Here is a 230,005-nt window from a genome sequence, read left to right as displayed (position 1 = left end):
GTCTTGTAGGTGAGCTGGCGCCGCAGTTCCCCGAACGCCGCGTCGGAGATACGGCGGGACAGACGCCGGTTGCGGACCATGCCTTTCACGTTGAGGTCCTCGACCACGACGGTGCCGTACTCGGCGGGGATACGCGCGGTGGCCTGGTGGAGATGGTTCTCCCGCAGGTTCGCCACCCGGTGGTGCACCCGGTTACGGACCGCGTTGGCTTTCTCCCAGCGACGGGACGGGGCCTGTCCGGTGCGCCGGTCGGGGCCGCGTCGGCGGGAGACGGTCCGGGAGGCCTTCCGGAGCTGCGTGAGTGCCTGGTCGTAGTGCTTGGGGTTCGCGACCTCGCGGACCTCGCCGGCCGAGTCCGCCATGACGAGGAGAGTCTTGACGCCGAGGTCGATCCCGACTGCCGTGCCGGGGCGGGTGGCAGGGGCGATGGCGTGGCGTTCCTCGGTCTGCAGGACCGCGAACCAGCGGCCCCGCTCGAACCGCACCGTCACCGACAGAATCCGCGTCCCGCCTTCGGCGATCGCGTCCACGAGGGGCTGGACGTCCTCATGGAGGCGGATCCGGCCGAGGCGGGGCAGGACGATATGCCGCCGGTCATCGAGGCGGATGGTGCCGGTGGTGAACTTGCACGCCGGACGAGCCTTCCGCTTCGACTTGAAACGGGGTCTGCCCATCCGGGCTCCCTTGCGCTCGCCGCGCCGGGACTTGGCGTAGTTGTCGAACGCGGCGGCAGCGTTCGCGAGGCCGGTGTTGTAGGCCTCCTTCGAGTTCTGCGCCCACCACTCCCGCAGGAACGGGTCGTTGTGTTTGGCCTCGTTGAACACCTTCCGCAACGACGGCAGCGACCACGACCGCCACGCAACGCGCTCTGCCTCGGGAACGCCGTAGGTCTCCTCCGCCGCGCGCTGCGACCAACTCGCCAGCACATGCCGCACCGCCCAGTTGTAGGCGACCCGCGCCGCCCCGCAATGCGAGGCCAGAGCCTGCAGGCCGGACGCATTGGGGTCGAGGGCGAGCCTGTGGCCCACAACGTGGAAGCCGGGCCGCGCCTCGAACCCCCGGCGCTTCTTCTTCCCGCTCCCGGCAGGCTCCGCCCCGCTCACCCGGTCGTCTCCGCCGCCGGAGCGGTGGCCTCGGCGATAGCGCGTGCGGCCCGGTTCTTCGCCGCTCGCTGCCCATACAGCCGGGCACACATCGAGGTGAGGACTTCAGTGATGTCCCGGACCAGGCCGCTGGTCGTCTCCTGCGGATCGAGCACCACCAGACGCCGGCCGGAAGCCGACCGTGCCGATTCCAGATGCTCGACACCGAAACGGGCCAGCCGGTCGCGATGATCCACGACGATGACGGCAACGGCCGGGTCCGACAGGACACGGTGCAGCTTGCGCCGATTCCCGTTCAGTCCCGACCCGACCTCGGTCACAACCTCGGCAACGGCGAGCCCCAGCCCGATGGCTCCCTGGACGACAGCGGCGAGCGCCATGTTGTAGACCTTCCGCACGCACCCGAACGTGCGCGACAGCTCCGCTGCCTGTGCATCCGTCGGATAGAAGCGGTACCGATACGCCCGCTTCACGTGAGTGCCCACAGCTCACAAACTATCGCATCGACTTGTCACTATCTGCGGGTAGTTGGCCGGATCGACGATCCGCCCTGGCGGCGAATCGTCTTTCCCTGCACTGCTCCGCAGGAGTCCGTTTCCTCGCCGCCCTGAAGGGCGGAGTATCCATGGAGGGATCAGATGACGATCTACGGCTGACTGCCGACGGTGAGCTGCGTGTTACCGGCCCGCACACGAGCAGCCGCAGCATCAGACCTCGTGGTCGTCTGCGCCGAGCCGATGGTCGAGGTCGCTTGCCCAATGCTGGGCCCAGGCCCGTAGACGTGAGGTCTCGTCCTCGGTGAGTCCGTAGGCGCGAATTCCTCGTCGTCGTACCACTCGGCGCCGGCGAGACGGTCGTGGAGGTCCTGGAGGCGGAACTCGTCGCGGCCGTGCCGCTCGCCGAGCCGTTCGAGGTCGTTCGTGGTGTGGTGCTCGGCGGCGGCGTGCACGTCGATGAGATCTCTTACCGCGCCCCGGTCAGCCAGGGCGCGGACCTTGGTGCCGATGACGTCAGGAAGAGCGAGGACCAGGCCGTACTCCGTTTCCACGGGCGGTGCCCAGAGGTTCTCTTTGAGGATGTCCACTTCGCAGTCCTCGCCGGTTGCGGGGACCGCGGCCACAAGGCGTGCGGAGAGCGGGTCCACGCTGACTACCGTGACGGCCCAGCCACGTTGGACCAGACCGTGCTCTACAGCGTGGACGATGTCCGTCAGGGGGGCCGGATTCTCGGTGGCGACGTCGAGGTCCTGACTCAGCCGGTCGACCAGCCCATGGGCCTGGACCGCGTATCCGCCCGTGACGATCAAGGGGTACGGCGTGCCGATCGCGAGGACATCGGCCAAGAGCCGCCGGTGGAGCTCGCTGAGGTTCACGCGGCGGTCGGCGTCCGCCTGGCGAGCGCGGGAAAAGCGTCCTCCCACACCAGGCGGATGTGCCTGCTGACCAGGGTGCGCAGCACGGGCCACTGTGCGACCAGCAGGTCCCGGTCGAGCAGGGTGGTCAGGTCGTCACGCTGCCCCTCGGCAAGGACCGTGCGGTACAGGCTCATGCGCTGGCGCGGCCGGTCCAGGTCGTAGGCGCGAAGCCCGGACCAGGCGACGTGCAGCGGCAGTTCGACCCGGCCCTGCGCGGGTCCGGAAAGCTCGTCGAGCGAGGCGGGCAGGCGACCTGTGTACCGCTCCCGCAGGACTCCGGCGGCGGACGGCAAGGAGACGGGTGAGGACGGTGAAGCCATGCGGCCGATTATCCCCGCTCTGCCCGCCCCCGGTCGCGCAGACGCGGTATCTGCCGCTCCCTCTGGGATGTGCATCATGACGGCGGCTGCCTCCAGCGGGAAGCCGGCGGTACCCGGGTGAGCGCGGCGGATGGTGACCAGCACACGCCACCCGTCCTCGGGTGACCTGTTCTCTGACGAGCCCGCCCGGGGGCAGGTCCTCGAGAACGACGGCGTCCAGGCGATGTAGTCCACATAGCCGTCCCGCGGACCGGGGCGACGAACGCAGCAGCCTGCTCCACGGCCGCTACCGCTCAACGGCGTTTCGCCACGCCACTCTGTGCCGTTGCCCAAAAGTTGACGTGAGCTGGGGAAATGACCTGGGAACGGAGTCAGGTCAGGAGTGCCGTTTTTCATGTGGACGGTGTGGTGTGTGCGGGCGGAGGAGGTCAGTCGAAGGGGGCGTCGGCCGCGGAGGCGGCCGGGCGCAGAGGGGCGGCCGGGGCGCGCAGGCCGGATTCGAAGGCGTAGATCGCGGCGTGGACGCGGTTGCGCAGCCGCAGCTTGTGCAGCAGGTTCTGCACGTGGGTCTTCACGGTGTGCTCGGACAGGGTCAGCGCCCTGGCTATCTCCCCGTTGGACAGGCCGCGGGCCAGCAGATCCAGGACCTGGCACTCGCGGTCGGTGAGCCGGTCGGGGCTGACGGGCGAGATAGGCGCCAGGGGCCCGGCGGCCGGGCGGGGCCCGGGCGGGGGCGGGGTGGGGCCGTGCACCAGGGTGTATCCGGCAGCGGCCAGGACGACCGCGGAGGCCAGCTGCCCGGCGGTGGCGGTGGCCGGCAGATGGCCGCCGGCCGCCCGGCCTGCGGCGTCGGTGCGGCCCGGGCCGCCGAGGGTCAGCAGCGGCAGGTCCCCGCCGCCGAAGGCCGGCGCGGCAAGCTGTCCGCCGCCCAGCGTGCCGTGGGCGACCAGGACGTGCGGGGGCCGGGCGGCCAGCGCGCGCAGCAGCGGCGGTCCCGGTTCGCTCTCGCCGGTAACGCGGATGCCGGGGTGGCCCTCGAGGAGGGCGGTGATGCCGCGGCGGGCGAGCGGGTCCTCACCGATCACGTGCACGCGCACGGCGGCCGGCGCGCCCGGGCGGGGGGCCGGGGCCGGGCCGGCCGCCTCATCAGGGCCGGGGCCGGGGGCCGGTGCGGGGAGCACGCGGAGTGTGGCGTGCCGCTCGTCCATCAGGACCTAGCCAGGGGACGCCCCGCTTCAGCGGGGCGGGGAATGGCTTCTCGACCCTGCTCTGACCTCAATCCGGTGCACGGATCTGCACTGTTCACCTGATGCTGCCTCTCTGCCGCACTAGACCTGTCGCGCCCATATAGTGATCCTGTGACGGTGACCGGAAAGGTTCGCCGGTTTTCCGGCGGCGTGTACGACCTCGGACTCCATGTGGTGTGGTGCCCGAAGTACCGCCGTCCGGTCCTCGGCGGCCGGGTCGCGGAACGTCTGGACGAACTGATCTGCCAGAAGGCGGATGAGCGCGGGTGGGAGAGCATCGCCCTTGAGGTGATGCCCGATCACGTGCACCTGTTCGTCAGACACGACCCGAAGTCGTCGGCCTCGTATGTGGCGAACCAGTTCAAGGGCTTCACCTCCCACGTGCTGCGGGCGGAGTTCCCGCACCTGAAGTCGCGGATGCCCACATTGTGGTCGTCGTCGTACTTCGCCGCCTCGGCCGGCGCGGTGTCGGCGGCCACGGTGGAGAAGTACATCAACACCCAGTGGGAACGCCCCTGGAAGAAGGGCAAGGAGGCGCGAGATTGATACGCGCCTACAAGTTCCTCATGAGGCCCACCGCCCGCCAGACCCAGGCTCTGTCCGAGATGCTGCGTGATCACTGCTCGCTCTACAACGGAGCGCTGCAAGAACGCCGGGACGCCTACCGGCACAGCTCGAAGACGAGCATCAGGTACGGGGACCAGTCCGCGCAGCTCAAGGAGATCCGGGCGTTCGACCCGGAGCGCCAGGGCCGCTGGTCGTTCAGCTCTCAGCAGGCGACCTTGCGCCGCCTGGACAAGGCGTTCCAAGCCTTCTTCCGGCGTGTGAAGGCCGGCCAGACACCCGGATACCCGCGCTTCAAAGGCGCCGGGCACTTCGACACAGTGACCTTCCCGAAGGACGGGGACGGCTGCCGCTGGGACTCCACCCCGCACGATCCGGTCACCCGCATGCGGCTGCAAGGCGTCGGCCACGTCCGCGTGCACCAGCACCGGCCTGTCAAAGGCAGGGTCAAGACGATCTCGGTGAAACGGGAAGGCCGCCGCTGGTACGTCGTGCTCTCCTGTGATGAGGTGCCCCTCGAGCCTTGGCCCGTGACCGGCAGCATCGTCGGCATCGACATGGGCACGGTGCACTTCTTCACCAACTCCAACGGCGTGCACAAGGACAACCCGCGCTTCTGCGCCTCGATGGGCGAGCAGCTGGCCACCGCTCAGCGACACCTGGACACCTTCCCCAGGCGCACGAGGCGCCGGACGAAGAAACACCGTGCCGCCGCCCGAAAGGTTGCGAAGATCCACGCGAAGATCCGACGGCAACGGCTCGACCACCACCACAAGACCGCTCTCGCCCTGGTCCGGGAACACGACGTGATCGGCCACGAGAAGCTGAACACAGCGGGCATGACCAAGACGCCCGCATCCAAGCCCGACCCCGACAACAACGGCGCGTTCCTCCCCAACGGTGCCGCCGCCAAGGCCGGGCTCAACCGCAGCATCCTGGATGCGGGTTGGGGCCTCTTCCTGGGAATCCTGGCGCAGAAGGCTGAGAGTGCCGCTCGCCGCGTGATCCCGGTGAACGCCCGCAACACCTCCCGCGAGTGCCCCGACTGCGGACACACCGCGAAGGAGAACCGCGTCATCCAGGCAAAGTTCGAGTGCGTGAAGTGCGGCCACATCGGCAACGCCGACCACGTCGGCGCGCTCAACGTCCTCAAGAGGGCCGGGCTGGTCCTCTGCGCGGAGGCTTAGCCGCCGGCGCAGGAAGCCCGCGGCTTTAGCCGTGGGTGGAGTCACGGCGGTCTCCTCCCTGTGTCTCTCCCGGGGTGTCCCGTCGGGCCTGGGTTGTCCTGCCGGGTCCTGGGATGTCCGCCCTGCTCACCGTAGGCGGCGGGCGCGGCCGTGTCCGGTGCGCTCCAGCGGGCCACGATCCGTCCGCTACTCCCTCTGGCTCCCGCGCCCCCGGGGGTGTCAGGCGGCGGCCTCCACGGCGGCCAGGGCGTGCAGCCGGCGGCGCAGTTCACGGCGGGCGGGCCGGCCGCCCGGCCGGCGGGGGACGGCGTCGAGGGCCTCCAGGCGGCGGATCTGCTCGCCGGGGCCGAGCCGGGCGTTGGCCTGTTCGGCGACCGAGTCGAGGATGTCGAGCAGGCCGCGGCCGTCGCCGGGGGGCCGCTCGCGCAGGACCACGCCGGCCCAGACCAGGGCGCCGCGTGCCGGGTCGGGCCAGTCCGCGACGATGCAGTCGGCCACCCGCGGGTCCTGGCCGATGACCCGTTCCACCACGGCCGGGGCGACCAGGGCGTCGTCGCAGGCGAACACCGACCCGGACGCGTCGACCAGGTGCAGTCCGCCGTCCGCGTCGAGATAGCCCGTGTCGCCGGTGGACAGCCAGCCGTCCGCGTCCGGCACCGCCCCGGCCGGGGCGGTGGGGCTCAGCTGGGGCCCGCGGATCTGCACTTCGCCGGTCGACCACACCGGCGCGGGCCGAGCGCCGCCCGGCAGGACGACCCGGCACTCGGTGCCCGGCAGCGGGACCCCGACCGCGCCGAGACCGGGCCGCGAGCCGGGCGGCTGGTGGTGGGAGAGGGTGCACACCTCGGTGAGGCCGTAGCCCTGCAGGACCGGCACGCGCAGCGCGTCGCGCAGCCGGCGGGCGCGGTCGGGTTCCAGCGCGCCGCCGCTGACGTGCAGGGCGCTCAGCCGGCGGGCGCCGGTCCGGGCACCGGCCGCGCCCAGCCGGGGGTCGCCGGCGAGGCGGTGCAGCCGGGCGGGCGGGGCGTAGAAGTGGGTGGCCCCGGCCCGCGCGGCTGCTTCCAGCGCCCCGAAGGGATCCGGGCCGGGGCACAGCACCTGCCGGGCCCCGGCGTGGACGGCCGAGTTGAGGTGCACGGCGTGGTACTGCGGCAGGTGGTTGAGGACGACGGAGGAGGGGCCCAGGCGGTGGGCGAGGGCGGTCTGGGCGGCGCCCGCGAGGAGGTTGCGGTGTGTCAGCCGCACCCCGTTCAGCCGGCCCGCACCGTCCGGGGCGAACTGCAGGCACGCCACCGCGTCCACGCCCGGCGCCGGTGTCCGTGCGGGCACGCCGGCGGGCACCGACGCCAGCGCCCGCGCCAGCGGCACACCCCGGCCCGCACCCGCCGGTGTGTCTGCTGCCGTGTCCGCCGGGGTGTCCGTGAGGACGACGGTGTGCAGCAGGGGCAGCCGGTCGCCGAGCCCGGCGAGCAGCCCGGCCAGCGCGGCGGGTACGAAGGCGATCTCGGCCCCGGCCGCCGAGCACACCTCGTACAGGGCGGCCGGCCCCATCAGCGGGTCGAGCAGGGCGAGCGGGTGGCCGCTGCGGACGGTGCCGTAGTACACGGCGGGGAAGACCGCATCGAGGGTGGTGGCCGCGGCGACGACCGCGCCGGCCCGGCCCGCGGCGCGCCGCACGTAGTGGGCGACCCGGTCCGCCTCCCGGTCCAGGGCCGCGAACGACACCCCTGCCCCTGCCACGGTGACGGCCGGGGCGTTTGCGTCACGGGCCGCGGCCCGCCGCAGCAGGTCGTCCAGCGGGCTCTCCAGATACCTGAGGATGGGCACGGCACGACCTCCCGGCGGCAGACGGCACGAACAGCGGATGTCCGGATGCCCCACGGTCGGCGCCCGGGCTCGAGACCCCTTCGAAACCCGCTGGAGACGGGCGCGCCGGCAGGCCACGGACCCGGGCCATCGGGTCGGGCTTTTCGGTGCCGGCACCGAAGAGGCGGCGCAGGTGGGCGTCCCGGCCGGCTATCCAGGGGACCGTGCTGTCCGAGTCGTTCCACCAGAGGGCGAGTGCGCCGCCGGGGCGCAGCACCCGGACGGCTTCCGGGACGGACTTGCGCGGGTCGGTCCAGTGCCAGGCCTGGGCGTAGGTGAGGATGTCGGCGGATCCGGGGGCCAGCGGGTTCCTGTTTGCCCGGCACACAGCACTCCGGGCCGACGGTCTGTGACCGGCGGCCCGGATTCAGCCGTTACCGGCTGCGGCAACCGGCCGTTACTGACGGCCGTTGACCGGACCGTGGAGCTCGTTGTCGGACTTGTGGAAGCCCTTCTTTGTCTCCTTCGTGGTCTCCTTCGTGGTCTGCCTGAAGATGCGGGTCCCATCCGGGCGGACTTCCACCTCTTTGATGGTTTCCTTCTTGGTCACCTTGACCGTCTTGCCACCACGCTTCTTGTCCTTGTCCTTGTGATTCTGCCAGTCACCGTCGCCACGATCACTTTGGTTGGACAGATGATGGCGGCCATTACATGACAAGATCGACAAATCATCTCCGTCAGCCCTGACTTGCTCCGTTCCCGCAGGAAAACGTCCGTCCCGCGGCCGGCTACAGCACCGGCAGGGGTCTTCCGCAGCTCGTACGCCGTGGCCTTCGACCGTTATCTCCCACTCCTCTGCCTTCTCGTCTTATGCGGGGAGTGCTGAGGGGTGTCCGCCCACCGGGCGGGGCAGCGGGAAGCTGCGCAGTGCCGCGCGGCTCCAGGGGAAGCCGTAGCCGAGGTGCAGGACCGGGTCCTGGGCCTCGTCGGCGGGGACGGCGACGGCGACCAGCACGTCGGGCACCGGCTCCAGTTCGACGAACCGCCACGGGCGGGCCGTGTCGTCGGCCGGCGGGGTGAAGGCGCGTACGCCGCGTTCGTCGTCCAGCGTGAAGGCGAACGCGTCGAAGGGCAGCCCGAGTCCCAGGCCGCGGGCCTTGGAGTAGGCCTCCTTGAGGGTCCACACGCGCAGCGCGCGCCGGTCGCGGGCCGGGCCGGCGGCGGCGCGCGCGACCCATTCCCGCTCCGGGGCGGCGAAGGTGCGCACGATGGTGGTGATGGCCCGCTCGTCCCGGTCCTCCAGCCGTTCCACGTCCACGCCGATACGGTGCCGGCGCACGATGCCCAGCAGGCTGTAGCCGCCCGCGTGGGAGAGGTTGAAGTCCAGCTGGGAGCCGCCGCGCGGCCCTCCCGCGGCGGCGGGCCGCAAGAAGGGCCGTCCCCGCGCGGAACGCCAGATGACCAGCTCCGCCTCGGCCAGGCCCGCCTCCAGCGCCAGCGCGCGCCGCACCAGGGTGTGGGCCAGGAGGTACTGGCGCCGGTCGCGTTCGAACAGGAAGCGGCTCGCGGTCTTCTGCTCCTGCGCGTCCAGCCAGTGCGTGGCGAGCAGGAGCGCGACCTCGGGCGGCAGGCCGTCGTTGGGACACAGCCACAGCTTGACCGGCTCCCCGCCCCCCGCACCAGGAGCGGGGACGGCCCCGGGTCCGGGGGCAGGTTCGGGGGCGGGGGTGGCCGGGGGTGCGGGGCGGGGGGTCACTGCGGTGCTCCGTCCGTGCCGGGGCCGGGCTCCAGCGGGCGGGGCCGCAGCACGGTGGCGGGCAGCTCGACGGCGGCCGGGCCGGGATGCGCGGGCAGTACGGCGCAGACGTCGGCCCCGGCCAGCCACAGCCGTGTCAGCTGCTCCAGGCGGCCGCCCTGCCACAGGGCGGCCACATAGGCGCGGGTCTCCTCGAGTCCCTCGATCAGCGGCGGGCCCGCGGCGCCGCGCAGGTCGGCGCTGCGCACGCCCGCCGGGCCCGTGCCCGGGCCGGGGTGCGCGGCGAAGCCGGCCAGCGCGTCGGTCAGTTCGGCGACCGTGCGGACGGTCACCGCCAGACGGCAGCGCAACACCGCCCGCCCCAGGCGCAGTTCGTGCGCGAGTGCGGCGAGATCCGGGGCCGCCGGGGCGCCGTCCCGGCCGCCGCCGTCGGACAGGCGGGCCGCGAGCCGGCCGGCGGTGGCCGCCAGGTGCGCGGGCGTCGCGGCGGACAGCAGCACCAGTTCTGCGGGACGCGTGCCCGGCGGCGGGCCCGTGCGGGCCGGGGCGCGGGGGACGGCGGGCGCCTCCTCCACGACCAGCACCACACCCACATCCACACCGTCCGTGCCCTCGACGCCCTCCACGCCGTCCGCAGCGTCTGCCGCATCCCCTGCGTCTGCGGGGCCTGCGGCGTCTACGGCGTCCGTGGGGTCTACGGGAACTGCGGGGGCTGCGGGGGCTGCGGGTCCCGGCACGCTGACCAGCGCCCTGCGGGGCAGCACGGTGCCGTCGTCGCGGCGGGCCGGCTCCCAGGCGGCGGGCGCGGGGCGGTCCGGGCCGGCCAGCAGCACGGCATGGCGCAGCTGCCCCACGGCGCGGACCAGGGCCGCCGCCCCGGTCACCGCCCCGGCATCACCCACCAGCGCCGCCACCGTCCGGGAACTCTCCTCCAGAGCGACCCCCACAGCCTCCAGGCCGGCGTCCGGCACCTCCGACTGCGCGCCGGAGTCCGGGCCTTGCGGGCCGGACTCCGGAGCCTGCGGGCCCGTGTCCGGGGGCCGCAGGCCGGCCGCGGCCAGCGCCCGGCCGACCAGCCGGCCGTGCTGCGGGCCGGGGGCGGCGCGGCCCGGGTGGCCGACCGCGCTGGAGCGGATCACGGCGTGCACGCGGTCGCCGTCGGCACGGGCCGCGGCCAGCGGCTTGAGCAGCACGGCCGCCACCCCCTCACCGGCGCCGGGCCGCTGGCACGCCGGATGCAGGCGCAGCTCGACCGCGCCGACCAGCGCCGCGGCGCACTCGCCCGCGCGCAGCGCACCGAGCGCGAGGTGCAGCGCGGTCAGGAAGGAGGAGTCACCGCTGTCCACGCTCAGACTGGGCCCGCGCAGGTCGAGCAGCCGCGACAGCCGCGCGGCCGGCCCGGGCCGGGAAGCCGGAGGGGCGGTGTGCCGGTGCCCGGCGGGCGGCAGCGCACCGCCGGCCGGGCCGAGCGCGGCATACACCCCCACGCTGCGCGCCGTGCCGTCGGGAGCGGTGAGCCGCTCCAGACGCGCTCCGGCGTATCCGGCGCTCTCCAGCGTCTGCCACGCGCTCTGCGCCAGCAGCCGCTCTTGCAGGTCCAGCCCCGCCGCCTCCCGGGCACCGAGCCCGAACAGGTCCGGGTCGAACTCCTCCACACCGTCCAGGAAATGCCCCCGCCAGCCCGCACACGCCGACCGGCGCCCGCCCGGGAGCGCGGCCTCGGCGATCCGCCCCTGCAGCCCGTTGCGCCAGAACGCCTCCAGATCCCCCGCCTGCGGGAAACGGCCCTGGATCCCCACGACCGCACACGGCACACCGGCCCCGTCGCCGACACCAACACCGGTACCGGGAACAGGGCCGGGGACGGGGACGGGCGGCGGCTCACGGTCCGCCGCCACCGGCAGGGCCACGACCGGCAGGGCCACGACCGGCGGGGCCACGGCCGGCGACGTGCCGGCCAGCAGGGCCACGGCGTGCTCACGCCGCAGGGTGCCGCCCTTGAACCGCGTCAGGATCTCCCGGGTGTCCATCCTCGTGCGCCCTTCGTCTGGGACGGTCCGTCAGGCGGAGCGGGCCGCCAGCAGGGCGGCCGCCTCGTCGATGCTGAGCACCTCGTCACGTACCGCGTCGAGCAGCGCGTCCAGATCGACCCCCGCCGGCGGAACCTGGGCGCCGCCCGGCGCCGGGCCCGCCGGGGAGGGCCCCGCCTGCCCGGCCGGGACGGCAAAAGCCGCGCCGAAGCGGCCCGGCGCGGGCGTGTGGTGCGCTGCCCGCGCGCTGACGTACGCCGCCATGGCCCCGAGGTCGGGCTGGTCGTAGAGCAGGTCGGCCTGCTCGCTGAGCCCGTAGGTGCGGTTGATGCCGGCCAGGAACTCCGCGGCCAGGATCGAGTCCAGCCCCAGCGCCGCGAACGGCGCGCTCACGTCGATGTCCCCCGGCCCGCAGTGCAGGATCCCGGCGAGCTGCTCCCGCAGCGTGTCGGTGACCGCCTCCACAGCCACCTCAGCCACATCCGTATCCACGGCCGTGGCCGTGGCCGTGGCCACGTCTGCCTCCGTGACTGTGGCTGTGTCCGTGTCCGTGTCTGTGGGTGTGGGTGTGGGTGTGGGTGTGGCGGGGCGGGGGGTGCCGAGTTCGGCCGCGACGTGCCGGGCCAGTGCCTGGGGCGTCGGGTGCTCATACAGTGCGGTGGCCGCGATCCGGGTGCCGTAGCGGGCGTTGAGCGCCGCGACGAACTCGACCGACAGCATCGAGTCCAGGCCCAGCAGCCGGAAGGGCTCCTGCGCGTCGAGCGTCTGCGGCTCGATGCGCATCATGCCCGCCAGCACCGCGGTGAGCTCGGCGAGCACGTCGGCCACGGGCGTCGGCGAGGCCGCGGGCGGCTGAGGGACGGATGTCATGGTGGGCGTCTCCAAGGGTCGTATCCCGGGTGGCCGTTGTGGCATTGTGGGCGCCGCCGGCACCCCGCCACATCCCCGGCCGTGGTGATCTGCGCCGGCGGTGACTGGCTCCCGGGAACCAGCCGCCGCCGCGGCCCTCCGCCCAAAGAATGAGCCGCCCTGCGAAGGCCGCCCTGCGCGGGTCCGCGGCGTGTCAGCGCACCCGCGCGGGTGCGGGTGCGGGCGGGCCCGCGCCGTCGGCGGGGGCGGGCGCCGGTGCCGCCTCCGGCGCCGCGGTCTGGATGGAGTGCTGCAGCCGCCGCAGCCGCGGCGAGGGCTCCAGGCCCAGGTCCGCATCGAGGGTGGCGCGCAGCTGGTGGTAGACGCTGAGCGACTCGCTGCGCCGCCCCGAGCGGTGCAGGGCCAGCATGAACTGCGCGTGCAGATTCTCGTGGGTGCGGTAACGGCTGGTCAGCACGGTCAGTTCGGGCAGCAGTTCGCGGTGGCGGCCCAGCCGCAGATCGGCCTCGATGCGCTGGTCCAGCGCGCACAGCCGGCTCTCCTCCAGCCGCCGGGCCTCCATCGCCAGCTGCGCCCCCCTCTGGACGTCGGCGAACGCGGTCCCCGTCCACAGCGCCAGCGCCCGGCCCAGGGTGCGGGCCGCCTCGGCGAAGGCGCCCTGGTCCATGGCCCGGTAGCCCTCCCCCGCGAGCCGCTCGAAGGCGCGCACGTCACTGCTGCCGCCGCCGGAGGCGAGCAGATAGCCGCCCGGCAGGGTCATCAGGACGTCCTTGGCGGCGGCCCGGTCGTCCCCCAGCGCCTGCGCGAGGAGCTCGCGCAGCTGCAGCACGTACGTCTGCAGCGTGGTGCGGGCGCTGCGCGGCGGGGCCGCGCCCCACAGCTCCTCGGTGAGGGCCGCGACCGGCACCACCTGGTCGGCGTGGAGCGCCAGCAGAGCCAGGACCTGCCGCGGTTTCGGCGCGGTCGGGGTGATGGACACCCCGTTCTCCCGCACCGCCAGTGCGCCCAGTACGTCGATGTCCACGCCGTCTCCCCTGGTCGGTGTGCCGTGCCGCACCCACGATTACAAAACAGCACGTCCGGTCTGTCAATACTAGACCGTTCGTGCTGTTTCTATCGGGTGACGGACCGGCGGCGGACGGGCGGCAGGCCGCCGGGGCGCCGGAATCCCCCGGTCCGCGCCCTCCGGGGAGGGGCCGGGCCCCGGCTCCGCCCGCCGCACCCGGCGGCCCGCAAAGCAGACCGCCGGGTCTGCTCCCGGCACGGGAAGGGGCGGAAGGGGGGCGGAAAGGGGAAGTCCGGGGCGGGGAAGTCCGGGGCGGGACGGGGGCGGGGGCGGGGGTTACTGCGGGGGGTTGCCGTGTTTGCGGGAGGGCAGGTCGGCGTGTTTGGCGTGCAGCATGGCCAGGGAGCGGATGAGGACCTCGCGGGTGGCGGCGGGGTCGATGACGTCGTCGACCAGGCCGCGTTCGGCGGCGTAGTAGGGGTGCATGAGTTCGGCCTTGTACTCCTTGACCATGCGGGCGCGCATGGCCTCGGGGTCGGCGGCCTGGGCGATCTGCCGGCGGAAGATGACGCCTGCCGCGCCTGCCGCGCCCATCACGGCGATCTCGTTGGTGGGCCAGGCGTAGGTGAGGTCGGCGCCGATGGACTGGGAGTCCATGACGATGTAGGCGCCGCCGTAGGCCTTGCGCAGGATGAGCGAGATCCGCGGCACGGTCGCGTTGCAGTACGCGTACAGCAGTTTGGCGCCGTGCCGGATGATCCCGCCGTGCTCCTGGTCGACCCCGGGCAGGAATCCGGGCACGTCCAGCAGGGTGACGATCGGGATGTTGAAGGCGTCGCACATCTGCACGAACCGGGCGGCCTTCTCGGAGGCCTCGATGTCCAGCACGCCGGCCAGGGTCTGCGGCTGGTTGGCGACGATGCCCACCACCTGGCCGTCCAGGCGGGCCAGCGCGCAGATGATGTTGCGGGCCCAGCGTTCGTGGACCTCCAGGCAGTCGCCGTCGTCGACGATCTCCTCGATGACCTTCGCCATGTCGTAGGGGCGGTTGCCGTCCGCGGGGACCAGGTCCAGGAGGGACTCGCCGCGCCGTCCGGGCGGGTCGTGGGGGGTGGTGTGCGGGGGGTTCTCGCGGTTGTTCTGCGGGAGCATCGACAGGAGGTAGCGGACCTCGGCGAGGCAGGTCTCCTCGTCGTCGTAGGCGAAGTGCGCCACGCCGGAGGTCTCCGCGTGGACGTCGGCGCCGCCGAGCCCGTTCTGGGTGATCTCCTCGCCGGTGACCGCCTTGACGACGTCGGGGCCGGTGATGAACATCTGCGAGGTCTCGCGGACCATGAACACGAAGTCCGTCAGCGCGGGACTGTAGGCGGCGCCGCCCGCGCACGGGCCGAGCATCACCGAGATCTGCGGGATGACGCCCGACGCCTTCGTGTTGCGCTGGAAGATGCCGCCGTAGCCGGCGAGCGCACTCACGCCCTCCTGGATGCGGGCGCCCGCACCGTCGTTGAGGGAGACCAGCGGCGCGCCGGCCGCGATGGCCATGTCCATGATCTTGTGGATCTTCGTGGCGTGCGCCTCGCCCAGCGCACCGCCGAAGATACGGAAGTCGTGCGCGTAGACGAAGACCGTACGGCCCTCCACCGTGCCCCAGCCGGTGACGACACCGTCGGTGTACGGCTTCCTGGCCTCCAGGCCGAACCCGGTCGCCCGGTGCCGGCGCAACTGCTCGACCTCCTGGAAGCTGCCTTCGTCCAGCAGCAGGGCGATGCGCTCCCGGGCGGTCAGCTTGCCCTTGGCGTGCTGCGCCTCGGTCGCCTTCTCGCTGGGTCCTCGCAGCGCCGCCTCGCGGATCGCGTGCAGTTCGGCCACGCGCCCGCGGATGTCGGCCGGGGCCGGGCCCTGGGCGGGGGTGGGGGCGGGGCCCTGGGTACGGGCGGGGGCGGTGGTCAATGCCATGTCAGGTCCCTTTCTGGGGCGGGTAGTTCCGCATCACCGCCGGGCCCGGTGGGTGCGGGGGCGGTGTCACTGCCAGCTGCGCGGGGCCCGGCGGGTGCGGGGCCGCCACCAGCGGGAGCCGTTGACCGGCCTGCCCCGGCCGGGGAACGCGCCGCCCGCGCGCAGCGCGAGCAGCACCACGGTGAGTGCGGCCAGTTCCTCGTCGCTGGCCTGCCCGCGCTCCACGCGCAGGACGGGCTCGTGGTGCTCCGGCGTGCCCATACCCCCTCCTCCGGTCGTGGGGACACCGTCGGCCACCGGGCTCAAGAACCGCTCTCACTGCGCTCGAAGAGCACTGCACACGGCGGGGCAAAGGCGCGTGAGGGGGTGTGTGCGGGGGCGGGGGTTCTTAACTGCTGTGGGCTTCGTCGTCGAATCTCAGTGTTTCTCAACTTCCGTTGATGGCAGGGGTGTTGTCGGTGGTGGCCGGTAGCCTGACCGGGTGATCGTCAGGCATGCCTACCGGTTTGCACTGGACCCGACGCCTGGTCAGGCCGGGGCGCTGCTGCGGCATGCCGGTGCGGCCCGGGTGGCGTTCAACTGGGGTATTACGCAGGTGAAAGCGAACCTCGGGCAGCGGGAGGCGGAACGGTCCTACGGCATGGCCGAGGCCGATCTGACGCCGTCGTTCGGCTGGTCGATGTATTCCCTGCGCAAGGCCTGGAACACAGCGAAGAGGGAGGTGGCGCCATGGTGGGCGGAGTGCTCGAAGGAGGCGTACGCCACCGGGCTGGATCAGCTCGCCCGGGCCTTGGAGAACTGGTCCGGTTCCAAGCGCGGCAAGCGCAAGGGCCCGCGGATGGGCTTTCCCCGCTACAAGTCGAAGCGGAAGACCACGCCGTCGGCTTCGTTCACCACCGGCACGATCCGCTTGGAAGACGACCGCAGGCATGTCACGCTCCCGGTCCTGGGAACGATCAGGACGCATGAGTCCACACGCAAGCTGCACCGCCGGATCGCGGCCGGCACGGCGGTGGTGAAGTCGGCGACCGTCCGCCGCGAGGCGGGCCGCTGGTTCGTGTCCTTCACCTGCGAAGTCGAGCGCACCGACCGTACCCCGTCCCGAGCGGATACGGTGATCGGCGTCGACCTGGGCATCAAGCACCTCGCGGTGTTCTCCGACGGCCGCCCGACCGCCGAGAACCCCAGACACTACGACACCGCGCGCCGCAAGCTCGGCCGCCTGTCCCGTACGGCCGCCCGCCGTCTGGGCCCTGACCGGCGCACCGGGCAGCAGCCTTCGAAGCGTTGGCAGCGCGCGGATGCGGCCCGCAACCGGGTGCACTGCCGCACCGCGAACCTGCGGCGGGACGCGCTCCACAAGCTCACCACCCCCCTGGCCCGCGAGTACGGCACGATCGTGGTGGAAGACCTCAACGTCTCGGGAATGCTCAAGAACCGCAGACTCGCCCGCGTCGTGGCCGACGCCGGATTCGGCGAGATCCGGCGTCAACTCGCCTACAAAACCCGGTGGAACGGCGGAACGCTCGAAGTGGCGGACCGCTGGTTCCCCAGCAGCAAGACGTGTTCCGGATGCCAGGCAGTGACACCCAAACTGCCTCTCCGGATACGGATGTACGCATGCGACCACTGCGGACTCGTCCTCGACCGGGATGAGAACGCGGCACTGAACCTCGCCGCGCTCGTGAAGCGGCACGTCGCCGGGAGTGGCCCGGAGACAGAAAACGGACGTGGAGCCGACCGTAAGACCCCGTCCTGCGGGGCCGGTGGCATTGAAGCGTCTACCCCGCATTGATACCTCCTGGTAGCGAGTGAGACGGGGACCTTCGCCCAGCAACGGGCGAATCACCGATTCGCAGAAACTCGGTGAACGGGAAACGCTTCGGCCAGCTGCCGCCCGTGCGGGCGGGCGGGCGGAGGGGGCGGCGGGGCCGGGTGGCGGCGCGGGCGGCGCGCGGTGCGGCGCGTATGCGGCGGGGCGGGGACATGGTGTCTTGACTGCGCCGGTGGCGGTGATTACGGATCCGGCCGGCCCCGCGCCGGCGCGCGGGAAAGAGGGACGACGGTAGCCGTGTGGAGTGCGGCGACAGCGGAATCAGGAGTTCTCTTCGAGCGGCCGTACACACGTTCTCCAGCGCGCCGAACGCCGTACGCGGCACCGGACTTGGAAGTCCGCTCGAGAACGGATCCAGGAAAACGCTGGACGGGGACGGCCGCGGCTAGCGTGAGCGGCGGCGCGGATTTCCGGCCAACAAAGTGGAACGGGACAAGGAGCTCGACGACATACGGAATGCGGAATACGGAGGAGACCGTGAGGATTCAGGTTCTGGGTCCGTTGAGTGCCGAGGTCAACGGGGGATCCATCGTTCCGAGCGCGGGCAAGCCGCGGCAGATCCTGTCGCTGCTGGCGTTGTATCCCGGGCGGGTGATGCCCGTCCCGACCCTCATGGAGGAGATCTGGGCGACACAGCCGCCGCAGAGCGCGCTGACCACGCTGCAGACCTACATCCTGCAGCTGCGCCGGCGGCTGGGCACCGCGATGGGGCCCGGTGCGCCGGGCGGCGCCAAGGAGGTGCTGGCCACCCGGCACGGCGGCTATCTGCTGCAGATCCCGCCCGACTGCGTCGACGTGCACCAGTACGACCGGCTGACGAGGGAGGGCCAGGCCGCTTTCGAGAGCGGTGACGACGAGGTGTCCGCCGCCCGTTTCAAGGCGGCCCTGGGCCTGTGGCAGGGCCCCGCCCTGGTCGACGTACGGCTGGGGCCGGTCCTGGAGATCGAGGTGGTGCGGCTGGAGGAGAGCCGGCTGGTCACCGTGGAACGGCGCATCGACGCCGACCTGCGGCTGGGCCGGCACGCCGAACTCATCGCCGAGCTCATCGAACTGACCGCCCGTCACCCCCAGCACGAGGGACTGCACTCCCAGGCCATGGTGGCGCTCTACCGCTCCGGCCGGCAGGCCTCCGCGCTGGAGGTCTACCGCCGGCTGCGGGTGCGGCTGATCGAGGACCTGGGCGTGGAACCCTCCCCCCAGCTGCAACGCCTCCACCAGGCCGTCCTGACCGTCGACCCCCAGCTGGACGTCCTCGCGGGCCCGCGCCACAGCTCCACCTACGACCTGTTCACGGCCTGACAGACCCGCCCCCGCCCCCGCAGCGAGTCGCGGCGGGGGCGGGCAGCGGCGGGAGGGATACTGCGGGCCGGCGGCGGACGGCGGCGGCCCGTCCGCCGCTGCGGCTGCGGGCCGGACCGGGCCCGGTCCGCCTCAGCGGCGGTGGCGCCCGGCCGCGGGGCTGCCAGCGCGGTGGCAGCCGGCCGCCGGGCGGCCCTCTCGAAACGTCGTCAGCACGCCCCGAACGACCAGAAGTGGTTATGCCGATGACAAGCAGCAGCGCATGCCGATGAGTTCTGACATCGGTTCATGCTCCGTGAGCGCGAGCATGTCGGTGAGTTTTGACACCGCTTCGACGCGGGTCAAAAGTGCGTGGCGATCCCGAAGACGCGGCGAAGTTCTGCCATGTCGTGCCGGTCACGTTCCGTTGGTTCGTATCCCTGATGGAAGTAGACCTGCTGCTTCGGCGGACAAGCACGGGATGGGCGTCCCCTGGATGGTGCCCGTCACGAAGCAGGAGGAGGGATAGACGAAGGGACGTTGCGGTTCGGGTGACGCCTGCACTGCTGAGCCGTCATCACTGAAGACCAGCGGATGAAGGTCGATCTCCCGGCCGTCCGGAGCCTTCACGACGAATCGGATGGGTCTCCAGTTCAGGCTCTCCACGAAGCCTCCCGCGGAGAGGGCCGCCAGCACGGCGGCTTCCTGGTCTTGCCGGTGCATCAGGTCCAGGTCGCGATGGTCTCGGGTCTGCTCGCCGATCAGAGCGTCGATCCCCCATCCGCCACCGACCCAGACGCCGGCCTCCGCCCGCTGCAACAGGGCCAGGACGAACAACACGTCATCAGCTGTCATCACCCGGCGCAGGCTAGTACTCCAGCAGCACTTTGACGTTTTCCCTGTTCAGGGGCGGTCTGGGTGAGTGTAGAGGGCTGATGACCGGCCTGTGTTCTCTTTCCCGGGCCGCCCCTCGATCGTGTGCAGCCGCCGCTGATAGTGACAGCGGTCCGGGCAGCCTCCCTGCGTGATCGACGAGCGTGCAGTTGAGATCTGGAACGACGAACTCGAGGAACTGTTCCTGCGTACCGGCCACCGCTTCAGGCGTGTCGAGCCGCGTCGCCGGATGCGTGACTACATCCGTGGACTACTGGGCCCGGTCGGCCGCAAAAACGGCTGGCAGCTGGCCGAATACGCCGGACACCGCACACCCGACCGCCTCCAGCGGCTTCTCAACGGCGCCCGCTGGGACGCCGATGAGCTCCGCGACGACCTCCAGCACTACGTAGCCGAACGGCTCGGCGAGCCCGACGGGATCCTCATCCTCGACGACACCGGCTTCCTCAAGAAGGGCACCACCTCGGCCGGCGTGCAGCGCCAGTACTCCGGCACCGCCGGCCGCACCGAGAACTGCCAGATCGGCGTGTTCGCCGCCTACGCCACCACCCGTGGACGCGCCCTGGTGGACCGGGAGTTGTACCTGCCCAAGACCTGGACCGACGACCGCGACCGCTGCCGCGCCGCCCACATCCCCAACGAGCGGACTTTCGCCACCAAACCCGACCTGGCCAAGGCCATGGTGCTGCGGGCGATCGCCTCACCGCTGCCGATCGCATGGGTGACCGCGGACGCCGCCTACGGCCAGGAATGGCGGCTGCGCCACATGCTGGAGGAGACCAGCCTGGGGTATGTACTCGCGGTTCCCAAGTCCCAGCAGGTGCCCCACTTCGGACGCATCGACCACCTCTTCTCCCAAGCACCCGACGAAGCGTGGGAGAGGCATTCGTGCGGTGACGGTGCCAAGGGCCCGCGCGTCTACCACTGGGCCGCCCTGCAGATCACGCCCATCGAGGACTTCGACGACGAGATGCCCACCCACCAGCGGTGGGCACTGGCCCGCCGCAGCATCAGCAAGCCCGAAGAGATCGCCTACTACCTCGCCTACGCACCGCTCGGCACCACCATCGAGCACCTGGTCCGCGTCGCCGGGACGCGCTGGGCCATCGAGGAAGCCTTCCAGGCCGCGAAGAACGAATGCGGCCTCGACCAGTACGAAGTCCGCCGCTACACCGGCTGGATGCGGCACATCACCCTGGCCATGCTGGCGCATGCCTTTCTGGCCGTCATGGCCGTCGACGCCGCGGCAAAAGGGGCAGCAGAAACGGTTCCTGCCTCGCGCCCCTCACCGTGGCAGAAATTCGGCGGCTCCTGGCAACTGGCCACTCATCCACCGCCGTTCACCAGCCCCTCATCAGCGCACGCGCGTTGAGGTGGTCACACTGGCGCAGACGACGCCAAGCCGTCGCCCGCCGCTGTCACTATCAGCGGCGGCTGCACACGATCGAGGGGCGGCCCGGGAAAGAGAACACAGGCCGGTCATCAGCCCTCTACACTCACCCAGACCGCCCCTGAACAGGGAAAACGTCAAAGTGCTGCTGGAGTACTAGTGTCCTGCGCCAGAGATCCGTCGGCAGAAGCGGGCGAGGGAGTCGAGGATTTCTTCGGCCGTCTTGGTCCAGACGAACGGCTTGGGGGCTTCGTTCCAGTCCTTGACCCATGCCCGGATGTCGGCTTCCAGGGCCTGGATGTTTTTGTGTGCGCCGCGGCGGATCATCTGGTGGGCGAGGTAGCCGAACCACCGCTCGACCTGGTTGATCCAGGACGAGCCGGTCGGGGTGAAGTGCAGCTCGAACCGCGGGTGTTTGGCCAGCCAAGCCTTGATCGCGGGTGTCTTGTGGGTGCCGTAATTGTCCACGATCAGGTGGACCTGCAAGTGCGCGGGCACCTCCTTGTCGATCCGGATCAGGAACTTCTTGAACTCCACGGCCCGGTGCCGGCGGTGCAGGGCAGTGATGACTTCACCCGTGGCGACATCGAACGCGGCGAACAACGTGGTCAGGCCGTTGCGCACATAGTCGTGCGTACGCCGCTCGGGCATGCCCGGCATTATCGGCAGCACCGGCTGGGACCGGTCCAGTGCCTGGATCTGCGACTTCTCGTCCACCGACAGCACCACCGCACCCTCGGGCGGGTTGAAGTACAAGCCCACGACGTCGTAGACCTTCTCCACGAACAACGGGTCCGTCGACAGCTTGAAGGTGTCCGCCAGATGCGGCTTGAGCTGGAACTGCCGCCAGATCCGGCCCACGGTCGACTTCGACAGACCACTGTGCTGCGCCATCGATGTCCGCGACCAGTGGGTGGCGTTCTTCGGGAGCTGTTCCAGCGTGGTGACCACCACCGCTTCCACCTGATCGACGCTGATGGTGGGCGGCCGGCCCGGCCGGGGCTCGTCCGCCAGCCCGTCCAGCCGCTCGGCGAGGAAGCGTCGGCGCCACTTGCGGACGGTGTCCGCGGTCACCCGCAGTTCCCGGGCGACCGCGACGATCGGCGGCACCTCCGGGCCCGCGCACGCCAGCACGATCCGCGCGCGCAGGGCCAGCGCCTGGGCCGATGTAGCCCGACGCGTCCACCGCTCCAACACCGCCCGCTCGTCATCAGACAGCAGCAACGGTTCCAGCTTCGGGCCCCGACGAGGAGCTGACGCACCAGCAGTAGAAGTCACGCAACTTCTAACGATCAACTACTGGCGCAGGACACTAGTACTCCAGTTGCAGATCGTGATCTTGTTGGTCGGGTGCCTGGTCCCGTACCGAACCGATCCCCGCCTCGATTGGTCCGGTCCGATGCGCTTGCCGTCTCAGCTGGATTGGTCAGTGGAGGGGCCGATGGCGCTGTCCGTGCCGTAGAAGCGGCCCTGGTCGCACAGGGCGTCGATCTCGGCGTTGTCTTCCTCGCTCAGTTGTGCATCCAGCGCAACGCTGATGACGCGTCGGGCGCGGGCCAATCGCCGAGCGACATCCCAGTCGGCGATGAAATGTGCCGACGGTGTACTCGTCAGCGGTTCCGGATGCCTGGCGCGATCCAAGTCGGTCGAGGGAAACGACGAACTCGTTCAGGTCCTGCAGTACTGAGACGACCTCGCTGAGGGGCATGCGGATCTCTCGGGAGGACATGTCCATCAGCCGATTCAACTCCAGAGTTGGTGCTCGGGCCCAGATCCCTGATCTTGGTGGTCGGAGCTGGTCCGGGAACGGGTGCGGCCACCGGTGACACCGCGAGCGGACGCACGACGTACGCCCTGCGGGGGGGGGACCAGTTTCCGGCACGGGGGGGCGGGTTCAGGGGGGCGGGGTGAGGACGGAGCGCACCCCGCGGGCGAGGGCGGACGCGCTGGCGGCGGCGTCGCCGATGCCGGTCATGACCACGGCCGAAACCATGCCGGGAGCATGCGGCGTGCGCTGGGCGAGTTCGTAGGCCGCCCTCCCCCCGGGCCCGCACCCGCACAGCACCAGGCGCCGGCCCGGCCCGGATGCCTGGTGCAGCACGCCCGGTGCGCCGTCACCGTGCACGGCCACGATTTCCTCCGGGCCGCGGTGGCCGCGGACGAACAGGTCGTAGCTGCCCGCCGGCACACCCGGGGCGGTGACCAGGCAGATCACGTCCGCGTGCGGATGCCCGGGCCGCAGCACGGTCAGGGCGGGGTGCGGCGCGGGCGGCACGGGCCGGGCCATGCGCGGTGCCGCGGCCCGGGCCAGCAGGTCCAGCAGCTGTCCGGCACTGGCCTGGGCCTGCCGGAACTCGGGCAGCGCGCGCAGCAGGCGTACGCACTGGGAGTGCAGGGCGGCGGCGTCCTCGTCCGCCAGCTGCGCCCGGTCGTAGAACAGGCCCAGGACCAGGCCGCCCGCGCTGTCGTGCCGGGCGGCGAGGGTCAGGGGCCCGCCGGCGGCGCCGGCCGCGTTGCGGGGGGTGTCCGCGTGGACGCCCTGGGCGGCGAGTTCGCCGCGCAGGACCTTCGGCAGCACGAGCGGGCCGTCGAAACGCACCAGAGTGCCGCCGGCACCGCAGAGCGGACCCACACCCGCAGCAGGACCCGCAACAGGACCGGCAACAGGACCGGGACCGGCAGCGGGGGCGGGGGCGGCGGGCGGGCGGGGGGCCCACGCACGGATCGTCTCGGTGCTGGCCCACGGGTAGGCGGCCAGGTCCAGCAGCGTGTCGCGGACCTGGTGCAGCAGGTCCGCCAGCGGGGCGGCCGGATCGACGGTCACGGTCATCGGCAGCGGGCTGTCCAGCAGGCCGGGAATGCCCGCCGCCCCCGGCAGGGCGATGTCCCGGCCCGACAGCTGCACCCCGAAACTCACCGGCAGCGGCCCGGCAACGCCCGCCGCCCGGTACAGCAGCAGCGCCCACACCAGGTGCAGCGCGCTGGACTCGGCGGCGCCGCGCAGCGCGGCCCAGGAACGCAGCCGGAGGGTCTCCGGCGCCCGCAGCCGGGTGTGCAGCACACCGGGCCCGCTCTGCCCGGTGGCGCCGCCCGGCCGCCCCGGGCGGGTGGCGGCCCGCGGCGGCGGCACCGCGCGGGCCCAGAACTGCCGCGCGGCCGTGGTGTCCTGGCCGGCCAGCCAGCGGGCATGGTCGCGCAGATCGGGACGGCGTTCCCCGCCCGGCAGGACGCCGCCGGCGGCGTAGGCGCGGTAGAACTCCCGCAGCAGCAGGTGCACACCCCGCTCGTCGAGGAGGGCCGGGTGATAGGTCAGCAGCACCCGCGGCGGCGCCGCGCCCGCACCCCCGCCGGGCTCCGCCGCCAGCAGCGTCAGGCGCAGCAGTCCCGGCCGGTGCAGCGCGAACCCCCGCGCCCGGTCCCGCCGCAGCAGCTGGGGCCAGGTGACGGCGGCCGGGGAACACACCGCGATGTCCGCCTCGGCCCGGGCGTGCAGCACCAGACGCGGCGCGGCGACCCAGTCGAAACAGGCCCGCAGCACACACTCCCGGTCGACGACGGACTGCCACGCCGCGGCGAACCGCGCCACATCGAAAGGCCCGGACCAGTCCCAGTACAACTGCTCGACCCCGCCCCCGTCACCGCCGTCACTGCTGCCGCCGGTGCCAGTGCTGGTGCTGGTGGCGGTGGCGGCGGGGGTGAGGGCGGCGCGCAGCAGGGTCTGCTGGTGTCCGGTGACCGGGAGGATCTCCCCGCCCGGCGGGGGCGGTGCCAGCAGGTCGGCCAGCAGGTCCGCGGGCAGCGCGGCAAGCCCGCCCGCGGCGGGCGGGGTCAGGCGCAGCGTGTGGTGACCGGGCCGGTGACTGTCCAGCGCGACACCGAAGGCACGGTGGCGCTGCGCGAGCCGGGCGGCGACCGTCTCGGCGTCCGCCGGACCCAGCGGGCCGCGCAGTTCCAGGACCAGCGGACCGCCCGGCGACAGCGCCACCGGCTCATGGACCACGGCAAGAACAGCGCCCCGCGGCACACCCTGGCTGCTCATCCGGCCTCCCCGACCCCAGAACCCGCCCCCGCGGCACGGCGGACCGGCCCCCCGCACCCCTTACCCGGCCGGCAGGACCAGCACGGCCGGCAAAACCGGCAGGGGTGGCAGGGGTGGCAGGGGTGGCAGGACCGGCAGGGGTGGCAGGGGTGTGGGGAGGGCAGGCACGGCGGGCACGGCCGCTGCGGGTGCGGGTGCGGGTGCGGCAGCCCCGGGCGGGGTGACGGCGGACGGGCCGCCCGGGCGGTGAGCGCGGGCCGCGGCGCCCGGCCCGCGACGGGCCGGGCGGCGGCGAAAGCTGCCGCCGGGACGTCCCGCGGCGGCGCCCCGCGCGAAGACAGGCCGCGCAGAGGCAGGCCGGGCAGAGGCAGGCCGGGCAGGGACAGGCCGCACGGAGACGGACCGGGCGGGGGCGGGCCGGGCCGGGTGCGGTGGGATGGCTGCACGGTGGTTCACGACGCCCGCCTCTCGTCATGTCGGCTGTGCGCCGGAGCTGCCCGGCAGCTGCCAGCCTAACGTCGCCGCAGGTGGGAGGCCTGTTTCCTCGAGCGGGTATGGAGCGGGCCGCGAAGCGGTCTCGATTTCCCGGGGCGGACGGCGGGCGCTGCTGACCAGATACCGGCCGTGGACGAGATGGGTGGCCAGAACCCACCGCGCCGCGCTGTCCGGCTCGCCGGCCAGGACCGTACGGCCCTGTTCGTCGCGGCGGAACCCGACCGCCGAGAAACGGCGCCGCATGCCGTGCCCGAGCGCCTTGGTGTAGGCCTCCTTGAGGGTCCACAGGTGCAGCAGCCGCAGCGCCCGCTCGTCCTCGCCCAGCACGGCGAGCTCCGCGGCCTCGTCCGGGGTGCACACGTAAGGGTGCAGCAGCTCGAAAGAAGGCCGGCGGGCGACGGGCTCGGCGTCCACCCCGATCGGCCCGCTGCGGCTGATGCCGACCACGATCAGCTCGTCGGTGTGGGCCAGGCTCACCTCGGCCTCGGCCAGGCCGCGCAGATGCGGGCGGCCGCCCGGCCGGTAGGCGAGGTCGAGGGCATCCGCGGGGACCTGGAGCGCGGCGGCCGCGGTGTACTTGAGGACCATCCGGGAAACGGCGAACCGCAGCCGGCCCGCCGGAGCGGCCGTCTGCCGGTAACGCGGCCAGTCACGGCCGAGCAGAGACCGCAGCCCGGGATCCAGCAGCGCCGCCGTCAGCCACTGCCCCCAGGTGGTGTGCACCAGGGCATGGCCCTGCCCGGCAAGCTGGTCGTGCACCTGCTCCCACGGCCCGTCCGGCCCCGCCACGTGCAACAACGGCCCCGGCGACAGCCCGGACAGCCCCCCGGCCCCCCACCCGGACGGCAGACCGGCCGACAGACCGGACGGCGGACCGGGCAGCGGAACAGGCGAGGTCCCTGGCGGCAGACCGGCCGACAGGCCCGGCGGCACACCGGCCGTCAGCCCGGACGGCAGACCGCGTGGCGGACCGGCCGTCAGCCCGGGCAGCGGAACAGGCGAGGTCCCTGGCGGCGGGCCGGACGGCAGTGCGGGCAGCAGCGGGCCGGGCACCCGCTCTCCCCCGCCCTCCCCCGGCCCGTTCCGCCCCGGCCCGCCAAAACCCCGGCCCCCGGAACCCGCCCCGGCGGACCCAGTCCCGGAAGGAGCGGCCCCAGGAGATGTGGTCCCCGGGGGTGTGGTCCCGGGGGGTGTGGTCCCGGGGGGTGTGGTCCCGGGGGGTGTGGTGCTGCCCGGGCCGTCGGCCGGGCTGTGCCCGCTCACCACAGCAGCCGGGTGGCGTACACGTCGCAGTCCACGCCGCGGCGGACGCGGTCGGCCAGTTCCGCCCAGACGGGTACGCGCGGGTCGGGGGCCGGTCCGGGCAGCGGCACGCCCAGCCGTCCCGCGATGCCCGACAGCGCGAGCAGCGCCCAGTGCGTACCGCCCAGAAACAGGCCGCGGCCGTCGTCGGCGGCCTCCCTGACACCGAGCACGGCGGCGGCCAGCCACAGCAGGGCCTGCCGGTCCGCCAGCGCCCGCGCCGCCACAGCGCCGGGGTCCGCGCCGGCCGTGCGGCACGGCCGGCGCAGCGCGCGCTGCTCGGTCAGCAGCCGCCGGGCCAGCGCCCCCAGCGCGGCACGGCCCGTATCCGCACCGTCCGCACCGTCCGCACGGGCGGCACCGGCGCGCAGCAGACCGGACAGCACCACACTGTCCCCGCCCACGCCGTACCCGCCCGGCTCGAGCCCGCCCGGGGTGTGCCCGTCCGGGGCAAGGCGGCCGGACTCGTGCCCGTCCGGGGTGTGCCCGCCCTCCTGCCCCCCGGCAGCGGCGACGCCGCCGGCGGGGGCGGGGGCGGGCGGGTCGGCGAGCCGGAAGAAAGCGGGGAGCGGGCCGCGGTGCGCGGTGCGGGGCTCTTCGGCCGCCAGGGCCGGCAGGGCCCTGGCCAGGCGGGCCTGCCAGTGCGCGGCGCCCGCCGCGTCCACCCCGGCCAGGGGAAGGTCACCGGTCAGTTTCGCGAGCATCCCGCCCCCGGCCCTGGCGGGCCCGTGGCCGCATTCGGCAAGGACCAGTCCCAGCTGCGCCAGTACGTCGGCCAGCACGGTCGGCACCACGTAGCCGGCCACCGCGCCCAGCAGCCCCGCCCCCGGCCCTGGCCCCGCCCCGGGACCGGGGGCGGGGGCGGCCGGGCGGCGCAGCGCCACACAGGTCAGGCTCTCGCAGGCCAGCAGGTCGGCGAAGGCGGCGGCGAGCACGGGCTGCCACTGCCGCAGGGCCGGCTCACCACTGCCGCGGCCGGCCACGGTGAGCGCGGCCTGGCGCAGCACGCTGCCGGCGGCGGCCACCAGGGCCGCCGGGCCGAGCAGCGCGGCGGGCACCGGAGAGGACACCGGGCAGGACTCCCCGTCCTGCCCCCGGACACGCCGGGCAGGCGGCATACCCGGCCCGCCCCACCGGCCCGCGGCATGTCCCAGGGCCAAATCCCGGCGCAGGAGCGGGCGCAGGGCACGCACCCGCTGGTCAGCGGCACATACCTGGCCCAGACCGGCCGCCGTAAGGAGCACACCCGCCCGCCCGTCCCACCCCTCCCCCGCCCCGGCAGAGGCGGCAGACCCGGCACAGGCGGCGGACCCTGCGGCGGCGGGGGAGGCGGCGGGGGCGGAGGCGAGGGCGGGCAGGCTGTAGGGGTTGGCCGCGTCGCGGGGATCGCCCAGCAGCACCTCCAGCCGCAGCGCGGCGAGCGCCACCCGCAGCGGCGGCGGCAGCGCGGCATACCGGTGCGCCAGCGCTCCCGGGACCGGCCCGGCCACACGGACGACGCCCCCGCCCCTGTCCCCGCTCCCCGCCGGCGACACCACCGGCCCGGACACCGCGGCGGGCGGCCGCGCGGTGAAAGCAGCCGCAGGCGGCGGGGCCGGGGCCGCCGCCCGGACCGCCCCCCGGGCCGGCGAGGCAGCAAGGGCAGGGGCGGGTGCGCTGGGCGCGGCAGGCGGGGTGACGGCCATGACCGGCCTCCTGTTCATCTGGTCATCCGCTCGGCTGGCCGGCTGGCCGACCAGCCGGCTGTTCATCGCAGGCCATCTGTTCACCGCAGACGGCGCACGGTGCTCTCGGCATGCCACTTGGCCAGGCCCAGCGTTTCGGTACTGGCACGCGACAGCCAGGCACGGACATGGTCACGGGCCTCCAGCAGGCCGGTGCCCGCACCGAGCACCCGGCCGACGGCCTCCTGCCGGAGCATCACCTGGTGGGCCGCGACGACCGTGACCCCGGACGCGTCCGGCAGCAGCGACCACTCACCGCTGTGGGCGGCGACCAGCCCGGACGTGAGCGTCTCCTTGTAGACGATCCGCCCGGCGTGCGGGAAACACAGCCGCACAACCCGCGTGCTCACCGTCCGCCCGCCCGGCGCGGCGCAGCTGTCCAAAGACACCACCTGGATCCCCGGCACGTCCTCACGCACACCGGCCCGCTCCACGTGCGGGACCCGCCCGGGCCACTCCCCGATCCGGTAGAGAAAGTCATAGACCAGCTCCGCGGGGCCCTCGATCCGCACCCGGTCCTCGAACGACAGCAGCAGCTCGTCCAGCCGCTCCCACCACCCGGCCGCCCGCCGTACCTGGGCGAGCCGGCGATGCACATCCGCCTCCGCCTCCCGGCGGGCGCCGTCCGCAGCCGCCACCGGCAGCCCGCACTCCTGACGCAGGCCCAGCACACACTCCGCCTCACCCGCCGGCCGCACACTCCACACACCCGAAGTCACACTGCCGGGCCAGACAGCATCCTCCTGCTCGAACACGACCGCCCGGACATCAGGATGCAGCACCCGCCGGGCATACCAGGAACCAACCCGGCCCCCCAGCACACCACCCACACCACCGGCACCGGCACCGGCACCGGCACCGGCGGCAGCGGGGGCGGGGGCGTCGGCGTCATCGGCAGCGTCGGCGTCGGCGTCGGCGTCATCGGCCAGCTCCCACATCCGCAGCCGCTCCTGGACCCCGTCGAAGTCGAGACGCTCGACATGCACGACCGAGGGCAAGAACACCGGCCAGCGCACGGCATCAGCCAGCATCCCGTACACGACACCGGCCGGAGCGGCCACCCCCACCGTGTGCTCACAGGCGTGCACGCGCGACGACATGCCGGCCCCTCCTCCTCCAGGCGCACCCCCACCCTGCCCCCCACCACTCGAGCCCGCCTCGCACCCGCCCGGACCCCCACCCCGCCCCCGCCCCCGCCACCCGGCCCGGCACCCCGCCGACCGGCCGGCACCCCCGCGGCGCCGACCGGGCGACAGCCCGCACACCGCCGAACGCCACCCACCACAGCCGCCACAGCCCACACAGCCGGCCCCAGCAGCATGCACAACACACACCGCCCGGGCCCGGGCGGCACGGACAGGACACACAGCCCGGACGGCACGGGCGGGAAGAGCAGCCCGGGCAAGACAGGCGAGACGAGCAGCACCAGCAGCCCGTACAACCCGGGTGACACAGGCCGGACGAGGCGGGGCGGGGCGGGGCGGGGCGGGGCGGGGCGGGGCGGGGCGGGGTGGGGTGGGGTGGGGTGGGGTGGGGTGGGGTGGGGGTGAGGGCCGGACGGCGGGCCGCACAGCCGCCAACCCGGGCGTACCCGGAGGCCTGCGGGGGGGCCGGGAGGCGGACCGGGACCGGGGCATGCGCCAGGTCCCGGCGGAAGAGACCGGGACCTGGGAGGAAGCCGGGCGAGAAGGCCGGCCGCCCGAGGCAAGGGGGGCAGCCGACCGGGGCGAGAAGGCCAAGGGGGCAGCCGACCGAGGCGAGAAGGCCAGCCGACCAAGGCAAGGGGGCAGCCGGCCGGGGCGAGGGAGTCAGCCGGCTGGGGCAAAGGGGGGGTCAGCCGACCGGGGCGAGGCGTCCGGTCCCGGCGGGGCCACTGCCCGTGGAGCCCGGCCCGGCGGAACCGGGAGCGGTCGCAGTCGCGGTCACAGTGGCGGTCGCGGTGGCGGTGGCGGGTGAGCCGTCCGGCCGGGCCATCAGGATGGAACGCTGCAGCTTGCTCAGCGCCGCCGACGGTTCCAGGCCCAGACTGCGCACCAGGGTGGCACGCAGCCGCTGGTAGGCGTCCAGGGCCTCGCCCCGGCGCCCGGAACGGTACAGGGCCAGCATGTACTGCCCGCACAGGCTTTCATGAGTGGGATAGCGGCTGACCAGCACGGTCAGCTCGGCCAGCAGCTCACGGTGGCGGCCCAGCCGCAGATCGGCCTCGATGCGCTGGTCCAGCGCGCACAGCCGGCTCTCCTCCAGCCGCTTGACCTGAGTGGCCAGGTGCACCCCGGCATGCACATCGGCCAGCGGCGGCCCGGACCACAGCGCGAGCGCGGCCCGCAGCTGCCGGGCAGCCTCCGGGAAGTCCGCCGCGTCCATCGCCCGGTAGCCCAGCCCGGCCAGCCGCTCGAACTCCCGCACGTCACTGCCGCCCCCGCCGCTCTTGAGGAGATAACCGCCCGGCACGGTCAGCAGCACGTCCTTGGCCGTACGGGCATCGGCCGCATCCAGCTCAAGCGCCGCGGTGATCAGCTCCCGCAACTGCAGAATGTACGTCTGCAGCGTGGGCCGCGCACTGCGGGGCGGCCTGCCGCCCCACAACTCCTCACTCAGCATGCCCACCGGCACCATCTGGTCGGCCTGCACCACCAGCAGGGCCAGCACCTGCCGCGGCTTGGGAGCCGTCGGAGTAATCGAAAGACCCTTCTCCCGCACAGCAAGAGTGCCGAGTATGTCGGTGTCCACGCCGTCTCCCCTGTCCGTCCACTGCGCTCTGCCGAACCCCTTCGGACCCCATCAACACCCAGGCCCCCAAACCCCGAACCCAACCCCCGGAACCCGGCCCCGGACCCGCCCGGCCCGCACTACCCCAGCCCCGGACTCCCGGACCACCGGACTGCCGACACCACCAGACCCCGACACCGCCAGGCTCCGACGCCTCCAGGCCCCGGACCGCCAAGGCCCCGACACCGCCAGACCCCGACACTGCCGGACCCCGGACCGCCAGGACCCCGATACCGCCAGGCCCCGACACTGCCGGACCCCGGACCGCAAGGGCCCCGACGCCGCCGGGCCCCGATGCCTCCAGGCCCCGCACTGCAGGGCCCCGATACCGCCAGGCCCCGACACTGCCGGACCCCGGACCGCAAGGGCTCCGATGCTGCCGGGCCCTGGCCCGCCGGAGGGCCGGCGGCGGGTGAGCCGCACCCGGCCGGACGGGATCCGCCCGACACACCGAGTAAAAAACAGCATGGACGGTATGTCAATCTCAAACCGGTCGTCTTGTTTTCTCTCCGCCGACGCTCGAGACCCCCTCGAGAGAATCCGGCTTACGGCACATAAGTCGACCATTCGGGCGGGATTCCGGTTGCTGCGGCCGCCCTGCCAGCGATTTGACTTCCCCATTGCCGGACCATGCGGTCTGTTTACCTGGGGGTGCGGTCGGTCCCGGCGGCCCGGGGACCGGGCAGCACCGGCAGCCGGCCCGAAGGCGCCGCGAGACCGGGCAGCAGCAGCGCCCAGAACTGCTCCACCAGATGAGGCGAGGAACGCACACGGTGACGGGAGGCAAGCCGGCCGAACCCGGCGACAGAGGCCACCACGGCCACCGCGGCCGCCTCCGGGGACACCCCCCGCGCCAGCTCCCCCGCACCCTGCGCCTCACGCAGCAGCGCATGCACCCACTCACACCACCACCGCCCCGGCCCCTGCGCACTCTTACGCGAAGGATCACCACCCAGCTCGAACCCCGCCCGCAGCACCGGATCCACAGCCAGAGCCGCCACCAGATCACGGCTGACATCCACCAGCAACTGCAGCCCGCCGCCCCCTCACCCTCCCGCACCACCAGCCGCTGCACCGACACCGTCGCCGCCGCCTCCACCTCACACGCCAGAAGATCCTTGCTCGGGAAATGAAAATGCAGCGCCCCGGTACTCACACCCGCCCGCCTGCTGATCACCGGCAACGAGGCAAGGGCATACCCGTCCTCCGCAAACACCTCAGCCGCCGCACGCACCAGAGCCCGACGCGTCCGCACCGCCCGCACCTGCCTGACCACCCCACCCCTCCTCCCCAGCCACCACCACCCCCGCCACCCCCGGACACACCGGGACCACCCCACCCTACCAAACCGCACACGCGGTATGTTTACCCGCACCCCTCCTCCACCCCTCCCCACCCCGGGCCACCCACCCCCGGGACCACCCACCCGGCCACCCCCACCCCGGCACAGAAACACACAGACAAACCCACCGACACCCGCCCCCACACCCCGGACACCAGACCCCACCGGCAGACCCCACCGGCAGGACCCACCACCGCCACACCCCGACACCAGACCCCGCCACCGGGACACACCACCAGACCGCACCACCGGACCCCACCCCACCGGAAGAGACCCACCCCGCCCGCCCAGCCCTCCCGCACACCCCCCGCACGAGGACCCCCGCACAACCAACGACACAAACCAGGCCAGGCCAGAGGAGAGCAGGCCAGGCACAGCAGGGAAAGACACACGGCACCACAACAGGGACGCCACCACAGGCCCGCCCCACCATCAGCGGCCGCACTCAACGCCCGCTCGCACCCCACCAGAACCCACCCCGCCCCGCCACGGACAGCACCCCGGCCACACCACAACCACAAGGACCAGGACCAGGACCAGGCACACACAGACGGCCCAGACCGGCCAGGACAGGACCCCGCACACACGCACAGGCCACACAACGCCGACAGCCAGGACAGACCACACGGACCAAATGAACCAGCCGGGCCAGACAAGCCAGGCGGACCCGATGAACCGGACAGGCCAGGGGGCCGGACACGCCAGGCAGGCCAGACAAGCCAGGCAGGCCAGGCCGGCCAGGCGGACCAGATGAACCGGACGGGCCAGGGGCCGGACAGACCAGGGGGCCAGGCGGGCCAGGCGGGCCAGGGGGCCAGGGGGAAACGGGCCGGAGTCAGGCCGGAGCGCCGACCCCGCCCAGACCGGCCGGCTCCCCCGCCTCCGCCGCCAGCCGCTCACCCTCCGCAGCCACCTCAGCAGCCCGGGCCGGATCAATCACCAGCCTGCCCAGCACCGCCGGCACCGCCACACTCGGCAGCAGATGCTCAAACAACGCACACACCCGCTCCTCCAGATCCTCCCGGCCCGACAACGTATGCGAATACACCTGCACCCCCGTCCACGCCGCCGAGAACACCCACGCACTCTCCGCCACATCCACCTGCGGCAACAACTCCCCCTGCTCCTGCGCCTCCCGCAACACCCGCTCCGTCGCATCCAGCCACGTCCGGATCGTCCACGTACCGAAAACCGCCCCCATCTCCTGACCCAACGACAACCGCGCCGACGCAGACACCACCGGATGACGCCGCATCCGATACGCCAACGCCAGCCCCATATCCACCAACTCCTGCAACTTACTCACCCGCGGCGCCAGCACAAACCCCGCAAACTGCTCCCCCAACACCCCCTCCGCCAACGCCCGCTTCGACGGAAAATGAAAATACAAAGCCCCCTTCGTCACCCCCGCCCGCGCCAACACCTCACCAATCGTCGCCGCCTCATACCCACGCTCATCAAAAACCGACGCCGCCGCATCCAAAATCAACCGCCGCGTGCGCACCGCACGCTCCTGCCGCACCACAAAACCTCCAAAGACCAACCCACAACCCACCACAACATGTTCCCTGCAACCACCCCAAACCAAACCAGCTAGTCCGTATATTCACAACCCCCCAACCCCCACCCAACCCCACCCAACAACCAAAACCAACCCCCACCCCCCACCCACCCACCACCCACCCCCACCAGCCCAAACACCCCCACCCACCCACCACCACCCCACCCAACCCCACCCAACCGGACGACCCGATTCAACCCCCCACCCCCCACCCCAGCCACCACCGGCGCTGCCCTGTTCCGGCGCAAGCCGCCACGCTTACGCAGGCGCACGGAAACCGACTGGACCCCACTGCGCAACATGGACAAGAGGAGCAAGAGGAGGAGGTCTCCGCCCGCGGCTCTGGGTATGCACCAGACCAGGAAGGGCGGCCCGGGACCAACCGACCAGGCCGCCCCTCTTCCACACCCGCCTGGAGACCTCGCCACCGCACGACCCCACACCGCCTCGTACGGCCGGGTCTTGGAGGGTGGCTCCCTTCGTAGGGCCGGCCGTTTGCTGTGCCCGGACGCTTACCGCACGCACCGGGCAAATCCTGCTGGGTCGTGCCCTGTTCCACCTCTTCGGGGGATTCCGTCCCGTGGCCGCCCGGTACCGAGGTAGGCCGTCGACCGGGCACGGGCCGGGTCCCGCGAGGAACCGGCCGCTCGCTCATAGGCCGACGGGCTGGGCGCTCGCGCCGGTCGTCATGCAGAACTGCCGAGCACCGCGCAGTGTGGTGCTCAGTTTCCGCTGGGTCGCTTGGCTGTTGAGGCGCACGTCGAGGGCGCCAGGCAGTGTGCTGTGTGCCCGCAGGCCCTCTGTCAGCCGGGAGGCGTCGAGACCGTCACGCCTGGCGATGAGGAGGCCGAGCTCGTGACGGCTCACAGCGTCGGACCCTGCGAGATGGTGGATACCGGACGCGTCGCACGACGCCAGCTCCAAAAGAGCGGCGGCCAGGTCGGCGACGTGCGGGCGACAACAGCTTTGCTGCTGGAGGAGGAGCGCGACATCGACAACACGACTACAGCGGCAGCGTTATGCCGAGTTCCTGCATGGCGCTGGAAGGCGATCCGCCTACGGAGCGTTCGGTCTTGTAGCCCTTGACCCGGGGTTCAAGAGTGCGAGGATCGACGGACTCGGCGGGGGCGCTCTTGGCGTAGAGGCCCTCGGGCTGGCGTTGTCACGTTGTTGAGTACGTGACGGTCTGATGGTGCGTCGGGGCGTGGTGGGCCCGCGGTCAGGGCCTGTGTTCAGGCCGTGGCAGGTCGGCTGGCAGCGCCGGTGATCTGGTCCCAGATGGCGAAGCGGATGGTCATCTCGGCGCGGTGGTCGGAGGCTGTCATCAGGTGGCGGTGGGGCCGGAAGTGGGGTGAGATGCCGCTGAACGCGGACAGGAACCGCTGGGCCGCGCCTGTGCTGCGGAAGCCCTTCATCGCGCGTTCACGCTGGCGCGTGGGCGGTCCCCACGGACGACCACCTCCCAGCATGATCAACCAGAAGATCATCCCACCCGGTCAGCCAACGTGACAGCGCCTCGCTGTCCGATGCGTGTCAGAGCTCGCAGTCCCATCCTGAAGTGGGTGAATTTGAGTGGTTCACGGCCGGACCGATGCGTACCGAAGTCCGCATGGTCGGCACTGTGGACAACGGACGCACAGTCCACTCGTAACAGATCGCATCGGAAAGAGCGGACGCATGACCGACATCATCGCAGGGGTAGAAATTCCCGAGACCTCGCCCGTGGCGGAGGCCACGAGCCACCTCCGGGAAACGACCACGCCCCTGATCTTCCATCACTCCCGGCGTGTTTTTCTCTTCGCCTCCCTGCACGCGCGCGAGTTGGGCCTGCAGCCCGATCCCGAGCTGCTTTACATCTCCGCGATGTTCCACGACACCGGCCTCCTGACCCCGTTCTCCGAGGAGGAACAGCGTTTCGAGCTCGACGGCGCCGACCACGCGCGCAAGTTCCTGCTCGACCGCGGGTTCCCCAAGAGCGCCGCCGAAGTGGTCTGGACGGCGATCGCGCTGCACACGACGCCAGGGATTCCCGGCCGGATGGGCCCGGAGATCGCTGCCACCAACTACGGCGTTCTGACCGACGCGGTCGGCTGGGGCCTGGACGGACTGGAGGGCGACCAGGTGGACGAGATCGTCGCCGCTCATCCGCGCGGAAACTTTAAGAAGGAATTCGTACAGGCGTTCGTCGAGGGGCTCAAGGACCGTCCGGACACCACGTACGGGACCATCAATGCGGACTACCTGGAACGCTTCGTTCCCGGCTTCCACCGCACGTCCGTGATTGAGCGCATCACCGATGCGCCCTGGTCGCAGTGAGCCAGCAGCAGTCACGGGCGTGCCGATGAAACCGCTCGGTTCCCTCGGCGGACCTCGCCCTCTGGGACGACGCGCCGCCTTCACCGTTCTGACGGTCACCACCGTCGTGCTGATGGCGACAGCGAGTGCACCCTCGCCGATCTATCCCCTCTACCGGGAGCGCTGGGACTTCTCGGTCACCATGGTGACGGTCGTCTTCGCCGTGTACGTCGTGGGGCTGCTCGGTGCCCTGCTGACCCTCGGGTGCCGCAAGGGATCGCCTGGGGACGCCGTCCGGTGCCGCTCGCCGCACTCCTGCTGGCAGCCGCCAGTACGGCGATCTTCTGGACGGCCGACGGTGTCCTGTCCCTGGTGATCGCACGGGCGGTGCAGGGCGTCGCCACCGGAACCGCCATCGGTGGGCTGGCGGCCGGGCTGGTCAACTTCTCCCCGGCGAGACACCCGCAGCAGGGACCACCGTGACAGCGGTCGGCACGAGTGTGGGCCTGGCCGCCGGCGCCGCGGTGGTGGGGTTCCTGGTCCAGTCGGTCTCCCACCCCGACACAGACGTCTTCTCCGTCCTCACCCGGGTCTTCCTGCACGTCACCCAGGGAGCCGCGGGCGGACTCGACATCGCCGCGTTGTTCCTGGCCGGCGGCATGGGCGGCATCTGCTCCGCCCACCACACGGTGCGGCAGGCCACGCTGCTGGGCGCGGTCCTCCTGACCGTGGGATCGGCCCGGCCTTGCGCTGGCTATGGCCCTGCCGTCCCCGGTCGCGACTGGCCCGCAACCTGGTCCGACCGCGCCGGCCGCGACCGCACCCCGACCATGCCGGGACACGAGGTCTCGGGCGTCGTGACGGAACTCGGCTACGGAACCACCGGTCTCACCGTCGGCCAGGGCGTCTTCGGGCTGACGGACCGGACCCGCGATTGCTCGCTCGCCGAGTACGTCGCCGTGGAAGCCCGCAATCTCGCTCCGCTCCCCGCCGACGTCGACCACACGGTGGCAGCCGCCGATCTCCGGACTGACCGCCTGGCAGGGTCTGTTCGACCACGCACACCTCACTACCGGTCAGACCATGATGATTCACGGCGCCGCTGGCGGCGTCGGCTCGATCGCCGTCCAACTCGCCCGCGAGGCGGGAGCCCGCGTCGTCGGCACGGGCCGCTCCGCCGACCGGAACACCGTCCTCGGCCTGGGCGCGCACGCGTTCCTCGACCTGCAGGCCGACCGGTGGGAGGACGCAGGCCAGGTCGACGTGGTGTTCGACGTGATCGGCGGCAACGTGCTCGAACGCACGGCCGCGCTCGTCACGATCGCCCACCCGCCCACCGTGCGCCCTGACGACGGGCCGGGCCCTCTTCTTCGTCGCGGAACCCGACCGCGCACGCCTCACCGACCTCGCCCGGCGACTCCGGGAAGGACGGCTCGAGGTGCGGGTCAGCTCCGTTCGGCCGCTGGCCGAGGCAACCGCCGCCTTCACCCCCGAGCGGCGCATCGCCGGCCGCATGATCATCCGCGTCGCCGAGGAGCGAGGGTGAGGACACCGGCTCTCCGTACCGCGTAGGACCCACTGCGACGAAGCAACCGCCTGGTCGCACCGCGCACACCCTCATGCCACCAGACCCCGAACGTCATGGGGTGTCTGACCAGACGCGCAGCTCGGTTTCGCCGCCGGCTTGCCGGATCCGGTCGGCGTATTCGACGGCTTCGTCGCGGAGGGATTCGACGGGCACTGACATTGCGGTCATCGAGCAGTGGCCCCCTGCCGTGGAGGGGCTGGCACTTGCGCGGCATAGTTGCAGTATGTCCAGTGATGGTTCTACGAGTTCCGCAGCTGGAGAGTGGGCCGTGCAACCGGGTGACGTCCTGGCAGTGCTCAGTGCCGACATGACGGTCTCCGTGTGGACCGGGGCCGCCGAGCGCCTATGGGGCTATTCGGCTGACCAAGCGCTCCATAGTCCCGCCAAGGGCCTGCTGGTTTCGGGCGCCCCGGAAATTCCCCGTATCTTTGCCGGCAGCCCCTGGTCAGGGCGGGTGCGGATCCGCCGCTGCGACGGCCATGAGTCAGCCGCGGATCTTCGGATCACTCCTCTGGACACTGACGGCGGCGCGGGTTGGCTCGTATGGGGGCCGAACACATCTGGCCGGCCAGGCCTGGATCCGCCAGCGGTGGATGCGCTATTGCACCACTCGCCGATCAGTCTGGCCATCTGGGACCGGGAATTGCGCTGTGTCTGGTTCAACGACAGCGTTCACAATCAGGACATCTACAGCTCCGAGCCGGAGCTGGGCGGCTATGTCACCGATGTGGTCCGCGCTCGTCACCCAGAGTTTCTGGAACGCGCTATGGCGCGCGTCTTGCAGAACGGGGTGCCGCTCTGGTGCGAACTGTGGCCGACCGAAGCTCGCGCCCCCGACCGCTACTACTGTGTTGCCTTGATCCGTCTCGATGGACCGGACGGTCGACCACTGGGCGTCTGTTCTGTGGCTGTGCAGGCCAGCACCGGGCAGGAAGTCGGAGGACTTCGTCTTCTCAACGAAGCGAAAAACCGCATCGGCACAGATTGGGACCCGTTGGTCACCAGCCAGAGGCTGGCGGAGACAGCGGTACCGAACCTCGCCGACTACGTCACCATCGACCTCGTCGAGGCCGTGCCGCTGGACAAGGAGCCGTTGAGACGCCTCAAGTCCACCGATACGAGCATACCTGGCTTCTATCGCGCCGGCGCCGCTTCCATCCACGACGATCTTCGCGAGTCTCTCTGGGCGCGCGGAACGCCGGTCTACGTTCCGCCAGCATCCCCTTTCACCACCGTGCTCAAAAATCGTAGGTCCTACTTCGAGACTGTTCTCGACACCTCCCCCGGCACTTGGCTCGACAACGACCCGGATCGGGCCCAGGTCATTCGCCAGACCGGAATGCATTCCCTCATAATCGTCCCCCTGCAGGCCCGCGGTGCGACACTCGGCATCGCCGTCTTCGTCCGCAGCCAGAACCCGGTTCCGTTCAGCAAGGCAGACCTTGCTCTTGCCGAGGAACTCGCGGCCCGGGCCGCACTGATCATCGACAACGCCCTGCGATACACCCGAGAGCGAACCGCCGCGCTTGCGATACAACGTGCCCTGATGCCGCACCACTTGTCAGGCGGCAGCACAGTCGAGGTGGCCACCCGCTACCTGCCCGCGGACACGCACGCCGGCGTCGGCGGCGACTGGTTCGACGTCATCCAACTGTCTGATGTCCGAGTGGCCTTGGTCGTGGGAGATGTTGTCGGTCACGGCATCAACGCGGCCGTGACCATGGGACACCTGCGCGCCACGACCCGTGCGCTCAGCAAGTTGGAATTGCCGCCCGCCGAAGTGCTACATCTCATGGATGAACTCGCCGTCGACATCGCCCGTGACTGTTTCGACGACGGCACCTCCACACCATCGGCTTTTGCAGCCACCTGTCTCTACTGTGTGTACGACGCGAAATCTCAGCGATGCACCATGTCCAGTGCCGGCCATCCCCCACCCGCGATCATCTTCCCGGACGGATCGGTCGACTTCGCCGAAGTACCTCCAGGTGCACCCATCGGGGTGGGACTGGGCTCCTTCGAATCGACCGAGGTGAAGCTGCCGGACAGCAGCGTGATAGGGCTGTACAGCGACGGTCTGATCGAGACGGAGCACGACGTCGACCGCGGACTGCAGCGGCTGCGCGCCGCTCTCGCCGGCCCCATTTCCAGTCTGGACGACCTATGCACGTCGGTCGTCGACACCCTGGCCCCGGACGGACCGATGGACGACGACATCGCCCTCCTTCTGGCCCGCACCCACCCCGCCGCTGACTAGAACGGCTACCACGCCCTGGTGATCAGCGCGCTCACCGGCGAGGTGGTGCGCCGGGCCACGGGGCACACGCTCCGGAAGGTGTGCGAGGAGCGGATGCGCGCCGTACGGCATGGACTTCTTCCTGAGGCTGCCCGAGTCCGAGGAGCCCCGCTTCCGCGCGGTCCAGCCGATGCTCCCCACCCCCGAGCAGCAGGCCCTGCCGGGGTACCTCGTAGATCTCCTTGTGTCGGGGCTGACGGTCGCTTGACCGCTGGCCCCGGCACATCCGCTGCGCTACAAATAGACGAAATCGACACAGAGTGTGGCCTACCGGCTGCTGGGGAGTGTGGCCGATGCCTACGATGTCACCCATGCGCGCGTCAACCGCGCGAGCGTCCTCGCAGTCTTCCGCGCCGCGTACGAGGCTGGGGACCTGGCCGGCTTGGTCAGGCTCCTACACCCGGACGCCGTCTACGTCACCGACGGCGGCGGCAAGGTCTCTGCGGCGCGCAAGCTCATACACGGCGGCGAGCGCATCGCAGCGGTCATGGTGCGTACGGGGCGCCAGTGGCACCCGGACCGCATCGACTTCGCCGAGGTCGGCGGCGAGCTCGCCTTGATGTTCTACCGCGAAGGCCGGGTCTACTCCGTCGACACAGTCCAGATCACAGACGGTCTGATCACCGCGTACCGCCGGGTCATCAATCCCGACAAACTCGTGCGCGTCTGAGCTGTCACGCCCGGAGGGGCTACCTCGTCTCCCTGCTGAGAACGCAAAACGGGCGACGAAGGAATACGCGTGAGCAGGTGAGATCGATCATGCAGCACGGCATACATCCACCTGCGGCCGCTATGAGCCCTGGGCGCGAGCCGACTGTGCGCTCGGGCCGCCGCCCCTCCCCTCTCCCCAGTAAGGACCTGCATGCAAGCCATCACTGTGCGAGACCGTGACGCTGGTCTTGCCGGCATGTCCCTGACGGACATGCCCTACCCCCATGCGGCCGAGAACGACGTCGTCGTGCGGGTTCACGCCGCCGGCTTCACCCCCGGCGAGCTGGACTGGCCAGGCACGTGGACCGATCGCGCCGGCCGCGACCGGACGCCGAGCGTGCCCGGGCACGAGCTGTCCGGTGTCGTCGCAGAGCTGGGCTACGGCACCACCGGCCTGAGCGTCGGGCAGCGGGTGTTCGGCCTGGCCGACTGGACCCGCAACGGCTCGCTCGCCCAGTACGCCGCGGTGGAAGCCCGCAACCTCGCTCCGCTGCCGGCGGACATCGACCACACCCTGGCCGCCGCACTGCCGATCTCCGGGCTGACCGCCTGGCAGGGCCTGTTCGACCACGGCCGCCTCACCACCGGCCAGACCGTCCTGATCCACGGCGCCGCTGGCGGCGTCGGCTCGATCGCGGTACAGCTCGCCCGCGAGGCCGGCGCCCGTGTCATCGGCACCGGCCGCTCCGCCGACCGGGACAAGGCGCTCGCCCTGGGCGTCGACACATTCTTGGACCTGCAGACCGAGAAGTTGGAGGACGCCGGCGAGGCCGACGTCGTGTTCGACGTGATCGGCGGCGACATCCTCGACCGCTCGGCCGCGCTGATCCGGGCCGGTGGCACGCTGGTCACCATCGCCATGCCGCCCAAGGTCCAGCCCAAGGACGGGCGGGCGGTCTTCTTCGTCGTCGAACCCGACCGCGCCCGGCTCATCGACCTCGCCCAGCGGGTAAGGGACGGCCGGCTCAAGCCGGTCGTCGGTGCTGTGCAGCCGCTCGCCGAAGCGCCCTCCGCGTTCGCCCGCGGCAAGCGCACCCCCGGCAAGACGATCATCCGCGTCACGGAAGACTGAACAGGAGACCGATCATGATCGGAATGCGGATCGCCGGTGGCCTGCTGGCCGTCGCCACACTGACTGCGGCCACGGCCTGCTCGACCTCCAACCAGCCCGCCCACGCCACGCGGCCGGCCGCGGCCGTGGCATCGCCTGCGGCCATGGCATCAACGCCCCCCACCGAAACCCTCAAGCCGCTGCTCCAGCAGGCTCTTCCGAATGTGAAGGGCAAGACGTTCACCTCGGCGGTCGTCGACTTCCCGCCCAACGCACGCGCGCTGCCGCACCGGCACGGCCAGGCGTTCGTCTACGCCTACGTCCTCGAAGGCACCGTGCGCAGCCAGCTCGAAGGCAAGCCCGTGACCACCTACCACCAGGGCGAGAACTGGGTCGAGCAGCCGGGCGCCCACCACCTCCTCACCGAGAACACCAGCCGGACCAAGCCCGCCAAGCTCCTGGTCGTCTTCGTCTCCAACACCGGAGACAAGCTCAAGGTCGACGACGCGAAGTCATAGCCCGGGGCACGCAGCAGGCGGCAACGCTCCGCACAACCTCTGCCCCTGCCGCAACACACACCACCGGCCACCAAGACCACGCGTGAGGCTGGTGACTGCGTAGATGATCGTCAATCCGCCGCCCTGGTGAATGCATGGCACTCTCGCCTCGATAGCGACGGCGGGACGGGCGGGTCGGCCACGCCCTCGCCCCGGCCCACTCCCAGCTGACTGACCTGATCGACCGGATGACAAAGTTCCCTCACGGCCGCGAGGACTGACGCTGGCGCTGTCCACGCCCAGGGGAAAGGCCCAACAGACCGCGACCGCACGCCGCTCCCTGCCCCCGGGCAGACACCGCCCGTATGCGGGATGGGCGGCGGGGCTATCAGGGTGTTCCCAGGCAGTGTCGGGCGGCCGGCGCGGGCCCGGTCGGCCATGCTGGGCCAGGAGTGGCACCCTTCCATGCGACAAGGAGCACGGCATGCCCACGGATCCGGTCGGACGATTCCTGGCGGCCCTGGACCCGGATCACCGGGAGGCAGTCGACGCCAAGCCGCGCGCTGAGCAGGAACGGCTTGCGGCGGCCTGGGAGCAGGAACTGGAAACGGACGCTGAGCTCGACACCCTCGACGAGCTGTCCCCCTCGGCGGCAGAGGCTGAGGCCGCCCGCCGCGTCATGGACCGCCAAACCGGCTAGAAACCGCCGCCCGCCACACACCTGCCTCCTGGCACGGGGACCACGGCGTCCCGGGCAGCTCAGTCTTGTTCGCCACGGTGCCTGTCGGTGTAGGTGACGGTGTAGTCCTCCACCGGCATGGCCATGTCCGCGGCGTAGTCGGCGCGGACCCGGCGGTCCGCTTCGGTGATGTCGGGGTGCACCAGGGGCGTCTGGGGTGCGCGCCAGAGTTGGACCAGGTGGCGCTCCCCGTGGTCGCCGATGCCGGGCTCGGGGTCATCCGCGTGGCAGTACAGGCGCATCCACACCCAGCCCGACCCGTCGGACGAGAACGGGAACTCCAGGGGAGGTTCGTCGTCCGGCCATGCGTCGAGGATGTCGCCCTGTTCGAGGGTCGCGACATAGAGGGCGGGGAGGTCCGCCCGCAGGCTGATCTCCTCGACGGGCTCCCACTCGGCGCCGGTTTCGGGTGCCTCAACCACTTCGGCTATCACCTCTTGGTCGAAGCCACCAAGCCGAGGGTGTAACCAGGACGGACCGGCCCGCCTCCGCTCTCCTCGACGGGGCGGAGGCCGACCGCCGGTCCGATGCGCCGTCGGGTTGGTCCGATGCGGTGGTGGGATGCTTCGTCAGCCGGGCAATCACACTGCTCCAGTCATCGTTCGGGAGGAGGCGCCCCCGCACGGAGCGTTACCGTAATGTCCTCGGGAGGGGAGAACTCGTCCATGAGGCCGGGCTCCCAACGATCGATCTTGGAGTGACCCGGCCCAGCGGTTGTGGGGGATAGCAGCCCGCCGCACTGATGTGCCGCCTTTCGGGTGACCTGGACGAAGGCGCGCCCCGACGTGCCCGCCGTCGACGGCCTGCCGAGCCACGTGCGCCGTCGCCGGCTGGCGGGCCGAGCGGCACCGGCGGGTTGGCGGTGGCGAAAAGAAGCGGGGCGAGCGACGGCCCGGCCGGCCGCGCCGGGACCCTCCGGGCAGGACGATACGGAGCATGACCGAAGACATCGCCACGGACGAGCCAGGCGTCACAGCGCAGGCACCGGTGCCAGCGAAACCCGTCCCCGAAGTCTCTGACCAGTACCGTGTCCTCGCCGCGCACCCGCGCCGCGTCCGTGCCCGCCAGGCGGTGTCCGCGCCGCGCGCACTCCAGGAGCTCGTACCAGAACAACCGGTGCAGCTCGTGACCTACTGATTCGCTACCAGCAGCTGAAGAGCATGCCCCGAGGCAAGGAAACGCGCCGCGGACAGACTGAGGGTGCGGGCACGGTTCCTGCCCGGAGGCGAGGGCCTTCCCCTCGGAGTGGACACCGACGTGCCTCGGGAAGCGGCGGCCACGGCGCCGCTCACCCCAGGCAGTCTCTTCCTGCTCTATACCGACGGCCTCGTAGCGGCGCGGTGAGGATCTGTCCATTGGTCTTGAGCGGCTCCGCTGCGAAGCCGGGAACCTGCGCGGCCTTGCGCCGGAACACTTCCTTTGACGACTTGGTGGAGCGGGTCACCCCCCGCACGTGGCGATGGCATCGCGCTGTTGGCGTTCTGGAATGAGCCCGCGTCCCGGCGACCGTACCGACCGAGCAACGCTGGACGGGCAGTAGTGAGTGCGCGGTCACGCCGTCACGAAGGAGAGCCGGTCGGCAACGTTCAGCAGCATCGCTCGTCCCCAATGCAGGCCGGCCAGAGCACCGTCGGCGTGGCCCGGTGTGCGGATTGCGGGCCACTGGCCTTCCAGAGACGATGGAGCTTCAGGCAAGCTCTGTGCGTGCGGGCCGCGGACGAGCAGCAAGGAGTCTTGATGCTGCTTCACTCCGCTGGCGCGCGGGAGGAGCGGCAGCGTCATGAGTCCCTTGAACACATTGAGCGATGCCAGAGTGTCGATCTGGCTGGACGATCTCAGTCGGGAGCGGCTGGTGTCCGGGAGTCTGGCGGGCCTGGTCGCGCGGGACTGGGTGGTGGGGGTGACCACCAATCCGACGATATTCGCCAAGGCGATCACGAGCGGGGACGCGTACGACGCACAGATCCGTGATCTGGCGGCCCGCGGAGTCGGCGTCGGTGAGGCGCTGCGAGTGCTGACCACAACCGACGTCCAGTGGGCGTGCGATGTGCTGCGTCCGGTCTACGATGCGACGGACGGCGTCGACGGGCGCGTCTCCATCGAGGTCGACCCCCGGCTCGCGCACAACACCGCGGCGACGATCGCGGAGGCGCGGGCGCTGTGGTGGCTGGTCGACCGGCCCAACTTGTTCGTGAAGATCCCTGCCGCGCGGCAGGGCCTCCCGGCGATCGCCGCGTGCCTGGGCGAGGGAATCAGCATCAACGTCACGTTGATCTTCTCCCTGGCCCGCTACGACGAGGTCGTGGCTGCCTTCCTCGACGGGATGGAACGCGCCAGCGATACAGGCCGGGAGCTGTCCGGGATCGGCTCGGTGGCTTCGTTCTTCGTCTCCCGTGTCGACGCCGAGGCAGACGCACGCCTGGACAAGACCGGCACCGCGCAGGCGGCCGAGTTGCGCGGCCGGGTGGCGATCGCCAACGCACGGCTGGCCTACCAGCACTACGAGCGGGTGATCTCCTCGCACCGCTGGCAGGCTCTGGAGAAGGCGGGGGCCCACCCGCAGCGTCCGCTGCGGGCTTCGACGTCCGTCAAGGACCCCAGCTACCCCGACACGCTGTACGTGACGGAACTGGTCGCGCCCGGCGTGGTGAACACCATGCCCGAGGCCACCTTGCGCGCGGTCGCCGACCACGGCCAGGTGCCGGCCGACTCGGTAAGCGGCCACTACGACGACGCTCAGCGGGTACTGCTTGAGTTGCGGGCAGTCGGCGTGGACTACGTCGACCTCGTGCAGGCCCTTGAGGACGAAGGTGTGTCGAAGTTCGACGCCAGCTGGGAGCAGCTCTCCGAGCAGCTCGCCGAAAGGTTGCGGAGCCTCCCCGCACCCCGGGGAAGGAACTGACGATGTCCGCGAACGACGGGTGTGCGATCGTCGGGGCCAGCCAGTCGGTCGGCCGCAGTGCGGCCATCAGGCCGACGACGGTGGCCTCCTCGCCCAGGTTGAGATGGCAGTAGCCGCCGATCTTCGCCCGGGCGTACATCTCCGCGGCCCGCAGTTCGAAGTGCCGGATCAGGGCCATCTGCCGGTAGTAACCACGTAGCGCCGCCGGGTCCTCACTCGCCGGGGTGCCTGTGTGCAACGGCTGGTCCGCTCGACTGCGGTGGGGCGTCTCACCGCAGTTGAGTGAGGCCGAGCACAGAGAGCGCCTCGCGGACCATCTGGTGGGTAAAGCCTGTGCCGTTCAGAAATGCGTTGCTGCAGGTCGTAGGGGGTCTGGTGGCGCTCAGGGTCGCGTGGGACGATGCCGCGGGTGATTGTCTCGCTGGTCTATCGGGTGACGATGAAGCTGTTGTCGGTCCCGGTGTTGCTGCTGCGTCGGCAAGTGGCCAAGGACGCCGAACTTCTTGTCCTGCGGCACGAGAACGCGGTGCTGCGCAGGCAACTTGCAGGTCCGGTGCGCTACGAGCCGGCGGACCGGCTGTGGTTCGCGGCGTTGTCCTCGTTGATACCCCGGCGTCGTTGGGCGCAGGTGTTCCCGGTGACTCCGGGCACCGTGCTGGCGTGGCATCGAAGTCTCGTGGCGCGCCGGTGGGACTTCAGCAAGCGTCGGAGCAGGCCCGGCCGGCCACCGACCACGAAGGCGATCAAAGAGCTGGTGCTGCGGCTGGCCGCAGAGAATCCGCGTTGGGGGTGTCGCAGGATCCAAGGCGAGCTCGCGCGGCTCGGGCATCGGGTCGGAGCCTCCACGGTCTGGGAGATCTTGACTGTTGCCGGAGTAGGCCCTGCTCCCCGTAGAGGTGGGCCGACGTGGCGAGAGTTCCTGACGGCGCAGGCCGACGGCGTCATTGCCTGCGACTTCCTGCACATCGACCTGGTTGATCTTCGCCGGGCCTACGCGCTGGTCTTCCTCGAGCACGGCACGCGCCGCCTGCACATCGCTGGTGTGACCGGGCATCCGACCGCGCAGTGGACGGTCCAGCAAGCCCGCAGCCTCGCCGTCGACCTGGGCCTGCGCTTGGAGGCGCTGCGCTTCTTGGTCCGCGACCGGGACCGCAAGTACACCGAGTCCTTCGACGCGGTCTTCGCGTCCGAGGGCATCGAGACCCTGAAGACGGCGCCGCGGGTCCCACGGATGAACGCGCACTGCGAAAGGGTCATCGGGACACTCCGGCGCGAGGCCCTTGACCACCTGCTGATCCTGAACGAAGCCCACGCTCGACGCGTGCTCGACGTCTACGCCTTCCACTACAACGGCCATCGCCCCCACCAGGCCCGGGGACAACTTCCTCCCCTCGCCCAGGAGCACCCGGCGCCCTCGACCGACTTAACCGCGCACCGACTCCTCCGCACCCGAGTACTGGGCGGCGTCATCAACGAGTACAGATACGCGGCTTGACCAGCAGCGATGAGTTTCTGAACGGGACAGGTTCGGCGAGCGGCTTCTGGGGGTGCTGCTGGACCGTGCGCACGAGATGCCGCCGCAGCTGATCGCTCCCATGATCGCGGAGGAGGTGGCCAGGGTCGGGGGCCGCGACGTCTCGATCCTCCTCCAGGACTACGCGCAGGAGTCGCTGGTGCCGCTGTCCGGCCGCGGGCTGCTGGTCGGTGAGCCCGAGGAGATCGGCGAATCCCCGGCCGGCACGGCCTTCCTGCGGGCCGCGCCCGTTGAGGTTGCGCAGGCCGGCGGTGTGCGGATGTACCTGCCGTTGCTGGACGGCAGCGATGAGGTGGGGGTGATGGCTCTGACCCTGGAGAGGGTCGATGACGATGACCGGCAGCTGCTGCGCAGGCTGGCCGGTCTGGTGGCCGACATGCTGGTGACCAAGCACGCCTACACCGACCGGTTCTTCCAGGCCCGGCGCCGTGAGCCGATGAGTGTGGCCGCGGAGATGCAGTGGTCGCTGCTGCCGCCGCTGACGATGTCCGTTCCGCAGGTCGCGGTGTCCGGCGCCGTCGAGCCCGCCTACAGCATCGCCGGTGACAGCTTCGACTACGCCCTCAACGACAACATCCTTCATGTGGCCGTGATCGATGCGATGGGTCACGGTCTGAACGCCGCCACGATGGCGACCGTCGCCGTCGGCGCCTACCGGCACACCCGGCGCGCCGACATCGGCCTGGCCGAGATGTACGCGTTCATGGACCGGGCCGTCGCCGAGCAGTTCGGTCCCGATCACTTCGTCACCGCGCAGATGATGGATCTGGACGTCACCACCGGCCGTCTTCGATGGGTCAACGCCGGCCACCCCGTTCCCCTGCTGATCCGCAACCATCAGGTCGCCGGGCCACTGGAGGGCCCGACCACGCTTCCGGTCGGCCTGGGCGGTGAGCACCCTGCGGTCAGCGAGCACCAACTCCAGCGCGGTGACCGCGTGCTGTGCTACACCGACGGCGTGATCGAGGAACGGAATGCCGAAGGAGAACCGTTCGGCGAGGAACGGCTCATCCGCTGCGTCAACACCATTGAGCAGGCTCACGCGGAAGGAGGGACGCGGGCGGGGGCGCTGCGGCTCTCGCACGCCCTGAAGCGGGAACGCGCAGGGCGCACCAGCGATGACGCCACCGTCTTCCTGATCCACTGGCGCGGGGGCGCCGCCGAACACCTCGCCATCCTGGAATGACATGGGCGGTCCGGGCAACGTGGAGGGGAAGGGCTTGCGGGACAGTCCCAGCGTCGCCGCGACAGTGGCCTAACTAGTCGGGTGAAGGGGCTACAGAGCTGGTGCCTTGTGTGCCGCACCATTCGGTCAATGCTTGGCGGGCCGCGTCGATGCGATGTTCAGGTGACTCGTCCGAGATGGCCCATGCGATATAGGCGTCTGGTCTGACCAGAACACTCTTTTTGGTAGCGCCCTTCGGGGATACGATCTCCACCTCGCCGGCCCACTCTGTGATCAGTGAGGGGAAGCGCTCCGTGTCGGACGGTGTGACAAGGACGAACCGTCGCTTACGGAGGGCTTCGTAGAGTCTGCGTCCGTCGCTGAGGGGGACGTCAGGTGCCCGCTTCCCGACAAGGGGGTGCGCGCCGACCGTGGCGGCGTAGGAAATGTCGATTCCCGAGATTGCCATGGCCAGTCGTCGGGCCACTGGTGGGGTTTGCAGCACCGTACGCGCTGACAGGTCACGGAGGCCGCACAATGCCCGTGGTGTGGTGAGGACGCCGCGGAGCAGTGCCCCGCTCATCCGCAGAACCCGGTGTCCCACCGGGTGCCGTTCGTTCTGATAGGTGTCGAGCAGGGTGTCTGGTGCGCGGCCACGCTGAACGGCTGCGAGTTTCCAGCTCAGGTTTGCGGAGTCCTGGATGCTGGTGTTGAGGCCCATGCCGCCGGCCGGGGAATGGACGTGGGCGGCGTCGCCGACGAGGAATACTCGGCCTACTCGGTAGCGGGGTGACTGGCGTTCGTCGCTGTGGAATCTGGAGAGCCAGCGAGGGTCGTGCATGCCGAAGTCGCTGCCGAGCGCCTGGCGGGCGACGTCTTTGATTTCTTCCAGATCGACCGATGCGTTGTCGGGCATGGGGTGGTGGCGGTTCCAGGCCATGACCCTGAACCAGCCGTCGCCGAACGGGACGACAATGGCGAAGGCGTCTCCGGTCGCTGCCACGGTGGGCGGCTTCTTCGGCGGATCAGCCATCCGGACGTCTGCGAGCATCATGGAGCGAACGGCGGAGCGGCCGGGGAATGGGAGGCCGAGGGACTGGCGCACGCAGCTGTTTCGTCCGTCTGCGCCGACGACGAAGTCTGCGCGCAGGCTGTGTTCAGTGCCGGCTGGTGTCTTCACGGTGACGTCGACACCGTTCGGGTCTTGCTGGACGCCAGTCACTTCGTGGGCCTGCATGATGTTTACGCCGTGTGTCAGGGCGCGGGACAGGAGCAGTCGCTCGGTGTTGTACTGGGGCGTCACGAGCACGTGGGGGTAACGGGTCGGCAGGTGCGACAGATCAATCCGCAGAAATTGCAAGATCGGGTTGCGGAGGCCGGTCAGCAGCAGGTCGTCGGCCAGGCCGCGGGCGTCCAGTTGCTCCATCGTTCGGGCGTGAACGGCGAATGCGCGTGTCAGCTGGGATTCCCCTTCTCGCCGTTCCACGACGGTGCAGCGCACTCCGGCCTCGGCCAGGTCACCTGCGAGCAGCAACCCCGCTGGACCAGCACCGACGACCAGCACGTCAACGTCGGATCCCATGTCCTGCCCTCCGCGTGTCACAGAACGAGTAGTAACGACCCGTGATCACCTGGCTGCCGCCCGCCACCGGTGGTGATGTTCAGGGCGGGTGGGTGACTGTGCCCGGGAGTTCACTCGGGTGGCGTGACCGGTGAATTCTCCTGACCGCAAGGACCACCGTACGAGGCAGACCACTTCCTCGCCTGTCAGGCAACGACCGTCCCACTCGTACCGAAGCGGTGGTTCCAGACGCGCTGAATCGCTGCCCCGCAATTAATGTTGACCTCATGCGGCGCCGCTTTCGCGTCACATCCCCGGAGGGCGTGACGTAAGGGGCCCGCGAGCGGACATCGAGAGGAGCGCAACCATGCCCTTCGCCACCGCCGAGGACGGCACGCAGATCTTCTACAAGGACTGGGGCTCGGGCCAGCCCGTGCTCTTCTCCCACGGCTGGCCGCTCACCGCCGACGCCTGGGACCCCCAGATGAAGCTCATGGTGGACAACGGATTCCGCGCCATCGCTCACGACCGGCGCGGTGGCGGCCGCTCCGGTCAGCCCTGGGACGGCAACAACCTCGACACGTACGCCGACGACCTGGCCGCGGTCATCGAAACCGAAGACCTGCACGACGTCATTCTGGTCGGGCATTCCACCGGCGGCGGCGAAGTCACCCGCTACATCGGCCGGCACGGCACGGCACGGGTCGCCAAGCTGGTCCTGCTCGGCGCGATCCCGCCGCTGATGCTGAAGACGGAAGCCAACCCTGAGGGCCTGCCGATCGAGGTGTTCGACGAGATCCGCCAGGGTGTGCTCACGGACCGCTCGCAGTACTACAAGGACCTCAGTGCCCCGTTCTACGGTGCCAACCGTGAGGGCTCGACCGTCTCCCAGGGAACGCGTGACGAGTTCTGGCTCTGGAGCATGACAGTCGGCATCAAGGGCGCCTACGACTGCATCAAGGCGTTCTCCGAGACGGACACGACCGAGGACCTGAAGAAGGTCGATGTGCCGACACTGATCGTGCATGGCGACGACGACCAGATCGTGCCCATCGTCTCCGCGGGCGCCAAATCATCCAAGATCGTCAAGGGCGCGCAGTACAAGGTCTACGAGGGCGCGCCTCATGGCCTTGCGATGGTGCCCAAGTACGCCGAGATCTTCAACAAAGACCTGCTTGAGTTCGCGCGGAGTTAGCGACGGCTCGCACCCCGGTGAACGGCAGCACTGCCGCTGGAACTGCTGGGAATCGGCGCTGCGAATTGGCCGCCCGGGAGGGCCGGCTCATCGCCTGGCAGACCGCGCGTTGGCCGCATGCGCAAAGGGCATTCGCCGGCCGGCCGCCGCAAACCTGCGTTAGGCAGCGGCGGCGGTCGGCGGCGCCAACCATGTCCCGGACAACTACGTCCGGAGCAGCTTAATCTGGCTCGGCGGCCAGGTTGATCGGTTCGCCGTGTCAGCCGACCGGGCTTGCGCCTTGCTGGAAGACGTTGATGAGATTTCCGTCGTTGTCACGGATCGCGGTCGAGATACTGCCGTCGCCGAGGTCCATCTGCTCCCAGACGGTCGTCACCCCCAGATCACGGAAGGTGCGGGTCACGCTGTCGAGGTCCTCGACACGGAAGACCAGGGCCTTGTTGCCGATCGGGCGGATGTGGGCGGGGGGCTCTGCCGTCAGTTCAGGGATCCGCACACCGTTTGCGGGCTGAAGGAGCTCCAGCCGGAAACCGGGCCCCTCCAAGAAGGCAACGTCCGCTCCGATGGCGTCGAAGCGGGACTTCGCCAGCAGGGTGAGGCCGAACACCCGGTTCCACCACTGGATCGACGCGTCGAGGTCGCTGACGGAAATCGTCACGTTGTGGAGGCTGTAGGTGAAGAGCGGCTGGGGAGGGGTGGTCATGGTGATCACTTTTCGTTGGGCGTGTGCAGTCGTTTGCGGAGGGGCACGCGAGACACTCGCGCAGTCCCGCCCCGGCGTTTCCCTGCCGTGCAGCGGAACAGTCTGTACCTGTCTACCGCCGACCCGACGTCCCCTTGCAGTAGCGAATCCGCGGGTCGCAGTACAAAGGTAGAGCTTATGGACCGTACAGTCAAGAACTTATGTCTCCTTCAAATGCGTTGCAAAGTCAGTCGATCAATGCACTATTTGAGCGCTCGCCGCGCCGTCGGCATGCGAATGGGAGCCGCGAACCAAGGTCCTGTGCGGGAATCTGTAGAGCTCGCCCGCAGCGCTCGTGTGAAACGGTCCGGCGCCGTCGGCTGCCAGAGCGTCGTCCGGCCCGCGGTGAGGCGCAGTCGGTGGCGCAGCCGCACGGCCGAAGACGGCCCGCTCAAGGGCATGACGAAAGGGGCGGGTCGGCAACTGTGCTGGGGCGGGCGGCCGGGCCACTAGTTGGAACGTACGAAGGGACGCTCGCGCGCCGATCCCAGGCGGGCCCACGCGGATCGCTGTTTGTCGGCATATCACCTGTGGACGATGCCGACCCGCAGGATGGTCAGTGCCGGGACAGCTGCTTGAGGGCGGCTTGGCCTATCTGCAGCAGAGCTGAGCCGTCCATGTCGGTCTTGGCGAGAAACTCGATGCCCTGCATGACGGCGAGGAGCAGTCGCCCGAGCTCCTGGGCGTCCGCGCTCGGTATTGATGCGGTGCGAGCCACCAGACAGGTGCTGCTGTGCCGCCACCGCAGCTGGCTGTCCCCACCCCGCCTGGCCCTCCAGCTCACCGTGCCCCCTGATGACGACAGACGTGGGCGTGCGTCGGCGGCTTGCCCGCCGATCAGTCGATGCGGCCACCCAGCAAGGCGGCCGAGACCTGTTCCACCAGCCAGTGTTCGGTGTCGTTCCATGACCAGCCACAGTCCGCCACGTACAGGTGCCAGGACTGGTGGCCGAGGAAGAACCACAGGATGTCGGTGGCGCGGCCCTGCGTCAGGCCCTTGCCCAGGGCATGCAGATCCGCCAGCCGCCCGGCCACGACCGCGAGGGCCTCGCGGTAGACGCGATTGGCGTCGGTGAGGGTTTCCGCGGCGGTCTCGTCCAGTGCGGCCGCCGTGACCAGTACTTGGAGGAGGGCGGAGTACCGCTCGTTGTCGATCCGGACCCCATGCGTAGCGGCGGCGACCGTCTCCCGCGGATCGGATGAGGCGCGCACCGCTGCGAGGGTCTCGTCGACGATCGGGTCGTCCATGCCCTCGCCGATGAGGTGGGCCAGGATCGCGGCCTTGCCGCCGGTGCTCGCGTACACCGTGGGAACGGCCGTTCCGGACTCCCGCGCGATGTCGCTGACGGTGACCTTTCCATAGCCGCGTTCCATAAAGAGGCGCAGAGCGGCGTCGAGGATGGCCGCTCGTGTCTCCGCGGCCGCCTCGGCACGCCTGCCGGCACGGTAGGGCCGCCGGTCGCCCGGCCGACTGCTCATAGTTCCATCTTCAACCAACGCATGCTACTTTCGATATAGGTACCGTCTATTGAATATTGGGCGCCTTCCCCTGCGATCGTCTGCACCCGGCCCACCCCATACCAATCGTGCCGGGCGCCCCCGTCCTCTCTGTCTGGAGTCACCCATCATGAGTCTCTTCACGCCTGCCACCGGCGCTGCGGCACGTCAGTATGTCCTGGGGCAGGAGCTGCGGGTCACCATCCTCACCTCCGGAGCGGAGACCGAGGGACGCCACGACGTCACCGACTCCGTCATGGAGACGGGCGCGGCGACGCCGCTGCACCTGCACACGCGGTACGAGGAGCGGCTGTGGGTGGTTTCTGGTTCGCTGACCGTGTGGGCCGGGCCCGACACCGTGACGCTGCGGTCCGGTGACTTCTTCACCATTCCCAGGGACGTGCCTCACGCGATCAAGTCCGGCCCCGACGGGGCCCGGGCGCTCAACATCAGCTCGCCGGCCGGATTCGCCGAGCTCATCGCTCGGGCCGCCACACCGCTTCACCTGGCCACGCCGGAGACTGAGCTGGACGCGGAATTGTTCATGGCGGTGACCGAGGAACTCGGCGATGTCGTTCTCGGCCCGCCCGGCATGATCCCCGCAGATCTGGACCGCCCCGGCCAGTAGCTCGCGAAAGGCGGTCCCGGCGAGCGGCGGGATCAGACTGCCAGTCCGGACAGGCCCGGCAACTGGGCATCGACGCCTGGCCGCTCCCGGGTCGGCAAAGGACGCGGATCATCGGCCTCAGGGCCGTTCGCCATCGCGGCGCGGAGAGCACGCTGACCCAGACGTGATGGGCGATGACCGCAGTCTCGTCTCCCGCAACGGAGCGCTCGGCCGCCTCTTACGGCAATCGTCACGAGACAACTCGCGCTCGCCGCAATGCTTGCAATCGCGAACTCTGTACGCCGTCGAAGCGGCGCGATGCGCCCGGGATCACACCGCCCGACAATTCTTGACCGGCCGGTCCGAATCTGTTCTACTCGACAGAGATGTTGCGGAGCCCTGGGCCGTCGCGCCCTTGTGGTCCTCCGATTTCTGACGTGCAGCGGCCACCAGCGCCGTGAGTGGCGTGAAGCGCCGGATGCGCTCCCCCCGCACCCCTCTCCGTGAAAGGTTCCCTGATCATGACTACACGCGAGGTCGTCGAGAAGTTCCTCGGGCTGCTTGCCGCCGGAGACCCTGACGCCGTTGCCGAACTGTTCGCGAAGGAGATCGACTGGTACGTGCCCGGATCCCCCCGACTGCCATGGACGGGCCGGCGCACGACGCGCGCCGAGGTCGCCGACTACCTCCGCACACTGGGCGAGAACATCGTGCCGGAGGAAAACGTCGACAGCGTCGAAGCTCTCGTCGTGGAAGGTGACCACGCGGTCCTCCTCGGAGAGTTCTCCCGGGTGGCGCGAAGCACGGGCCGCTCGTACCAGATGCCCATCGCCATGCACTTCCAGGTCGCCGACGGCAAGATCGTCAAGCTCTATCTCTACGAAGACACCTTCAAGGTCGCGCAGGCATACGCGCAGTGAGGGCCTGACCTCCGTTCCTTCGACGACACCGATCAGGGCCCCTCGTGCCGCAGCCGCCGTGGCCGGCGGCTGACTCTGCGCCGCCCCCACGCAGAAGCCCCGGCCGCCTCCACATCTTTCAAGGAAACCGTCGTGCGCGCTGCGATCGACATACGCCGTTCCTCCTCCCGCCGCCTCTCCCGCACCGACTGGCTGCGGTCCTGGAACTCCTTCTCCTTCGGGCCCCGACCCGAACCAGCCAACACTCACTACGGGTTGCTGCTCGTGTCCAACGAGGACACCGTCAAACCTGGCACGGGGTTCGACACCCATCCTCACCAGGACATGGAGATCGTCACCTGGGTGCTGGAAGGCGCGCTTGTCCACCAGGACTCCACCGGCCACAACGGAATCATCTATCCGGGCCTCGCCCAGCGCATGACCGCCGGCTCGGGCATCCTTCACAGTGAGAAGAACGACTCGTGGACGCTGACCGGCGATCCCGAACACAACAACGACGTGCACTTCATCCAGATGTGGGTCCTGCCCGACACTGCCAACGTGTCTCCCGGGTATGAGCAATTGGACATCAACGCCCAGCTCACACAAGGCGGATGGGCCACCCTGGCCTCGGGCATGCCCAAGCACTCCGGCACCCGGGCCATCAGCATCCGTCAAAAGCATGCCGCACTGCACGTCGCGCGGCTTCGTCCCGCCGAGACTCTGCACATCGCGACCGCGCCGTTCGTCCATGTCTTCGTCGCCAAGGGCGCGCTCTCCCTGGAAAGCTCCGGTCCGCTCGCTCAAGGAGACGCGGCGCGGATCACGGCTGCCGAGGGCCAGCGGATCACCGCAGCAGATCGGGGCGCGGAGGTGCTCATGTGGGAGATGGACGCCACTGTGATTCTCCGGTGAGCCCTCCTGGCGCTCCTGGGACCTCACACACGCCGCATCGGGCGCCAGAAACATATCTGCGCCGCCCAAGTCGAACGTCCGCCACTGGGAAGCCCAGGGAAAGTGAAATGCGCAGCACATGATGAATGCCCGCGAGCTGCTGCTCGCCTACACGGCCAACATCGCAGACCCAGAGGTCGCCTCGTCCCTCTTCGCCGAGGACGGCGTCCTTGAACTGTCGTACCTCGAATCCATCGGCCTCCCGACCCGAACGGTCGGTCCCGAAGCAATTCGCGAGTTCATGACCGGTCTGCTCCTCCGCGAGTCTCTGGACCTGGTCCGGGCCGCGCGCGCGATGCTGCCGAACGGAGTGGCGGACATCCCTGCGTGACGTTCCATCGCGCTCCTCACCCCAGTTTGCCCGCGGTGAGGAGCACGATGGCGCTGGGCGCCGGCCACCGCCCGACGGACCAGGAAACGTTGCGATCATGACCCGCCCGCTGAGGGATGAGGACGTCCACGGCACGCCGCAACGGCGGCCGAGGGCCCGCACCGTTCAATGGCAGGAGGCACCATGCCCTCGAACCCTCCGGCACCTCCCTTCACCGAACAGACCGCCATCGAGAAGGTCCGGCTCGCCGAGGACGCCTGGAACACCCGCGGCCCCCGGAGGGTGGCCCTCGCCTACACCCCCGACAGCCGGCGGAGCAATCGTGCCGAGTTCGTCACCGGGCGCGAGGAGATCATCGACTTCCTCACCCGGAAGTGGACCAGAGAGCAGGACTACCGGCTCATCAAGGAGCTGTGGGCATTCCACGGCAACCGCATCGCCGTGCGCTTCGCCTACGAGTGCCACGACGACTCGGGGAACTGGTTCCGCTCCTATGGAAACGAGAACTGGGAGTTCGACAACGAGGGGCTGATGCGCGTACGGCTGGCATGCATCAACGACCTGCCCATCCAGGAGTCGGAGCGCAAGTACCACTGGACGTTGGGACGTCGCCCGGACAATCATCCCGGGCTGAGCGATCTAGGCCTCTAGTACGCCTCTGGTACTCCACCAGCGTCTCTTCATTCGTGCTGGCCAGACCCAGTTCGCGCCCCGCGCGCCCCAACGACACAGCCACCCCGCCTCAGCATCGCTCACCCACGACAGCCCATCAGTGGTTGGCGCGGTCCTTCCAGACGTGCGGGACGGGTGGACATGAAGCAAGACGACAGAACCGCTCGGGTGGCCCACCGGTGCCAGCTGCATGCAAAGCCAATATGGACCGAAAGGTCAAAAAGCAGTAGTGTGAACGCTATGGCGCGTCCCCGAAACTTCGATGAGAACCAGGTTCTGGAGTCCGTGCGCGAGCAGTTCTGGAACCGCGGCTATGCAGCCACATCGCTGCAGGACCTGATGGCCGCCACAGGTCTGGGCAAAGGAAGCCTGTACGGAGCGTTCGGTGACAAGCGCCAGCTCTTCCTGCATGTACTGGACAGCTATCGCGACGAGCAGCTCACCAGCGTCCGGCAAATCCTCACAGGACCAGGCCCGGCCCTGGAGCGCCTGACCCACCTCCTGGAAGGCACGGCCAACGGCTTCGCGGGAGACACGCAGCGACGCGGCTGCTTCATGGTCAACAGCACGTCCGAGCTGCACAGCCAGGAACCCGAGGTGGTCTCCCGAGCCCGAACTACCTATCAGGGTGTCGAAGACCTCCTGATCGCCTGCGTCAAGGAGGCGCAGCGTGAAGGAGACCTGGATCCCAGTGCCGACGCGCAAGAGCTCGGACGCCTGCTCCTCGCGGTCCTGCAGGGCATCGAGTTCCTCGCCAAGACCAACATGGACGGCTCGGCCCTCCTGCAGGTCGGCCACGCCGCGCTGTCCCAGCTGCCTCGACCCTGACCCGGCGGTTCGGCCCGCTCCCCGCAACACCGCTGCTCTATGCCCATCCGGCAGGCACCGGAGGGCAAACGGATACGGTGGCCCGCAATCAGGAAGCTGTCCGCATCGGCCGGGCCGCAGTCGAGACCCGGCAGGCGAAGAACGACCCGTGGCTCATGGCGCTCCTGCACCGCCGTCAGGCCGTCGGCCACGCCAGGACCGGCGAACGGACCCGAGCTGAACGCTCCCTCGCACGCGCCGAGACCGCATACGACCGCGCCCAGGGGCAGCCCGCCGCATGGCTGTCCTTCCTCACCCCGGCCGAGATCACCGGTCTCGCCGGTGCGGCACACCAGGCCCTCGGCCGTCACGCCCGCGCTCAGAAGCTCACCTCCTCCGCGCTGGCCCTGCTGGAGCCGCGGTTCGAGCGGAACCGGGTCTACTACACGGCCCAGCACGCGCAGGGCCTCCTCGATGGCGGGGAGGCCGAACACGCGGTAGCCGAGGCGGCGCGGGCGGCCGTGATCGCCAAGCGGGTGCAGAGCGACCGCGTGCAAAACAAGCTCGATGACCTGCGACGCCAGATGCGCCAGCATGCGAAGCGCGTGCCGGACGCAGCGGACTTCCTGGAGCGGACACGAGACCGGGGCCCCCACGTTCGCACTGTCGGAGCTGATGATCGTCGAGAAGGTCCGCGGTACCGGCGCCGCCCACGAGATTCACGGCGAGCTGCTGCGCGGCAGATCCGAGGAGCGGGTCACGCTCCTCGTCGAGCGGGACCATCCGCGCGTACACGCCCTGTACGAGGCATGGGGGTACCAGCACTTCGGTGAGGTTCTCCCCTTTGAGGACGCGCCGCCTACAACGCGATGATGCTCACCCTGGGCTAGCCGCGGGTGCTGGTGAACCGCACCCCGGGCCCCCACTTCGCCTTCTGGTCGGCGAAGCACCAACTACACCGGGGGAGCCCGCCCGGGCCGTACCGCCACGTCTGCTGCTGGCATCCCGCGCACAATCCGACGTGACTGCCAGGGCAGATCATGGTGCTGGGGTCGGGCTCCGTGATCGGTGGCACTGGGGTCGTCATGTCTGTGTCCTCATCTGGGCGACGAGCGCTCATCGCCTCGAACAAAGAATAGAACACGCGTCTCGATTGTCAGACCCTCCCCATACGGTGGGGGTATGTCCCACTCCCCCGGGCCTGACGGCCGGGTGACTCCTGCCCTTGATGAGATCAACAACAGAATCCGCCGGCTCATGGCTGGCCCCGCCGGACGGAAGCGGACCGCCGACTACGAACGCCTCCTCACCCTGTGGGCGGAGGCGGGTCGCCATGGTCGGCGGCCCAGGAGTAAAGGTGTGTCGCATCGCGGCGCATGCCCAGACTCAGCAGATGGTGGGTTAGGCGACGGTGACCGTGTCGGTCACCGCTGACGGCGAAGGCCCGACGGGCCAGGCGTTCACTGTCCCCGTAGTGTCCAGAAAGGCCAACAGCTGCGGAGAGCTCGCCGAGGAGTAAACCGGAGTGACAACGCTCTTCAATGAGTTCTTCCGCACGTCGGAACTGCCCGAGGGCGATGAGGCGGCGGATGAACCACGTCAGCAAGGAGGCGTCACCACCCGAGGCAGCCCGCAGGTACAGCGCCTCACAGTCAACCGCCTGGTGGGTGCGCGCAGCCTCGGCGAGTTCCCGCATATCAGCGTCCGTACGGGAGTGAGTCGCTGCCGCTGCCCACAGAGAGGAGGCGGGAGGCATCCTTTTCCTGGTTGTCCGGCCCTTCTCGTGAAGGATGTCAGCCAACTGGTACAACGGGCTATCCGGGGATGGCTCACCCGGACGGGGCCGGTACCGTGTCAGCGGCCCTGGCAGCTTACGGCGCGGTTTGAGGAGTTCGGCCAGGCTGGAGGTAAACCAGCCCTCGTCCAGCGTGTGCCATGTGGCCTCATCGATATAGCCATCGGCTGCGGTCCGTAGGAACTCTTCGGTCAGCAGTGGTCGGTGTCCGCATCGGCGCGCGTCCTTGGCGGCATGAAGGATGGCACGAGCAGCCCCATCGGACTGTTCGTATCGTCGCACCAGGTGCGGGGCGCCGGCCAGGAACTGAGTGATGCGTCCGCTGGCGGCAGGACTTCGAGCCAGTCTCAGGCGGGTCAGAGGCGACTAGCGCTGCAGCATCGGCCAGTTCTCGCGCATTGAACGCGGGAGGCATCGTGATGGTCAGGGCAAGATCGACAAGCTGATGCACGGCGCCCATTCCGTCGTGCAGTTCGTCCCCCTCCGCCGGGTCGTCCGCCAGGTGGTTCCAGTACGTCGGCCACATGGTGCCCAGGACCAGAACGGGGCCGCGCTGGCTGTCCGTCAAAAGGGCCCGAAGTGCCGATGAAACCTGGGCCGTGTAGTCCTTCACCAGGAAATACAACTGGGCTTCGTTCAGCCACAGCACCGTGTGCGGCTCCAGCACGTCATCCTGCAAGGCACGCAGGAGAGCTGCGGGCCGGTCCGGAGCCAGCGGATGCACAATGCGCCAAGAGGAGAGTTCGGCCCGCACCGCTTCCCAGCAGGCCCGTGTTTTCCCGGTGGAGGAACCACCCTCCACCATTACCAGTCGGCTCCCGTTGGCCGACTGAGCCACCATGCGCCGCAGCCGGCTGTCCACGCCATCAGGGCGGGCAATGTAGGGAGGAAGCGCAGCGAGCGCACCGGATCCGACATCCGCATCCACAGCACGGTGTACTTCCAAGCGCAGCGCATCGGAGGGCTTCAGCTCTCCGAACACATCCGACCGCGCGGAACGGCCGGTGTGACTGGTCAGGGTCTGCACCTGTGCTGCCTGGGCGAGCGTTTCCGCCCCAGGCTGTTCAACGCGTTGGCGGACCACCACAGCAGACCGGGCCGGCGGATCGCCACGAAGCGCGACCCCCCTTGCACGCTGCCGGTTACGCAGCATGGCAGCGTCAATCGCACCGCCCCGTGGACCCACTCCTGAGCAAGCTCCTCGACCTTCCGGAACACTCCACCGGCGTCTACCCCCGTGTCCGCGTGCAGCACCCGTTCCTGCAGCGCGGCGCATAGAGCAGGGTAGCGAGGACTGATCTGCTCGGTGGGCTCGATCTGGACGACGAGACGGCGAGCAATCCGGTAGGCGCTGCGATGCACCAACTCCTGTTCCGGAGCGTTGACGTCGGACTCTGCGAGGAGATCACTAACAGTTTGCGTCAGGTGCTTCCACACACGGTGGTAGGACTGGTCCAGGCGGGGCAGCTCTTGCAGAAAGTCGGCCACGCTTTTCTGTGCAGCAGCGGATGCAGCCAGGTCTCGCAATGCCTCCAGGCCAGTTGTAGGCCCGGAGGCAGTCAAGCCGAGACGGTGCCGGTCAGCGTCGATCGCGTCGCCGAAGGACTCCAGACCTGCCAAGCACTGCCCCATCGTCTTGAGCCACGGGCCACTACTGGACACGATCTCAAGCGTGCGCTTGACCTGCCGCTGCACGGCCAGCTCGTAGGAGCCCTGGCGGTTGAGGACGACGACGTCGTCCAACGGGAAGTCGTTGGCCTTCTGCAGGCAGACCGAGTCCGGCACCACATCGAGACCGGGAACCGCCACACCACACAGCAGGCCAACCAGATCCAGTGCCGCAACCCGGTACTCATAGATCGTGCCGCCCCCACCTGAGCCAATCGAGGAAGCCCCCCTGCTCAACCGCTCACTCCTCGCTCAGACAGGCCAACCATCTTTCAGGAACGAAGAATAGGATCCCCACACACCAGGCTGCCACGACGCCAGTTACGGCGGCGTCGGACGCTGCGCAGCCACCGGCCCAGGGCCGAACGCCGGCCGTCCTCTCCTGGTCCCGGCGGCGGGAACGGGGGAAGCGGTGGCGTGGCCCTGCCATCCCCTCACTGCATGCGGATGATCGTCTTTCCGTTGACTTTCTGGGCCGGGTTGAAGGCGGCGACAGCGTCGTCGAGGTTCGCGACCTGGCCGATGTGCGTCCGCAGACGTCCTTCCCGTACCCGCCGGGCGATCTCGCCCAGCTGGGCGCGGTCGGGGACGACAACGAAGTCGACCGCCAGGCCGTCGGCCGGCCGCACCTCCGGCGGGCCGGTGACGGTGACGAATGTTCCTCCACCTCGCACCAGCCGGGCCGATCGAGCGCCGATGTCGCCGCCGAATACGTCGAAGACGAAGTCGACTCCGCCGACGTCTTCCAGCGTGTCGTTGTCGAGGTCGACGAACTCGTGCGCGCCGAAGTCGAGTGCGCTCTGGTGGTGGGCGGCGCGTCCGGTGCCGATGACGTGCGCACCGGCCTCTCGCGCGAGCTGAGCCACCATCGATCCGACCGCGCCGGCGGCGCCGTGCACGAGCACGCTCTGCCCCACCGAGAGGTGCCCGTGCTCGAACAGTCCCTGCCAGGCAGTCAGGCCCGTCATCGCGACGCTCGCGCCGACCGTGAAGTCGATGTCGCCGGGCAGCGGCGCGAGGTTTCGCGCCTCGACGACGACGTACTGCGCGAGGGTGCCGTCGCGGGTCCAGTCCGTGAGGCCGAACACGCGCTGCCCGACCGACAGCCCTGCCGTTCCATAGGTGAGAGAGGTGACCACGCCGGCCACCTCGTGTCCTGGGATCGAGGGCGTCCGATTCCGGCCGAGGCGATCGGCCCAGGTCGAGGGCCACTCCAGCTCGTCCCCGGTGAAACCCGACGCATGAACTTCGACGACGACGTCGCCGTAGTTCGCGCCGTCAAGGCTGGCGAGGCGCGCCGTGTCCGGATCGGGTCGTTCAGCCAGCGTCATCCCGGCGGTTCCGGCGTCGGGGTCAGTGACAACGATCGCTTTCATTTGTGTTTCCTCCTTCTGTACAAGCTCTGTCCGTTCCCGTCGCGAGGTGGACGGGAACGGTGTGCGTGCCGGGCGCCACAACGTGTTCGGCCGGTTGGGCGGGGTCGTCGCGGCCGTGGCGCAGACCCTGCAGGGTCACGTTCGCGTCGATGGGAAGGCCCGGCTGCCACTGCGGGCAGTGGTTGGGGGGCCGCTCGCCTCGCTGGTCCGATCTCGTGATGAGTTTCGCCGGTATCGCCACCCACTCAGTCGCGTGCGTAGCTGCTCCGGCCCGTCGCTGCTCATTACTGCCCGGCGCTAGGGCAGCGGGCGCAGGGACGGCTCCGTTTCGGTCGACGCGGCCGACAGATGGGACGCGTCCAAGTCCCGTCACTGCATGGCCACGCCGATGCGCAGTCTCGCGGCTCGTGCCCCGCGCGCACCGTGGCCCACCATCGGGATCGGTCGGTGGCAGGGCGCGTCATGCTGGCATGAGCACGATCTTCTTACCGCCAGCCCGTCCGGCAACCACTCGGGTGAATGCGGCCGGTCCTTCGCTGAGCGGGAGGGGTTCTGGTGCGAGTTTCAAGGTTCCAGCCGCGGCCTGCTCCGCCAGCTGGGCAAGCTGCGCGGCGTTGGGCTCGATGTAGAGGTCCCAACTCGTGATGCCTCGTTCCTCCGGAGGCGCGTCCGAGGTCAGGGAGCACAGCCGGCCGCCGTCACGCACCAAAGGCAGGGCTGCGGCCGCCGTGCCGGCGGCGATGATGAGGGCAGCGTCGAACCCGCCGCGTACCTCGGTCGACCAGTGCGGATCGTGGTAGTCGACGACCTCCATCGCTCCCAGACCGACCAGACGCTCTGCAGCGGTAGCAGACGCGGTCGCGGTTACCTCGATGCCCTGGGCCGCGGCGAGTTGGACGGCCAGGGCTCCGGTGCCCCCGCCTCCGTTGGTGATCAGGAGCCGCTGTCCTCGGCTGAGGTCCAGCTTCTCCAAAGCCTGCAGCGCGGTGAGCCCGTTGACAGGCAGTGCCGCTGCGTGTGCCGCGTCCAAGCCTGGTGGGCAGGCCGCCGCGTGATCCGCGTTGATCAGAACGCGTTCGGCCCAGAAGCCGCTTCCTCCGGGCAGCGGGGCTTCGTGCGCGAGCACCCGGTCGCCCACGGCAAACTGGGTGACCCCCGCACCGACGGCCAGCACCTTGCCTGCGCCCTCCACTCCCAGCGCCGCCGGGGGGCGCAGCCCCACGTCCCAACGAGCGTCGATTTCCAGTTCGTCCCACGGTCCGACCCCGGCGGCCTCAACCGCGACCAGGATCTGGCCCGGCTCGGGAGATGACGGTTCGGGCAGTTCCAGCAGGGCGACTTCCGTCTCTGCCCTGGACACTCCGCACGCCTTCATAGTGGATCTTTGTCCTCTCACTCGGTCCGGCCGACCAGGAGGTACGGGCCGGGAACCCAAATCCGGCAGCGGTGCTGAATAGGGGCATTCCGCACGCCTTCACAGTAGATCGTTGTCCTCGCGCTCAGTTCGACCGACTGGTTCCAGGTCCCCAGCGCTTCGGGCAGCAGCGTTGCCGCCGGCGCCAGGTTCCGCGCCGCTTCGTGCTGCGCCGTTCGACGACCTCACGGTGCGGGTCGGAGAAGCCGTTACCGGGCAAGCCGGAGGTCCGCCGACGCCGTTGGATCATTCGGATCACCGACGACCGGGGCGCCGACCGGTGACCGGCGGCGCTGGCCGCCGGTCTGGCTCTCCGGGGTGGGTCGGCCTCGAGGACCAGCGGCGTCCGCAGCCTGCGGACTTCGGCCCCGGTCGATCCCGGTGCCGTCGTTGGTCAGACGAACGTGAACAGCTGGTCGGTTTCGAAGCGTGAAATCGGGCTGTTGTACACCTTCGCGGGGTCGGGGTAGCCGAGGGCCAGCAGCACGGTCGTGGTGTGTCCGGTTTCGCGGATCTTGAACGCCTTGTCGACACTGGTCGGGTCGAACCCTTCGAGGGGCATGGCTTCGACGCCGAGCTCAGCAGCCGCCATCATGGTCAGACCCATCGCGAGGTAGGTCTGCTTTTCCATCCAGTGGTTCAGGTCCTTGTAGCCGTAGTTGCGCAGGTTGAGGAAGTCGCGGGTCATGGACTCCCACCGCGCCTGCTTTGCCGGGTCGGGGAAGCGACCGTCGGCCCGCTCCTTGTCGAACACGGCCTGGAGGTGGCCTCCGGGAAGATCCGCCCTGGTGGTGAGTATGACGGTATGTGAGGCGTTCAGGATCTTCTCGCTGTTGTCCTGGAATCGTTCGCCGAGGTTGGCCGCCAGCCGCTCCTTGCCTTCGGGCGTGGCGAGGACGTAGAAGTGATTGGGCTGCACGTTCGTCGACGACGGCGTCGAGCGCAGGAATCCCAGCAGTTGCTGGAGTGTCTCCTCGGGGATCGTCTTGCTGGGGTCGAAGTACCTGGTGAGGTGCTTGTTCATGAGCTTGCCGAGATCCATGTCATCCTGCCTTTGTCTTGTGATCACGAGATGAAGAGTCAGTGATTCGTGCTGATCGGTTTAGTTCTTGCCGCGGGCCAGCAGTTCGTTGACGCGGGCGAAGTTCATGCCCGTCGTCGCCGAGGCGAGGTCGCCCGCGAGGAGTGCCTTCGCGGCCTCTTCGACCGCTCCCATCGCGTGGGCGTAGAGCAACGGACCCAAGCTGATGCGCTTGACTCCTGCCTTCTGCAGTTCAGCGACGGTGAGCACTTTGTCCGACGGAGACACCAGGACGTTGACCGGTGTCGGGGCGACAGCGGTGACGATCGCGACGAGTGCGTCGCGGTCGGGTGGGAACGGCGCGTAGACCACATCTGCGCCCACCTCAGCGAAGGCCGTCAGACGCCGAATGGTGTCGTCGAGATCCAGTCGCCCCTGGATGAAGTTGTCGGTGCGGCCGGTAACGACGATGCGTCCCTTCGAAGCGTCAACGGCGCTACGTACGCGACTGACTGCTTCGTCGAAGTCGCGGATCGGCATATCGGGATCGCCCGAGGTGTCCTCCACCCCGATCCCGGCCAGGCCGGACTCCACGGCGGCCTCAACGGTCGCGGTGACGTCCTCAGGCGTGTCGCCGTATCCGTCCTCGAAGTCTCCGTTGACGGGCAGCCCCGTGAGGCGGCCGAGCAGCCGTGCATGCTCAAGGTGCTCTTCGCGGGTGACTTGGTGACGCCCGTCGAGGCGGCCGAGCGTGGCGGCGATCGCCGCAGACGATGTCGCGACCGCCTCGAAGCCGGCATCGGCCAGCATCAGCGCCGAGAGGCCGTCCCAGGCGTTGGGCATGACGAGGCCACCGTCGCGGGTGTGCAGCGCCATGAATTGCTCATAGAGTTCGGAGCCCGGCATGTCGAGCCTTCCTGAATGATCGTTGACTCAGTGGGGGGTGCCGACTGCGTGCCTGAGCCGCGTCGAGGGTTCCAAAGAACAACCGGCGGGTGGAGTGTTGCCGACGGCCGCGTGGCGCTTCCTGACGCCGCCCGACCTCAACAGACGCGATGACGCGGGCCGTGGGCGATTCTGCGGACTCGACGAGGCGGGTCCGGCGTGTGCCCTCGTCCACCGGAGTTCCCATGTATCCCGCAGCACGGTGGTGGGTCTCTCCGCGGGCCGCCGGGGGCGGCGGTTCGGGGCGCGGGTTCACAGGGGCACGGTCGTATCGACCGAGTCAACGGCGGGGATGTCGAGGTCGGTCTGGTTGACGTTGTTGATGAAGTTGGTGAGCAGGAACTGCACCGCGACCGCGACGATGGCGAGGATCTGCGCGTCGGTGTATCCGGCGCCCCGTACCTCCGCGAGGTCGGTGTCGCTGACCTGCCCGCGGCTCTCGACCACCTGCTGCGCGAAGCGAGCGGCCGCGGCACGTTTGGGATCGACCGAGCTCCCGACGCGGGCGAGCTTGATGTCGTCGTCCGACATGCCACCGAATTCGGTCGCGACGTGGGTGTGCATCGCCAAGCAGTAACCGCAGCCGTTGGCCTGCGACACGGCCAGCGCGATGCTGTGCCGCGTCCTTCCGTCGAGAACCCGGCTCAGGGTGCCTTGCAGAGTCGTGACGACCTCAAGAACGGCCGGATTGGACGCGAGGGTCTTGAACATGTTCGGGACGAAGCCGAGTTGCGCACCAACGTTGCCGAGTATCTGCTGTGCGCCGGCAGGCACGTCCTCTGGAGCGGGAACGTTCAGTCGTGACACGGCGAATCGACCTCCGATCGGGGTGTGAATAGTCGACGAGCCCGAGCCGGGCTCGCAGTGCTTCGGAGCTCCGCCGCAGGCTCTTCCTGCGCCGGCCGCAACCTCGACGGTCGCGTCGGTTGCGCCCGGTGGCCTGCGTTGAGAGGGGTGACTCCGTGGGTGCCGAGTTGCGGATCTCTTCATCACCTCGGACACCACATAGAAAGGACTATACAGACCAGAAAAGTCTGGGCAACCCCGCTCCCGGAAGGGAAGGGTCCGCCAGGCTTGCTGCGGGCGGGTCGAGATCGGACTTCGACATTAAATATGCAGGTCAAAGCTGCATGTGAGCTTCGTTGTGAGCGACTGTGCCAGTCGGACCGCGCGGGCTCGTGTCGGCCTGACTCGGTCCGGATCGATTGACTGAGTGGACTATTTAGTCCAAGTTAGATTGAGGGCTCGGCAGGAACGAGGACAAGACCTGCCGGCTCTGCCTGCACCTCCATCTCGCATCCGTCCACGGTGAGGTACTGGTTGACATGGCTGTCGCAGCACAGGTCATCGACGCCAGGGTGTCGCGCCGCCTCGGCGCCTACCTCGATGCGTCACGACCCCGGGCTGCACCGCGCCGGCCCTCTCCGTCACTGCGTCAGGACGGAACCCTGCAGGAGGTTTTCGCCGAGGAGGCCCGGCAAGCCCCGGACCCCGGGGCGCCGCGGCGGGCGGCCGCGGAACTGGGCGATGTCGGCCAGGTCCGGTCCTGGCTTACAGGCCGCGACGTCACGGATACCTGCGTGAAGAATCACAAGGGCGTCATCTCTCGCCGGTCAGCCTTTATGGTCGTATTGGTGCCACAACTGATCCGCCTGGAGATCGGGGCCACCGCGCTTGTGATGCGCTCCACGGCTGAGCAGCACGAGTGAGTAACGTGCCTGAGGGAGAGACCGTGTCCGCAACCAGCGATGTTCGCCGCACGTCACGCGGCCTGGAGACCCGTTCACGGATCGTTGATTCGGCGGCCAAGCTGTTTTATGTCAGGGGCGTCCACGCCACCACGCTCGATGACGTCCGGCTGGCGAGCGGAACGAGCAAGTCGCAGTTGTACAACCACTTCGAGGACAAACGCGCGATGATCCACGCCGTGATCGACGTGCAGTCGAAGTTCGTCCTCGCCCGCGAGGAACAGCACCTGCGCTGTGTGAAGACCCTCGCCGGCCTGCGCCGCTGGCGCGACGCCCTGGTCCAAGCCAACTCACTGCAGGACGGCTCGTATGGGTGCGCGCTGGGAGCGATGTCGATTGAGCTGTCCGACAACGATGAGCAGTCCCGCCAAGCGCTCAACGCATCATTCGATGCCTGGCAACGGATGCTCGTCGAGACACTGACCCGGCTCCGCGTCCTCGGCGTACTCTCCGAGGACGCCGACCCACAACGCTTGGGCACTGGTCTGCTGGCCGCTCTGCAGGGAGGTTACGTGCTTGCACAGAACGCGCACAGCTCCGAGCCGATGGCCGTCGCGCTGGACATGGCGCTGGACCACATCGCGTTCTTCGCTCTCAACTGAGCCCACCTTCGCGGTTCGAGGAGCGCGTTCGGCTCCGCCGCCACCTGTCTGGAGCAGCTACCTGTACGACCTTGCCCGGCGCACGGACGCATCGAGTCTCATGCGCGCCGGATGACCAGCACAGCCACGTCGTCCAGGTGGTCCACCGCGACAGCAGCGTCGAGGACGCGGTCAGCGGTCTCCTCGGCATTCAGCCCGTCGTGGAGGGCCGCGCCAGCCAGTGTTCCGGCTCGTTCCAGTCCGGCCTCCAATGTGAGGCCCGGTCCTTCGACCACGCCGTCGGTGACCATGACCAGCGCGCTGTCCTTGTGCAGTGCGAAGGTCTCCTCGCCGTACTCGGTGCCGGGCACGACTCCTAGCACCGGGCCTCCTGGCAACTCGTGGATGCTGTGGCTGCCGTCGTCGCGTGCGTACAGCAACGGCACATGGCCGGCGCTCGCACCGGTGACCCGTCCGTCGCCTGGGTCGATACGCAGCATGGTGCAGCTGGCGAATCGTGCTGCGCCCATCGTGATGAGCAGCTCGTTGGTGCGCGTCAGTACGGTTGCGGGATCCGGTTCGTGGGCGGCGATCGCGCGCATGGATGCGCGCACCTGTCCCATGAAGGCGGCGGCGTCCACGTCGTGCCCTTGGGCGTCGCCGATCTCCAGGGCGATGGCACCGTCGGGCATGACGAAGGCGTCGTACCAGTCTCCGCCGATGTCGAGCCCGTCGCGGCTTGGTTGGTATCGGGCGGCGACCTCCAGGCCGGGGAGGTGCTCGGGCAGCGTGGGGAGCATGGTCTGTTGGAGCGCCGTGGCCAGCTCGACTCGTGCCTCTTGCAAGCTAACGCGTTTCAGTGCCTGGCCTGCAAGATCGGCAAGAGTACCCATGAGGGCGCGCTCATCCGGGGACGAGTGGTGTTCGCTGTCGTAGGTCACCAGCCAGGCCCCGAGCGGCTGATCGCCGATCGGGCTGAGGGAGGTGATCGAGATGGCGAAGCCGGAGTCGAGCTGGTCGAAGTACGGCACCATGGCCCCGTGCGGCCAGCGGCGGATGTAGTCCTCCTGGTTGGGAATGAACTGCGGCTCGCCAGTGCGGATCACATAGGGCAGCGCGCTGGGGGCGTCTAGCGGCAGGCCGTGCAGGGCGGCCACCGGCATCGGGATCCCGGCATCGGAGGAAACGCGTAGGCGGCCTTGAGTGATGAACGCTAGCGCGGCGCCGGTACCACCGAAGGTCGCGGCGAGCCGGGTCAGGACGACCTGCTGTACTTCTTGCTCCGTGACTGCCGTCATCACGGCGGAGGAGAAGGCCGCGATCTCGTCGGCGCGCTGACGTTCAGCACTGAGCGCGTCCTTCGCTCTGCGTCTGCGCGCTTCCCTCTTGGTGTCGTCGCGGATCACTCCGAAGACCTGCTCAGGGCCGCCAGACCCCAGAATGAGCCGACGGGCCCGGCAGACCAGAAGGTGCCAGTCATCGCGCTCGGTAAGGAACCGCAACCTGGTCCAGGGGGACCGGGCGGCCGTCGAACGCACGAGCCGCCGCAGCGCCCCGCGGTCATCGGGGTGGACTCGCCGAACCACCTCGGACAACGACATGGAGGCCTCCGGGAACAGCGCCGCCAAGGCGGGTGCGCCACCCAGCCACTCCAGCTTGCGCTCCTGGGGTGAATACGTGCACAGACCGAGGTTGGCGGCCTTGGCTGCCAGACGGAACGGGATCAGCAGGGCGCCCAAGTCGTTTCCCGCGTTCAATGAGTGCACCCACACCAGCGACTCGCCACCTACGGGATCATTCACTGGTCGTGCCTCGACAAGGCAGACGACAGATGCTGTACCTGGCCCGGGGAACTCCAGCACCCGCATCGCAACCGTCTTCGTCGTGGCGGCGTGGGCCACGAGACTCTTGACCGCAGTCAGCTGGCTTGCGGGCAACAGATCACCGAAGCCACGACCCACGCACTGCTCCACGGACCTGCCCAGTGTCCTGGCCATGGCCGCGTTGAGGCTGCGGATCGCTCCGTCCAGGGTCAACAGAGCCGACGGTGTAGTCATCTGAAGAAGTTCGTCCGAGGCGTCCATTTGCCGCTCACCCTCATCGTCGAGCGATATGACCTCGTCGTCCTTCATCAACTATCTGCCGCAGAGCAGGCCTCGTCCACGCGGCCGGTCACTCTGGGGCGGCACCGGCCGACTGCGTGTATCGACGAACGCCGACGATCGTCCTCCCGGTGATCCGCTCGGTCGGATCGAAGGCGACAGCGGGGTCATCGCGGGTCGGGACGTTGCCGATGGTCACGTGCGCCTGGTCAATGGGGAGGGGACAAACAGAGGGGCGGGGACCGCTTCGGCCTCAGAGGCGGCGCCGGGGGCCTGGATCGTCCCGTGGTAGTGCCGGCCCGGAACCCAGGCGCACTCGGCCGGGTGCGGCTCCGGCCGGTCCCGCCGCCCGGGAGTCGCACAGAAAAAAGGACCTTGAGGTCCCTTTTCAATCCTGCTAGCCTACGCAGCGGTAATCTGGCCTATGTGGCGGAACAGGCGCGGGACAGAAACGACTCCCAGCTGACCGAGCGCGGGCGGGCGACTCGGGAGCGCATTTTGAGGGCTGCCGCCGACATGATGTACGTCAGGGGCGTGTCTGCCACGACCCTCGACGAGGTCAGGGCGGCCAGCGGAACGAGCAAATCCCAGCTCTACCGCCACTACCCCGACAAGGATGCACTGGTGCGGGGCGTTGTCGCCTTGCAAGCTGCTGAACTGCTCAAACGTCAGCACCAGCTACTTCAGCGGCTCAACTCCCTCCGCGGGCTGGAGCGCTGGCGGGACGTGCTGATCGAACACAACGCGCTCCGAAACGGGGCGTACGGCTGCCCGCTCGGATCCCTTGCAAGCGAGTTGGCCGATCAGGACGAAGAGGCACGCGAGGCGCTCGCCCGGCACTTCGACAGCTGGGAGGGACTACTCGAGGCCGGGCTCGAGCGAATGAAGGACTCGGGAGTCCTCAGGGCCGACGCAGATGCCAAAGAGCTGGCCACCGGCCTCATGGCCGCCCTTCAGGGTGGCTACCTCCTTGCGCAGACAGCCCAGGACGTCAAACCCATGAGGATCGCCCTGGACATGGCGATCGGCCACGTCAAGGCCTATACCGTGCCCGCCGAGGACACCAGTCCACCGGCGGAAGTCCCTTCAGGGCACTAACTGGCCCTAACAAAGCCGCTGTACGTGTCGGTGGGTGATCAGGCAGACGGCGAGACCGAGGAAAGCTTCGTGGATGTCGTCACGCCGTTCCCAGCGGATGCGCAGGCGGCGGAAGCCGTGCAGCCAGGAGATTGTGCGCTCGACGACGTAGCGGAAGATGCCCAGGCCGGAGCCGTGTGGCTGGCCTCGTTTCGCGATCACGGGGCGGATCCCGCGTTGCCAGAGCAGGCGGCGGTACTTGTCATGGTCGTAGCCGCGGTCGGCCAGCAGCGCGTCGGGCCGTCGGCAAGGTCTGCCGACCAGGCCGGCGACCGCCGGGATCTTGTCGAGCAGGGGCAGGAGCTGGGTGACATCGTTGCGATTTCCGCCGGTCAGCGTTACCGCGAGCGGGATGCCCTGCCCGTCGACGATGAGGTGGTGCTTGCTGCCCGGCCGTGCGCGGTCGACCGGGCTGGGACCGCTTTTGGGCCCCGCCGAGCAGCCCGGACGTGGGAGGAGTCGATCACCGCCCGCGACCAGTCCAGCTGGTTCTTCGACCGCAGTTCCTTCAGCAGCACCACGTGTAACTGGTCCCAGACGCCGGCCTCGTTCCAGGCGGCCAGCCGTCGCCAGCAGGTCATTCCCGAGCCGAAGCCCAACTCCTGCGGCAGATACTCCCACTGGATGCCGGTGTGCAGCACGAACAGGATCCCGCACACTGCCTGCCGGTCCGGCACTCGAGGTCTGCCTTCCACCAGCTTCGGTCCCGGCGCGGGCAGCAACGGCTCGATGAGCGACCACAGTTCATCCGACACGATCCACGGCCTCGACTGACGTTTCCCCACGACCAGACCAACGAGCAGACAAGCCAACAGTCACATGATCAACAGCTTTTGTTAGAGCCAGTAAGCCGTCTGCGGCAGAGCGGCACCAAGAAATCCTGGTGCCGCACCACAGGCGGTCGCGTCACAGTCTCCGGCACCGGACCTTCAGACGACATCCATAGCCGGGCCGGACGGGGTTTGCCGGCAGAAGGAGGCGTCCGTCCTCACATTCCGTGCCCGGCGTAGCCCCTTCTGCACCTGTGCGTAGCCCAGCCTCAAGTCAAAAGCGGAAGCCCTCTCACAAGAGAGGACTATTTGGTCCTGAAAAATGGCCGACTTGCGGTACGTTTGGAGAGAGCGGTCTCCTGCGGACAGCTGAGCGGTCAAGCCTCACAAGGATTTCCAGGGCGGTAAGCACCATGCACGTGGACGTCCAGTGCTCAATGGTCGGTCCCGTCCGGCTACGCAAACAGGGGGTCGAGGCCGGAGCCGGCCAGCCGGGGCAGCGCGCTGTCCTGGCTGCGCTGTTGCTCAGGCCAGGCAAACCGGTGAGCGCCTCGAAACCGGCGGAGCACGTGCCCGGCGGCGACGCCCCTCCGGCCGCCGCCGGTTACGTTCGCGCGGACGTCTACCGCCCCAGGCAGGCACTGAGGGAGCAGAGCAACAGTTCCGTGAGCCTGATAGACGGGGGCTGCCCGCTGCAGAGCCAACGGGACGCTCTAGACCTGAGCAGGTTCACGGAGGTGACGGCAAGAGCGTGGAAGGCCCGCAGCGCCGACGGCCTGGCATCCGTGGCGGGCCTTCTCGCCCAGGACCTCGGGAGCGCCAACGCCGCGCCGTCAGGCGGTCGCCGGAACCCACCTTGGGGCCTTGGCCGGTCGGCCGGGGCACTCGATTGATAGAGGAGTTGATCACCATGGACGGACAGAAGCTGCAGAAGATCGCGGGCGACTGCACCGTGGAACTGCCCGGCGCCGACCTGGAGCATCGTTTCGGCCCCGACTGGGACCTCTACAAGGTGCGCGGCAAGGTTTTCATGCTCATGACCGACATGCCGGGGCACCCGGTCGTGATCCTGAAAGCTGATCCGGACGACGCCGCAGCCCTACGTGAACGGCACACAGACATCACCCCCGGCTATCACATGAACAAGAGGCACTGGATCACGGTGGAAGGCGGGGGCACCGTCGACGAGAAGCTGGTGAAGGAACTCGTGATCGACTCCTACCGTCTCGTGGTCGGCGGACTTCCCAAATCCGAGCCCGTGGATCCGCACACCTACGGCCACCGGGCCTGACCTCCGCCATGCCCGTCGAGCCCCTCGCCGCCCGCGGTACGACCAGTCCAGCGCGGCTATGGCAGGCCTTTGAGAGTGATCTGATTCGAGCTGGACGGGGTGTGCGCCGCGCGCTGGCCGCAGCCATGCGCGACGCTGTCCGCAGCGGCCGCCTGGCGCCCGGCGCACGGCTGCCCTCCTCCCGCCAACTCGCCGCCGACCTCGGGCTTGCCCGCAACACCGTGGCTGACGCCTATGGCGACCTCGTCGCCGAGGGATGGCTTACCGCCCGCAGAGGCTCGGGCACACTCGTGGCAGACAGAACGATCACTCCACCGGTCTCGGTCCGCTCGTCCGCCCAGCCGCCCGGTGAACCTTGCTACGACCTGATCCCAGGCAACCCCGACCTCACCGCTTTTCCTCCTGCAGCCTGGCTGAGGGCCACACGCCGCGCCCTGGCCGCGGCTCCCGACGACGCGTTCGGCTACGGTGACCCCCGCGGCCGGCCGGAGCTACGGGCCGCACTCGCAGACCATCTCGCACGCGCCCGGGGCGTATACACGAGTCCGGAGCACATACTGATCTGCGCCGGCATCTCCCACGGCCTGCAGATCCTGAGCAAAGTCCTGGCCGGCCGTGGGGCAAGGAATGTCGCCGTCGAGTCCTACGGCCCAGACAGGCACCGCGGCCTGCGGGCGGCTGCCGGGCTGGAGACCCTCTCGCTTCCCCTGGATACTCACGGGACCTACCCGGTCCCGCCTGACGGCACCGATACGGTCCTGCTCACGCCGGCTCACCAATTCCCTGTGGGCACGACACTGCAGCGCGATCGCCGGACGGCAGTCGTGGACTGGGCCAGACGGACAGGCAGGCTGGTCCTGGAGGATGACTACGACGGTGAGTTCCGGTTCGACCGCCAGTCTGTCGGTGCGCTCCAAGCACTCGACCCCGGCTGCGTGGTCTACCTGGGTACCGCCAGCAAGACCCTTGCTCCTGGCCTGCGGCTGGCCTGGATGGCGCTGCCTCCCACGCTCGCTGAGGAAGCCGTGGCGGCCAAGGGGCAGATCGACTCGTGCGAGGTATTCAGCCAGCTGACGATGGCGGATTTCAGCACCTCCGGCGCCTATGACCGTCACGTACGTGCTGCCCGTCGGCGCTACCGCGATCGACGAGACGCTCTCGTCACAGCCCTGGCCCAGCACGCCCCAAAGGTGCGCGTCATCGGGGCAGCGGCTGGCCTGCACACCGTGCTCGGTCTGCCACCCGGGACCGAGCAGCGGGTCCTTCAGTCGGCAACCCGGCAGGGCCTCAAAGTGGCTAGCCTGTCTCGATACCGCCGTGAACGGTCCCTGAAGGCCATGGCCGATGCCATCGTCGTTGGATACGGGGTGCCCTCCGACGCTGCGTGGCCTCAGGCGCTCTCCGCCCTCGTGCGGATCCTTTCCTGACGCCCCTCGAGTAGCTGGGCACCCGAGCTGATCTCTTTGTGGGTACGGCGTCACCTCACGCCTGCCTGGGCTGCACCGTCAAGAAGGCAGGCGCGGATTCATGACGTGCGTATTCGGGGGCACCGCTTCTGGCGGGGTGTGTGTGGACCACCGCACTCCAGGTCACCGGCATCGGCTGACCCACAGTGAGGCCGTGGGCCACGCTGCGTGACAGGATCCAGAGGGCACCCGGCCGCGCCTGCGCCGAGACCGGACCACGGAACTCGCGCAGGTCGCGTACGGCCGCCAGCGTCAACCCGAGTCTCAGTGCTGGACGCCGAAGCCGGCGGCGACAGTCCAGAGGCCGCCGCCAGACGCTGCATACCGGGTGGTCCTGCCCGCACTGCGCCGAGTCATACGCTTCGGGTCAGAACGGACCGTGGAGGCTACCGAGTCTGTCGGTCAGACGCAGATTCTCGGAGTAGTCGACCGGGCAGGCGATCACGGAGACCGTGTCGTCGTCGAGGGCGCGGCGCAGCACGGGGAGCAGTTGGTCGGCGGACTCGATCGCGTAGCCGTGTGCGCCGAAGCTTTCGGCGTAGGCGACCAGGTTCGGGTTGGTGAACCGGGTGTGGCTGTGGCGGCCGAGTTCGAGTTCCATCTTCCAGGTGATCAGACCGTATTCCTCGTCCACCAGGACGAGGACGACCAGCGGGACGCGTTCGCGGACGGCGGTCTCCAGTTCCTGCGAGTTCATCAGGAACGAGCCGTCGCCCATCATCGCCAGGACGCGTCGGTCCGGCCGGGCGAGCTTGGCTGCGATCGCGCCTGGCAGTGAGAACCCCATGGTGGACAGGCCGTTGGAGACCAGACAGGTGTCCGGTTCGTAGGTGGGGTAGAGGCGTGCCATCCACATCTTTCCGGCGCCGGTGTCGGCGAGCACGATGTCGTGGCGGTCCAGCGCGGTGCGGACATCGGTGACCACGCGCTGCGGCACCAGGGGGAACGCGTCATTGTCGCGTCCGTACTGGAGTTCTTCGTCGAGCAGACTACGGATCTTCTCGCTGCTTCCCGAGTCGAAGGTGAGCCCGTCGGGCAGTGCTGCCGCCAGTGCGTCCAGCGCCTGTGAGGGGTCCCCTTTGACGCCCACTGTCACCGGGTAGTGGGCGTCCACCTCGGCGGGGAAGCGGTGCACGTGAAGGATCCGCTTGTCGCCGTTCGGGTTGATCTTGACCGGGTCGAACTCCTGGATCTCGTAGCCCACGCAGATCAGTACGTCGGCCGCGTCGAAGCCGAAGTTGCCGTAATCGTGGCGCATGAAGCCGATCGCGCCGAGAGCGTTCGAATGATCGTCGGGGAAGACGCCCTTGCCGTGGAACGTGGTCGCGACCGGGATGTTCAGTCGCTCGGCGAACCGCACCAGGGCGGCCGAGGCCCCGGCTCTGGTAGCACCGTGGCCCGCCAGCACGACGGGGTGCCGTGCGGTGGTGAGCACCTCGACCGCCCGCGCGATCTGGGAGGAGGACGGCGCGTCGGCGCGCACCGCGTCGATCTGCAAGGGTCCCAGCGGCTCGGCCGGACGCTCTGCTTCGATGTCCTCCGGCACCGCCAGGAACACGGCGCCGGGGCGTTCGCTCTGCGCGGTCTTGAACGCTTTGCGTGTCATCTCCGGTACCGCGTCCGGACACTCGATCTGGGCCGCCCACTGGGTGACGGGAGCGAACATCGACACCAGGTCGATGACCTGGTGCGACTCCTTGTGGGTACGCCGCAGCGACCCCTGCGCGGCCAGGGCCACCATCGGCGCGCTGTTGGTCATGGCGTCGGCGGTGCCGAGCAGCAGATTGATCGCGCCGGGCCCCAGCGTGGCCGAGCACACCCCGGCCCGGCCAGTCAGCCGCCCGTAGATCTCCGCCATGAACGAGGCGGCCTGCTCGTGGCGCACCAGGACGTACCGGATCCCGGAACCGTTCAGGGCGTCGACGAAGCGGATGTTCTCCTCACCGGGAATCCCGAAGACGTACTCCACGCCCTCGGCCCGCAGACAACGCACCAACAGGTGCGCGACGTCCTCCACTGCTGCCGTGTTCCGCGACCCGGTCGCGCCTTCGCTGCCCATGAGACGAACGTAGGCACGCCCACCGACCCCGGCCACTCATCGACCGCCGCCCGTGGCGGCCGTGCGGATACCGATGCATCAAGCATTCCGAGGCCGTTCGGCGGCACTGTGATGGCGGCTGCCGCAGGCTCCCCGCAAGCTGGAGCCGGATGTGGACGCGCGCCGCCGAGCATCGTGCTGCGCAAAGGTTCTGGGAGGACCGTGTGACCGCTTCGTCGCCCGCCACCGACGCACCGCCGGCCCGCTACGACGACCTGCGTGCTCTGGTGATCAACTGCACCCTCAAACGCTCGCCAGAGACGAGCAACACCCAGGGCCTGATCGACCACAGCGCCGCCATCCTGGACGCGCAGGACGTGCATGTGGAAGTCCTCCGGGCCGCCGACTACGACATCGCCACCGGCGTCTGGCCCGACATGACGAAACACGGCTGGGAGACGGACGCCTGGCCTGGCCTGTACCAGCAGGTCCTGGCGGCCGACATCCTCGTGCTGGCCGGCCCCATCTGGCTGGGCGACAACAGTTCCGTGATGAAGCAGGTGATCGAACGCCTCTACGCCTGCTCCAGCCTGCTCAACGAGGCCGGACAGTACGCCTATTACGGACGGGTCGGCGGCTGCCTGATCACCGGCAACGAGGACGGCGTCAAGCACTGCGCCATGAACGTCCTCTACAGCCTGCAGCACCTCGGCTACACCATCCCTCCCCAGGCGGACGCCGGATGGATCGGCGAGGCGGGCCCCGGCCCCTCGTACCTCGACCCCGGCTCGGGCGGCCCGGAGAACGACTTCACCAACCGCAACACCACCTTCATGACCTGGAACCTGCTGCACCTGGCCCGGGCATTGAAGGACCTCGGTGGCATTCCCGCCTACGGCAACCAGCGCACCGCCTGGGACGCCGGCTGCCGCCGCGACTACGAGAACCCCGAACACCGGTAGGGACACCCCGGCCAGGGTATTTCGCTGGGTGGTCTCGTCATCGGCCGGTACCGTGCGAGACGGAAGCAGAGGGGGTGGGCTGGGTGCGCCCAGTGCGGTTGGTCGACGTGGACGGACCGCTGAATCCGTATGCCGCGAAGCCATGTCGACGGCCCGAGGGGTACCAGACGCACCGGCTTCTCACGCCCCGCTGGGAGGCCGCCGAGCGTCACCGGCTGGCCGAGTGGGGACTACCGAACAAGCCGGTGAAACCGCTGCGGGTGTGGCTCAACCCGACTCACGGACCGGCATTGGAGGCGCTCCCCTTCGATCTGGTGTGGGCGACGACGTGGGAGGAAGAAGCCAACACTTTCGTCGCACCGGTCCTGGAATTGCCCGAGCTGCCCTTCATCGCCTGGCCCTCGCCGCGGGCCGAGCCCGGGGACGGTGCGTTCTGGAAGACGCCGGAGATCGTCGCGTGGGCGAGAGGCCGGGCGTTCGCCTGGGTCGATGACGAGATCACCGAGGCGGATCGCGCCTGGGTGGAGGAGCATCACAGCGGTCCCGCCCTACTGCACCGGGTCGACCCTCGATGCGGCCTTACCAGCGACGACTTCGCCGCACTCACTGCATGGGCGACCGGCCTGCGCTGAGCCACGACCAGTCGGCAACCGCCTGCAACGCCACTCCGCAAGATCATTGCGGGACAGCCCTTAGGAGAAAACGCGGAGCGTCAGTTCGCGAAGCTGGCGGCCGGTGGTAGTGATGTCGTATCGGCGCGCGTTATTGAGAGCCGCCTTGTTCAGGGCCTTGCGCCGGTGGAAGTCCCGGCCCATCTCGTCTAGTAGGGCTTGGTCAGGTTCGTATCGGTGTGGGTATGTTGCGGTTGCAGGTGGGGCAGGCACCGGTCCAGAGGGCGAGGAGTGTCTGTAGCTCGCGGACGACTTGGTAGAGGCTCAGGCCGGCGCTGGGTCTTTTGGGGCCCGGGCCAGTCGTTGCAGGGTGCAGAAGGCGTGCGCGACGGAGACGAGGGTGACGTGGTGGTGCCAGCCGTTCCAGGTCCGGCCCTCGAAGTGGGCAAGTCCCAGGGCCTGCTTCATCTCCCGGTAGTCGTGCTCGATGCGCCAGCGGAGTTTGGCGAGCCGGACCAGTGTGGTCACAGGCATGCCGGAGGGCAGGTCGGACAGCCAGTACTGCACCGGCTCGCTCTCACCGGCGGGCCATTCGGCCAGCAGCCAGCACACGGGCAGTTCCGGGCCGTCGGCGTTCTGGCGGACCTCGCGTCCGGCAGGCCGGATGCGCAAGGCCACGAAGCGGGAGTACATCCGCTTGCGGCCCGAGCGGCCGGTGCCAGGCCGGGAGCCCTCCCGCCACTGCACCGGCCGAGCCGCCTTCCGCCCCGCCGCGATGACCAGCTCCTTCACCGGCCGCGGCTTGTCGGGATACTTGGCCACCGGCGGGCGTCCGGTCCCGGAGTACGGCTCGGCCACCGGCACCGCGCCGGCGGGCTGAGCCGACAGCGTGGTGGAGATCCCCACCACGTAGTTCAGGCCGTGGGCCTGCAGCCCGTGCCGGAACGCGGCGGCGTCGCCGTATCCGGCGTCCGCGACGGCCAGCGGCACCTCGATCCCCCACGAGCGGGTCTCGTCGAGCATGTCCAGGGCCAGCTGCCACTTCTCCACATGCCCGACATCGTCCGGGATGCCGCAGGCGCTGCGGCGGGCGATCTTGTCCGCATCGGCCTTCGGTGAGGCGGGATCCCAGGTCCGGGGCAGGAACAGCCGCCAGTTGACCGCCGCCGAGGCGTGGTCGGACGCGAGGTGGAGTGAGACGCCGACCTGGCAGTTGGTGACCTTGCCCGCGGTGCCGGTGTACTGCCGCGACACGCATGCCGAGGCAGTCCCGTCCTTGAGGAACCCGGTGTCGTCGAAGACCAGGGCTTCCGGCCCGATCACCTTCTCCATCCGCCAGGCGAGCTGGGCCCGGATATGTGCCGGGTCCCAGGGGCTGGTGGTGATGAAGTTGGCCAGTGCCTGACGATTGCCGTCCTCCCCGAGCCGGGCGGCCATCGGCTCGACCGACTTACGCTGCCCGCCGGTCAGCAGCCCCCGCAGATAAACCTGCCCCCACCGGCGCTGATCCTTGCGCGCGAACGGCTCGAACACCTCCGCCGCGAAAGTCTCCAACTCACCACGCACCACAGCAATCTCGTCCGGAGTCACACACTCTCAACGCCACACCGGGCCGACAGGACACGCACCACCACAACCGACCTGACCAAGCCCTACTAGGGCCACGGCCAGCGATCGCGGGTCGCCAGGAGTATAGGGAACGCCAGCGCTTCCGAGGATTTCCCTCACACCGGGAAGATCGGAGTAGGCAACCGGAAGTCCGTGCGCTTGGGCCTCAATGAGGACGAGCCCGAAGGCCTCCAGACCCCTGGTCGTGAAGACGAAGGTGTCGAAGTTCGGCAGGCGGCGCCACAGTTCGGCGCGGGGCAGGAACGGATCAAAATGAACCCGGTCCCGGAGCCCGAGTTCAATGGCTCGCTGTTCCAGATGCTCCCGTAGGATTCCGTCGCCGATCACGGTCAAGTGGTGCGGCTGATCGGTTAAAGCGAGGGCGTCGGCTGCGGTGATCGTGGACTTGTTGTCGTCCAGTCGACCGGCGTGCACCAACGATAGCGGTCCGGTTCCGGTAGGCGGTTGATCGCGTACCCGGGCATCACTCAAAGGGATGCCCCACGGGATGACGGTGAGTCGATCGGTGAATCGGCGTCCGGTGAGACGGTCGATGCGGTCGGCGAGGGCGGAGGTCGGGGCGACGATCGCGGCGCTTGCGGCAGCAACTTCATTCAGGCCCTCGCGTTCCGATGCGCTGCGTTCGGCAACCATCACGTCGGGGCCGTGGGCGATGGCGATGATCGGGATGTTGCCTGCGGCTCGGGTGAACGCCAGGCTGAGAGCAAACCCGAGGTACTGGGCGTGAATGGCATTCGGCTGGATCTTCTCGATGAGCGCACGGACCTCACCCGTCAACTCGTCAACGTAGGGGTCGAAGTCCGGGCCGTGGGGGCGTTTCGTCGTGGAGAGGTTGATCAGCTGATCAAACGCAGCCTCCCAAGCCTGATCGACCGGCGCCCTGCCCAGGAAAGTCGTGTGGATTTCAGGCATCGCGCCGTAGAGGTCGTTGACGAGGATCATGCTCCCGGACGAAGGCGCGGCAGTGCGGTTGATGCCGGTCAGGATGTTCAGGAGCTGGGCGGTCATGCGGAAAGTCCATTCATGGATGGCCGTTGGGGTGGAACCGGGGATCGGGCTCCCAGGGCCTCGAATCGTGAATCATCGGTGTCGTTCTGCATCTCGCGCTGGCGGGGTGGTACCCACCACGACGCCAGGTGCGGCGTGAAGACAGCTGTGACCTCATCGGCCGGATGCAAATAGCCCTTACCGTCCAGTTCTGCCGTCCATACTCTGACTGCCGATCGGGGGTAGACGGGATTTATCCCTATCTCTCCCTTGGGGAGGATTCCATTGAAGGGGGTGGGTATCCCCTCGTTGTTCCAGTAGTCCCATGCCTCCAGCGCCTTGGCTTTCTCGAAGCAGTGGTACAGCTGCTGGTAGCGGGGCATGTACCGGATCTCGCGGAAGATCATCTGGCCGATCAGTCCGGGCGCGGCTTTCCGGAGCGTGCTGAGATCGACGCCCTGCAAGGTGACCGATGCCGCGTCCTGGGACGGGTGCAGCGCGGTCCGGGCGAACAAGTGGGACAGTCGTTGCCGGACGTACTCGGCGACTCCTGGGCTGAGAGCCGGTTCTATGCCTTCGATGAGCTGGACGAGCCGGTGATGGCGCGGATTGAAACGGGCCAGGTCGAACAATTGCTCCATGCCGTCCACAGCGGCGAAGGCGAGTCCCTTGTAGAGCCAGTTGTTCAGCTCTCCCGCCTGGGCGTAGGTCTTGGTCTCCGGAGTAACGGAGTGGAGCATCAGGTATTCGGACAGCACCTCGAAGTACAGGTAGCCGAGGAACGGCACGTGGGCCACGGCGGCGGACAACTGGTCGATGAACTCGGGTGCCGGAGTGGCATGGCCGGCGGCGTTGCGCAGGGCGACGTCGAGGAACACGGCCGCGGCGCGCAGCCCGGCCAGCACGGCGCGGTCGAGCTGGTCGTTCTCGGCCGGGGTGAGGAAGCTCTGGTAGCGCAGGTAGGTACGCAAGTGGATGGTGCCGAGATGCAGGTAGTCGACGCCCTTGGGCCGGATCGGGGCATCCGGGGTGACCTCGAAGACCATGGGCTTGGTGGAAGGCTTCGTCCGCATCAGGTAGGCGCCGAGGTTGTGTGGGCGCAGACCCTCGCGCTGACGGGCGAGAGGCGAGCAGTACAGGGCCCCGACCAGGCATCCGGTGGAGACGTGTAACTGCCGACTGGTGCGGATGGCGTTGATGTCCTTGGTGGTGTGCAACAGGTACATCGGCTTTCCGCTGACGAGCGCTTCGGTCATGGCGTTGTGTCGTATCAGCCAGCCGTTGGGGGTTGAGCATTCCAGGTAGTGGCGCCAGTCGCTCTCGCTTTCGGCCAGCGAGGCTGGGATTTGACGCTGCGCGGGCATGGTGTAGTCCGTGTGGGCGTGTTCCCATTCGTCGTGCAAGAGAACTCCTGGGGATGGAAGATCGGCAGCGTGGCGGGGGGATTTCGAGAAGCTAAAGAGTTTCTACGTTCGGTCCGGACAGGCGGTTTCGGCAGTCGAGAACGTAGGGCGCGTTCTTCTCGATCATCGCGAGGTCGAATCGGGTGTGGTCCATGAGAAGCACCACGGCATCGGAGGCCGCGACCTCCTCCGGGCTCGCATCCACCCGGGGCAAGTTCAGCTTGGTGTCGTCGCCGTCCGGGATGTTGGGGTCGGCGCCCCGGACCTCGGCGCCGAGGTTGATGAGAAGTTCGGCGACACGTGCCGAAGGTGGATTGCGAAGGTCGGTGGCGTTGTATTTGTAGGTCAGGCCGAGCAGCAGGATCCGGGATCCGTTGATGGTCATGCGGCGATTGTCGAGTGCTTCCGCAAGACGCCGGACGACGTAGTCGGGCATGTGGCGGTTCACGTCGTCGGCGAGTTCCACGAATCGGAAAGGGACGCCGAGCTCCTGCTGGACCTTCCAGGAGAGGAACAACGGGTCGACGGGCAGGCATTGCCCGCCGACTCCCGGCCCCGGGGTGAACCGCGTGAATCCGAAGGGCTTGGTCGCCGCGGCGTCGATCGCCTCCCAGATGTTCACGCCGAGGGAAGCGGCCAGCATCGCCATCTCGTTGACCATGGAGATGTTGACGAACCGGAAGATGTTCTCGATCAGCTTGGCCATCTCGGCGACCCTGGTCCCGGACACCGGAACCGTGGTCTGAAAGATGCCGTCGTAGAAACCCTTGATCGCGTCGAGTGATCTGGCGTCGATTCCGGACACCAATTTCGGCGTCCCGTCGAACGACCACCTCTTGTTCCCCGGAGCGATCCGCTCGGGACTGAATCCGGCCAGGAAGCCCACCCCGCCTTTGAGGCCCGACGCCTTCTCCAGGATCGGCAGCAACAGTTCCTCGGTGGTGCCGGGGAAGGTCGTGGACTCCAGGACCACCGTCGCGCCGGGGCGAAGGCGCTCGCCCAGCGTCCGGGCGCAGGACTCGACGTAGGTCAGGTCGGGCACCCCGTCCCGCAGCGGGGTCGGCACGGTGATCACCGCGATGTCGAAGCCGGCCAGCGCGGCAGCGTCGGCGGTCACGGAGTAGTCCCCGGTGTCCAGGACCGCGCGGAGCCGGGAGGAGGCCACGTCCCCCACGTACGACTCACCGTCCGTGAGCTGCTCGATACGGTGCAGGTCCACGTCGTAGCCGACGACGCGATGACCCACCTCGGCGGCGCGCACGGCGAGCGGCAGCCCGACATAGCCCTGCCCGGCGATGATGACCTTCATGAACTGCTCCTTCGGCTGCGAGGGCGCTCGAATACAATCCGTGCTGGACGCCGTCATTGCTGGTCGTGCTGGGAGGAGAGCCGTGCCGCTCGTGTCTGTCGTGATGCCCGTGCACAACTCGGCGGCGACGCTCGGCGCGTCGGTGCGCTCCGTGCTCGCGCAGACCCACCCCGACGTGGAGCTGCAGGTCACCGACGACGCGTCCACCGACGGCTCCATGGACCTGCTGCAGGACCTGGCCCGCCAGGACGAGCGTGTGCGCCCGCAGGCGGCGCCCGAGCAGGGCGGCGCGGCCAGGGCCCGCAACCTCGCCCTGGCGCGAGCGCGCGGGGAGTACGTGGCGTTCCTGGACAGCGACGACATGTGGCTGCCCGGCAAGGTCGAGCGGCAGCTCGCGTTCGCCACCGCCGGCGATGCCCCACTGACGTTCACCTCCTACTACAAGGTCGCTGGCGACTACACCGGTGAGGCTTGCGACTTCACGCCGAACGGGCGGGTGATCGCGGCACGGGAGCGCGTGACGTACCGCGACATGCTGGTGCAGGACCACATCGGGGCCCTGACTGCCATGTACGACCGGACGGTGCTGGGCACACGGCTGATGCCGGACATGCCGAAGCGTCAGGACTACGCGCTGTGGCTGTCGATCATGAGAGATGGGCACCCCGCCCGAGGTCTGCAGGAACCGCTGGCGGTCTACAGGGCCGGCCGGGCGGGGTCGCTGTCCTCGAACAAGCTGGCGCTGGTGGAGCACAACTGGCGGCTGTACCGGGAGCACGAGCACCTGTCGGTGTTCCGGTCGACGCGGGCTCTGGCCGGGGCGACATGGCACTCGGTGCGGAAGTCGCACATCTAGCACCCGTTCGCGAGCCCGGGGAGCCCGGTGCGCGACCGTTTCCGGTGGCGCCCGACCGGGCCCTGCCCGGTGGCCGTGCAGCGTGCTCGGCAGCTGGACCCGCAGGGCGGGACTCGGCGGGTCACCGGTACGGTCGGCCGGCTACACGGCCGAGCCGGCTCCGACCCTCGCGCGCAGGAACAACTGGAGGAGCAGCCGCCTGTCGGCGACCGGGACGGTGGCCTGACCGCTGTGGAGTGCCTCCCGACCGTGCAGGAAGCGACGCTGGTTCACGATGAGGTAGTCCCCGGGCTGGAGCGGGAAGGAGATCTGCCCCCGGACGAGCTCCTCGGCGAGCTCCCTGGCGGCGTCGACGTGCGCCTGGCCGAGCTCGGACCTCTTCAGCATCTTGGCGGTGAACCGGACGAACCCGCCCGGGTCGGAGCCGGCCAGGATCGGGAACGGCTTGTACTCCTCGCCGACGCCGTGCAGGTCGAAGAAGGTCCCGTAGTGGTAGGCCGTCTCTGCCAGGAGGGCGCGGCTGTTCTCCGACAGCTGCGCCACCGCCGCGTGGGCGTCGGAGAGGATGCTGGGGCCGCCGCCGAGCGGGTCGGGGCGGACGCACAGGAGCGTGGTGTAGTCCGGGGGCAGGGTCCCGTTCACCAGGTCCATGTGGAACGCGTTGTACCCGATGCCGCTGGACTTGCCGGGGTCCTTGTCGACTTTGACCCCGATGTCCTTCCAGAGGGGCCACCGCGGGAAAGGCGAGAAGGGGACGGCCACCTCGGCCGCGAAGCCCGTCACCAGCCGCAGGAACCGGTCGTCGTCGGTCCCCAGCGCCTTGGCGAGGTTTCCCAGGCGCAGCACGGCGTATCCGCCGTCCTCTCCGGTCAGTGCCTGGCGCAGCGCCGCGGCGGTTTCGTCGAACCGCGGGGTGGCCGTCAGCGCGGTTCGGTACTCCTCCATGGTGGACTGCGCCAGGAACGAACCGTCCAGCTTCCACGTCGGGAGAGAACGGTCGATCAGAGCGGCTTCGAGTGCGCTCGGGATGTCGATGAACACGCGGAGCTTCCTTTCTCGCCTGCGGAGCCGGGCACCGGAAAGCCGGAGGCCGTGGAGTCGTGCGTCCTGACTTCGCGCGGAGACCCTGCGCAACGCCGGAGCCTGACCGTAGGCGGAGGCACCCCCCTGCTTGCTCACAGCTGTGAACACTGCGCATCGCGACGACAACCCCATGAAGGGAGCGCACAATATCGGGGGTTTTGAGCTGCTACGGCGAGTACCGAGGGGAAGGGCGGACAGCTTCCCGCCTGCGGACTCGCCGAGGGCTACCGACTGATGCCCATCCGGTGCGCCAGACCGGAAAGGTCTCGCTGCACGTGGGCAGGAAGCCGCTTCCCGAGGAGGTAACTGACGGAGTCGCCAATCAGAGCGTTGGCGTGGACCCGCTGGGGGGCGATTAATTCCGCGCGCAGGAACCGCTCGGCCGCGGTCGACTCCTGCCCACGGACGTGGACAAGGGCACGCCCCAGATCGGAGTGGTAGGCCGCCTGCCAGCCGGGGGCTTTGATGATCTCGGGGTGCACGTCGGTGCCCGCCGTGACGGCGTCGCCATGGTGCCCAAGGTCGGCGTTGAGGCTGACACGGTGGATCTTGACGTTCGTCGGACCGAAGTTCAGATGGAAAGCGCGCGTCTCCATGGTCCTGCCCGCCAGACGCGCCGCCTCGGCCAGGTGCGATCGGACGTCGGAGGTGCGGTCATGAGCTGGCCGGGTCGGATCCTTGGTGATGCTCGTGGCGGAGATCAGGTGGAGCTCGCCGAGCAGCGCCTCGGCATGGGGCAGGGCCAGGTGCTGCTCCAGCAGGTTCACCGTGGCGGTCGCCTTGGACAGGGCCTGCTGCGGACTCCCGGCCGCCATGAGGATGTGCGTCGCGAAGAAGCCGCTCAGGGCGGTGCAGACCGGGTCCTCGAGCTCGGCGATGGCCTCGCTGGCCCGAGTGACCGCGATGAAGGCCAGATCGGTGTAGCCGAGCGACTTGAGCATCAGGGTGCACGCCGGGTGGTAGGCATCCGCCAGCAGCCGCAGCACCCGCAGCCGCGTACGCCCCTCGCTCGCCGCGGCCGCCGCCTGGAGGTCCGCGAGCAGCGACGGGAGCCTGACCGCCAAGGCCCCGTACTCCGCCGCGTGGTAGAGCCGGTTCGCGCGCCGCACCCGCGCCGCCAGCCGCGTCACGGGCTCCTCGGGCGGCCTGCGGTCCGGCGGACACGATCGGGTGACATCTGAACTGGCTTGCCCTGTGGGGCGGGTGGGAAGGATGTCGCTGTGCCCAAGCCCTATCCGGAAGAGTTCCGCCAGGACGTCGTGCGAGTCGCGAGGAACCGCGGCCCGGGTGTGACGGTCGAGCAGGTGGCCACCGACTTCGGGGTCCACCCGATGACGTTGTGGAAATGGATGCGCCGGGCGGATGTCGACCACGGGTCCAAGCCCGGAGTGACCAGCCAGGAGAGCGCGGAACTGCGGGAAGCGCGTCGGCGGATCAAGCTGCTGGAGCAGGAGAACGAGGTCCTGCGCCGGGCCGCGGCCTATCTGTCGCAGGCGGATCTGCCGGGATAAGGAGCTACCCGCTCGTGAAAGAGCTGGCCGTGGACGGGGTGCCCGTCACGGTGACGTGCCGGGTGCTGAAGCTCGCCAGACAGCCCTACTATCGCTGGCTCGACAAACCGGTGGCCGACGCCGCGCTGGAGGAGGCGTATCGCGCGAACGCACTGTTCGATGCTCACCGCGACGACCCGGAATTCGGCTACCGCTTCCTGGCCGATGAAGCGCGTGGTGCCGGGGCGGGCATGGCCGAGCGCACCGCGTGGCGGATCTGCCGGGACAACCACTGGTGGAGCGTGTTCGGCAAGAAGCGTGGCCGGGGCAGGAAGGCCGGCCCGCCGGTCCACGACGATCTCGTGAACCGCAGCTTCACCGCGACCGGCCCGAACCGGCTGTGGCTCGCCGACATCACCGAACACGCCACCGCCGAAGGCAAGCTGTATCTCTTGGCTTTGTCGATGTCGACTGGCAGCTCATGTCGGTGAGTCTCGACACCACTTCGCCATCAGAGGGGTCGAAAATGTTGGTGAGTTTTAGCAGCACCCTGCCGTGCGGGGTGCTGTCTTACCCGCCAATTCCGAAGGGCAGCCCTTTGTGATCGCTGCTCAGTGAACGTCGTATGACGTTGACCAGCTTCACCTGCGCTTGGGCGGATGCCTGCCTGGCCTGTTCGAACTCCTCCGGACTCAGCGGGTCACGCAGCGGGGTGCGTTCGCCTCGCTCCACCTGGTCCAGGAAGGAGTTGATGGCGCGGCTGAAGTTGTCGATTTCGGCCGCAACTTCCGTGGGGGCGACCAGGCTTACGCGTATCAGGGCTGCGCTCCATTCACCCCAGTCGTAATCCCAGCCGCGCCGTTCACCATGCGCTCGCCTGAGTTCCATCGTGAACTTGGCGTAGTGGCTGAACAGCTCCTGGTAGGCGGCAAGCTGTTGATCACGTGTCCACTGACGATCTTGAGCACGGCGCGTGACGATGCCGCCGACCAGCACGCCCGCTGTGGCGGAAAGCGCACCCGCGGCCGTTGTCACCAGCGTGTCCAGCATCAAACCCCCTGAGGCCCCACCGTCCCAACCTTCGGCGAGACGAACATACTGATCATCAGTCCTCGGCGACAACGATCAGTCTTCGGGCGGTTCAGGGTGCTGCGGTCAGTCGATGTGTGCCTGCTCGGCCCTGGCCCGGGTCTGGGCGAGGCGGAAGGAGTCGGTGCCGGTCTCGATGATGTTCCCGCCGAACGTGAGCCGGTCGACGATGGCCGCGCAGAGCCGGGGATCGGTGAACGTTTTTGTCCAGCCTCCAAAGCTTTCGTTCGAGGCGATGGCGACGCTGTTCTTTTCCTCCCGTTCGGTCAGTACTTGGAACAGCAGCTCGGCGCCGCGTTTGTCGAGTTCCATGTATCCGAGTTCGTCGATTGCGAGGAGATCGACGCGGCCGTAGCGGGCGATCGTCTTGGTCCGGACCTTCTCGTCGGCGGCTTCGACCAGCTCGTTGACCAGCTTGGTGGCCAGGACGTACTTCACCCGGTAGCCGGCCATCGCGGCCTCGGTGCCCAGCGCGATCATCAGGTGCGACTTCCCCGTGCCGGAGTCTCCTATGAGGCAGAGAGGCAGCCCCTTCTTCACCCAGTCGCAGGACGCGAGGGTGTGGATCACGGCCGGGTCGATGTTCGGGTTGGCGTCGAAATCGAACTGCCGCAGAGACTTTTCCCGGGGAAATGAGGCGGCCTTGATCCGGCGCTCGGAACGCCGGCGGGCCCGGTCGTCGCACTCGGCCAGCAGCAGTTCCGCGAGGAACTCGCGGTAGGTCATCTGACTCTTGGCCGCGTCCTCGGCGATGTCGGTGAACTGGCCCCGGATCGTGGGCAGTCGCAGGGCTTTGCAGGATGCCTCGATGGCCGCGTCAGCGGCCTGCTCGGTCAGGCCACGGTGGCGTTTGACGGTCACGGCTCTTCTCCCTCGGGTCGGGGCCGGCCACCCAGTCGGCGTCGTCGCAGTAACTGGTCGTAGACGGCCACCGAGGGCAGCGGCCGGGTGTCGGGTGGGAGGTGCGCGAGTCTCCGCTCGGTCAGGGACGTGACCTTCGGCTGCCCGAACCGGTCGGCCTCCGGCCCTTCCGGCAGCACCGCCGGGGCGGGGGTGTCGTCGGCCTCCGCCGCTTTGCGGGCCTCCAGCGCGACCGCGTCCGAGGTCATCGCTCCCGCCCGTAAGGCTGCGGCGAGCCCGGCGACCAGGTGTTCGTGGGGCATGTGACGGCCCAGCAGCAGGACCTCGATCAACGCCCGGGTGCCGTCCCGGTCGCCGTGGGCCTTGCAGGCCGCCGCCCACCACGCGTCATGGACCGGAGTGAACTTCCCTGCCGAGCGGGCCTGTTCCAGCGCGGTCGAGCCGGGCAGAGCCCCCGGTTTGCGGACCAGCGCCTCCAGGTAGTGGTCCAGCACCAGACGCGACCCGGCCTTGGTCATCAGCCGTTCATGCCGGGCGACTTCGACTCCGTCGTCATAGACCACCAGCTCAGAAGCGTGCAGCATCACCCGCACCCGTCTCCCGATCAGCCGCACCGGCACCGAGTAGTGGTTCGTGCGGACGCTGATCTGGCCGTAGCGGTCCACCCGCAGTGCGAACAGCCGGCCCGTCTCGAACGGCTCGGTCGGCAACGGCTTCAGCAACGGCCGTTCCGCGGCGAAGTACTCACCGACCGTCCGCGGGCGGGAGCGGATCCGCCGGGCGTCGTCCTCCTCGTCCCAGCGGTCGACCATCGTGTTCAGCTCGGCCAGCGAGCCGACCTCGGGAACGGGAACGAAGTGGTTGCGGCGGAAGTAGCCGATCTGCCCCTCCACCCCGCCCTTCTCGTGCGCTCCCTCGATGCCGGGCCGGCAGTAGAAGACATCGATACCGAAATGCGAACGGAACGCGGTCCACCGCTCGGTCTCCACCCGGGCCCGGTTGAATCCCAGCACCTGGGCGACGGCCGAATTGAGGTTGTCGTAGCGGACCTTGCCGGTCGGCACCCCGCCCAGCACGCTAAGAGCGTGGACGTGCCCTTCGAAGAACGCCTCCTGGCCGCCGGAGGCCGACACCCGGTGCACCGCCTTGCCGGAGTACGACAGGCGAAAGGAGAAGAGGCTGCACTTGACCTGTTCGCCGGCCAGACGGATCTTCACGTCTCCGAAGTCGACCTCGGCCTCGGCTCCCGGCCGGTGGGACTGGGGCACGAACACCTTCGCGACGCCACGGCCTGCCGCGATCCGGATCTCCTCACGGCGCTCCGCCACATACGCGCACACGATCCCGTAGGTGAGGTCGTCCGCACCCTGCTCGGCAACCAGCCGGTCGAAGATCCGCTTCGCGGTGTGCTGCTGTTTCCGCGGCGCGGTGAGATCCGCCCGCAGCATCTCATCGACCAGCCCTTTGTAAGGGTCCAGCCGTGTCGTGCGCGGCGGAAGTTTCTTGCGCGGCTCCGGCCAGACCGAGGTCAGAGCCTTCTGCACCGTGCGGAAACCCACCCCGTACTTGTGCTGCAAAGCCCGGTTCGACAGCCCGGCCCGGGAATCACGACGGATCGCCGCGTACAGATCGACTTTGGACTTCGGCGGCATCCATGCCCCCTCACCACGCGGTGCACTTCGATGCTCCCACCGCAAGCACTCAAGTGGTGTCAAAACTTAGCGATACCGCTTCCCGGCAAGAGCGGGTGCTGCCGCCGCTGACCGACAGACGGTGTCGCTACTCACGCACACAGCCAATCTCTGTGCGGTCAAGCACGTCTTCAGCAACAGGATCGTGGGTTACTCCATCGACGCCCGGATGAAGTCCCGCCTGGCCGTGACCGCCCTGGACAACGCAGTGGCCCGGCGCGAACACGTCGACGGATGCATCCTGCACAGCGATCGCGGATCGCAGTTCCGGTCCCGGAAATTCGTCCACGCCCTCGATCGCCACCGGATGGCCGGCTCGATAGGGAGAGTCGGGGCAGCCGGCGACAACGCGGCCATGGAGTCCGTCTTCAGCCTGCTGCAGAAGAACGTCCTCAACCGCCGCTCGTGGGCCACCCGCGAGGAGCTGCGGATCGCAATCGTGACCTGGATCGAGAGGACCTACCACCGGCGCCGCAGGCAAGCCGCACTCGGCCGACTGACCCCCGTCGAATTCGAGACCGTCATGACCACACCGGCCCTCCAGGCCGCCTGACCGAACCTGTCACCCAAACCTGCAGCAGACCCCTTCGCCACGGCATGTCCGGCAGACGCTGGCTGGGATGGCCTCAATGGCTCGCGCGGCGAGCTGCTGTATAGCCTGTCGGCGGCGGCTGAATCCTGACCCAGTTTGGACGGTCGAGTTCTGACCCACCGGGTCTGGTTGCCGGTGTTCAGTCGGTGTCGTGTGTCGCGGTGGGGACGCGTCCCAGTTGGCGTCCGCGCATGCGGTAGGAGTCGCCTTTGAGAGAGTGGACCTCGGCGTGGTGGACGAGGCGGTCGATCATGGCGGCGGCCACGGTCTCGTCGCCGAAGACCTCGCCCCAGCGTCCGAAGGGCTTGTTGCTCGTGACGATCACGCTCGCTCTCTCATAGCGGTTCGAGACCAGCTGGAAGAACAGGTTCGCGGCCTCGGCTTCGAAGGGGATGTAGCCGACCTCGTCGACCACGATCAGCGGATAGCGGGACAGTTTGGTGAGCTCGGTCTGGAGGTGTCCGGCGTGGTGGGCTGCGGCCAGGCGGTCGACCCACTCGGCGGCAGTGGCGAACGCGACCCGGTGACCGGCCTGGCAGGCGCGGACCGCGAGCCCGATCGCCAGGTGCGTCTTCCCGGTGCCCGGCGGTCCCAGAAAGACGGTGTTCTCCTTCGCGGCGATGAAGTCCAACGTGCCCAGATGCGCGAGCTGTTGGCGAGTGATGCCGCGCAGATGGGTGACGTCGAGTTCCTCGATCGTCTTGATCGCGGGGAAGCGGGCGGTGCGGATGCGGGCCTCGCCGCCGTGGGACTCACGGGCGGAGACCTCCCGCTGGAGACAGGCGACGAGGAACTCGGTGTGCGTCCAGGTCTCCTTCAAAGCGCGTTCGGCCAGCCGCTCGGCAGCGTCCAGCAGGGCCGGGGCCTTCATCGCCCGGGCGAGGAAGGACAGGTCGGCGGCGGTCTGACGGCCCGTCCTGGGCTTGTCCGCGGCGGCGGTCTTGGTGGTGGCGGGCATCAGGAGACCTCCGGCTCGTCGTGTCCGCCGCCACCCTCGATGAGGGTGAACATGCGGTCATAGGAGTCGAGTTGGCGCTGCTCGACCTCGACGAGATCACTGGCTGTCGCAGCGTTTTGCCCACGGGCGGCGAGGGCCTGGGAGGCTTGGTGGTGGCGATAGTCGCCGCGCAGGAGGGCGGCGGCGCGGGCATGGTCCGGGTCGGTGATGGTCTGCTGCTTGGCCCAGCACCGCGGATGGCGCGCGACTTCCGCCCCGCCGGGGGTGAGAGTGACGATGACTTCGTCGGTGTCGGTGCGGACCTGGACTTTCTTGCCGATGGCCAAGGGGTGCACGGAATAGTCGCAGGTGTCGACGCGGATGTAGTGGTCGCGGCCGATGCGGGTCGCGAAACGCCACCAGCGTGGCGGGTCGACCGGCGGCAGGGCGAGCATCTGGGCCCGGTCGGCCTCCCACCGGTCAACCGGACGGGCGCCCAGGGTGCGGTGCTGGCGCCGGTTGGCGACGGCCAGCCAGGCAGTCAGCTGGGTGTTGAAGTCATCGGCCCCGGTGAAGGTGCGGCCGGGAAGGAAGCTGGTCTCCAGATAGCCATTCGCCCTCTCCACCAGCCCTTTCGCTTCGGGATCGCGAGGCCGGCAGAGATAGATCCGGGTGGCGAGCAGGCCCGCGAACGCAGCGAAGTCCCCGGTCACCTTGCCCCGGCCGATCCCGGCCTCGTTGTCCCAGACCAGCATCCGCGGCACTGCATCCCAGCCGGTCAGAAGCTTCCAGTGCCCGTCGATCAGGTCGCCGGTGGTGCGGGTGGGCAGCATCCGCGCGGCGATGATCCGCGAGTAGCCGGACACCATCACGAGCACCGGAGGCCGGCCGCTCTGCCCGTATCCGAGCGGGATGTCGACGGGCGGGAACCACAGGTCGCACTGAGCCAGCTCGCCGGGCTGATACGTCGTGCGCGAGACCGGATCGACGGGCAGATAGGCCGGCCGCAGCTCGCGTACGCGTTCTTTGAGGACGGTCATCCCGCGCTCCCAGCCGATCCGCTCGGCGATCACGGTCGCCGGCATCGTCGGGGTCTGCTTCAGCAGTTCCCGGATCTGCGGCTCGACCGCGTCGACCGCCGAGCCCTTCGGCGGCCGCGAGTAGACCGGCGGCCGGTCCGTGGCCAGGGCCCGCTTCACGGTGTTCTTCGAGATGCCCAGCTGCCGGGCGATCGCCCGGATCGGCATCTGCTCGGCCCGGTGCAGCCTGCGGATCTCTGCCCAGTCCTCCACGGAAATCACCCTCTTCTCCTGACCTTCGATCAAGATCAGGTTGGTCAGAAGACCACGAAGTGGGTCAGTTTTGATCCGCCGTCAGAGGGTCACGATTCACCCGTCGCCGACATAGCCGCGGTCCATAGGCGGCAGTCAGTTAGCCCACCTGGCTGGTTGTGGCTGTGCCGATCAGCGGTCCGCGCGGTCTCCTGTGCTTCCATCGCGCCAGGAGGCATAGGACATGGATAACGAGCGACAGCAGGACACCCGCTCCCGGCGCCGCGTGCTGGCTGCGGCAGCCCTTGCGCCCGTACTCGCCGGTGTGCCTGCCGGGGCCCGCGCTCTGTCCCCCGGACCGCAGGACCGCGCCCTGGTCGAACCGGTGATGACCGAGCTGGCGGATTGGGCGGACGTGGGCGAGGCTCTCGGCCGACCCGGTGACATAAGGCGGTTCATGTACCACACGGGCTTGCTGCGCCGGGACCTCACAGTCTTCTCCCGCGGCATCCGGATCAACCCCGCGCTCGTCCTGGGCTCGCACGTGTCCTTCGTCCGATACGCAGACCACAGCACGCTTTTGATGGGCGACGCCGTGGTCACCGAGCGGGAACTGCAGCACTTCGGTGACGTCCTGCAGGAGCACGGGATCATGCAGACCGCCATCCACAAGCACCTGCTCGCCCACGAGCCGGATGTCTGGTGGGTTCATCTGCATGCCCACGGACACGATCCGGTCACCGTCGCCCGCGGTCTGCGCGCCGCATTCGACTGCACCGGCACTCCGCCCGCCGAACCCACCACATCCTCGCCGCCCGTCGACCTGGACACCGCCGCGATCGACGCCGCCATGGGCGTCATGGGTACCACCGACGGCGAGATCTACAAGTGCACCTATGTCCGCCGCGAAACCGTCGCCGACGGCCCTGTGATCCTGCCTCCGGGACTGGGCGCCACCACCTCCGTCAACTTCCAGCCGCTCGGCGGCGGAAGGGCCGCCCTCAGCGGTGACCTAGTCATGATCGCCCAGGAGGTCCAGCCCGCCCTCATGGCCCTGCGGCACGGTGGCGTCAAACTCGTCGAGGTGCACCACCACAACCTCACCGACGAACCACGCCTGTTCTTCGTCCACTACTGGGCCGTCGGCGATGCTGTCAGCCTCGCCAAGGCCGTCCGTCGGGCCGTGGACACCACCAACGTCGTACCCATGCCCGGAGGAGCCACCTGATGACCGCGGACAACGAGACAGCACCTGCCCGTTCGACTTCAACGAAGCCCTGGAGTTCGATCCTGCGCTCGCGGACCTGATACAGCGCGCTTCCCCCGCCCGGATCAGCCCACGCCTCGGCACCCGTCGCGTACGTCCTCGTCCCGCCCGGCGCCACCGCGAAAACCCTCATCACCGAATTCGCCCGCTACCTCGGCATCCCCACAACCACCCGCATGCCCCAGACCCAGATCACCGACGCCGTCTGCCACACCTACACCGCCTCCGACGTCCAACTCGTCCTCATCGACGAAATCCACCGCCTCAACCCCCGCACCACCACCGGCGCCCAAACCGCCGACCGGCACTGTCACGTTTGGCTGACCGGATGGGATGATCTTCTGGTTGATCATGGTGGAGGGGGTTGTCCGTGGGTAGCGCGCCGACGTCGCCGCTCTGACGGCGGCGCAGCGCGGCGGCCCCGGCCGACGCGCGAGGAGCACCGGCGGCGCCCGATCCTCTCGCCCGCCGCCCGGGACCTGTCCACCCACCCACTTCCTTGTTCTTCCTGCTTTGGGGCGTGGTCCGGGGGCGTAGAGCTGCACCACCGCGACCCCGACTCGCCTAAAACAGCAGCCGGCACTGCGAACCCACCGACCGGCCGCCAGCCACGATCTCTGCGCCGGACGCACCGCATCCCTGCTGCGCAAGGACACGGGGGCAGTGATGCCACCCGCACAGCGGGCCGTTCAGTCCAGGTCGGTGGCGCCGGAGGTCGCGGGACCGGCTGCGTGCCCAGCACTTGAAGTCGCCGACGCGGTAGCGGAGTTCGGCCGGGCGGCCTTGTCTGCCCGGCGACGCGCGCGGCCCTGCCGTCGCGCGCGAGGACACCCGAGGCACCCGATCCCCTCGCCACCACCCGGCCGGCCCCACCCCCACCCACTTCATTTCTTCCTGCTGTGGGGCGCGGTCCAGGATGTTGTTCAGGCTGTCACCGCCCTGGACCGCTCGCGGACGCGGGCGTGGACGGTCGAAGTACGCGTCAGCTGACCCGAAGACCGACCGCCAGCGTCAGTTCAAGGACCCGCTGTGGCGATGCGAGATCCGGAAACAGCTCCCGCAGCTGCGGACCGACAGCTCGCCGCGTCCCTCGAAGTCCCGTCGTACGACCGCGCCTTCGTCTTCGACCCGCCCTGCGTCTTCCGGAACATCCAGGACAGTCTCGCAGTGCTCGCACGGTTTCCCGTTTCCGGCTGGTGTACCACACACCTTGCAGAACCGGTTGGCCTGCAGGTCTTCGGTCTTCTCCGCCATGACCTCTCCCGGACGAGTGGACAGCGACCGCTGCCGGGCGCCCGGAGCAGCAACGGAGATCTATTGGTGTCTTGACGGCGCCGGCGCGTCAACCTCGTGCGCCTTCGCGCCGGGCGCGCGGAAACATGCGCTGACCGACTTCCCGTGGGGACACGGGTGCGCCTCCCATGTGTCGGCCATGGCGTCCACGAGGAACATGCCGCGCCCGCCAAGGCTCTCGGTGCCGGCCTCGCGAGGAACCGGCAGGTCGCCGGACTTGTCGTGCACCGAGACATGCAGGCAATGGTCGTCGCAGGTCATCACCAACTGTGCACTGCTGTGCGCGTGCCGGTGCGCATTGGTCACCAGCTCCGAGACAGTGAGCAGTACCGCGTCCACCGTCTGCGGAGCAGCGGTGGACCAGCCCAGCGCCTCCAAATGCTCACGCGCCCAGTCACGGGCTGTCTTCACTTCGCTGTTCAAGGGCAGCGTGCGCGCCCAGCCCACTGCCCGGAGCGACGAACCTTCCATGACGATCCTTCCTCGATGAGGTGAGTGCGGTCAGCGATGGCCACAAAGCTTTCCCAGCAGGCGTCGGACTTGGGCCCGGCGACGCGGGTCGGCAGCGGCTCCACGCGCCTGTTCGGCCAACCGTCGCCCCTGGGGACTCCCGGCGAGTTGGTTGATGCGCTCCGTCGCGCCCTGCTCGACACTCCCTTCTCAAGACGCCGCGCCTGGACCTGCTTCGGATACCCCCGGCACGTCGACTCAGCCCTGCCGCCCGGCACCCCCAGAACACGCCCCCTCAGCGCCGCCCCTGGCCTGCGGTCGCCGCAGTACGAGCGAGGGTGCCTTCCGGCAAGCACGTAGTCGGAGTCCGCCTCACACCAAGCACCCGGCAGCCCGGACGCGCGGTCCGCGAGCAGACCGATGACGACGACCGTGTACGCGGAGGCTGTGCCGACGGCAATGCCGAAACCAGTCGAGAGTTACGCAAAGTTGTCGTCCCAGCGGAGGCACACCCGTAACCGAACTCGGCCACGCGCAGCACCCAGGAGCTCCCTAGCCCAACGGCCGAAAGCCCAACTCCGCCCCAGCCCCACGATCCGCTGACGCCATGAGCCCAGAGAGGCGCGGAGGTCTGCGAAGCCGTCAGGAGCCCACCCGCCGGCGAGCGGCTGTCCACGCGTGCTCGTCGGCACGGGCAGTACGGTGGCCCGCCGCAGAAGCCCGGCCGATCCAGCAGGCAGGAATCAGTGATCGTGACCGCCACGCCCCGAGCAATGCGGCATCGACGTCGGCCGCCCGTGCGTCGGCAGCGGCCGCCGGAGCGCCGGGCAGTTGGCCGACCTGCCTCACGTACGATGTCACTTGTCGCATGAAACCCGGTGTTCAGGGGATCAACCTCAGTACCGCTGGTACCGCTCAACTGCTGGCGGAGGCAACGACGGCAGACCGAGGCGGGAGCAATTCCCTCCCACGGCTGCCTTGGGGATGCGCATCCGCTGCAGCAGCTCGCGACTGAGACGTTTCTCAAGCGTGGTGTGCCAGGTGACACCGGGATGCTGGCAGCGCAGATGCGACAGCGCCCTGGTGCCCAGCTCGCAGTCGCGGAACGGTTCGTCGAGGACGACATCGGTGATCATGCCCTCGGCGCACTCTTCGCACGCTCGACAGGTCACCGGGCCCTCCACCTTGATCGTGGACACCTTGACCCTGGATCTTGAGTCCAGGAAGAGGAGTCCCGGGTGAGGACCTACAAATACTCGGCGGAGTTCCGGGCCGACGCGGTGGCGTTGGCTCGTTCGTCGGGCCGGCCTGTCTCGCGCGTGGCCGCCGAACTGGGTGTGAACCACGAGACGCCGCGGCAGTGGATCAAGGCGGCGGACGAGGCCGCGCGGCCCGAGGCCGTGGCGGAGTCGGCGAAGGACGCGGAGATCGAAGCCTTGCGCAAGCAGGTGCGCGAGCTGGAGATGGAACGCGACATCCTGCGCCAGGCGGCCAAGTAATTTGCGGGCGAGACGAACTGGTGAGCCGCTTCGAGTTCGTTGCCCACCACCATGGCGCCTTCGGCGTGAAGCGGCTGTGCACCGTGTTGTATTTGTCGAGGTCCGGGTTCTACCGGTGGCTGAAGACCGCCCCGGCCCGCGCCGCGAAACAGGCCGCGGACGCTGCACTCACCCGGCGGACACGGAAGGTCCACGAGCAGTCCGGGAAGACGTACGGGGCCAAGCGGATCACCGCCGAACTCCGCGCGAACGGCCTGGTGGTGAACCGGAACGCATCGAACGGATGATGCGCCAACACGCCATCCAGGGATGGAGGCTGAAGCGCCGGCACCGCACGACCACCCCGGACCCCGCCGCCCAGGCGGTGCCCGATCTGCTGCGGCGTGACTTCACCGCATCCGTCCCCAACCGGGCCTGGACCGGTAACATCACTTACCTGCCCATCGCGGGCGGGAAGTTCCTGCATCTGGCCACCGTCATCGACGTGTACTCCCGTCGCCTGCTGGGCTGGTCGATGGCTGATCACATGCGGGCCGAACTCGTCACCGACGCGCTCCAGGCCGCCGTCCGCATCCGCGGCGGCCGGGTGGACGGTGTCATCTTCCACAGCGATTACGGGGCTCAATACGGGGCCAAGGCGCCAGCCGACGCCTGCCACCGGGCCGGGATCCGCCCGTCCATGGGGGCGGTCGGCACCCCGGCGGACAACGCAGCCGCCAAGTCGTTCTTCGCCTCACCGAAGCGCGAGATCCTGCCCGGCCGTCATGGCAGGCCGACCGAACGCGCCGCACGGCTCGCGATGTTCCGCTGGCTCGGCTTCTACAACCACCCGCGCAGGCACTCCACGATCAGCTACCTCGCACCGGTCGCCTTCGAACAAAGATCAACTACGCCGGCCACCACCGCATGACAACCAATGTCCGCGATCAAGGTGGAAGCCCCCGTCGCGGACACCGGGCATCAGCTCGCGCGTCGGCCTGTGAGCAGGTCCTGGTACGACTTGGACTGGAGCTGCAGGGGTGGTGCCAGATCGCCAAAGGACTTGCCGAAGGCTTGCGGCGACCGCGCCAGTTCCATCAGCAGCTGGTTCGCTGTGTCGTCGCCGGCAAGGTTGGGCGCCAGGGCCGCGCAGGCCCGAACGCCTGCATGCGGGTCAGCCAGCCAGGGGCGCGTGTCGCCGTCGAGGTGGCCAATGGCGATCAAAATCGTCGCCAGGTCGTGCGAGGAATCGGCGGCCCAGACCATCGACGTCAGCTGTTTCAGCAGCTCCGGACGTTGCGCGGAGGCTACGGGATGCCGCGCCAGCGACCCGACAGCTGCGGCGGCGCATGTCCTGCGCCTGGCGCGTTCCGACGCGAGGTACGGCAGTGTTCGCCGCAGGAGCGCGGGAACCAGGTCGAAGCAGGCAAGCGCCGCCTGATCGAGGACGAGTTCACCCAGACCCGTGCCGTCCCGCCACATCCCCGCCCTGCCATCCGCATCGGTCGACACGTACTCAGCAGTCCAGGCCCGCAGCTCCGGTGCGCGGTCCTTGACCCGAGCACGAATCTCCCCAGCCTGGTCTCCGAGGTCGGCGGCGACGCCGACCTCGTACAGATAGGCGAGCATGGCATCGGGCAACGAGGGATCATCCGGCCCCAGCAGCGGATTGTCCAGGAGCTCGGCGACAAGCAGCGCGGTGGGCGCCGTCGCAGGCCAGGCCTTGCCCTCGCGACGAAGCGTCGCCGACCACAGGTGCGAATACCCGTCGACGAAAGCCTCCGCATCGTCGCCGAGGAGAGCAGCCAGATGCCGCGGCGTGTCGCCTGCGGGGCCCAAGGCATGGAAGAGGCCGGACCAATCCACGTCATGCGTAGGGTCATCCACAACGGGGATGGTGCCACAACAACTCGACGGGCTCACATCGTCCAGACTCACTCCGGATCGGCGGACACGTTCACCCAGCCCGGCTCCCGAGCCCCGACGCGGACACCCGACCCGCCGACCTCGCTCAACCCGCAATCACGAACCGAACATCAAATTGCGTATCGCCCTCTGAGGATCAAGGCCGCGAGCCAACCGCGTCCGGGCGACCGGCTGTCTGGGCGCGGTAGGCACGGGACGGGATCTACGATCCCTGGTGATGACCAGTGGTGCGTGACGTCGAAGGGACGCTCATGGCAGAGCTTGTCCGCAAGCAGCACATCGATGCGGATGTGGGGTACAACGCGTTCGGGTTGCAGGAGTCCGATGACGCGGACCTGCCGGTGCCGTTCCCTGACGACTTCGACTACGACACATTCCTCAGCACTCATCGGGGACGGCTGGACATCACCAGCGGTGGCCACACCCACACCGCCGCCGTCACGGTCGAAGTGTGGGACGGCCCGCCGCCCGAACAAGACCCAGCCAGTTGGGACGAGCAGGCCGAAGCCGACTTCGAATCGACCAGCGGCCAGGTGGCGGTGTGGTCTATGGGCCTGGGCCGAGCCGACGATGTCATCACGCTGGCCGATTCCGGCGGTACGTGGCAGGTCCAGGTGAGCTGTGCGGGCCGGGCTGAGGCTGCCGCTCTGTCCGGCGGTGAGGGCACCGGCACGGGGGTCGAGCGCTATCTCGTCCAGTTCTGGCCCGCTGGATCCTGATCACGCGAAGTGGGACGGGGCAGCGCCCGGCACTGCCCCGCCCCGGCACCTGGTGGCACCAGGTCAGGTGACGATCTTCACGATGAAGCCGTCGTTGTCTCCGTCGATGGTGCGGTTGTTGCCGTAGAAGCCTTGCAGGAGATTCCCGCCGGCCCGGTTGTCGTCCTTCGGGATCGGCTTCACCGAGAAGTTGAATTTCCGGACTTCGGGGTCATAGTCGTGTTCTGCGGCCCCCTCGTAGGTGGTTGCGAAGGGGTACTCGTCGCACTCCTTGCCTCCGATGGTGTAGTTGGCGCCCCAGTACCGTCTGCATTGCTTGACTGCCGCCTTGCGGTTGTTGTCCCTGCGGGTGGCACTCACCGTGCGGCGCAGAGGGTCCTCCACTGTCTGGCCGGGCACCTTCTTCGCCGACATGTACGGTTTGGTGTCCTGCGGGTTGATGAACGCCGTCCTGATGTGCGCGGCCTCGGCTCGTTCCTCTGCTCCCTGCTTCGTGCTCAGAACGAGCGTCGTGAGGTAGCTGAAGGTGGCCGCGCCCTTCTTCGCCGGGTTGCTGCCGCCGCCCGTGGAGTTGGCCAGGTACGACGCGGCATCCCATCGGGGCGCGAGCATGAACAGCTTGCCGCCCATGTCCCCGCGCAGCGTCCACGGGGCCGGAGGCGTGTAGCTGATGGCCGGCTCGTACACCGAGAAGAGCAGGTCCGAGTTGCCGCTGCCTTGCCCCGGCTTCGCGTTCACCGTCTCATGGAACGTGCGAAGCGCCTTCAGCTCCGCGAACGTCTTCGTGCCCGGCGCGTTCCCGCCCCGGGTGTAGCGCGCCCCGGCTGGCCAGCTCTGCGGGATGTTGCCCTTCGTCGTGATCGGCATAGACGCGGCGCCGGTCGTGCCGGTCGTCGCGAAGTCGGTGAAGTAGTACCGGAAATCGATCGTGCGGCTGTTCTTCGCGATCGTGCCGACCACACGAACGTTGACGCGCTCTCGCCGACAACCTGGCGGTTGCGCACCCAGGTCTGCAGGAACGACGCCCCGTCACACACCGCGAACCGGGACTTCACGAAGAATTTCTTGTCGCTGCCCAGCCCCTTCTTGCACTCCTCGAACGTCATCGTCCGAGCCGGCTGCGGAGCCGTGATCCCAGCCCGGGCCGACCTCGCGGCCTCCGAGGCCTGTACCGTGCCCGAGGCTCTGCGGGATATGGGCGCGTACGAGGCAGCCGGACCCACCGTCTCCCGCGCCAGCCCCACCCTCGGCTCCGCCTTCGCGGCGAGTTCCCTCAGCTGCTGCACTCCCTGCCCGCTCTGCAACTCTTTCAGTGACGGTGTGGCAGCACCGACCGGGAGCACATACGACTCCACTTTCAGATCGTCCCGGCCGGCCGACGGGCTGTAGGAGCCGGGGCGGAGCACAGGTTCGTCTTCGTCGACCGGCTGCTGGCCACCTTGGTGAGTCTGCGGCATGGCACTACACATGACGTGCTGGCCTGCTGGTTCGGTGTGGACCGCTCCACCATCACACGCGCCATCGGCGAGGTGCGGCCCCTGCTCGCGCAGCGGGGATGCACCGTCGCGCCGGACGTCCGGCTGTGTACTCTCGCCGAGGTCGTCGAGTATCTGGGCGCCGACGGTCGGACCGGGATCGTCGACGGCACGGAGATCCGGGTGCGACGCCCGGCCGCAGGCCGCAAGGACCGGGACAAATTCGTCTCCGGAAAGACCAAGCAGAACGCGGTGAAGTCCATGGTCCTCACGGACGCCGAGGGGCGCGTGCTGTTCTGCAGCCCGGTTCGGCCGGGTAGTTGCGCCGACATCACCCAGGCCCGGCAGCTGGGACTGCCCCAACTCCTGTCCGGCGGCTCCTTCATGGAGATCCTCGCGGATGCCGGCTACCAGGGCATGGGAGCGTAGACGGGCGGACGCGAGGTGACACCACCCCATCGCAAGTTCAAGTGGAGTGGCCCGCGCCCTGACCCTGCGTTCCGACCTCTGCAAGCGGTTCGGAGCCGCACTTTGCCACGTGGTTCGCCTGAGACGCGGGCGAAGTCGCGAGGGCGGAACTTCCCGCTCTTCAGGTGCCTCTCGATGTCTTCGAGGCTGTGCCCGGTGAGCTCCGGCATTCGCCGCCATACGAACAGCCACGCCGCGACGTTGAACATCCCGTAAATCCAGAACACCTGGCCCACACCGAAGATGCTGATCATCATCAGCAGGGTCAGCGTGATCAGCAGGTTCGTGCTCCAGAGCGTGGCCGACTGCACGCTTGTGGCGGCGGCACGCACCGACAGCGGGTAGATCTCGGAGCCGGTCAGCCAGCCCATCAGCTGGAGCCCGTCAGCGTTGAAGAACATGAACGCCAGCAGGCAGGCGACGATGACTGGCACGTAGTCACGGGTGGCGTGGCCGGTGATGAAGAAGGCTCCGAGGGCGAACAGGCTGACCGCCGCGCCGGGCACCATCACCAGGGTCAACCGACGGCGCCCGACCATGTCGACGATCACCAGGCCAACCACCATCATCACCAGGTAGGTCATGCCCAGCGCCACGCTGACCGATAGCGCGGTCGTTTTGGAGAAGCCGTTGTCGGTCAGGATGGTCGGGGCATAGTAGATGATCATTTCGATGCCGGACAGCTGGGTGAAGACGGCGATGCCGCAGCCGACCACCAAAGCCGGGCGCACCCATGGCTGCCACAGACCGCTCCACCCGCGGTTGCGTCTGCTGGTCCGCTGCTGGCGTCCCTCCAAGGCGACGAACTCCTCGAGCTCGGAGGAGATGTCGTAGCCATCGGGCCGTATGTCCTCAAGCACCCTTACGGCCTCGTCCACGCCGACGCGGCCGTGTCTGAGGACACCAACCACCGCGGGCTCTCGGGCAGGCGCAGCTGCAGGAGAAACATCACCAGTGCCGGTACGGCCGCCGCGCCGATCGCATCCCGCCACGACACAGCCTGGCTCGCGCCCACGAGCGTCGCGATGACGATGCCAACGCCGATGGCGAGCTGGAAGCAGAGTACGAGCCGTCCGCGGATCGCCTTGGGGGCCAGCTCGGCGATGTACATGGGCACGGTTTGGGTGGCGCCGCCGACGGCGAAGCCAAGCACCACCCGGGCCAGGGCCAGGCTCACCGCGGTGGGGGCGAGCGAGCTGCTCACGCTGCCGATCATGAACACCACGCAGATCAGCAGGATCGTGCGGTGCCGGCCGATGCGCGCGGACAGCAGGCTGCAGGCTAGGGCGCCGATCACGGCGCCGAGCAGGATCGCGGCGGCGATCACCTGCTTCATGTCGTTCCCGATGTGGAATTCCTTGGATATCTGCAGCAGTCCGCCGGAGATGATGCCCGTGTCGTAGCCGTACAGCAGTCCGCTAACTGCAGATACCACGGCCGCCATCAGCATCCGCCCGTTCAGGGCCTTGGTCGGTTGCGCCTTGTCTGCGATATGGGTCACGGTTCCTCCAGGGCGGTGAACGGAACCTCATCCATCTTCGAACCGGGGCTGGGCCCTCATAGCTCGGCTGTCCTGCCGCGGCGAGGCACAGTACGTGACGGCCTGTCGCCGTTGGCATTCACTTGCGATGCACCAGACGACGGTGACGGCGTTAGAAGGGTTCGGCAGTGGCCAAGGTCGGCATGCGCAATATCCTCGGCGGCAGCGGAGACGACAGAGAACCGAAACCTCCCGGTGACAGGCTGCGCGTAGCGGGTGACTGGCGACATGGCCCAAGGAGACAAATTGGTCTCTTCATCTGACCCCAAGGGGCCTAGGGGAGGTTGCGCAGGCCGGTGGCGCGGGCGGCGCGGATGCGGTCCTCGGCCCGGGCCCGCTGCCGGTGGCGCAGTTCGAGGGCGGCGGTCGCCTCGCCGGCGGTGTTGGTGGCGAAGCAGGTCAGCCGCATTCCGTCGGCGTCGGTGAAGCGCAGTTGGGCGCCAGGGTGCGGCCGTTCCTTGCGCACGATCAGCTGCATCCCCCTCGGCCAGCCGGTCAGGCAGTCGCCGGCGAGTTCGGCGACCCAGGGGCCGTCGCGGATGTCGCCGACGGGTTCCACGGCCGGTGTCCCAAGCCGGGGCAGGGATCTTCAGGACGGCCTGGTGCCCGGACGCCAGCGGGCCGAGCGCGGCGGCAGGCACAAGGACCCCGACCGCGAACCCCGCCGCAGGCGCCGAGCCACCTACCACCGCTACGGCGGAGTGCGGCACCTGTTCGCCGCACTCGACCTGGCCAAAGACAAGTTCTACGGACACATCAAGCCGGTCAAGAAGCGCACCCAGTTCCTGGAGTTCTGCCACTACCTGCGCACCCTGCTACTTCCCCCTCGACGGCACCGACCACGCCGACCACAAGCAACAGGGCAGCATGATCCGCCGCTACATCATCTGGCGAAACCACCATGCCGACGACCGGCGCCTACGCACCGTCGTCGACAGGGCGAACGTTGCCTAGTGCGGCACTAGGCAGGCCGACATAGCTTTGGTGGTTGGCCCCACGATCGTGGACCCGTGGCGACGGTGCGACCACCATCGCTGACTTGGAGCAACTGCTAGGCGACCTGGCGTCATACCAGGTCTTGGACCCCGTAATAGCTACGCGTCGTCGCGCTTGAGGGCTTTCAGGGCCCGTTGCGTGATCTTGTCCACGGGGCCCAGGGAGGAGATCGTCACGACCAGGCCCTGCGCCTTGTAGTAGGCGATGATCGGCTCGGTCTGCGTGTGGTAGACCTCCAGCCGCGTACGTACCGTCTCCTCGGAGTCGTCTTCGCGCTGGTACAGCTCACCGCCACAGACGTCGCACACGCCCTCCGTCTTCGGCGGGTTGTACGTCACGTGGAACACGTGGGAGGAGTCGTTACGGCAGATGCGCCGGCCGGCGATCCGCTTGACGACCTCGTCCTCGGGGACCTCCAGGACCAGGACCGCGTCCAGCTTGATGCCCTCGGTCTCCAGGAGCTGGTCCAGCGCCTCCGCCTGCTGCACGTTGCGTGGGAAGCCGTCCAGCAGGAAGCCGCCCTCGGCGTCCGGCTGCTCCATGCGGTCCTTGACCATGGCGATGGTGACCTCGTCCGGGACGAGGTTGCCGGCGTCCATGTAGGACTTCGCTAGCTTGCCCAGCTCGGTCTGCTGGCTGATGTTGGCTCGGAACAGGTCGCCCGTGGAGATGTGCGGGACGCGCAGCTTCTCAGCGAGGCGAACGGCTTGCGTTCCCTTACCGGCGCCCGGCGGCCCGACGAGGACGATTCGCATCAGCGGAGGAACCCTTCGTAATTGCGCTGCTGGAGCTGGCTCTCGATCTGCTTCACCGTCTCGAGACCGACACCCACGATGATCAGGATGCTGGTTCCGCCGAACGGGAAGTTCTGGCTTGCCCCGAAGCCCACCAACGCCATTGTCGGTACGAGAGCGATCAGACCCAGATAAAGCGAACCCGGCCAGGTGATCCTGTTGAGCACGTAACTGACGTACTCAGCGGTCGGTCGGCCAACCCGGATGCCCGGGATGAAGCCACCATCCTCGGGGAACCTGCGGTTCGTGCTGGTCGCCGACCCGGGCCTGCCCTCCGAGATGGCCCGGGACCTCGCCCCCCGCCTGCCGGCGGATCTACGCCGCCGCATCGCCAGGGGCATCCGCTGGCAGGCGGACACCGTGACGGCGCCCCTGGCGGCGGACGAGTCGTGTCCGCGTCGGGCCGCCCCGTACACCCTCGTCCTGCCGCCGGGTAGGTCTCGGTGATGTCGCGCCTCGCCGCTTCCCCCGAGCTGCCACAACAGGGAGGGATCCGCTCGTCCACCCGTTCGGCAGCACGCCGCGCCTGCGGGCCGGGGCGCCCCTAGCACGCTGACTGTGCGACCCATTCTCCCGAAGATCGAGGGCGGCCGGGTACAGGGCCTCCTACAGCTCATCGAGGACGGCATCCACCTCGTCGTCGCGGCGCTCCTCGTACTGCTCGCGGGGCTCCTGACCGTCGGGGTCGTCCACGACGTCATCAGGTCGATCCAGGGGCCGTACCGCGAGGAGACGGTCGTTCTCTCCGCCCTGGACAACGGCCTTGTGCTGTTCATCGTGGCCGAGCTGCTCCACACCGTCCGCCTCACCATCAGGAACCAGACCCTTGACGCCGAGCCGTTCCTCGTCGTCGGCCTGATTGCCGGCATCCGCAAGGTGCTCATCGTGACGGCCGAAGCGGAGAAGTCCTTCCGGTGGAACGTCGAGGGGATCGAACTGCTCATCCTGGCGGGGCTGATCCTCGTGATGGCGACAGCGACGTACGTGTGGGTGTGGCGGCGCTCAACGCGGCCGGGAGACTACTTCCCGCTCCAGGAGGCGCGGCGCCCCCCGCCGCCGGCGCCGTCACCCACCCCGGGGCGCGGGTCCTGATCCGTACCTTCCCCCGTCACAGCCGCCCGCACCCGCTGCTCCTCGCGAGCAGAGCCGACGTCCCGTTCCAGAGGTGTGCGGCTCACGGCCGTCGCAAGGTCCTCCAAGGCTTGCTTCTGCAGTTCCGCCCCGCGCCGCACCACCGGGCTCCGGTCCCCGGCGGCGGAGCCCTCCCACGCGTGGAGCGCCTCCTCCACGCGCCTCCAGTCCGGATTCCTGTGCTCGCGCACGTCGACTGCCGCCTGCGCGGTGTCCGCCTCCAGGGCCTCGGCGAACCGCTCCGCCTCGGGGACGAAACGGCTGTCGGCCCGCGGGACATGGCTCTCCATGAGCATCGCCGCCCGGCCGAACCCCTCGAGCGCCTCCTGCGCCTCCTCCGCCTCGCGCGACGTCAGACCCCTGGGGCGGACCGGTTCCTGCCTTGCCCGGTCGTATGCCTCCCGCCAGGCGGCACGTGCCTCCCTGCTCGCCAGCAGTGCCCTGCGCATGTCGGCGCGATGCTCCCGGGTCGGTTCGGCGTAGCTGCGGAGCACCGCGGCCGCGTAGCGGCCGTTGGCGGCGAGCCAGTCCGCAAGCCGGCCCGCCAGCCGGGGCGTCTCCCATGCGGGGAACACCACATACGCCAGCATTGCCAGGGCCCCGCCGAGCAGGGTGAGCACCACCCGCTCCGGGACCGTCTGCTCCCATGCCTGGCCGCCCATGCCGAGCAGGAAGACGACGTATGCGGCAGTGAAGCACTGGGAGTATGCGTAGCCGGTACGGTTCAGCGTGTACGACAGGCCCGCCGAGACCACCGCCAGCGCGCCGAACACATGGGCATCCGGGCCCAGGGCCCGCACCATCCCGGTGGCGAGCGCAACCCCCGCCAGGGTCCCGGCGAGACGGGCCACCGCGCGCGCGTACGTCCGGTGGAAGTCCGGCCGCATCACCATCACCGAGGTGATGGGCGCCCAGTAGCCGTGGCCCAGGGGCAGCCGGGCGGCGATCAGGTAGCCGAGCGTGGCCACCGCCGCCAGGCGGACGGCGTGCCGGAACACGGGCGAGTCCCGGCGGAGCTCACGGCGGACCGCCCGGACGACGATCGGGACCAGCCGGAACATAGTCGGGCGCACCAGGAACTGGGCGTCCGCGGGGCCGGGCGGCTTGGGCGTCTTCCCGCGCGCGCCGCCGCTCCCGGCGATCTCCAACGCCTCGCCGAGCAGTTCCACGAGCCGGTCGGCGGCCTGCCGCGCGGGCCCCTCCAGCACCTCCTGCTCCTCGTCGACGCGCAGGACGTCCGCGCTCCTAGGTGGAACCTCGGCGGGAGTGCCGCGGCGGATCGAACGGGCGGCCGCATCCAGGACGTCGGCGGCCGCGTCGAGCAACTCCCGCGCGCGGTCCCGCCCGGGTCCCTCCGCCGGGGCGCCGACGTCCGGGTCGGCGAGCGCGGCGACGACCGGCCGAATGCGCTCGGCGAGTCCCCGGGGGCCGTGGAGGATGGGGGGACGGGTGCGGGCCTGTGATGGCGTCACGGCGGCCGCGTCCCGGGCCGTCATCAACGGCTCCGGGTCGAACGGGGCCGCCGGGTCGTGCCGCAGCCGGCGGGCGTAGTCCGCCACGGCGGCCAGGGCGTCGGCGAGCGCGTCACGATGCGCCCCCCAACGGCGGATCGGGAACAGCAAGATCAGCACGGCCTGCACCACGCCTCCGAGCGCGATGACCCCGGCGTGCTCCAGGGCTCGCCCGACGCTCGTGGGCAGGGTGATGGTCACCAGCATGCTGCCGACCGTCGTCGCTGCGACGATCCCAGCGGTCGATCCGACGGCCCACGCCATCCCCGCGACAAAGGCCCATACGGCCAGCAGTGGGAGGAACGTCACGAGTCGTCCCGCCGCCAGGTAGCCCACGAAGGTACTGAGCGCCAGACCCGCGCCCGCGCCGAGCGCGATCACCTTGCGTGGACGCCAGGTGCGCTGGAAGGTGGCCCCACCCGCGGAGTAGGCACCGAGGGCGGCGGACGCGGCATAGGCAGGGGAGACCAGCCACAGCGCCGGCCCGATGACGATCGCCACCCCAGCGGCCGTGCGCAGCGCGAGCAGGGGCTCCAGCCGCGCCTCCTCGATCGTGAGCCCGGATCGCACGACCTCCCCGAAGGCCCGCAGCCACCTCACGGATGTGAGCCTAGCCGGAACGCCCTGCCGGGTCGCGTCGGCCGCGCGACCCCGGGCCGACCCACACCCACAAACCGGCACCCTCGCGTACAGGGCAATCGATGACCGCGCCCCAGCGTCGCCTGTTCACCCCCAGCTCGATGTCGTCCTCGTGGCCGATCCGGGATGGCCGACGGAGGTCGCGAAGCGACTGAAGAAGGGTGACGGACCTGTCCTACCGGGACAACACCCGCCCCGTCATCGCCATGATCGGCCCGCCGGAGCACATCGCGCTGCTGTCGCTGCCCATGCTCAGCCTGATGACGTAGTGCGGTGCCTCGCTGGTGTACTGGATCCTCCCGGGTGGCAGGGCGTTGCCGGACTCCGGGACCAGCGCTCCGATCACGCCGAGGGCCGCTCCCCTCAGCCGGTGGGCGGTAGGCAGGCTGGTCCGCGTCAACCGGCCCTGGCTGCTGTTCACCGGCCTCTCCCGAGCGCCCCCTGGCGTGTTCGCCACCGCGGCGTTCGGCCTCATGAGCAGTGACATCTGGAGGATCACCCTTTACGTGGGGCCGCTCCGCGACGCGGTGTTCACGCTGCTGTCGATCCGCACGCCCGTCCGACTACCCGGGCAGTCGGACACCTGGGCCTGGCAGGGCAATACAGGGAGGCTAATTGGGCCCGACATGCGCATGCGTTCCCGCGTCCCGTCGGCCAGGCTGAATGGGAAGCCCAGGGGCCGGGAGCCACCCCGGCGCCCGCAGCCGGAGGTTGCCGTCATGACTGTGATGTCCATCGCCAGGTTCGAAAGGTTCTTCCGCGCGGCCGCGGGGCTGGACGTCGACAAGAACGATCTCAAACGCTACAGCGACTTCGTCGACGCCAAGCTCTACGATCTGCTGACCGTCGCCCAGGCCACTGCCAAGGCCAACGGGCGCGACATCATCCGGACCTCTGACCTACCGATCACGAAAGGCCTGCAGGAGAGCATTCACCACTTCCAGAAGATCGACCAGGAAGTAGAACTCAAGCCGATCCTGGAACAGCTCGCCACCCACCCCGCTCTGGACCGCACGCCCGACGAAGAGACCGAGGCGGCCTATCCGGACATCATCGGCGGACTCAGCCTGGCCCTTGCCCAGAGCTTCAAGATCCTCCACCCCGATCTGAAGAACCCCCAGACTCAGCACTGGGACGACGCCCGAGCCGTCTTCGACCTCCTGCTGTGAGTGGCGACCGGACCAGCCGGTGCAGGCCGCGGCCAAACAGCGTCAGCGCGCTCTGCTTCCCCGTCGGTGCCGGGGCGACCGAGCGGAAACCAGCCGAGGTAAAAGCGGCCGTCCTTCTAGCTGAAGTGCACGTCCGCGCGATCATCCACGATGAGATTGAACTCCTCCGCGGAAAACTGCTCAAGCACAAGCGTGGGCTGTCCGGGACCGAGCTGCCACTCACGCAGCCGCAGGGCTTCGCCGTTCATCCATCGTTCCACCGCCCCAACGGCCGTAAGACGCCCGCTCAGCACATCGGCCGGTTCGCCTACCGGGGCGACCCACTTCGCACCCCGATCGTCGGCCCAATGGCCGCTCCTTACGTCAGGAGAGGGGGTTGCCCCAGCAACCGGCCGTGGTCAGCCCGTGCCGTCACGAGGTCCGCCAGCTCCTCGGAGTCGCTGAAACAGGGCCCTTTCCACGTGTCGGGAGCGGCGATCGCCTGTACACGGACCTCGGTCCCAAAACGCTGAGCAGCCTCATACAGACACTGCAGGACACGGAGCGCCCGAACATCAAGAACACCCACATACGCCCGCCATATCCGCGATACCGAGTAGACCCGGGCGACGAAGCACAGCAGTTGCCACTGCTCCTCGAAGACGGCTGGGTCCGCGGGGGCTGCGGTGGCGGTGACCTCCAGCAGCCACCGCACAGAGAACTACGGTGTCCCCACGGCCTCACGAATCGCCTGTCGGATCCACAGGTCCACCGTCATTTTTGCCGGAGGCATGGAAGAGCCTCCGAGCCGGGAAGAGCAAGGGCCTTCGCGTGCGCAGGAGCGCCCTCGTCGAGTTTGAAGGCAAGGTAGTCCCCCCGTAATTCCTGAATGCACGCCGCTCATGGTGCGACCAGGTCGTGGCTGTCCCCTATCAACTTCTGGATCAGTTCGTCCGGGACGTCGCCGGCCAACGAAATGTTGACCCAGTGTCGCCTGTTCAGCTTGTACGCTGGGTGCACTGCCTCGAAGCGTTCCAGCAACTCAACGACCCGCTCGGGATCAGCCTTGACTGTCACCTGGTCGTCCGGGAACTCGTGGCCGCTGAGGATGGCAAACACCTTTTTGTTAGCCGCGGTCTTCAACACCACGCGGTCCGGGGCGAACGGACGCGACTCGCTGACTCCAGCGAAGGAAAGCGCCAGCTCTCCTCCGTGAGTGCTGGCACAGGTCTTGTGCCGTGGATGTCCCGGTGACAACTTCCGCAGACCACGAGGGTTTTGCAGTGTCGTGCGGCCATGAGATCCGCCCACGGCGGCCGGTTCCCGGATCGTCCGAGGTCGGCGAGTTTGGCGTCGTGGTGGACTTCCACCTCGTCGACGCGTCCGCATGCCTCGCACCGCCCGGCCAGAAGCCGGGTGACCAGCTCCTTGCGTTTGATGGTGACCGGGGCGCTGGGCTTTGGGCCGCACGTAGGTGCCGAGCTTGTTGAGGAGTGCTCCGCCTGCGCGGTGTTCAGAGTTGGGTCTGGCCGCCGTTGACCTCGTAGACGGAGCCGGTGACGAAGGCGGCTTCGTCCGACAGCAGGAAGCTCACCACGCCTGCGACCTCGTCGACCTGGCCCACGCGGCCCATCGCGGTTTTCGCGGCGATGGAGGCGCGCACCTCCGGCGGGAGTGCTTGTGCCGACGGTGCGTCGATCGGACCGGGTGCGACGGCGTTGACGCGGATGCCGCGCTGCGCGTATTCGACCGCGGCAGAGCGGGTGAGCCCGACGATGCCGTGCTTGGAGGCCGAGTATGCGGCCCGCCCGGCGTGGGCCATCACCCCGGCGGTGGAGGCCATGTTGAGGATGGTCCCACCGCCGGCTTCGAGCATGTGGGCGATCTCGGCCTTCATGCTGTGGAAGACGCCGGTCAGGTTGATGGTGATGACGTCGTTCCAGTCGTTTAGAGCGATGTCGTGGACCTCGACCAGGCCGGGCGTGATGCCGGCGTTGTTAAAGGCAAGGTCGAGGGCGCCGTAGGTCGTGACGGTGAAAGCGACGAGCCGCTCGGTGTCGTCGAACGAGCGGACGTCCGCGGCGAACGCGGATGCGAGGTGTCCGGCGGCGCGGGGTTCCGCGGCAACGCGTTCGGCGGCCCCCGCGTCACGGTCGGCGACGACGATACGCGCGCCGTCCGCGGCGAGTCGCCTCGCGGCCGCTTCGCCGAGACCGGCTCCGGCGCCGGTGACGAGCCCGACCTTGCCGGCCTTGTCTCGCTTGTCGTGGGTGCTGGTGGTCACGCGGCGGCCTCCTCGGTGGTGAGCTGGACGAGTGTGAAGACGGCGCCCGCGGGGTCGAGGAAGACCGTGATCGTGCCGATCTCGATCGGCATCGGCGGCATGAGCCGGGTGCCGCCGTGTTCGGTGGAGGCCGTCGCGGCGGCCTCGATGTCGTCGACGGCGAAGTACACGTCCCAGTACGCGGGGGTCTCGGCCGGCATGGCCGGCGGCCGTGGCAGGAGCCCGGAGAAAGATCTGCCGTGCGTCTGCCACTCGCGGCGGCCGAGGGAACCACTCGGCCCTGTGAGCCCCCACCCGAAGGCGTCGCGGTAAAACGCTGCAGACGTGTCGACGTCGTCGGTGATCAGTTCGCCCCAAGCGAGGGTGCCGTGTGCGGGCCGCTCGCGGTGCCGTGTGGCGGGCGCGCGGAGCGCGAACCGTGTTCCGTTGGGGTCGGTCACGACTGCGGTTTCGACGGAGCCGCCGTCGGCCGAGGGCAGGACCGCACCCGCGGCCTCGGAGACGGCGGTCAATGCGGTGTCGAGGTCGTCGACGTCGAAGTGGATGAGCCATCCGGCGAACCCGTCGGCCGTGGTTATGTCGGCCACCGGCTTGCCCGCGGCGGATGCGATCAGCCGACCGCTGGTCTCCGTGATGGCCCAGCCCAGCACGGCCCGGTAGAAGGACGCGACGGCGTGCGGGTCGGTCGAGGCGAGGCTTGCCCATCTGGGCCCGACGGCGGTCGGAGACGCGTCGTCGGTCGTGGTCGTAGCCATGGTCATGCTCCGTTCAGTGTGCCGCGGTCCACGCGGGGTTTTCGGCATGGTCACTGGAGTGCACCCCCCGCTGATCAGGAGGCCCTGCCCGCTGATCCAGGCCGCGAGGCCGGAGGCGAGGTACTCGGCGGCGTCCGCGACTTCGTCGACGGTCCCCATCCGACGACCGATGCGCCCGGGCCGGGCGACGAACTGCCGGACCGGGTGGGTGGGGTCTGGCTCGGTGAACACGCCCGCGCCCACGATCGCCGTGGGAAGGATCGTGTTGACGGTGACCCCGCGGTCAGCGAGTTCCTGCGCCAGGACCTGTACGGCGTAGCGCGGTGCTGTCTTGCTCGACCCGTACAGCTTCGCCGCGGACCGGCACGGTCGTCGTGCTCGAACCGACGTAGATGATCCGGCCGCCGTTCACGACGTGCCGCGCCGCCGCCTGGAGGGTGAAGAAGGTGCCCCGGGTGTTGATGGCGAAGAGACGGTCGAACTGCTCCTCGGTGATGTCGAGGAAATCGATGCCGATGAGCTCGACACCCGCGTTGGCGACAGCGATGTCGATCCGCCCGAAACGCTCGGCGGCTTCGGCGAAGAGGCGCTCGATGTCAGGGACGACAGACATGTCGGCCTGTACGGCGATCGCCTCCGCGCCCAGATGCTCTATCTCTGCGACCGTCGCGTCGGCTTCCTTCGCGCTGGAGGCGTAGTTGACCACGATGTTCGCGCCGAGGCGTGCGTAGCGCAGGGCTATCGCCTTGCCGATGCCTCGGGCGGAGCCCGTGATCAGGGCCGTCTTGCCGGTCAGATCCCTCATCGGAATCGTTGCCCCTGCCGGTCTGCCGTTCACAGGCTCTGTCCGCCGGAGATCTCGGGACGGCGAAACGGGTCAGACCGCTGGAGACGTTCACGATGGCGCCGCCGTCGGCAAGCACCGGCAGCAGGGTCTGCGTCAGGAAGTACACGCCCTTGAGGTGTACGTCCACCAGGTCGTCGAAGTCCTTCTCGGTCGTCTCGGCGAACGGGGCGGTCAGGTCGGTGCCGGCGTTGTTGACGAGGAAGTCGAACGTGGTCCTGCCCCAGCGCGCCTGGAGCTCGGTGCCGAGCTGCTCGGCGAAGTCCGCGAAGGTGTTCACGACGCTGGTGTCGAGCCGCAGTGCGACGGAGGAACGTCCCTGATCCGTGACAGCGGACACAACCTCCTCGGCCTCGTCCCGGTTGCCTCGATAGGTCACCACTACATCGACACCTGCCTGGGCGAGATGCAGCGCGTATGCGCGTCCGAGACCTCGGTTGGCTCCGGTGATGACGGCGATCTTGTGGGTGGTGCTCACGATGACTCCTTGGTCGCTGGTCGCTCTGGAGGGGTTCGAGGTGCTGTTGTCGAACCCGGTGACCAGTTGACCTGCGATCCGAGAAGTCATCCAGTGCCTGCTTATCCCCTGCCCGCCGGACCCAGGCTGAGAGCTCAGCCTGGGATTGGCAGACAGTGGATAGCCGTATCCGGGTGAGGCACAGTGTCGATATGGATCAGAGCGGCCTGGCGACATTTCTCCGTAGGCGTCGAGAGGTGCTGCAACCCGACGACGTCGGCGTTCCTCCGGGGCAGCGCCGACGCACGCCGGGGCTACGGCGCGAAGAAGTGGCCGCGCTGTGCGGAATGTCGACGGACTACTACAGCCGTCTCGAACGCGGCCGCGGACCACAGCCCTCGGAGCAGATGATCACCGCGATCGCTCGTGGGCTCCGGCTCACCCTCGACGAACGCGACCACCTCTTCGTCCTCGCCGGCCACAACGCACCGGCCCGCACCACACGCGACGACCACGTCAACGCCGGCATGATGCGCATCCTCGATCGCCTTGAGGACACCCCCGCGCAGGTCGTCACCGCCACCGGCGAGACGATCGTGCAGACCCCGCTGGCAGTAGCCCTGCTCAGTGACCAGACACGATTCACCGGGCTCGCGCGAAGCATCATCTACCGCTGGTTCACTGATCCGAACGAAGGTACGAACTACGTTTCGGAGGACCACCCGACGCACAGCCGTGTCTACGTGGCCCAGCTCCGCACGGTCGCCTCCCGCGAAGGCCGCGGCTCACACGCCGCCGCGCTCGCCGACCGTCTGTGCGCGGAGAGCTCCGAGTTCGCACAACTGTGGGCCCAGCACGAAGTCGGTATCTCCTACACCAACCGCAAAAGAATCCTGCACCCGCAGGTCGGAATGTTCTCCCTGCACTGCCAGACACTCGTCGACCCGGACCAGGCCCAATCGCTGCTGGTGTTCACCGCGATCCCCGGCACGGAAGACCACGACAAGCTCCGACTGCTCTCGGTCATAGGAAGCCAGCGGCTCGGGGCCTCTACCCCCGCGGCCTCTGACTGAGGACTACGTGTCCCCAGCCCACCGCCGAGCACAGAGCGGCCGGCTGAGGGGCCGTGACCGCGCTTCCGTGCGACGCCGGCTTGATGCCATACGGCCGATCAGGCATCGGCCGTAGCCGTCACGAATAGGCAGTCACAACCGACGGAATCGCTGGTCTACTCTCCCGCGCGCCCCCCCTGCGCCATCCCGCTCGCCCTGGTGGCGTACGGGGAGAGCCGGTGCGGTGACGGTGGTTAGCCGACTGAGGGTTGGATGCTGCGCTGCTGCGGCCTCCGCCCCGCCGGATCGTTCCGTTGCGTGTGGCCTCTGAGAACGAGACCCGGATCGGGGGCGGCCTGTTCGCCGCCACCCGCGCCGCCCACCCCTGGACCCGGGAGGCCGGAGCTTTGTGCTCCTCTGCTGAGGCCTGGGGCGCGGCGAGCTGTATCGGGCGACCGTGCGGCCGCGCAGATCCGGGGGACCATGGAAGCAGTGCGAGGTGCAGGGGACACAGCCCACAGCCTGAAGCCGGCGCAGGGCGGCGTGTCACGCTGGCAGGCGGAGGGAGTGCTTGGATGAGGACAGCCGATCCCTTCGGTGCCGAGGGTGACCAGCCGGATTCCGGGCCGAGACAGCCGCGCGAGCTGCTGGATCTGCTCAGTGTCGCGGCTGTGCTGCTGGATGCCGAGGGGCGGATCGTGCTGTGGAGCCCGCAGGCCGAGGAGCTGTTCGGCTACACCTCGCACGAGGCGCTGGGCCAGTACGCGGCACGGCTGCTGGTCAATGAGCAGCACGTGGACCTGATGATCAGGCTGTTCAGTGAGGTCATGAGGACGGGACAGGGATGGGCCGGCGCCTTCCCTGTCCGGCACAAGGACGGCAGTACCCGGCTGGTGGAGTTCCGCAACATGCGGCTGCTGGACGACCGGGGTGACTTCTATGCCCTGGGCATCGCCACCGACGAGGCGGCCCTGCGCCAGGTGGAACGGGACGTGGCCCTGTCCACGCGGCTGGTCTCGCAGTCCCCGATCGGGCTGGCCGTCTTGGACACCGACCTGCGGTACGTGGCCGTCAACCCGGCGCTGGCGCAGATCAACGGCGTCCCCGCCGAAGACCACCTCGGGCGACGAGTCCGCGAGGCCCTGCCTTTCCTGGAGGTCGATGCGATCGAGGCCGCGCTGCGGCAAGTCCTCACGTCCGGAAAGCCCATGATCGACCAGCACAGCGTGGGGCGCACTCCGGCCGACCCCGACAACGATCATGCCTGGTCAGTCTCCTACTACCGGCTCGACGGTCCCGGCGGCCGGGTACTCGGGGTAGCCATCGTGTTGGTGGATGTCACCGATCGGCACCGTGCCCGGCAGCGCCTCGCCCTAATCGCCGACGGCTCCGCCCGTATCGGCACCACCTTGGACGTGGAACAGACCGCCCGCGAGCTGGCCGACGTCGCCGTCCCCGAGCTCGCCGACATCGCGGCCGTGGACATCCTGGATTCCATCCTGAACGACCGCCACCCGACGGCACCCGGGGCAGGCAGAGCACTCTTCCGCGCCCTCGCCGTGAAAGCCGCGTACCCCACCGGGGCCGTCCGCGCCGCCGACCTTCCCGGCCACCTCGCCAGCTACGGCGCGGAGCGCCTGGCCACTCAGTGCGTGCGGACCGGCCGGCCCATCCTGGTACCCCACGTCGGCGAGCGGGACCTGGCCCGTATCGCCCGTGACGCCGAGGCCGCCGCCATCCTGGCCCGCGCCGGCGTCCACAGCTATCTCTTGACGCCCCTGATCGCGCGTGGCGAGGTGCTCGGCACCCTGGGCCTCACCCGCGCCCGCAACCCGCTGCCCTTCGACAACGACGACCTCCTCCTGGCCGGTGAGCTGGCCGACCGAGCCGCGGTCTGCATCGACAATGCCCGTCTGTACCAAGGCGCACGCAACACCGCGGTCACCCTCCAGCGCAGCCTGCTGCCGGACCTCCCACCGCAGCAGGCGGGCCTGGAGATCGCCTCCCGATATCGGCCCGCCGGGACGACCATTGAAGTCGGTGGCGACTGGTTCGATGTCATCCCCCTCGCGGAAGACAGGACCGCGCTGGTCGTGGGCGATGTGATGGGCAGCGGCATAAGCGCCGCCACCACCATGGGACGCCTGCGCACCGCTACCTCCACCCTGGCCGACCTCAACCTCCCACCCACCGAGCTGCTGCACCACCTCGACAAGATCACCGCTGACCTGGAGCAGTACGCCACCTGCGCCTACGCCATCTACGACCCGCACCGCGCCCTGTGCCACATCGCTGTCGCCGGACACCTGCCCCCCGTGCTGATGCGCACGGGCGAGCCCCCCGAACTGCTCGACCTGCCCACCGGCGCACCCCTCGGGGTCGGCGGTGTCGCCTTCGAAGTCACCACCTTCGGCCTGGCCCCCGGCGACCAACTGGTCCTCTACACCGACGGCTTGGTCGAGACCCGCCACCACGCCATCGACGAGCGCCTGGACCTCCTCCTCCAACTGCTGCACAGCCCCGACCGAACCTCGGAAGAAACCTGCGACCGGCTCCTGGACGCACTGCGCGATCCGGACGACCACGACGACGTCGCCATACTCATCGCCCGAGCCCGGCCCCGGCCCCGGCCCTAGAGGTCGTCCGCTACGCCAAGGACAAGGTCAAGGACGCCCCCAACGTTGACGTCGACGCCGGGGGCCACCTGTCCGAGGGCGAAGAACACCGCCTGTACGAGCACTACGGCATCGACTGGGACGCCGCCTGGCAGCAGGCCAAACAGCCCGGAACCGCCAGCTGGGCCCGCACCGACGGCGAAGCCGGAACCGCCGGCACCAGCACCGGCACGGAAGCCACCGGTGATGCACATCGGCACCGAACGCCAGGAGTCGGCCGGGCCTGGCAGCGCAAGTACGTCGTCACCGAAGAGGTGCAGCAGACCGTCCCCGTCTGCCACGAAGAGGTACGCGTCGAACGCGAACCGGTCACCGAATCCAACTGTGAGGCCACGGCAGGCCCGGACATCAGCGAAGCCGAGCACGAGGTGACGCTGCACGCCGAGCGGCCCGTGGTGGAGACCAAGGCCGGGCCGGCCGAGCGGGTCCGCCTCACCACCGACGAGCGCACCGACGAGGAAACCGTCACCGGCGAGGTCCGCAAAGATACGGGCACGGGCCAGCATTCCCTCTTTGAGTTGACGGCTTTCCTCCCTCAGGGCCAGCAATTCCTCCGCGACATCTGCTGCAGAGGTGTGACCCACTGGAAGGGACCCGCTTGGGGGTTGCCGATCAGTAGAAGTCATGCCCTCACGCCTGCCCGGGCGACAGCGCGCTACCCAGCGCCGCCGGTGAACGGCCGGTACAACGCGACGGCGCCACAGCGCTCAGGATTCAAAACGGCGGCGGTCCTCCTCGTCCCACTTCCGGGTGTCGCGTGGCTGCACATACGGCTCCTTCTCGGCCGGGTGACCGCCCGCGACAGCACGCTGACGGTTCATCTCCGCGTCGAATTCCGGGCCCAGGAGGATCGCCAGGTTTGTGATCCACAGCCACACCAGGAAGATGATCACTCCGGCGAGGGCTCCGTAGGTCTTGTTGTCCGGGCGAGAGCGTGCAGCGCTTTGGAAATCCCCTGCCGGGACCACTCTTTGAGGCGTCGGCGGATGGTGCGGTCCGAGCATCCGGGCGCGGGCGTGGGCAGCGGCACCCTGTACCGGAACTTCCCAGTAACGCCACAAGGACGTGCCACCCTCGGCACTCACAAGCGTGACCGGCGCCGAGCTGCTCGTGCAGGATAAAGCGACACATGCGCGTGATGATCGTCTTATGTCCTGGAGTTCCTGAAAGCGTGGTCCAAGGACCGATCCGGATCGCTCCGCGCACCGTGTCTCTGATAAAGGGACCCTTTCGACCGTAGATGAGGAACTGCTGCGCACTCTGTACGCGGAGCACGCAGGGCCCCTGTTCCACTACGTGCTGCGACTGACCTCAGGAGACTGGCAATGGGCAGAGGACGTGGTGCAGGAGACGCTGCTGCGAGCGTGGCAGCATCCCGCCGGGCCCGGCAGGCCAGACCGGCCGAGGTCGGCGGCGCTGTGCTGGAGCGAGCCGCCGAGCAGAAACCGGGCGAGGACGAGATCGAGCAGGCCCTGCAGAGCTGGGCGGTGGCCGACGCGGTCCGGTCACTGTCCCCGGACCACCGCGTCGCCCTGCTGGAGACCTACTACCGGGGCCGGACCATGGCGGAGGCCGCCCAGGTGCTGGGCATCCCGCTGGGCACCGTGAAGTCGCGGACGTACTACGCCCTGCACGCCCTGCGGCTGGCGCTGCAGGAACGGAGGATCGAGCCATGACCGTGGCGGGCAGGGGGCGGTGACCATGAGTGCGGAGCACGACGCCCTCCGGCTGACGCTGGGAGGATACGTCCTGGGCACGCTGCCCCCGGCCGACATGGAACAGGTGCGCGTCCACCTCGCGGCATGCGCCGAATGCCGGGCCGAACACGTCCAGCTGGCGGGATTGCCTGCGCTGCTGGCGACGGTGACCGAAGCCGAAGCCTCAGGCCAGACGGTGCCGACGGCCGACAGGGACCTGACCGACCGGCTGGTGGCACGGGCAGCCGAAAGCGCGCAGGGCTCCCTGCCCGAACGGCCCGCCGCGCCCGCGGTGTCGCAGACGCCAGAGGCGGGTGTGCTGGAGAGGCTGCTCCAGCAGGCCGCGGCCAGGCGCCGCAAGTCCTGGCGTCTGCAACTGGCCGGCGCTGCAGTCTCGCTGATGCTCATCGCGGCAGCGGCCGGCGGCACGTGGCTGGCGGCTGTCGGATCTGTGGGCAGTCAGGCGAAGCCACCCGGGCCGACTACCTGGCGCACCTTCTCCGGAAGCGATCCCACCACCGGTGTCTCCGCCTCGGTGAAGGTCTCGCCCTCTGCCTGGGGCAGTCTCCTGCAGATCTCCGCCAGGGAGGCACCCGCCGGAATCACCTGCCGGTTGCAGGCGGTCGGGCCAGGCGGGGCCAGGGCGGACGGCGCTACCTGGCGGGCAGGCGAGTACCCTCCCGGCACCACGATCCCAGGAGCGGTCGCCATGGCTCCGGGAGCCATCGAGCACTTTGAGATCCTCGCAGGCAACGGTCAGAAGCTGGTCACCATTCGGGCGTGAGGCCAGGCCGTGGCGGTCATGTCACGGGACGGCCCGGCCGCCCAGTGACATGACGACAGCAGCTGGGCGTGAGCGCATGGTGGCACAAGAGGCCAAGAAGACGTCGCCTTCGAAAGGCCGGGCCCTCAGCGGAGAGGGTCCCCGGGCAGTCGACAACAACCGGGCGGCCTCAAGACCGGTGGACCGGGTGAGTGGGCCGACGGGGCGTGCACAACTCTACTTTTTCCCCGAAGTCCGTACAGCCCGGAGAAGAGGATTCAGCACGTCTGCACGCCGAGAACCGCGACCCAGCCGAGATGCGGGCAGGGGATGTCCGTCAGCGAGCTCTGGGCAGAGGCGGCTGAGCCCAGCCAGACGCCGACATTGACATGACTCGCAAGAATCCGAACAAAAGAGGTGAATAGTTCGAACCGTCCGGCATGTGTCGTCCGTGGAACTCAATGAGCGCGCCCATGCAGGATCAGGATCCGGCCCACCGACCGCCCCCGAAATTATTTGCGGTCACCCCGTTCCGGTCTCAGCCAACCCACAGAAGAGCCAGAAGACCATGTTTGTGACCGATTCCGCCAGCCCGACTTCACTGCTTGGTCGGCCCTGCCGCCGCCAGGCACTGCGCACCCTGCCCGCGCAGGAGGCACACGTCTCCGCCGCCCGTCACTTCGCGGCCGATCTGCTGGAGACCTGGAGCGTACCCGCGAGCGAACGGGACTCCGCCGTCCTCATCGTCGACGAACTCGCCGCCAACGCCGCCCAGTACAGACGCGAGCGCATGACCCTGCTGCTCGTCCTCGACCACGGCACTCTGCACATCGTGGTCAGTGACTCCGGAACGGCCGTGGAGCACCTTCGCCCCGACATCGCCCCGGACGAACACGGCCGCGGCACCGGAATCGTCCAATACCTCGCCCAGTCCACCGAGGTCCACCAGACGGGCAGCGGCCGCGAAGTCCGCGCCTGCCTGAGGTGCTCGCCATGACCGGACCGTACGCTCCGCACGAGCTGCGACCCCCTGCCGGGGCCGGCACTGCAGCACAGCGACGGGCTACCGGGGGCGGCCGCGGCGCCGGGTCACCCGACGCCCCCGCCAAGTGGGTCTTCGCGACCCACAAGCCGTGCCCCATCGACGGCCGCCCGGGCCCGGTCCACGTACCCATGCGGTCCACGGCACACCCATCGGCCCTCGATCACGGCGGCCCCCACCACGACACGGTGCTGTGTCAACGCTGCGGCGCCGGCCCCCGCGTACCGGCGGAGGTGTGAGCGTGGACGTCACCCCGAACAGCGGCAAGGGCAACGATGCGACGGCCGCCGAACGCGCCTGGCTGCTACGCCGGACCGCCCTCATGGTCCGGATGGCCCTGGACGACCCCGGCCCCGGCCCGGTCGCAGAAACCGCCGAACAACTCCTCCGCCACGACCGCCGCCATCCCGACCTGGCGGCCGGCCCGCACCACTCCGACACCATCACGCTCGCGTGGCTGGCCCAGATGAGCCACGTGCATGACCGCCAGTTGCCACAGCCCACCACCAGTGACAAGGAGCCACAGAACATGGGTGGAAAGCAGAAGACACTCGCCATACTTGCCGGAACCGTGCTGGCAGCCGGACTCACCAGCCCGGCCTTCGGGTCCACCACCGCTCACTCGCCAGCCCTGCGCACCGCCGCGACGGGGTCGGGGATGTCGGTCGTGGAGTGGAACCGCGAGCTCATCACCATCCTCGGCGATCCGAAGGCGCAGCCGTCCACCGTCCAACCGACGCGCAGCTTCGCGCTTCTCCAGGCCGCCGAGTACGACGCCGTGGTATCGATCACCCGGGCCGGCCCCGCCTACGTGTTCTCGGTGTCGGCGCCAGGAGGCGCTCGTGCGGATGCCGCAGCGGACCAGGCAGCCCACGATGTGCTGGTCGCCCTGTACCCGGCCAAGCGCGCAGGCGTGGACCAGCGGCTGAGCAGCCAGTTGTCCGCGATTCCGGGCGGCCCGGGCAAGCAGGCGGGCATTGGTGTGGGAGCCGCGGTCGCCCGCCGACTGATCAGCCTGCGGTCCAACGACGGGTCCTCAGCCGAGCCGCCGCGGTTCCGCCCCGGCAACAAGGCCGGTGACTACCGGCCCACCCCTCCCAAGTTCCCGGCACCGGTGTTCACCGACTGGGGCTCGGTCAAGCCGTTCGTGCTGACCAGCGGACGCCAGTTCCGCCCGACACCACCGCCGGCCGTGAGCGGCGCCGCCTACGCCACCGCCTTGAACGAGGTCAAGAGCCTGGGGAGCAAGACCAGCACCACCCGCACCCCCGATCAGACGGCAGCCGCGAAGTTCTGGGCGGCGGCACCCGTCTGGAACGTCTGGAACCAGGTCGCGCAGGGCCTTGTCACCTCCCAGAACGCGAGCCTGGAGAAGGCGGTGAAGGTCTTCGCCCGGCTCGACCTGTCCCTCGCCGACACCACAATCGCGATGTACGACGCCAAGTACGCCTACCGCGTATGGCGGCCCGTGGACGCCATCCGGCTCGGCGGTACGCACTACAACCCGAGCATCGTCGGCGATCCCAACTGGACCCCCCTGCTGGCGACCGCACCGGATCCGTCATATCCCGGCGCTCACGGCGCTCTCAGTCAGGCTGCGGCAACGACGCTCGCCGGGTTCTATGGTGCGCGGCATCATCTCGCGGTGACATCGAAGGGCGTCACCCGAACCTTCGCCGGCTTCCAGGACGCCGCCACCGAAGCGTGGCTCAGCCGGATCTGGTCCGGCCAGCACACCTCCCTCGACAACCGCGCGGGCCAGCAACTCGGCACCCAGGTGGCCGATTTCGTGGCGCGTCATCTCTGACCGCCCCGGCCGCGCGACAACCATTCACAGCATGGCAGTGGCCAGAAGCCAGTGGTCCCGGCGCATCGGGTACCACTGGCTCGGACCACGCTCAGAGAGCGGCCATCCTCCGCGCCGAGGGCCCGCAGCTGCTGGCCGGCAGGCCGGATGTCGGCCCACAAGAAGTCCTGGCTTCCTATCACCGCGAGGCACTGACTGAATGACTGTCACGGTCGGACCCGCCCGACCGCCCCACGTCGCTGAGCGCGGGCCTGCCCATGTCACTGTCGGCGGACCCGCAATCGGGGGCCTCGCTCGGAGTCCCCGCAGGTACCTCAACACCCCCGGGTCTGCAGGAGCTTCGAACTGCCGACCACATCCCCAAGCCGCTCACAGCCGAGTGACCGCTGCCGCCGCAGGTAGGGCCCACCCGCCGTCCGGCGAGGCAGGATCGGCCGCAGGCCGATGTCCCTGGGGCCGTGCGTCCGCGCGCCGCGTGCAGCACGATCTGCGCGCGCATCCGCAGCCGGTGCTCGGTCTTGTGGCCGTAGGCCATCTTCTCAAGCCGGGGGCGCTCAGCGGCGGTCCCGTCCTGACCTGGGTTCTCAGCGCGCTGCGATGCCCTGGCCCTGGTAGATCTCGTCGTAGTAGTGGATCACCATGGGGCGGGGCCGCGCAGATGAGCGACGTCGAGTTCCTCGATCGTCTTGATCGCGGGGAAACGGGCGGCCCGTACTCTCGCCTCGCCGCCATGTGATTCGCGGGCGGAGACCTCGCGTTGGAGGCAGGCGACGAGGTATTCGGCGTGGGTCCAGGACTCCTTGCGGGCGCGTTCGGCGAGCCGGTCTGCGGCGTCCAGCAGGGCCGGGGCCTTCATCCCGCGGGAGGGGAAGGCGAGGCCGGCGGCCGTCTGGGAGCCGGTCCTGCGGCCCGCTATGGTGCTTTCGGTCGGGGCGGTGGTGGTGCGGGGCATCAGCCGGCCTCGCTGTCGCCGCCGCCTTCGATGATAGTGAACAGCCGGTCATAGGAGCCGAGTTCGCGTTGCTCGACCTCGACGAGCGGGCCAGAGGGATCCTGGGCTGTCGCCTGGCGTGCGGCCTGCTGATGGTGCTGCAGCTGTCCGCGCATCGTCTTGCCCCCCTCCGCGTGGTCGGGATCGGTGATGGTCTGGTGGCGGGCCCAGCAGCGGGGGTGGCGGGCGACGATCACGCCGCCGGGCGCCAGCGCGAGGACCTCGTCATTGTCGGTCAGCACGGTGACGATGCGGCCGATCGCGTCGGGGTGCACGGAGTAGTCGTTGGTGTCGACGCGGACGTAGTGGTCGCGGCCGATCCGGGTCTGCATCCGCCACCAGGCGGGCGGGTCGACGGGCGGCAGGGTGAGCATCCCGGCCCGGTCGGCCTCCCACCGCTCGGTGGGGCGGGTCTGCAGGGTGCGGTGCACGCGCCGGTTGGCGACGGCCGGCCAGGTGGTCAGCTGGGTGTTGAAGTCGCCGGGGCCACTGAACGTGCGGCCGGGCAGGAAACTCGTCTCCAGGTAGCCGTTGGCCCTCTCGACCAGCCCCTTCGCTTCTGGATCACGCGGACGGCAGAGGCGGATCTTCGCGACGAGCAGGCCCGCGAACGCGGCGAACCCCGCCGTCAGCCTGCCGCGGCCGACCCCGGCCTCGTTGGCATCGCGTCCTTCTCTGCGCTCGCCCTGTCCCGGGGAGGAGGGTAGGGAGGAGATTTGAGCGCGTGCCATCGAAAGCTGAGCGGTTTGTTCGGCGGGCCCATGGCCTGACGTCATCCGTTTGCGCGAACCCGCGCGCGGGCCGCTCACGCCGTCACTTCAATGAGTATTGATCCACATATCAGCGTCAGTAGTCGCAGTGGCAGAAGGAGCGATCGTGATCCGCAAAATCGCAGTGACTGTGGTCGCCGCCTTCGCCCTGCTTGCCGCCACGCCAACCGGAGCCTGGGCCAACCCAGTACCAACTCCGCAGATGAGTCCCATCCAGGGAACTCTGAACAAGCCGTGCCTCGGGATCGGGAAGCTGGGTCTCCAGTCGCTCATCGCGCTGATCAACGTCGGCGTGCAGGATGTCCCCGTCTTGTCGGCGCAACAGCAACAGCAGTGCACTGACAACAGCACCATCAACGACGGCGACGACGCGCTGTCGCACATCCTGGACGAGATTCCAGTCCTCTCCGGCAACGGCTGACCGAGCTCGGCCTGCGGGACCATCAAGGAAGGTGGCGGCCTGGCCGATTACATGTACCTGGCCCGTGCTATGAGCCGCATTTGTCGGCTACTCGCAGATCCCATCATCCGGGAGGAACAGTCATGTCCACACGTCCACCCGTGCCGCCGTTCACGCGGGAGACGGCGATCGAGAAGGTCCGGCTGGCAGAGGACGCCTGGAACTCACGCGATCCTGAGAAGGTGTCGCTGGGCTACACGGTGGATTCGCGCTGGCGCAACCGCGCAGAGTTTGTCAACGGACGCGAAGAGATCGTCGCCTTCCTGACCCGCAAGTGGCACCGCGAGCTGGACTACCGGCTCATCAAGGAGCTGTGGGCGTTCACCGAGAATCGGATCGCGGTGCGGTTCGCCTACGAATGCCACGACGACTCCGGCCAGTGGTACCGCTCCTACGGCAACGAGAATTGGGACTTCGGCGAAGACGGCCTGATGAGGGTCCGTCTCGCCTGCATCAACGATCTCCCGATCGCCGAATCCGACCGCAAATACCACTGGCCGCTGGGCAGGCGTCCCGATGACCACCCCGGTCTGAGCGACCTGGGGTTCTGACCCTCACGCATTCTCGCCCTTACCGCTGGCCCTCCAACCGAACGGGAGAGGGAGCCAGCGAAAGATCGATGAACCGGCCCGCCACGCACTGCCCAGAAGTAGATCAGTGGATGTGCCACCACGCCCCGCTCTGCCTCGCTCCTCAACCGCTGAGAACTACAGTTTGCGGCTGGTGACAGACTTCTTACCAGGCCGTCGGCCGTGAGTTCAGCGTGACTGAGGTGCTTTCAATGGGAACCCACGGCGTCTTTGGCAGGCAGGCATGGAAGTGCGGTGGGTCCGTTGCCGCTGAATCGGCAAGTCCTTCACCACTGGACTCACTCGGCGCGCTGTCCGACGCGGAGGACGCTCAGGTAACGGCGGGATGCTCGGTCGCCCATCCGCGTGCGGATGCGCTCGGCGATTGCGTCGAGCAGGGGCTCGCGGACGTCGCGGTCGAGCCTCCGGTACAGCGACAACGAGCGAAGGTGATCGGCAAAGTCGTCCCCGTTGAACCACTGAACGGTCGGGTACCAGCGCACGATCGTTGGGCCGAACAATCCTCCGGGGTCGTCGACCAGTCCCCAGCCCTCGTCGGTGGTGCGCACGTCGTCCTCCAGGGGAGGATGGCCCCAGTCGGGGTTCCCGGGGCAGAACCGCTCGTGGAGGTCGGCGGTCTCGGCGTACACCTCCGACTCTCCCACTCGGCGGACAACGACATTGCCGAGCAGTGCCATCCAGCCTGCGGGATGGAGCACGTCGTGCGCTCGCTGCCAGCCGATCGAGGGGTCGACCCAGTGCCACGACGACGCAGCCACGAGGACATCGAAGCGTCGACCGTGGTCGTCCCACTCCTCAAACATCGACGTCTCGACTTCGACGTTGCCGAAGGAGGCGATCCGCTGGCGAGCGAGTGCGGCCATGTCCGCGCCCGGCTCGATGGCGGTCACTGAGCACCCGAGCGTTGCCAGCGAGCGCGTCGCCTGACCGGTACCGCAGCCCACCTCCAGCACCGACGACCTTTCGTCCATGCCGGTGACGGTGACAAGGTCCGCGAACAGCTCGTCAGGGTATCCCGGCCGGACCCGGTCGTAGAGCTCGGGCACCTCGTTGAACACCCGACCGAGGTCATGTCGATTCGGGCGCATCTGCGGATCACCAGTCACGAGCGCACAAGCTATGAGGCGCGTCCACGGGGCGCCACTGGTTTAACGGCAGCTCCTCGACAGAAGCCGTGCCGGTCTTTTCTGTCAGCTCCGCCAGCACCGTTCGGCCGGGGATCCCTTCACTGGCAGCCGTCAAGAGCGCCCGTTCTCCCTTCCGACCGCATCTCGGCGGTCTGCTCGATCTGGTCGTCGAGCAGGTTTTGGGCGATGGCCGCGTAGCGGCTCGCGGCGGTGTGGGACAGGTTGAAGATCAGGGCGAGATGCAGCGGGTCGGTGCCGGCGGTCAGTGCTTCGTGAAGTACCCGGTCGCCGCGGATGCGTTCGAGGTAGACGCCCTGGTGCAGCAGGTGCCGTTTAAGGTATTCGGGGCTGACGGGTCCGGTTCCCAGGGCTGTCTTCGCGTTGATCAGGACGTGCCGGTTGGGGGTCTTTGGCCAGGTGGCCCGGCGCTGGTCGAGCCAAGCCAGCAGGGTCTGGTGGGGCAGTTCGCCGAGCCGTTGGCCATGTCCGGCGATGGTGATCCTGCGGTTGGGCAGGTCAAGGTCGTCCAAGGTGAGGCGACGGATGGCCGTAGCGCGGGCCGCGTGGACGGCAGCCAGGGCGACGATCAGCCGTTGCGCCGGGGTGACGGCGATCCGCTGGACTGCGAGCACTTCGTCGTCGGTCATCGGCAGCAGGCTGCGTGGGATGTCCTCCGTCCTGAGCCGGGTGGTGGGGTTGGCGAAGATCAGGCCGCGCTTCTTGGCGAAGCGGAACAGTGAGCGCAGTGCCGCGATGGCGTTGCGACGCTGCCATCCATGCAGGGGTGACAGCGCGGCCGTGACGTCGGCGGCGGTGATTTCGCGCAGGTGATCACGGGTCGTCGCCCAGTTCTCCAACAGGGGGCGGACACAGCCGAAGTAGACGTAGAGACAGGTGCGGGACCGGGGTTTGGCGCGCCTGTCACCGTCGAGGAGGACCAGCAGCCAGGCGCGGACGTCGCCGGCGAATCCGGCGGGCAGTTCGCCGGTGCGGTCGTCGATCCAGGAGCGGATCGACGAGGCGCTGTCATCTTCCCGAAGGTCCAGGTCGGCGAGGACTTCGGCGACCCGAAAACTGGAAGCGTGTCGAGGTATTCGCGTGCGGGTTTCGGTGAGCTTCACGGGCTTGCCGGGCGGGCGGTGCTCCAGCACCGCCGTCAGGCCGTCCATCGCGCACCGCACGAGCGACGGCGACCATCCGTTGGCCTCGCCGAGTAGTTCGGCGTGGGCCGAGGCCGACCGGAGCGCGGGGTTGTCCGAGTTCAAGGCGGGGTGCTGCCAGCGTGGCGGGGGTGGGACGCCCGCCTTGCGCCGGTAGTAGGAGGCCAAGCCCCGGCACTTGTTGTCGCAGTACGCCCGGTCCCGCCGGGAGCCCTCGGGCAGCAGCTTGCCGCAGTGCACGCAGTTCATCGAGGGGGCAGAGACCTGCCTGTGCGAGGACGTGGGGCGAAGGCGCGCGGCTGGCCCACCGCAGTGGCCTGCGAGTCGGTCGCCAACGTCGGCTCCGGCACCCGCTCCGGCAGCAGCAGTTCCTCGACGCCGCAGCCGAGCACCGCGCAGATGACGTCGAGCTCATCGAGCTTGACGGTGTTCGGCTGACCGGACCACAGCCCCGACATCTTCCCCGCGCTGATCACGACGCCACGCTCGGCGAGCATCCGCTGGAGTTCGCTGGCCTTCCAGATGCCGCGGTTGGCGGCCGCCAGACGAAGGTTCCACTTCACTGGGCCAGTCCCTTCCATCGCTCGGTTGCGCGCTGCTGTCCGGCGACCCAGGCGTCTTCGACATGGGTGCCGTGGACGTGGATATACCGGGCCGTGGTACCGGTCCAGGTATGTCCAAGTAGTTCCTGGATGGCGAACAACGTCATGCCGGCGAGATAGAGCTGGGAGGCACAGAAGTGCCGCCACACGTGCGGGGTGAGCTTCCCGGCCCAGGTCGGCAGGTGCTGGGCGGCGGCATCGGCCAGCGACCGGCGGAAGACGTCGGCGGTCGCCCGCGAGCAGGAACCGTCCTGGTTCTTGCGCTCGGAGGGGAACAGCGGTGCGCCCGGCCGGGTGTGGTCGGCGTCGAAGTGGCCCCATACGTCCTCGATGAACCACCGCAGGTTCCGGTCGGCACCGTTGATCAGCGGCACCAGCCGTGGCTTCGGCCCGCGTCTGCGGGAACCTTTGCCGTGTCGGACGTTGAGCTTGCCGAAGCGGCCCAGCTCCCACCGGACGTCGTCCAGGTCGAGCATCCGTGCCTCGTTGATCCGCAGCCCCACGTCCGCCGCCAGCCGGGCCACCGCGTAATTGCGGGCGGCCGGGCCGAATTTGCGGCAGGTCACCAGCTCCTCACGCCACCCGGCGAACAGCGCCTCGATCTCCGCTTCACTGGGCGGGATCCGCAGCTGCGGATCCACCGAGGCCCGCGGCCGGTTCATCTCGTCCAACGGGCACTCGACCACGCGGCCGGTGAGGTTGTGCAGCTCGACCTTGTGCCGCAGCTCAAGGAACTGGAAGAACACCGCCAGCGCACCCGCCCGACCGGTCCGGGTCGAGGGTTTGGCGTCGCGGAGCACCTTGCCGAAATAGACGTCGGCGTCGGCGGGCTCCATCTCCCACAGCGGACGGCCGAACCAGTCCCGGATCAGCTCCAGGTGGTTGGTGTCGCTGCGAATCGTGCCGTCGACCAGACCGGCCGAAGCCCTGGCTAGAACGAACCCCGCCAGCACATCGGTCTCGAACGCGGCAAGCTCCTCCTCGCCCGCCGGCGCCCGGTACTCACGCAGATCGCGTACTACGGCCAGAGCCAACCCACGCCTCCACGACTTCACCCAGACTGAAGGAATCCCGACAGGGATGAGGGTTGCGCACTACGGGCGAGGTTGGGTCAGAACGGGCTTCGGTCACCCGGACGAGGTACCAGGTCCAGGTCCTGGCACTCTCAGTGGTGCCAGGAGCCGGGGGACGAACACGGAACCCGGGGACTATTGCTCACCCAATTCCCATGCCGGGCAACAGGACACACAAACGTCATCCGTCTGTACGCCGAGCTCCAGGACCTCGGCTACCGCGGCGTCTATCAGCGGATGTATTCGAGTTCCATGCCGGACATCGCGGGGAGCGGCGGCTCGTGCGCAAGCACTGGAGCCTGGTCTTCGAACCGAGGTCGTCGCCGCGGTGATCGACGGCAATGCCAGCGTCGCGGACGCGGTCGCCGTGCTCATGCCACGGACGCCGAAGCCCGAGCAGTACAGCGCGTGATCGCCATCCGTGCAGGTCGCGGATATGTACGTACGACTCGAACGTGCGGCTACGACCGGGCCGCAACCGTCACAGCCTGGTGACCGCTCACCCGGCCGGCCGCCTCTTCCCGGCAGCCAGGTCCATGATCGCCTCTCCCAATCCACAGGAGGGGGAAGCTCTGATGCTGACCACATTCCGGGGCGCAGTTGCGGCAGCCGTACTGGCGGCCGCGCTCGCTCGATGCCCCGGTCGCGGTGGCGACCGACGCAGCAGCGGCGACGTGCGCCCGGCACACCACGGGCGTCTGCAAGGCCAACTCGCCACATCCGCGCAAGGCAACGGCGAAGTGCAAGGACGGCACCTGGTCCCACAGCGCCCACGCCCGCGGCACCTACTCGCACCACCGAGGCGTCAAGTACTGGTACCGGGAGATCCCAGTCCGCATGAAGCCCCCGGCCGCGCCCCCAGGTCGGGGGCTTCATGCTCGGCGGCAGGTCACCTGAGCTCAACAGCGTAGGAGGCGCCGTTGAATTCCCAACCGTCGGTGCCTTCGCCGATGTCGGCGACGATGACGTCGTCGATGAAGCGGTCCTCGAAGTCGTCGTCGCGCAGGTCGCCGGCCAGCCAGAGCGCTTCGATGTCGCTCCAGTCGCCGCGACGTCCGTCGATCCGCAGGGGTGCAGCACGGCGGGTGCCGCGTTCGCGTTCGTCGGCGCCGGTTTTGACGTGGCCGCTGATCTCGAACTGTCCGTCCTTGACGTGGTCGGGGATCGGGTCGGCGGGGACGATGGCGACGTTCTCGTACGCGGTGTGGATGAGGTCGCGGTAGCTACGGCGGACGTTGTACTCGGGATCCGACAGCCACTTGAAGAGGGTGTCGGGTTTCACGTCGAGGCCGGCGCTCTCCAGGGCCTCGTAACCGCGTCTGGTGCCGGTGAGCTGGCTGAGCTGGGCGTGCCAGTGCTCGGCGCTGTAGGAGGACAGCCGGTGGCGTGGGGTGACCTGGGCGCGCATGAGGTCGCCCAGGGCGGCGCCGAGGGAGTTGCCACGGCCTGTGGGTCCGGCGATCAGTCGTCACCTTCGGGGATGAACTCGCCGCGGGGAATGAACTTCGCCTTCACTTCGCCGAACCCGGTCCCGATTCGACCAGCAGCAGGGCCTCGTCGATCTCGGAGTCCGTGACCTTGGCCTCCTTCGGGGCGAGCTCGGAGGGGTCGCGGACCTCGTCGTCCCACTTGAGTACGTGTGCGACCAGTGCCCCGTCCCGCACCCGCAGCAGCACCAGGCGCTCGCGTCCGTACCACGCCAGCTTCGCGACGGCCACCTTCGTGTTACGGGTCAGCGCCCGGGCGATCAACACGTAGGGCTTCGCCGCGACTTGGCCGTCGTACTGCAGGAAGTAGTTGTCGCCGCTCAGCCGCACCGGGTCGATCGACGCGGCCGGCACGAACGCGACGATCTCGATCGCCTTCGCGGTCGGCAGCGGCATCTGTTCCAGCTCTTCGTCCGTGACCGAGACCAGCGTGTCCTTGGAGACCTCGTACCCCTTGCCGATCTCGCCCGCGGACACCTCGCGGTCCTCCGCCTCGCGGTCCTCCGCCTCGCGGTCCTCCGCCTCGCGGTCCTCCGCCTCGCAGTACTTGCGCACCCGCACCCGGCCCAGGTCGTCCGTATGGACCTGATGGAAACGGACCGAAACGGTCCTCGGTGGCGCTCATCAGCTTCACCGGAATGGTCACCAGCCCGAAGCTGATCGCGCCGCTCCACAGCGGTCGGGGCATCACAGACCTCCACGACAACCCCGAGCCCCACCAGCTGTAGGGTCTCAAAAGCCTTGGCAGAATCTCACGGCAGTTGGCAGATGGATGGCAGAAATGCCACTGCCATGAGACTTGCAGTTCAGGGGCTTCGCTCGCTTGGGTGGCTCGGGCGGTAGTCCGGGGCACCCAGGGGGTGTCACCCGCGGAGCATATGGCCCGTGACTCCCGGACGGGCGCTCAGCGCCTCGTCTCGTACCTGGTCAGGATCACGCCGGAGGGAAAAGTCCGCGTCTCCACCAGGTTCAGGTTCACCCAGTTGTCCAGCGCGGTGAAGAACGGCGTGCCGCCGCCCACCAGGACCGGCGCGGTGGCCAGCACGTACTCGTCAATCAGCCCGGCCCGCATGGCCGCCCCGCCGAGCGTCGCGCCGCCGATGTCCATCGGGCCCCCGTCCTCGGCCTTGAGCCGGGTGATCTCAGCGACCGCGTCGCCGGTGACCAGGCGGGTGTTCCAGTCGACCTTGTCGATCGTCGAGGAGAACACCACCTTCGACATGTCCCGCCAGCGGCGCGCGAACTCGATCTCCGCCGGGGTGGCGTTGGGCTGCTGGTCGCCGGTCGGCCAGTAGGAGCTCATCGTCTGCCACAGCTTGCGCCCGTACAGCGACAGGTCGGTCGCCTGCAACTGGTCGGACCAAAACTGGAACAGCTCGTCGCTCGGCACGCTCCAGCCGATGTCGTCGCCGGGCGCGGCGATGTAGCCGTCCAGGGTCAGGTTCATGCCGTAGATCAGTTTCCGCATGGCGCCAGCCTTCCGTGAGTCGGTCTCACGCGTACAGACCGGCGCGGCGCGGGAAACTCATCGGTGCACGATCTGAGCTCACATGTAGTCCTCGTGCTCGGTGGCTCAGCCGCAGACTCATCGTTCCGCCGAGGAAATGGCATCGAGCTGAAACGGTGGCAGCGCGAGACGCCGATGCACCTGTGACAGATGGACCTGGTTTGCGGGATCTTCCTGGCCGACGGCCGCGAGTGCAAGATGCTCACCGGGATCGACGATCACTCCCGGTTCGTCGTCATCGCCACCGTCCTGGCAGTGCCGTCCGGCCGGGCCGTCGCAGACGGATTCGTGCGCGCGATGCGGACCTACGGGGTGCCGGCCGAGGTCCTCACCGACAACGGCGAGCAGTTCACCGGGCGCTTCACCAAGCCCAGGCGCGCCGAGGTGCTGTTCGAACGTGTCTGCCGGGAGAACGGCGTCACCGCCAAACTGATCAAACCGTACTCCCCGACCACGACGGGCAAGATCGAGAGGTGGCACCAGACCCTGCGCCGTGAACTGCTCGACGTCTGCGGTCCGTTCGCTGACCTGCCCGCGGCCCAGGCCGCGGTCGATGCCTGGGTACACACTTACAACACGGACAGGCCCCACCGGGCCCTCGACATGGCCACCCCCGCCAGCCGGTTCCGGCCGAACCCGCCACCGGAACCGACGCTTGTCACTCCTCCAGCCGCTCCGGCCTCCCCTGAGGAACCGTCCCACGCGGCCGGGCCCGCGGCGCCGGTCACCATGCTGATTCCGGTCTCGGCACCGGCGATGGAGTTCGAGACCGTCGCCGCAGCCGGCGGCCTGGTCGCCGTGCTGCCCCGCGTTCAGCGGGTCAGGCTCGGCAAGGAGTACGCGGGGCGCCGCGCACGGGTGTGGGCCGACGAGCACACGGTCCACATCGATCAGGAGCGTCGCGTCGTGTCTCGACGCCGGCAACCTGCACGAACTCTCGATGCGCGGGGCCGTCCGGGCAGGACCTCCACCGGCGGCCTCCGCCGCGGGCCGGCTGGGACGTCTGGAACCCGGCACGGTGATCGAGGTTGACCGGAAGGTCGACCTGAGCGGTGTTACCAGCCTCGGCAGTGCCAAGGTGACCGTCGGATACGAACTCGCCGGCCAGCGCGTCACGTTGGGTCTGGACGGGCACCTGATGCACGCCGTCCACGACGGTGTCCTCGCCAAGACCCTGCCCGCACCGATCGACGCCGAACAACGAACCGGGCTTCGCGGCGCCAGAGCCGTCACCAGTGAACTGCCCGCACCCGCAGCCGGAGCAGTTCATGTCGAGCGCAGGGTCCCCGCCGACGGCGTCATCATGGTCGCCCGCCAACGGCTTCGCGTCGGCCGCACCTACGAGATCGTCACCGTCCATGTCGAGGACACCTACGTCCGCATCACCTTGAACGGCGCTGACCTCTCACTTCACCCGCGCAAGAACCAGCACCCGGTCACCCGGTTCAGAGCAACGATCCACGCTCCGAAACTCTGAGCACACCAAGACCGCGTGTTCTACGTTGACCGACATGAGCGCGTCGGGACGGGGCTACCGCTATGTCGGGCCGCACCATGTGATCGCTGCCGTCAAGGCAGCGGACGGTGGTGCCACGATCCGCACAGCCGCCGACTTCGCGGACTGGGTGGCAGCCCGGTCCGCCGAGGAACTGGAAGAGCCCTTCACCTTCGTCGTCGGCACGGACGGCGCTCTGCGGCTAGCCCCACGCCGCAGCGAACACGTCGCCTGCGCGAGCGGCGATCGGGTGCTGGGCGCTGGCGAAATCAGCTTCTACCGCGACGCCGGACGCTGGGTGGTGAACGAGGTCAGCAACCAGTCGACCGGCTACTGCCCGGACGTTGCCTCATGGCCGGCTGTCGCACAGGCACTGGACCAAGCCGACCTCGACCACCCGGACTGCTTCACACACGCAGTGGTCTTCCGCCGGTGTCCCACCTGCCAGGAGCACAACATCGTGCGAGAAGGCCACTTCGTCTGCGTCTTCTGCGACGCAGACCTACCCCGGCGATGGAACGTCGATCGGAACGCGGACGACCCAGACGGGCCCTGATCTCGTCCACCACAGCGCAGCCCTCAGCTCCTTCGGCCGGCTTCGGACCTCGGCTGCCCGACCATGTCCAGTAAGTCTTGAGCCCGTCACGGATCTGATGAGTCAGAAGTGTCAACCGAGTCCTGAGACCTCACACGACACACCGCGATGCCGCCCACCACATCACCGCATTCGACACCACCAGCGACCCCGACAGCGCCCTCACCTTCGCCTGTCTGCTCTCGCTCGCCGACCAGGAAGCAGGCGCCCAGTTCTGGTAGCACTACGCCGCCGGGGCCGGCAGCACCACAGCCTTCCTATGCTTGTACCTCCTCCACCTCCACAACGGAGACATGCGCGACGCCCGGCACTGGCACGACCAGATCCACCGCCCCAACCGTCTGAACTGGAGCAGCTACACACCCGTGCCACACCACGCCGACACCGCCGCCGGCCCCGAGGTCCACTACACCCTCCCCGTCCCGGGCCCTACCGTCTGCGAAAGCGCCGTGAAAGACGCGATCGGACGAACTCAAAGCGCCCCATAGCGGCGTCCTGGGCCCCATTCCCCAGCCCATCCCAGCCCTCGCCGACCACTGGCACGAACTCTGCTCACCGGGCTGAGGAGCTGTGATGAAAGGACTGGGGGCCGCGTACGGGATTCACGACATCAGCAGCTCGTCGTGGTCGTGGCCATCTTGACCAAGGCGTACCTGCTGGTCAGCCCCCCAGAAGGGGTTCTGGTAGCCATCTCGCCCGCCGGAGCCGTGACGGCTTCGCTGACCCGCCCGTCCCGCGGGCGGCCCGGCACGCCCTCTGCCGGCGCGAAGGTCGGCAGTGCACGGAGTCACGGCAGTGCCCGTGGCGGCCGGTGGTGGGGTGTGGGGCCGACGGTCAGCCGAATGGCGGCCACGGAAGGCGAGAACGGGTCATAGTTGTGCGGCCGTGCGGATCAGCCTTGCGAGGGCGACAGAGCGACTGTGCGCTGGCCAGGCGATGTGGGTGACGACGGGGGGTGCGTCGGTCAAGGGGACGGCGGTGTGCTCGGTCCATAGCCAGGCGCGGGCGGAGTCGGGGAAGACGGCCACGGTGCGTCCGAGGGCGATCAGCTGGGCCAGCTGTGTCTGGTTGTGGATCTCGGGGCCCGGGCCGGGTGGGTACGTGCCGTGGCGGGGCCAGCGGGCGAGCGGAAGATCGGGGATGTCGCAGACGTCGGCCAGGGACAGAGTCTTGCGCCCGGCGAGGGGGTGACCGGCGGGCAGGATGGCGATCTGCCCCTCGGTCATCAGTTCCTCGCTGTCGAACCCGGCGAGGGAGTTGAACGGCGCGTGCATGAGCGCCACATCGGCGCGGCCGTCGCGCAGCATCCCTTCCTGCTCACACATGCCGCACGGCAGCACCTCGATCTCGGCGGCGTCGGGCTCGGTCGCGTAGGCGTCGAGAAGCTTCTGCAGCAGCTCGTGAGACCCGGCGGCCTTCACCGCCAGCACCAGGCGATTGCGGGGGCCACCCGAACTGTCGGCGCCACCGGCGCGACGGGTGCGGCGAGCGGCGGCGGTGGTCGCGTCGAGGGCTGCGCGGCCCTCGTGCAGCAGCACCTCTCCGGCACCGGTCAGACGGACGCCGCGGCGGTTACGTTCCAGCAGGGGGACGCCGATGCGCCGCTCGAGCTGCTGGATCGCCCGGGACAGCGGCGGCTGGGCCATGCCGAGGCGCTCGGCGGCGCGGCCGAAGTGCAGTTCCTCGGCGACGGCCACGAAGTACCTCAACTCGCGGGTCTCCAAGGTGTCCACGGACACAACATATCTCAGTGATACTTACTGGGTATCACAGGGCACCGTATCGGTGTTGGATGGACCGCCCGTCCGCGAGCGAACATCAACGGCATGAGCGAAACGAAGATCGCGCTGGTGACCGGCGCGAACAAGGGAATCGGGTACGAAATTGCCACCGGGCTGGGCGCCCTCGGCTATCGCGTGGGCGTGGGAGCCCGCGACGAGGCCCGGCGCGAGAGTGCCGTCGAGAAGCTGCGCGCCGCCGGGGTGGACGCGTTCGCGGTGCCGCTGGACGTGACCGGCGACCAGAGCGTCACCGATGCCGCGGAACTGGTCGAACGGCAGGCAGGGCGCCTGGACGTCCTGGTCAACAACGCCGGGATCTCGGGAGAGACAGGGCCAGGGTGGGTGCAGGACCCGACCACGCTCGACCTCGACGTGGTCCGCACGGTCGTGGAGACCAACGTCATCGGTGTCATCCGGGTGACCAACGCGATGCTGCCTCTGCTGCGGCGCTCGACGTCGCCACGCATCGTCAACGTCTCCAGTGCCGTCGCCTCGCTGACCCGGCAGGCGGACCCGGACATCGAGATCGGCCCCGTCATGGCGGCCTACGCGTCGTCGAAGTCGTTCCTCAACGCCGTCTCCGTGCAGTACGCCCGGCAGTTCGCCGGTACGAACATACTGATCAACGTCGCCTGCCCCGGCCTGGTCGCGACCGACTTCACCGGCTTCCACGGACCCCGCACTCCCGAGCAGGGCGCAGCCACAGCGATCCGGCTCGCCACACTGCCCGACGGCGGCCCGACCGGTTCGTTCTTCGAGGACGACGGCGTCATCCCCTGGTGACCCCGAACCTACCGTGATCATGCCGTAAGCCATGGCGTGGCTCGACGCGACCGCGGATACCGAGCCCAGTCACGTGGGGTACTACCGCTCCCGGCCCGGCAGGCCGTCCGCCGCACGCTGACCGCCCGGTCGTGTGGTGGGCGTTGGCTGTCGCCGGGCGCGAACAGTCTCGCGACCTCGGCGATCGCCGGAACACCACAGTGAAGATCGACACCAAGACGCGGGACCGGTTTGCCGCGATCGCCCTCGCCCGCGGCACGAGCGTGCGCGTTCCCCTTGCCGAGCTGGCCATCGAGCAGGAGAACCAGCTCAATCTGGGCGTGGCCACCGCCGAGTTCCGCAAGGCCATCGCGCAGCCCGGCATCGCCGAAGCGTTCGACCGTGACTTGGGCGGTCTCCCTCAGCCCTCTCACACCAGCAGCCGGGCGGCCTGACCTTGCCCATCGAGCTGCATATCGATGTCCAGTGGCTCCTGGACCGGCAGGAGGAGGCCCTCCTTCTGCCGGACCAACTCCCGCAGCAGGCCGTTGAGCTGGGTGAACACGCCGTCCTTCTGCCACTTCGCGAAGTACCCGTAGACCGACTCCCAGGGCGGGAAGTCGTGCGGCAGGTAGCGCCACTGCACCCCGGTGCGGCTCACATAGAGGATCGCGTCCATGATCTCGCGCAGTTCGTGCTCGGGCGGGCGCCCGAAGTCCAGGGCACGGCCGCGACGCTCGAAGCGCCAGGCAGACAGGACCGGCTCCACCAACTCCCAGCGTGCATCAGACAGGTCACTCGGATACGCGCGTCGTTGCTGCATGATCCGGTCGTACCGCCCCGAGCCGAGTGCGCCCAGGCGTGCAACAGCGGCCAGAGAAGCACGGCACGGAACTGGCTGTCCTGCGATGAAACAGACTCAAGCCGCCTCGTACCCCATGTGTCACACCGGCCGACCCAGGAGATCCGACCACACCAGCAGCCCCATCAGCACCGCACTCCTGCGTGGGACAAACGTGCAGATACAAGGGTTCTAGAGAGGAAAACGACCTCTGACTGCCCGTTTCCGAACCGTGACGATCGGAATTCCCGGCTCCCTCACCTGCACTGTCGTACACCCTCACCATGAGCTACACACTCGACGTATACACGCCGCGTATACACGGCGTGTAGAGTGCGGGTCATGTCCATCGGTCACACCCTTTTGGGGCTCCTGGAGTCCGGCCCGCGACACGGTTACGACCTGAAGCGGGCCTTCGACGAGAAGTTCGGTCACGACCGGCCGCTGCACTACGGCCAGGTCTACTCGACGATGTCCCGGCTGCTGAAGAACGGACTCGTCGAGGTCGACGGGATAGAGGCGGGCGGCGGCCCGGAGCGCAAGCGCTACGCGATCACCGACGCCGGCATCACCGACGTAGAGCGGTGGCTCGCGACCCCGCAGAAGCCGGAGGAGTACCTCCAGTCGGCCCTCTACACCAAAGTCGTCCTCGCGCTGCTCACCCACCGGGACGCCGCCGACATCCTGGACACCCAACGCTCCGAACACCTGCGCAGCATGCGCATCCTGACCGACCGCAAGCGCAAGGGCGATCTGGCGGACCAGTTGATCTGCGACCACGCCCTCTTCCACCTGGAGGCGGACCTGCGCTGGCTGGAGCTGACCGCCGCCCGACTCGACAAACTCCGTGAGGCTGTAGCCCGATGACGACTTCTCCCCCTGGTTCCCTGCTCACCGCGCAGGACCTGCGCAAGACCTACGGGCACACCCATGCCCTCGACGGCGCCGAGTTCTCCATCCACCCCGGCGAGGTCGTCGCCGTCATGGGCCCCTCCGGCTCCGGCAAGTCGACGCTGCTGCACTGCCTCGCGGCCATCCTGCCGCCCGACTCCGGGTCGATCACCTACAACGGGCGCGAGGTGACGACGATGAGCGACGCCCAGCGCAGCGCGTTGCGCCGCTCCGAGTTCGGCTTCGTGTTCCAGTTCGGGCAGCTCGTGCCGGAACTGACCTGCGTGGAGAACGTCGCCCTGCCGCTCAGGCTGAACGGCACCTCCCGCAAGGAAGCCGAGCGGGCGGCGCTCGGCTGGATGGAACGCCTGGAGGTCGACGACCTGAAGGGCAAGCGGCCCGGCGAGGTCTCCGGCGGCCAGGGCCAGCGCGTCGCCGTGGCCCGCGCGCTGGTCACCGGCCCCCGGGTGCTGTTCGCCGACGAACCGACCGGCGCGCTCGACTCCTACAACGGCGAGCGCGTGATGGAACTGCTCACCGACGCGGCCCGCTCCACCAACGCCGCCGTCGTCCTCGTCACCCACGAGACACGGGTGGCCGCCTACTCCGACCGCGAGATCGTCGTACGCGACGGCAAGTCCCGGGACATGGAGCGCGCCATATGAGTCCGCGCCAGTGGTCCAGAGACCTGACCATGGGAGCCCGGTTCGCCGTCACCGGCGGCCGCGAGGGCTGGGTCCGAATGACGCTGACAGCGGTCGGCGTCGGCCTCGGCGTGGCCCTGCTCCTGTTGTGCACCGCGATGCCCAACGTGTTCACCTCCCGCAGCAAGGTGGAGGACGCCCGCTACGCCAACGTGTACTCCCAGACGGTCCCGCCCAAGGCCGACAACACTCTCCTGATCGCCGACGCCGACACCACCTGGCATGACGACGACATCCAGGGCCGGTTCGTCGAACCCGAGGGCAGGCGGGCGCCGTTGCCCCCGGGGGTCGACCGCTTCCCGGGTAAGGGCGAGATGGTGGTCTCCCCCGCGCTCAAGGACCTGCTGGACTCGGACAACGCGAAACTGCTGCGGGAGCGCCTGCCGTACAAGATCACCGGCACGATCGGCGAGAGCGGACTGATCGGCTCGCATGAACTGGCTTACTACGCGGGCGCCTCGGGGTTGAAGCTCACGGACTCCTCCCTGGTGACGCGGCTGGCCAAGTTCGGCAAACCGGACGCGAAGCCCGAGAAGAGCGACCCAGTGCTGCTGCTCATGGTCTTGGTCGTGTTCGTGGTGCTGCTGACGCCGGTCGCCGTGTTCATCGCCGCCGCCGTCCGCTTCGGCGGCGAACGCCGCGACCGCCGCCTCGCCGCGCTGCGCCTGGTCGGCTCCGACCGGGGGATGACCCGGCGGATCGCGGCGGGCGAGGCGCTGGCCGGAGCCCTGCTCGGCCTCGCCGTGGGCACTGGCTTCTTCTTGCTCGGCCGCCAGAAGCTGGGCACCGGCGAGTTGCTGGGCGTGAGCGTCTGGCCCAGCTACCTCGACCCCACTCCCGCGCTTGCCGCGCTGGTCGCGGTGGCGGTGCCGGTCGCCGCGGTGCTGGTCACGCTGCTCGCGATGCGCGGCGTGGTCGTCGAACCCCTCGGTGTCGTGCGTGCTGCCAAGCAGAGCCGCCGCCGGCTGTGGTGGCGGCTGCTGCCGACTCTGGCCGGCCTCGCGATGCTCTACCCGATGATCGGCCAAGGCCACAAGAACGGAAACTTCAACCAGTACCTCGTCATCGGCGGCGTCCTGATGCTGCTGATCGGCATCACCGCCCTGCTGCCCTGGGTCGTGGAGGCGGTCGTCGTCCGGCTCGGCAAGGGCCCGCTGTCCTGGCAGTTGGCCGTGCGACGACTGCAGTTGAGCAGCGGCACTGCCGCCCGCATGGTCAACGGCATCGCCGTGGCGGTGGCCGGGGCCATCGCGCTGCAGATGCTCTTCACGGGAACGCAGAGCCAGTACACCAAGAGCACCGGCAAGGACCCCAGCCGGGTCCAGATGCAGGTCGACTTCAGCGGCCCCAAGCCGCTGCCCGGCGTCGAGCGCGAATTCACCGGCACCAAGGGGGTCCGGGCCGCGGTGGCCCTGGCCCGCTCCCAGTACGGGGACGCACGTCGCAACCCAGAGAACAGCAACGGCCTGACCGTGGGTAACTGCGCCGCCCTGCGCGAACTCGCCATATTGCCCTCCTGCAAGGACGGTGATGTGTTTGTCACGCGAACGCGGAGCGGCTACTCGGACCCCAGCAACGCATCCGAAATCGCCCTGGTGAAGCCCGGTCGGCAGCTCTACATCGACCCGTCGTACGACGGCGCCGAACGCCGACTCGAGGTGCCCTGGACCGTTCCGGCAAACATTCGGGAGGTGAACGCGCGCAAGGACTCACTGCAGGACTACACCAGTCTGCTGGTCACCCCCGCCGCCCTGCCCCACAAGGCCGCGCCCGCGGTGTTCTCGGACGGTGTCTACCTGCGCCTGGACCCGTCGGTGCCGGACTCACGGGAGTACATACGCAACGTCGTCGCCCGCATCGACCCCCTGGCACAAACCTACAGTTGGTCGGCGACCCAGGAGGACGTCAAGTACACCTCCATCCGCACCGGCCTGTTCGTCGGCTCCGCCTTCGTGCTGGCACTGATCGGCGCGAGTCTGCTGGTCTCCCAGCTGGAGCAGCTGCGCGAGCGCAGGAAGCTGCTCTCCGCGCTGGTCGCCTTCGGCACCCGGCGCCGCACGCTCACCCTGTCGGTACTGTGGCAGACGGCCCTCCCGGTCGGGCTCGGCCTCGTACTGGCCACATCGGTGGGTATCACCCTCGGCTCGGCGCTGCTGAAGATGACCCGTACACCGGTGACCATGGACTGGCCGAGCGTCCTGACCATGACCGGCGTGGGCGCGGCCGTGGTCGGCGTGGTCACGCTGCTCAGCCTGCCGCCGCTGCTGCGGATGATGCGCCCGGAAGGCCTGCGCACGGAATAACCCCTGGCACATCCCCCGAAGTGGGCTCCTCCTGCCAGGAGGAGCCCACCCCTGCACGCAGGCAAGCCCGGTCGGCATCAGCACAGTCACCGTCAGAGCAACCTCGGCGCACAGCAGGAACCACAGTCGAGGCGAGCACGCGATCAGACGACGTCGGCCGGGAGCCTGCCGACAGCGACCAGGCAGAGCTCTGCGGCCGAACGAGTCGCTGCGTCACCCAGAGTAGTCATCGAGCATTGCCCACAGCGCCGAGCAGCCTGGCCGGCTCAGGCGCCGATTCGGGCCCCGTCAATGCCAAGGTGATGGCCCTGACCTTGAGAATGATCAGTCCCGGTCGGCTTCGCGGGATGCCGGCTGTCCGCTCCTGCGGGAGCTTCGACGGGTGATTCGCCTGGTCATGAGTGTGATGGCAGCCAGGTGATCAGCGATTCGGAGTGCTGGACGACCCGTTCGTAGTCGCGTGCGTGTCGGCGGACGTGCATGATCCAGGCCAGAGACCGCTCGACGACCCAGAGGCAGGGAAGGATGACGAACCCGGCGGCGTCCTTCGGTCGACTGACCGTCTTCAGAGTCAGCCCGAGATGCTTCCTCGCCCAGATCACGAGCTGTCCGGCATAGCCGGAGTGCGCCCAGACGATGGTGATCTCGGGGTGCATCAGCCGCAGCCGGAACAGGACTTCCTTGACACGTCGCAGGCGGTGCAACCCCTGGGAGCCTCAGCTGCACCCAAGCTCTCGTGCTTGAGCTAGGTATCACCGGCGAACCAATTACCGAGGTCCTGCTGTTCCACCGCTGGCCAACGGTCGGTCACGGTGGCCGGTGCGGGCCCAGAGGGCACGCGCTCCCCCCTGCCGCCCCTTGACCGTGCATGAGTCGGACTTGATCACCGTCACCACCGGTGACGGATCAACGCCGCAAGCAGGGCCGAGCCAAAAGCCCTCACACCTACCGGTCGCCGGGTGCGGCACAGACTCTCGCCCGCCCACCGGCATGGCGGAGGCCCCCGAAAGCCCTCCCCCGTCGCTGCTTCATACCGCGTCCGAGAGCAATTGATGTGTGTCCGGAGCGGGTTGCGGCGTACCAGCTCAGAGGGCCTCAGATCAGAGAAGCAGCAGGTCAGGTGCTCCAGAGAGTTGTCCGGCTCTAGTCGAGATGCCACAGGCCAGAGGCTCTCAAGTATCCGACGTAGGCCTCATCCATTGCTGGTCGTGACAGGGCATTCGGGAAGCGGGGTGGGGTTGCGGCTTCGCCTGGCGCGCCCCGCTCGCTGTGAGCAGCGCAGAGAACTCGCATGGAGCGGATCGCATGAGCCGACAGCAGGGTCTGCGCATGGTGACGCGACTGACCAGGCTCGTAGGCCTGCTGGGCAGAGGGCTCGACAACGTGGACTACGACTGCATCACTGCTCTCGTCGGCAACTCCGAAGCCGCTGAGAGTGAAGATCTCGACTACAAGCGGTCGCATTACGCCACGGACGACAAAGGCCGAGAAGAACTGGCCAAGGACGTTGCCGCCTTCGCCAACCACACCGGCGGACTTCTCATCCTGGGCATGGCCGAAAACAAGGGCGTACCGAGCATGGCCTTCGACGTGGACCTGGATGACACTCACCTACGGCGCATCCGGCAGACCATCGCCAACAACACGGCGCCTCCCGTCTCCTACGAGCCCATCCCCGTCCCCAACCCCAGCTCCCCGAATGTCGGATTCCTGCTGCTCGCCGTCCCACGAAGCCCCTACGGCCCCCATGCTGTGACGGCTCCCCCCACCAAACCGTCCCGGGATTCTCTGCGCTATCCCCGGCGCGGCGGCAGCACGACCGAGTGGCTCACCGAGACGGATGTCTCCACGGCCTACCGGGCCCGTTTCACGTCGGCCGCTGAGCGCGACCAGCGCCTGGCCGATGTCGAAGAGGATGTTGTCGGTGCTCTGGTGCGACGCACCACGCCGCATCTGATCGTCACCGTGGTTCCCGAACAGGCCGGTGACATGGTGATCGATTCCGACCGCTTCGCCCGATACAAGGAAGAGCTTCTGGCCACGGAGCTCCTCCTGGGGCAGGGAGTCCGCAACTTCGGGCGGGTCACCGTCGGTCCGCGTCGGCTGATCGTGACGGAAGGCGGCTCCCGCTACTCCGCCCGCGCCGAACTGCACCGCGACGGCAGCGCCACCATCGCCATTCCCCTGGCCGGGCAGCTCCAGGTGGACGACAACGACGCCGCGCAGCTGCACACGACGGAACCTGGCGACATCGTGTACCCGCTGCTGTGCGCGCTCCCGTTCCTGGCAGCCCACGCGCGGGACCGGGCAGCCGCCAGCGGTCCTGCACACGTTGGCGTCGCCCTGGTCGCAGACATGGCCGCCCACCCGACCCAGGCCAGGTTCCTGGACCTTGACCGGCCGGGCGTCGTTTCCTTCCGCGTGGACCGGATCGATCCGGCATCAGGACGGCGGGCTCCCCTCACGCCCGAGCCGTGCAACTACGCCACCGCCCACGCCGGCGTCCTCCTGGACGACCTCGCCGACCTCGACCGCGGTCTCCTCCAGGCCACCGCAGCACTCGCGGACGAGCTCCTGCAGGCCTACGGCTACCCCGAGACCGGCCTCATCACCCGCACCGGCGATCTCCAGCCCTCCCTGTTCACACACCGGAACTCCGGGGCCGTAGAGCAATGGGCACGCCAGCGCCGTCTGCTGTAGAACCCTTTCGTCAACCTCGTGTGGGGGACGAATGTCTCGCAAGGGGCAGATCAGCACCGGTTGTGCGTGCAGCGGGCCCGGCCCGGGTGTTGGGCTACGTGGCGAGGAGTTCCGGGCCGTCGGCGTCGGGCGGAAGCGTCACGCTGAGCTGCTCGACGGGGATCCGCAGCACCTTCTCCTGACGCCCGTTGAGGTTGGTGCAGGTTGCAGTCCAGTGGAGGCTGGCAGCGCCGTCGGCGGAGGGCTGTCCGTACGGGATGATCGGGGCAAGCCTTACGTGCGCGTGAGCACGTAGGTCCACGGGAGGAGACTTGATCACGAGACCGTCTTCCGACCATGTCCACTTGGGGAGCGGCAACGCCGAAGGACCGCGTCTCAACGCATAGCCCACCGGAGAGGGAAAGCCTGAGTACCTGATCCATATCCCTCGCGGTGCTCCTCTGCCGACGTGGTCCGGGTCCATGTAGCGTCAAGGCCAGGGGGATGAGATGAACTTCGACGAGAACGAACCTCAGTCTGTTCGGGAGGAACGCTTCGCCGCAGAACGGACCGAACGCAGAGAGGCGCGCAAGGCTGCATCGCTCGACTCGCGGGGGGCCCACCTCGGCGCGGCAATCGTGACTATCGCCTTGGTCCTCCTCAGCTGGTACGGCAAGCTGGTCGCTCTGGGCATCGTCAGCGGAGTCTTTCTGCTCTGGTTCTCCGCAGCCCTCGCGTGGGCCTACGCCGACGGGGACCATGGCCGGCACGCACTCCAGCGCGCGTACAACGTCACCTTCGGATGGGGCGAGGGGTTCTGAATACCAAATACTCGGCACCTAGTAGGACTCCGTTAGGTCTTTCTCTCGGTCCCGTTTGAGAGGATGCTGTGGGGTGTGGACGCATTTGAAGTGAACCGTGCTCGGGCGAAGTTGGCGTTATTCGTGGCTGATGTGTTCGCGTCGGTGCCGCGCAAGGATCAGCGGGCGAAGGGTGACTGCTATCTGCGCGGACTGATGCTGGACGGGCGGCGCAAGTCCATCCAGGCCATGGCAGAGCGGCTGCCGGACGGCAACGAGCAGAACCTGCAGCAGTTCGTGAACCAGTCGACCTGGGATCCGGTGCCTGTGCGGCGGCGGATCGCTGAGCGGATGGTGCCGCAGATCGGCCCGGACGCGTGGGCGGTCGACGACGTGTCATTCCCCAAGGACGGGAATCAGTCGGTGGCGGTCGCCCCTCAGTACTGCGGCGCTTTGGGCAAACAGGCCAACTGCCAGGTCGCGGTGAGCGTGCACGCGGTCTCCGACACCGCGTCCTGTCCGCTGCAGTGGCGGTTGTTCGTGCCCCAGCAGTGGGCGCACGATGCCGGACGGCGGAAGAAGACCGGGATTCCGCAGGAGGTCGGGCACCGGGAGAAGTGGCGCCTGGCCCTGGACACCTTCGACGAGTTGGCCGGGTGGGGTCTGGTGCCGCCGGTGGTGGTGGCCGATGCCGGTTACGGGCAGAACGCTGACTTCCGGGCCGGCCTGAGCGAGCGGGGCATCGGCTATGTCGTGGCGGTCCGTTCGGACGTGACCGTCCACCCGCACGGCACCGAGCCCCTCACGCCGCCGTGGTCGGGCCACGGCCGCAAGCCACAGCCCCGCTACCGGGACAAGCCGTCCCCGCTGTCCGCGCTCGCGGCCGGCCGGGGGCGGCAGGCGTTCACTGAGGTGACCTGGCGTGAAGGTTCCCGCGGGCCGATGCGCTCGCACTTGCTGGCAGTGCGGGTGCGGCCGGCTGGGGTCAGGGCCCGCCGTCTGGCCCGGGCCGCCGCCACCGCCGAACACGGCCACTGGGACGGTGTCCTGCCCGAGGCGACGCTCCTGGCCGAATGGCCCGAGGAAGCCGAAGTACCCAGCGACTACTGGCTGTCCAACCTGCCCACCAGCACACCGCTGCCCGAGCTGGTCCGTCTGGCCAAGATCCGCTGGCGGATCGAGCACGACTACCGGGAACTCAAACACGGCCTCGGCCTGGACCACTTCGAGGGCCGTTCCTGGGCGGGGTGGCATCACCATGTCACCCTGGTCACCGCCGCCCACGCGTTCCTCACCGAACAGCGCCTGGCCCCAAAAGCCGATACAGCGGACTCACCCTCTACCAGACCCTCGACGCCATCCAAGGCCTGCTGAACTGCTGGACCGGCACCTGCACCACCTGCCACCGCCCCCTGCCCAGAACAGCCACCACCAGCCCAAACCCAAGAACCAGAGCAACCTAACGGAGTCCTACTAGGGTGTGCATCGAAAAGATCCACCGATCGACCCGTGGAGATGCCATGCCTCTGCAGATGAAGTTGGGTGCGATAACACTCGATTGCCCTGATCCGCTGGCTCTGGCCGCGTTCTATCAGCAGGCCACCGGCCTCGAACCTCACCCGAAGTCGAACGCCGACTTCGCCGGTCTCAACCGTGAGGACGGACTCTTCATCGGCTTTCAGCGGGTCGACGACTACCGAGCTCCGAGCTGGCCCGACCAAACCGTTCCGCAGCAGCTTCACATCTGCTTCAACATCGAGATCGAGGACGACCTGGGCGAGGCCGAGGCCCAACTGCTGGAGCTGGGTGCGGGCAAGCCGGATCACCAGCCTCATGATGAGGCCAGGGCGCGGGTCTTCACTGATCCGGCTGGGCATCCCTTCTGCCTGGTCAGACGCTGACTGAGCATGCTCGGCCTGCTACTGAACTTGGATGCGTGATGTCGGCTTGGTCGTGGTCATCTGTCCATGGTCAGGCCGGTGCCTGCGAGGCAGTGTCGCTGCATACGGCACGGCAGCTAAGGATGAAGGCGTCGACGGCGTCGTCAACCAGTTGGGTGTGCGGCCGGGCGACACCGATCTGGCTGGGACTGACGCCCGTCACGGGCCGGTAGACGACATCCGGGCGCTGGTAGAAGCGGGCGGTCGCCTCGGGAGTGAGGCTGATGCCCTGGCCGTGGGCGATCGCGTTGAGCCATTCATCGGGGTGGTGCGCGACCGCGCCGATACGCACAGGGTGGCCCTCGCGCTCGTCGGCCGCGAGCCAGTAGTCGCGCCACTCCCCTGACTCGGCGGGGGTCGCCACGAACGGTTCGTCGTACAGATCCTGGAACCGGATCCGGTCCTCCCCTGCGAGGCGATGCCCCGCAGGCAGGGCGATCCAGCGTGGCTCGGTCAGCAGCACCTCGACGTCGAAGTCGCTCTGCGCTGGCACTGGCAGGCGCAGCAGCGCCACGTCGACCTCACCGGCGGCCAACCCGGCGGTGGGGTCGGTCCATTCGGTCTGCCGCATCTGGACCCGCCAGCCGGGGCGCCGCCGGGCGAAGTCGGCGATGATCAGCTGGGTGCGCTCATTGGCGGCGCTGGCCACGAAGCCGACCCGTAGCGTGCGTGCGGCCCGGGTCGTGGCGCCCCGGGTGACGCTCAGCGCACGCTCCCAAGCGGTTAGCACGGCGCCGGCGTGGGCGGCCAGAGCCTCACCAGCCTCGGTGGGGGCCATCCCTGCGCGGGAACGGACGAACAGGTCCACTCCCAGCTGGGCTTCCAGCTGCCGGATCTGCTTCGTCAGCGCGGGCTGCGAGATGTACAGACGCTCGGCAGCCCGCGTGAGGTTGCCTTCCTCGACCACCGCGGCGAAGTACCTCAACTGACGGGTGTCGATATCCATGCCGCCAGGTTATGGAAGCAGGTATTGGACGACTACAGCGGCCCGGCGAGATCGTTGATCACGCGACCGGGACAGCCCGGTACCGAACCCGCCGGGGAGCATCCAGATGACGACGAGTGAAGCCGTGTCCGACCCCAAGGCCGAGGCCATCAACCACTTCTTCTCCGCCTACGCCGCCAACGACGTCAAAGCGATGAGCGTGGTCCTGGCTCCGGACATCGAGTGGACCATCCCGGGCCACCACCCTCTGTCGGGCACCAAGCACGGAGTCGACGAAGTGGTCAGCTTCTTCGACCAGCTCGGCAAGGCGGGCTTCCAGGCCGAACCCGTGTTTCTCGGCAGCAACGGCGAGTACGTCGTCGACATCCACCGAGGCTGGACGACTCAGGGCGTGGGCCAGGTCGACACGATGTGGGCACTGGTATGGCACTTCGACGCCGACGGCCAGGTCGATCGAGTGGTCAACCTCAGCGGCGACCAGCACCAGATGGACAACTACGTCTGGGCCAACTTCCCGCTGGCCCCCCTTCCAGCCCGCCTCGCCCGATGACAGAAGGAAGCAGTATGAAAATCATTGTGATCGGAGCAACCGGCACCATCGGCCGTGCGGTCGCAGACGCGCTGGAGACCGAACATGAGGTGATACGGGCTGCACGCGACAGCAGCCCACGGGTCGACCTGGAGATACCGGCCTCCATCGACACCCTTTTCGACACCGTCGGCAAGGTGGACGCGGTCATCTGCTGCGCGGCCAGCGGTCAGCTGACTCCGCTCACATCCCCTTCCGACGACGAGTTCACTCTGGGTCTGAAAGGCAAGCTGCTGGGACAGGTGAAGCTGCTAAGCCGGGCCCTGGACCACGTGCGGGACGGCGGGTCCATCACGCTCACCAGCGGAATCTTCCAAGAGCCCACGCCAGGCAGCTCGTTCGGCGCTCTGGTCAATGCCGGACTGGAGGCATTCGTCCGGGCGGCAGCCATCGAAATGCCCCGCGGGGTAAGGGTGAACGTCGTCAGCCCAGGGTGGGTAAAGGAGACGCTCGAAAAACTCGGTATGGACAACAGTGGAGGCACGCCGTTGAGCGACGTCGCCCACACCTACATGGAAGTTGTCACAGGAGAGGTGCAGGGACAGACCTTGACCCCTCTCCTCCGCTGACAGCCGGAGCGTCGGTAAACGAGCGGGACGCCACTACTGAACCGGCTTGGTTGGCTGGCGTCAGCCGTCGATGGTCAGGCCGGTGCCCGCAATGCAGCCGTCGATGAGGTGCGGACAGTACTGAGTCTTCTTGAGGCTGCGCTTCACTGCGGTGGTGAGATGGTCGAGGTTCGCGGCGGCGAGATTGCAGATGGTCCGTTTCACCAGTGAGGTCTTCTCGGCAACATGACGCTTGCGGTGTGTGACGGGGGCGGGTGCCCGCTCGCGGTTTAGTTCTGCGGTGCCAGGGTGCGCAGGACGTCGAACTCGTTGCCCTCGGGGTCTGCCATGACTACCCAGTTTCGGTCTGAGCCCTGGCCTACATCCGTCGTGGTGGCGCCGAGGCCGAGCAATCTGGTCACCTCGTCCTCGGTGCTGCCGTCGATCGGGCTGACGTCGAGGTGAAGCCGGTTCTTCACGGTCTTGCCCTCGGGTACCTGGATGAACTGCAGGGTGGGCGGCATCTGGCGGGCCCGAACATCCTCGATGGTCGGAACCCAGGAGCCGATCTCGACCTTGCCCTCGCTCCGGTCGATCACCTTGAAGTCCAAGACCTCGCACCAGAAGGCCGCGAGCATCTCCGGATCGTGGCAGTCAACGGTCAACTCGGTGAACCTACTTGTCATGACTCTCCTAGATAGTGCGGATGGGACTCAGAGTATGCCCGCTCGTCCGACAGATCCGAGATCTTTTTGACTAGGGACATCAGACAGGCTTGGCCCGGCATCAGATACACAAGAAGCCCCTGGTAGGAACCGGTCTGCGAAGAAAAGGTTCCGGGTACCGAGAGGCTTCACGCATTGACCACTATCACCTACACCAGCGTGCTCTGTGTCAGCCGGGCCACTGCTGAGACCCTCGCGAAGCTGCTGCTCGAACACCGCGAGCGTCTCGGGACCCGCAAGGGCACCCGCGCCCTGGCGCCGTTCAAACAGAGCGTGTTGATCCTGCGCTGGTTCCTGGACGGTACCCGGCTGACTCAACTCGCCCGCGACAACCACATCTCCGTCCCGACGGCCTACCGCTACCTCCACGAAGGGCTGACCGTGCTCGCCGACCACGCCCCGGACCTGTCCACCGCACTGAAGCGCGCGGCCTCGGCCGGCTTTACACACCTCAACCTCGACGGCACCGTCATCCGTACCGATCGCGTCACCGCCCTCGGCCCGAACAAGGCCGACCTGTGGTGGTCGGGCAAGCACAGGCACCACGGCGGCAACGTCCAGGTCATTTCCGCACCCGACGGCTGGCCGCTCTGGGTCTCGCCAGTCCGGCCCGGCCGCGAGCACGACACCCCCTGCGCCCGTACCCACGGCCTGATCGCCGCCCTGAACCGGCTCGCCGACACCCTCGACATCCCCACCCTGACCGACCTCGGCTACCAGAACGCCGGGGCCAGCCTCCGCCACCCGGTCAAAAAGCCCAAGGGCGTCGAACTCACCGACGACGCCAAGGCGTTCAACTCCGTCATCCGAGGCGTCCACGGCGTGGCCGAACGCGCGAACGCCCTGCTCAAGGTGACCTTCAAGGCTCTGCGCAGGGTCAGCCTCGACCCCAAGGCGATCACCCGGATCACCCGCGCCGCCCTCGTCCTGCTCCAGATGGAGCACGGCCGCACCAGCTGATCGAAGAGCACGAACCGTCACGAGACGTTACCGAAAAGGGCTTAGTGACCAGATGCCTCCCTGCGGGTTGAGATCGGGTGCGTAGACGGGAAAGTGGAAGACGGTCAGCCACTCCTCGTTCGCGGCGATGAACTCCTTCATCTGCGGCATGAGGTGAGGGCGCAGGTTGAACTCAAGAGTCAGACCCCGCCGCAGGACGGCACCCGCCAATTCTCCCCACACGCAAAGCCCGCCGTCATCGGGAGCTCAAGGCTGTTGCCGGTGGGCGTGCGGGGTTCGGGCCTTGGGTTCAGCTCCTGGTCGTGTCGAGCGACATCGGCATGTTCAGTGGTCGGCCTACTGACATGTCTCGGGTCGCGGCAAGCCCTGACGCTCTCCGCCCCGGCCAGACACCCTGCTCCGCTACCGTGCCCCGAGATCAACGACCGGTGCGAGAAGGAGTGGGCGATGAACAAGTGGGAGCCCCGGCGGGGGCGGGCGCTATGAAGCGCCGCGTCGGCGTGTCTGACGCAGTATTGATCGGCCTGGGCTCCGTGATCAGGGCCGGGATCTTCGCCGCGCTCGGCCCGGCCGCCGGGGCCGCCGGTTCCGGGCTGCTACTCGCTGTGGCCTTGGCCGCAGTCGTGGCCTACAACAATGCGACGTCTTCGGCACGGCTGGCCGCCCTCTAAGAAGCCGTATCTCAACCGATCATGGAACGTGCGGTTCGAACAGGTTTCCCGCCTGGGTGATCTTCCCGTCGTACGCGCATGAGGACAGGGCCTCTTGGTAGCTCGGGGATGCGAATCTGACCGAGCGCCAGTGCCGGGAGGCCCTGGTGTCCTTGTTGTACGTGCCCGAGCCCGTCCAGTCCAACTCGGCTGCACCATCGTGTGATTGTCTCGCACCGACGACATGACAGGGTTCGTGGTGCTCCCCAAACGCTCGGTGGCAGAGCGCACGTTCACATGGCTGATGAACTCTCGCCGCCTGGCCCGGGACTACGAGACGTTGCCGACCAGCAGCGAGGCGGTGATCCGGTGGTCGATGGTCACCCGGATGAACCGGCGTCTGGCACGGCCACGGACCGCCGGCCGGCACTGCACATCCCCGACGCGTCCAGGAAGAGCCAGGCGCCTGGCCTTCGAACGCACCCCCTCGACCTTCGCCGGCGTCGTCCCAAGGCCCAGCTCCCCCGCGATCTCCCTGGCCTTCACCGGCCCCTTGCCCGCGGACCGCCGCTCCGCCAGCATGTCCAGAATCCGCTGGTGGTCGAGCACGGTCACCGGCAGCCCGTCCCGCCAACGCGGCACCACCGACCCCGGCACTGGTGAGGGCACCGTTTCCTGCGCCGTCCTGGTCACGGCAGTCGTCTCGGCGGCGGACGCGGCCAGGACCTGGACCAGTTCCCCCCGCGCGATCACCCGCCGATCCAGCTCGATCTCCGCGGCCTCCAACACCTCGGCCAACCGCGCGACTTCCTCCCGCAGACCCTCCACCCGCACACGGGCCGCCGCCTCCCGCTCCTCCAGCATTCCCAGCACCGACGCCACCGCGCACCCCTCGGCCATGAAGCGGACACAAGATGCCGCATGCCTCCCTCACCGCGAGCGAAACCATGCCTGAGCAGGCGAAATCAGGGGATCACGTTCGGTTGAGATACGGCTTCCAAGGGCTCTGGGCTCTGGGCTCTGGGCTCTGGGCTCTGGCACAGTACGCGCCGCCGAGGGCAGCCGAAGGGCTTCCGGTCGAGCCGGAAAGGAAAGACTGTGCGTGATCTCCGGCGGCCGGCTTGACACCACCGGGGAGCGGCTCGCTCGGTTCGTGCATGAGCCGCCAACCTGGCCACTTTTGCCCTCTTTATGAAGTATTGGGGTTGGCGTAAAGGTGACTTGACGCCTGGTGGACAGGGCAAACTGCTGACCTCGGCACTTGACGGCACCACGCTGTCCTCCCATGAGACACATGAACAACAGGTGGCGCCCCGGGATCCGCCCTCCCCGGCCTCGGCATACGGCGGCGGCCGCCGCCCTCGTGGCGCTCGTGGCCGGTCTGACCGCCGCCCCCGGCGCCGCTCAGGACCTCGGCCCACACACCGGGCGAACGGAAGCCGCCGCGCAGACCGGAGCGGCCCGGACGCAGATCATCTCCCGGCAGCAGCTCACCCTGATCACCGGCGACCGCGTCACGCTGGAGACGGACACCTCGGGCAAGCAGAGTGTGTCGGTCGAGCCCGCCGAGGGCCGCGAACGAGTCGCGTTCATCAAGCGCCAGGCCGGTCGCGACTGGACGGTCATACCCGCCGACACGCTCCCGCTGCTCGCGACGGGCCGCCTCGACAAGGCGCTGTTCAACGTCTCCGCCCTGGTCCGGGGCAAGTACGCGCAGCGGTCGAGCCTGCCGCTGATCGTCGAATACGCCGGTGACGCGGGCACCGCCCGGCGACAGCTGACCGCCGCCGGCGCCGACACCGTCCGCCCCATCGGCGGGACCCCCTTCGCGACCCTCGGCGAACACCGCGCGGACGCCGCAGGGTTCTGGAAGGGCATCGCCCCCGGCCGGACGGACGCCACGTCCTTCGGAGCGGGTGTGCGCCGGGTCTGGCTGGACGGCCACTCCAGGATCCAGCTCGACAGCACGGTGCCGCGCATCGGCGCCCCGCACGCCTGGGAGAAGGGCTACACCGGCACCGGCGTCAAGGTCGCCGTGCTCGACACCGGTTACGACCCCAACCACCCGGACCTCAAGGGCCTCGTCACCGAGTCCGCGAACTTCACCACCGAGCCGAACACCGACGACCTGAACGGCCACGGCACCCACGTGACCTCCACGGTGGCCGGTTCCGGCGCGGCCTCCGACGGCACGTACAAGGGTGTGGCACCCGGTGTGCGGATCCTCTCCGGCAAGGTGTGTACCGCGGACGGCAACTGCGACAACTCCGACATCGTGGAGGGACTGGCCTGGGCCGCCCAGCACGGAGCCAAGGTGATCAACCTCAGCCTGGGCGACACGGACACACCGGAGACCGACGCCCTCGAGGCCATGGTCGACACCGTGACCCGTGACTACGGCACGCTGGTCGTGGCCGCGGCCGGCAACAGCGGTCCCGGCAAGGTCTCCTCGCCCGCCTCCGACGACCGGGCGCTGGCCGTCGGCGCGGCCGAGGAGGACGACGACCTCGCCGGCTTCAGCTCGGTCGGCCCGCGGGTGGGCGACTCCGGCCTCAAGCCGGACGTCATCGCACCCGGCGTCAACGTCGTCGCCGCGAGGGCGGGCGGCACCACCGCCGACGACGGCTATGTCGCGATGAGCGGCACGTCCATGGCCACGCCCCATGTGACCGGAGCCGCCGCCATCCTGTTCCAGCAGCATCCCGACTGGACGGCGGAGCAGGTCAAGCGCCAGCTGATGCAGTCGGCGACCGGCGCCAAGGAGCACGGCGCCTACTTCCAGGGCGCCGGACGTGTCGACGTCGCCCGGGCGGTCGACCAGGACGTCACCGCCGACACCACCGCACTGGACTTCGGGCAGATCCGCTGGACGGACGGCAAGCGGCCTCCGGTGACCAAGACCATCACCTACCGCAACCCGGGCGCCGCGCCGGTCACCCTTCAGCTGAAGGACAACCCGAGCAGCGGGAAGAAGGACGTGCCCGCTCCCGCCGGCCTGTTCCGGCTCAGCGCCGACACCGTCACCGTGCCCGCGCACGGAACCGCGGCGGTCACCCTCACCGCGACCCCGGAAGCCACCACGACGTACGCCGCGTACAGCGGTGTGGTGACCGCGAGCACCGCGGACGACCAGGTGTCGGTGCGCGTCCCGTTCGGCATGGACGTCGAGCAGCCGTCCTACGACCTGCGCATCGACATGAAGAGCCGTACGGGCGGGGCCCCCGACAACGCCTACCTGCTGGTCAACTCGGCCGACGGCAAGGCGTACGAGGTCGAGGCGCTCGGCAAGAGCAGCACGGTGGTGCGACTGCCGAGGGACACCTACTCGGTGAGCGGCTTCTACTTCGACGCCTCCTTCACCGAGGGCACCATCGTCGGCGTGCCGAAGGTCGTGATGAGCGCCGACCGGCAGGTGACCATCGACGCCCGCACGGCGAAGCCCGTCACGGTGTCGGCACCGAGCCGCTCCGCGCGCATCATGTCGGCCGAGATCGGCACGATCAGCATGGCCGACCAGCTGCTCTCGGTCACCATGTACAACGCGATCGGCACGGACCACATCGACGGCGTGTACGCGGTGCCGACGGCCCAGTACAAGGACTCGAAGTTCACCTACCTCGTCACCAGCGTCTGGGGCGACCCGGCCGGCGCGGACGGAAACCCCGCCTCGGTCTACTACCTCACGCGACCGGTACACGGCGCCATCCCGGCGGACCCCGCCTACAACCCCCGCAAGTCGGAGCTGGCCCGGGTGAACACCACGTTCGCCGCGACCACGCCCGGCACCACGGCCACGCGCATCGTGTGGACGTACGTCGACAACGTCCGCTTCAGCGGGCGAGCGATGGAGGGAATTCCGGTCCCGGCCCGGCGCGTCGACTACTTCTCGGCGGCCGACGGCCTGCGCTGGCAGACGGCCTTCGACCAGAACAGCTTCCTCGACCCCAACGCGCACGGGCAGAGCTACCTGAGCGACCTGCACGGCTACCGGGCCGGCTCCCAGGTCGAGGAGCGCTGGAACGGCGGGATCCAGGCCGTGGGCCTCTCCTCCCAGATGGCCGCCTTCCGTGAGGGCGACACGATGTTCCGGCCCTTCCAGTCGGCCGCCAACGGCAACCTCGACCTGGTGGCCGACACCACGTCCGGCCTGCCCGAGGTGAAGCTGTGGCGCAACGGCGAGCTGGTCTCCCAGGACTGGAGCATGAGCGACGTCCCGGCCGACGCCACCCCCGCCGACTACCGTCTGACGGTCGAGCACCACCGTGACATGGCCCCCAGCTCCGTCTCCACGAGTGTGCGGGCGGAATGGCGGTTCCGGTCGCAGACCACGGCGACCCGGCAGGCGCTGCCGCTGTACGCGGTCCGTATGTCGCCGAAGTTGGACGAGTGGAACCGGGCCGAGGCCGGCCGCAAGCTCGACATCCCGGTCCTGATCCAGCGGACGGCCGGCGCCCCGGCGTCGCCCATCCGCGTCTTCACCACCGAGGTCTCCTTCGACGAGGGGAAGACCTGGCAGTCGGTGCGGGTCGAAGGCTCCGGCATGGAGCGCACCGTGACGGTGGAGCACCCGCGCCGCGCCGCGGGCGGCTCGGTCAGCCTGCGCGTCCACGTCGAGGACGCGGCGGGCAACTCCTTCAAGGAGACCGTCATCAAGGGCTACCTGCTCAAGTAGCCGCCTTCGCGGAGCAGTCACGTCCTCGAGCAACTGCTTCCGCCAGTGGCGCAGCCCGGCGCAGCGGCCGGACGAACGGAGACAGGGCCCGCCGGACACATCCGGTGGGCCCTGTTCGTGTGCGTTGCGGCGCCCGTCGTGCTCAGAGCCAGTCACGGCGGGCCGCGTGCCAGCCCAGCTGCATACGGGTCGCGACGCCCGCCATGCTCATCAGGCCCTGGATGCGCCGCTGGACGGTGCGCTTGCTGACCCGCAGCTGTCCGGCTATCGCCTCGTCCGTCATGCCGGCGACCATCAGGGAGAGCAGGTGCCGGTCCTCCCCTACCGGCGAGGCGGCATCCGTGGTGCCGGCGCCGCCGATCTGGCCCTCCTCGGTCACCCGGAGCGGGGCACCGATCTCCCAGTGGTGTTCGAACAGGGCGATGAGCGCCTCCAGCAGGCTGCTCTCCCGCACCACCGCGGCGCGCAATTCCCGGGGGTTGCGGGACGTGCCCGAGGCAGCCAGCGGCAGGATGGCCACCGAGCGGTCGGCGATCGCCATCCGCAGCGGCAGGAGGGGCACCGCCCGGGCGACCTCTCCGGCGCACACGCCCTTGACGACGTAGTCCACCGCGTCGGGGTCGTCGAAGTACGCCTGCTCGTACAGGGCCCTGTAGAGCACGCCCCGGTCCAGCGCGTCGAACTCCTCCTGATTGCTCTCCGGGGACATGGCCACGTACTGGGCCTTCACGAACCACATCATCTCGCGGTCGGCACCGTGCTGGAGCTGGCGCAGATGCTGGCGCAGCGCCGCAGCGCCGGTGATGATCTCGACGGCCTCGCCCGTGCTCCGGGCCCATGCGCTGCGGCGGTGTGTCTCCGCCAGTTCGTAGACGGCGGCCCGGGTCTGTTCCAGGGCGTCGAAGTGGCGTTGGAGCCGGGGCATGAGGGCCACCTGCGGCGGCACGGCCGTGAACCATTCGGGACTGTCCTCGGCCACCGACGCCAGGCCCTTGTGCTCCAGCGCGCGCAGCAGCCGCCGCGCGGTCACGACGTCGAGGGCCGAGCGGCCGGAGATGTCCTGAGCGGACGCCGTCCCGGTGGCGACCAGAAGGCGGTACGCCTCGCTCTCGTCGGCCGTCAGGCCCACCGTCTCCAGCATGTCGCCACCTTTCTCAGCATCCGGGCCGCCTCCGCCCGGGTTTCCGCGGGGGAAACGCGGTCGTCCCGGCGGATGATTCCCCCAGCCCCTGCGACCAGGCACCGCGACGGTTGTCACCGGCGATCTGGTTCACCGATGACGGGGCGGTGCCGTCAGCACATCCGGTGGCCCCCGGGCGGGCCGCTCAAGTGTCACAGACTGTGGGCCACGGGGTGGCGAGGTTCGTACAGCGGCAGTTCGGCGCCACTGGGCAGACGCACCGCCGTCAGCCTGCCCCAGCGCTGTTCGCTGACCGGGTGAGTGATCTGGACGCCCCGCGCGCAGTGCGGATGAAGGCGCGGTCGGCCTCCGCGTCCTGGCCGTAGAGGATGACGTGGGCGCCGTTGATCATGCCGGACCTTCATTTCGCCGAGGTGGGGCCGTTCGGTCTACGGGGTCGTCACCGGGCCCGACTGGTCCCAGCCGGGCACGAGGTCGTCCCGGTGGACATCTTCGCCATGGACCCGCTCGCCGCAGGTCTCGCACACCGTGTGGGTGACGAGGTCGTGATCCCGGTGCCGGATCCGGGCGGGCGGTGCGGTGACGACCCAGCGGTCGCCCCAGCCGATCAGCTCGCGGGTGATGGCCCCCAGGTCGCGCCCGGCCTCCGTCAGGTAGTAGCCGCTGTAGCGGGCATCGTCCGGCAGCGGGCGCCGTTCGAGGACGCCGCTCTCCACCAGCGCCTTCAGGCGCGCGGCGAGCCGGTCCGTGGGAGCGCCGGTGTTTCTGGCGATCTGCCGGAAGCGGTGGTTGCCGAGCATGACCTCGCGGATCGCCGGCAGGGCCCAGCGGTCACCGATGATCTGGAGGGCCGCGGCGAGGGAGCAGGGGCGCCCCGCCATGTCCCGGGGGTCGATAAGCGTGGTCACTTTCCCAGTATCACCCGGCAGGGTTTGATTTCCAAACCACCCTGTGTTTGGGTTGCATCATGTCCACGCTGCTTCGGTTTTCAAAGCACCCTCGGACGGCCGCCGCAGTCGTCCTGGTGGCCGTCTTCATGACCAACCTGGATCTGCTGATCGTCAACGTCGCGCTGCCCGCCATGGGAGAGGACTTCTCCGGAGGCGGCGGCGCGGCGGACCTCGGATCGCTGTCCTGGGTCCTCAACGCCTACGCGATCACCTTCGCCGCGCTGCTGGTGGTGGCCGGGCGTGCCGGTGACCGCATAGGGCAGCGGCCGGTCTTCCTCGCCGGGATCGCCGTCTTCACGCTCGCGTCGCTGGGCTGTGCCCTGGCCCCGAACCTGGGAACCCTCATCGTGGCCCGGGTGGTGCAGGCCGTAGGGGCGTCGGCCCAGATCCCGACCTCCCTGGCCCTGCTGCTGGCGGCGGTGCCGGCCGAGCGCCGCACCCAAGCCACCCGCGGCTGGGCCGGGGTCGGCGGACTCGCCGCGGCCGCCGGGCCCGTCGCCGGTGGCCTGCTGACCGAGGTGGACTGGCGGTGGGTCTTCGCCGTCAACTTGCCCATCGGCATCGCGGCGCTCGTCGTCGGCCGATCCGCGCTGCCGAAGCCGGCCGCGCGGGAGACCGGGCCGCTGCCCGACCTCCTCGGCGCCCTGCTGGTCATCGTCTCGATCGCGTCGCTGTCCGGGGCGCTGGTGCAGGCACCCGACCAGGGCTGGACGAGCGGCGAGACCCTACTGCTGCTGGCTGTCGCCGTGATTGGCGGCGCCGCGTTCGTGCTCCGGTCCCTGCGGCACCCCCGTCCGCTGTTCGAGCTGGACCTGCTGCGGTTGCCGCGCTTCGGTGCGGCGAACGCGGGCAGCCTCCTGTTCGGCGTGGCCTTCGCGATCATGCTGCTGTCGAACGTGCTGTGGTGTCAGGAGGTCTGGCACTGGAGCGCGCTGCGCACCGGTCTCGCTCTGGCCCCCGGCCCCGCGCTCGTGCCCGTCGTCACCGTGCTGACCACCCGCGCCGCGCAGCGCTTTGGGCAGGGACCGCTGATCGCGGCGGGCGGCGTGCTGTTCGCCGGTGGCATGGTCTGGTTCGCGATCTTCGCGTCGGTCACACCGGACTACGTGAGTGAGCTGCTGCCCAGCCAGCTGCTGACCGGTGCGGGAGTGGGCCTGGCCCTGGGCACACTGGTGGCCGCCGGCGTGCACGCGGTACCGGGACACCGTGCGGCGACCGGTTCGGCGCTGGTCAACTCAGTGCGCCAGATCTCGGCCACGATCGGCGTCGCCGTCCTGGTCGCGGTCGTCGGCTCCCATGTCGACGCCACCTCGCACCACGACTTCCGGGTCGTCTGGTACACGGCCGCGGCGCTGAGCCTGGTGACCTCGGCGGTCGGGGCGCAGCTCAGCCGAGGGCGGGGCCAGGGCCCCGAGCGGACGGGACCCGTCGCGCCGAAGGAAGCCGAGGCGACGGGGCTGGCTCTGCCGCAGACACCCTGACCGGCCGCTGCCCGGCGCGCGAGAGCTGTTCGCCGCCCGGGACGCCGGACGGCGAACAGCAGATGGTGCCTCGCACGTGCACTGGGGCACGCCAACTTGCGGGACGGAGGTAGACGAGCTCACGGCCTTGGGATCGCCTTCACCGACGTGGAGTTCGCCGACTTCTCCATCGACCAAACAGGGCGCGAGCACGCTGGCACAGCCTGCCAGGCCGGTCGCGTACAAAAGGGTCCTGTCGGCCGCAGCAAGCAACGGAGCACTGTCAGTGGTGAGTGGCAGCATCGGGCGCATGACGGACACCACGGCATTCGACTGGCGGTCCTTCCTGCTCAAGTGGAGCGGGGAGTGGGCGGATTCCCTGCCGGACGGCGAGACGCGGGGAGAGGACGACGAGACCGCCCGGCAAGCGCGGTGGCTGGGGTTCCCGCCCGCGTCCACGGAGCGGATCGCGGCCATGGAGGAGCGTCTCGGTCGACGGATGCCCCCGTCGTACCGGGAGTTCCTCAAGGTCAGCGACGGGTGGCGGCACGCGGGCGGGTTCGTGTGGCTGCTGGCGGGGACCGAGGACGCCCACTGGCACAACAACGAGTCAGGACTCGCGGACATGTTCGAGGAGTACCTGGACGAGGACGCCGGGCCCGAGGAGCGGCGGGAGGCGGACATCTGGCGGCGCGGGCTGCAGCTCGACGTCGAGTCCGACATCACCCACGTCCTCATGGATCCCGAAGACGCGGACGAGGACGGTGAGTGGGCCGTGTACACGTGGGCGAGCTGGCGGGCCGCGCCGCCCGAGCGGCACACGAACTTCCTTGAGTTCATGCGGGACATGTACCGGGAGCTCCACAGCCTGCGGGCGCACCGGAGCGACGGGGAGCCGGTGTTCGCCAACGACACGACGCGAGAGCTGGACGCCCTGGTGGAGGAGGCCCGGCTGGAGGTGCTGCGCGGCGGCTGGGAACGGGCCGTGAAGACGCTGGACGAGGCCAAGGAGTACGGCAGGCCGCGGGCCGCAGGGCTGGGCGACCAGATACGCCGCCTGCTCGGACAGACCTACATGGTGTACTTCGACGACCTGGTGACGGACCCGCATTACGCACCCGAGCTGCTGCCACCGCTGGTCGCCGAGCACGCGGCGCACTCGTACCGGGACGACTCCACACTGACGTTCCATCTGCGGGGCGCCGACGACGACGTGGTGTCGCTGGCTTACGCGGCGCTGGATCAGGTGAGGAACGGCACGTACCGGTACTCGGCGGCCGGACCGTTCGGGGAGGGGGTCGAGCGGGCCCGGGAGCTGGCGCGGTGGGGAGACACCGACGGGGCATGGCGGACGCTGATAGATGCTCTGCCCCTGTGGAAGCCGCTGGGACCGGACCACCTGGCGCCGCTGGGGTGGGTGGCCGAACCCGGTGCTCGGGCCGCTGCTGACCCCGGAGCGGGGCCGGGAGCTGCTGTCCACGCCGAGGGGCGGGCAGGCGGGTGAGGCACCGAGGCCGACGGCCGGGCTCGACCCGAGCGACCTGGCGTGGCTAGCGGCGCCGGACCCGGGCAACAACCGCACGTCCTACCGGTTCGTCCTGGTGGAGGGGGTCGAGCCGGAGGAGTTGCCCGGACGTCTCGCGGACGGGGACGGGGACGGCACCGTGCTGAATGAACCCACGACGCTCTGGGAGGCGCGCCGCAGATCGCTGGACAACCAGAGGGAGTTCTCGTCCTACGACGACAGGGCTCTCATGGCGGTCGGCCGGGCCGGCACCGGTTGGAGCTTCGCCTTCGACGGCGATCCCGCCCCGTTCGACCAGCGTCGGTTCGTCTCCCCGGCCGCGGCCGCCAGCGCGGGCACCCGTGCGGTGGTGGTGTGGAGCGGCCTGAGGACATGGCACGGGGAACCGTTCTTCCACCTTTCGGTGGCGCGAGACGGTGCCGAGCAGTACGCATTCACGTACGTGGACGGAGAGATCCGGCAGAGCGGGGAGATACCGCGGGCGCTGGACCCGAGCCGGTTCTTCAGTGACCTGGAGGACAGCGCCGGGGCGGAACGGTCACTGCTGGAAGCGGTGGCCGGGGAGTTCGCTGCCTGTCTGCCGCGTCATGCCATCGTGAACGGGCGGCTGCACACATTCACCACCCGTTCATGGACGCGGCCGCCGAGAGACGGCGAGACGTACGCGGTGATCCGCATGCACCGGGCAGCCGCGCGCCCGGCGGACGGCGAGCGGACGGGAGAGGACGGGCCGGGGAGCAGGTAGAGACCGGCCAGGCTGCGCACACTCTCAATATGGTGCGAGTCGAGAGCACGTAGACCTGGGATGTCGGAGGACGATCACCGGCTACCGGATCGACCGCCCGACCGGGATGCTCTCCCTGATCGGCCACACCAGCCAGGGCGTGAGCGGTCCGACCAACTTCGTCATCGACCCCAGTGGACGATGGCTCTACGTCGACAACAGCACAGCCGACAGCGTCGCCCAGTTCGCTGTCGGGCCCGAGCGCGCGTGCGGCCGTCGAGGGCCGCTGCGGCGGCGTACTGTCGGCCGGTCAGAGGCTTGGGAGAGGGCAGGTTCCACGCCCGTCCCCATGACGCCTCGCTGTCGGCCGGCATCACGAGTGCCCGCGCGAGATCCGGCAGGTAGTGCAGGGCGTGCGGTTGGTCGAGCTTGCCCGGCCAGAACATGCGCCTCCCGGCGACCGCCCGCGCGAACAGGGTTTTCCCGGGGCCCGAGATCAGCCCCCGGGGGCCGGGGCCGTAGTAATCGGCACCCCGGCCGCCGCAGCGGAGTCTTGCCGCCCGGCAAAGACCCCTTCGCTGCATGGGGCTGCCCACCATGAACACCCCGTCCGACCGGTCCGAAGACGGCCGGATAAAGTGCGCGCGACGGCAGCCCGGTTGCTCAAGGAGGGGAAGCGTGACCGACACCAGCGAAACCCGATCCGCCGACAGCGCAGCGCACGAGACCCAGCGGAGCCGACTGCACCGCCTGATGCGCTACCTCCCCCTGATCGCCCCCGTCCTGCTGTGGACCGTGCCCTGCTGGCTGCTGCTGTACGCCGGCCAGCACTGGTCGCTCCCTGTCACTCTGGCCTGCACCGCCCTGTTCGCCCTCGGCCTGATCGGCATGCCGCTCGCGATGGTGCGCGGCCACGGCCGACGCCAGCAGGACTGGGCGGCGATCCTCGGGGACACCCTGCTGGGCACCATCTGGGTCCTGTTCACCTGGTCCGTCCTGCTCGGCATCCTGCTGCGGCTCGCCCTGACCGTGACCGGCGTCGGCGACGGCCAGGACCGGGCCCGGATCGTCACCTGGGCGGTCCTCGGCACAGCCGCCGTGCTGCTCACCTGGGGGTACGCCGAGGCCCGCCGGGTACCACGGGTACGCCGCCTCGACGTGCAACTTCCGCGCCTGGGGGCCGGGTTGGACGGCACGCGCGTCGTCCTCATCACCGACACCCACTACGGCCCGCTCGACCGCGCCCGCTGGTCGGCGCGGGTCTGCGAGACGGTGAACACTCTGCAGGCCGACCTGGTCTGCCACACCGGAGACATCGCGGACGGCACGGCCGAACGCCGCCGCGCCCAGGCCACCCCACTCGGCACCGTGCAGGCCACCCGGGCCCGGGTCTACGTCACCGGCAACCACGAGTACTACAGCGAGGCCCAGGGCTGGGTCGACCTCATGGACGAGCTGGGCTGGGAGCCGCTGCGCAACCGCCATCTACTACTCGAACGCGGCGGCGACACCCTCGTGGTCGCCGGCGTGGACGACGTCACCGCCGAATCCTCCGGCCTCGCCGGCCACCGCGCCCACCTCGCCGGAGCCCTGCAAGGCGCCGACCCCGACCACCCCGTCCTGCTCCTGGCCCACCAGCCCAAGTTCGTCGACCGGGCGGCAGCCGGCGGCGTCGACCTCCAACTCTCCGGCCACACCCACGGCGGCCAGATCTGGCCCTTCCACCACCTGGTCCGCATCGACCAGCCCGCCCTCGCCGGCCTCAGCCACCACGGCACCCGCACCCTCCTCTACACCAGCCGTGGCACCGGCTTCTGGGGCCCGCCCTTCCGCGTCTTCGCCCCCAGCGAGATCACCCTGCTCGTACTCCGCTCCCCACAGCAGCCCCCCACGCCGTAGCGCTGGGCGGGCCAGCAGTTCCGCCTGGAGATGCTGACCCTCAGCAGCCTCGCTCCGCTCACGCGACGGAGATCGTGGCGGACGACCGGGTCTCTGCTGCCGCGCAGTCCGCCAGGGGCGCCGGATGACGCAGCAACGGATCTAGCGGCTCGCTGTGCCGGCGGCGCCGAGCCACTGGGCGAGCACGGCGGCCTCACTGTGGCCGAGGTCCTTGGTGGCGGTGAGCAAGGTGACCTTGTCGTGGGCGGCGAGATCACGCAGGTGCTGCACGGCTGGCCGGTGATCGGCGTCCTCCGGTTCGCCGATGTAGCGATCCCGGAACTCCGCGAAGCGCTCCTGGTCGTGGTGGTGCCAGTGGCGCAGGTCCGCCGACTGCGCCACGTCGCGGAGCCATTCGTCCAGGTGGGCCCGTTCTTTGCTCATTCCGCGGGGCCACAGGCGGTCCACGAGCACTCGCTTGCCGTTCCGCGACGAGGTGTCCTCATAGATCCTCTGACAACTGGGAACGCCGCGTGGGCGGGACCGCCGGCTGCGGTCCCACCCACGCGGTGCTGTCCCAGGTGACCTCCCGGGGTATGACGTCAGCGCAGGCCGAAGGCCCGGGTGATCGTCTGCGAGACGGTGTTGCCCGCGCTGTCCCGGGCGCCGACCCGGAGGGTGACGAAGTCGGCGGACCGCGGCGCGCGCAGGTTCGTCCGCCATCCGTCGTCGCACCGGCTCAGGTCGGTCCGCTGCCAGGTCGCACCGTCGTCGTACGACACCTCGACGGTCGGCTTCCCGATGGTGGCGGTGGTGCCCGGCAGGTGCGAGGCGGTCACCGTCAGGCCGGCGTGCCGGTCGGCACGGCCGGACTTGTCGGTGTCCACGCCGTAGTCGAGCTGGATGAGCGGCAGGGACACCGCCGCATCGCTGCCGGTGACCGCGGAGGTGAAGTCCCACTCGGTCAGCGTGTGCGTCGAGTACGGGTTGGCCCAGGTACCGCGGTCGTTGTCGAGGACCAGCCGGTAGGGCAGGCGCTCGGCGCCGAGGCCGGGAACCTGCAGGTACTCGGCGTTGCCCCAGTCGAGCTGCTGGTCGCCCTGGTAGAGCGACATCCAGTCCTTGACGTCGAAGTTCGCGCCGGCCTCGCCGACGTGGCCGGACCCCGAGTCACCCCAGCCGGGCGCGGTGATGTACATCGTGTCGAGGTAGCGCACCGGCTGGTAGTTGATCGGGCCCATGCGGGGCCGCTGGATCGGGCCGAACCAGCTGACCTTGCCGGTCTTGCGCGCCGGGTAGTTCAGCGGGTCGATCGAGTGCTGCCCGGTCTCGCCCTGGATGAAGGCGTCGTCAAGCCACGTGGTGCCGGCGGTGACCCAGTCGGTGCGCTCGCCCTGGGCGGGCGCGGTGAGCTGGTTGCCGACGGCCCAGCCGCGCCAGACGTCCGGACGGAACTCCATCGCCTTGCCCTGCCGGTAGTTCCGGAAGGAGACGTTCACCCGGCCGAGGTCCTTGGACTTCTCACGCCAGGTCGGGTCCGCCGGAACGGCGCCCGTCCAGTGGTGCACGACGTCGTAGACGTAGTCGGTCGTGGGGTGCGAGGTGACCTTCAGCGAGACCGCGCCGTGCCGGAGTTGGCCGAGCAGGTCGGCGCCCTGGTCGGCGTTGAGCGTCGCCACCGTCACCGGGGCCGGGCTCTCCGGGCTCCAGGGGTTCTCGTCCCAGGGCTGCAGGCGGCCGACGCCGTCGTTGACGACCAGCAGCAGCCGGGCGCCGGCGGCCGCGGCGGCCTCCGCCTGGGCCTTGATCCCTTCCGTGCCGGCGCCGCGCACCACGACGGCCTTGCCACGCACGTTCTGCCGCGCGAGCTCCTCGGCCGTACCGTCACCGGCGAAGACCGCCGTCAGGTTCCGGGTACCGGCGGGCAGCGGCGTGGCCGCGCGCTTGACCAGCGGGTCGTTGAAAGTCGTCGACTTCGTGCTCACGGTCAGCGCGGGCTGCTCGAGGCGGAAGCGGGCGCCGGTCTCGAACTCGCCGTCGGTGACCTTCTTGCCGGTCGGGAGCGCCCAGATGCTGTCGTACGACGGGTTGGGCAGCATCGACGTCTCCACCAGGCTGTCGCTGAAGGACCGGTGGGCGTCCAGGCGCGGCGCGACGGCGGTGGTCTGCTGCGGCACGCGCGCCAGGATCCGGCGTGCCTTGCGGCCGTCCAGGGTGACGGTGCGGTCCTGGTCCAGCTTCACGTCGTTGAAGGCGAGCAGCACCATGCCGCGCGAGTGCGGGCCTTCGGAGCCCTGCACGTCCCCGGTGAGCCAGCCGCTGTAGCTGCCGACGGGCAGCCGCGTCGTGCCGGTGCCGGACGCGTCGAGGTCCATCACCGTGAAAAGGTGCTCGGCGGTGAGGACGACCCGGCCCGCCAGCGGCTTGCCCGCACGGTCCTTCGCGACGACAGTCAGATTCTGCCGCTGGCCCTCTCGGGCCGCGCCGATCAGGGTCCGGGCGCGGACGGCTCCGGTGCCGTCCGTACCGGTGATCATGGCGCTGACCGACTGGTCGCCGGCCAGCTTGTCCAGAGCCGCGGTCAGCTTGACCGTGGCGGTGCCGTGCGCGGGCACGGTGACGTGGTCCGAGGAGAGGCTGAACAACCCTGCGGGCACAGTGCCGTTGACCGCCAGGTCGAGGCTGACCGGGGCGTCGCCGACGTTGGTGTACGTCACCGTCTGGACGTCGGTCTCCCCGGGCTTCGGGGGCCACGTGTGGAAGCCGGAGTAGGCGCTCGTAGTGGCGAAGACCGTGGTGTGCACGGCCGCCAGCGCGTCGAGTCGGCCCGCGCCCGCCTGGTACGGGGTGTACGCCGGGGTTGCCTTGGCGCTGCTGACCAGCGCCTCCTTGAGCTGGGTGCCCGTCCAGTCGGGGTGCTCAGAGGCGAGGAGCGCGGCGGCACCGGCGACGTGCGGCGTCGCCATCGACGTGCCGCTCATCGTGGTGTAGTAGCCGGAGCCGCGCTTGTAGTGCGAGCGCGCCGCGACGATGTCGACGCCGGGCGCGGTGATCTCCGGCTTCAGCCCGCCGTCGCCGTCACGCGGGCCCTGGCTGGAGAAGTCGGCGAGCGTGTCGGTGGAGTCGACGGCACCGACGGTCAGCGCGGAGTCTGCGGCACCGGGGCTGCTGATGGAGTGCGGGCCGCCGTTGCCCGCCGCGATCACGAACAACGCGCCCGTGTCGTGGCTGAGTTCGTCGACGGCCTGGCTCATCGGGTCTGTCTTGTCACCGCCGCCGCCCAGACTCATGCTGATGATCCTGGCCTTCTGGTCGCGGGCGGCCCACTCCATGCCCGCGATGATCCAGGATTCCTGGCCGCTGCCCTCGGAGTTGAGCACCTTGCCGACGGCCAGCCGGGCGCCGGAGGCGACACCCCGCTCCTTGCCGTCGGAGGCACTGCCCGTGCCGGCGATGGTCGAGGCGACGTGCGTGCCGTGGCCGTTGTAGTCGGCGATGTCGTCCTCGCCGGGGACGAAGCTGGCACTGTCGGACACCTGCCCGACCAGGTCCGGGTGTTCGGTGTCCGCGCCGCTGTCGAGCATCGCGACCTTCACGCCCTGGCCGGTGTCGCCCTCCGCCCATACCTTCTGCGCGCCGATCTGGGCGGTGGAGTCGGCCAGGTCGGCCTTCACCTTGCCGTCGAGCCACACGTTGGCGACGCCGCCCGCGAAGGACGGCTTCGCGGACCGGGCCGCCGCGCCGGAACCCCTGGTGAGCGAGGACCAGAACTCCGGTGCCTGCTTGTGGTTCTGCGCGAGGGCCGCGCCCTGGATGCTGTCCAGGCGGCGGACGTTGGTCGAGCCGGCCATCTTCGTCCGGGTGCGGGCCTTGGCGGCGGCTCCGGTGTAGCGCACGATCAGCGGCAGCCGGGAGCTGTGCGCGTCGTCATAGCCCTCGGTGATCAGCCGCGTCACGTTGAAGAGCTGCTTGTCGAGTTTGCCGGCGCTCACGTACGGCAGGGCGGCGTCGGGGTAGACATAGGTGGCGCCGTCCACGACAGCGCGGTGGAAGCCGGTGGTGGCTCCGCTGGCGGCCTGGAAGGAGCGCACGACGGTGCCGTCGGCGGCGGTCCCGATGGTGACCTTGTCACCCGTGATCAGGGTGACGGTGTGCGTGCCGGCATCGCCGGGGGTGTGGTGTCCGGCGTCGTTGTGCGACACCTCACCGGCGGAGTACGCGGACACAGCGGCAGTCGCCGGTATGACGCCGAGTGTGAGCGCGGCCGCCACGGCGAGGGCGATCGGCCCGGGCCGGGGGATGGGAACCTTGGGCAAGGAAGACTCCTGAGACGCGGCGAAAAGCGAAAGATCACTGGATCCTCCGGCCTCCCCCGCCGTCGTTCAAGGGGTCACCCGTGTCGCTCTTGCGCCATGGCACAGTTACGCCGCGAGCAGACGGGGTCGTCGGCCACCGCGCGTCCGGGGGGACAGCGGCGGACCGCCCCATGAATTCGGCGTGTCGAGGGACGGAGCAACGGGCCTGTGGGGCATCCCGGTCGGCGGCTTGGCGCATGCCCTCCGCCGGGGTGACGGCGAGTGGGTACCGGCTGTGGGGCTGTCGGCCCCCCGCGGGAAGCCCATCACCCATCGATGACGTGAACTCAGCGCGTGCCCTCGCCCACCAGCACTGGTTGCGTCAACTGCGGATCCCCTGGATATCCGCGACGACGGCCACGACGTCTTCCTGACCGACGCCTGTGGCGTCTATGCCAAGCTCGGCCCAGGCTCTCCGGTCGTTCTCGGTCACACACCACGAGGACCGCAGAGGGATCAGACGTGGAGCAAGGCCATCACGACTCATCTCCTGCCATGTCGCCGCCCCGCCAAACAGCGGCGAACCTTTCGCGCATACTCGATTCAAGGAGCTGATCCAGTGTCACTGGCTCCCATTGCTCCGATCGGTGGCCACGAACGTGTCGGTGTCGCAGACGAGTTGGCGCTCTCGCGCGGCCTCAAGGTTGGTCTCGGAGCAGTATCCGGCGTCGACCAGCGCGTGCTTGGGGTGGGTGCCGGTGTTCGCTGCGGACTGGTCGAGCATTGTGGTGTAGTTCAGCGCGTCCGAGGGGTTGCACGTCACGTCGGCGGCGGTGATGACCTCATGTTCCTCATCGACGACGGCCTGGGCGTTGTAGGCCTGGATGTGGGCGCCGTCGCTGTTCTTCATGATCCACGAGTCGGGGTCGGTGAAGTTGGCCTGGGCCTTGGGCCTGCGGCGGGCGGTGGCGGCGGCCTTCTGGCCGGCGTCGGTGACGGCCTGCTCGTCGCTGGTGCCGGCACGCTCCTGACTGCGGCGTTCCTTGTCCTCGGCGTGGGCTGAGGCCTTGTCGGCGGCCTCGGCCTCGATCTGCGCGCGGGCGGCTTGCAGCTTCGCCACGCGCTTCTCGCGCCGGTCCAGCTCGGCGGGCAGGTCCACTCCTTGCCGTCCACGCCGAAGGTCTGGTCCTCGGCTTCGTCGGCGGCCTCCGCATCGGCCAGCAGGGCCTGGGCCTTCGCCTCCAGCTGGGCGATCTCGGCCTCGATCCGCCCTTCCTTGCCGATCAGGCGGCCGTAGCTCATCGCCTTATGCTTGGAGGCGCCGGCCTCCAGTTTGGTGCCGACCAGCGCGACGCGGCCCGACTTGACCATGCCGAGCTTCTGCGCGAGGTGCAGGGACTGGGTGAACAGACCGGCGAGCGCATCGAGGTGGCGGCGGCGGAACCGGGCGATCGAGCGGAGGCCCGGGGCCTGGCCGACGGCCAGGAAGCGGAACGCGACATCGTCGGCCAGGCGGCGCTCAATCGTCCGGGAGGAGCGGACGCCGGTGGTGTAGCCGTAGATCAGCAGACGCACCATCAGCCGCGGGTCGTAGGGCGGGTACCGCGCTCTTCGGTGTAGTCGGCCAGGACCGGCCCGAGGTCGAGCACCTCGTCGACCAGATCGGCGACAAACCGGGCCAGGTGGTCCTCGGGCAGCCAGCCGTCCAGCAACGGCGGCAACAGCAGGACCTGATGCGGGTCGAACGCCCGAAACGTCTTGTCCACCGCCGACACAGGGCCCTGCGGCCGCTTCTTCCCGACCGGCTCGACCTCGAACAGCCCATCCCCTTCATACATACCGGGATCATCCCGCATGAATGATCCCGAACCGCAACTGAGATTGTTGCCTCGGGGTGACGCCCTGGCCGGCGGAGTATCGCGATGTCATGCGACATCCGAGTGGGCCGACCTGACCGCGGGGCATTCGGACTCGGCGTCAGTCCGTACGCTTGATCATCTGGTTGGCGGCACGCAGCAGGTAAGTGCGGCCCTCCGCGTCCTGGAGCTGGAGAATCACGTCGACTGCGACACCCGGCCCCCATTTCGGTCCAGTCCGGGCGATCACCTCGAAGCGGGATTCGCCCTGTTCCCGGCGGTGTCCTTCGACCACGGGCGCAATCCAAGCGGTGCGCTCGTGGACGATTGCAATGCGCTTCGCCACCAGGCCCTCAGGCAATGCCATGGATCCGACGGCTTGGACCAAGGCCGCCGCGATCAGCGGTTGACCGTCCGGCGGAGAAATTGGCTGGAAGTCGCGCCACAGAACGGTGTCAACACGAAGCGAAACCCCCGCGATGGACACCAACGCCGGAACGGCGGCCAACCCCTCCAGCGGAACACGATCATCTCGGATCCCGGCCTTGGCCAGCCACCTGATCAACGTCTCCTGGCGTGACACATCTGCCCCACTCGCCGCTAACAGCCGTGAAAGAGAAGAATATTACCCTTTCGGCTGGACACATGTCCGCGCCTCAGCACAGGATGCTCGCTACCTGCGGACCGCCACCCCGAAGTGAAAGCCTCAGAAGCGGGTTGCCGGTTAGTGAGACACACTCCTAGCCGCCATCGAACGCGATACCAATGTGGCCAGACCCGCAACGGCCGTCACCCCGTCCGGCATCCTGGAGCGGTGAGCACACCCGCAACGCCTTCACTCAGTTTCGTTCCCAGCCCTGGAGACAAGTCATGGGGCCCAGGGTGGGTCCCACTCGATGCCTTCCGCGAGCCCACGGTGGTTGAGGAGCTCACCCAGTCTGCCTTCATCTGGGACAACTTCAAGGTTGACGTCAGCCTCAGGATCGGCAATGGCGACTTCTCCGACGCCGCGACCTCCGTCTGCGTTCTGGACTTTGTCCTAATGCTTCACGGCGTAAGGGTCACGCTCCGCGAGGAAGGGCTCGCAGTGTTTGAACTGTCTGATCGACAGGGCGAATGGCGCTTCACGCGGGACAAGGAACTCATTGGATTGCGCACCCGATACGCCACCCGGGAGGGCTGGCACTTCCGCCCCGCAGAAGGGCACTGCCCGGCGAGTGAGTTCGACAGCCTGGTGGAGCAGTCGCTGAAGGACGCTCTCGCTCTGATTTTCTCGAGCCAACCCGTGACACGACGGAACCCCTATCTACAGGCCCTCGCGGGCAGCGGCTTCGACGCTGCCTGAAGGTTGACCCGTAGCGGCGGGGCGCAAGTGAGATGATCTCTCATGCCGTCAGTGTGCTCGCGACCACTGACAACGCCCGCGGCGGCCCAGTAACGCCCATCTGGACTTGCCCGGGCGGGCGGCGACCACCGGCGGGTGCTGGCGGTGCTGAGATTCCCGGAAGGAATCGGGCTGACCCCGGGCGCTCGCCGAAGGCCCGGCCGACGCCGGGGCGGCGAAAAGGTTGGTGTGCGGGGCCGACGGAAGCGGGTATCGTCTTTGTCATGTTCTTCCAGACGCCGATTTACGAGTGAGAGCGTGATGGGCCCCTGCTGACGTCCTTCGAGGTCGCCGCCCATCCTCCACCGATGAATCCGTAGATCACTTCAAATCATTACCGGGAGAACCCGTGACCGTGAGCAAGAACATCAACAACCCCGTGGGCATGGGCGGCGGCCAGCGCAAGAAGCTGTCCCGCGCCGAACGGCAGAACAACGGTCCGTACCGCAACCTCGACCGCCAGGGTGCGGCCGACCAGAAGGCGGAGCTGGTGCGCAAGATGCGCGAGAAGGCAGGCGCAGCTGAGGGCGCCGGGCAGGCGGGCGACGACACCGCACAGAGCTGACGCACCGCCGTCGTAGGGCGGCACCGCACGGGGCAGGGCCCGGACCGCGACGCGCGGTCCGGGCCCTGCTGCCGTACCGGGCGCGGTCGGTCCCGCTCAGCTCTCGGTCGGCCACCCGCGTCTCAGCTGAACACCCGGGGCAGCCGCAGATTCGGCAGCCCCGTCACCGCCACCACCCCGAGCTGCACCAGCAGCTCAGCGCGTTCCCCGTGCCCAGCCCGGGCGACACCGCAGCTAAAGCCCGCCCCGCATCGTTGAGGCGGGCGGCTGAGGGAGCGAGGGCTCGCCGCCTACCCTCGTGTAGGGCCTCATCGCCAAGACCAGGCTCGACCTCGAACCTCCCTAACCCAGCCGTTAAAGATCTTCTAGAAGGCGCCAGGGGGCAGCAGGTGCGGGGCGCGGACGCCGAGGATGCCGAAGACCTCGTTCTTCGCCGGCGTCATGAAGGCGAGGTCCACGCGGCCGGTCCTGGCCCAGATCCCGCCGAGGGACTCCGCACACTCCTGGGCCAGCACGCTGGTGAAGTCCTCGGCGCGGATGATCCGGATTAGGCCCGATTCGACGAGCGGGCCGGAGAAAAACTCCAGGTCCATAGCCGCGTCGGACTTTTCATCCTCGCGCGCCGTGGGGTCGTCAAGGATTCCGACAAGCAGAACCGCCCGCTCCTCGGGCGAGATCTCCGCCCGGCTCTCCAGCACGGTTTCATCCGAGGTGCGGCGCCGTCCCTGTGTGAACAGCCCCTCCAGCCAGGTCCTCATCTGCAACAAATCCTCGATCCCGTCCACAAGGTGCCCTCGCCGATGCCGATGCCGATTCCGACCACGTCACCGAGGCCACCGCCCACGACGCCGTCGACCACGGTCCCGACCGGCCCGCCGACGAAGCCGACTTCCGCCCCGGTCTCGGCGCCATTGCCCGCGTCGGCGAGGCCGCCCGCCAGGCTGGCGCTGTCGTGGAGAGCCGTCTGGGTCCGCTCGGTACGGACGCCACATCGTAGACGTCGTAGGCAACGGGTGGCAGCGATTAGCAGCCTGCCGCCGACCTCCCAGATCGATGGCTCCGCGCGGCACCCACGGCTTGTCCAAGGTGATGTGCTCAAGGTTCGCAATCCTGCTGTGCTCGACTGCGGCAGCAGGTCGATCATGGCTTCATGCCCTCGTCATCAAGACCAGAATCGCCCAACCTTCGTAACTCCAGCCGCTAAAGATCGCTAGTCGGCCGCCGCGAGTCGTCTGAGGACTTCGACCGGAGTGAAACTCCACCCGACGAGACGGGGTCCGCTCCATTTGACGCCGATCATGAGTCCCTCACTGGCGGCAGCAGGCAGTTCGCTATCGCGCCAGGCATCCAGAGGCATGGATTCAACCCGTAGCCCACTCCCCCAGATCTTCGCCGCCCGCGCGGCGCGGGCCGATGTCGACCAGTAGGGAAGACTCCGGGTGCCGTTCAGCCGCGAGGGAAGCCGGGCTACCCTCGTCGTCCCGCACAAGCTAGACAACTCCGCCCTGGCGGACGTCTCGGAAGAATGCTGCTGCTTGCGAAAACTCTGACTCATGACCACCTGAGCCTAGCGGTCCGCGCCACTCCTTTCGTTAGGAGTTCTTACTGCCCGGGGACAAGAACGCCACGGTGCAGCTGACCCTCTACAACTTCTCCAGCCGTTACGGCACTCAGTACAACCTGCACTTCATGAACATCCCTCTGATTACCATCCCGCCCCCGCTGATGTTCCTGTTCTTCAACCGGCAGATTGCCGCCGGGATAGCCTCCGGCGCGATCAAGGGGTACCTCCGGCAGCCGGCGTCGGCGGCGTCCCAGCGGGCAGCCACGCGGGAGACGGCGGCGGGCAGCCCGCCGTTGGCCGGGAGGTAGATCGGCAGCAGGCTGCCGATCTACGGGGGGTGGCCCGTGGACAGGCGGCATCCGCCGCAGCACGGCCCGCTTCGCCCGAGCTCGAGCTACGACAATTCCCTCGCCGCATCGTTCATCCAGGGCCTCGTACGGAAGTTGCTCCACGGATACCGCTGGACCTCCAAGGCGAAGACGCGGCCAGAAGCCCCGTCAACAGGTAGGAGAGTCCATGATGCGGATCGCATCAACCGGTGGCGCCCCAGGGTAGGCGGGGAAGAGGGTGTAATCCGGCTCCAGGCACATCGTGCCACCGTCGGCGAAGTGCAGCAGTGCGCCGTCATCGTTGCGCGAGTTCAGGATTGCCACGGAACCGAACGACCTTGGGCCGAGCTGCTGGTAGGTGCTGGTGACATCCTTGTAGGCTGCAGTCGGCTTGCGCGCCTGCCAGTCCGCCTCTGTCTTGTAGAAGCACACACGCGGATACGTACACCCGTCTCGGGTATCGGCCGTCGCCGGATAGGCCCCCACCGCGGTGACTGCGAGAGCCACGCACACGGCTGCCAAAGCCCGACGCATTACCTGTTTGATCGTCATGGTCCCCCTTGGTGCCGGCGCTCGGCCACTCTCCTCGGCCAGGAGAGGAATGCGTCAGCAGGCCTCGATTCAACATGTCCGAGTTGTTCACGGACAGTGGCGCACGGGGGTATGTCGAATCACTCGCCGGTGTCCTGAGCAGCGTGTGCAGAACTCCAGCGGCGCATGGTGCCTCGTTGCACGAACGCGCCTATTGCTGACCTTGAATGCGTGCGTCACCTGCCCGGCTCGGAGCCAAAAGGTACGTCCTGTTCGAAGTCGATGGCACGTTAAATGACCCCCTGGACAACCAGCGCCGGATTTGGAGGGGGTGGGCCGAGCGATACGGACTCGACCCCGATGAGGTCCACCAAGTAGCCCTGCGGACGAGGCCGATGGAAACGTTCGCGCAGGTCGTTCCGGACCGTGATCCGCAGGAGTGCCTGGCCGCACTGCATGAACTCGAGGACGAGGACGTCCGGTCCGGCGTGTACGCGGCCTTCGACGGTGCGTCCGAGCTGCTGGACGCTCTGCCTTCGGAGGCTTGGGTCCCCCCTCGCCTTCCACCTTCGTGTCTCGATCGCTAATATCGGGCCATTCTTCAATTGCCGTCACAGAAATGACACATTTCTCCTGAGTGGAGGCAGTGCACGCTCGCCCCGGGCCTACGCTGTGTCGGTGACCAGTGTCGATGTCGCCGCCGGACCGACCGCCGAGAGCGGTCCCGAGCCGCGCACCCAGTCCCTGATGCTGACGTTCTTCGGTGCTCACGTGCTGGGGCGGCCCATCGCCGTGTCGTCGGGGAGCGTGATCGCTGCTCTTGGGAGGTTGGGCAGTAGCGAGGAGGCGGTGCGGACCACCTTGAACCGGATGGTCAAACGCGGTCTGCTGGAGCGTCGTCGCCAGGGCCGGAAGACCTACTTCGGACTGACGCCGCACGCCGTCCAGGTTCTGACGGACGGCAGGGACCGTATCTGGCGGACCGGCGCGGTGAACCGGGACTGGGACGGCCGGTGGACGATGGTGGGCTTCTCGCTGCCCGAGGCATGGAGTCGCGAACGGCACGACCTGCGCTCCCGGCTGATCTGGGCGGGCTTCGGCCCGCTGCAGAACGGCCTGTGGGTGGCCCCGGCGCGCGTCGACGTCCGTGAGATGGTGGCGGGTCTCGGTCTGGAGCCGTATCTGCGGGTGTTCCGGGCGGAAGTGGAGTCGCCGACCGACGTCCGCGAGGTGCTGGAGCAGGCGTTCGACGTGCCGGCCATCGGCGCACGGTACCGGGCGTTCCTGGAGCGCTGGGACCGCACCGACCCGCTTCCCGCAGCGGTCTCCGGCGACGAACTCGCAGGCCAGCTCCTGCTGCACACCGACTGGCTGGACCTGGTGCGACGGGACCCGCATCTGCCCGCCGAGCACCTTCCGGGGGACTGGCCCGCCGCTCAGGCGGAGACCGTCTTCCGCGGCCTGGCCGGCCGCTGGGAACGCCCAGCCGCGCGCGCGGCCGCCCGGTTGCTCGACACCCTGACGCTGGACTGATCCGCACCCAGCCCCCACCCGTCCGCTCCCGAGTCCCGTGCATCCACACGCGGACCCGTCTGCCGCATTATTGGTCACTCTATTGACGGCAATGAAAAAAGAGCCCTACATTCGCAGCGCTCTTCCAGCTCGCTCCCCCACTCGGTCCCCCCTCGACTCGCGGAGCCGCCGCCATGCCCCGACCCCGTTTTTCGACCCTCGCCGCCGCCAGTGCAACCGCTCTCGCGACAGCCCTGATCGGGCCGGCGACCGGCGCCCACGCCACCACGGAAGGCCACTACTCGGGCACGCTGTCCGACGGCGCCACCTGGATCGCGGACAAGCCCGCGCAGTGGAACGGCAGCCTGCTGCTGTTCAGCCACGGCTTCGGACCGACCACCGCTGCCGACGCCCCGTCAACCGCGGTACGCCAGGCCCTGCTGGACGCCGGCTACGCCCTCGTCGGCTCCTCCTACGACCCGAACGGCTCGATGTGGGCGCTCGACTCGGCCGAGCGGGATCAGTTCGCCGCACTCACCGCCTTCCGCCGACAGGTCGGCACACCAACCCGGGTCATCTCGGTGGGCCAGTCCATGGGCGGCCTCATCAACGCCCAGATCGCCCGCGACGGCGCGGGCCGCGTCGACGGTGCGCTCGGCCTGTGCGGACTGGTCGCGGGCGGCGTAGATCTGGACAACTACCAACTGGACGCCGAGTACACCCTGGCCACGTTCTTCGACCCCGCCGATGCCGACAAGCTCGTGAACCTGGACAGCCAGACCGACGCCGGCGCCGTCGCCGACCGGCTCACGAAGGCGGTGGAATCGGCGCAGCAGACCCCGGCGGGACGCGCCCGAATCGCCCTGGCCGCCGCCTACCTCAATCTGGCCGACTGGGCTCCCGGTCGGCAACCGCCCTCGCGCGACGACTTCGCGGGCCAGGAGGAGCAGCAGTACGCATGGCTGGCACAGGGCCTGCTCGGGTTCATCGTCCCGGCGCGCTGGTCGGTGGAGCAGTCCGCCGGCGGCAACACGTCCTGGAACAAGGGCGTCGACTACGCCGGGCTGCTGCGCAAGTCCGCCCACGCCAAGCAGGTCGAGGCGCTCTACCGCGGCGCCGGGCTCGACCTGCGCAATGACCTGAACCGGCTCACCCACAGTGCCGACATCACAGCCGACCCGGCCGCAGTGGCTCATCTGAAGCGGACCTCCACCGCCGGACAGGGCCTGGACGTGCCGCTGCTCGACATCCACACCACCGCCGACCAACTGGTGCCCGTCGAACAGGAATCGGCCTTCGCCGGGCGGGTGCGCAGGGCCGGAGACTCCACGCTGCTGCGACAGGCCTATGTGGCACGCCAGAGCCACTGCAACTTCACCACCGCAGAAGTACTCGCCGCTCTGCACGCCGTGGAGCACCGGCTGGACACCGGGCACTGGAACAACTCCGCCACCACCGCCGAACTCCAGCACAGCGCCGACGAACTGGGCCTCGACGGCGCCGCCTTCACCGACTACCGGCCGAATCGTCTGACCGGTACCCGCTGATCCCGAAGCGTCCTCTCCCCGTCCCAAGCTCGCGCGCCTCAGGAGCCCTCCGTGTCAATGACGACCGAACCCTCCACCAGAACCGCCACCGGCCGAGGCCTGACCACCGGCACCCTGGTCGCCGGTCTCCTCGCCGTCTGCCTCGCCCAGATCGGTCTGGCCATACCGGCCACCCTCAACGGCCTGTTCCAGTCCGACCTGCACCCGGTCGGCTCGCAGCTCACCTGGATCTCCGACGCCTTCCTGCTCCCGGTCGCCGTACTGGAACTGACCTTCGGCCTGCTCGGCGACCTCTTCGGCCGCAAGCGGCTGCTGATCGGCGGCGCTTCACTGCTGGCCGCGGGCGAGCTGGTCAGCGCCACCGCCTCCGGCATCCACCAACTCTGGGCCGGACAGGCCCTGGCAGGCCTGGGCGCCGCCGCCCTGTTCCCGACCTCGCTGGCCGTCCTGGCCGCCGGCACCACCTCGCCCGCACAGCGGGCCCGGGTCATCGCGATGTGGGCAGCCCTGCTCTCCACCGGCGGATTCCTCGCCCCGCTACTCGGAGGCATCACCGCCACCTACGGCTCGTGGCGATGGTCATTCGTCGTGGTCACCGCCATCGCAGCGGCAAGCGCCGCCGTCAGCGCCCTGTTCGCCGTCAACTCCAGCGCCCCCGCAGGGCGTTCACTCGACATAGCGGGCCAACTGACCATCGGTCTCGGCCTGTTCTCCCTGCTCTACGCCATCATCCAGGGCCCGACGGACGGCTGGGCCTCACCCTCGATCATCATCGCCTTCGCCCTCGCGGCCGTGTTCCTCGCCGCCTTCGTCCTCGCCGAGAAACGCGCCAAGTCCCCCCTCCTACGCCTGGACCTGTTCCGCAACCGCGCCTTCGCGGTGGCCTCGGTCGTGGCCGTGGTGGGCATGTTCGCCTTCCTGGGCACCGCCTACTCCGTCAGCATCCGACTCGGCCCGGTGCAGGACCAGGCCCCGATGCGGACAGCCCTGGCATTCGTCCTGCTCAACGGCATCACACTGGTAATGCTGCCACTGACGGAACGGCTGCTGAGAACCGCAGCACCCGGGCTGCTGCTCGGCGCGGGGCTGCTGCTGATCGCAGCGGGAGACTACTGGGCAGCCACACTGCCGATCACCGACAGCGCCTTCACCTCACTGATCCTGCCGCTCGGCCTCGTCGGCCTAGGCTTCGCGATCACCGTCACGTCCATCACGGCAACGGCCGTCAACACCGTGCCAGTGCACCTGGCCGGCATGGCCAGCGCCACCACCAACCTGCTGCGAGACTTCGGCTTCACCCTCGGGCCGGCCATCATCGGCGCCGTGGCCCTGAGCCGCGCGGCGAGCAACTTCTCCGACTCCCTGCACGACTCCGCCCTGCCCGGGGCGCTGAAAGGCGCAGGCACGGCCGTACTCGACGAGGGTGGCCCACTCGCGGTCAACGGCGCCTCCACAACGTCACCAAAACTGGCCGACCTACACCCACTCGCCCTGGACGCCCTCGGCCACGGCTACTCCATCGGCTTCGTCGTCTGCGGCTCGGCCGCACTGTTCTCCGCACTGCTGGCCCTCATCACACTACGCAGCCGAGCCGCCCCACATACCGATTCCACAGAGCACTAGCTTGACTCTGTCGGGAATCTTGGAGCCTTCCGGTGCCGCAGCCTGATCAGCAGGCATGCTCGGGCTGTTTCGAAAACCGATGCCGTTGTAGACGTGCCCGGTGTCCCTCCGTCCCCGTTCTGGTGAACAGGTCCCGTCTCTGACCGCGCAGCTCGCGCGGGCGAGCAACCCGGACGGTACGACGGCGATATGAGTACGTGACCGCCTCGACGGACTGTGGAACGGCGAGTATTTCGCTGACCGGTACCCGCGAGATGAGCGTCCGGGCCTCTCGCCCGCCCAACTCGCCACCGCGAACGTGCTGCAGTTCCTGCTCAATTTTTCCGACCGACAGGCGGCCGAGACGGTGCGCTGCCGCATCGACTTCAAGTACGCCCCCGCGCTGGAGCTCGACGATCCAGGCTTCCACCACAGCGTGTTGTCCGACTTCCGCAAGCGCGTCGCTGAGGGCGACCGTGCCGACCGGCTCCTGGACCCCGCGCCGACCCGTCTCAAGGAGGCCGAGCTCGTGTGTGAACGCACCACGCAGCGCACCGATTCCACCCATGTCCTGGCCTCGGTGCGCAGCTTGACCCGGCCGCAGCTGGTCACCGAGGCGGTGCGGGCCGCCTGGAAGAGCTCGCCAGCACCGACCCACACCTGCCGGCCGGCCTGGTCGACGAGCAGTGAGGGCGCCGCTACGGCCGTCCGGTCCGCCCGGGCCAGTACCCCACCCGGCCCAAGACCAGGATCAACACCACCGGCAAGGTAGTTCTGCACGACGATGTGCCGCATAGCTTGGACCGCGACGCGGCAGACCGCCTGCGCTGGCACACCGACGAGGGCAGCGGACTGCCGCCCTCGTCGGTCGCGATCGTCTCTCCCTACGACCTGACGGCCCGCTAGGCCCGTCGCGGGCAGATAACCCGCTGGAAGGGATTTGTCACGCACTCACTGAGATCTGCACCGCTGATGGGGCCGACGTGATCACGGATGTGGCCACCACTGCGGCCACCGCCTACGACGCCCAGGCCCCGCCCGGCATCCACACCCGGCTGCGGCGCCGCGAGCTGCTGCCCGCCGAGCACTTGCTCGACGGTGGCTACACCCTCCCTGGTCCACGTGGACCAGGGCGCCCGGGAGCACCAGGTCACGGTCACCGGGCCGCTGCCGGGCAACCCCGCCCGCCAGCACCGCCAGAACGAGGGCTTCGGCCGGGACGACTTCCTCATCGACTTCGACCGCCGACAGGTGACCTGCCCTCAGGGCCCGGGCAGCAAGGGAGGATGGCATGGCCCTACCCGACCTCCTCGCCCACCGCGGCGCCGCTGGTCGTGGCGCGGTTCACCCAGGGGCAGTGTCAGCCCTGGCCGGTCCGCGCTCGGTGCGCCACCTCCCGTGAAACCGTCCAGAACGTGAGCTTTCCCCCGCGGGAGCTCCGCGACCTGCAAGTCCGCATTCGCGCCGAACAGCAGACGCCCGATTGGCAAGCCCGTTTTGCGGTTCACTCTGGGGTGAAGGGCACCGTCAACGAGTTCGCCCATGGACACGGCATGCGCCGCTGCCGCTGCCGGGAACAACCGAAGGCCCACTTGCAGCACGTATTCACGGCCATCGCTGTGAACATCGAGCGCCTCAGCGGTCTGCCGTCGACCGGCGAAGCACCCCCGTCCCGGCCGCCTACCGCATTCCAGGACTTCCTGGACCAGCACGGATTCCCTCGGCTGAAGTTCTGGCGAGCCGTCAGCCGTTGACCTCGGCGTCACCAAGATCTCCGACAGAGTCAAGCTAGGTTTCTCCCCGTAGTCGTCCCGATGGCCGCATACCCGACCGAACTGATGTTGGCATTGACGAACCGAGTCGTATTACTGCCGTCCCTCCCATGGCGGCCATTCACGTAAAGAAACGGGACACCCGCTGCCGTTCGCACCAGGGACTCTCCCATTTCCTTGAAGGCGACGCCCATTCCGGCCGCGGCTAGACTCGCTGCGCCATCACGCAGCTTCCCCACTGCCTGGAAAGCATGCATCTGCGGTTGTGGCTGGCTCGAAGGAACAACCACCAATCAGAACCGCGCCACTGACCCATCCCACCGGGGTGTTTATAGACCGTCTCCCATGGCCCGAACCGCTCCAGCAGATCCCACCGCTGCACACCCGTCCAGCCGATCCCACTGCGCATGCGCCAGATCCCCACGACCCGTACAGCCAGCCTGGCCCCCACACCTCACCCATGCCGGGGGATACGAGGAACAGCGTCTAACTGCCCTTGGCGGGCTGGCCGTTCAGGGCCGGGCCCAGGTCTACCGGGGTGGATGTGGCGTTCGGCGGCGGAGGGAGGACGATGGGGGGGCTGGCCGGCGGGCGGGACCGGCGGGGTCATGTCCGACTTGGGCAGCTTCGGCGGGGTGGTCTGCTTGAACAGCGTGGTGTCGAAGTCGACCAGGCCGGTCTTCTCCATCACCGTGATGTGATCCAGGACGGTGTCGTTGGCCTGGTCGGCCAGGGCGCGCACCAGGGTGTTCTTCGTCGTCGAGCGGATCTTTGCCACGGTGTTGAAGATCGAACCGTGCGTCTGGCGAAGAATGTTCGCGAAGTCGATGTCGAACTGCTTGCCGGTGTCCGCCTTGAGGGCGGTGACGAAACCTTCCTGCTGCGGGCTGGCCACGTTGGGCAGCGTCACGTTCAGCATCGGTGCGATCTTGCGGCAGGTCTCGTCCAGCGCCGCGTGCCCGTCGATCAGGTGCTGACTGGCGATGAGGACCCCCTTGCTCTGCCCCTTCTGGAGGCCGATCTGCCCCACCGGGTGCTCCCACAGACCGGCAGCGCGCACCGCCACCACAAAAGCCCGGTCACCCTCGGTCAACGGCCCCCACTGGGTGTTGGCGATGATCCGGTCGTTCGAGGTCGACACGGTGTCAACTCCGAGCATTGACGGATAGACCAGCGCGCCAAGTGTCAGGGCCAGCGCGCCCCCTACGAAGATACCGCCCACCATGTTCAGCGAACGTTGCACCGTTCCTCCTGCCCGTCAAGAAAGCCGCCGGTCCGTCATCGCCCGACTGGGGCGGACGAAGAGCATTACGCACACGGCACCGTTCAGGTTCACCCAGCCCGGAAAAAGGGTTCACGAACCACGCACGGGAAGCGCGCGAGTGTGCGCAACGACGGCACACGGCGTCTTCGGATGGTCCGGGTGCCAGGCTGATCCAGAGCGAGGACGGCCGGGCAGCGCGGGTGACCTGCGGCGCGACCAGGAACTGGAGATCGGCAGATTGCCGTTGACGACGATCGCTGCGACGAGTGAAGGTGCTTGCGGGTTGGTCAGTCCGCGGAGCGCCGGCTGGAGGGTGAAGAGGTGGTTCTCCGATACGTCGATGGGTGATGTCTTGCGGCTCATGTCCAAGATGCACAGGATCGACAGGCGTGCGCCGTCGGCCCAGACCTTGCACACGCCGGGGCGCGCGATGGTGAACTCGTCGAGCAGCCGGATGCCGTCGGCCGTGTCGTGTACGGAGGCGGCTGTGACGATCACGGCGAGGATCAGGCCGAGGGCGTCCGTGATCAGACGGCGCTTGCGGCCTTTGATCTAACCTCGGGCTTTCACGAGTACCGACGCGGTCGGCAGACCCTGATCCGCACCGACTCCGCCGGCGGCACCCACGAGTTCCTCGACTGGCTCACCAGGCGCGGCCGGTGGCTGTCCTACTCGGTCGGGATGACGATCACCGACGCGGTCCACCACGCCGTGCTGCGGGTCCCGGAGTCGGCCTGGACGGTGGCGGTCGAACCCGACGGCCAGGTTCGCGACGGTGCCTGGGTGGCCGAACTGGCCGGTGACGTCCTCAAAGGCTGGCCAGCCGGGATGCGGTTGATCGTGCGCAAGGAACGACCCCACCCCGGCGCGCAGTTGAGGTTCACCGACGCCGACGGCATGCGTCTGACCTGCTTCGCCGCCAACACCACGGGCACCGCGATCGCGCTCTTGGAACTGCGGCACCGCCAGCGCGCCCGCGCCGAGGACCGGATCCGCGCCGCTCGCGACACTGGCCTGCGCAACCTGCCACTGCACCGCACCGCCCAGAACCAGGCTGGCTGGAGATCGTCCAGCTCGCCCTGGAGCTGCTGGCATGGATGCCGATGCTCGCCCTGCCCGGCCGAGCGCGCCGCTGGGAGCCCAAGCGCCTCCGGCTGCGGCTGTTCACCGCCGCCGCCCGCCTGGTCACCACCGGCCGCCGACGCATCCTCTGCTTGGCCCGCCATTGGCCCTGGACCGACGTGATCACCACGGCCTTCACCCGGCTCCAGGCCCTGCCGAACCCCGACTGACCAGCGAAACGATCCACCCCGACGAGCAGCAGAACGCCCCCGGAGCCGTGGAACCCGACGCCCACCCGACGCGAAAGCCGGGCCGCCAACATGCCCACCACCGCCCCGACAAGCCGAAACGGCCCACCGAAGGGGCCGACAGATCGTCACGAGACTTCGAGGCTCATGGGCGGCACTCGCCGCAGCCGGACGCGATCGAGCAGCTGGCCAAAATTTACGCCGCGAGAAGAGATGCCCCTCGCCAACAGGCGGACCTTAAACGCCAGATCGCAAACAACGCTAAGGAGAGTACGCCTCCAGCTGGCTGGCCCGACAGCGGCACTCTGCCCCAAGTAGCGTCCGCTCAGTGAGGTCTTCTCGGCAACCTGACAGTTGCAGTGCGTAACCACCCTTTGGAAGGTGGCATGGTGATCTAGCATCAGGCGTGAATGAAGTCCCTGGTAGAGACAGGTCTGCGAAGATCACGTTCCCGAGCGCCAGAGGCTTCACGCGTTGGCCAGTGTCACCTACACCGCAGTGCTCCATGCCCGTCGCGAGACCGCTGAGCACGTCGCGAGCAGTGACTCCTGGCCCGCAACCCCGCCGAGGAGCTCGTCGGCCCGAGCGTCCCGGGCCGCCACTGCGGAGACTGGTGAGCTCGCATGTTCATTCGTCACTGATGCATCGGCCGACCAGGAACGAACGTCACTTTCTGCAGCTAATGGACGCGGTGACCTGGGGAACTCGCGACAGTTGAATACACGAAACTCACCAGCATCAGCCCCCGGCCCCCGCTTACACTCCCTCGATGAACGACATACGGTGCACCCAATGCGGTCAGGTCGGGCTTGAGCAGGGCTTTGTCAGCGACAGTGGCAGCGGCGCCCGGGGGTACGCGAGATGGTTCGGAAGCGTCCTAGAGCGGGGCGTAATGGGCATAGCCAAGACGCGGGGCCTGCCGCAATGGCAGATCGATGCCTTCCGCTGCCCGAACTGCGCGCACCTGGAACTGTTCGCCGTCCAGCGATTGAACCTTCGTGGGTAACGTCTCGTGACGGTTCGTGATCTTCGTTCAGGTGGTGCGGCCGTGCTCCACCTATAGCAGGGCAAGGGTGGCTCGTGCGATTCGGGTGATGCTGCCGGGGTCGAGGCTGACTCTGCGCAGGGCCCTGAAGGTGACCTTGAACAGGGCATTGGCGCGTTCGGCGACGCCGTGGATGCCGCGGATCACCTTGTTGAACGTCTTCTGCCTGAGGTCGAGTTCGCGTCCCTGTGGCTTCTTGACGGGGTGTCGCGGCCAGGGCGGACCGGGGAGACCCAGATCGGCCAGCCGTCCGGGGCGGAGATGACCTGGACGTTGCCACCATGGTGCCGGTGTTTTCCCGACCACCAGAGGTCTGCTTTGTTGGGGCCGGGGGCAGCGACGCGGTCGGTACGGATGACGGTGCCCTCCAGGTTGAGGTGGGTGTATCTGGCGGCCGTCGCGCGCTCCAGGGCGGTGGCCAGGTCCGGGCGTGGTCGGCGAGCACCGTCAGGCCCTCGTGCAGGTAGCGGTAGGCGGTCGTTGTGGAGATGCCGTTGTCCCGGGCCAGTTGGACGAGCCGGGCCCCGTCGATGAACCACCGCAGCACGAGGACTGCCTGCTTGAAGGCGCCCAGCGCGCGGGTGCCTCTGCGAGTCCCGAGCCGTTCCCGGTGCTCGTGCAGCAGTTTCGCGACGGGCTCGGCGCTCCCCCGACGGGCATTGAGCACCGCGGTGCAGGTGACACTGGTCAACGCGTGGAGCCTGTGGTGCTTGGGAACGGGATCTTCGCAGACCTGTTTCCTACCAGGGACTTCATTCGTGCCTGGCGCTGGGTCACCATGCCACCGTCCAGCGGATCGTCACGCACCGCAACCGTCGGGTTGCCAAGAAGACTTCACCTCACCCCGCACGGTCGCCGGCTGGATCCTCCAGCACCCCGAGTCCCTCTCCGAGGGCGAACAGCTCTGGATGAAGGCCGTCTTGGCCCCCTGCCCCGAACTGGAAGCCCTCACCAGACACGTCCGTTCGTTCGCTCAGATCCTCACCGAGTGACAGGGCCAACGGCTGCCCGAGTGGCTCGATGCCGTCCGCCAAGATGACCTGCCCGGTCTCCACACCCTCGCTGCGGGCATCGACCGCGACCGTGACGCCGTCGTCGCCGGCCTCCCCCTGCCCTGGAGGTCCGGAGTCGTGGAAGGGCACGTCAACCGCATCAAGATGCTCAAGCGCCAGATGTTCGGCAGCACCGGCTTCAACCTCCTCCGGAAGCGCGTTCTCTTGGCGTGATGAGTCCCGGGAGAAATCGCTAAGCGGGCTGGACCGCCCCAGGCGAGAATGACGCGGTGTTGATCGTGAATGCTGTCCTGGAAACCCCAGACACCGTTGACTTCTCTTTCTGGCCGGTGGCTGACCTGCCTCCGTACCAGTTCATAGCTCTGTCGAGCAGTATGTCCCCGCTCGAAGTCGGCAGCGCGCTGGCCATGCTGGCTGACTACAACTCGCGGACAGGTGACGACGATCTCCCTTTGATGGACGCCAGCGAGGCGATTCGCCGCCTGCTGGAGGCAGACAAAGTCATCGCACCGGGAGGGCCGCGCGTCCACGACACCCGTACCAACGTCACCGTCCAGCCAGGATGTTGTTGTGGGCTGGAGGACTGGCGCGAGTGGCTCAACGTCGCAGACGGAGAGACCCTGTGGCTCGGCCATGACCCTTCACCAAGGCTTGAGCATGCCGACGAGGTCGTGCAGCTGTGGCCGGACAGCGTAGACGCTCAAGAAACTCCTTCCGGGCAGCCCATCGAGATCGTGGTGGGTGACCCACCGGGGATCCTGCATACCGTGCAGGAGGGACTGCAAGGCTTTCTCTGTCTGACCAAGCAGTGGGCCACTCGCCATGTTCCGACTCTCGCCGAGGACCTGGCAGCCAGACTCGACGAAGATCTGGCCATCAGTGCACCACTGCCGGGTACCAGTGGCCAACACGCACCGTAACCGATGACGAAATCTGTGCCAGAGCCCGTTCTCGTGAACAGAGCCAGACATCCCCGTGGCGGCCGCTTTTGCCCATGTTCCTTGGAGGACAGGGCGGAATGGGCGGCGCGGACGCCCCGGGGATCGGGGCGCGCGCGGCCGGGTTGCGCGTCGGCCGGGCCGCCGCGCCGCCGTCAGTGCGGCGGCGACGTCAGGCGGGGGATGTCAGCGGGCTGGAGGTCGGGGCGGGCGCGGTGCAGGCGTGCCGGATGGCGCCACTGGCCGGAAGCGTCGCGGGCGACGTCGACGACAACTTCCACCACCAGCTCGGGTTCACCAGCATGACGTTCAACGTCTCCCTGGTGCCCCACCTGGCGGAGAACGACCAGCCCGTGCATGGATGGCCGGGCCACGCCGGAGCAAGCAGTGCGCCGACCGTGCTGTCGGCCGCCTGGACGAGGGTGGTGGTGCGGCCGATGTACCGAAGGCGCCCATGGTCGTCGTACCTGCCGAGCGGCAGACTGCGGGGAGCGGCCACAGGGCCGGTGACCGCGCCGACGGCTGCCTCCGTCGCCTCGCGCACCTTGTACTTCATCCAGCCCCTCACCGACGGCTCGTAGGCGCCATCCGGCCGTTTGTAGACCGCTCACTCCATCCCGACCGCCGCCCACGACAGCCACTCACGCACAGTGTCCGGATCCGTGGTCGACGGGCGCAGTGAAGTTTCCCCGTACTCAGCCCCTCGGCTGGGTGACCTTCGGGGCGTCAACAGTGGGCAAAGGCTGCGGACATGGCCTTTCGCAGGACAGGGACAGGGACGAGGACGGGGTCTGGGCGGGTGGGAGGGGGCGGGTAGACGGTCCTGCCCTCCTTGATGGTCTCCACGACGGTGATGTCCTTGATCTTCCGCTCGGGGATCGAGAGCGGGTTGTGGCTGAGGATCACGAAGTCGGCGAGCTTGCCAACCTCGATGCTGCCCTTGGTGTCCTCTTCGAAGTACTGGCGGGCGGCGTTGATGGTGATGGACTTCACCGCGTCCAGGGCCGACACACACTGATCCGGGCCCAGGACGCTTCCTGAGGTGCGGGTGACGCGGGTGACCTGGCTGGACAGGATGGCGATCGAGTTGGGCAGGGCGACGGGGGCGTCGTGGTGTGAGGTGTAGGCCATGCCGCGGTCCACCGCCCACCGGGCCGGCGAGATGTCGACAGCACGTTCGGGACCGAGCACGGTCTTGCGGTACCAGTCGCCCCAGTAGTAGGTGTGCATGGAGAAGAACGACGGAATGATCCCGAGTTCCCGGAACGCCTCAATCTGGTCCTCGCGGGCAGTCTGGCAGTGGATCGCCGTCGTACGCCGGTCCTCTCCCGCTTCTTTGGTGGCCGTGCGCACGCACTGGATGAACTGGTCGATGGCGGCGTCGCCGTTCACGTGCGCAATGACCTGCCAGTTGCTGGCGAACCCCGCCCGGACCTGGGCCAGGACGTCCTCGTCCGGCAGGGTCGCATAGCCGCGGTAGTTCTCGTTCAGGCCGTCGGGAGCGGTGAGGTAGGCCTCGGTGAGCCAGGCGGTGCGCCCCTGGGGCGAGCCATCCAGGAGCAGCTTCACTCCGGCCGTGCGCAGGCCCTTGGTGTACTCCCGGCTCGCCTCGACCGTGTCAGGGGCTTTCATGGCCTGGTCGGCCTTGACGTAGACGACCACATCGGTGGGCAGGCCATCGGGGTGGGCGTCCGCGACCTGCCGCAGGAGGTCCAGGACCTCCAGGCTCGCTCCCCCCTCCTGCACGGTCGTGAAGCCGAATCTCGCCGCCGTCAGGAGGCCCATGGCCAGGAACTGCCCGCTGTCGATGGGGTCCATCCCGGCGACGGCCAGATCGGCGGCGGGGTTGAACGCGGTCTCTTCCAGCACCCCGTTCGGCTCTCCGTACACGGGTTCGGATTCGGTCGCGCGCTCCAGCCTCCGCCGGATCACCCCGCCCTTCGGGTCCGGTGTCGTGGCGGTGTACTTGAGCCGTTCGAGCCCCGGGCTGTTGACCGCTCCCAGATGGAAGGACTGGTGGATCGCCAGAACGGGCTTCTCGGTGGACACCGCGTCCAGGTCGTCGCGGGTGGGGTGCCTGCCCTCGGTGAGCATGGAGTCGTCGTAACCGAAACCGATGATCCAGTCCGAGCGTTCCCCCACCTCACTTTCGGCGAACGCGCGCAGCTTGTCCTGGAGGGATGCGATGTCGGTGACGTTGCCGTCGGGAGCGGCCAGGAGATTGGCGATGGTGGCCTGCAGGCCGGTGCCGGTGATGTGGCCGTGCGCATCGATGAAACCCGGCAGCAGAGCCTGGTCCGGCAGCAGGTCGTGCATCCGCGTGTCTGGCCCCTGCCACTTGGCCTGCGCCTGGGTCAGGTTGCCGACGAAGACGATCCGGCCGTCCTTGACCGCCACCGCCTCGGGCGCCGCCGACTTCTCGTCGGCAACCGCCACGATGCAACCGCCGGAGTAGATGATGTCAGCATCTCCGGACCGCGTTCCCGGCGAGATTTCCTGGGACATCACACACCACCTGTTCTCCTGCGAATGAGCGACCTTCGCCACGAAGAGTAGTCACTCGCATGCGAATCGTGATCGATCGACGCCGGCCAGTAACAGGATGAAGCCGCACGCCGCGCCCCGTACGCTGCCCGAGCTACTCATCTACAGAGCCGCGAACCCGACCCTCGATCCCGACCGGAGAGCGCGGGGCGGTAACTGACCGGCCGCCGACTTGTCGATCACCAACACGCGCAGTGCCGGGCCCGGGCCGACTGCCGCGTGGCCCGCCCCTGTCGGATGGGTGCAACGCGGCGGATGGCCGAGAGAATTGTCGTCGGGGGCAGGAGCGTCAGTTGCCAGGCGGGCAGACGTCGGCAATCATGCGGTCCGGGTTGCGGATGATCCAGTCGACGACCTTCTGCCCGTTCAGGCGCTCCAGCACGAAGCGGTCCCGCGGTACCAGATGACTTCTGCTCGGCGCTTGCCTTCCTGTGTACTGCCGCTGGATCGTGGTGCTGGTGGTGTCCTGGGTGCTTGTCATGGTGTTGGTGGTCGTCTTGAGCTGGCACTCGGCTTCCATGCTCAGCTCGTTGGCCGCACCGAGGAAGCTGAACCCGGTCTTCGCCGAGACCTTGACGCCGGCTGTCTCTTCCACCTGCTTGAAGTTCGACGTCGCCAGGCCCGCGGTGACTGATAGGACCAAACACCCACCACCGACCCTTTTACCTCGACTGCACGAACGCAGACGTGGAACGCCCGATACAGGGGGTATCTCCCCGTCGTGAGGAGGCGCTGACCGGCTTGGACGAGATTTGAGGTTCGCCCGTTCGGCCGCCGCGCGAATGGCGTAGCACTTGTCCTGCCGTAGCCGACGCCGCCCCGGCCGTGGCTATTCGCGGACTGAGGCGCAGGACGGGTGAATACGGCGCGCTCGCGCAAATCGGCGAGGGCCTCTCACTGACTCCGGTGGCCGAACCAGTCGGCCGCCTTCGACACATGTCCGGGGTCGCCTCTTCACCAGTAGACCGGTGCTGTCCGGCATGCAGGCGTGCCGTCCATTCCTCGGGCGGGGTGTCTGCCGTCCGGTCGCCCGGCCGACCCCGGCCCGCCCTCTCGAGATTCTCTCGTGCAGCAAGCTCCAGCGCCTCCCGTGTCACTCCAACGGCCCAACCGGCTCATCGCGACAACCGGCTCTCGCGGCCGTGTACCTGCATCAGCTGGAAACCCCAAAGCCACTGACCCAAGTGGCGCAACCGCCACCCCTTGCAGACAGTAAGAAATATGAACCGTCACCGACGCTCACCCCGTCGAGCCCCTTGGATCGCGGGCGGCGCCGCCGTGCTGGTCGCCGGTGGCATCGGCGTCGGCATTTGGGCGACAGGGACGCCCGACCATGAAGCCTCTCGGCCCACACCGTCGGAGATAACACAGCCCACGTCTGCACGCACCCCGAAGCCCAAGCCGACAGCGACGGCTCGTCCCCGGCAATCGGCACCCTCGAGCAACCGGCCTCAGCCGACGCCTCACCAGACGGCGACGGCACCCTCGTCCGGGCCGAAACCGAAGCCACCGGCCACCCGGTCCCCCCTCCACCCCGTGCCCAAACCGACGGCGACAGCAGCGCCGAAGCCCACGCCGAAACCGCCTGTACCATCCCTGCCCACTCCCACTCCCACTCCCACTCCCACTCCCACTCCCACTCCCACGCAGCCTCCCACTCCCACGCAGCCTCCAGCACCCAAACCACCGACAGCAACTGCAACTGCAACACCCCTAGCGACACTGACCGCGCCGCTCCCGCCCAAGGCCACACCGATACCGCCCTCTGCGCCCGAGTCGCCGACGACAACACCGAAGCCCGCACCAACGTCACCTGCGCCCAAGTCCACGCCGCCCCCGCCATCCGTACCGCCCACGCCGCGCCCACCGTCCGTACCGTCCACACCGTCCGTGCCGTCCACGCCGCCCCCGCCATCCGTGTCGCCCCCGCCTTCTGTGTCGCCCACGCCCCCGCCGCCGTCGCCGTCGCCGACACGGTGGTACACGAGCGCGGCAGCGACGGCCGCTGCTCAGCGCATGGCCGCCGCCGGAGTGGTCGGCGATCCTGCCTGTTCGCTGGCGGCCGTCGGCAAGCCGGACCCGGCGCTGCTTCCGAAGGGCCTCACATCGGTCGGCACCGGGCAGGCCGGCAACTACTGGTGCCTGATCTGGTAGCGCCCTGGGTCCGGTCGTGTCAGGTGTCCTCGCGGCCCGAGCGCAGCACTCACGGAAACGGGGAGACCTTGCCCGTGCCGAAAATCTCATCCGGGGCATCCTGGTCGGCCGTGAAAGCTCTGCCACGCGAACACCTGGGCATCGAGGCGCTTCTGGTCCGTATGCCGCCCCGCACGTGACCGCCGACGCCCCGGGGGACCGCGGTCCCCCGGGGCGTCGGCATGGGAACCGTCCCCACATGGGCCTGCTGAATCGCTTCGTCGAGCGACAGCCAAGGCTCCTTCTGACACTAGGTGAGCAGGTGTTCGGCACCGGCTCCAGCGGGATGCCGGACGGTCGATCCGCCGGGCCTCACCCCATCTCCTGCCGCACGGAGGGTCGCTCCATGGCGTTGTCCAGATGAGTGATGACGGCCGGCACGTCATCACTCTCGGTGCTCCGGATCAGCTGCAGGGCCGGCCGGACGAGAACGCCCGGTCGCGCTATCAACCGTGCGAGCACGGCGGCCCGGATGTCGAGCCGCTCGATGGTGGCCTCGCGCTCCTCCTTGTTCTGGCCGGCAAGCAGCACGGCGTTGTACCAGGCCTCCTCGCGGGACTGACGGACACTGAAGTCGAGGATCCGCTCGTCGGTGCGGGCTCCAACCTGATCCAGCAGCGACAGGAGCGGCGACAGGGCGCCGACCGAGTCCTGCACCGCCAGCACCACCCGCCCAAGGATGTCGTTGATCAGCAGAAAGTCGTGCCGTAACGCATGGATGGCCTTGCCTGGACTGGTCCGCGCGGCGGCGATGGCCAGGTCGAGGTTGATGTGCGCGTTCACGCCGAGTATCAGGTGCTGGACGATGACGGTGTCCGCGTCGTCGAGCAGCCCGAACGCCTCGCGCCAACAACGCGGCCCGCTCCGGTCACGACGCCAGGCGTCGTACGCGTCGAAGTAGCGGTTGCCAAAGAACGTGTCGAAACGGTCCATTCGGGCGCCGTCTTCGAACAGCCCACCGTGAATGGCCGTGCGGACCTCAACGGTCACCTGACGGTACAGCGCCGCGAAGTACCCGACCCGGTCACCGGCGCGGCCGGCCTCCCGCACGATCCCGGCGAGCCTGTCCACGACATCGTCGATGTTCTCTGCCGCCATACCCAACTCCCTCTCGCGGTCACCTCGTTCGGCCCGCTCTCTGGCTGCTGTCCGCAGTGCCGATGCAGCCCCGTCCTACCACCGCACACCGGGGAAGGTCCCTGCCTTACAGGAACCGGGACGGGAACCCCGCTCATCTCCCCGCCACGGCCGCGGCGCACGCCGGGGAACGGGACTGCGGCGCGGGGCCATGGGGGCTAAACGACAAGCTGACCCTTTGACTTCTGTCCCCGGCCGAGCGCAGCCAACAGCGGCCGTCGAGAGCTGCCTTCTCGGATGCGCTTCGTCAGCGGCGACGTCCGGGAGAACCCATGCCAGGCGGCGCCGGCAACGCCCGACTGGTGGCCTGGTTCCTGGAGCCACTGTTGCATCGTCAACGGCGGGTGTTGCAGCCGTCCCAGCGACGGTCCCCGGGTGCGACGCCTTGTTTCCCGGGCCCGGCGCAGCGCGTGGGCGCGGGTGGCGCCGCCCTCGATCCTGATGCAGGGCCTGTTCAAGAGAGCGGTCGGTTCGCGAGGCGGCGGCATGGGCCGGAGCAGCTCCCGCAGGGGACGCTAGCCGGACGCCCATACTGCTGCATGGCGGTCAACCACGTGCAACTGCTGCTGCTTGGCGAAGGTCACGGCCGACGCGGTAGCCCCTGGGGAACATCAGCCGTACCTGACCGTCCCGTTGTGCTCGCTCAGCGACCCTCCTGTGCACAGTTCGGTACGCGCCGGTGGCCGACGTGAGTTCTTGCGCCCACCCGGGACGGCGACTGGACACAAGGAGATGGTGATGGCTTCCGCGAGTTCCGATGGAGGCTGAAAGCTTTAGAAAATTGCAGGTCAGACGTCGCCTTCCGAAACGATTCGATAGTCCGCCGCGCACTGGGAAGCTTCAGATTTCCGTCTGTTACCCGGGGAGCGGCAACCCCTCGTTCACGGGGGTGTCACCCGGAGACGGCTTGCTGGGGAGCGAAGTTATCTAGACAACTTTGCTCACCCGGGTGTCGCCACGGCCGCACCCGGGGCGGAGAGGATCCAACACCGTGTCATCCCTCTCACAGACCGCAGCGTCCGGGAGCAGCATCACGACCGGCTCCACGACAGCCCCGCAGCTCGGGGACAAACTGTCCTTCACCTGGGCGACGGACGCGCCCGACCCCAAGAACTGGATCGGCGTCTACCCCGGCGACCGGCTGCCCGGCAGTGGCAGCAACTCCCTGGTGTGGGCGTACACGCCCGGCGCGTCCGGCCGGACGACCCTCGACACCTCGGGCCTGATCGACGGCCCCTACACCGCGTATCTGCTGGCCAAGGACGGCTACGGCATCCTCGCCCGGACAGAGTCGTTCAGCTTCGCGGGCGCGCCCGCCGGCGACTCGATCAAGCTGACCACAGCCACCCCGCACGAGGGGGACAAGGTCGCCTTCCACTGGACGACGGACACACCCGACGCGAAGAACTGGATCGGTGTGTACGACGGCGACCGGGTGCCTGGGCAAGGCTCCTCCCTCGCCTGGGAGTACACCCCCGGCGCCGCCGGCGACATCACCCTCGACACCTCCGGTCTGAGCGGCGGGCCGTACACCGCCTACCTGTTGGCCAAGGACGGCTACGGCGTCCTCGCCCGCTCGGCCGCGTTCAGCTTCGCTGTCCGCCCCGTGATCCCCCGCCCGCATGCGGTGGTGGACGCCCTGACCACGGCCCCACAGACCGCCGGCACGGACGTTTCGGTGAAGCTGGGTGGTCTGTGGGTCAGACCGGAGGGCAATGCCCCCGGCGGCGCGACCTTCAGACGGGTCGCGGGTGACCCGTGGCTGTCGGTGGCCGAGGACGGCACGGTCAACGGCAGAGCCCCGGCCTCCGGCCCGCGCACGCCCGGCCGGATCGTGGTCGCCGTGACCGACAGCGCCGTCGGCACCGACACCGTCGCTGTCCAGGTACCCGTGCGCGCCGCCCGGGACCGGCTGCGCCTGAAGGTCGCCACGCTGAACCTCTGGGACGCCGGTAGCCACGTAGACGGGTTCCTGGAGAAGCAGCTGCGGCTGGTCCTCACCCAGGACCTGGACGTCGTCACGCTCCAGGAGTGCGGTGAAAACGGGGCCGGCAACCTCGCCGGTGCGCTCGGCTGGCACGTGCACCAAGCAGGCGGCCTGGGCCTTGTGAGCCGCTATCCGCTCACCGACGTCGTCGCCCCGACCGCGGCACTGCCGGCCGCCGCTGCGACACTGCATCTGCCCGGCGACCGCACGGTGCGTCTGTGGACGGCCCGGTTGGACGAAGCCGACTACGGGCCGTACGCGCTGCTCGCGGGCCGGACCCCCGCGCAGGCCGAGGCTGCGGAGAAGGCGACCACCCGCTACCAGCAGGTGCAGGCGCTGGTGGCCGCGTTGCGACCGGAACTCGCCGCGCGCACCCCCCTCGTGCTGGCGGCGGGACTCGCCTCGCCGTCCCACCACGACTGGACGAGCCGGACGGCGTCCGCGCACGGCGGAGTGGGCCGGGTGCGGTGGCCCGTCACCGAGACGCTGGAGCGGGCCGGACTCGTCGACGCCTTCCGCGACGCCCACCCCGGCCCGCTGAAGACGCCCGGCATCACCTGGTCCCCCGTCAGGACGCAGCACGAGGGCGGGGGCGCGGAACCGCAGGACCGGATCGACCAGATCCAGTTCGCCGGGCGACTCAAGGTGCTGGAGGCGCACAACCTCTTCACCGGCTGGCCCCGACCGGTGCCGGACACCGCCGCCAACGGCTGGCCCTCCGACCACGCCGCCGCCGTCGTCACCTTCTCCCTGCCCGCCCGCGGCTGACCGCGACCGATCCGAAGGACCTTCCTCCCATGACCGAGATCAGCCGCCGCTCCTTCATCGGCACCGCCGCGGCCGGAGCCGCCCTCGCGGCCGGACTCCCCGGCACGGCCGAGGCCGCCGGCAACGACGCCCGCCACGGCAGCATCGCCGACGTCAAGCACGTCGTCATCCTGATGCAGGAGAACCGCAGTTTCGATCACTACTTCGGCACCCTGAGTGGCGTACGGGGCTTCGCCGACCGCCAGGCGGCCGTCCTACCGGGCGGCGACCCGGTGTTCCGCCAGCCCGCCAGAGGCCGCAAAGAGGGCTACCTCCTGCCGTTCCGCATGGACACCACGAAGTACAACGCACAGAACGCGGGCGGCCTTCCGCACGACTGGGACACCGGCCACACGGCCGTCAACGGCGGCGCCATGGACAAGTGGGTCCCCGCCAAGGGCGAGCGGACCATGGGCTACTTCACCCGGCAGGACATCCCCTACCAGTACGCGCTGGCCGACGCCTTCACCCTCTGCGACGGCTACTTCTGCTCGCTGAACGGCCCCACGGACCCCAACCGCCTCTACCTGTGGACCGGCACGGCCGGACCCGGAGTCGACGGCACCACCGGCCCGTGGACCGACAACACACCGGTCACGGGCAACCCGGTGGCCGACTGGACGACGTACGCCGAGCGCCTGGAGGAAGCCGGGATCAGCTGGCGCGTCTACCACAACCCCGACGGCTCGGACGACCGTTACGGCGACTACGACGACAACGCCCTGTCGTACTTCAAGCAGTTCCACGCGTTTCCCAAGGACGATCCGCGCTATGTCAACGCCATGACGAAGTTCGACCTCACGGCCTTCGACCGGCACTGCAAGGACGGCACTCTGCCCACCGTCTCCTGGCTGGTGGCGCCCTACCTGTTCTGCGAGCACCCGAACGCCAGCCCCGACTACGGCGCCCACTGGGTCGACACCGCGCTGCAGTCGCTCTTCAGCAACCCGGAGGTGTGGAAGCACACCGTCTTCCTGCTCATGTACGACGAGAACGACGGGTACTTCGACCACGTCATACCGCCGTTCCCCGAGCCGGGCACCAAGGACGAGTTCGCGAACGGCAAGCCCATCGGCCTGGGCAGCCGGGTGCCGTTGTGGGTCGTGTCGCCGTGGTCGCGCGGCGGCTGGGTCAACTCCCAGGTCTTCGACCACACGTCGGTGCTGCGCTTCCTGGAGCGGGTCACCGGTGTGCGGGAGCCCAACATCTCCGACTGGCGGCGCACCGTATGCGGCGACCTCACCAGTTGCTTCGACTTCGGCAAGCCCGACTACAGCATCCCGACGCTGCCCGACACGGTCGCCCTGATGGCCAAGGCCGACGCCGGCAGCTCCCTGCCGCCGGTCAAGGTGCCCGACCAACAGTCCATGCCGGCGCAGGAGCAGGGCCGACGCCCGCACCGCGCACTGCCGTATCGTCCGTGGGCCGACGTCACGGTCGACCGGACCACCGGCAAGGTCACCTGCACGCTCACCAACGACGGCAGCGTCGGCTACCACTTCAGCGTGCTACCGAACGTCTCGCTGCCCTTCACCGGCACGCCCTTCACGGTCCCGCCGCACTCGTCCCGCACCTATGTGTGGGACGCCGCCGAAACCGACGGCCGCTACGACTTCTCCGTGTACGGCGCCGACGGTTTCGTCCGCCGCTTCTCCGGCACCGTCGTCCGCGCGGGCCAGGACGATGTGGCGGTGCCGTCGGTCACGGCGGCCCTGCGGCACTCCGGGCAGCCGGAGCACGCCTCGCTGGAGCTGGAGCTCCGCAACGCCGGTGGCACCGAGGCGGCGTTCACGATCACGCCGAACGACTTCGCCGGCGAGGAGCGGACCGTGTGGGTCGGGGCCGGCGACCGCACCCGCCTGACGTGGCGCACCGACGAGGGGCGGTACGACGTGACGGTCACCGCGGCTACCGGCACCCGGTTCGCCCAGCGGTACGCCGGAACCGTCCACACCGTGTGAGACACCGCCGGGTGGGACCTGGCGCCGCCGACGGCGGACCGTCCGGGCCCACCCGGCATTCGGGCGTGCCCACCGCGGAGCCGGCGGGCCGTTGCGACGGTGCCTGCACTGGATCGCCCAGCATCGCCCACAGGGGTCGGTGGCCTTCACATCCGCGCCCAGGTCCCCACCGCCCACTCGAACCGCGCCCGGCAGCCGTCAGAGCGCGTCAGGTCCCGCGGCGCAAGCCCCTGGGCGCGTACCGCTTCATCAAATGCGCCGGTCACCGCCCCGCGTTGACGGTCGCGACCAGAACGGTCGCCACCCACGGTGCCGCCGCGCGGCTCCTGTCTGCCGCCGTCCATATCCGCGCCGGGCGTTTGCGGCCCTTGGCCATGTCTTGCCAGTGCGCCGCGCGGGCGTACTGCTGAACTTGCCGGTTGGGCCATCTGTTTTGTCGTCCCGGCCGGACGCGGCCTCCGAAGGCGTCTCCCAGTCGAGCTCCGGCTCCGACGTGGGTGGTGGCAGAGGTGGAAACAGTCGGCGGCCTGGAGGGCCTGCGGCGCGGTGGTGGCCGCCGCATCGGCGTAGGCGCCAGAACGGTGCCTGGGCGAGACGGACGCCGGCCCGACCCTCGAGGCCATCTCGACTCACCCAGCACACCGCGCAGCCGCTCCGTGACCCTGCCGTGGCGGCGAGTCAGCCCCGGGACCTGCTCCACGAACGTCCGCCGCCCGCGCCGCGCTCGCCGCCTACTGCACGCCCGCTCAACTCACCGCCGAGCTCGTGCAGTTCTCCGCCCAGGAGGTAGACGGCCCAACGAGTCCACCACCGTCATGTCACGTCACGTGAACCACCAGCTGTAGTACTAGACATGAGCGAGAAACCTATACATGGGGCCATCAATCCGCTCATAATTCGATAACGCTTCAAGCTGGGCTATTGCGTCGCTCGCACCGGGGGGAAACGGGGAGTGCATGAACCAGTCCTGGTCGTAGATTTCGGTACAACGTCGACGGCGGCGGCCCTCTTGGTGGACGGGCAGCTGGAATTGCTCCAGGAGCCCGCAACCGGAAGACTCGGCTGGCCCTCTTCGGTGCTGGTGGACGGCGAGGAGATCCTGGTCGGCTCGTTGGCGACTCGTCGCAAAGGAGTCCGGTCGGCCAACTACCGCTCCGAGATCAAACGGCTACTGAGCCACAATCAGGCAAGCGTGATCGACGGGCGACAGTACTCCCCTGGCGAGTTGGTGACGGCCATCCTGGCCACACTGCGCAGGGAGGCCGAGGCCGTACATGGTGGTCCGGTCACACACGCTGTGCTGACGGTACCGGCGGCGTACCGCACGGGCGACCGACGGAACGAACAAATGATCAGCGCGGGGGAAGCGGCTGGTTTCACCGCCGTGGAACTGCTGCCCGAACCCGTCGCAGCCGCGCTGTCCACGCCGTCCGGACAGCCTTTCCAGCCCGGCGATCTGGTGTTGGCGTACGACTTCGGCGGCGGCACGTTCGACGCCGCGCTGGTCCATGTCGGCAGCAGGGACCACGAGGTGGTGGCCAGTTCGGCACTCGAGGACTGCGGCGGCTACGACATCGACGAGCGGGTGGCCGCCCACCTGTGCGCGCTCCACGAGGACATCGAGAAGCTGTACAACGCCACCAACCGGGGCCGGCTCGAGGTGATGGACGCGGCGCAGGCGTTGAAGCACCAGCTCAGCGACCGGCCCGACGGGGCGGAGGAGATCAAGTCTCTGGGCGTCGAAGTGCTCCTGACCCGTGAGCAGTTCGACGCCTTGGTCGGGGACCTGGTCGACCGGACCGTCGAATGCTGCCGGGCACTGCTCGATTCCTCGGGATATGCGGCGGAGCACCTCAACGGAGTCTTCATCGCGGGTGGCAGCTCGCGCATGCCGCTGGTGGCAACGGCCCTGGAGGCGGCGTTCGGTTCGGCGCCCCGTACCGCCCGGGACCCGGAACTCGCCGTCGTCCGGGGCGCCGCCGCCTGGGCGAGCCGCGGTGAGTCCCGCTCCTGCATGCCGCTCGACTACGTGGCCGACGAGGAACCACTTCGCTGGGACTTCCCCGGGGGCGTCGGCACGCTGCTCGACTGGAACGTCGAGGAAGGAGCGGGCTTCTCGGCCGGGGACGAGCTGGCCCGGGTACGGCTGCCCAATGGCACGCTGGTCCGGCTCAGGGCGGAACACTCCAGCGTGCTGCGCGCCAGACACGCACGCCCCGGTGACCGCGTCGAGTCAGGTCACTGGCTGGCCACCACCGAGCGGCGGGGCTTCCCGCACTGGGCCACAAAGCAGTTCTACGTGTCCGCGAAAGTGAGGCTGTGCGTTGCCACCAGCGACGGCGTGCTGTTCGTGGCGGTGAGACATCAGTGCTGGGCCTTCGACATGATGACCGGGACCTGTCTCTGGCAGAACTCCTTCGCCTATGAAAGCAGGACCGTGCAGACCATGGAGGTCTCGGACGGTGTCGTGAAGATCACCTACGGCTATAAGTACTCCTCCAACGTGGAGAGTGTTTCCCTCAACGCGGCTACGGGCGGGCGGCGATGACAGGCGCTCACGCCGAACTCGACTTGGTGCTCCGGCACTATCCGGTAGCACAGGGCAGGATCGCCAAGGAGTTGCTGCAACGGGTCCTCGCCGAGATCGATCAGACCAGTCGGCTGGTCGAAGAGCGGGCGGGGCGCTCGCGCATCGCGCGGCTGGTCGGAGCCGTCGGGAAACGGGGCCGCGAAGAACAAGCCAAGGTTGAGCGCGATCTGGTGGGCCACCAGCGGGAGTTGGCGCTGCGGGTCGACAGCCTGCTGCGTCACGGTATGGCCGTCGACGCGGATGTGGCGGTGATCGCTGGACATCTCAGGCGTACCCAGTATGTGGCCGCACACGCCGAACACAGCGTCCGTCGGGCACAGGCCGGCCTCGCCGACCTTGCCGAAGCGGTGGCCGCCCTGGCCGACTACGCGGCCGATCTGGAGACGAAGCTCCAAGGCCGCATCGACACACTGGACTTGGCCATGGTCCGGCTGGAGCGGCGGGTCACCACGCTGGAGGTGAAGAACGCATCCGACCGGTCGTTGAAAGCCTCCCTGAGGACGTGGCAGAGCGGCGCGACCTATCCGGGACTTCCATGGACCTGCCGGGTGACCTTGTTGGCCCAGGAGGTCTTCACCGGACCCTGCGGCCACTACGAGCAGCTCACCGCCGACACTGCCTACCGTCGTAACCTGGTCGAGGCCGTCCTCGACACCGGCCCCGTGTCGTGGAGCGAGCGGAGGTCTGTCGCGGAGATCCTCGCCGAGACCGCGGACGACATCGGCAGCGGCGACCTCGCGATCCTGGTTGCCGAACTGCTGGGCGCCGGACTCGAACCGCCTCTCGACGTCCGACGCGGTCCCGTCGTCAGCAGACTGCGCGACCAGCTCACAGGGGAGCGGACCGACATGCCCTCCTCCTGGGCGCCTTCGAGGCTCACCGGTGCCGGCTTCCTGCACCAGGTCGTCAACGAACAGGCGGACACCGCTCTTCAGGCACGCCGGGCCGCGTCACCCCTTGCGGAGCGGGCGACAGCACAGGGAACGGAGCACGGCAGTGGACCCAGCTGAGGTCGCGAGGATCGCGCGCAGGGTGGGGGATCGTGGGGCATCGGATGCCGCCTCGCCCTCCTACGGCTCCGGGGCGCCGCTGCCCGGGGGCCAGCCGCGCGGCCTGCGCGATCCGGTGGAGGCCTTCCGGACATCCGGGGTCGCCGACGATCCCAGACGCCGACCGGTGGGGCTGGTACTGGCTGGCGGCGGCGCCAAGGGCGCCTACCAGGCGGGGGTGGCCCGGTTCCTGGCCGAATCGGGAGTGCAGGTCGTCGCGGTCGCAGGGGCGAGTATCGGGGCGCTCAACGGCGCCGTGCTCGCCGCCGCCCCCACGCTGGGCCAGGGCGCAGAGCTGCTGTACAAGGTGTGGCGGCATGTCGCCGAGGAGACCGGACCGCCGCCGTTCACGTCCGGCGTTGCGCTGGATGAAGGGACGCTGGAGCAGCTGCTCAATCTTCCGGCTCGGGCGCTCGGCCCCATGCTCCGGCCAGGGTTCCTCGACGACCTGCTGGCCCGGTACGTGGATCCCGGCGGGCTGCACCGTGGCCTGCCGATGTATGTGACGACCTTCCGCGGCGTCGACCCGGCCCTGGTCCCGTTGAGCTGGCGCGACCTGCTGGAAGTACGCGAACTCGACGGCCCGGTGCGGGCCGCCGGGAGGGTGCGCGTCGGCTGGGCCGTCGACATCATCCGTTCCTGGGCGTTCAAGGCCAGGTCGGACTGGCTGTACATCAACGACCTGCCCTTGCGGACCATGCACAACGTGATCCTGGCGAGTGCCGCGATACCGGTCGTGATGCCGCCGCGCAACGTCGGTGGTGTGCCCATGCGCGACGGGGACCTGCTCGGAGGCGGGAACATGCCGGTCGGGGCGCTCGTCGGCCGCATCCCCTGCCGTCGGATGATCGCCGTGCACCTCAAGGCGCTCCCGCTGTTTCACCCAGGCGAGTACGCGGACCACGAGGTGATCGAAATCCGGCCCAGCAGACCGCTGGAGCCGAAGGGACCGGTGGGCGCGCTGAGCGCCGTCCTCGACCTGTCGCCCGCTCGGGTCGACGCACTGTACGAGACCGGCTACGACGACGCGCGCGAACAACTGTCCCGGGCCTGGGCCGAGGACGCCGTGGGCCAGGTCGCGACCTTCATGAACGAGCACCGTCGCAGCGCCGTCGCCGAACTGGGAGAGCCGTTGCACCGCATCCCGTCCGAAGGAGACGCCGAATGACCGCCACCTTCGACGAACTCCGCGAGGAAATCCTCAGCCTCTGCGCCGACCTCGACGCCCGGACCGACGGCCGGAACGTTCCCCACACTGCGGAACGCCTGCGGCAGGCCGCGGCCCGGCTCACCGACGGCAAGTTGGTCGTCATCCTCTGCGGCGAGTTCAAGCGCGGCAAGTCCACGCTGCTCAACGCGTTGCTGGACCTGCGGATCCCGCTGTTCCCCGTCGCTCCCACGCCGAAGACCAGGCTCATCACCTCTGTCGCCTACGGCGAGACCGAGCAGTATTTCGCCAAGGTCACCGGCCCGGACGGAGCCACCGAGCGCAAACCGATCACCCGCGAGGACATCGAAACCTACGTGGGCGAACCGGACCACGCCGGCTCGGCAGACCACGCGGACGCGGTCATGGTGGAAATCCTCCTCCCCGACCGGCGTCTCAAATCCGGTCTCGTTCTGATGGACACCCCGGGGGTCGGCGGCATCCACCCCGTGCACTCCAAGATCACAGAGCACGTCCTCCCGACGGCCGACGCCATCGTGTTCGTGGCGAGCGTCACCGAACCGCTACGCGAGGCAGAACTCGACTTCCTCTACGCAGCCGGAACACTGATGCGGGCATCCGACACCCGGGACGGCCTCCTGGTAGCCCTCAACATGATCGACACCCGGACGGACTACGCGGATCTGCTCACCGAGACCCGGCGCCGTGTCGCCGAACGCACGGGCAGAACCCTGGCCCAGACACCGGTGCTGCCCGTCTCCGGGCTCCACAAGATGCACTACCTCGACACGGGCGACAAGGCGTTCTTGGAAGAGAGCGGGATTTCTGAACTGGAGGCGGCCCTGTGGAAGCAACTCGCCGACCGTCGGATCAGGGTGCTGCTGGGCGGGACGCTCGCCGCGGTCGAGGAGACGGCGAACGCCATGGTCAATCCTCTGCGGGCCGAGGAGGCGAGTCTGCGCGACCGCACCGGAAGGAGACTGGCCGAGCTCGAGGAGGAGACCACGGCCTCGCACGCCCGGCTCGTACGGCTCCGGGAGGAAAGCGCGCAGTGGCGGACCGACATCCATGAGCAACTCGCCGAACTCGGGCGGGAGATGACCCAACGGGCCTCGCGGATCTTCGACGAGATCTGGCAGCGCGGTGAGACCGAACTCCTGGCGCAGGAGTGGTACCTGACCCGTCCGGCACGCCTGGAGCAGCAGCTGAACAGCGAGTTCGCGCTCGCGATGAGTGGCGTCGACGAATGGGGCGGCCGACGGGCCACCGCCATCCAGCAGGAGTGCGCGGCCCGCTGCGGACTGAAGCTGAGTACCACTGTCCTGAGGCACACCGCGGCGGTCTCGATCGTCAGCCTGCCGTCGTTCCAGACACTCAAGGCCAAGACCCGCAAGATCCGCCACGACGTACCGGAGACCCGGAAGACCATCGGCGGCGGATATGTCAGCCGGACCGGAGGAAAACCCAACCTGCTCCAACGCGGTGCCATGGCCATCGCCAAGGAACTCGGCAAGGGCGCGGAACGCGTGACCGCGAAGATGGTCGGCGTCAGCTACATGCCGGAGACGACGATCACCTCCGGAGCCGGAAGCTACTACACGACGGGCAAGGAGGGCATCTCCCCGGCGAAGCTGAGCAAGCGCCGCGCGGAACTGCTCGAGGTGCTTCGGGAGGCTCGTCCCCGGCAACACCGGACGACCGTGGCGGCCGTAGCCGAACAGATCGAGGACTTCACGGAGGCGATCACCGCGGAGATGGACAGTCTCATTGCCCAGGAGCTGGAGACCCTCGACAACACCCTGCCGCTACTGGAACAGGCTCGTACGCGTACCGAGACGGAGGCCCGGAGCCGTCTCAGCGAACTCGCCGCCGAGCAGCAGCCGTTCGTCGCAGCCCTGCAGGCCGTCGGGCGTCTCTCGGAAGAGGTCGAGGAACTGCCGGGAACGGACTCGTGAGCGGCGGAGTGGCCGACCGGTTCCGGCAGACGCTGGCCGAGGCGATCCAGCGGCTCGACGGCGCACCCGAACTGGCCGGGCTACGGACCACGCTCGCCGAACGCGCCGGGCTCCTCGACGCGAGGATGCGAGTCGCCGTGGTCGGACGAATCTGCCAGGGAAAGTCCACCCTGGTCAACGCGCTCCTCGGGAAACGGCTCACACCCACCGGAACGCTGGAGCTTTCCTACAGCATCAACCACATCCGCTACGGCTCGCCGCCCACCATGACCGTTCACTTCAAGGACGGCACCTCCACGTCGGCCAGTCTCGAGGAGCTGGAGAAGTACGCGGCGCGCCGCGACGACAACCGCGAGCTGCTCTCCTCAGTCAAGTTCCTCGACGTGGTGTCCGACCAGCCTTACCTCGTCGGCTTCGACCTGATCGACACGGCAGGCCTGGACTCCATCTGGGGCGAGGACTCCGAGGGGACACTCGAGTTCCTCCAGCGCTCCCGCGCCGAGGTGCGGGCTGAGACGGTCGAGGCGTCCACTGAGGCGGACGCGCTCCTGGTGATGATGAGCCACCGGGGCATGGCCGAGAGCGACCAGGAGATGCTGCGCACGTTCCTCGGGCCTGAATCGGCCTTCCGCTCCCCTGTGACCACGACAGCTGTCATGACCAAGGTCGAGGATCTGTGCCCCGCGAACGACTCCCCCTTCGAAGCAGCTCGACAGATCATCAGCACAATGCTGACGAAGCCGAGAGTCCGCGAAGTGCTGTTCGAGATCCAGCCGGTGTGCGGCCGACTCGCGGAAAGCGCCGCCACCCTGGACGAGTCGGACCTCTGCGATTTCAAGACACTCGCTGACCTGCCCGCCGGCCAACTGGAGACGGCACTGCGCGGCGCGGACATGTTCTGCCGCCCCGACCGCGGTCTGCCACTCGCCCCCGGTCGCCGCAAGCAGCTGTACGACCGCTACACCGGATACGGACTACTGATCGCCACTCGGCTGCTACGCGACGGCGTTGACTCCGTGACCGAGTTGCGGGAGCTCCTCGACCGGCACAGCGGCTTGGAAGAGCTCCGTACCCGGCTCACCAACCACTTCACCCACCGCGCCGACCTGCTGAAAATCCGGATCACCGCGGAGCTGCTCCACCAAGCCGACCACCGGCTGCGTCGCCACCTGAGCGACCCGGACAAACATCGGCTGGACGCCTCTGCCGCCCTGATCGGTGCTTTCGTCGGCGAAGAGCTCGGACTTCGGGAACTGGACCTGTTGCAGCGCGTCGTCACAGGCGCGACAAAACCCGGCGAGCGGGACCTCGACGACCTCCTGAACGCCATCGGGGAACACGGCCGGGCCGCGCACCAACGTCTCGGCCTGCCGAACACCGCCTCACTGACGGAGCTTCGGGACCGCGCGGTGGAACTCTCCGACCGGTGGCGTCTGCGTACCGAACTCGGTGACCGGCACACCGCCCGTGTACTGCACGACCGATACCAAAACCTGATCCAGCACATCGACGCAGCCCGACACCACCTCGAGAACCCGTGACGCGACCGGCACCGTCCATGACGTTGCTATAGCTTCTGGGGTGCCTATCACCCCAGACCAGCGTCCGACGCCCGTCAGGTATCGGCGGGCAGTCGGAGGGTGGCGGCGCGCAATCCGATGAGGACGGCCGCCAAGGGCGCGCCCTTGAACTAGGGCGTCAGTCCGAGGGTAGACATTTGATCGACGTATCGCTTCGGCCGGGTGAATGTGGCACCGGCCGAAGCCAGAAGTACTGCCGACATGAGTGCGGCGACGATGGCACAGGCGATGAACATGCGAGACCTCAACTGTTTGACGGGGTCTGGTGACTACACATCGGATGACCTGGACGGTCGTGCTCTGTTTCGCAAGTGGGCTTGGTGATCATGCGGTCGTGACCGGTCTCCGGCTCATGGACGCGAGACGGCTCGCCGTTGGGCTGGGCCCCCGGGACGGGCCGCCGGGTAGCGGAATGCGCCAGGGCTGGGCGGTGGCGGCGGCACTGTCGATCACGACCTGCGTGAGCGGCATGACATCGACGGCGTACTCGCTGTGTGTCGGCACCATCGCGTCGACGTGGGTGAGAAGTCCGGCCTCGGAGGCTGAACAGGTGCGCCGGAGTCCTTCAGCGGCTGGACGAAGACCTTCACCGGCACCGAGTCCTACCGCCTCGCACACACCAAGGCGCAAGCCCAGCAAGCCGCAGCCGGCTGACGGGGCCGCCCAAGTATCGCACCAGCCCCGCGTCCGGGAGGGAAACCCCTCCCCCGCCGGGCATCAACAGTTGCAACTGGCCGCGCTCGCCTGCTGGTTGTAGAATTTTCCAATTAGTGAAGACTTGTGCAATGAGGGGGATGGATGAGCACGCAAGGCTCCGGGGCGTCACCCCGGCGGTGGCACGGTGTACACAAAGCGCTCGCCGATCCCCTGCGCATCCGGCTCCTGGAAGCGTTGTGGGAGATGCCACAGTCCGCACGCGAACTCGCCGACCACGTCGACCTTCCACCTGACCGGCTCTACTACCACCTCAATCACCTCGAACGGGCCGGGCTTGTCGAGATCGCCGAATACCGGCCGCTGGCCCGCGGCAAGGTCGGGCGGGTCTATACCCCCGCGGTGACAGAACCCCCCAGCGATGCTGCGAACCCCGAAGAGATGGCTGAGTTCCTCGGCTCGATGCTGGACGCCACCCGGGCCGACATCAACGCTGCCTACCGGTCCAAGCAGGCTGGAGGCCGCCGGGAGGTCGACCTGCATCGTGGTGCGCTGAGGTTGACCGACGAGGCGCTCGCTGAGCTGCGCGGTCACATCGAACGGCTCGCCACCCAATTCGGGGACCGGGACGCTCCAGGGGTGTGGACGCGGGTGGTAATCGCGGTAGTCGACCTGCAAGACCGCCCATCCCCGGACGCCACTCCCCCGCGCCTGCGAGGTCGCCATGAATGACAGCGAGGAGCACATCACCAGCCCCGCGTTACGAGCCTCGGACGCCGAACGCGACCAGGTCGAGGCGCAACTGCAACACCACTACGCAGTAGGCAGACTGACACTTCCCGAACTTGAAGAGCGGGTGGTCGCGGCCTACGAAGCGCGCACCCGCGAGCAACTCCATGTCCTCTTGAGCGATCTGCCGGGCGAAGAGGAAATACCTGCGTCGCCCATTCGTTTGATCGACTCCCGCCTGCTGATCGTCCTGCTGCGCGTCTCGCCTCCCGCGGCGCTCGTTTACTGGCTCGTCTCCCAACGCTCGGTACGTCGAAGGAACCCACGGCCGCAGGCCCTGGAGAGTGCTCGTGAAGGTGGAGACCTTAGCTACTTGCCCCTGAAGAAGTCCGGGTCTGCCTCTGGGTTGTCCTCTGGGGAGAGCTGGTGAGGGCCGGGCTATGGCCGTCACAGTGGAGACGGGTCTTGGGGTCGGGGGTGGGGGCGGTGTTGCGTGTCGCGGGAGTGCAAGACGCCTGGTGGGAGGTACTGCCGGAGCATGCGCGGCTGTTATCCGCCGAACTGAGCCTGGTCGACGCGTTCTTGGACGACGAGCGTTTCATCGCTCCGTGGCGGGCGATGTTCGCCGAGCGGCTGGGGCGGCCGTCGGTGCCGGTGGAGACGCTGCTGCGCCTGCTGTATCTCAAGCACCGTTACCAGCTGGGTTACGAGACCCTGTGCCGTGAGGTCGCGGACTCGCTGAGCTGGCGCCGGTTCTGCCGTATCCCGCTGACTTCCCCGGTGCCGCACCCGACCACGTTGGTCAAGCTGGTACGCCGTGGCGGAGCGCAGGCGGTGGACGAGCTGAACGCGGCTCTGCTGGGCAAGCTGGTCGAGGACAAGCTGCTGCGGTGCCGCAAGCTGCGCATCGACACGACCGTGATGGAAGCCGACATCGACCACCCCACGGACGCCGACCTGCTCGAACACGGGGTACGCAAACTGGGCCGGCTGGTGGGGCGGATCAAGGCGTCGGGGCAGCCAGGCGCACCCGCTTCCGTGATCGCAGCCGGGCTGCGGGACGCCGCGTGAAGGAGATCTCGCGCACGCTGCGGCGGCGCACCGGCCAGGCGCTGGGCGAGATCGACCGGCTCACCGGTGAAATCGCCGCGGTAGCCCGCGCGACCTTGCGGGACGTGGCGGCGGTGGAGCGCAATGCCCGGCGCACGCTGGGCAAGCAGCCTTCGGGACGACTCGCGCACCTGGTGGGTGAGCTGGCCGAGACCGTGGTGGGCACCCGCCGGCTGCTGGGGCAGACCGCCTTGCGGCTGGCGGGCATCCGCACCATCCCCGACCGGCTGGTCTCATTGGCCGACCCCGACGCCCGGCCGATCCGCAAGGGCAAGCCCCAGCACCCCACCCAGTTCGGCTACACCGCGCTCGTGGCCGAGGACGAACGCGGCTTCATCGTCGACCATCAGGTCCAGCGCGGGAATCCGGCCGATGCGCCACAGCTGGTTCCTTCGGTGCAGCGCGCCGTGTCACTGACCGGCCGCCCGCCCGGCACGGTCGTCGCCGACCGCGGCTTCGGCACCGCGGCCAACGATCTGGCCCTGGCTGAACTCGGTGTCGAGCGGATCGGCCTGCAACGCGCCGGGAAACCTGGAAAGGCACGGCGTGAGTACGAACAGAGCCGCCCATTCCGGCGGATGCGCAACTGGAGAGTCGGCGTCGAGGCCCGCATCAGTCACCTCAAGCGCAGCTTCGGCTTCCGTCGCACGCGCCTGCGCCGCTTGGCCGGCGCCCAGACCTGGGCCGGACTGGGGATCTTCGCCTACAACCTCCAGCGGATGACCGTCCTCAGCCGGTGAGGGACACACCGCCGACCGGCCGACGGCGTTTCGCATTCCTACAGCACCGGCCCCGTCACCAGCCCAAACCCTTTTTCAGGGGCAAGTAGCTAGAGACCTTTAACGGCGCGGGGTTACGGCGGGTCGTGACGGGATGGTGTCCCGCCGGGTGGTGTAGTCCGTGAGGATCTGCGCAGCGGGTCCGGCCTGGGCGAGCACCGAAGGGTTCGGCATAACCGATCGACACCCTGATCCTGATCGGGTTGGCTGGGTGGCATGCCAGAGCTGCGAACCGCTCGTCTTCTGCTCCGCCGGTGGCGGGAGTCCGACCTCGAACCGTGGGCGGCCATGAACGCCGATCCTGAAGTCCGAGAACACCTGGGGGAACTGCTGACGCGGGAGCAAAGCGATGCCACGGTGGCACTCATGCAGGCCGAGTTTGACGAGCGAGGTTTTGGGTGGTGGGCGCTCGAAGCACGAGCGACTGGTGAGTTCATCGGACGTGCCGGCTTGGATGCGGTGGGCGAGGACATGCCGTTCGCGGGGGTGGATATCGGTTGGCGGTTGATGCGTTCCGCGTGGGGGCACGGTTACGCCACCGAGGCCGCCCTGGCCTGCCTGGCTTTCGGCTTCGAGGCCCTCGGGCTGCCGGAAGTGGTGGCATCGACGACCGTCCACAACCTTCGTTCTCAGGCAGTGATGCGCCGGATCGGCATGACCCGGGATCCGGCCGACGACTTCGAGGATCCGAGCGTGCCCGAGGGGCCGCTTCGCCAGTGTGTGCTGTACCGGATCCCCCGCAGAGAGGCTCACGGCCTACATCATGCGGCGCAGCACGACCCGTGACGGCTGTCATGGGCCGCGCTATGCCGGGAGAATGAAACAGCAACAGGTGAGCGTCGCTCACCACCAGCGCCCTGTCGCGCGCGGCGAGCCGCCGAGCATGCTGAACGTCAGCACGCTCGGACCAATCGTAGCGTCGGCGGTTAGGACCACGGGACACCTCTCGGCGGGGCGGGCCTCCGGTCGTCGTCTGCCCAGTGAAACTGCTCAGGCGCTGGAGCCGGAGGTGGCCGCTTCCGCCTCCAGCCCGCGGGTCGTGACCAGGCGGGCGCTGCCGTCGGCCAGCCGGTAGGACAGGCCCACTACGGCGGTCCGTCCGCTGTTGACCTGGTCGGCGAGGATTCGGGAGCGATCCAGGAGAAGGTCGACGGTGTGCCGTATGTGCTCGGCGATGATGTCGTCGTCCGCGGTGAGACCGGCGGCGCGTGCGGCGAGGATGCTCGGCGTCACGCGCTCAATGAGGTCGCGTACGTAGCCGCTGGCACCGACACCGTCGGTCAGGGCGGCGCGGGTCGCAGCGACTGCTCCGCACGAGTCGTGGCCCAGGATCACTACCAGCGGGCAGTCCAGCACGGTCACTCCGTACTCGATGCTGCCGAGTACCTCCGGACCGGCCACGTGGCCCGCAGTGCGGACCACGAACAAGTCACCCAGACCCCGGTCGAAGATGATCTCGGCGGCCAGGCGTGAGTCGGAACAGCCGAAGAGCACCGCGAAGGGGCGCTGGCCGGGTGCGGTCTCGGCGCGGCGGGCGGCATCCTGGTTCGGGTGCTGCGGTTCGCCTGCGACGAACCGCTGGTTGCCGGCCAGCAGCAGCTCGAAGGCTTCGGACGGGGTCAGGGCCGGGGCGTCACTCATGTCGGCAGGCTACGACGAGGGCCGGCTCAGCACACCATGGGGTCCGCCACACCGGGCGCGGGCGCTTCATCAGGCCGGCTGCGACGCCGTCGGGCGAGGTCACGCGCCGTCCTGTAGGTCGGGCGCCACCGTGCGCAGCCGTTCGGCGCTGATCGCGCCCGCGCGCTTCAGGACAGGGACCGGGCCGGTGAGATCCACAATCGTGGAGGCTACGGCGGCCGCAGTGGGACCGCCGTCCAGGTAGACGGCGACCGAGTCGCCGAGCATGCCCTGGGCGGCATCGCAGTCCTGCGGGGACGGCTTGCCGGTCAGATTGGCGCTTGAGACGGCCATTGGCCCGGTCTCGGCCAGCAGTTCAAACGCCACCGGATGGGAGGGCATCCGAACCGCGACCGTCCCGTGGGTCTCCCCGAGATCCCAGTCCAGTGAGGGCTGGTGACGCGCGACCAGGGTCAGACCGCCGGGCCAGAATGCCTCCACCAGAGCCCAGCCCTGTTCGGGGAAGTCGACGATCAGGTCGTGCAGCGCGTCGGCGGAGGCGACCAGCACCGGTGAGGGCATGGCGCGGCCCCGGCCCTTGGCCCGCAGCAGCCGATCCACCGCCTCGCCGTTGAATGCGTCGGCACCGATGCCGTACACGGTGTCCGTGGGCAACACCACCAACTCACCCCGGCGCACCGCCAAGGTTGCCTCACGCAGCACGTCGGCTCGCCCGGATACCGTGGCGCAGTCATAGCGACGAGCCATCGCTGTCCTTCCTCGCGTCGGGCGTTCCGCCCGCACCTGCTCAGTCACTCCGGCAGGCTATCGGCACGACCGTGGCGAACCTGCTCGCGCCGCGGCAGAAGCTCGGCCCGTGCGGCTCGTTGGGTCGTACGAGTGAATGCGTGCATGCTCGGCTGACGGAACCGCGGACAATCATCGCCAACTCCAACGACACCGTGCAGACCCGGGCCCCGCACACCTACCTGCGCCGGCGCAACGCCAACGCCCGCCACCCTGACATCCTCGCCGCACAACGCAAGGAACGCGCCCGCACCCTCAGCGAGAAGGGCCTCCGCTGGGGCGGACGCCCCCTCACCACCTCCGCCTGACTCGTTCCGGCGCTGCGGTCACAACGGCAGGCAGCCGGGCCGTCGATCACTTGGCACGTGCTGCGATGGTCCGTGCGCACTCCATCGCCTCTGCATGTGTGGTGTCCACCTCCAGGTCATAGACCACGCCCTGGTGGACCACTTCCGCCTGGGACGCGGCCATCCCGACGGTCCGATCGCCTCGTGCGACCTCCCGGCCTGCGGCCACCGCGGCGTCACACCTTACGCCGACCCACAGCACCCGCAGTTCACCCAAGGCTTCCTGCCATCGCTGCTGTGAGTACGCTCCGCCGAGGAAGACCTCATCGACGATCACCCGGGCGCCCGCACGGGCCATCGCTGCAACCCCCTCGATCCATGCCGCTTCCAGCGTTCGGAACTCAGGACCGACGACCACCTCTCCGTCCGGAGCGAACTCGATACCGCCATCCGACGCCTGCATGGAAGCTGGCATCGCCTCAACCAGCGTGTCTGTCCCGAGGGCCAGCCACGGATCCGGCAGGACTGCCTGCAGACACCGAACGATGCCGGATTTCCCCGAGCTGGAACCACCGTTGACAACGATCACCTGAGTCATCACCGCGCCACAGTAGAGGCGCCAGGGCAACGCTCGAAACGGATTTCCGCGAACCCTGCGCCGCCTGCGACAACCCGGCGAACCCTCCCGGTCAGGGCACTAGGCGGTAAGCGAGAACCTGCATCCGGACGACAAAATGCCTAGTCAGAGGCCCTTTATGACTTAGTCAGAGGCCCTTCATGGCTAGTCAGGCCAGGGGTGGCTGCCTTGACCGTTGCTTCGGTTTTGGCGCCCTGACCCCTGGGACGATGCGGGGAATCGGTGACCAACGCGCCGACGCCGGGCCGGTCAGCTTCGTGGAACCGGGCAGCGCGCTGACGCCGGACCTGCCGATCTCCAGTTCCTGGTCGCGCCGCAGGTCACCCGCGCTGCCCGGCCGTCCTCGCTCTGGACCAGCCTGGCACCCGGACCATCCAAAGACGCCGTGTGCCGTCGTCGCGCACACTCGCGCGCTTCCCGTGCGCGGTTCATGAACCCTTTTTCCGGGCCGGGTGAACCTGACCGGCGCCGTGTGCGTAATGCTCTTCGTCCGCCCCAGTCGGGCGATGACGGACCGGCGGCTTTCTTGACGGGCAGGAGGAACGGTGCAACGTTCGCTGAACATGGTGGGCGGTATCTTCGTAGGGGGCGCGCTGGCCCTGACACTTGGCGCGCTGGTCTACCCATCAATGCTCGGAGTTGACACCGTGTCGACCTCGAACGACCGGATCATCGCCAACACCCAGTGGGGGCCGTTGACCGAGGGTGACCGGGCCTTCGTGGTGGCGGTGCGCGCTGCCGGTCTGTGGGAGCACCCGGTGGGGCAGATCGGCCTCCAGAAGGGGCAGAGCAAGGGGGTCCTCACCGCCAGTCAGCACCTCATCGACGGGCACGCGGCGCTGGACGAGACCTGCCGCAAGATCGCACCGATGCTGAACGTGACGCTGCCCAACGTGGCCAGCCCGCAGCAGGAAGGTTTCGTCACCGCCCTCAAGGCGGACACCGGCAAGCAGTTCGACATCGACTTCGCCAACATTCTTCGCCAGACGCACGGTTCGATCTTCAACACCGTGGCAAAGATCCGCTCGACGACGAAGAACACCCTGGTGCGCGCCCTGGCCGACCAGGCCAACGACACCGTCCTGGATCACATCACGGTGATGGAGAAGACCGGCCTGGTCGACTTCGACACCACGCTGTTCAAGCAGACCACCCCACCGAAGCTGCCCAAGTCGGACATGACCCCGCCGGTCCCGCCCGCCGGCCAGCCCCCCATCGTCCTCCCTCCCCCGCCGAACGCCACATCCACCCCGGTAGACCTGGGCCCGGCCCTGAACGGCCAGCCCACCAACGGCAGCTAGACGCTGTCCCTCGTATCCCCCGACATGGGTGGGGTTCGATGGACTCGACAACGGTGCGGGCTCACCAGCATGTAGCCGACGCGAGGAGGGCGCCACCGGCTGGCGGTTGTTCAAACAAGGGCACTGGCCGGGGGCCGAACCAGACCACTGGCACGGGCAGTCCGCCGGCACGGACGACCTGGCCGGCTACAACGACGTCGTGTGCGAGGTCGTCTAGGAAGTCCAACACCAGATGGGCATCGTGGTGTCCGCCTGGGTCGACCCCTCCCAGGTGATCGTCGACCCAGGGCTGGGCTTCGTCAAGACCCGCAAGAACGACTGGACGCTGTTGGCAAGGATCGATACCTGGGCCCAGCTCGGCCGTCCCGTCCTGGTCGCGGCCTCCCGCAAGCGATTCCTGGGAACGCTGCGGGCCGACCGGGACACGGGCGAACCCCCGTCCGGCCCGCGCCCGCGATGCTCCCACCGCGGCGGTATCGGCGTTGGCCGCCGCCCAGGGCGCGATATGGCGATGTCCGTCGGCGGATCGGTGTCGGCCGCGGCCAGCAGGAGGCGCTTGAGGGTGGTGTAGGACCGATGACTGGTCGTGTCAGGGCGCACGATGGTGAAGTGGTCACCTGGCAGAACCCCGGCGTCAGGGAATACGCCGCGGGCCGACGCAGGCGTGACGACGTTGTCGGTCTCCCCCGCGTAGACCGAGAACGGGATCGGGCACGTCCGCTCGGTGGCAACGTCGGCGTTGACGATGTCGCGCAGAACGATGCGCTGGGTGTCGGTGATCTGCTCGTCAAAGGGGCGCAGCTGGCGCTCCTGGGGATTGGCCCGAAGGGTCCAACGGCGCAGCGTCAGACCCAACTCGGAGCCGTTGTTCGGGCAGGCAAACAAGACTACGCGGCGGATCCGCTTCAACTCCTCACCGCGCCCTTCGATGGGCATTCGCGCCAGGAAGCGTTGCACGACCAGCCCGCCCTGGCTGTGCGCGACCAGAGCCAGATGGCTGAAGCCCTCTGCCTCGGTATCCATGAACTCCTTGAGTGAGGTTCCCCCGGCGTGCGGGAGGTGCTGATCAGCTGGTCAGGGCGGGTTGACGGGGTTTCAGGCTCGTTCGTTCGGCCGTTGCCTGGTCGGCGTAGTGCTTCTCCTCGAACTCGATCGGGCTGAGGTAGCCGAGCCGCTTCTGGATGCGCCGGGAGTTATAGAAGCCGTCGATGTACTCGAACAGAGCGAGATTCGCCTCGGCGCGGGTGGCGAAGACGCGGCCGCGGATGCACTCCGTCTTGATGATCATCCACAGGTTCTCCGCGAGAGCGTTGTCGTAGCTGTCCCCGACCGAGCCCATGGATGCTTCAACTCCCGCTCGTGGCAGTCGGGTTGTGAGCTTCACGGATGTGTATTGACAGCCGTGATCCGCATGGTGGATCAGCTTGCCCGGTTCGACTTCCCGGCTCGCGAGAGCGTACTCGAGGGTGGTCAGGACCAGGTCGGCGTCCGCGCGGGCGGAGGTCTCCCAGGCGACCACCCGGCGGGAGAACGCGTCCCGGATCGCCGAGAGCCACAAGGGCCCCTCACTGGTGGTGATCATGGTGAGGTCGGTGACCCCCAGCCGGTTCGGCGCGGGTGCAGTGAAGTCCCGCTCGACCAGGTCCGGGGCGAGTGTGGCCTTGGGATCGCGGCGCGTGAAGCCGCCCCGGCGTGGGCTGATCCCCGCGATCTCGGCCTCGCGCATCAACCGCTCGACCCGCTTGCGGCCCACGTGGACGCCCTCGCGCTTGAGCACGGCGTGCACGCGCGGCGAGCCGTAGATCCCGCCCGAGTCGGCGTGGATCTCCTTGATCTGCTCGGTGAGTTCCACGTCGCGGCGCCGGCGTTCGCACGGCTCGCGCTCGGCACGACGCCAGCGGTAGTACGTCGAGGAGGCGATGGAGAGTTCCCGGAGTACGCACTCGACCCCCAGGTGCGGGTGCTCGTCAACGAGCGCCGTCACCTGGGCCGGGTCGGGTCGAGCTGCGCCGCGAAAAACGCCGAAGCCGTCCGCAGGACCTCGTTCGCCCGCTTGAGCTGGACGTTCTCCTTGCGCAGCGCGGCGAGCTCGGCGCGTTCATCGGTGGTCAGCCGGTCATCCCGCTCGCCGGCGTCCGCCTCGGCCTGGCGGATCCAGCCGCGCAGAGCCTCCGGATGCACGCCGAGGTCGACCGCGAGCTTCTTGATCTGCGGCTTTGGATCGGCGGTGCGGTACATCCGTACCGCACGCTCACGCAACTCCAGCGAGTACTTTCTGGGGGCAGCCATGGTCGATGTTCCTCTCATGAGTCCCATCTGACCCCCTGTCAACTCACTCCGCATCTCGGGGGAAGCTCAATCTCTACCTCCGCGCCTTCCAGGGACTGGACAGATGAAGGTCCACGAAGGCGCGAGACGGTTACAGCGTCAAGCGCGCGTGTGAACTGCTGCTGACGGCCTGCGCCAGTGGGCACAGGATGGGCTGGAAGATCATGTACAACGGCTCGCCGAGCGCTGCCCGGAACCCTTCGACCAGTGACAATCCTCGAGGCCTCGCTCGCTCCCTGTCGCGCTGCCGAGTCAGGAGCCCGGGGCGGCCTCACTGATGTCCTGGTACATATGGTCCATGAGTTCGCCCATCTCGCGGATGTCGGAGTTCGGGGTGTCGGCGTTCTGCGCCGCACGGCGCAGCCAGTCGGCGGTCGTCAGGGCGAGTGTGGTGGCGTCTTCTTCGCGGTTGTCGCCGAGGAGTTCCTCGATCCGGAAGGCGAGACCGCCCAGGGTTTCATCGTTGGTCTCGGGCGTCAGGTAGCCGCGCAGGCCGGTGGGGTACGGGTCCTGCGCTCTGGCCTGCCGCACAGCGGCAAGTACCGCGGGGTCGTCGCTGTACCGGTCGAGATGGCCCAGGAGGACGTAGATCCGCGCGATCAGCCGTGGCCGCCCGGGGTGGCGGTCCAGCCAGGCCATCAGCTCCCGCTGGCCACCGAGGTGGTCGATGAGCGGGGTCAGCGCCTCCACCGACTTGGTGGGGAGATCCCAGTGGTGGGGAAGGAGCTGGGCCACTTCGTCGGCGAGGCTCGCCTCGTCCTCGGGGCTGAGCGTACCGGCGGTGAACCCGCCGACCTTCAAGCTGTCCAGGGCGAACCCGTCCGGCCCTGCCTGGTGGGTGAGGCGTGAGGAGCCGTGCCGCCGGCGCAACAGTTCACCGACGCTCTTGAGGAGCGGCTTGTCGTGCACGAAACCTCCTGATGAACGCTCTCAAGGGCCCCTCGTCCGGGACGGGGAACGCGGGCGACGCGGTCTGGACGGCGATACCGATCGGTGCCCTCCGACGTCGGCACCACTACCCTGCCGCCCGGTCGCGGTGTCCGCGCGCCCGGTGACCCGGATGAGTGCGGAGCGCTTGGCGTCTGAGGGGCTGGGTTGTGTCCGGTCGGCAGGCCGGCCACTCGGCGCTGTACGTCACGCAGGCTGCCGCGTCTTCGGCCGCGCAGGCTCCCGCGCCCTCCGCCTTCTCCGCGTCGACCACGAAGCGTTCCGCCGACCGCGTCCTATAGGCGTCGGTGAGGCCGATGACGTCCGCTGCCAGGTTGGTGGGCGTGCTGCCCGAACCCGCGTGGTGGTGCAGCACCGGCGAGTGAGAGTCGGTGTCGGTGGGCGTCCGGCTGAGGCAGCTGGGGCAGTTGCGAGCCGGGCAGTCGACGTCCGAGCAGGCACCGGTCGGATCGGAGCCGGTGACCGGGGTGTCGTAGGCGTTCCAGGACTGCGGGGCGCCGGTGTCCAGCAGGGGGTCGGGGCTGAGGAATCGGCCGATGGACGGGGCGTACTCCCGGGCGCCGAGGTTGGTCAGGCCCGTGTTGTCGTCCTGGGTACCGCCGGCATACCCCCGTTGCCCGATCCAGGCTCTGGACTGGTCGCGGGTCTCGCCGAAGGGTTTGTACTGGCGGCGGGTGACCTGCTGGGTCTGGGCGTCGATGGCCAGGGTGCCCGTGCCCTGGCGGTCGGGGATCAGGTAGGTGAAGTGGCCATCGGAGGAGTGGGTGGCCACGGTCTCACCGGCGATGGAGATGTAGCGGACGCCGTCGGCGCTCGTGGCGTCCTTCTTGAGCGTGATCTCCTCGTCGCCCGCGTAGAGGGTGGTGGTGTCGGGGCTGTGGCGGAGCAGCAGGCTTCCGTCGGCGTCGTAGAGGTACTGATGCTGCGCAGCGGCGCGTACAGCCACCGCACTGCCACGGGCGAACACACCATCCGCGTCTTGGGTCTCAACCGCCCCGATCTCGTCGCGGGCCGCAAGGACGCCTTCTGCTTCCTCGCCTACTCTGCCCTGCGGGACTGGCGCGGAGGCCGGTAGTGGTCAGTCCTGGCCGGCCAAGCGGAGGAGAGTGGTCGCGAGGACGTTGACGCCGTGGCCGCATGCTTCGGGGGTGGAGTATTCGCGGGGGTTGTGGCTGATGCCGTCGTACTCACCGCGTACGAAGATCATGGCTGTGGGGCAGAGCGCGGCGATCTCCTGAGCGTCGTGCCCAGCGCCGGAGAGCAGGGAGATGTGCTTCAGACCGTGGTCGTCGGCGGCCTGAGCGATGACCTTCTGGACGCCTTCGTCGAAGGGAATGCAGGAGGTCTGGGCCATTCGCCGGGTATGGAGGGACAGTGCTGGCTGGCTGTCTTCCAGAGTGTGCAGGAAGGCGGCGAGGTCCGCCTCGGCGCGGGCCATCCGGGCATCGTCGGGGTTGCGCAGGTCGACGGTCATCTCGGCGCGGGCAGGGACGATGTTGGTCAGGTCCGGGTGGACGGTCAGGTGGCCGACCGTCGCACGCAGGTCGCCGTAGTTCCCGGAGTCGACCATGGTCCGCAGATGGACGATGATCTGGGCGGCGGCGAGGCAGGCGTCGGCGCGCAGGTGGGTGGGGGTGGTGCCGGCGTGGGCGGCGCGGCCGTGGATGGTGATCTCCTGCCAGGAGATGCCTTGAACGCCGGTCACGACGCCGACCGTGACTCCGTTCTCGGCGAGCACGGGGCCCTGTTCGATATGGCACTCGACGTAGGCGTGCGGCGGTTCGAGGCGTACGTCGGCGGGGCCGTTGAAACCGGTGCGGGTAAGTTCCGCGCCGAGGGTGAGGCCGTCGCGGTCGGTCAGGGCGTGGGCGTACTGAAGAGTGAGGCGTCCGGCGGCGACCGCGCTGCCGAGCATGTCGGTGCCGAAGCGGACGCCTTCTTCCTCGGTGAAGACGCCGACCTCGATGGGGTGGCGGGTGGTGATGCCGTGCTCGTTCAGCACCCGTACGACTTCGATGCCGCCCAGGACTCCGAGGCAGCCGTCGAAGGCGCCGGCGGTGGCGACGCTGTCGATGTGCGAGCCGGTCAGCACCGGGGCCGCGGTGGGGTCGGTGCCCTCTCGGCGGCCATAGATGTTGCCCATGGCGTCGACGCGGACGTTCAGCCCGGCCTGTTCCATCCACGCGATGACCCGGCGCCGCCCGGCGGCGTCGGCGTCGGTCAGGGCTAGGCGGTTGACGCCGCACAGACCGGTGCGCTCGTCGTCGTACGCGCCGATCTCGGCGAGGTTCATCAGGGACTGCCACAGGCGGTCGCGATTGACAGTGATCTTGTCGGGGGTGGTGCTCGTCATGACCTGGCTCTCAGAAGTCGTCGCAAAACGGTGCGGCGGTGACCGTGACCGCAGGGGAACGAAGTGGTGGGGATCAGTGGCCGGGGGTGCTGTGGGGGTTGGCGGTGCTTCCCTCGGTGCTCAGCAGCACCACCGTTGAGGCGGGGCCGAGGCCCAGGGCGGTGCGGCGCTCGTCGGCGCCGTGGCCGGTGAGCGCGGCGCGGAGGCCGGCGAGCGGGGCGGCGCCGCAGGGGCCGGAGGAGACGCCGAGGGCGGCGAGGTCACCGGCCGCGCGGGCGCTGTCGACGTCGGTGATGGAGATGGCGGCGTCCAGCCCGCTGCGCAGGTGGGGCCAGGCGATGCTGGAGGGAGTACCGCAGTTCAGGCCGGCCATGGTGGTGTCACCCGTGGTGACGCTGACCGGTTCGCCGAGCGTGAGGCTCTCGATGACACAGGAGGCGGCCTGGGGTTCCACCGCCAGCAGCGCCGGTGCGTGGCCGGCCGGGCGGCTGCGGTAGTGGGTGACGACGGCCTGGGCCAGCGAGCCCACGCCTACCGGGACGGCGACGAGATCGGGTATCCCGGCACCGGCGGCCGCAAGCTGCTCGTCGATTTCGGCGCAGAGGGTGGAGTAGCCCTCGACGATCCAGCCCGGGATCGTCTCGTAGTCCGGCCAGGCGGTGTCCTGGAGCAGCACCGCGTCCGGAGCGGCAGCCGCCTCGGCCGCTTGCCGCACGGCCTCGTCGTAGGATCCCGCGACCCGGATGACCTCCGCCCCTTCGGCGGCGATGGCGGCCGCGGCCTGCGAATGAACTCCCTTCGGGACGAAGACGTGGGCCCGCTGGCCGAGCAGGCGTGCCACACGGGCCACAGCGCGGCCGTGGTTGCCGTCGGTGGCGGTCACCAGTGTGAGCGGACCCAACTCCTCACCGTGCGCCGCCCGCTCGGCAAGGGTGCGGTGCACCGCCCACGACGCGCCGAGCGCCTTGAAGGCGGGCAGGCCCAGACGGGACGACTCGTCCTTGACGAACACCCTCCCGACCCCCAGCTCGGCGGCGAGCGAAGGGAGTTCGGGCAGTGGGGTGGGGGCGTACTCGGGCAGGGAGGCGTGGAAGGCACGCACCTGGACCGGGGCGGGCGCGCAGGTCCAGGACCTGGCGGCGGGCCGCGCCCACCACCGCACCGTGCGGAGGACAGAAGTCTCTTGAGTCACGCAGACAGCGTGCTGCGCACACATCCATTCGGTCCAGCGAACGTTTCCGACCTATATTCATCAGAGAAGCCGACCAGTCAAGATGCGTCGCGACTCCGAGGAGAGCACTCCGCCGATGTTCGACCTGCACCGACTGCGCCTGCTGCGCGAGCTCAAACACCGCGGCACCCTCGCGGCCGTCGCCGCCGCCCTCTCCTACAGCCCCTCCTCCATCTCCCAGCAGCTCTCCCAGCTGGAGGCAGAGGTCGGCGTGCGGCTGCTGGAACCGGTCGGGCGACGCGTGAGGCTGACCGCCCAGGCGGAGATCCTGGTCGCCCATACCGAGGCAGTGCTGGAGCGGCTGGAGCGCGCCGAGGCGGACCTGGCCACCTCCCTGACCGATCTCACCGGCACCCTGCGCATCGCCTCGTTCCAGACAGCCGCCCTCACCCTGGTGCCCGGCGCGCTGAGCCTGTTGCGCAGCCTCCACCCCGGCCTGCGGGTACACGTCACGCAGATGCCACCGGAAATGGCCCTCTCGGCACTTCAGGCCCGCGACTTCGACCTGGTCATCGCCGAGGAGTACCCGGGCGACCCCAACCCCCGGCCCGCCGAACTGGAACAGGAAGACCTGCTCGACGACCCCCTCCACCTCGCGCTGCCCGCATCAGCGGGTGACACCGCCGGGAACAGCCCCACGGCGTCACTGCGCTCACTCGCCGACCATCCCTGGGCCATGGAACCCGAAGGAACAGCCGCCCGGCACTGGGCCATGACCCTGTGCCGCACCGCCGGTTTCGAACCCGACGTACGATTCGAAACCACCGACCTCCTGATCCACCTACGCCTCGTCGAGCGAGGCCACGCCGCCGCCCTGCTCCCCGACCTCATATGGAACGGTCAGACCCCGACCGTCGCACTGCGCCCGCTCCCCACCGGCCGGCAAACACGCCGCATCTTCACCGCGGTACGGCGCGGCCGCAGCCAACACCCCGCCATCCAGGCATGCCGCCACGCACTGCGGCGAGCGGTCACGCAAACGGCCGCGGCCGACAGCGGTGGGGTGGAGCGGACGTAAGTGCCTGTTTCACACTTCTGTGATCAGGTGACTTTGGGGACCGGATACCGTTGTGAGGACATGGCATCCGAATGCCTTGGGCCAGCGATGCAGTAACTGATCTCTTGTCGCGCCCAGTTGGACGGGCTCGCCAAGGCCTCGCTGCTACGGACCTCTCTGTCAAAGTTCCCTACGTTGTCTGCGGGGGCAGCCTGCCTTCGTAGGGGACAACCACCTGCTCGCTCTGTAAGCAGCTGTTGTCGTACCGGTCTCGGGGTTTGCCGATCGGACGAATCACCGAGCAACAGGAGACCCTGGTGCTGCTGTCTTCCGTGCCGATGCCCTCGCCCATGACCTGCTCGCCTCGCCGCTCAAGCCTGTGCCCGTCACCGGCTACTCCAGCCTGGGACCCGGACCGGTGGCAGTCGGGCCCAAGGCCGTCCGACGTTCAGGCGGCCGGCGCCTCGTCTCCCTTGCGGTTGGCCGGTCGGGTGCGCATCGGCTTGCCCGACCGCCTTCGCCTTGCGAGCGCCCCACGCAGAGGCTCACCCTGAAGGAGAGACATGCCGACCACCGTATGGGCCGAGCGCAGATGGCTGCGGAGTCTGCGGGAACCGCGGCCCACGCAGGGAGCGGGATCCAGATGAGGCTCGTCGTCGATCTCAACCGGTGCAAGGGATTCGCGCAATGCGTCTTTCTCGCCCCGGACGTCTTCGCCCTGCACCGCGATGAGGCGTTGCTGTTCTCCCCTCGCTTCGACGAGGCAGAGCGTGACCAGGTGGAGAAGGCTGCGGCCGCCTGCCCGGTCCAGGCCCTCCTTGTCGACTACTCCGATGAGCCGACGAAGGAGGTGGAGCCTTCGCGGGGCGACGAGCTGGTCGTCGCCCGGGGGACGCTCACCGAGGAGCGGTTCGTCGCCGTGTACGGGTACCGCGGCCGCGTCATTACCGCGGCGTCCTTCGACGGAGCCAAGTGGCTGGGGTTCTACGCGCAACAGATCGCGGCCGACGCGCCCTTCCCGCCGCAGTACCGCACGGTCGACCGTCGCACCGAGACGCTGCAGCCGGTCGACCCCGCCTTCCCGGATCCCCATCTGCCCACCCACGGGGCCACGGTCACGCTGACGGGTCACTCAACGACCGAGCGGCGTGTCGAGTTCGTTCCGTCGCATGCCTGATCACCAGCCATGCGCCGCACGGAGCCCTCAGGAGACACCATGACGCCCGACACCATCTCCGCCCAGATCACCGACTACGCCAATCGGGCCGATCCGTACCCGCTCTACGCGGAGCTGCGCAAGACACCGGTCAGGCGGGAGGACGACGGCACCTACCTGGTCAGCACCTACCACGAGGTGCGGAGCCTGGCCAACGACCCACGGCTGAGCAACGACACGAGGAACCGCCCACCCGGCTACGCCCGCCCCGGGCAACCGGCGGAGGAGACCGGCCTGCCGCCCAGCTTCATCTTCACCGACCCGCCCTTGCACGACCAGCTGCGCAGCACCATCAACCGGCCGTTCGGTCCCCCGCACAGCCCCAGATTCCTCGACGGCCTGCGCGGAGAACTGGCCACGGTCGTCACCGAGCTGCTCGACGCCTTCGACGGCAAGGACCAGGTCGACATCGTCGAGGACTTCTCCTACCCCCTTCCCGTCACCGCCATCTGCAAGGTCCTCGGCGTGCCGCGCGAGGACGAACCACGCTTCCACGTCTGGGCCGATGCCCTGGCGTCGTCACTCGATCCCCACTCCGGCGACGACGGCGGCCCGGAAAAGGCACAGCGGGCACGCCAGGACCTGGGCGCCTACCTGGCCGATCTGATCGAGGCCAAACGCCGCCACCCCGGCCCCGGGATCCTCAGCGCGCTCGCCCCCGACATGACACCCGCAGACCTGGAGGCCACCGCGGTGCTGCTCCTGGTCGCCGGCCACGAGACCACCGTCAACGCCATCACCAACACGACCCTCACCCTGCTGCGCCACCCCGACGTCCTCCAGCGGTTCCAGAAAGAGCCGGAGCTGGCCGTCCCGATCATCGAGGAAGTGCTGCGGTACGAGCCCCCGGTCCAGTTCGTCCCGTGGACCACCGCACTGGCCGATATCGACATCGCCGGCACCACGATCCCCAAGGGCTCGCCGATCTGGCTCATGGTGGCCGCGGCCAACCGCGACCCCAGACGCTTCAAGGACCCCGACCGGTTCGATCCCGACCGCAAGGACAACGAGCACCTGGGTTTCTACACCGGCATCCACTACTGCTTCGGCGCCCCTCTCGCCCGTATAGAACTACATGTGGCTGTTCCCGAACTGTTCCGCCGGGTCAAGTTCTCCGGGCTGCTCCAGGACCCGCCGCCGTACCGCGCCAACGCGGTGCTGCGCGGCCCCCGCCACCTTCCCGTGGCGATCGAGGGCAACTGACCGTTTCAGAATGAGACCTTGAGTCTGCGGGCGGTGTCTGTGGCGGGTGATAGGCATGGAGAGTGATCAGTCGCCTTCCTCTCGATGAGCAAAGCGCCGCTCTGCAAGCGGTGTTGTCCCGCAACGACGTGTTGTTGGAGGTGCTGTCCCGGACCGCGGCGATGGGCCTGCCGGGGTGGTACTTGACCGCTGGGTGCCTGTTCCAGACCGTATGGAACGTCGTCACGGACAGGTCGCCGACCAGCGGGATCAAGGACTATGACGTCTTCTACTTCGACGACAGCGACTTGTCATGGGAGGCGGAAGATGCGGTGATCAGGGCAGGTCAGGAAGCTTTTGGGGGTCTCCCCACCCAGGTCGAGATCCGAAACGAGGCGCGCGTCCACCTCTGGTACGAGCAGAAGTTCGGCGTGCCCTGTGACCCGCACACGTCCACAGAGTCGGCCATTGACTGCTTCGCCGCGACGACCTGTTGCATGGGAGTCCGCCTGGAGCCTGACGGGCGGTGGCGCGTCTACGCGCCGCACGGTCTGGCCGATGTGTTCAATCTGGTCGTGCGTCCGAATCCGGTGCTTGCCCCGCAGGAGGTCTACGAGACCAAGGCGGCCCGCTGGAGGCAGCAATGGCCCGAACTCACTGTGCTGGACTGGCCGGCAGCCCCGGCGCCGCTGACGGGCCCATTATCCTGATCTGCGCAGGCGGCGGAGGCAGATGATGCTGCAGGCCAGCTCCAGCAGGCTCTGGTGGAGGTCGGCGCGGCGTTCGTAGCGGATCCGCGGGCGCTTGAACTGGTGGAGCCAGGCACATGTCCGTTCGACCACCCACCTGGTGCGTCCGAGACCGGAGGTGGGCGGCGCCGCGTCGGGCGATGAGGGGCTTGATGCCGCGCCTCCACAGCAGGCGGCGATACTTGTCGAAGTCGTAGCCACGGTCGGCAAACAGGCGCTTTGGCCTGTGGCGGGGCCGCCCTCGCAACCCGCGGATCGGCGCGGTTGCGGACAGCAACGGGATCAACTGCGTGACATCGCACCGGTTTCCGCCGGTCAGGGAGACGGCCAGGGACCAGGTCGACGGACACCTCGCAGAGGTTGTAGGAATGGCGTGTTCTGCGCGGGCGCACACAATCAATCAAGGTCGTGGATGATCAAGCGTTGTGGGGCGTGGAGATCTGACGAGCAGTCAGTTGGCCCGGCTTGAGTCGCCGTTACTGGTGGGCAAGAAGTCGGGCCCGCCGTCGGCGCGGTCGTGTCGGCAGCTGAGCGACGGCATACGGCGGCGGACCACGGCGTCGGAATGCGCGGGCTTCCCCGGTGGCACTGCTTGGAGAACGGGTCAAGCATGGAAATAGGGGTTGGACTGCTGGAGTCATGCCCATAGAGGGGTTCCCATGCCGATACACACGCATTCCGTCCTGTTGGATCCGCTGACCAATCGGGGTACCGCTTTCACGGCGGAGGAGCGGGAGCGCCTCGGACTGGCAGGCCGGTTGCCGGACGCTGTGCTCACCCTTGACCAGCAGGCGATTCGTGCCTACGAGCAGTTGCAGCAGGAGCCGACCGATCTGGCGAAGTTCATCAATCTCGAGCAGGTGCACGACCGCAATGAGGTGCTGTACTACCGACTACTGCAAGATCACCTTGCCGAGTTGCTGCCGGTCGTCTACGACCCGACCGTGGGTGAGGCGATCAAGCGGTACAGCCACGAGTACCGGGGCCCGCGCGGGGTGTTCTTGTCCATCGACCGGCCGCAGGATGTGCGCCGCTCATTCGAGGCACTTCAGCTCCACCGGGATGAGGTCGACCTGGTGGTGGTCACCGACGCCGAGGAGATCCTGGGTATCGGCGACTGGGGTGTGCAGGGCATCCAGATCTCGGTGGGCAAGCTCGCCGTATACACCGCTGCGGCGGGGCTGCATCCCGCCCGCTGCGTGCCGGTGGTCATGGACATCGGCACCGACAACGAGAACCTGCTGAATGATCCCCTCTACCTGGGCGTGCGCCACAGCCGGGTGCGCGGGAAGCCGTACGACTCGTTCATCGAGAACTACCTGGAGACGGTCTCGGAGCTGTATCCGAACGCGCTGCTGCATTTCGAGGACTTCGGGCCGGGCAATGCCCGACGCATCCTGGAGACGTACGGGGACCGCTACCGGATGTTCAACGACGACATGCAGGGCACCGGGGCGATCACCCTGGCCGCCGCGGTGTCGGCCTTGAAGATCACCGGCGAGTCCTTCCGTGACCAGCGCGTCGTGGTCTTCGGCGCCGGCACGGCCGGGGTGGGCATTGCCGACCAGCTGCGTGACGCGATGGTCCGCGACGGACTGGAGCCCAAGGAGGCCACCCGCCGGGTGTGGCTGGTCGACAAGCAGGGGCTGCTGGTCGAGGGCATGCCGGACCTACGTGACTACCAGGCCCCCTACGCACGGCCGGCCTCGGAGGTGCAGGGCTGGGCGGACGGAGACATCGACCTGCTGACCACCGCCCGACACGTCCATCCCACCATGCTGATCGGCACCTCCACCTCGCCGGGCGCCTTCGACCAGCAGGTCGTCAGCGCAATGGCCGAGCACGTCGAGCGGCCGATCATCTTCCCGCTGTCCAACCCCACGGAGAAGATCGAGGCCATGCCGGCCGACCTGCTGGCCTGGACCGACGGCAAGGTCCTGACGGCGACGGGCATCCCGGTCGACCCCGTCGAACACGGCGGAGTCCGCCACGTCATCGGGCAGGCCAACAACGCGCTGCTCTACCCCGGTCTGGGCCTGGGCACCGTCGTCGCCGGAGCTACACGACTCACCGCCGGGATGCTGCTCGCCGCCGCGGAGGCAGTGGCCGGGCAGGTCGACGCCAGGGCCCCCGGCGCGCCACTGCTGCCGCCGGTGGCGAACCTGCGCGCTTCCTCGGCGACGGTAGCCGTGGCGGTAGTACGCGCGGCCGTCCAGGACAAGGTCGCCACCCGCCAGCCGGCCGATCTGATCCAGGCCGTGCAGGACACCATGTGGCAGCCGGTCTATGGACCGCTGTCCGAGAAGGAGGCGTCGCCATGACCTCCGGGCACCAGGACGCCGCCACCGGGCAGCCACCGAAGGTGCGGGACATCCCGATCGGCATCACCGCCACTGGCACCCGCCGCGAAACGGACTCGATGGGCGCCATTGAGGTGCCCGCCGACCGGTACTGGGGCGCCCAAACGCAGAGGTCCCTGATCCACTTCTCCATCGGCGACGACCGCATGCCGAAGGCCGTCTACCACGCCTACGGCTACGTCAAGAAGGCCGCCGCGCTCGTCAACGGGCGCGAGGGCCGTCTGCCCGGCTGGAAGGCCGATCTGATCGCGCACGTCGCCGACGAGGTGATCTCCGGCTCGCTGGACGACCACTTCCCCCTGTACGTGTGGCAGACCGGGTCCGGCACGCAGAGCAACATGAACATCAACGAGGTCATCAGCAACCGGGCGATCCAGCTGGTCGGCGGCACGCTGGGGTCCAAGACGCCCATCCACCCCAACGACCACGTCAACATGGGACAGTCCTCCAACGACACCTTCCCCACCGCGATGCACATCGCCGCCCTCCGCCAGATCCACGAACACATGCTCCCGAAGGTGATGGACCTTCAACACGCCGTGGAAGCCAAGTCCCAAGCGTGGTGGGACATCGTCAAGATCGGGCGCACTCACTTGGAGGACGCTGTCCCGCTGTCCGTAGGCCAGGAGTGGTCCGGCTACGCCGCCCAGGTCTCCGACGCCGTCGACCGTATCGAGGCCACCCTGCCGGGACTGTACGAACTGGCCGTAGGAGGCACCGCGGTCGGCACCGGTCTCAACGCCCCCGAGGGCTTCGGTGCCCGGGTGGCACAGGAGATCGCACAGCTGGCCGACTACCCGTTCGCCACGGCCTCCAACTCCTTTGCCGCCCAAGGCAGCCTGGATGCCATGGTGGCGGCTTCGGGCGGACTGAGGGCTCTCGCCGTGCCACTGATGAAGATCGCCAACGACATCCGCTGGCTCGCCTCCGGCCCCCGCTGCGGCATCAGTGAACTCGCCCTGCCTGCCAACGAGCCAGGCAGTTCCATCATGCCCGGCAAGGTCAACCCGACCCAGTGCGAAGCGATGGTCATGGTCTGCATCCAAGTCCTGGCCGAGGACAGCGCCATCGCCTTCGCCGGCACCCAGGGCAACTTCGAACTCAACGCCATGCGGCCCGTCATCATCAACAACTTCCTGCACTCCGCCCGCATTCTCGGAGACGCCTGCGAGAAGCTGCGAACCTACTGCGTCGAAGGCGTCGAACTGCATCGCCAGCAGATCGACGACTACCTCTCCCGCTCCTTGATGCTGGTCACCGCACTCTCGCCGGAGATCGGCTACGACAAAGCCAGCCGGATCGCGCACAAGGCGGAGGACGAGGGCACCACACTGCGCGAAGCCGCCCTCGCCACCGGCTACATCACAGCACAGGACTTCGACCGGATCGTCGACCCCAAGAAAATGGTCCACCTCACGGCTGCTTCGTAGCGGACGGCAAGCTTGTCGTAGCGAGTCTCGACGGCCCGGTGCCTTCAGACTCAACCCCAGACGGTCCCGGCAACCACCGGGGGCTGCCTGCTTCCCGGAGGAGCCGGTGCCGATCTACGAGCCCCTCCCCCAGTCAGCAGACCGCAGCCTTCCCCAGCTGTTCCCGGTGCGCCCGGGCCCTGGCCATCAGCTCGTCGAG

General features: G+C 68.9%; 194 protein-coding genes and 41 pseudogenes (2 of these 235 only partly in view). 113 read left to right on the top strand and 122 right to left on the bottom strand.

Features of this window, described 5'->3' with window-relative positions; translation table 11 throughout:
• The 5 genes and pseudogenes from tnpB (OG798_RS53260) to OG798_RS53240 all read right to left on the bottom strand — a co-directional run.
• Window positions 1-1,103, bottom strand: partial view of an IS607 family element RNA-guided endonuclease TnpB gene (gene tnpB, locus OG798_RS53260; protein ID WP_328755968.1) — the 5' portion only. The gene continues 391 nt to the left of window position 1, outside the view; the window shows 1,103 of its 1,494 coding nt (coding positions 1-1,103); the start codon lies at window positions 1,101-1,103; the stop codon falls past the left edge of the window.
• Window positions 1,100-1,564: pseudogene (locus OG798_RS53255) on the bottom strand (IS607 family transposase); the annotation flags it as partial. The pseudogene OG798_RS53255 and the gene tnpB (OG798_RS53260), both read right to left, overlap by 4 nt.
• A gap of 246 nt (window positions 1,565-1,810) precedes the next feature.
• Window positions 1,811-2,475 (bottom strand): annotated as a pseudogene (locus OG798_RS53250) (nucleotidyl transferase AbiEii/AbiGii toxin family protein).
• Complete coding sequence (locus OG798_RS53245; protein ID WP_328755971.1) at window positions 2,472-2,837, bottom strand: hypothetical protein; 366 nt, start codon at window positions 2,835-2,837, stop codon at window positions 2,472-2,474. Before OG798_RS53245 ends, OG798_RS53250 begins: the two are co-directional and overlap by 4 nt.
• Window positions 2,838-3,265: 428 nt before the next feature.
• Window positions 3,266-4,045 carry a response regulator transcription factor gene (locus OG798_RS53240; RefSeq protein WP_328755972.1) on the bottom strand — a complete coding sequence of 260 codons (780 nt, stop codon included), beginning with the start codon at window positions 4,043-4,045 and terminating at the stop codon, window positions 3,266-3,268.
• 156 nt (window positions 4,046-4,201) lie between these two features.
• Here OG798_RS53240 and tnpA point away from each other — a divergent pair, with 156 nt between their 5' ends.
• Window positions 4,202-4,630 (top strand): IS200/IS605 family transposase, encoded by a 429-nt coding sequence (gene tnpA / locus OG798_RS53235; RefSeq protein WP_328759965.1) that lies wholly within the window; start codon window positions 4,202-4,204, stop codon window positions 4,628-4,630.
• Entirely contained in the window at window positions 4,627-5,835 is a 1,209-nt protein-coding gene (locus OG798_RS53230) for an RNA-guided endonuclease InsQ/TnpB family protein (protein WP_328755973.1), read from the top strand. Before tnpA ends, OG798_RS53230 begins: the two co-directional genes overlap by 4 nt.
• A 219-nt stretch (window positions 5,836-6,054) precedes the next feature.
• On the opposite strand, the gene OG798_RS53225 is transcribed toward OG798_RS53230, so the two are convergent.
• The 9 genes and pseudogenes from OG798_RS53225 to OG798_RS53185 all read right to left on the bottom strand — a co-directional run bounded on the left by OG798_RS53225 (window position 6,055) and on the right by OG798_RS53185 (window position 15,520).
• The gene (locus tag OG798_RS53225; protein WP_328755974.1) at window positions 6,055-7,662 is read right to left on the bottom strand and encodes an ANL family adenylate-forming protein; all 1,608 of its coding nucleotides are present in this window, start codon (window positions 7,660-7,662) and stop codon (window positions 6,055-6,057) included.
• Window positions 7,663-7,768: 106 nt separating this feature from the next.
• Window positions 7,769-8,068, bottom strand: a pseudogene (locus tag OG798_RS53220) (methyltransferase domain-containing protein); the annotation flags it as partial.
• Window positions 8,069-8,098: 30 nt separating this feature from the next.
• Entirely contained in the window at window positions 8,099-8,368 is a 270-nt protein-coding gene (locus OG798_RS53215; protein ID WP_328755975.1) for a hypothetical protein, read from the bottom strand.
• A gap of 141 nt (window positions 8,369-8,509) precedes the next feature.
• Window positions 8,510-9,397 (bottom strand): 4'-phosphopantetheinyl transferase family protein, encoded by an 888-nt coding sequence (locus tag OG798_RS53210; RefSeq protein WP_328755976.1) that lies wholly within the window; start codon window positions 9,395-9,397, stop codon window positions 8,510-8,512.
• Window positions 9,394-11,427 (bottom strand): beta-ketoacyl [acyl carrier protein] synthase domain-containing protein, encoded by a 2,034-nt coding sequence (locus OG798_RS53205; RefSeq protein WP_328755977.1) that lies wholly within the window; start codon window positions 11,425-11,427, stop codon window positions 9,394-9,396. Before OG798_RS53205 ends, OG798_RS53210 begins: the two co-directional genes overlap by 4 nt.
• 30 nt (window positions 11,428-11,457) lie before the next feature.
• On the bottom strand, window positions 11,458-12,297 hold the full coding sequence (locus tag OG798_RS53200) for a phosphopantetheine-binding protein (RefSeq protein ID WP_328755978.1): 840 nt from the start codon (window positions 12,295-12,297) through the stop codon (window positions 11,458-11,460).
• A gap of 193 nt (window positions 12,298-12,490) precedes the next feature.
• Window positions 12,491-13,321 (bottom strand): AfsR/SARP family transcriptional regulator, encoded by an 831-nt coding sequence (locus OG798_RS53195; protein WP_267060024.1) that lies wholly within the window; start codon window positions 13,319-13,321, stop codon window positions 12,491-12,493.
• Window positions 13,322-13,639: 318 nt separating this feature from the next.
• Window positions 13,640-15,259 (bottom strand): acyl-CoA carboxylase subunit beta, encoded by a 1,620-nt coding sequence (locus OG798_RS53190; protein WP_328755980.1) that lies wholly within the window; start codon window positions 15,257-15,259, stop codon window positions 13,640-13,642.
• Window positions 15,260-15,325: 66 nt separating this feature from the next.
• Window positions 15,326-15,520, bottom strand: a complete 195-nt coding sequence (locus OG798_RS53185; RefSeq protein ID WP_095849933.1) for an acyl-CoA carboxylase subunit epsilon — start codon at window positions 15,518-15,520, stop codon at window positions 15,326-15,328.
• A 220-nt stretch (window positions 15,521-15,740) separates the two neighbouring features.
• Between OG798_RS53185 and tnpB (OG798_RS53180) the strand changes: the two genes are divergently transcribed.
• Window positions 15,741-17,054, top strand: coding sequence for an IS607 family element RNA-guided endonuclease TnpB (gene tnpB / locus OG798_RS53180; RefSeq protein ID WP_328755981.1), 1,314 nt, complete (start codon window positions 15,741-15,743; stop codon window positions 17,052-17,054).
• A 516-nt stretch (window positions 17,055-17,570) separates the two neighbouring features.
• Window positions 17,571-18,392 (top strand): AfsR/SARP family transcriptional regulator, encoded by an 822-nt coding sequence (locus OG798_RS53175; protein WP_054231258.1) that lies wholly within the window; start codon window positions 17,571-17,573, stop codon window positions 18,390-18,392.
• A gap of 341 nt (window positions 18,393-18,733) precedes the next feature.
• Here the strand turns inward: OG798_RS53175 and OG798_RS53170 are convergent.
• A pseudogene (locus tag OG798_RS53170) lies at window positions 18,734-19,226 on the bottom strand (nucleotidyltransferase domain-containing protein).
• 169 nt (window positions 19,227-19,395) lie between these two features.
• Here OG798_RS53170 and OG798_RS53165 point away from each other — a divergent pair.
• Entirely contained in the window at window positions 19,396-20,637 is a 1,242-nt protein-coding gene (locus tag OG798_RS53165) for an IS701 family transposase (RefSeq protein WP_443053689.1), read from the top strand.
• Window positions 20,638-20,811: 174 nt separating this feature from the next.
• On the opposite strand, the gene OG798_RS53160 is transcribed toward OG798_RS53165, so the two are convergent.
• From OG798_RS53160 to OG798_RS53125, 8 genes are all read right to left on the bottom strand, one after another.
• Window positions 20,812-21,933: an IS630 family transposase gene (locus OG798_RS53160; RefSeq protein WP_438948367.1), complete on the bottom strand. Its 1,122-nt coding sequence runs from the start codon at window positions 21,931-21,933 to the stop codon at window positions 20,812-20,814.
• 135 nt (window positions 21,934-22,068) lie between these two features.
• Window positions 22,069-22,296 (bottom strand): hypothetical protein, encoded by a 228-nt coding sequence (locus OG798_RS53155; protein WP_267060028.1) that lies wholly within the window; start codon window positions 22,294-22,296, stop codon window positions 22,069-22,071.
• A gap of 253 nt (window positions 22,297-22,549) precedes the next feature.
• Window positions 22,550-24,694 (bottom strand): condensation domain-containing protein, encoded by a 2,145-nt coding sequence (locus OG798_RS53150; RefSeq protein WP_328759949.1) that lies wholly within the window; start codon window positions 24,692-24,694, stop codon window positions 22,550-22,552.
• A 471-nt stretch (window positions 24,695-25,165) separates the two neighbouring features.
• A complete protein-coding gene (locus OG798_RS53145; RefSeq protein WP_267060030.1) occupies window positions 25,166-26,242 on the bottom strand; it encodes a 4'-phosphopantetheinyl transferase family protein in 1,077 nt (358 codons plus the stop codon).
• A gap of 206 nt (window positions 26,243-26,448) precedes the next feature.
• Window positions 26,449-28,176, bottom strand: a complete 1,728-nt coding sequence (locus OG798_RS53140; protein ID WP_328755983.1) for a hypothetical protein — start codon at window positions 28,174-28,176, stop codon at window positions 26,449-26,451.
• A gap of 80 nt (window positions 28,177-28,256) precedes the next feature.
• Complete coding sequence (locus tag OG798_RS53135; RefSeq protein ID WP_328755984.1) at window positions 28,257-29,315, bottom strand: SRPBCC family protein; 1,059 nt, start codon at window positions 29,313-29,315, stop codon at window positions 28,257-28,259.
• A gap of 733 nt (window positions 29,316-30,048) precedes the next feature.
• Window positions 30,049-30,945, bottom strand: a complete 897-nt coding sequence (locus tag OG798_RS53130; protein ID WP_328755985.1) for an AfsR/SARP family transcriptional regulator — start codon at window positions 30,943-30,945, stop codon at window positions 30,049-30,051.
• Between the two features lie 680 nt (window positions 30,946-31,625).
• Window positions 31,626-31,880, bottom strand: coding sequence for a hypothetical protein (locus tag OG798_RS53125; protein ID WP_328760249.1), 255 nt, complete (start codon window positions 31,878-31,880; stop codon window positions 31,626-31,628).
• Here OG798_RS53125 and OG798_RS53120 point away from each other — a divergent pair.
• Window positions 31,875-32,117 carry a hypothetical protein gene (locus tag OG798_RS53120; protein WP_328760248.1) on the top strand — a complete coding sequence of 81 codons (243 nt, stop codon included), beginning with the start codon at window positions 31,875-31,877 and terminating at the stop codon, window positions 32,115-32,117. The genes OG798_RS53125 and OG798_RS53120 overlap by 6 nt on opposite strands.
• A gap of 1,044 nt (window positions 32,118-33,161) precedes the next feature.
• On the opposite strand, the gene OG798_RS53115 is transcribed toward OG798_RS53120, so the two are convergent.
• The 4 genes and pseudogenes from OG798_RS53115 to OG798_RS53100 all read right to left on the bottom strand — a co-directional run.
• A complete protein-coding gene (locus OG798_RS53115; RefSeq protein WP_121413272.1) occupies window positions 33,162-33,851 on the bottom strand; it encodes a ScbR family autoregulator-binding transcription factor in 690 nt (229 codons plus the stop codon).
• Between the two features lie 687 nt (window positions 33,852-34,538).
• A pseudogene (locus tag OG798_RS53110) lies at window positions 34,539-34,847 on the bottom strand (dTDP-4-dehydrorhamnose reductase); the annotation flags it as partial.
• 43 nt (window positions 34,848-34,890) lie between these two features.
• Window positions 34,891-35,043 (bottom strand): annotated as a pseudogene (locus tag OG798_RS53105) (DUF6009 family protein); the annotation flags it as partial.
• Between the two features lie 76 nt (window positions 35,044-35,119).
• Window positions 35,120-35,326 (bottom strand): annotated as a pseudogene (locus tag OG798_RS53100) (IS6 family transposase); the annotation flags it as partial.
• A 238-nt stretch (window positions 35,327-35,564) separates the two neighbouring features.
• Here OG798_RS53100 and OG798_RS53095 point away from each other — a divergent pair.
• The 9 genes and pseudogenes from OG798_RS53095 to OG798_RS53055 all read left to right on the top strand — a co-directional run bounded on the left by OG798_RS53095 (window position 35,565) and on the right by OG798_RS53055 (window position 43,025).
• The gene (locus tag OG798_RS53095; protein ID WP_328759948.1) at window positions 35,565-36,203 is read left to right on the top strand and encodes an HD domain-containing protein; all 639 of its coding nucleotides are present in this window, start codon (window positions 35,565-35,567) and stop codon (window positions 36,201-36,203) included.
• A 276-nt stretch (window positions 36,204-36,479) separates the two neighbouring features.
• Window positions 36,480-36,665 carry a hypothetical protein gene (locus OG798_RS53090; RefSeq protein WP_121413274.1) on the top strand — a complete coding sequence of 62 codons (186 nt, stop codon included), beginning with the start codon at window positions 36,480-36,482 and terminating at the stop codon, window positions 36,663-36,665.
• Window positions 36,666-36,961: 296 nt separating this feature from the next.
• A pseudogene (locus tag OG798_RS53085) lies at window positions 36,962-37,728 on the top strand (NADP-dependent oxidoreductase); the annotation flags it as partial.
• 349 nt (window positions 37,729-38,077) lie between these two features.
• Window positions 38,078-40,027 (top strand): SpoIIE family protein phosphatase, encoded by a 1,950-nt coding sequence (locus tag OG798_RS56970; RefSeq protein ID WP_443054172.1) that lies wholly within the window; start codon window positions 38,078-38,080, stop codon window positions 40,025-40,027.
• A 3-nt stretch (window positions 40,028-40,030) separates the two neighbouring features.
• Window positions 40,031-40,226 (top strand): annotated as a pseudogene (locus OG798_RS56965) (EstA family serine hydrolase); the annotation flags it as partial.
• A gap of 126 nt (window positions 40,227-40,352) precedes the next feature.
• A complete protein-coding gene (locus OG798_RS53070) occupies window positions 40,353-40,736 on the top strand; it encodes a hypothetical protein (RefSeq protein ID WP_328759947.1) in 384 nt (127 codons plus the stop codon).
• Between the two features lie 192 nt (window positions 40,737-40,928).
• On the top strand, window positions 40,929-41,849 hold the full coding sequence (locus tag OG798_RS53065; protein ID WP_183126843.1) for an NADP-dependent oxidoreductase: 921 nt from the start codon (window positions 40,929-40,931) through the stop codon (window positions 41,847-41,849).
• A 14-nt stretch (window positions 41,850-41,863) separates the two neighbouring features.
• Window positions 41,864-42,346 carry a cupin domain-containing protein gene (locus tag OG798_RS53060; RefSeq protein WP_121413276.1) on the top strand — a complete coding sequence of 161 codons (483 nt, stop codon included), beginning with the start codon at window positions 41,864-41,866 and terminating at the stop codon, window positions 42,344-42,346.
• Between the two features lie 463 nt (window positions 42,347-42,809).
• A complete protein-coding gene (locus tag OG798_RS53055) occupies window positions 42,810-43,025 on the top strand; it encodes a hypothetical protein (RefSeq protein WP_121413277.1) in 216 nt (71 codons plus the stop codon).
• 59 nt (window positions 43,026-43,084) lie between these two features.
• On the opposite strand, the gene OG798_RS53050 is transcribed toward OG798_RS53055, so the two are convergent.
• On the bottom strand, window positions 43,085-43,486 hold the full coding sequence (locus OG798_RS53050) for a hypothetical protein (RefSeq protein ID WP_328759946.1): 402 nt from the start codon (window positions 43,484-43,486) through the stop codon (window positions 43,085-43,087).
• A gap of 514 nt (window positions 43,487-44,000) precedes the next feature.
• On the opposite strand from OG798_RS53050, the gene OG798_RS53045 reads away from it, so the two are divergent.
• On the top strand, window positions 44,001-44,201 hold the full coding sequence (locus OG798_RS53045; protein WP_183126847.1) for a hypothetical protein: 201 nt from the start codon (window positions 44,001-44,003) through the stop codon (window positions 44,199-44,201).
• A gap of 63 nt (window positions 44,202-44,264) precedes the next feature.
• A complete protein-coding gene (locus OG798_RS53040) occupies window positions 44,265-44,408 on the top strand; it encodes a SpoIIE family protein phosphatase (RefSeq protein ID WP_328759945.1) in 144 nt (47 codons plus the stop codon).
• Between the two features lie 207 nt (window positions 44,409-44,615).
• Here OG798_RS53040 and OG798_RS53035 read toward each other — a convergent pair whose 3' ends face one another.
• Complete coding sequence (locus OG798_RS53035; RefSeq protein ID WP_328759944.1) at window positions 44,616-44,846, bottom strand: hypothetical protein; 231 nt, start codon at window positions 44,844-44,846, stop codon at window positions 44,616-44,618.
• Here OG798_RS53035 and tal point away from each other — a divergent pair.
• Window positions 44,845-45,966: a transaldolase gene (gene tal, locus OG798_RS53030; protein WP_328759943.1), complete on the top strand. Its 1,122-nt coding sequence runs from the start codon at window positions 44,845-44,847 to the stop codon at window positions 45,964-45,966. The two genes, OG798_RS53035 and tal, sit on opposite strands and share 2 nt — an antisense overlap.
• Before the next feature lie 40 nt (window positions 45,967-46,006).
• Here the strand turns inward: tal and OG798_RS53025 are convergent.
• Window positions 46,007-46,144 (bottom strand): annotated as a pseudogene (locus OG798_RS53025) (thiamine pyrophosphate-dependent enzyme); the annotation flags it as partial.
• A gap of 231 nt (window positions 46,145-46,375) precedes the next feature.
• On the opposite strand from OG798_RS53025, the gene OG798_RS53020 reads away from it, so the two are divergent.
• A complete protein-coding gene (locus OG798_RS53020) occupies window positions 46,376-47,461 on the top strand; it encodes an integrase core domain-containing protein (protein WP_328759942.1) in 1,086 nt (361 codons plus the stop codon).
• Window positions 47,462-47,537: 76 nt separating this feature from the next.
• Entirely contained in the window at window positions 47,538-48,686 is a 1,149-nt protein-coding gene (locus tag OG798_RS53015; protein ID WP_328760217.1) for a PP2C family protein-serine/threonine phosphatase, read from the top strand.
• A gap of 73 nt (window positions 48,687-48,759) precedes the next feature.
• Here the strand turns inward: OG798_RS53015 and OG798_RS53010 are convergent, their stop codons facing one another.
• Window positions 48,760-50,247 (bottom strand): FAD-dependent monooxygenase, encoded by a 1,488-nt coding sequence (locus OG798_RS53010; protein ID WP_121413281.1) that lies wholly within the window; start codon window positions 50,245-50,247, stop codon window positions 48,760-48,762.
• 346 nt (window positions 50,248-50,593) lie between these two features.
• Here OG798_RS53010 and OG798_RS53005 point away from each other — a divergent pair, with 346 nt between their 5' ends.
• Window positions 50,594-51,421: an alpha/beta fold hydrolase gene (locus OG798_RS53005; protein WP_030172753.1), complete on the top strand. Its 828-nt coding sequence runs from the start codon at window positions 50,594-50,596 to the stop codon at window positions 51,419-51,421.
• A 259-nt stretch (window positions 51,422-51,680) separates the two neighbouring features.
• On the opposite strand, the gene OG798_RS53000 is transcribed toward OG798_RS53005, so the two are convergent.
• The 3 genes from OG798_RS53000 to OG798_RS52990 all read right to left on the bottom strand — a co-directional run bounded on the left by OG798_RS53000 (window position 51,681) and on the right by OG798_RS52990 (window position 53,642).
• Entirely contained in the window at window positions 51,681-52,124 is a 444-nt protein-coding gene (locus OG798_RS53000) for a VOC family protein (protein ID WP_147474078.1), read from the bottom strand.
• A gap of 595 nt (window positions 52,125-52,719) precedes the next feature.
• Window positions 52,720-52,881, bottom strand: coding sequence for a hypothetical protein (locus tag OG798_RS52995; RefSeq protein ID WP_328759941.1), 162 nt, complete (start codon window positions 52,879-52,881; stop codon window positions 52,720-52,722).
• Between the two features lie 119 nt (window positions 52,882-53,000).
• On the bottom strand, window positions 53,001-53,642 hold the full coding sequence (locus tag OG798_RS52990; RefSeq protein WP_121413284.1) for a TetR/AcrR family transcriptional regulator: 642 nt from the start codon (window positions 53,640-53,642) through the stop codon (window positions 53,001-53,003).
• A gap of 148 nt (window positions 53,643-53,790) precedes the next feature.
• Here OG798_RS52990 and OG798_RS52985 point away from each other — a divergent pair, with 148 nt between their 5' ends.
• From OG798_RS52985 to OG798_RS52955, 7 genes are all read left to right on the top strand, one after another.
• Entirely contained in the window at window positions 53,791-54,288 is a 498-nt protein-coding gene (locus OG798_RS52985; protein ID WP_121413285.1) for a cupin domain-containing protein, read from the top strand.
• A gap of 500 nt (window positions 54,289-54,788) precedes the next feature.
• The gene (locus tag OG798_RS52980; RefSeq protein WP_328759940.1) at window positions 54,789-55,187 is read left to right on the top strand and encodes a nuclear transport factor 2 family protein; all 399 of its coding nucleotides are present in this window, start codon (window positions 54,789-54,791) and stop codon (window positions 55,185-55,187) included.
• 132 nt (window positions 55,188-55,319) lie between these two features.
• On the top strand, window positions 55,320-56,081 hold the full coding sequence (locus tag OG798_RS52975) for a pirin family protein (RefSeq protein WP_328759939.1): 762 nt from the start codon (window positions 55,320-55,322) through the stop codon (window positions 56,079-56,081).
• Between the two features lie 118 nt (window positions 56,082-56,199).
• Window positions 56,200-56,451 carry a hypothetical protein gene (locus OG798_RS52970; protein ID WP_121413288.1) on the top strand — a complete coding sequence of 84 codons (252 nt, stop codon included), beginning with the start codon at window positions 56,200-56,202 and terminating at the stop codon, window positions 56,449-56,451.
• A 183-nt stretch (window positions 56,452-56,634) separates the two neighbouring features.
• Window positions 56,635-57,102: a nuclear transport factor 2 family protein gene (locus tag OG798_RS52965; RefSeq protein WP_328759938.1), complete on the top strand. Its 468-nt coding sequence runs from the start codon at window positions 56,635-56,637 to the stop codon at window positions 57,100-57,102.
• A 261-nt stretch (window positions 57,103-57,363) separates the two neighbouring features.
• Entirely contained in the window at window positions 57,364-57,951 is a 588-nt protein-coding gene (locus OG798_RS52960; protein WP_121413289.1) for a TetR/AcrR family transcriptional regulator, read from the top strand.
• Window positions 57,952-58,524: 573 nt separating this feature from the next.
• Window positions 58,525-58,803 (top strand): hypothetical protein, encoded by a 279-nt coding sequence (locus tag OG798_RS52955; protein ID WP_328759937.1) that lies wholly within the window; start codon window positions 58,525-58,527, stop codon window positions 58,801-58,803.
• A gap of 1,070 nt (window positions 58,804-59,873) precedes the next feature.
• Here the strand turns inward: OG798_RS52955 and OG798_RS52950 are convergent.
• From OG798_RS52950 to OG798_RS52920, 7 genes are all read right to left on the bottom strand, one after another.
• Window positions 59,874-60,752: a hypothetical protein gene (locus OG798_RS52950; RefSeq protein ID WP_328759936.1), complete on the bottom strand. Its 879-nt coding sequence runs from the start codon at window positions 60,750-60,752 to the stop codon at window positions 59,874-59,876.
• The gene (locus OG798_RS52945) at window positions 60,740-61,630 is read right to left on the bottom strand and encodes a hypothetical protein (protein WP_328759935.1); all 891 of its coding nucleotides are present in this window, start codon (window positions 61,628-61,630) and stop codon (window positions 60,740-60,742) included. The genes OG798_RS52950 and OG798_RS52945 overlap by 13 nt, the downstream gene beginning before the upstream one ends.
• Window positions 61,631-61,827: 197 nt before the next feature.
• Window positions 61,828-62,769: an NADP-dependent oxidoreductase gene (locus OG798_RS52940; RefSeq protein WP_328759934.1), complete on the bottom strand. Its 942-nt coding sequence runs from the start codon at window positions 62,767-62,769 to the stop codon at window positions 61,828-61,830.
• A gap of 460 nt (window positions 62,770-63,229) precedes the next feature.
• Window positions 63,230-64,129, bottom strand: coding sequence for a zinc-binding dehydrogenase (locus OG798_RS52935; protein ID WP_183126851.1), 900 nt, complete (start codon window positions 64,127-64,129; stop codon window positions 63,230-63,232).
• 448 nt (window positions 64,130-64,577) lie between these two features.
• The gene (locus OG798_RS52930; RefSeq protein WP_054227983.1) at window positions 64,578-65,225 is read right to left on the bottom strand and encodes a nitroreductase family protein; all 648 of its coding nucleotides are present in this window, start codon (window positions 65,223-65,225) and stop codon (window positions 64,578-64,580) included.
• A gap of 60 nt (window positions 65,226-65,285) precedes the next feature.
• A complete protein-coding gene (locus tag OG798_RS52925; protein ID WP_328759933.1) occupies window positions 65,286-66,110 on the bottom strand; it encodes an isocitrate lyase/PEP mutase family protein in 825 nt (274 codons plus the stop codon).
• Window positions 66,111-66,401: 291 nt separating this feature from the next.
• Window positions 66,402-66,923 (bottom strand): carboxymuconolactone decarboxylase family protein, encoded by a 522-nt coding sequence (locus tag OG798_RS52920; RefSeq protein ID WP_328759931.1) that lies wholly within the window; start codon window positions 66,921-66,923, stop codon window positions 66,402-66,404.
• 551 nt (window positions 66,924-67,474) lie between these two features.
• Between OG798_RS52920 and OG798_RS52915 the strand changes: the two genes are divergently transcribed.
• On the top strand, window positions 67,475-67,858 hold the full coding sequence (locus OG798_RS52915) for a hypothetical protein (protein WP_121413294.1): 384 nt from the start codon (window positions 67,475-67,477) through the stop codon (window positions 67,856-67,858).
• 23 nt (window positions 67,859-67,881) lie between these two features.
• Entirely contained in the window at window positions 67,882-68,499 is a 618-nt protein-coding gene (locus OG798_RS52910) for a TetR/AcrR family transcriptional regulator (RefSeq protein ID WP_328759930.1), read from the top strand.
• Window positions 68,500-68,597: 98 nt separating this feature from the next.
• On the opposite strand, the gene OG798_RS52905 is transcribed toward OG798_RS52910, so the two are convergent.
• Complete coding sequence (locus OG798_RS52905; RefSeq protein WP_328759929.1) at window positions 68,598-70,610, bottom strand: SpoIIE family protein phosphatase; 2,013 nt, start codon at window positions 70,608-70,610, stop codon at window positions 68,598-68,600.
• Between the two features lie 396 nt (window positions 70,611-71,006).
• On the opposite strand from OG798_RS52905, the gene OG798_RS52900 reads away from it, so the two are divergent.
• Window positions 71,007-71,678, top strand: coding sequence for a TetR/AcrR family transcriptional regulator (locus OG798_RS52900; protein ID WP_328759928.1), 672 nt, complete (start codon window positions 71,007-71,009; stop codon window positions 71,676-71,678).
• A 6-nt stretch (window positions 71,679-71,684) separates the two neighbouring features.
• Here OG798_RS52900 and OG798_RS52895 read toward each other — a convergent pair.
• Window positions 71,685-72,502 (bottom strand): IS5 family transposase gene (locus OG798_RS52895; protein WP_443054169.1). Its coding sequence is split into 2 segments (ribosomal slippage): window positions 71,685-72,170 and window positions 72,173-72,502, totalling 816 coding nucleotides; the frame shifts between segments, so codons are not numbered across the junction.
• Between the two features lie 895 nt (window positions 72,503-73,397).
• Between OG798_RS52895 and OG798_RS52890 the strand changes: the two genes are divergently transcribed.
• Together OG798_RS52890 and pdxR are read left to right on the top strand one after the other, a co-directional pair.
• Complete coding sequence (locus OG798_RS52890; protein WP_328759927.1) at window positions 73,398-73,778, top strand: MmcQ/YjbR family DNA-binding protein; 381 nt, start codon at window positions 73,398-73,400, stop codon at window positions 73,776-73,778.
• A gap of 101 nt (window positions 73,779-73,879) precedes the next feature.
• Window positions 73,880-75,205, top strand: coding sequence for a MocR-like pyridoxine biosynthesis transcription factor PdxR (gene pdxR / locus OG798_RS52885; protein WP_328759926.1), 1,326 nt, complete (start codon window positions 73,880-73,882; stop codon window positions 75,203-75,205).
• A 406-nt stretch (window positions 75,206-75,611) separates the two neighbouring features.
• Here pdxR and OG798_RS52880 read toward each other — a convergent pair whose 3' ends face one another.
• Entirely contained in the window at window positions 75,612-77,303 is a 1,692-nt protein-coding gene (locus tag OG798_RS52880; protein ID WP_121413301.1) for an acetolactate synthase large subunit, read from the bottom strand.
• Between the two features lie 203 nt (window positions 77,304-77,506).
• Between OG798_RS52880 and OG798_RS52875 the strand changes: the two genes are divergently transcribed.
• Both OG798_RS52875 and OG798_RS52870 read left to right on the top strand, forming a co-directional pair.
• Window positions 77,507-78,244: a flavodoxin family protein gene (locus OG798_RS52875; protein WP_121413302.1), complete on the top strand. Its 738-nt coding sequence runs from the start codon at window positions 77,507-77,509 to the stop codon at window positions 78,242-78,244.
• Window positions 78,245-78,336: 92 nt separating this feature from the next.
• Window positions 78,337-78,876 carry a hypothetical protein gene (locus OG798_RS52870; protein ID WP_328760215.1) on the top strand — a complete coding sequence of 180 codons (540 nt, stop codon included), beginning with the start codon at window positions 78,337-78,339 and terminating at the stop codon, window positions 78,874-78,876.
• A 303-nt stretch (window positions 78,877-79,179) separates the two neighbouring features.
• Here OG798_RS52870 and OG798_RS52865 read toward each other — a convergent pair whose 3' ends face one another.
• The 4 genes from OG798_RS52865 to OG798_RS52850 form a co-directional block, all read right to left on the bottom strand.
• Window positions 79,180-80,445, bottom strand: coding sequence for an IS701 family transposase (locus tag OG798_RS52865; protein WP_328759924.1), 1,266 nt, complete (start codon window positions 80,443-80,445; stop codon window positions 79,180-79,182).
• Window positions 80,446-80,451: 6 nt separating this feature from the next.
• Window positions 80,452-81,492, bottom strand: a complete 1,041-nt coding sequence (locus OG798_RS52860) for a glycosyltransferase family 4 protein (protein WP_328759923.1) — start codon at window positions 81,490-81,492, stop codon at window positions 80,452-80,454.
• Entirely contained in the window at window positions 81,489-82,835 is a 1,347-nt protein-coding gene (locus OG798_RS52855) for a hypothetical protein (protein WP_328759922.1), read from the bottom strand. Before OG798_RS52855 ends, OG798_RS52860 begins: the two co-directional genes overlap by 4 nt.
• A 91-nt stretch (window positions 82,836-82,926) precedes the next feature.
• The gene (locus tag OG798_RS52850; RefSeq protein ID WP_328760214.1) at window positions 82,927-84,183 is read right to left on the bottom strand and encodes a nucleotide sugar dehydrogenase; all 1,257 of its coding nucleotides are present in this window, start codon (window positions 84,181-84,183) and stop codon (window positions 82,927-82,929) included.
• Between the two features lie 82 nt (window positions 84,184-84,265).
• On the opposite strand from OG798_RS52850, the gene OG798_RS52845 reads away from it, so the two are divergent.
• Window positions 84,266-85,039 carry a glycosyltransferase family 2 protein gene (locus OG798_RS52845; RefSeq protein ID WP_328759921.1) on the top strand — a complete coding sequence of 258 codons (774 nt, stop codon included), beginning with the start codon at window positions 84,266-84,268 and terminating at the stop codon, window positions 85,037-85,039.
• Window positions 85,040-85,180: 141 nt separating this feature from the next.
• Here OG798_RS52845 and OG798_RS52840 read toward each other — a convergent pair whose 3' ends face one another.
• On the bottom strand, window positions 85,181-86,080 hold the full coding sequence (locus tag OG798_RS52840; protein ID WP_328759920.1) for a TauD/TfdA family dioxygenase: 900 nt from the start codon (window positions 86,078-86,080) through the stop codon (window positions 85,181-85,183).
• Between the two features lie 266 nt (window positions 86,081-86,346).
• A complete protein-coding gene (locus tag OG798_RS52835; protein ID WP_328759919.1) occupies window positions 86,347-87,252 on the bottom strand; it encodes a transcriptional regulator in 906 nt (301 codons plus the stop codon).
• Window positions 87,253-87,342: 90 nt separating this feature from the next.
• On the opposite strand from OG798_RS52835, the gene OG798_RS52830 reads away from it, so the two are divergent.
• Window positions 87,343-87,633, top strand: a complete 291-nt coding sequence (locus OG798_RS52830) for a transposase (protein WP_328759918.1) — start codon at window positions 87,343-87,345, stop codon at window positions 87,631-87,633.
• A 14-nt stretch (window positions 87,634-87,647) separates the two neighbouring features.
• Window positions 87,648-88,103 (top strand): hypothetical protein, encoded by a 456-nt coding sequence (locus OG798_RS52825; RefSeq protein WP_183126852.1) that lies wholly within the window; start codon window positions 87,648-87,650, stop codon window positions 88,101-88,103.
• 79 nt (window positions 88,104-88,182) lie between these two features.
• Here the strand turns inward: OG798_RS52825 and OG798_RS52820 are convergent, their stop codons facing one another.
• From OG798_RS52820 to istA (OG798_RS52810), 3 genes are all read right to left on the bottom strand, one after another.
• Entirely contained in the window at window positions 88,183-88,662 is a 480-nt protein-coding gene (locus OG798_RS52820; RefSeq protein ID WP_328759917.1) for a hypothetical protein, read from the bottom strand.
• A 105-nt stretch (window positions 88,663-88,767) separates the two neighbouring features.
• Window positions 88,768-89,562: an IS21-like element helper ATPase IstB gene (gene istB / locus OG798_RS52815; protein ID WP_328759916.1), complete on the bottom strand. Its 795-nt coding sequence runs from the start codon at window positions 89,560-89,562 to the stop codon at window positions 88,768-88,770.
• Window positions 89,559-91,214: an IS21 family transposase gene (istA, locus tag OG798_RS52810; RefSeq protein WP_328759915.1), complete on the bottom strand. Its 1,656-nt coding sequence runs from the start codon at window positions 91,212-91,214 to the stop codon at window positions 89,559-89,561. Before istA (OG798_RS52810) ends, istB (OG798_RS52815) begins: the two co-directional genes overlap by 4 nt.
• Window positions 91,215-91,362: 148 nt before the next feature.
• On the opposite strand from istA (OG798_RS52810), the pseudogene OG798_RS52805 reads away from it, so the two are divergent.
• Window positions 91,363-91,806: pseudogene (locus OG798_RS52805) on the top strand (transposase); the annotation flags it as partial.
• Window positions 91,807-91,984: 178 nt separating this feature from the next.
• On the opposite strand, the gene istB (OG798_RS52800) reads toward OG798_RS52805, so the two are convergent.
• Window positions 91,985-92,803 (bottom strand): IS21-like element helper ATPase IstB, encoded by an 819-nt coding sequence (istB, locus tag OG798_RS52800; protein ID WP_328755810.1) that lies wholly within the window; start codon window positions 92,801-92,803, stop codon window positions 91,985-91,987.
• Window positions 92,803-94,083 (bottom strand): IS21 family transposase, encoded by a 1,281-nt coding sequence (istA, locus tag OG798_RS52795; RefSeq protein ID WP_328755811.1) that lies wholly within the window; start codon window positions 94,081-94,083, stop codon window positions 92,803-92,805. Before istA (OG798_RS52795) ends, istB (OG798_RS52800) begins: the two co-directional genes overlap by 1 nt.
• Window positions 94,084-94,297: 214 nt before the next feature.
• Between istA (OG798_RS52795) and OG798_RS52790 the strand changes: the two genes are divergently transcribed.
• Together OG798_RS52790 and OG798_RS52785 are read left to right on the top strand one after the other, a co-directional pair.
• Entirely contained in the window at window positions 94,298-95,281 is a 984-nt protein-coding gene (locus OG798_RS52790) for a DUF1259 domain-containing protein (RefSeq protein WP_121413313.1), read from the top strand.
• Between the two features lie 116 nt (window positions 95,282-95,397).
• Window positions 95,398-95,622: pseudogene (locus tag OG798_RS52785) on the top strand (TniB family NTP-binding protein); the annotation flags it as partial.
• Window positions 95,623-96,634: 1,012 nt separating this feature from the next.
• Here the strand turns inward: OG798_RS52785 and OG798_RS52780 are convergent.
• Entirely contained in the window at window positions 96,635-97,084 is a 450-nt protein-coding gene (locus OG798_RS52780; protein ID WP_121413315.1) for an ATP-binding protein, read from the bottom strand.
• 875 nt (window positions 97,085-97,959) lie between these two features.
• The gene (locus tag OG798_RS52770) at window positions 97,960-98,235 is read right to left on the bottom strand and encodes an N-acetyltransferase (protein ID WP_328759914.1); all 276 of its coding nucleotides are present in this window, start codon (window positions 98,233-98,235) and stop codon (window positions 97,960-97,962) included.
• 66 nt (window positions 98,236-98,301) lie between these two features.
• Between OG798_RS52770 and OG798_RS52765 the strand changes: the two are divergent.
• Window positions 98,302-99,472, top strand: a pseudogene (locus OG798_RS52765) (IS3 family transposase).
• A gap of 50 nt (window positions 99,473-99,522) precedes the next feature.
• On the opposite strand, the gene OG798_RS52760 reads toward OG798_RS52765, so the two are convergent.
• On the bottom strand, window positions 99,523-100,428 hold the full coding sequence (locus OG798_RS52760; RefSeq protein ID WP_328759913.1) for a hypothetical protein: 906 nt from the start codon (window positions 100,426-100,428) through the stop codon (window positions 99,523-99,525).
• Between the two features lie 290 nt (window positions 100,429-100,718).
• On the opposite strand from OG798_RS52760, the gene OG798_RS52755 reads away from it, so the two are divergent.
• Entirely contained in the window at window positions 100,719-101,186 is a 468-nt protein-coding gene (locus tag OG798_RS52755; RefSeq protein ID WP_328759912.1) for a hypothetical protein, read from the top strand.
• Between the two features lie 63 nt (window positions 101,187-101,249).
• Here the strand turns inward: OG798_RS52755 and OG798_RS52750 are convergent, their stop codons facing one another.
• Window positions 101,250-102,146, bottom strand: coding sequence for a NucA/NucB deoxyribonuclease domain-containing protein (locus OG798_RS52750; protein ID WP_328759911.1), 897 nt, complete (start codon window positions 102,144-102,146; stop codon window positions 101,250-101,252).
• 383 nt (window positions 102,147-102,529) lie between these two features.
• Between OG798_RS52750 and OG798_RS52745 the strand changes: the two genes are divergently transcribed.
• The gene (locus OG798_RS52745; protein ID WP_413254842.1) at window positions 102,530-103,090 is read left to right on the top strand and encodes a transposase family protein; all 561 of its coding nucleotides are present in this window, start codon (window positions 102,530-102,532) and stop codon (window positions 103,088-103,090) included.
• Here OG798_RS52745 and OG798_RS52740 read toward each other — a convergent pair.
• From OG798_RS52740 to OG798_RS52730, 3 genes and pseudogenes are all read right to left on the bottom strand, one after another.
• Complete coding sequence (locus tag OG798_RS52740; protein WP_328759909.1) at window positions 103,069-103,989, bottom strand: MFS transporter; 921 nt, start codon at window positions 103,987-103,989, stop codon at window positions 103,069-103,071. The genes OG798_RS52745 and OG798_RS52740 overlap by 22 nt on opposite strands.
• Before the next feature lie 2 nt (window positions 103,990-103,991).
• Window positions 103,992-104,630: an MFS transporter gene (locus tag OG798_RS52735; RefSeq protein WP_220788697.1), complete on the bottom strand. Its 639-nt coding sequence runs from the start codon at window positions 104,628-104,630 to the stop codon at window positions 103,992-103,994.
• A 316-nt stretch (window positions 104,631-104,946) separates the two neighbouring features.
• Window positions 104,947-105,237, bottom strand: a pseudogene (locus OG798_RS52730) (IS1380 family transposase); the annotation flags it as partial.
• 37 nt (window positions 105,238-105,274) lie between these two features.
• Here OG798_RS52730 and OG798_RS52725 point away from each other — a divergent pair.
• Window positions 105,275-105,623 (top strand): annotated as a pseudogene (locus tag OG798_RS52725) (hypothetical protein); the annotation flags it as partial.
• A 140-nt stretch (window positions 105,624-105,763) separates the two neighbouring features.
• Here the strand turns inward: OG798_RS52725 and OG798_RS52720 are convergent.
• A complete protein-coding gene (locus OG798_RS52720) occupies window positions 105,764-106,420 on the bottom strand; it encodes an adenylate kinase (protein ID WP_328759908.1) in 657 nt (218 codons plus the stop codon).
• Window positions 106,420-106,683, bottom strand: a pseudogene (locus tag OG798_RS52715) (preprotein translocase subunit SecY); the annotation flags it as partial. The gene OG798_RS52720 and the pseudogene OG798_RS52715, both read right to left, overlap by 1 nt.
• Between OG798_RS52715 and OG798_RS52710 the strand changes: the two are divergent.
• Window positions 106,673-106,906: a hypothetical protein gene (locus OG798_RS52710; protein ID WP_183127829.1), complete on the top strand. Its 234-nt coding sequence runs from the start codon at window positions 106,673-106,675 to the stop codon at window positions 106,904-106,906. The pseudogene OG798_RS52715 and the gene OG798_RS52710 sit on opposite strands and share 11 nt — an antisense overlap.
• A 111-nt stretch (window positions 106,907-107,017) precedes the next feature.
• Window positions 107,018-107,551, top strand: coding sequence for a phosphate-starvation-inducible PsiE family protein (locus tag OG798_RS52705; RefSeq protein WP_328759907.1), 534 nt, complete (start codon window positions 107,018-107,020; stop codon window positions 107,549-107,551).
• Here OG798_RS52705 and OG798_RS52700 read toward each other — a convergent pair.
• Both OG798_RS52700 and OG798_RS52695 read right to left on the bottom strand, forming a co-directional pair.
• Window positions 107,525-109,701: pseudogene (locus OG798_RS52700) on the bottom strand (FUSC family protein). The gene OG798_RS52705 and the pseudogene OG798_RS52700 overlap by 27 nt on opposite strands.
• Before the next feature lie 214 nt (window positions 109,702-109,915).
• A complete protein-coding gene (locus OG798_RS52695) occupies window positions 109,916-110,161 on the bottom strand; it encodes a hypothetical protein (protein ID WP_147474081.1) in 246 nt (81 codons plus the stop codon).
• Window positions 110,162-110,186: 25 nt separating this feature from the next.
• On the opposite strand from OG798_RS52695, the gene OG798_RS52690 reads away from it, so the two are divergent.
• Window positions 110,187-110,909 carry a DUF1931 family protein gene (locus OG798_RS52690; protein ID WP_328759905.1) on the top strand — a complete coding sequence of 241 codons (723 nt, stop codon included), beginning with the start codon at window positions 110,187-110,189 and terminating at the stop codon, window positions 110,907-110,909.
• A 56-nt stretch (window positions 110,910-110,965) separates the two neighbouring features.
• On the opposite strand, the pseudogene OG798_RS52685 reads toward OG798_RS52690, so the two are convergent.
• From OG798_RS52685 to OG798_RS56960, 8 genes and pseudogenes are all read right to left on the bottom strand, one after another.
• Window positions 110,966-111,157 (bottom strand): annotated as a pseudogene (locus OG798_RS52685) (DUF317 domain-containing protein); the annotation flags it as partial.
• A gap of 110 nt (window positions 111,158-111,267) precedes the next feature.
• Complete coding sequence (locus tag OG798_RS52680) at window positions 111,268-111,603, bottom strand: hypothetical protein (protein ID WP_328759904.1); 336 nt, start codon at window positions 111,601-111,603, stop codon at window positions 111,268-111,270.
• Window positions 111,604-111,788: 185 nt separating this feature from the next.
• Window positions 111,789-112,145 carry an MmcQ/YjbR family DNA-binding protein gene (locus OG798_RS52675; protein WP_328760213.1) on the bottom strand — a complete coding sequence of 119 codons (357 nt, stop codon included), beginning with the start codon at window positions 112,143-112,145 and terminating at the stop codon, window positions 111,789-111,791.
• The gene (locus tag OG798_RS52670) at window positions 112,028-112,297 is read right to left on the bottom strand and encodes an HNH endonuclease (RefSeq protein WP_328760212.1); all 270 of its coding nucleotides are present in this window, start codon (window positions 112,295-112,297) and stop codon (window positions 112,028-112,030) included. Before OG798_RS52670 ends, OG798_RS52675 begins: the two co-directional genes overlap by 118 nt.
• A gap of 104 nt (window positions 112,298-112,401) precedes the next feature.
• On the bottom strand, window positions 112,402-113,172 hold the full coding sequence (locus OG798_RS52665; RefSeq protein WP_328759903.1) for an SDR family NAD(P)-dependent oxidoreductase: 771 nt from the start codon (window positions 113,170-113,172) through the stop codon (window positions 112,402-112,404).
• Window positions 113,169-113,927 carry a VOC family protein gene (locus OG798_RS52660; RefSeq protein WP_328760211.1) on the bottom strand — a complete coding sequence of 253 codons (759 nt, stop codon included), beginning with the start codon at window positions 113,925-113,927 and terminating at the stop codon, window positions 113,169-113,171. The genes OG798_RS52665 and OG798_RS52660 overlap by 4 nt, the downstream gene beginning before the upstream one ends.
• 117 nt (window positions 113,928-114,044) lie before the next feature.
• A pseudogene (locus OG798_RS52655) lies at window positions 114,045-114,732 on the bottom strand (SDR family NAD(P)-dependent oxidoreductase); the annotation flags it as partial.
• Between the two features lie 112 nt (window positions 114,733-114,844).
• Window positions 114,845-115,249 (bottom strand): annotated as a pseudogene (locus OG798_RS56960) (SDR family NAD(P)-dependent oxidoreductase); the annotation flags it as partial.
• A 191-nt stretch (window positions 115,250-115,440) separates the two neighbouring features.
• Here OG798_RS56960 and OG798_RS52645 point away from each other — a divergent pair.
• The 3 genes and pseudogenes from OG798_RS52645 to OG798_RS56955 all read left to right on the top strand — a co-directional run.
• On the top strand, window positions 115,441-116,301 hold the full coding sequence (locus tag OG798_RS52645; RefSeq protein WP_328759902.1) for a helix-turn-helix transcriptional regulator: 861 nt from the start codon (window positions 115,441-115,443) through the stop codon (window positions 116,299-116,301).
• A 554-nt stretch (window positions 116,302-116,855) separates the two neighbouring features.
• Entirely contained in the window at window positions 116,856-118,916 is a 2,061-nt protein-coding gene (locus OG798_RS52640) for a SpoIIE family protein phosphatase (protein ID WP_121413331.1), read from the top strand.
• Between the two features lie 293 nt (window positions 118,917-119,209).
• Window positions 119,210-119,383 (top strand): annotated as a pseudogene (locus OG798_RS56955) (DUF2382 domain-containing protein); the annotation flags it as partial.
• A gap of 279 nt (window positions 119,384-119,662) precedes the next feature.
• On the opposite strand, the pseudogene OG798_RS52630 reads toward OG798_RS56955, so the two are convergent.
• Window positions 119,663-119,875, bottom strand: a pseudogene (locus OG798_RS52630) (YhjD/YihY/BrkB family envelope integrity protein); the annotation flags it as partial.
• A gap of 331 nt (window positions 119,876-120,206) precedes the next feature.
• On the opposite strand from OG798_RS52630, the pseudogene OG798_RS52625 reads away from it, so the two are divergent.
• From OG798_RS52625 to OG798_RS52610, 4 genes and pseudogenes are all read left to right on the top strand, one after another.
• A pseudogene (locus OG798_RS52625) lies at window positions 120,207-120,631 on the top strand (sigma factor-like helix-turn-helix DNA-binding protein).
• 25 nt (window positions 120,632-120,656) lie between these two features.
• Window positions 120,657-121,436: a zf-HC2 domain-containing protein gene (locus OG798_RS52620; protein WP_121418061.1), complete on the top strand. Its 780-nt coding sequence runs from the start codon at window positions 120,657-120,659 to the stop codon at window positions 121,434-121,436.
• A 553-nt stretch (window positions 121,437-121,989) separates the two neighbouring features.
• The gene (locus OG798_RS52615; protein WP_373558873.1) at window positions 121,990-122,412 is read left to right on the top strand and encodes an ATP-binding protein; all 423 of its coding nucleotides are present in this window, start codon (window positions 121,990-121,992) and stop codon (window positions 122,410-122,412) included.
• A gap of 286 nt (window positions 122,413-122,698) precedes the next feature.
• Window positions 122,699-124,264: a vanadium-dependent haloperoxidase gene (locus OG798_RS52610; RefSeq protein ID WP_328759901.1), complete on the top strand. Its 1,566-nt coding sequence runs from the start codon at window positions 122,699-122,701 to the stop codon at window positions 124,262-124,264.
• Between the two features lie 634 nt (window positions 124,265-124,898).
• On the opposite strand, the gene OG798_RS52605 is transcribed toward OG798_RS52610, so the two are convergent.
• A complete protein-coding gene (locus tag OG798_RS52605; RefSeq protein ID WP_328759900.1) occupies window positions 124,899-125,216 on the bottom strand; it encodes an ATP-binding protein in 318 nt (105 codons plus the stop codon).
• On the bottom strand, window positions 125,216-125,986 hold the full coding sequence (locus OG798_RS52600) for a Mu transposase domain-containing protein (protein WP_328759899.1): 771 nt from the start codon (window positions 125,984-125,986) through the stop codon (window positions 125,216-125,218). The genes OG798_RS52605 and OG798_RS52600 overlap by 1 nt, the downstream gene beginning before the upstream one ends.
• A gap of 187 nt (window positions 125,987-126,173) precedes the next feature.
• Between OG798_RS52600 and OG798_RS52595 the strand changes: the two genes are divergently transcribed.
• Window positions 126,174-126,446: a rodlin gene (locus OG798_RS52595; RefSeq protein WP_435864196.1), complete on the top strand. Its 273-nt coding sequence runs from the start codon at window positions 126,174-126,176 to the stop codon at window positions 126,444-126,446.
• A 122-nt stretch (window positions 126,447-126,568) separates the two neighbouring features.
• On the top strand, window positions 126,569-127,036 hold the full coding sequence (locus OG798_RS52590; RefSeq protein WP_095850074.1) for a nuclear transport factor 2 family protein: 468 nt from the start codon (window positions 126,569-126,571) through the stop codon (window positions 127,034-127,036).
• A gap of 317 nt (window positions 127,037-127,353) precedes the next feature.
• On the opposite strand, the gene OG798_RS52585 is transcribed toward OG798_RS52590, so the two are convergent.
• The 4 genes from OG798_RS52585 to OG798_RS52570 form a co-directional block, all read right to left on the bottom strand.
• The gene (locus OG798_RS52585) at window positions 127,354-128,163 is read right to left on the bottom strand and encodes a class I SAM-dependent methyltransferase (RefSeq protein WP_121413335.1); all 810 of its coding nucleotides are present in this window, start codon (window positions 128,161-128,163) and stop codon (window positions 127,354-127,356) included.
• 137 nt (window positions 128,164-128,300) lie between these two features.
• Window positions 128,301-129,611, bottom strand: a complete 1,311-nt coding sequence (locus OG798_RS52580) for a hypothetical protein (RefSeq protein WP_328759897.1) — start codon at window positions 129,609-129,611, stop codon at window positions 128,301-128,303.
• Entirely contained in the window at window positions 129,608-129,925 is a 318-nt protein-coding gene (locus tag OG798_RS52575) for a helix-turn-helix domain-containing protein (RefSeq protein ID WP_328759896.1), read from the bottom strand. Before OG798_RS52575 ends, OG798_RS52580 begins: the two co-directional genes overlap by 4 nt.
• Entirely contained in the window at window positions 129,922-130,998 is a 1,077-nt protein-coding gene (locus tag OG798_RS52570) for a tyrosine-type recombinase/integrase (RefSeq protein WP_328759895.1), read from the bottom strand. The genes OG798_RS52575 and OG798_RS52570 overlap by 4 nt, the downstream gene beginning before the upstream one ends.
• A 687-nt stretch (window positions 130,999-131,685) precedes the next feature.
• Here OG798_RS52570 and OG798_RS56950 point away from each other — a divergent pair.
• A complete protein-coding gene (locus OG798_RS56950; protein WP_358582893.1) occupies window positions 131,686-131,934 on the top strand; it encodes a DUF3761 domain-containing protein in 249 nt (82 codons plus the stop codon).
• Here the strand turns inward: OG798_RS56950 and OG798_RS52565 are convergent.
• The 3 genes and pseudogenes from OG798_RS52565 to OG798_RS52555 form a co-directional block, all read right to left on the bottom strand.
• Window positions 131,927-132,445, bottom strand: a complete 519-nt coding sequence (locus tag OG798_RS52565; RefSeq protein ID WP_328759894.1) for a hypothetical protein — start codon at window positions 132,443-132,445, stop codon at window positions 131,927-131,929. The two genes, OG798_RS56950 and OG798_RS52565, sit on opposite strands and share 8 nt — an antisense overlap.
• Window positions 132,446-132,569: 124 nt before the next feature.
• Window positions 132,570-133,158: pseudogene (gene ku, locus OG798_RS52560) on the bottom strand (non-homologous end joining protein Ku); the annotation flags it as partial.
• Window positions 133,159-133,428: 270 nt separating this feature from the next.
• Entirely contained in the window at window positions 133,429-133,992 is a 564-nt protein-coding gene (locus tag OG798_RS52555) for a dihydrofolate reductase family protein (protein WP_121413339.1), read from the bottom strand.
• Between the two features lie 189 nt (window positions 133,993-134,181).
• Here OG798_RS52555 and OG798_RS52550 point away from each other — a divergent pair, with 189 nt between their 5' ends.
• The 3 genes from OG798_RS52550 to OG798_RS52540 are packed head-to-tail and all read left to right on the top strand — an operon-like array spanning window position 134,182 to window position 136,082.
• Window positions 134,182-135,063, top strand: a complete 882-nt coding sequence (locus tag OG798_RS52550; RefSeq protein ID WP_328759893.1) for an integrase core domain-containing protein — start codon at window positions 134,182-134,184, stop codon at window positions 135,061-135,063.
• Window positions 135,050-135,508 (top strand): hypothetical protein, encoded by a 459-nt coding sequence (locus OG798_RS52545; RefSeq protein ID WP_328759892.1) that lies wholly within the window; start codon window positions 135,050-135,052, stop codon window positions 135,506-135,508. Before OG798_RS52550 ends, OG798_RS52545 begins: the two co-directional genes overlap by 14 nt.
• A gap of 34 nt (window positions 135,509-135,542) precedes the next feature.
• Window positions 135,543-136,082 (top strand): hypothetical protein, encoded by a 540-nt coding sequence (locus OG798_RS52540; RefSeq protein ID WP_120988617.1) that lies wholly within the window; start codon window positions 135,543-135,545, stop codon window positions 136,080-136,082.
• 908 nt (window positions 136,083-136,990) lie between these two features.
• Here the strand turns inward: OG798_RS52540 and OG798_RS52535 are convergent.
• Complete coding sequence (locus OG798_RS52535; RefSeq protein WP_121418063.1) at window positions 136,991-137,854, bottom strand: LysR family transcriptional regulator; 864 nt, start codon at window positions 137,852-137,854, stop codon at window positions 136,991-136,993.
• Between the two features lie 93 nt (window positions 137,855-137,947).
• Between OG798_RS52535 and OG798_RS52530 the strand changes: the two genes are divergently transcribed.
• Together OG798_RS52530 and OG798_RS52525 are read left to right on the top strand one after the other, a co-directional pair.
• Window positions 137,948-138,685, top strand: coding sequence for an SDR family oxidoreductase (locus OG798_RS52530; RefSeq protein ID WP_328759891.1), 738 nt, complete (start codon window positions 137,948-137,950; stop codon window positions 138,683-138,685).
• A 200-nt stretch (window positions 138,686-138,885) separates the two neighbouring features.
• Window positions 138,886-139,119 (top strand): antitoxin MazE7, encoded by a 234-nt coding sequence (locus OG798_RS52525; protein ID WP_328759890.1) that lies wholly within the window; start codon window positions 138,886-138,888, stop codon window positions 139,117-139,119.
• A gap of 56 nt (window positions 139,120-139,175) precedes the next feature.
• On the opposite strand, the pseudogene OG798_RS52520 reads toward OG798_RS52525, so the two are convergent.
• Window positions 139,176-139,487: pseudogene (locus OG798_RS52520) on the bottom strand (transposase); the annotation flags it as partial.
• 360 nt (window positions 139,488-139,847) lie between these two features.
• Between OG798_RS52520 and OG798_RS52515 the strand changes: the two are divergent.
• The 3 genes from OG798_RS52515 to OG798_RS52505 are packed head-to-tail and all read left to right on the top strand — an operon-like array spanning window position 139,848 to window position 143,403.
• Window positions 139,848-140,372 (top strand): PadR family transcriptional regulator, encoded by a 525-nt coding sequence (locus OG798_RS52515; RefSeq protein WP_328759889.1) that lies wholly within the window; start codon window positions 139,848-139,850, stop codon window positions 140,370-140,372.
• Window positions 140,369-141,061 carry an ABC transporter ATP-binding protein gene (locus OG798_RS52510; protein ID WP_328759888.1) on the top strand — a complete coding sequence of 231 codons (693 nt, stop codon included), beginning with the start codon at window positions 140,369-140,371 and terminating at the stop codon, window positions 141,059-141,061. Before OG798_RS52515 ends, OG798_RS52510 begins: the two co-directional genes overlap by 4 nt.
• Window positions 141,058-143,403 (top strand): ABC transporter permease, encoded by a 2,346-nt coding sequence (locus tag OG798_RS52505; RefSeq protein WP_121413345.1) that lies wholly within the window; start codon window positions 141,058-141,060, stop codon window positions 143,401-143,403. Before OG798_RS52510 ends, OG798_RS52505 begins: the two co-directional genes overlap by 4 nt.
• 378 nt (window positions 143,404-143,781) lie before the next feature.
• Here the strand turns inward: OG798_RS52505 and OG798_RS52500 are convergent.
• Window positions 143,782-144,089, bottom strand: a pseudogene (locus OG798_RS52500) (IS5-like element IS4811 family transposase); the annotation flags it as partial.
• Window positions 144,090-144,708: 619 nt separating this feature from the next.
• On the opposite strand from OG798_RS52500, the gene OG798_RS52495 reads away from it, so the two are divergent.
• Entirely contained in the window at window positions 144,709-146,103 is a 1,395-nt protein-coding gene (locus tag OG798_RS52495; RefSeq protein ID WP_328759887.1) for an AlbA family DNA-binding domain-containing protein, read from the top strand.
• Between the two features lie 94 nt (window positions 146,104-146,197).
• Here OG798_RS52495 and OG798_RS52490 read toward each other — a convergent pair whose 3' ends face one another.
• Entirely contained in the window at window positions 146,198-146,404 is a 207-nt protein-coding gene (locus OG798_RS52490; RefSeq protein ID WP_328759886.1) for a hypothetical protein, read from the bottom strand.
• A 187-nt stretch (window positions 146,405-146,591) separates the two neighbouring features.
• On the opposite strand from OG798_RS52490, the gene OG798_RS52485 reads away from it, so the two are divergent.
• From OG798_RS52485 to OG798_RS52475, 3 genes are all read left to right on the top strand, one after another.
• Window positions 146,592-146,903: a hypothetical protein gene (locus OG798_RS52485; RefSeq protein WP_095850091.1), complete on the top strand. Its 312-nt coding sequence runs from the start codon at window positions 146,592-146,594 to the stop codon at window positions 146,901-146,903.
• A 75-nt stretch (window positions 146,904-146,978) separates the two neighbouring features.
• A complete protein-coding gene (locus OG798_RS52480) occupies window positions 146,979-148,256 on the top strand; it encodes an IS701 family transposase (RefSeq protein ID WP_328759885.1) in 1,278 nt (425 codons plus the stop codon).
• 146 nt (window positions 148,257-148,402) lie between these two features.
• The gene (locus tag OG798_RS52475; protein ID WP_095850102.1) at window positions 148,403-148,783 is read left to right on the top strand and encodes a VOC family protein; all 381 of its coding nucleotides are present in this window, start codon (window positions 148,403-148,405) and stop codon (window positions 148,781-148,783) included.
• 70 nt (window positions 148,784-148,853) lie between these two features.
• On the opposite strand, the gene OG798_RS52470 is transcribed toward OG798_RS52475, so the two are convergent.
• Window positions 148,854-149,768, bottom strand: a complete 915-nt coding sequence (locus OG798_RS52470) for a LysR family transcriptional regulator (protein ID WP_095850103.1) — start codon at window positions 149,766-149,768, stop codon at window positions 148,854-148,856.
• A 106-nt stretch (window positions 149,769-149,874) separates the two neighbouring features.
• On the opposite strand from OG798_RS52470, the gene OG798_RS52465 reads away from it, so the two are divergent.
• A complete protein-coding gene (locus tag OG798_RS52465; RefSeq protein ID WP_328759884.1) occupies window positions 149,875-150,318 on the top strand; it encodes a nuclear transport factor 2 family protein in 444 nt (147 codons plus the stop codon).
• A gap of 14 nt (window positions 150,319-150,332) precedes the next feature.
• On the top strand, window positions 150,333-150,926 hold the full coding sequence (locus OG798_RS52460; RefSeq protein ID WP_328759883.1) for a short chain dehydrogenase: 594 nt from the start codon (window positions 150,333-150,335) through the stop codon (window positions 150,924-150,926).
• Window positions 150,927-150,986: 60 nt separating this feature from the next.
• Here OG798_RS52460 and OG798_RS52455 read toward each other — a convergent pair.
• A pseudogene (locus OG798_RS52455) lies at window positions 150,987-151,136 on the bottom strand (IS630 family transposase); the annotation flags it as partial.
• A gap of 59 nt (window positions 151,137-151,195) precedes the next feature.
• Complete coding sequence (locus tag OG798_RS52450; protein WP_097228407.1) at window positions 151,196-151,591, bottom strand: VOC family protein; 396 nt, start codon at window positions 151,589-151,591, stop codon at window positions 151,196-151,198.
• 174 nt (window positions 151,592-151,765) lie between these two features.
• On the opposite strand from OG798_RS52450, the gene OG798_RS52445 reads away from it, so the two are divergent.
• Window positions 151,766-152,590: an HARBI1 family protein gene (locus OG798_RS52445; protein ID WP_328759880.1), complete on the top strand. Its 825-nt coding sequence runs from the start codon at window positions 151,766-151,768 to the stop codon at window positions 152,588-152,590.
• 42 nt (window positions 152,591-152,632) lie between these two features.
• On the opposite strand, the pseudogene OG798_RS52440 reads toward OG798_RS52445, so the two are convergent.
• Window positions 152,633-152,758 (bottom strand): annotated as a pseudogene (locus tag OG798_RS52440) (IS630 family transposase); the annotation flags it as partial.
• 314 nt (window positions 152,759-153,072) lie between these two features.
• Between OG798_RS52440 and OG798_RS52435 the strand changes: the two are divergent.
• Window positions 153,073-153,258 (top strand): annotated as a pseudogene (locus OG798_RS52435) (amino acid permease); the annotation flags it as partial.
• 312 nt (window positions 153,259-153,570) lie between these two features.
• Here OG798_RS52435 and OG798_RS52425 read toward each other — a convergent pair.
• Entirely contained in the window at window positions 153,571-154,140 is a 570-nt protein-coding gene (locus OG798_RS52425) for a hypothetical protein (RefSeq protein WP_328760247.1), read from the bottom strand.
• Between the two features lie 394 nt (window positions 154,141-154,534).
• On the opposite strand from OG798_RS52425, the gene OG798_RS52420 reads away from it, so the two are divergent.
• On the top strand, window positions 154,535-157,912 hold the full coding sequence (locus OG798_RS52420) for a S8 family peptidase (RefSeq protein ID WP_328759878.1): 3,378 nt from the start codon (window positions 154,535-154,537) through the stop codon (window positions 157,910-157,912).
• A gap of 142 nt (window positions 157,913-158,054) precedes the next feature.
• On the opposite strand, the gene OG798_RS52415 is transcribed toward OG798_RS52420, so the two are convergent.
• Together OG798_RS52415 and OG798_RS52410 are read right to left on the bottom strand one after the other, a co-directional pair.
• Window positions 158,055-159,053 carry a helix-turn-helix domain-containing protein gene (locus OG798_RS52415; protein WP_121413352.1) on the bottom strand — a complete coding sequence of 333 codons (999 nt, stop codon included), beginning with the start codon at window positions 159,051-159,053 and terminating at the stop codon, window positions 158,055-158,057.
• 428 nt (window positions 159,054-159,481) lie between these two features.
• On the bottom strand, window positions 159,482-159,961 hold the full coding sequence (locus OG798_RS52410; protein WP_095850108.1) for a winged helix-turn-helix transcriptional regulator: 480 nt from the start codon (window positions 159,959-159,961) through the stop codon (window positions 159,482-159,484).
• 59 nt (window positions 159,962-160,020) lie between these two features.
• Here OG798_RS52410 and OG798_RS52405 point away from each other — a divergent pair, with 59 nt between their 5' ends.
• The 4 genes and pseudogenes from OG798_RS52405 (at window position 160,021) to OG798_RS52395 (ending at window position 165,611) form a co-directional block, all read left to right on the top strand.
• The gene (locus OG798_RS52405) at window positions 160,021-161,484 is read left to right on the top strand and encodes an MFS transporter (protein ID WP_121413353.1); all 1,464 of its coding nucleotides are present in this window, start codon (window positions 160,021-160,023) and stop codon (window positions 161,482-161,484) included.
• Between the two features lie 289 nt (window positions 161,485-161,773).
• Window positions 161,774-163,733, top strand: a pseudogene (locus OG798_RS52400) (SMI1/KNR4 family protein).
• Between the two features lie 55 nt (window positions 163,734-163,788).
• Window positions 163,789-164,313, top strand: a complete 525-nt coding sequence (locus tag OG798_RS56945; protein ID WP_413254840.1) for a beta-propeller fold lactonase family protein — start codon at window positions 163,789-163,791, stop codon at window positions 164,311-164,313.
• A 77-nt stretch (window positions 164,314-164,390) separates the two neighbouring features.
• A complete protein-coding gene (locus OG798_RS52395) occupies window positions 164,391-165,611 on the top strand; it encodes a metallophosphoesterase (protein ID WP_328759877.1) in 1,221 nt (406 codons plus the stop codon).
• Between the two features lie 141 nt (window positions 165,612-165,752).
• Here the strand turns inward: OG798_RS52395 and OG798_RS52390 are convergent, their stop codons facing one another.
• The 4 genes and pseudogenes from OG798_RS52390 to OG798_RS52375 all read right to left on the bottom strand — a co-directional run bounded on the left by OG798_RS52390 (window position 165,753) and on the right by OG798_RS52375 (window position 172,306).
• Complete coding sequence (locus OG798_RS52390) at window positions 165,753-166,100, bottom strand: DUF488 domain-containing protein (protein WP_257017196.1); 348 nt, start codon at window positions 166,098-166,100, stop codon at window positions 165,753-165,755.
• Window positions 166,101-166,192: 92 nt separating this feature from the next.
• On the bottom strand, window positions 166,193-169,906 hold the full coding sequence (locus tag OG798_RS52385; RefSeq protein ID WP_328759876.1) for a S8 family serine peptidase: 3,714 nt from the start codon (window positions 169,904-169,906) through the stop codon (window positions 166,193-166,195).
• A 619-nt stretch (window positions 169,907-170,525) separates the two neighbouring features.
• Window positions 170,526-171,651, bottom strand: a pseudogene (locus OG798_RS52380) (transposase); the annotation flags it as partial.
• 211 nt (window positions 171,652-171,862) lie between these two features.
• Window positions 171,863-172,306: a hypothetical protein gene (locus OG798_RS52375; protein WP_328759875.1), complete on the bottom strand. Its 444-nt coding sequence runs from the start codon at window positions 172,304-172,306 to the stop codon at window positions 171,863-171,865.
• A 351-nt stretch (window positions 172,307-172,657) separates the two neighbouring features.
• Between OG798_RS52375 and OG798_RS52370 the strand changes: the two genes are divergently transcribed.
• Both OG798_RS52370 and OG798_RS52365 read left to right on the top strand, forming a co-directional pair.
• Window positions 172,658-173,086: a hypothetical protein gene (locus OG798_RS52370; protein WP_328759874.1), complete on the top strand. Its 429-nt coding sequence runs from the start codon at window positions 172,658-172,660 to the stop codon at window positions 173,084-173,086.
• A gap of 388 nt (window positions 173,087-173,474) precedes the next feature.
• Window positions 173,475-173,690, top strand: coding sequence for a DUF6243 family protein (locus OG798_RS52365; RefSeq protein ID WP_183126857.1), 216 nt, complete (start codon window positions 173,475-173,477; stop codon window positions 173,688-173,690).
• A 365-nt stretch (window positions 173,691-174,055) separates the two neighbouring features.
• Here the strand turns inward: OG798_RS52365 and OG798_RS52360 are convergent, their stop codons facing one another.
• The 3 genes from OG798_RS52360 to OG798_RS56940 form a co-directional block, all read right to left on the bottom strand.
• On the bottom strand, window positions 174,056-174,475 hold the full coding sequence (locus OG798_RS52360; RefSeq protein WP_328759873.1) for a hypothetical protein: 420 nt from the start codon (window positions 174,473-174,475) through the stop codon (window positions 174,056-174,058).
• The gene (locus tag OG798_RS52355; RefSeq protein ID WP_183126859.1) at window positions 174,445-174,834 is read right to left on the bottom strand and encodes a hypothetical protein; all 390 of its coding nucleotides are present in this window, start codon (window positions 174,832-174,834) and stop codon (window positions 174,445-174,447) included. Before OG798_RS52355 ends, OG798_RS52360 begins: the two co-directional genes overlap by 31 nt.
• A gap of 66 nt (window positions 174,835-174,900) precedes the next feature.
• Window positions 174,901-175,245, bottom strand: a complete 345-nt coding sequence (locus OG798_RS56940; RefSeq protein ID WP_443054164.1) for a DUF2750 domain-containing protein — start codon at window positions 175,243-175,245, stop codon at window positions 174,901-174,903.
• A gap of 74 nt (window positions 175,246-175,319) precedes the next feature.
• On the opposite strand from OG798_RS56940, the gene OG798_RS52350 reads away from it, so the two are divergent.
• On the top strand, window positions 175,320-175,562 hold the full coding sequence (locus OG798_RS52350) for a hypothetical protein (protein ID WP_328759872.1): 243 nt from the start codon (window positions 175,320-175,322) through the stop codon (window positions 175,560-175,562).
• Window positions 175,563-175,751: 189 nt separating this feature from the next.
• On the opposite strand, the gene OG798_RS52345 is transcribed toward OG798_RS52350, so the two are convergent.
• Window positions 175,752-176,135: a hypothetical protein gene (locus OG798_RS52345; RefSeq protein ID WP_095850118.1), complete on the bottom strand. Its 384-nt coding sequence runs from the start codon at window positions 176,133-176,135 to the stop codon at window positions 175,752-175,754.
• A 206-nt stretch (window positions 176,136-176,341) separates the two neighbouring features.
• On the opposite strand from OG798_RS52345, the pseudogene OG798_RS52340 reads away from it, so the two are divergent.
• From OG798_RS52340 to OG798_RS52315, 6 genes and pseudogenes are all read left to right on the top strand, one after another.
• A pseudogene (locus OG798_RS52340) lies at window positions 176,342-176,662 on the top strand (phosphatase); the annotation flags it as partial.
• Window positions 176,663-176,786: 124 nt separating this feature from the next.
• Window positions 176,787-177,647: a PaaX family transcriptional regulator gene (locus OG798_RS52335; protein ID WP_095850119.1), complete on the top strand. Its 861-nt coding sequence runs from the start codon at window positions 176,787-176,789 to the stop codon at window positions 177,645-177,647.
• A 173-nt stretch (window positions 177,648-177,820) separates the two neighbouring features.
• Complete coding sequence (locus OG798_RS52330) at window positions 177,821-179,173, top strand: alpha/beta hydrolase (protein ID WP_328759871.1); 1,353 nt, start codon at window positions 177,821-177,823, stop codon at window positions 179,171-179,173.
• Between the two features lie 57 nt (window positions 179,174-179,230).
• Window positions 179,231-180,796, top strand: coding sequence for an MFS transporter (locus OG798_RS52325; RefSeq protein WP_328759870.1), 1,566 nt, complete (start codon window positions 179,231-179,233; stop codon window positions 180,794-180,796).
• 298 nt (window positions 180,797-181,094) lie between these two features.
• Window positions 181,095-181,547: a transposase gene (locus OG798_RS52320; protein WP_328759869.1), complete on the top strand. Its 453-nt coding sequence runs from the start codon at window positions 181,095-181,097 to the stop codon at window positions 181,545-181,547.
• A gap of 514 nt (window positions 181,548-182,061) precedes the next feature.
• On the top strand, window positions 182,062-182,529 hold the full coding sequence (locus OG798_RS52315) for a transposase (protein ID WP_328759867.1): 468 nt from the start codon (window positions 182,062-182,064) through the stop codon (window positions 182,527-182,529).
• A 504-nt stretch (window positions 182,530-183,033) separates the two neighbouring features.
• On the opposite strand, the pseudogene OG798_RS52310 reads toward OG798_RS52315, so the two are convergent.
• Both OG798_RS52310 and OG798_RS56935 read right to left on the bottom strand, forming a co-directional pair.
• Window positions 183,034-183,772: pseudogene (locus tag OG798_RS52310) on the bottom strand (DUF4142 domain-containing protein).
• 129 nt (window positions 183,773-183,901) lie between these two features.
• A complete protein-coding gene (locus tag OG798_RS56935) occupies window positions 183,902-184,309 on the bottom strand; it encodes a hypothetical protein (protein ID WP_413253629.1) in 408 nt (135 codons plus the stop codon).
• 75 nt (window positions 184,310-184,384) lie between these two features.
• Here OG798_RS56935 and OG798_RS52300 point away from each other — a divergent pair.
• Window positions 184,385-185,103 (top strand): annotated as a pseudogene (locus tag OG798_RS52300) (transposase); the annotation flags it as partial.
• Between the two features lie 1,075 nt (window positions 185,104-186,178).
• Here the strand turns inward: OG798_RS52300 and OG798_RS52290 are convergent.
• Window positions 186,179-186,705: pseudogene (locus OG798_RS52290) on the bottom strand (transposase family protein).
• Window positions 186,706-187,170: 465 nt separating this feature from the next.
• Between OG798_RS52290 and OG798_RS52280 the strand changes: the two are divergent.
• The 3 genes from OG798_RS52280 (at window position 187,171) to OG798_RS52270 (ending at window position 188,698) form a co-directional block, all read left to right on the top strand.
• Complete coding sequence (locus OG798_RS52280; protein WP_121413365.1) at window positions 187,171-187,392, top strand: transposase; 222 nt, start codon at window positions 187,171-187,173, stop codon at window positions 187,390-187,392.
• A 56-nt stretch (window positions 187,393-187,448) separates the two neighbouring features.
• Window positions 187,449-188,099 (top strand): hypothetical protein, encoded by a 651-nt coding sequence (locus tag OG798_RS52275; protein ID WP_328759865.1) that lies wholly within the window; start codon window positions 187,449-187,451, stop codon window positions 188,097-188,099.
• Between the two features lie 74 nt (window positions 188,100-188,173).
• Window positions 188,174-188,698, top strand: a complete 525-nt coding sequence (locus tag OG798_RS52270) for a hypothetical protein (protein ID WP_328759864.1) — start codon at window positions 188,174-188,176, stop codon at window positions 188,696-188,698.
• A gap of 145 nt (window positions 188,699-188,843) precedes the next feature.
• On the opposite strand, the gene OG798_RS52265 is transcribed toward OG798_RS52270, so the two are convergent.
• Complete coding sequence (locus OG798_RS52265; RefSeq protein ID WP_328759863.1) at window positions 188,844-190,622, bottom strand: amidohydrolase; 1,779 nt, start codon at window positions 190,620-190,622, stop codon at window positions 188,844-188,846.
• A gap of 328 nt (window positions 190,623-190,950) precedes the next feature.
• A complete protein-coding gene (locus OG798_RS52260) occupies window positions 190,951-191,304 on the bottom strand; it encodes a hypothetical protein (protein WP_328759862.1) in 354 nt (117 codons plus the stop codon).
• Between the two features lie 1,373 nt (window positions 191,305-192,677).
• Between OG798_RS52260 and OG798_RS52255 the strand changes: the two genes are divergently transcribed.
• Window positions 192,678-192,815, top strand: a complete 138-nt coding sequence (locus tag OG798_RS52255) for a hypothetical protein (RefSeq protein ID WP_179436262.1) — start codon at window positions 192,678-192,680, stop codon at window positions 192,813-192,815.
• A 351-nt stretch (window positions 192,816-193,166) separates the two neighbouring features.
• Here OG798_RS52255 and OG798_RS52250 read toward each other — a convergent pair whose 3' ends face one another.
• Window positions 193,167-193,952: a DUF5995 family protein gene (locus tag OG798_RS52250; RefSeq protein WP_328759861.1), complete on the bottom strand. Its 786-nt coding sequence runs from the start codon at window positions 193,950-193,952 to the stop codon at window positions 193,167-193,169.
• 1,030 nt (window positions 193,953-194,982) lie between these two features.
• Between OG798_RS52250 and OG798_RS52245 the strand changes: the two genes are divergently transcribed.
• Both OG798_RS52245 and OG798_RS52240 read left to right on the top strand, forming a co-directional pair.
• A complete protein-coding gene (locus tag OG798_RS52245; RefSeq protein WP_328759860.1) occupies window positions 194,983-196,746 on the top strand; it encodes a hypothetical protein in 1,764 nt (587 codons plus the stop codon).
• Between the two features lie 29 nt (window positions 196,747-196,775).
• Entirely contained in the window at window positions 196,776-198,746 is a 1,971-nt protein-coding gene (locus tag OG798_RS52240; RefSeq protein WP_328759859.1) for a phosphocholine-specific phospholipase C, read from the top strand.
• A 49-nt stretch (window positions 198,747-198,795) separates the two neighbouring features.
• Here the strand turns inward: OG798_RS52240 and OG798_RS52235 are convergent.
• Window positions 198,796-198,994, bottom strand: a pseudogene (locus OG798_RS52235) (restriction endonuclease); the annotation flags it as partial.
• A gap of 704 nt (window positions 198,995-199,698) precedes the next feature.
• Here OG798_RS52235 and OG798_RS52230 point away from each other — a divergent pair.
• The 10 genes and pseudogenes from OG798_RS52230 (at window position 199,699) to OG798_RS52190 (ending at window position 211,146) form a co-directional block, all read left to right on the top strand.
• Entirely contained in the window at window positions 199,699-201,294 is a 1,596-nt protein-coding gene (locus tag OG798_RS52230) for an Hsp70 family protein (protein ID WP_328759858.1), read from the top strand.
• Window positions 201,291-202,346: a hypothetical protein gene (locus OG798_RS52225; protein WP_183126867.1), complete on the top strand. Its 1,056-nt coding sequence runs from the start codon at window positions 201,291-201,293 to the stop codon at window positions 202,344-202,346. Before OG798_RS52230 ends, OG798_RS52225 begins: the two co-directional genes overlap by 4 nt.
• On the top strand, window positions 202,333-203,553 hold the full coding sequence (locus OG798_RS52220; RefSeq protein WP_328759857.1) for a patatin-like phospholipase family protein: 1,221 nt from the start codon (window positions 202,333-202,335) through the stop codon (window positions 203,551-203,553). Before OG798_RS52225 ends, OG798_RS52220 begins: the two co-directional genes overlap by 14 nt.
• Window positions 203,550-205,508 carry a dynamin family protein gene (locus OG798_RS52215; RefSeq protein ID WP_328759856.1) on the top strand — a complete coding sequence of 653 codons (1,959 nt, stop codon included), beginning with the start codon at window positions 203,550-203,552 and terminating at the stop codon, window positions 205,506-205,508. The genes OG798_RS52220 and OG798_RS52215 overlap by 4 nt, the downstream gene beginning before the upstream one ends.
• Complete coding sequence (locus OG798_RS52210) at window positions 205,505-207,049, top strand: dynamin family protein (protein ID WP_328759855.1); 1,545 nt, start codon at window positions 205,505-205,507, stop codon at window positions 207,047-207,049. The genes OG798_RS52215 and OG798_RS52210 overlap by 4 nt, the downstream gene beginning before the upstream one ends.
• A gap of 597 nt (window positions 207,050-207,646) precedes the next feature.
• A pseudogene (locus OG798_RS56930) lies at window positions 207,647-207,742 on the top strand (IS21-like element helper ATPase IstB); the annotation flags it as partial.
• 144 nt (window positions 207,743-207,886) lie between these two features.
• Entirely contained in the window at window positions 207,887-208,474 is a 588-nt protein-coding gene (locus tag OG798_RS52205) for a winged helix-turn-helix domain-containing protein (protein ID WP_328759854.1), read from the top strand.
• On the top strand, window positions 208,467-208,901 hold the full coding sequence (locus OG798_RS52200; RefSeq protein ID WP_328759853.1) for a DUF1707 SHOCT-like domain-containing protein: 435 nt from the start codon (window positions 208,467-208,469) through the stop codon (window positions 208,899-208,901). The genes OG798_RS52205 and OG798_RS52200 overlap by 8 nt, the downstream gene beginning before the upstream one ends.
• 56 nt (window positions 208,902-208,957) lie before the next feature.
• Window positions 208,958-210,321 (top strand): annotated as a pseudogene (locus OG798_RS52195) (ISNCY family transposase).
• A gap of 255 nt (window positions 210,322-210,576) precedes the next feature.
• Window positions 210,577-211,146, top strand: a complete 570-nt coding sequence (locus OG798_RS52190; RefSeq protein ID WP_121413378.1) for a GNAT family N-acetyltransferase — start codon at window positions 210,577-210,579, stop codon at window positions 211,144-211,146.
• Between the two features lie 204 nt (window positions 211,147-211,350).
• Here OG798_RS52190 and OG798_RS52185 read toward each other — a convergent pair whose 3' ends face one another.
• Window positions 211,351-212,001, bottom strand: a complete 651-nt coding sequence (locus OG798_RS52185) for a carbonic anhydrase (RefSeq protein ID WP_095850130.1) — start codon at window positions 211,999-212,001, stop codon at window positions 211,351-211,353.
• Window positions 212,002-212,100: 99 nt separating this feature from the next.
• Window positions 212,101-212,748 (bottom strand): L-threonylcarbamoyladenylate synthase, encoded by a 648-nt coding sequence (locus OG798_RS52180; RefSeq protein WP_328759852.1) that lies wholly within the window; start codon window positions 212,746-212,748, stop codon window positions 212,101-212,103.
• Between the two features lie 173 nt (window positions 212,749-212,921).
• Here OG798_RS52180 and OG798_RS52175 point away from each other — a divergent pair.
• Window positions 212,922-213,095: pseudogene (locus OG798_RS52175) on the top strand (IS630 family transposase); the annotation flags it as partial.
• A 46-nt stretch (window positions 213,096-213,141) separates the two neighbouring features.
• Here OG798_RS52175 and cpt read toward each other — a convergent pair.
• The gene (gene cpt / locus OG798_RS52170; protein WP_328983012.1) at window positions 213,142-213,672 is read right to left on the bottom strand and encodes a chloramphenicol phosphotransferase CPT; all 531 of its coding nucleotides are present in this window, start codon (window positions 213,670-213,672) and stop codon (window positions 213,142-213,144) included.
• A gap of 602 nt (window positions 213,673-214,274) precedes the next feature.
• Between cpt and OG798_RS52165 the strand changes: the two genes are divergently transcribed.
• Window positions 214,275-215,012, top strand: a complete 738-nt coding sequence (locus OG798_RS52165; RefSeq protein WP_328760210.1) for a DUF4142 domain-containing protein — start codon at window positions 214,275-214,277, stop codon at window positions 215,010-215,012.
• Window positions 215,013-215,225: 213 nt separating this feature from the next.
• On the opposite strand, the gene OG798_RS56925 is transcribed toward OG798_RS52165, so the two are convergent.
• The 7 genes from OG798_RS56925 to OG798_RS52125 all read right to left on the bottom strand — a co-directional run bounded on the left by OG798_RS56925 (window position 215,226) and on the right by OG798_RS52125 (window position 221,833).
• Entirely contained in the window at window positions 215,226-216,035 is an 810-nt protein-coding gene (locus tag OG798_RS56925) for a hypothetical protein (RefSeq protein WP_443054161.1), read from the bottom strand.
• A 43-nt stretch (window positions 216,036-216,078) separates the two neighbouring features.
• Entirely contained in the window at window positions 216,079-216,996 is a 918-nt protein-coding gene (locus OG798_RS52150) for an IS3 family transposase (protein ID WP_328759848.1), read from the bottom strand.
• Window positions 216,993-217,301: a transposase gene (locus tag OG798_RS52145; protein ID WP_181802966.1), complete on the bottom strand. Its 309-nt coding sequence runs from the start codon at window positions 217,299-217,301 to the stop codon at window positions 216,993-216,995. Before OG798_RS52145 ends, OG798_RS52150 begins: the two co-directional genes overlap by 4 nt.
• 291 nt (window positions 217,302-217,592) lie before the next feature.
• A complete protein-coding gene (locus OG798_RS52140) occupies window positions 217,593-218,249 on the bottom strand; it encodes a hypothetical protein (RefSeq protein ID WP_328759847.1) in 657 nt (218 codons plus the stop codon).
• Window positions 218,250-218,355: 106 nt separating this feature from the next.
• Window positions 218,356-219,234, bottom strand: coding sequence for an RHS repeat-associated core domain-containing protein (locus OG798_RS52135; RefSeq protein ID WP_328759846.1), 879 nt, complete (start codon window positions 219,232-219,234; stop codon window positions 218,356-218,358).
• A gap of 132 nt (window positions 219,235-219,366) precedes the next feature.
• Window positions 219,367-220,641, bottom strand: a complete 1,275-nt coding sequence (locus OG798_RS52130) for a M20 family metallo-hydrolase (RefSeq protein ID WP_328759845.1) — start codon at window positions 220,639-220,641, stop codon at window positions 219,367-219,369.
• A 73-nt stretch (window positions 220,642-220,714) separates the two neighbouring features.
• Window positions 220,715-221,833: a diaminopropionate ammonia-lyase gene (locus OG798_RS52125; RefSeq protein ID WP_257039864.1), complete on the bottom strand. Its 1,119-nt coding sequence runs from the start codon at window positions 221,831-221,833 to the stop codon at window positions 220,715-220,717.
• A gap of 115 nt (window positions 221,834-221,948) precedes the next feature.
• Here OG798_RS52125 and OG798_RS52120 point away from each other — a divergent pair, with 115 nt between their 5' ends.
• From OG798_RS52120 to OG798_RS52105, 4 genes and pseudogenes are all read left to right on the top strand, one after another.
• On the top strand, window positions 221,949-222,890 hold the full coding sequence (locus OG798_RS52120) for a LysR substrate-binding domain-containing protein (RefSeq protein WP_121413383.1): 942 nt from the start codon (window positions 221,949-221,951) through the stop codon (window positions 222,888-222,890).
• A gap of 622 nt (window positions 222,891-223,512) precedes the next feature.
• Window positions 223,513-223,722, top strand: a pseudogene (locus OG798_RS52115) (ferredoxin); the annotation flags it as partial.
• A 363-nt stretch (window positions 223,723-224,085) separates the two neighbouring features.
• The gene (locus OG798_RS52110; RefSeq protein ID WP_328759844.1) at window positions 224,086-225,288 is read left to right on the top strand and encodes a cytochrome P450; all 1,203 of its coding nucleotides are present in this window, start codon (window positions 224,086-224,088) and stop codon (window positions 225,286-225,288) included.
• A gap of 62 nt (window positions 225,289-225,350) precedes the next feature.
• On the top strand, window positions 225,351-225,977 hold the full coding sequence (locus OG798_RS52105; RefSeq protein WP_328759843.1) for a nucleotidyltransferase family protein: 627 nt from the start codon (window positions 225,351-225,353) through the stop codon (window positions 225,975-225,977).
• On the opposite strand, the pseudogene OG798_RS52100 reads toward OG798_RS52105, so the two are convergent.
• Window positions 225,969-226,347, bottom strand: a pseudogene (locus tag OG798_RS52100) (transposase); the annotation flags it as partial. The gene OG798_RS52105 and the pseudogene OG798_RS52100 overlap by 9 nt on opposite strands.
• A 292-nt stretch (window positions 226,348-226,639) precedes the next feature.
• On the opposite strand from OG798_RS52100, the gene OG798_RS52095 reads away from it, so the two are divergent.
• Together OG798_RS52095 and fumC are read left to right on the top strand one after the other, a co-directional pair.
• On the top strand, window positions 226,640-228,337 hold the full coding sequence (locus tag OG798_RS52095) for an NAD-dependent malic enzyme (RefSeq protein WP_443054160.1): 1,698 nt from the start codon (window positions 226,640-226,642) through the stop codon (window positions 228,335-228,337).
• Window positions 228,334-229,806 (top strand): class II fumarate hydratase, encoded by a 1,473-nt coding sequence (gene fumC / locus OG798_RS52090; RefSeq protein WP_328759841.1) that lies wholly within the window; start codon window positions 228,334-228,336, stop codon window positions 229,804-229,806. Before OG798_RS52095 ends, fumC begins: the two co-directional genes overlap by 4 nt.
• Window positions 229,807-229,939: 133 nt before the next feature.
• On the opposite strand, the gene OG798_RS52085 is transcribed toward fumC, so the two are convergent.
• A protein-coding gene (locus OG798_RS52085; RefSeq protein WP_095850141.1) for a MerR family transcriptional regulator crosses the window boundary here: on the bottom strand, window positions 229,940-230,005 show its 3' end. It continues 312 nt past the right edge of the window; 66 of the gene's 378 nt are visible here — the last part of the coding sequence; its start codon lies off the right edge, out of view; the stop codon is at window positions 229,940-229,942.

This window comes from Streptomyces sp. NBC_00271 (assembly GCF_036178845.1).
In the GTDB taxonomy this organism is placed as follows: Bacteria; Actinomycetota; Actinomycetes; order Streptomycetales; family Streptomycetaceae; genus Streptomyces.
This window is presented reverse-complemented; position numbering and strand designations above follow the sequence as displayed.

Excerpts from the sequence above, each read along its gene's own strand:
- OG798_RS53245 (WP_328755971.1), bottom strand. The coding sequence starts at position 2,837 with ATGGCTTCACCGTCCTCACCCGTCTCCTTGCCGTCCGCCGCCGGAGTC.
- OG798_RS53240 (WP_328755972.1), bottom strand. The coding sequence starts at position 4,045 with ATGGACGAGCGGCACGCCACACTCCGCGTGCTCCCCGCACCGGCCCCC.
- OG798_RS53205 (WP_328755977.1), bottom strand. The coding sequence starts at position 11,427 with ATGGACACCCGGGAGATCCTGACGCGGTTCAAGGGCGGCACCCTGCGG.
- OG798_RS53200 (WP_328755978.1), bottom strand. The coding sequence starts at position 12,297 with ATGACATCCGTCCCTCAGCCGCCCGCGGCCTCGCCGACGCCCGTGGCC.
- OG798_RS53190 (WP_328755980.1), bottom strand. The coding sequence starts at position 15,259 with ATGGCATTGACCACCGCCCCCGCCCGTACCCAGGGCCCCGCCCCCACC.
- OG798_RS53185 (WP_095849933.1), bottom strand. The coding sequence starts at position 15,520 with ATGGGCACGCCGGAGCACCACGAGCCCGTCCTGCGCGTGGAGCGCGGG.
- OG798_RS53150 (WP_328759949.1), bottom strand. The coding sequence starts at position 24,694 with ATGAGCAGCCAGGGTGTGCCGCGGGGCGCTGTTCTTGCCGTGGTCCAT.
- OG798_RS53140 (WP_328755983.1), bottom strand. The coding sequence starts at position 28,176 with ATGGCCGTCACCCCGCCTGCCGCGCCCAGCGCACCCGCCCCTGCCCTT.
- OG798_RS53135 (WP_328755984.1), bottom strand. The coding sequence starts at position 29,315 with ATGTCGTCGCGCGTGCACGCCTGTGAGCACACGGTGGGGGTGGCCGCT.
- OG798_RS53120 (WP_328760248.1), top strand. The coding sequence starts at position 31,875 with ATGCACCCACTCACACCACCACCGCCCCGGCCCCTGCGCACTCTTACG.
- OG798_RS53095 (WP_328759948.1), top strand. The coding sequence starts at position 35,565 with ATGACCGACATCATCGCAGGGGTAGAAATTCCCGAGACCTCGCCCGTG.
- OG798_RS56970 (WP_443054172.1), top strand. The coding sequence starts at position 38,078 with ATGACGGTCTCCGTGTGGACCGGGGCCGCCGAGCGCCTATGGGGCTAT.
- OG798_RS53065 (WP_183126843.1), top strand. The coding sequence starts at position 40,929 with ATGCAAGCCATCACTGTGCGAGACCGTGACGCTGGTCTTGCCGGCATG.
- OG798_RS53060 (WP_121413276.1), top strand. The coding sequence starts at position 41,864 with ATGATCGGAATGCGGATCGCCGGTGGCCTGCTGGCCGTCGCCACACTG.
- OG798_RS53055 (WP_121413277.1), top strand. The coding sequence starts at position 42,810 with ATGCCCACGGATCCGGTCGGACGATTCCTGGCGGCCCTGGACCCGGAT.
- OG798_RS53045 (WP_183126847.1), top strand. The coding sequence starts at position 44,001 with ATGACCGAAGACATCGCCACGGACGAGCCAGGCGTCACAGCGCAGGCA.
- tal (WP_328759943.1), top strand. The coding sequence starts at position 44,845 with ATGAGTCCCTTGAACACATTGAGCGATGCCAGAGTGTCGATCTGGCTG.
- OG798_RS53035 (WP_328759944.1), bottom strand. The coding sequence starts at position 44,846 with ATGACGCTGCCGCTCCTCCCGCGCGCCAGCGGAGTGAAGCAGCATCAA.
- OG798_RS53015 (WP_328760217.1), top strand. The coding sequence starts at position 47,538 with ATGCCGCCGCAGCTGATCGCTCCCATGATCGCGGAGGAGGTGGCCAGG.
- OG798_RS53010 (WP_121413281.1), bottom strand. The coding sequence starts at position 50,247 with ATGGGATCCGACGTTGACGTGCTGGTCGTCGGTGCTGGTCCAGCGGGG.
- OG798_RS53005 (WP_030172753.1), top strand. The coding sequence starts at position 50,594 with ATGCCCTTCGCCACCGCCGAGGACGGCACGCAGATCTTCTACAAGGAC.
- OG798_RS53000 (WP_147474078.1), bottom strand. The coding sequence starts at position 52,124 with ATGACCACCCCTCCCCAGCCGCTCTTCACCTACAGCCTCCACAACGTG.
- OG798_RS52990 (WP_121413284.1), bottom strand. The coding sequence starts at position 53,642 with ATGAGCAGTCGGCCGGGCGACCGGCGGCCCTACCGTGCCGGCAGGCGT.
- OG798_RS52985 (WP_121413285.1), top strand. The coding sequence starts at position 53,791 with ATGAGTCTCTTCACGCCTGCCACCGGCGCTGCGGCACGTCAGTATGTC.
- OG798_RS52980 (WP_328759940.1), top strand. The coding sequence starts at position 54,789 with ATGACTACACGCGAGGTCGTCGAGAAGTTCCTCGGGCTGCTTGCCGCC.
- OG798_RS52970 (WP_121413288.1), top strand. The coding sequence starts at position 56,200 with ATGATGAATGCCCGCGAGCTGCTGCTCGCCTACACGGCCAACATCGCA.
- OG798_RS52965 (WP_328759938.1), top strand. The coding sequence starts at position 56,635 with ATGCCCTCGAACCCTCCGGCACCTCCCTTCACCGAACAGACCGCCATC.
- OG798_RS52960 (WP_121413289.1), top strand. The coding sequence starts at position 57,364 with ATGGCGCGTCCCCGAAACTTCGATGAGAACCAGGTTCTGGAGTCCGTG.
- OG798_RS52955 (WP_328759937.1), top strand. The coding sequence starts at position 58,525 with ATGCGAAGCGCGTGCCGGACGCAGCGGACTTCCTGGAGCGGACACGAG.
- OG798_RS52940 (WP_328759934.1), bottom strand. The coding sequence starts at position 62,769 with ATGAAAGCGATCGTTGTCACTGACCCCGACGCCGGAACCGCCGGGATG.
- OG798_RS52930 (WP_054227983.1), bottom strand. The coding sequence starts at position 65,225 with ATGGATCTCGGCAAGCTCATGAACAAGCACCTCACCAGGTACTTCGAC.
- OG798_RS52925 (WP_328759933.1), bottom strand. The coding sequence starts at position 66,110 with ATGCCGGGCTCCGAACTCTATGAGCAATTCATGGCGCTGCACACCCGC.
- OG798_RS52915 (WP_121413294.1), top strand. The coding sequence starts at position 67,475 with ATGGCTGTCGCAGCACAGGTCATCGACGCCAGGGTGTCGCGCCGCCTC.
- OG798_RS52905 (WP_328759929.1), bottom strand. The coding sequence starts at position 70,610 with ATGAAGGACGACGAGGTCATATCGCTCGACGATGAGGGTGAGCGGCAA.
- OG798_RS52890 (WP_328759927.1), top strand. The coding sequence starts at position 73,398 with ATGGACGGACAGAAGCTGCAGAAGATCGCGGGCGACTGCACCGTGGAA.
- OG798_RS52880 (WP_121413301.1), bottom strand. The coding sequence starts at position 77,303 with ATGGGCAGCGAAGGCGCGACCGGGTCGCGGAACACGGCAGCAGTGGAG.
- OG798_RS52860 (WP_328759923.1), bottom strand. The coding sequence starts at position 81,492 with ATGACCGCCCAGCTCCTGAACATCCTGACCGGCATCAACCGCACTGCC.
- OG798_RS52855 (WP_328759922.1), bottom strand. The coding sequence starts at position 82,835 with ATGCCCGCGCAGCGTCAAATCCCAGCCTCGCTGGCCGAAAGCGAGAGC.
- OG798_RS52850 (WP_328760214.1), bottom strand. The coding sequence starts at position 84,183 with ATGAAGGTCATCATCGCCGGGCAGGGCTATGTCGGGCTGCCGCTCGCC.
- OG798_RS52820 (WP_328759917.1), bottom strand. The coding sequence starts at position 88,662 with ATGCTGGACACGCTGGTGACAACGGCCGCGGGTGCGCTTTCCGCCACA.
- istA (WP_328759915.1), bottom strand. The coding sequence starts at position 91,214 with ATGCCGCCGAAGTCCAAAGTCGATCTGTACGCGGCGATCCGTCGTGAT.
- istB (WP_328755810.1), bottom strand. The coding sequence starts at position 92,803 with ATGCCCGCCACCACCAAGACCGCCGCCGCGGACAAGCCCAGGACGGGC.
- OG798_RS52790 (WP_121413313.1), top strand. The coding sequence starts at position 94,298 with ATGGATAACGAGCGACAGCAGGACACCCGCTCCCGGCGCCGCGTGCTG.
- OG798_RS52780 (WP_121413315.1), bottom strand. The coding sequence starts at position 97,084 with ATGGAAGGTTCGTCGCTCCGGGCAGTGGGCTGGGCGCGCACGCTGCCC.
- OG798_RS52755 (WP_328759912.1), top strand. The coding sequence starts at position 100,719 with ATGGCAGAGCTTGTCCGCAAGCAGCACATCGATGCGGATGTGGGGTAC.
- OG798_RS52720 (WP_328759908.1), bottom strand. The coding sequence starts at position 106,420 with ATGCGAATCGTCCTCGTCGGGCCGCCGGGCGCCGGTAAGGGAACGCAA.
- OG798_RS52710 (WP_183127829.1), top strand. The coding sequence starts at position 106,673 with ATGAAGCCACCATCCTCGGGGAACCTGCGGTTCGTGCTGGTCGCCGAC.
- OG798_RS52660 (WP_328760211.1), bottom strand. The coding sequence starts at position 113,927 with ATGGCTACGACCACGACCGACGACGCGTCTCCGACCGCCGTCGGGCCC.
- OG798_RS52645 (WP_328759902.1), top strand. The coding sequence starts at position 115,441 with ATGGATCAGAGCGGCCTGGCGACATTTCTCCGTAGGCGTCGAGAGGTG.
- OG798_RS52640 (WP_121413331.1), top strand. The coding sequence starts at position 116,856 with ATGAGGACAGCCGATCCCTTCGGTGCCGAGGGTGACCAGCCGGATTCC.
- OG798_RS52620 (WP_121418061.1), top strand. The coding sequence starts at position 120,657 with ATGAGTGCGGAGCACGACGCCCTCCGGCTGACGCTGGGAGGATACGTC.
- OG798_RS52605 (WP_328759900.1), bottom strand. The coding sequence starts at position 125,216 with ATGCCCCGCACCACCACCGCCCCGACCGAAAGCACCATAGCGGGCCGC.
- OG798_RS52600 (WP_328759899.1), bottom strand. The coding sequence starts at position 125,986 with ATGGCACGCGCTCAAATCTCCTCCCTACCCTCCTCCCCGGGACAGGGC.
- OG798_RS52590 (WP_095850074.1), top strand. The coding sequence starts at position 126,569 with ATGTCCACACGTCCACCCGTGCCGCCGTTCACGCGGGAGACGGCGATC.
- OG798_RS52585 (WP_121413335.1), bottom strand. The coding sequence starts at position 128,163 with ATGCGCCCGAATCGACATGACCTCGGTCGGGTGTTCAACGAGGTGCCC.
- OG798_RS52580 (WP_328759897.1), bottom strand. The coding sequence starts at position 129,611 with ATGAACTGCGTGCACTGCGGCAAGCTGCTGCCCGAGGGCTCCCGGCGG.
- OG798_RS52565 (WP_328759894.1), bottom strand. The coding sequence starts at position 132,445 with ATGCGCGCCCAGGTCACCCCACGCCACCGGCTGTCCTCCTACAGCGCC.
- OG798_RS52555 (WP_121413339.1), bottom strand. The coding sequence starts at position 133,992 with ATGCGGAAACTGATCTACGGCATGAACCTGACCCTGGACGGCTACATC.
- OG798_RS52550 (WP_328759893.1), top strand. The coding sequence starts at position 134,182 with ATGGACCTGGTTTGCGGGATCTTCCTGGCCGACGGCCGCGAGTGCAAG.
- OG798_RS52540 (WP_120988617.1), top strand. The coding sequence starts at position 135,543 with ATGAGCGCGTCGGGACGGGGCTACCGCTATGTCGGGCCGCACCATGTG.
- OG798_RS52530 (WP_328759891.1), top strand. The coding sequence starts at position 137,948 with ATGAGCGAAACGAAGATCGCGCTGGTGACCGGCGCGAACAAGGGAATC.
- OG798_RS52515 (WP_328759889.1), top strand. The coding sequence starts at position 139,848 with ATGTCCATCGGTCACACCCTTTTGGGGCTCCTGGAGTCCGGCCCGCGA.
- OG798_RS52510 (WP_328759888.1), top strand. The coding sequence starts at position 140,369 with ATGACGACTTCTCCCCCTGGTTCCCTGCTCACCGCGCAGGACCTGCGC.
- OG798_RS52505 (WP_121413345.1), top strand. The coding sequence starts at position 141,058 with ATGAGTCCGCGCCAGTGGTCCAGAGACCTGACCATGGGAGCCCGGTTC.
- OG798_RS52495 (WP_328759887.1), top strand. The coding sequence starts at position 144,709 with ATGAGCCGACAGCAGGGTCTGCGCATGGTGACGCGACTGACCAGGCTC.
- OG798_RS52485 (WP_095850091.1), top strand. The coding sequence starts at position 146,592 with ATGAACTTCGACGAGAACGAACCTCAGTCTGTTCGGGAGGAACGCTTC.
- OG798_RS52475 (WP_095850102.1), top strand. The coding sequence starts at position 148,403 with ATGCCTCTGCAGATGAAGTTGGGTGCGATAACACTCGATTGCCCTGAT.
- OG798_RS52470 (WP_095850103.1), bottom strand. The coding sequence starts at position 149,768 with ATGGATATCGACACCCGTCAGTTGAGGTACTTCGCCGCGGTGGTCGAG.
- OG798_RS52465 (WP_328759884.1), top strand. The coding sequence starts at position 149,875 with ATGACGACGAGTGAAGCCGTGTCCGACCCCAAGGCCGAGGCCATCAAC.
- OG798_RS52460 (WP_328759883.1), top strand. The coding sequence starts at position 150,333 with ATGAAAATCATTGTGATCGGAGCAACCGGCACCATCGGCCGTGCGGTC.
- OG798_RS52450 (WP_097228407.1), bottom strand. The coding sequence starts at position 151,591 with ATGACAAGTAGGTTCACCGAGTTGACCGTTGACTGCCACGATCCGGAG.
- OG798_RS52425 (WP_328760247.1), bottom strand. The coding sequence starts at position 154,140 with ATGGCCGAGGGGTGCGCGGTGGCGTCGGTGCTGGGAATGCTGGAGGAG.
- OG798_RS52420 (WP_328759878.1), top strand. The coding sequence starts at position 154,535 with ATGAACAACAGGTGGCGCCCCGGGATCCGCCCTCCCCGGCCTCGGCAT.
- OG798_RS52415 (WP_121413352.1), bottom strand. The coding sequence starts at position 159,053 with ATGCTGGAGACGGTGGGCCTGACGGCCGACGAGAGCGAGGCGTACCGC.
- OG798_RS52405 (WP_121413353.1), top strand. The coding sequence starts at position 160,021 with ATGTCCACGCTGCTTCGGTTTTCAAAGCACCCTCGGACGGCCGCCGCA.
- OG798_RS52355 (WP_183126859.1), bottom strand. The coding sequence starts at position 174,834 with ATGATCGACCTGCTGCCGCAGTCGAGCACAGCAGGATTGCGAACCTTG.
- OG798_RS56940 (WP_443054164.1), bottom strand. The coding sequence starts at position 175,245 with ATGAGTCAGAGTTTTCGCAAGCAGCAGCATTCTTCCGAGACGTCCGCC.
- OG798_RS52345 (WP_095850118.1), bottom strand. The coding sequence starts at position 176,135 with ATGACGATCAAACAGGTAATGCGTCGGGCTTTGGCAGCCGTGTGCGTG.
- OG798_RS52330 (WP_328759871.1), top strand. The coding sequence starts at position 177,821 with ATGCCCCGACCCCGTTTTTCGACCCTCGCCGCCGCCAGTGCAACCGCT.
- OG798_RS52325 (WP_328759870.1), top strand. The coding sequence starts at position 179,231 with ATGACGACCGAACCCTCCACCAGAACCGCCACCGGCCGAGGCCTGACC.
- OG798_RS52315 (WP_328759867.1), top strand. The coding sequence starts at position 182,062 with ATGGCATGGCCCTACCCGACCTCCTCGCCCACCGCGGCGCCGCTGGTC.
- OG798_RS52270 (WP_328759864.1), top strand. The coding sequence starts at position 188,174 with ATGTTCCTTGGAGGACAGGGCGGAATGGGCGGCGCGGACGCCCCGGGG.
- OG798_RS52265 (WP_328759863.1), bottom strand. The coding sequence starts at position 190,622 with ATGTCCCAGGAAATCTCGCCGGGAACGCGGTCCGGAGATGCTGACATC.
- OG798_RS52255 (WP_179436262.1), top strand. The coding sequence starts at position 192,678 with ATGGCCGCCGCCGGAGTGGTCGGCGATCCTGCCTGTTCGCTGGCGGCC.
- OG798_RS52250 (WP_328759861.1), bottom strand. The coding sequence starts at position 193,952 with ATGGCGGCAGAGAACATCGACGATGTCGTGGACAGGCTCGCCGGGATC.
- OG798_RS52240 (WP_328759859.1), top strand. The coding sequence starts at position 196,776 with ATGACCGAGATCAGCCGCCGCTCCTTCATCGGCACCGCCGCGGCCGGA.
- OG798_RS52225 (WP_183126867.1), top strand. The coding sequence starts at position 201,291 with ATGACAGGCGCTCACGCCGAACTCGACTTGGTGCTCCGGCACTATCCG.
- OG798_RS52215 (WP_328759856.1), top strand. The coding sequence starts at position 203,550 with ATGACCGCCACCTTCGACGAACTCCGCGAGGAAATCCTCAGCCTCTGC.
- OG798_RS52205 (WP_328759854.1), top strand. The coding sequence starts at position 207,887 with ATGAGCACGCAAGGCTCCGGGGCGTCACCCCGGCGGTGGCACGGTGTA.
- OG798_RS52200 (WP_328759853.1), top strand. The coding sequence starts at position 208,467 with ATGAATGACAGCGAGGAGCACATCACCAGCCCCGCGTTACGAGCCTCG.
- OG798_RS52190 (WP_121413378.1), top strand. The coding sequence starts at position 210,577 with ATGCCAGAGCTGCGAACCGCTCGTCTTCTGCTCCGCCGGTGGCGGGAG.
- OG798_RS52185 (WP_095850130.1), bottom strand. The coding sequence starts at position 212,001 with ATGAGTGACGCCCCGGCCCTGACCCCGTCCGAAGCCTTCGAGCTGCTG.
- OG798_RS52180 (WP_328759852.1), bottom strand. The coding sequence starts at position 212,748 with ATGGCTCGTCGCTATGACTGCGCCACGGTATCCGGGCGAGCCGACGTG.
- cpt (WP_328983012.1), bottom strand. The coding sequence starts at position 213,672 with ATGACTCAGGTGATCGTTGTCAACGGTGGTTCCAGCTCGGGGAAATCC.
- OG798_RS52165 (WP_328760210.1), top strand. The coding sequence starts at position 214,275 with ATGGTGGGCGGTATCTTCGTAGGGGGCGCGCTGGCCCTGACACTTGGC.
- OG798_RS56925 (WP_443054161.1), bottom strand. The coding sequence starts at position 216,035 with ATGGATACCGAGGCAGAGGGCTTCAGCCATCTGGCTCTGGTCGCGCAC.
- OG798_RS52145 (WP_181802966.1), bottom strand. The coding sequence starts at position 217,301 with ATGGCTGCCCCCAGAAAGTACTCGCTGGAGTTGCGTGAGCGTGCGGTA.
- OG798_RS52130 (WP_328759845.1), bottom strand. The coding sequence starts at position 220,641 with ATGACGAGCACCACCCCCGACAAGATCACTGTCAATCGCGACCGCCTG.
- OG798_RS52120 (WP_121413383.1), top strand. The coding sequence starts at position 221,949 with ATGTTCGACCTGCACCGACTGCGCCTGCTGCGCGAGCTCAAACACCGC.
- OG798_RS52110 (WP_328759844.1), top strand. The coding sequence starts at position 224,086 with ATGACGCCCGACACCATCTCCGCCCAGATCACCGACTACGCCAATCGG.
- fumC (WP_328759841.1), top strand. The coding sequence starts at position 228,334 with ATGACCTCCGGGCACCAGGACGCCGCCACCGGGCAGCCACCGAAGGTG.